The 230,686-nt window shown below is 70.3% G+C and carries 210 protein-coding genes and 6 tRNA genes (2 of these 216 cut by a window edge); 71 read left to right on the top strand and 145 right to left on the bottom strand.

Going from position 1 to position 230,686, the window contains the following annotated elements:
* A protein-coding gene (trpD, locus tag ASG28_RS05770) for an anthranilate phosphoribosyltransferase (RefSeq protein ID WP_055972989.1) crosses the window boundary here: on the top strand, positions 1-675 show its 3' portion. Its footprint begins 381 nt before the window's first position; 675 of the gene's 1,056 nt are visible here — the last part of the coding sequence; its start codon lies beyond the left edge, outside the window; its stop codon occupies positions 673-675.
* A 78-nt stretch (positions 676-753) separates the two neighbouring features.
* Here trpD and glpK read toward each other — a convergent pair whose 3' ends face one another.
* The gene (gene glpK / locus ASG28_RS05765; RefSeq protein WP_043594942.1) at positions 754-2,274 is read right to left on the bottom strand and encodes a glycerol kinase GlpK; all 1,521 of its coding nucleotides are present in this window, start codon (positions 2,272-2,274) and stop codon (positions 754-756) included.
* Between the two features lie 157 nt (positions 2,275-2,431).
* Positions 2,432-3,169 (bottom strand): MIP/aquaporin family protein, encoded by a 738-nt coding sequence (locus ASG28_RS05760; RefSeq protein ID WP_082383341.1) that lies wholly within the window; start codon positions 3,167-3,169, stop codon positions 2,432-2,434.
* 198 nt (positions 3,170-3,367) lie between these two features.
* Here ASG28_RS05760 and dhaK point away from each other — a divergent pair, with 198 nt between their 5' ends.
* The 3 genes from dhaK to dhaM all read left to right on the top strand — a co-directional run bounded on the left by dhaK (position 3,368) and on the right by dhaM (position 5,813).
* Positions 3,368-4,369: a dihydroxyacetone kinase subunit DhaK gene (gene dhaK / locus ASG28_RS05755; RefSeq protein ID WP_055972986.1), complete on the top strand. Its 1,002-nt coding sequence runs from the start codon at positions 3,368-3,370 to the stop codon at positions 4,367-4,369.
* A 104-nt stretch (positions 4,370-4,473) separates the two neighbouring features.
* Positions 4,474-5,124, top strand: coding sequence for a dihydroxyacetone kinase subunit DhaL (gene dhaL, locus ASG28_RS05750; protein WP_055972983.1), 651 nt, complete (start codon positions 4,474-4,476; stop codon positions 5,122-5,124).
* Positions 5,125-5,126: 2 nt separating this feature from the next.
* Positions 5,127-5,813: a dihydroxyacetone kinase phosphoryl donor subunit DhaM gene (gene dhaM / locus ASG28_RS05745; RefSeq protein ID WP_055972979.1), complete on the top strand. Its 687-nt coding sequence runs from the start codon at positions 5,127-5,129 to the stop codon at positions 5,811-5,813.
* Positions 5,814-5,885: 72 nt separating this feature from the next.
* Here the strand turns inward: dhaM and ASG28_RS05740 are convergent, their stop codons facing one another.
* The 6 genes from ASG28_RS05740 to ASG28_RS05715 all read right to left on the bottom strand — a co-directional run bounded on the left by ASG28_RS05740 (position 5,886) and on the right by ASG28_RS05715 (position 10,067).
* Complete coding sequence (locus ASG28_RS05740) at positions 5,886-6,650, bottom strand: pyrimidine reductase family protein (RefSeq protein WP_082454411.1); 765 nt, start codon at positions 6,648-6,650, stop codon at positions 5,886-5,888.
* Positions 6,647-7,588: a dihydropteroate synthase gene (gene folP / locus ASG28_RS05735; protein WP_055972976.1), complete on the bottom strand. Its 942-nt coding sequence runs from the start codon at positions 7,586-7,588 to the stop codon at positions 6,647-6,649. Before folP ends, ASG28_RS05740 begins: the two co-directional genes overlap by 4 nt.
* Positions 7,581-8,168: a GTP cyclohydrolase I FolE gene (gene folE / locus ASG28_RS05730; protein WP_055972973.1), complete on the bottom strand. Its 588-nt coding sequence runs from the start codon at positions 8,166-8,168 to the stop codon at positions 7,581-7,583. The genes folP and folE overlap by 8 nt, the downstream gene beginning before the upstream one ends.
* A gap of 12 nt (positions 8,169-8,180) precedes the next feature.
* On the bottom strand, positions 8,181-8,681 hold the full coding sequence (locus tag ASG28_RS05725; protein WP_055972970.1) for a hypothetical protein: 501 nt from the start codon (positions 8,679-8,681) through the stop codon (positions 8,181-8,183).
* 140 nt (positions 8,682-8,821) lie between these two features.
* Positions 8,822-9,286, bottom strand: a complete 465-nt coding sequence (locus ASG28_RS05720; protein ID WP_055972967.1) for an NUDIX hydrolase — start codon at positions 9,284-9,286, stop codon at positions 8,822-8,824.
* Positions 9,287-9,299: 13 nt separating this feature from the next.
* Positions 9,300-10,067 carry an SDR family oxidoreductase gene (locus tag ASG28_RS05715; RefSeq protein ID WP_055972962.1) on the bottom strand — a complete coding sequence of 256 codons (768 nt, stop codon included), beginning with the start codon at positions 10,065-10,067 and terminating at the stop codon, positions 9,300-9,302.
* A 123-nt stretch (positions 10,068-10,190) separates the two neighbouring features.
* Between ASG28_RS05715 and ASG28_RS05710 the strand changes: the two genes are divergently transcribed.
* From ASG28_RS05710 to ASG28_RS05695, 4 genes are all read left to right on the top strand, one after another.
* A complete protein-coding gene (locus ASG28_RS05710; protein WP_055972959.1) occupies positions 10,191-10,670 on the top strand; it encodes an NfeD family protein in 480 nt (159 codons plus the stop codon).
* Positions 10,671-10,674: 4 nt separating this feature from the next.
* Positions 10,675-11,814, top strand: a complete 1,140-nt coding sequence (locus ASG28_RS05705; RefSeq protein WP_082454409.1) for an SPFH domain-containing protein — start codon at positions 10,675-10,677, stop codon at positions 11,812-11,814.
* Positions 11,814-12,602, top strand: coding sequence for a glycerophosphodiester phosphodiesterase family protein (locus ASG28_RS05700; protein WP_055972956.1), 789 nt, complete (start codon positions 11,814-11,816; stop codon positions 12,600-12,602). Before ASG28_RS05705 ends, ASG28_RS05700 begins: the two co-directional genes overlap by 1 nt.
* A gap of 116 nt (positions 12,603-12,718) precedes the next feature.
* On the top strand, positions 12,719-13,084 hold the full coding sequence (locus ASG28_RS05695) for an RNA polymerase-binding protein RbpA (protein ID WP_043594952.1): 366 nt from the start codon (positions 12,719-12,721) through the stop codon (positions 13,082-13,084).
* A gap of 85 nt (positions 13,085-13,169) precedes the next feature.
* Here the strand turns inward: ASG28_RS05695 and lnt are convergent, their stop codons facing one another.
* The 9 genes from lnt to ASG28_RS05650 all read right to left on the bottom strand — a co-directional run bounded on the left by lnt (position 13,170) and on the right by ASG28_RS05650 (position 23,454).
* Entirely contained in the window at positions 13,170-14,798 is a 1,629-nt protein-coding gene (lnt, locus tag ASG28_RS05690) for an apolipoprotein N-acyltransferase (RefSeq protein WP_055972952.1), read from the bottom strand.
* Positions 14,799-14,872: 74 nt separating this feature from the next.
* On the bottom strand, positions 14,873-17,368 hold the full coding sequence (locus ASG28_RS05685; protein ID WP_055972948.1) for a DEAD/DEAH box helicase: 2,496 nt from the start codon (positions 17,366-17,368) through the stop codon (positions 14,873-14,875).
* A 4-nt stretch (positions 17,369-17,372) separates the two neighbouring features.
* Positions 17,373-18,128, bottom strand: a complete 756-nt coding sequence (gene tatC / locus ASG28_RS05680) for a twin-arginine translocase subunit TatC (RefSeq protein ID WP_055976998.1) — start codon at positions 18,126-18,128, stop codon at positions 17,373-17,375.
* 78 nt (positions 18,129-18,206) lie between these two features.
* A complete protein-coding gene (gene tatA / locus ASG28_RS05675; RefSeq protein WP_055972945.1) occupies positions 18,207-18,500 on the bottom strand; it encodes a twin-arginine translocase TatA/TatE family subunit in 294 nt (97 codons plus the stop codon).
* 104 nt (positions 18,501-18,604) lie between these two features.
* Positions 18,605-19,597, bottom strand: a complete 993-nt coding sequence (locus ASG28_RS05670) for a helix-turn-helix transcriptional regulator (protein WP_055972942.1) — start codon at positions 19,595-19,597, stop codon at positions 18,605-18,607.
* On the bottom strand, positions 19,590-20,597 hold the full coding sequence (locus tag ASG28_RS05665) for a helix-turn-helix transcriptional regulator (RefSeq protein ID WP_055972939.1): 1,008 nt from the start codon (positions 20,595-20,597) through the stop codon (positions 19,590-19,592). The genes ASG28_RS05670 and ASG28_RS05665 overlap by 8 nt, the downstream gene beginning before the upstream one ends.
* A 24-nt stretch (positions 20,598-20,621) precedes the next feature.
* Positions 20,622-21,551, bottom strand: a complete 930-nt coding sequence (locus ASG28_RS05660) for a hypothetical protein (RefSeq protein WP_055972937.1) — start codon at positions 21,549-21,551, stop codon at positions 20,622-20,624.
* A 105-nt stretch (positions 21,552-21,656) separates the two neighbouring features.
* On the bottom strand, positions 21,657-22,694 hold the full coding sequence (locus tag ASG28_RS05655; protein WP_055972936.1) for a tRNA (adenine-N1)-methyltransferase: 1,038 nt from the start codon (positions 22,692-22,694) through the stop codon (positions 21,657-21,659).
* A 67-nt stretch (positions 22,695-22,761) separates the two neighbouring features.
* The gene (locus tag ASG28_RS05650) at positions 22,762-23,454 is read right to left on the bottom strand and encodes an HAD family hydrolase (RefSeq protein WP_235477583.1); all 693 of its coding nucleotides are present in this window, start codon (positions 23,452-23,454) and stop codon (positions 22,762-22,764) included.
* Between the two features lie 121 nt (positions 23,455-23,575).
* On the opposite strand from ASG28_RS05650, the gene ASG28_RS05645 reads away from it, so the two are divergent.
* The gene (locus ASG28_RS05645; RefSeq protein ID WP_055972930.1) at positions 23,576-24,487 is read left to right on the top strand and encodes a proteasome assembly chaperone family protein; all 912 of its coding nucleotides are present in this window, start codon (positions 23,576-23,578) and stop codon (positions 24,485-24,487) included.
* Positions 24,488-24,544: 57 nt separating this feature from the next.
* Here ASG28_RS05645 and ASG28_RS05640 read toward each other — a convergent pair whose 3' ends face one another.
* The 5 genes from ASG28_RS05640 to ASG28_RS05620 all read right to left on the bottom strand — a co-directional run bounded on the left by ASG28_RS05640 (position 24,545) and on the right by ASG28_RS05620 (position 30,169).
* Entirely contained in the window at positions 24,545-25,240 is a 696-nt protein-coding gene (locus ASG28_RS05640; protein ID WP_055972927.1) for a response regulator, read from the bottom strand.
* On the bottom strand, positions 25,237-26,580 hold the full coding sequence (locus ASG28_RS05635) for a sensor histidine kinase (protein ID WP_056051127.1): 1,344 nt from the start codon (positions 26,578-26,580) through the stop codon (positions 25,237-25,239). The genes ASG28_RS05640 and ASG28_RS05635 overlap by 4 nt, the downstream gene beginning before the upstream one ends.
* Positions 26,581-26,710: 130 nt before the next feature.
* Positions 26,711-27,973 carry a cysteine--1-D-myo-inosityl 2-amino-2-deoxy-alpha-D-glucopyranoside ligase gene (mshC, locus tag ASG28_RS05630; protein ID WP_055972922.1) on the bottom strand — a complete coding sequence of 421 codons (1,263 nt, stop codon included), beginning with the start codon at positions 27,971-27,973 and terminating at the stop codon, positions 26,711-26,713.
* The gene (locus ASG28_RS05625) at positions 27,970-28,812 is read right to left on the bottom strand and encodes an undecaprenyl-diphosphate phosphatase (protein WP_055972918.1); all 843 of its coding nucleotides are present in this window, start codon (positions 28,810-28,812) and stop codon (positions 27,970-27,972) included. The genes mshC and ASG28_RS05625 overlap by 4 nt, the downstream gene beginning before the upstream one ends.
* Positions 28,813-28,840: 28 nt before the next feature.
* The gene (locus ASG28_RS05620; RefSeq protein WP_055972915.1) at positions 28,841-30,169 is read right to left on the bottom strand and encodes a M20/M25/M40 family metallo-hydrolase; all 1,329 of its coding nucleotides are present in this window, start codon (positions 30,167-30,169) and stop codon (positions 28,841-28,843) included.
* Positions 30,170-30,278: 109 nt separating this feature from the next.
* Between ASG28_RS05620 and ASG28_RS05615 the strand changes: the two genes are divergently transcribed.
* The 5 genes from ASG28_RS05615 to ASG28_RS05595 all read left to right on the top strand — a co-directional run bounded on the left by ASG28_RS05615 (position 30,279) and on the right by ASG28_RS05595 (position 34,310).
* Positions 30,279-30,363 (top strand) — tRNA-Leu (locus ASG28_RS05615).
* 168 nt (positions 30,364-30,531) lie between these two features.
* Positions 30,532-31,449 (top strand): alpha/beta hydrolase fold domain-containing protein, encoded by a 918-nt coding sequence (locus ASG28_RS05610; protein WP_055972912.1) that lies wholly within the window; start codon positions 30,532-30,534, stop codon positions 31,447-31,449.
* A gap of 54 nt (positions 31,450-31,503) precedes the next feature.
* A complete protein-coding gene (locus tag ASG28_RS05605; protein ID WP_055972909.1) occupies positions 31,504-32,481 on the top strand; it encodes an aldo/keto reductase in 978 nt (325 codons plus the stop codon).
* 97 nt (positions 32,482-32,578) lie between these two features.
* Entirely contained in the window at positions 32,579-32,866 is a 288-nt protein-coding gene (locus tag ASG28_RS05600; RefSeq protein WP_157485649.1) for a hypothetical protein, read from the top strand.
* A gap of 112 nt (positions 32,867-32,978) precedes the next feature.
* Positions 32,979-34,310, top strand: coding sequence for an NAD(P)/FAD-dependent oxidoreductase (locus tag ASG28_RS05595; protein WP_054146130.1), 1,332 nt, complete (start codon positions 32,979-32,981; stop codon positions 34,308-34,310).
* 89 nt (positions 34,311-34,399) lie between these two features.
* On the opposite strand, the gene ASG28_RS05590 is transcribed toward ASG28_RS05595, so the two are convergent.
* Positions 34,400-34,972: a TetR family transcriptional regulator gene (locus ASG28_RS05590; protein ID WP_055972903.1), complete on the bottom strand. Its 573-nt coding sequence runs from the start codon at positions 34,970-34,972 to the stop codon at positions 34,400-34,402.
* 81 nt (positions 34,973-35,053) lie between these two features.
* Here ASG28_RS05590 and ASG28_RS05585 point away from each other — a divergent pair, with 81 nt between their 5' ends.
* Positions 35,054-36,511 carry an MFS transporter gene (locus tag ASG28_RS05585; protein ID WP_055972900.1) on the top strand — a complete coding sequence of 486 codons (1,458 nt, stop codon included), beginning with the start codon at positions 35,054-35,056 and terminating at the stop codon, positions 36,509-36,511.
* On the opposite strand, the gene ASG28_RS05580 is transcribed toward ASG28_RS05585, so the two are convergent.
* On the bottom strand, positions 36,512-37,723 hold the full coding sequence (locus ASG28_RS05580) for an MFS transporter (protein ID WP_235477579.1): 1,212 nt from the start codon (positions 37,721-37,723) through the stop codon (positions 36,512-36,514).
* A gap of 82 nt (positions 37,724-37,805) precedes the next feature.
* Here ASG28_RS05580 and ASG28_RS05575 point away from each other — a divergent pair, with 82 nt between their 5' ends.
* From ASG28_RS05575 to ASG28_RS05525, 11 genes are all read left to right on the top strand, one after another.
* Positions 37,806-39,194 carry an LLM class flavin-dependent oxidoreductase gene (locus ASG28_RS05575; protein ID WP_055972894.1) on the top strand — a complete coding sequence of 463 codons (1,389 nt, stop codon included), beginning with the start codon at positions 37,806-37,808 and terminating at the stop codon, positions 39,192-39,194.
* 244 nt (positions 39,195-39,438) lie between these two features.
* Positions 39,439-40,089 carry an ABC transporter permease gene (locus ASG28_RS05570; RefSeq protein WP_235477578.1) on the top strand — a complete coding sequence of 217 codons (651 nt, stop codon included), beginning with the start codon at positions 39,439-39,441 and terminating at the stop codon, positions 40,087-40,089.
* Positions 40,076-41,338, top strand: coding sequence for an ATP-binding cassette domain-containing protein (locus ASG28_RS05565; RefSeq protein ID WP_055972891.1), 1,263 nt, complete (start codon positions 40,076-40,078; stop codon positions 41,336-41,338). Before ASG28_RS05570 ends, ASG28_RS05565 begins: the two co-directional genes overlap by 14 nt.
* Positions 41,335-42,129 (top strand): ABC transporter permease, encoded by a 795-nt coding sequence (locus ASG28_RS05560; protein ID WP_055972888.1) that lies wholly within the window; start codon positions 41,335-41,337, stop codon positions 42,127-42,129. The genes ASG28_RS05565 and ASG28_RS05560 overlap by 4 nt, the downstream gene beginning before the upstream one ends.
* A complete protein-coding gene (locus ASG28_RS05555; protein WP_055972883.1) occupies positions 42,126-43,139 on the top strand; it encodes a glycine betaine ABC transporter substrate-binding protein in 1,014 nt (337 codons plus the stop codon). The genes ASG28_RS05560 and ASG28_RS05555 overlap by 4 nt, the downstream gene beginning before the upstream one ends.
* Positions 43,140-43,835: 696 nt before the next feature.
* The gene (locus tag ASG28_RS05550) at positions 43,836-45,407 is read left to right on the top strand and encodes a sugar transferase (RefSeq protein WP_082454405.1); all 1,572 of its coding nucleotides are present in this window, start codon (positions 43,836-43,838) and stop codon (positions 45,405-45,407) included.
* Between the two features lie 77 nt (positions 45,408-45,484).
* Positions 45,485-46,747, top strand: coding sequence for a glycosyltransferase family 4 protein (locus ASG28_RS05545; RefSeq protein ID WP_055972879.1), 1,263 nt, complete (start codon positions 45,485-45,487; stop codon positions 46,745-46,747).
* Entirely contained in the window at positions 46,744-47,547 is an 804-nt protein-coding gene (locus ASG28_RS05540; protein ID WP_235477573.1) for a CDP-alcohol phosphatidyltransferase family protein, read from the top strand. The genes ASG28_RS05545 and ASG28_RS05540 overlap by 4 nt, the downstream gene beginning before the upstream one ends.
* Positions 47,544-48,992: a hypothetical protein gene (locus ASG28_RS05535; protein WP_055972876.1), complete on the top strand. Its 1,449-nt coding sequence runs from the start codon at positions 47,544-47,546 to the stop codon at positions 48,990-48,992. The genes ASG28_RS05540 and ASG28_RS05535 overlap by 4 nt, the downstream gene beginning before the upstream one ends.
* Before the next feature lie 38 nt (positions 48,993-49,030).
* Positions 49,031-49,579 (top strand): adenylyltransferase/cytidyltransferase family protein, encoded by a 549-nt coding sequence (locus tag ASG28_RS05530; protein ID WP_255351260.1) that lies wholly within the window; start codon positions 49,031-49,033, stop codon positions 49,577-49,579.
* Positions 49,580-49,670: 91 nt separating this feature from the next.
* A complete protein-coding gene (locus tag ASG28_RS05525) occupies positions 49,671-50,237 on the top strand; it encodes a hypothetical protein (RefSeq protein ID WP_055972873.1) in 567 nt (188 codons plus the stop codon).
* Here the strand turns inward: ASG28_RS05525 and ASG28_RS05520 are convergent.
* The 4 genes from ASG28_RS05520 to ASG28_RS05505 form a co-directional block, all read right to left on the bottom strand.
* Positions 50,186-50,440, bottom strand: a complete 255-nt coding sequence (locus ASG28_RS05520) for a hypothetical protein (RefSeq protein ID WP_043594977.1) — start codon at positions 50,438-50,440, stop codon at positions 50,186-50,188. The two genes, ASG28_RS05525 and ASG28_RS05520, sit on opposite strands and share 52 nt — an antisense overlap.
* An 18-nt stretch (positions 50,441-50,458) precedes the next feature.
* Positions 50,459-52,315 (bottom strand): DEAD/DEAH box helicase, encoded by a 1,857-nt coding sequence (locus tag ASG28_RS05515; RefSeq protein WP_055972870.1) that lies wholly within the window; start codon positions 52,313-52,315, stop codon positions 50,459-50,461.
* 11 nt (positions 52,316-52,326) lie between these two features.
* Positions 52,327-53,610: a DNA polymerase IV gene (gene dinB, locus ASG28_RS05510; protein ID WP_055972867.1), complete on the bottom strand. Its 1,284-nt coding sequence runs from the start codon at positions 53,608-53,610 to the stop codon at positions 52,327-52,329.
* 126 nt (positions 53,611-53,736) lie between these two features.
* Positions 53,737-54,939, bottom strand: coding sequence for an acyl-CoA dehydrogenase family protein (locus ASG28_RS05505; RefSeq protein ID WP_055972864.1), 1,203 nt, complete (start codon positions 54,937-54,939; stop codon positions 53,737-53,739).
* A gap of 22 nt (positions 54,940-54,961) precedes the next feature.
* On the opposite strand from ASG28_RS05505, the gene ASG28_RS05500 reads away from it, so the two are divergent.
* A complete protein-coding gene (locus ASG28_RS05500) occupies positions 54,962-55,750 on the top strand; it encodes an SGNH/GDSL hydrolase family protein (RefSeq protein ID WP_055972861.1) in 789 nt (262 codons plus the stop codon).
* 9 nt (positions 55,751-55,759) lie between these two features.
* On the opposite strand, the gene ASG28_RS05495 is transcribed toward ASG28_RS05500, so the two are convergent.
* Positions 55,760-56,992, bottom strand: a complete 1,233-nt coding sequence (locus ASG28_RS05495) for a D-alanyl-D-alanine carboxypeptidase family protein (protein WP_157485648.1) — start codon at positions 56,990-56,992, stop codon at positions 55,760-55,762.
* The gene (locus ASG28_RS05490) at positions 56,989-57,816 is read right to left on the bottom strand and encodes a TrmH family RNA methyltransferase (RefSeq protein WP_055972855.1); all 828 of its coding nucleotides are present in this window, start codon (positions 57,814-57,816) and stop codon (positions 56,989-56,991) included. The genes ASG28_RS05495 and ASG28_RS05490 overlap by 4 nt, the downstream gene beginning before the upstream one ends.
* Positions 57,817-57,919: 103 nt before the next feature.
* Here ASG28_RS05490 and ASG28_RS05485 point away from each other — a divergent pair, with 103 nt between their 5' ends.
* Both ASG28_RS05485 and ASG28_RS05480 read left to right on the top strand, forming a co-directional pair.
* The gene (locus tag ASG28_RS05485; RefSeq protein ID WP_055972852.1) at positions 57,920-58,762 is read left to right on the top strand and encodes an NAD-dependent protein deacetylase; all 843 of its coding nucleotides are present in this window, start codon (positions 57,920-57,922) and stop codon (positions 58,760-58,762) included.
* A gap of 29 nt (positions 58,763-58,791) precedes the next feature.
* Positions 58,792-59,439, top strand: a complete 648-nt coding sequence (locus ASG28_RS05480; protein ID WP_055976981.1) for a histidine phosphatase family protein — start codon at positions 58,792-58,794, stop codon at positions 59,437-59,439.
* A gap of 91 nt (positions 59,440-59,530) precedes the next feature.
* Here the strand turns inward: ASG28_RS05480 and ASG28_RS05475 are convergent, their stop codons facing one another.
* Both ASG28_RS05475 and ASG28_RS05470 read right to left on the bottom strand, forming a co-directional pair.
* On the bottom strand, positions 59,531-60,619 hold the full coding sequence (locus ASG28_RS05475; protein WP_055972849.1) for a glycosyltransferase family 4 protein: 1,089 nt from the start codon (positions 60,617-60,619) through the stop codon (positions 59,531-59,533).
* A complete protein-coding gene (locus ASG28_RS05470; protein ID WP_235477572.1) occupies positions 60,616-61,521 on the bottom strand; it encodes an alpha/beta fold hydrolase in 906 nt (301 codons plus the stop codon). Before ASG28_RS05470 ends, ASG28_RS05475 begins: the two co-directional genes overlap by 4 nt.
* A 69-nt stretch (positions 61,522-61,590) precedes the next feature.
* Between ASG28_RS05470 and treS the strand changes: the two genes are divergently transcribed.
* On the top strand, positions 61,591-63,330 hold the full coding sequence (treS, locus tag ASG28_RS05465; RefSeq protein WP_055972844.1) for a maltose alpha-D-glucosyltransferase: 1,740 nt from the start codon (positions 61,591-61,593) through the stop codon (positions 63,328-63,330).
* 54 nt (positions 63,331-63,384) lie between these two features.
* Entirely contained in the window at positions 63,385-64,107 is a 723-nt protein-coding gene (locus ASG28_RS05460) for a 3'-5' exonuclease (protein WP_055976978.1), read from the top strand.
* 156 nt (positions 64,108-64,263) lie between these two features.
* On the opposite strand, the gene ASG28_RS05455 is transcribed toward ASG28_RS05460, so the two are convergent.
* The 3 genes from ASG28_RS05455 to glgA all read right to left on the bottom strand — a co-directional run bounded on the left by ASG28_RS05455 (position 64,264) and on the right by glgA (position 66,611).
* Positions 64,264-64,512 (bottom strand): type B 50S ribosomal protein L31, encoded by a 249-nt coding sequence (locus tag ASG28_RS05455; protein WP_043594989.1) that lies wholly within the window; start codon positions 64,510-64,512, stop codon positions 64,264-64,266.
* A gap of 118 nt (positions 64,513-64,630) precedes the next feature.
* Positions 64,631-65,416 (bottom strand): ABC transporter ATP-binding protein, encoded by a 786-nt coding sequence (locus ASG28_RS05450; RefSeq protein ID WP_055972841.1) that lies wholly within the window; start codon positions 65,414-65,416, stop codon positions 64,631-64,633.
* A 10-nt stretch (positions 65,417-65,426) separates the two neighbouring features.
* Positions 65,427-66,611 carry a glycogen synthase gene (gene glgA, locus ASG28_RS05445; protein WP_055976975.1) on the bottom strand — a complete coding sequence of 395 codons (1,185 nt, stop codon included), beginning with the start codon at positions 66,609-66,611 and terminating at the stop codon, positions 65,427-65,429.
* Positions 66,612-66,658: 47 nt separating this feature from the next.
* Here glgA and ASG28_RS05440 point away from each other — a divergent pair, with 47 nt between their 5' ends.
* On the top strand, positions 66,659-67,900 hold the full coding sequence (locus ASG28_RS05440; protein ID WP_055972838.1) for a glucose-1-phosphate adenylyltransferase: 1,242 nt from the start codon (positions 66,659-66,661) through the stop codon (positions 67,898-67,900).
* A 53-nt stretch (positions 67,901-67,953) separates the two neighbouring features.
* Entirely contained in the window at positions 67,954-68,592 is a 639-nt protein-coding gene (gene serB, locus ASG28_RS05435) for a phosphoserine phosphatase SerB (RefSeq protein ID WP_055972835.1), read from the top strand.
* A 60-nt stretch (positions 68,593-68,652) separates the two neighbouring features.
* On the opposite strand, the gene fabG is transcribed toward serB, so the two are convergent.
* Positions 68,653-69,363, bottom strand: coding sequence for a 3-oxoacyl-ACP reductase FabG (gene fabG, locus ASG28_RS05430; RefSeq protein ID WP_055972832.1), 711 nt, complete (start codon positions 69,361-69,363; stop codon positions 68,653-68,655).
* A 205-nt stretch (positions 69,364-69,568) separates the two neighbouring features.
* Between fabG and ASG28_RS16890 the strand changes: the two genes are divergently transcribed.
* The 3 genes from ASG28_RS16890 to ASG28_RS05415 are packed head-to-tail and all read left to right on the top strand — an operon-like array spanning position 69,569 to position 71,027.
* Positions 69,569-69,943 (top strand): DUF3099 domain-containing protein, encoded by a 375-nt coding sequence (locus ASG28_RS16890; RefSeq protein WP_052505244.1) that lies wholly within the window; start codon positions 69,569-69,571, stop codon positions 69,941-69,943.
* On the top strand, positions 69,943-70,179 hold the full coding sequence (locus ASG28_RS05420; RefSeq protein WP_043594994.1) for a hypothetical protein: 237 nt from the start codon (positions 69,943-69,945) through the stop codon (positions 70,177-70,179). The genes ASG28_RS16890 and ASG28_RS05420 overlap by 1 nt, the downstream gene beginning before the upstream one ends.
* Positions 70,176-71,027 (top strand): SURF1 family cytochrome oxidase biogenesis protein, encoded by an 852-nt coding sequence (locus ASG28_RS05415; RefSeq protein ID WP_055972830.1) that lies wholly within the window; start codon positions 70,176-70,178, stop codon positions 71,025-71,027. The genes ASG28_RS05420 and ASG28_RS05415 overlap by 4 nt, the downstream gene beginning before the upstream one ends.
* Positions 71,028-71,074: 47 nt before the next feature.
* Here ASG28_RS05415 and ASG28_RS05410 read toward each other — a convergent pair whose 3' ends face one another.
* Entirely contained in the window at positions 71,075-72,673 is a 1,599-nt protein-coding gene (locus tag ASG28_RS05410) for an ABC-F family ATP-binding cassette domain-containing protein (protein WP_043594996.1), read from the bottom strand.
* A 148-nt stretch (positions 72,674-72,821) separates the two neighbouring features.
* Here ASG28_RS05410 and ASG28_RS05405 point away from each other — a divergent pair, with 148 nt between their 5' ends.
* A complete protein-coding gene (locus tag ASG28_RS05405) occupies positions 72,822-73,427 on the top strand; it encodes a biotin transporter BioY (RefSeq protein WP_055972828.1) in 606 nt (201 codons plus the stop codon).
* 95 nt (positions 73,428-73,522) lie between these two features.
* Here the strand turns inward: ASG28_RS05405 and ASG28_RS05400 are convergent, their stop codons facing one another.
* Genes ASG28_RS05400 through sufB form a run of 5 tightly spaced genes read right to left on the bottom strand, consistent with a single transcriptional unit; the run spans position 73,523 to position 77,634 of the window.
* Complete coding sequence (locus ASG28_RS05400; RefSeq protein ID WP_043594998.1) at positions 73,523-73,855, bottom strand: metal-sulfur cluster assembly factor; 333 nt, start codon at positions 73,853-73,855, stop codon at positions 73,523-73,525.
* Between the two features lie 2 nt (positions 73,856-73,857).
* Positions 73,858-74,643 carry a Fe-S cluster assembly ATPase SufC gene (gene sufC, locus ASG28_RS05395; protein ID WP_055972824.1) on the bottom strand — a complete coding sequence of 262 codons (786 nt, stop codon included), beginning with the start codon at positions 74,641-74,643 and terminating at the stop codon, positions 73,858-73,860.
* A gap of 13 nt (positions 74,644-74,656) precedes the next feature.
* Complete coding sequence (locus tag ASG28_RS05390; RefSeq protein ID WP_082059966.1) at positions 74,657-74,989, bottom strand: non-heme iron oxygenase ferredoxin subunit; 333 nt, start codon at positions 74,987-74,989, stop codon at positions 74,657-74,659.
* Positions 74,989-76,215: a Fe-S cluster assembly protein SufD gene (gene sufD / locus ASG28_RS05385; RefSeq protein ID WP_055972821.1), complete on the bottom strand. Its 1,227-nt coding sequence runs from the start codon at positions 76,213-76,215 to the stop codon at positions 74,989-74,991. The genes ASG28_RS05390 and sufD overlap by 1 nt, the downstream gene beginning before the upstream one ends.
* Positions 76,216-77,634: a Fe-S cluster assembly protein SufB gene (gene sufB, locus ASG28_RS05380; RefSeq protein WP_055972817.1), complete on the bottom strand. Its 1,419-nt coding sequence runs from the start codon at positions 77,632-77,634 to the stop codon at positions 76,216-76,218.
* A gap of 298 nt (positions 77,635-77,932) precedes the next feature.
* Here sufB and ASG28_RS05375 point away from each other — a divergent pair, with 298 nt between their 5' ends.
* The gene (locus tag ASG28_RS05375; protein WP_235477570.1) at positions 77,933-78,901 is read left to right on the top strand and encodes a COX15/CtaA family protein; all 969 of its coding nucleotides are present in this window, start codon (positions 77,933-77,935) and stop codon (positions 78,899-78,901) included.
* Positions 78,902-78,919: 18 nt separating this feature from the next.
* On the opposite strand, the gene ASG28_RS05370 is transcribed toward ASG28_RS05375, so the two are convergent.
* On the bottom strand, positions 78,920-79,354 hold the full coding sequence (locus ASG28_RS05370; RefSeq protein ID WP_055972816.1) for a GNAT family N-acetyltransferase: 435 nt from the start codon (positions 79,352-79,354) through the stop codon (positions 78,920-78,922).
* Between the two features lie 4 nt (positions 79,355-79,358).
* Positions 79,359-80,282 carry a heme o synthase gene (locus ASG28_RS05365; RefSeq protein ID WP_055972812.1) on the bottom strand — a complete coding sequence of 308 codons (924 nt, stop codon included), beginning with the start codon at positions 80,280-80,282 and terminating at the stop codon, positions 79,359-79,361.
* A gap of 283 nt (positions 80,283-80,565) precedes the next feature.
* On the opposite strand from ASG28_RS05365, the gene tkt reads away from it, so the two are divergent.
* From tkt to pgl, 6 genes are all read left to right on the top strand, one after another.
* Entirely contained in the window at positions 80,566-82,659 is a 2,094-nt protein-coding gene (gene tkt / locus ASG28_RS05360) for a transketolase (protein ID WP_054146095.1), read from the top strand.
* A gap of 25 nt (positions 82,660-82,684) precedes the next feature.
* The gene (gene tal, locus ASG28_RS05355) at positions 82,685-83,812 is read left to right on the top strand and encodes a transaldolase (protein ID WP_054146094.1); all 1,128 of its coding nucleotides are present in this window, start codon (positions 82,685-82,687) and stop codon (positions 83,810-83,812) included.
* The gene (locus ASG28_RS05350; RefSeq protein WP_055972810.1) at positions 83,809-85,404 is read left to right on the top strand and encodes a glucose-6-phosphate isomerase; all 1,596 of its coding nucleotides are present in this window, start codon (positions 83,809-83,811) and stop codon (positions 85,402-85,404) included. The genes tal and ASG28_RS05350 overlap by 4 nt, the downstream gene beginning before the upstream one ends.
* Positions 85,405-85,520: 116 nt before the next feature.
* Entirely contained in the window at positions 85,521-87,056 is a 1,536-nt protein-coding gene (zwf, locus tag ASG28_RS05345) for a glucose-6-phosphate dehydrogenase (RefSeq protein WP_055972807.1), read from the top strand.
* Positions 87,053-88,000, top strand: coding sequence for a glucose-6-phosphate dehydrogenase assembly protein OpcA (locus tag ASG28_RS05340; RefSeq protein WP_055972804.1), 948 nt, complete (start codon positions 87,053-87,055; stop codon positions 87,998-88,000). The genes zwf and ASG28_RS05340 overlap by 4 nt, the downstream gene beginning before the upstream one ends.
* 15 nt (positions 88,001-88,015) lie before the next feature.
* Positions 88,016-88,786 (top strand): 6-phosphogluconolactonase, encoded by a 771-nt coding sequence (pgl, locus tag ASG28_RS05335; protein ID WP_055972801.1) that lies wholly within the window; start codon positions 88,016-88,018, stop codon positions 88,784-88,786.
* Positions 88,787-88,897: 111 nt separating this feature from the next.
* On the opposite strand, the gene ASG28_RS05330 is transcribed toward pgl, so the two are convergent.
* From ASG28_RS05330 to polA, 20 genes are all read right to left on the bottom strand, one after another.
* Entirely contained in the window at positions 88,898-89,254 is a 357-nt protein-coding gene (locus ASG28_RS05330; RefSeq protein ID WP_043595011.1) for an RNA polymerase-binding protein RbpA, read from the bottom strand.
* Complete coding sequence (gene secG, locus ASG28_RS05325; RefSeq protein ID WP_043595012.1) at positions 89,254-89,505, bottom strand: preprotein translocase subunit SecG; 252 nt, start codon at positions 89,503-89,505, stop codon at positions 89,254-89,256. The genes ASG28_RS05330 and secG overlap by 1 nt, the downstream gene beginning before the upstream one ends.
* Positions 89,506-89,611: 106 nt before the next feature.
* Positions 89,612-90,400, bottom strand: a complete 789-nt coding sequence (tpiA, locus tag ASG28_RS05320; RefSeq protein WP_055972798.1) for a triose-phosphate isomerase — start codon at positions 90,398-90,400, stop codon at positions 89,612-89,614.
* Positions 90,394-91,605 carry a phosphoglycerate kinase gene (locus ASG28_RS05315; RefSeq protein ID WP_055972795.1) on the bottom strand — a complete coding sequence of 404 codons (1,212 nt, stop codon included), beginning with the start codon at positions 91,603-91,605 and terminating at the stop codon, positions 90,394-90,396. Before ASG28_RS05315 ends, tpiA begins: the two co-directional genes overlap by 7 nt.
* Before the next feature lie 63 nt (positions 91,606-91,668).
* A complete protein-coding gene (gene gap / locus ASG28_RS05310) occupies positions 91,669-92,673 on the bottom strand; it encodes a type I glyceraldehyde-3-phosphate dehydrogenase (protein WP_043595015.1) in 1,005 nt (334 codons plus the stop codon).
* A gap of 172 nt (positions 92,674-92,845) precedes the next feature.
* Positions 92,846-93,826, bottom strand: coding sequence for a DNA-binding protein WhiA (gene whiA / locus ASG28_RS05305; protein ID WP_055972792.1), 981 nt, complete (start codon positions 93,824-93,826; stop codon positions 92,846-92,848).
* A gap of 68 nt (positions 93,827-93,894) precedes the next feature.
* Positions 93,895-94,776, bottom strand: coding sequence for an RNase adapter RapZ (gene rapZ / locus ASG28_RS05300; protein ID WP_055972789.1), 882 nt, complete (start codon positions 94,774-94,776; stop codon positions 93,895-93,897).
* A 40-nt stretch (positions 94,777-94,816) separates the two neighbouring features.
* Positions 94,817-96,724, bottom strand: coding sequence for an excinuclease ABC subunit UvrC (gene uvrC / locus ASG28_RS05295; protein ID WP_055972786.1), 1,908 nt, complete (start codon positions 96,722-96,724; stop codon positions 94,817-94,819).
* On the bottom strand, positions 96,721-99,672 hold the full coding sequence (uvrA, locus tag ASG28_RS05290; protein ID WP_157485647.1) for an excinuclease ABC subunit UvrA: 2,952 nt from the start codon (positions 99,670-99,672) through the stop codon (positions 96,721-96,723). The genes uvrC and uvrA overlap by 4 nt, the downstream gene beginning before the upstream one ends.
* A 70-nt stretch (positions 99,673-99,742) precedes the next feature.
* Complete coding sequence (locus ASG28_RS05285; protein ID WP_055972785.1) at positions 99,743-100,657, bottom strand: SDR family NAD(P)-dependent oxidoreductase; 915 nt, start codon at positions 100,655-100,657, stop codon at positions 99,743-99,745.
* On the bottom strand, positions 100,647-102,713 hold the full coding sequence (uvrB, locus tag ASG28_RS05280; protein ID WP_055972782.1) for an excinuclease ABC subunit UvrB: 2,067 nt from the start codon (positions 102,711-102,713) through the stop codon (positions 100,647-100,649). The genes ASG28_RS05285 and uvrB overlap by 11 nt, the downstream gene beginning before the upstream one ends.
* 10 nt (positions 102,714-102,723) lie before the next feature.
* Positions 102,724-103,374, bottom strand: coding sequence for a dephospho-CoA kinase (gene coaE, locus ASG28_RS05275; RefSeq protein WP_055972777.1), 651 nt, complete (start codon positions 103,372-103,374; stop codon positions 102,724-102,726).
* A gap of 78 nt (positions 103,375-103,452) precedes the next feature.
* On the bottom strand, positions 103,453-104,901 hold the full coding sequence (gene rpsA, locus ASG28_RS05270) for a 30S ribosomal protein S1 (protein ID WP_043592805.1): 1,449 nt from the start codon (positions 104,899-104,901) through the stop codon (positions 103,453-103,455).
* 168 nt (positions 104,902-105,069) lie between these two features.
* Positions 105,070-106,761, bottom strand: a complete 1,692-nt coding sequence (locus ASG28_RS05265) for a DUF885 domain-containing protein (RefSeq protein WP_055972775.1) — start codon at positions 106,759-106,761, stop codon at positions 105,070-105,072.
* Positions 106,762-106,886: 125 nt separating this feature from the next.
* On the bottom strand, positions 106,887-107,156 hold the full coding sequence (locus ASG28_RS05260) for an HPr family phosphocarrier protein (protein ID WP_043592801.1): 270 nt from the start codon (positions 107,154-107,156) through the stop codon (positions 106,887-106,889).
* A 27-nt stretch (positions 107,157-107,183) separates the two neighbouring features.
* The gene (locus ASG28_RS16885) at positions 107,184-107,648 is read right to left on the bottom strand and encodes a PTS sugar transporter subunit IIA (RefSeq protein ID WP_055972771.1); all 465 of its coding nucleotides are present in this window, start codon (positions 107,646-107,648) and stop codon (positions 107,184-107,186) included.
* A gap of 2 nt (positions 107,649-107,650) precedes the next feature.
* Entirely contained in the window at positions 107,651-107,959 is a 309-nt protein-coding gene (locus tag ASG28_RS16880; protein WP_043592799.1) for a PTS lactose transporter subunit IIB, read from the bottom strand.
* A 47-nt stretch (positions 107,960-108,006) separates the two neighbouring features.
* Entirely contained in the window at positions 108,007-109,203 is a 1,197-nt protein-coding gene (locus ASG28_RS16875; protein WP_054146077.1) for a PTS mannitol transporter subunit IICB, read from the bottom strand.
* Between the two features lie 113 nt (positions 109,204-109,316).
* Positions 109,317-110,078, bottom strand: coding sequence for a DeoR/GlpR family DNA-binding transcription regulator (locus ASG28_RS05240; RefSeq protein WP_055972768.1), 762 nt, complete (start codon positions 110,076-110,078; stop codon positions 109,317-109,319).
* A gap of 373 nt (positions 110,079-110,451) precedes the next feature.
* Positions 110,452-113,124 (bottom strand): DNA polymerase I, encoded by a 2,673-nt coding sequence (gene polA / locus ASG28_RS05235; RefSeq protein ID WP_055972764.1) that lies wholly within the window; start codon positions 113,122-113,124, stop codon positions 110,452-110,454.
* Between the two features lie 66 nt (positions 113,125-113,190).
* Here polA and ASG28_RS05230 point away from each other — a divergent pair, with 66 nt between their 5' ends.
* A complete protein-coding gene (locus ASG28_RS05230; protein WP_082454395.1) occupies positions 113,191-113,661 on the top strand; it encodes a PaaI family thioesterase in 471 nt (156 codons plus the stop codon).
* 61 nt (positions 113,662-113,722) lie between these two features.
* Here ASG28_RS05230 and ASG28_RS05225 read toward each other — a convergent pair whose 3' ends face one another.
* Positions 113,723-114,328 (bottom strand): ANTAR domain-containing response regulator, encoded by a 606-nt coding sequence (locus ASG28_RS05225; protein ID WP_043592796.1) that lies wholly within the window; start codon positions 114,326-114,328, stop codon positions 113,723-113,725.
* 39 nt (positions 114,329-114,367) lie between these two features.
* Between ASG28_RS05225 and ASG28_RS05220 the strand changes: the two genes are divergently transcribed.
* Together ASG28_RS05220 and ASG28_RS05215 are read left to right on the top strand one after the other, a co-directional pair.
* Positions 114,368-114,453 (top strand) — tRNA-Leu (locus ASG28_RS05220).
* 313 nt (positions 114,454-114,766) lie between these two features.
* Positions 114,767-114,970, top strand: coding sequence for a cold-shock protein (locus tag ASG28_RS05215; RefSeq protein ID WP_043592793.1), 204 nt, complete (start codon positions 114,767-114,769; stop codon positions 114,968-114,970).
* A gap of 124 nt (positions 114,971-115,094) precedes the next feature.
* Here ASG28_RS05215 and ASG28_RS05210 read toward each other — a convergent pair whose 3' ends face one another.
* The 40 genes from ASG28_RS05210 to ASG28_RS05015 form a co-directional block, all read right to left on the bottom strand.
* A complete protein-coding gene (locus ASG28_RS05210; protein WP_055972761.1) occupies positions 115,095-115,721 on the bottom strand; it encodes a hypothetical protein in 627 nt (208 codons plus the stop codon).
* An 85-nt stretch (positions 115,722-115,806) separates the two neighbouring features.
* Positions 115,807-117,255, bottom strand: a complete 1,449-nt coding sequence (pyk, locus tag ASG28_RS05205) for a pyruvate kinase (protein WP_055972757.1) — start codon at positions 117,253-117,255, stop codon at positions 115,807-115,809.
* Between the two features lie 79 nt (positions 117,256-117,334).
* Positions 117,335-118,792 (bottom strand): glutamate synthase subunit beta, encoded by a 1,458-nt coding sequence (locus tag ASG28_RS05200; protein WP_055972753.1) that lies wholly within the window; start codon positions 118,790-118,792, stop codon positions 117,335-117,337.
* Positions 118,785-123,362, bottom strand: a complete 4,578-nt coding sequence (gene gltB / locus ASG28_RS05195) for a glutamate synthase large subunit (protein ID WP_055972750.1) — start codon at positions 123,360-123,362, stop codon at positions 118,785-118,787. The genes ASG28_RS05200 and gltB overlap by 8 nt, the downstream gene beginning before the upstream one ends.
* Positions 123,363-123,649: 287 nt before the next feature.
* Positions 123,650-124,651, bottom strand: a complete 1,002-nt coding sequence (gene lgt / locus ASG28_RS05190) for a prolipoprotein diacylglyceryl transferase (RefSeq protein ID WP_055972747.1) — start codon at positions 124,649-124,651, stop codon at positions 123,650-123,652.
* 85 nt (positions 124,652-124,736) lie between these two features.
* Entirely contained in the window at positions 124,737-125,543 is an 807-nt protein-coding gene (trpA, locus tag ASG28_RS05185; RefSeq protein WP_055972744.1) for a tryptophan synthase subunit alpha, read from the bottom strand.
* On the bottom strand, positions 125,540-126,748 hold the full coding sequence (trpB, locus tag ASG28_RS05180) for a tryptophan synthase subunit beta (RefSeq protein WP_055972741.1): 1,209 nt from the start codon (positions 126,746-126,748) through the stop codon (positions 125,540-125,542). Before trpB ends, trpA begins: the two co-directional genes overlap by 4 nt.
* A 2-nt stretch (positions 126,749-126,750) precedes the next feature.
* Positions 126,751-127,524 carry an indole-3-glycerol phosphate synthase TrpC gene (trpC, locus tag ASG28_RS05175; protein WP_055972737.1) on the bottom strand — a complete coding sequence of 258 codons (774 nt, stop codon included), beginning with the start codon at positions 127,522-127,524 and terminating at the stop codon, positions 126,751-126,753.
* The gene (locus ASG28_RS05170) at positions 127,525-127,803 is read right to left on the bottom strand and encodes a DUF6704 family protein (protein WP_055976966.1); all 279 of its coding nucleotides are present in this window, start codon (positions 127,801-127,803) and stop codon (positions 127,525-127,527) included.
* Positions 127,804-127,884: 81 nt separating this feature from the next.
* Positions 127,885-128,529, bottom strand: coding sequence for a Trp biosynthesis-associated membrane protein (locus ASG28_RS05165; RefSeq protein WP_055972734.1), 645 nt, complete (start codon positions 128,527-128,529; stop codon positions 127,885-127,887).
* Positions 128,529-130,061 carry an anthranilate synthase component I gene (locus ASG28_RS05160; RefSeq protein WP_369814151.1) on the bottom strand — a complete coding sequence of 511 codons (1,533 nt, stop codon included), beginning with the start codon at positions 130,059-130,061 and terminating at the stop codon, positions 128,529-128,531. The genes ASG28_RS05165 and ASG28_RS05160 overlap by 1 nt, the downstream gene beginning before the upstream one ends.
* Entirely contained in the window at positions 130,054-130,470 is a 417-nt protein-coding gene (hisI, locus tag ASG28_RS05155; RefSeq protein ID WP_055972730.1) for a phosphoribosyl-AMP cyclohydrolase, read from the bottom strand. The genes ASG28_RS05160 and hisI overlap by 8 nt, the downstream gene beginning before the upstream one ends.
* 81 nt (positions 130,471-130,551) lie before the next feature.
* Positions 130,552-131,358 (bottom strand): imidazole glycerol phosphate synthase subunit HisF, encoded by an 807-nt coding sequence (gene hisF, locus ASG28_RS05150; RefSeq protein WP_369814150.1) that lies wholly within the window; start codon positions 131,356-131,358, stop codon positions 130,552-130,554.
* A 2-nt stretch (positions 131,359-131,360) separates the two neighbouring features.
* Complete coding sequence (gene hisG / locus ASG28_RS05145) at positions 131,361-132,200, bottom strand: ATP phosphoribosyltransferase (RefSeq protein WP_054146064.1); 840 nt, start codon at positions 132,198-132,200, stop codon at positions 131,361-131,363.
* A 64-nt stretch (positions 132,201-132,264) separates the two neighbouring features.
* Positions 132,265-132,528: a phosphoribosyl-ATP diphosphatase gene (locus ASG28_RS05140; protein ID WP_043592769.1), complete on the bottom strand. Its 264-nt coding sequence runs from the start codon at positions 132,526-132,528 to the stop codon at positions 132,265-132,267.
* Positions 132,525-133,190 (bottom strand): ribulose-phosphate 3-epimerase, encoded by a 666-nt coding sequence (gene rpe / locus ASG28_RS05135; protein WP_055972727.1) that lies wholly within the window; start codon positions 133,188-133,190, stop codon positions 132,525-132,527. The genes ASG28_RS05140 and rpe overlap by 4 nt, the downstream gene beginning before the upstream one ends.
* Positions 133,191-133,199: 9 nt before the next feature.
* Positions 133,200-134,570: an RsmB/NOP family class I SAM-dependent RNA methyltransferase gene (locus tag ASG28_RS05130; RefSeq protein WP_055972724.1), complete on the bottom strand. Its 1,371-nt coding sequence runs from the start codon at positions 134,568-134,570 to the stop codon at positions 133,200-133,202.
* Positions 134,567-135,556: a methionyl-tRNA formyltransferase gene (gene fmt / locus ASG28_RS05125; RefSeq protein WP_082454393.1), complete on the bottom strand. Its 990-nt coding sequence runs from the start codon at positions 135,554-135,556 to the stop codon at positions 134,567-134,569. Before fmt ends, ASG28_RS05130 begins: the two co-directional genes overlap by 4 nt.
* A 15-nt stretch (positions 135,557-135,571) precedes the next feature.
* On the bottom strand, positions 135,572-137,647 hold the full coding sequence (locus ASG28_RS05120; RefSeq protein WP_235477568.1) for a primosomal protein N': 2,076 nt from the start codon (positions 137,645-137,647) through the stop codon (positions 135,572-135,574).
* Positions 137,648-137,649: 2 nt separating this feature from the next.
* The gene (gene metK / locus ASG28_RS05115; RefSeq protein ID WP_055976955.1) at positions 137,650-138,876 is read right to left on the bottom strand and encodes a methionine adenosyltransferase; all 1,227 of its coding nucleotides are present in this window, start codon (positions 138,874-138,876) and stop codon (positions 137,650-137,652) included.
* Positions 138,877-139,001: 125 nt separating this feature from the next.
* Entirely contained in the window at positions 139,002-139,268 is a 267-nt protein-coding gene (rpoZ, locus tag ASG28_RS05110; RefSeq protein WP_043592764.1) for a DNA-directed RNA polymerase subunit omega, read from the bottom strand.
* 77 nt (positions 139,269-139,345) lie between these two features.
* Positions 139,346-140,260 carry a guanylate kinase gene (gene gmk / locus ASG28_RS05105; protein ID WP_055972721.1) on the bottom strand — a complete coding sequence of 305 codons (915 nt, stop codon included), beginning with the start codon at positions 140,258-140,260 and terminating at the stop codon, positions 139,346-139,348.
* Positions 140,248-141,102 (bottom strand): orotidine-5'-phosphate decarboxylase, encoded by an 855-nt coding sequence (pyrF, locus tag ASG28_RS05100; protein WP_055972719.1) that lies wholly within the window; start codon positions 141,100-141,102, stop codon positions 140,248-140,250. Before pyrF ends, gmk begins: the two co-directional genes overlap by 13 nt.
* Entirely contained in the window at positions 141,099-144,374 is a 3,276-nt protein-coding gene (gene carB / locus ASG28_RS05095; protein WP_055972717.1) for a carbamoyl-phosphate synthase large subunit, read from the bottom strand. The genes pyrF and carB overlap by 4 nt, the downstream gene beginning before the upstream one ends.
* A complete protein-coding gene (gene carA, locus ASG28_RS05090; protein WP_082454392.1) occupies positions 144,374-145,558 on the bottom strand; it encodes a glutamine-hydrolyzing carbamoyl-phosphate synthase small subunit in 1,185 nt (394 codons plus the stop codon). The genes carB and carA overlap by 1 nt, the downstream gene beginning before the upstream one ends.
* Positions 145,551-146,072 carry a PH-like domain-containing protein gene (locus ASG28_RS05085; protein WP_055972711.1) on the bottom strand — a complete coding sequence of 174 codons (522 nt, stop codon included), beginning with the start codon at positions 146,070-146,072 and terminating at the stop codon, positions 145,551-145,553. Before ASG28_RS05085 ends, carA begins: the two co-directional genes overlap by 8 nt.
* Positions 146,069-147,439, bottom strand: coding sequence for a dihydroorotase (locus ASG28_RS05080; RefSeq protein ID WP_055972708.1), 1,371 nt, complete (start codon positions 147,437-147,439; stop codon positions 146,069-146,071). The genes ASG28_RS05085 and ASG28_RS05080 overlap by 4 nt, the downstream gene beginning before the upstream one ends.
* Positions 147,436-148,392, bottom strand: coding sequence for an aspartate carbamoyltransferase catalytic subunit (locus ASG28_RS05075; protein WP_055972706.1), 957 nt, complete (start codon positions 148,390-148,392; stop codon positions 147,436-147,438). The genes ASG28_RS05080 and ASG28_RS05075 overlap by 4 nt, the downstream gene beginning before the upstream one ends.
* Positions 148,389-148,982: a bifunctional pyr operon transcriptional regulator/uracil phosphoribosyltransferase PyrR gene (pyrR, locus tag ASG28_RS05070; protein ID WP_082454390.1), complete on the bottom strand. Its 594-nt coding sequence runs from the start codon at positions 148,980-148,982 to the stop codon at positions 148,389-148,391. Before pyrR ends, ASG28_RS05075 begins: the two co-directional genes overlap by 4 nt.
* 132 nt (positions 148,983-149,114) lie before the next feature.
* The gene (nusB, locus tag ASG28_RS05065) at positions 149,115-149,525 is read right to left on the bottom strand and encodes a transcription antitermination factor NusB (RefSeq protein ID WP_043592748.1); all 411 of its coding nucleotides are present in this window, start codon (positions 149,523-149,525) and stop codon (positions 149,115-149,117) included.
* A 3-nt stretch (positions 149,526-149,528) separates the two neighbouring features.
* A complete protein-coding gene (gene efp, locus ASG28_RS05060; RefSeq protein WP_043592746.1) occupies positions 149,529-150,092 on the bottom strand; it encodes an elongation factor P in 564 nt (187 codons plus the stop codon).
* 85 nt (positions 150,093-150,177) lie between these two features.
* Positions 150,178-151,266: a 3-dehydroquinate synthase gene (aroB, locus tag ASG28_RS05055; protein ID WP_055972704.1), complete on the bottom strand. Its 1,089-nt coding sequence runs from the start codon at positions 151,264-151,266 to the stop codon at positions 150,178-150,180.
* Positions 151,263-151,742 carry a shikimate kinase gene (locus tag ASG28_RS05050; protein ID WP_055976953.1) on the bottom strand — a complete coding sequence of 160 codons (480 nt, stop codon included), beginning with the start codon at positions 151,740-151,742 and terminating at the stop codon, positions 151,263-151,265. Before ASG28_RS05050 ends, aroB begins: the two co-directional genes overlap by 4 nt.
* A 32-nt stretch (positions 151,743-151,774) precedes the next feature.
* Positions 151,775-152,980, bottom strand: a complete 1,206-nt coding sequence (gene aroC / locus ASG28_RS05045) for a chorismate synthase (protein WP_055972703.1) — start codon at positions 152,978-152,980, stop codon at positions 151,775-151,777.
* A 100-nt stretch (positions 152,981-153,080) separates the two neighbouring features.
* Entirely contained in the window at positions 153,081-154,418 is a 1,338-nt protein-coding gene (gene mltG / locus ASG28_RS05040) for an endolytic transglycosylase MltG (RefSeq protein WP_157485646.1), read from the bottom strand.
* Positions 154,419-154,421: 3 nt separating this feature from the next.
* Positions 154,422-154,931 (bottom strand): Holliday junction resolvase RuvX, encoded by a 510-nt coding sequence (ruvX, locus tag ASG28_RS05035; protein ID WP_055972701.1) that lies wholly within the window; start codon positions 154,929-154,931, stop codon positions 154,422-154,424.
* Between the two features lie 8 nt (positions 154,932-154,939).
* The gene (gene alaS, locus ASG28_RS05030) at positions 154,940-157,612 is read right to left on the bottom strand and encodes an alanine--tRNA ligase (protein ID WP_055972698.1); all 2,673 of its coding nucleotides are present in this window, start codon (positions 157,610-157,612) and stop codon (positions 154,940-154,942) included.
* A 56-nt stretch (positions 157,613-157,668) separates the two neighbouring features.
* On the bottom strand, positions 157,669-157,860 hold the full coding sequence (locus tag ASG28_RS05025) for a hypothetical protein (RefSeq protein ID WP_054146050.1): 192 nt from the start codon (positions 157,858-157,860) through the stop codon (positions 157,669-157,671).
* Positions 157,861-157,983: 123 nt separating this feature from the next.
* The gene (gene rpsD, locus ASG28_RS05020) at positions 157,984-158,613 is read right to left on the bottom strand and encodes a 30S ribosomal protein S4 (RefSeq protein ID WP_043592736.1); all 630 of its coding nucleotides are present in this window, start codon (positions 158,611-158,613) and stop codon (positions 157,984-157,986) included.
* Between the two features lie 220 nt (positions 158,614-158,833).
* The gene (locus ASG28_RS05015; protein WP_082454388.1) at positions 158,834-160,243 is read right to left on the bottom strand and encodes a replication-associated recombination protein A; all 1,410 of its coding nucleotides are present in this window, start codon (positions 160,241-160,243) and stop codon (positions 158,834-158,836) included.
* A gap of 65 nt (positions 160,244-160,308) precedes the next feature.
* Here ASG28_RS05015 and ASG28_RS05010 point away from each other — a divergent pair, with 65 nt between their 5' ends.
* The 3 genes from ASG28_RS05010 (at position 160,309) to ASG28_RS05000 (ending at position 163,163) form a co-directional block, all read left to right on the top strand.
* Positions 160,309-161,100, top strand: a complete 792-nt coding sequence (locus ASG28_RS05010) for a peptidylprolyl isomerase (RefSeq protein WP_082454386.1) — start codon at positions 160,309-160,311, stop codon at positions 161,098-161,100.
* A gap of 89 nt (positions 161,101-161,189) precedes the next feature.
* Positions 161,190-162,419, top strand: coding sequence for a DUF349 domain-containing protein (locus tag ASG28_RS05005; protein ID WP_055972689.1), 1,230 nt, complete (start codon positions 161,190-161,192; stop codon positions 162,417-162,419).
* Between the two features lie 252 nt (positions 162,420-162,671).
* Entirely contained in the window at positions 162,672-163,163 is a 492-nt protein-coding gene (locus ASG28_RS05000) for a type IV toxin-antitoxin system AbiEi family antitoxin (RefSeq protein ID WP_162235701.1), read from the top strand.
* Here the strand turns inward: ASG28_RS05000 and ASG28_RS04995 are convergent.
* From ASG28_RS04995 to ASG28_RS04925, 15 genes are all read right to left on the bottom strand, one after another.
* Positions 163,142-165,286, bottom strand: coding sequence for a RelA/SpoT family protein (locus tag ASG28_RS04995; protein WP_231567017.1), 2,145 nt, complete (start codon positions 165,284-165,286; stop codon positions 163,142-163,144). The two genes, ASG28_RS05000 and ASG28_RS04995, sit on opposite strands and share 22 nt — an antisense overlap.
* A gap of 237 nt (positions 165,287-165,523) precedes the next feature.
* Positions 165,524-165,874, bottom strand: coding sequence for a rhodanese-like domain-containing protein (locus tag ASG28_RS04990; protein ID WP_055972683.1), 351 nt, complete (start codon positions 165,872-165,874; stop codon positions 165,524-165,526).
* Positions 165,871-166,881 (bottom strand): protein translocase subunit SecF, encoded by a 1,011-nt coding sequence (gene secF / locus ASG28_RS04985; RefSeq protein WP_055972679.1) that lies wholly within the window; start codon positions 166,879-166,881, stop codon positions 165,871-165,873. The genes ASG28_RS04990 and secF overlap by 4 nt, the downstream gene beginning before the upstream one ends.
* Complete coding sequence (gene secD / locus ASG28_RS04980) at positions 166,881-168,644, bottom strand: protein translocase subunit SecD (protein ID WP_055972676.1); 1,764 nt, start codon at positions 168,642-168,644, stop codon at positions 166,881-166,883. The genes secF and secD overlap by 1 nt, the downstream gene beginning before the upstream one ends.
* 96 nt (positions 168,645-168,740) lie before the next feature.
* On the bottom strand, positions 168,741-169,154 hold the full coding sequence (gene yajC / locus ASG28_RS04975; protein WP_055972674.1) for a preprotein translocase subunit YajC: 414 nt from the start codon (positions 169,152-169,154) through the stop codon (positions 168,741-168,743).
* 79 nt (positions 169,155-169,233) lie between these two features.
* Positions 169,234-170,259, bottom strand: a complete 1,026-nt coding sequence (gene ruvB / locus ASG28_RS04970; protein WP_055972670.1) for a Holliday junction branch migration DNA helicase RuvB — start codon at positions 170,257-170,259, stop codon at positions 169,234-169,236.
* Positions 170,256-170,870 (bottom strand): Holliday junction branch migration protein RuvA, encoded by a 615-nt coding sequence (gene ruvA / locus ASG28_RS04965; protein ID WP_055972667.1) that lies wholly within the window; start codon positions 170,868-170,870, stop codon positions 170,256-170,258. Before ruvA ends, ruvB begins: the two co-directional genes overlap by 4 nt.
* Positions 170,867-171,442 carry a crossover junction endodeoxyribonuclease RuvC gene (ruvC, locus tag ASG28_RS04960; protein ID WP_055972664.1) on the bottom strand — a complete coding sequence of 192 codons (576 nt, stop codon included), beginning with the start codon at positions 171,440-171,442 and terminating at the stop codon, positions 170,867-170,869. Before ruvC ends, ruvA begins: the two co-directional genes overlap by 4 nt.
* Positions 171,443-171,451: 9 nt before the next feature.
* Complete coding sequence (locus ASG28_RS04955; RefSeq protein ID WP_055972661.1) at positions 171,452-172,213, bottom strand: YebC/PmpR family DNA-binding transcriptional regulator; 762 nt, start codon at positions 172,211-172,213, stop codon at positions 171,452-171,454.
* Positions 172,214-172,250: 37 nt separating this feature from the next.
* On the bottom strand, positions 172,251-172,859 hold the full coding sequence (gene pdxT, locus ASG28_RS04950) for a pyridoxal 5'-phosphate synthase glutaminase subunit PdxT (RefSeq protein WP_055972660.1): 609 nt from the start codon (positions 172,857-172,859) through the stop codon (positions 172,251-172,253).
* A gap of 22 nt (positions 172,860-172,881) precedes the next feature.
* Positions 172,882-173,796 carry a pyridoxal 5'-phosphate synthase lyase subunit PdxS gene (gene pdxS / locus ASG28_RS04945; RefSeq protein WP_055972657.1) on the bottom strand — a complete coding sequence of 305 codons (915 nt, stop codon included), beginning with the start codon at positions 173,794-173,796 and terminating at the stop codon, positions 172,882-172,884.
* Between the two features lie 23 nt (positions 173,797-173,819).
* Positions 173,820-174,410, bottom strand: a complete 591-nt coding sequence (locus ASG28_RS04940) for an HIT family protein (protein WP_055972653.1) — start codon at positions 174,408-174,410, stop codon at positions 173,820-173,822.
* The gene (gene thrS, locus ASG28_RS04935) at positions 174,407-176,344 is read right to left on the bottom strand and encodes a threonine--tRNA ligase (RefSeq protein WP_055976945.1); all 1,938 of its coding nucleotides are present in this window, start codon (positions 176,342-176,344) and stop codon (positions 174,407-174,409) included. Before thrS ends, ASG28_RS04940 begins: the two co-directional genes overlap by 4 nt.
* 193 nt (positions 176,345-176,537) lie before the next feature.
* A complete protein-coding gene (gene sufU / locus ASG28_RS04930; RefSeq protein ID WP_055972650.1) occupies positions 176,538-176,987 on the bottom strand; it encodes a Fe-S cluster assembly sulfur transfer protein SufU in 450 nt (149 codons plus the stop codon).
* Positions 176,984-178,336, bottom strand: a complete 1,353-nt coding sequence (locus ASG28_RS04925; protein ID WP_369814172.1) for an aminotransferase class V-fold PLP-dependent enzyme — start codon at positions 178,334-178,336, stop codon at positions 176,984-176,986. The genes sufU and ASG28_RS04925 overlap by 4 nt, the downstream gene beginning before the upstream one ends.
* Before the next feature lie 228 nt (positions 178,337-178,564).
* Here ASG28_RS04925 and ASG28_RS04920 point away from each other — a divergent pair, with 228 nt between their 5' ends.
* Complete coding sequence (locus ASG28_RS04920) at positions 178,565-179,791, top strand: cobalamin-independent methionine synthase II family protein (RefSeq protein ID WP_055972648.1); 1,227 nt, start codon at positions 178,565-178,567, stop codon at positions 179,789-179,791.
* 78 nt (positions 179,792-179,869) lie between these two features.
* Here the strand turns inward: ASG28_RS04920 and ASG28_RS04915 are convergent, their stop codons facing one another.
* The 4 genes from ASG28_RS04915 to ASG28_RS04900 form a co-directional block, all read right to left on the bottom strand.
* Complete coding sequence (locus ASG28_RS04915) at positions 179,870-180,673, bottom strand: amino acid ABC transporter ATP-binding protein (RefSeq protein WP_055972646.1); 804 nt, start codon at positions 180,671-180,673, stop codon at positions 179,870-179,872.
* The gene (locus ASG28_RS04910; protein WP_055972644.1) at positions 180,663-181,328 is read right to left on the bottom strand and encodes an amino acid ABC transporter permease; all 666 of its coding nucleotides are present in this window, start codon (positions 181,326-181,328) and stop codon (positions 180,663-180,665) included. Before ASG28_RS04910 ends, ASG28_RS04915 begins: the two co-directional genes overlap by 11 nt.
* Before the next feature lie 2 nt (positions 181,329-181,330).
* On the bottom strand, positions 181,331-182,185 hold the full coding sequence (locus tag ASG28_RS04905) for an amino acid ABC transporter substrate-binding protein (protein ID WP_055976940.1): 855 nt from the start codon (positions 182,183-182,185) through the stop codon (positions 181,331-181,333).
* Between the two features lie 133 nt (positions 182,186-182,318).
* A complete protein-coding gene (locus ASG28_RS04900; RefSeq protein ID WP_055972641.1) occupies positions 182,319-183,065 on the bottom strand; it encodes an NRDE family protein in 747 nt (248 codons plus the stop codon).
* Between the two features lie 174 nt (positions 183,066-183,239).
* Between ASG28_RS04900 and ASG28_RS04895 the strand changes: the two genes are divergently transcribed.
* Both ASG28_RS04895 and ASG28_RS04890 read left to right on the top strand, forming a co-directional pair.
* Positions 183,240-184,592 (top strand): bifunctional phosphopantothenoylcysteine decarboxylase/phosphopantothenate synthase, encoded by a 1,353-nt coding sequence (locus tag ASG28_RS04895; RefSeq protein WP_055976936.1) that lies wholly within the window; start codon positions 183,240-183,242, stop codon positions 184,590-184,592.
* A complete protein-coding gene (locus tag ASG28_RS04890) occupies positions 184,589-186,094 on the top strand; it encodes a serine/threonine-protein kinase (protein WP_055972638.1) in 1,506 nt (501 codons plus the stop codon). Before ASG28_RS04895 ends, ASG28_RS04890 begins: the two co-directional genes overlap by 4 nt.
* Before the next feature lie 133 nt (positions 186,095-186,227).
* Here the strand turns inward: ASG28_RS04890 and ASG28_RS04885 are convergent.
* The 3 genes from ASG28_RS04885 to ASG28_RS04875 all read right to left on the bottom strand — a co-directional run bounded on the left by ASG28_RS04885 (position 186,228) and on the right by ASG28_RS04875 (position 186,592).
* A tRNA-Val gene (locus tag ASG28_RS04885) sits at positions 186,228-186,299 on the bottom strand.
* 81 nt (positions 186,300-186,380) lie between these two features.
* Positions 186,381-186,454: transfer RNA gene (locus ASG28_RS04880), tRNA-Cys, on the bottom strand.
* 66 nt (positions 186,455-186,520) lie between these two features.
* Positions 186,521-186,592 (bottom strand) — tRNA-Gly (locus tag ASG28_RS04875).
* 174 nt (positions 186,593-186,766) lie between these two features.
* Between ASG28_RS04875 and ASG28_RS04870 the strand changes: the two genes are divergently transcribed.
* Positions 186,767-186,839 (top strand) — tRNA-Val (locus ASG28_RS04870).
* 124 nt (positions 186,840-186,963) lie between these two features.
* Complete coding sequence (locus ASG28_RS04865; protein WP_055972635.1) at positions 186,964-188,658, top strand: glycoside hydrolase family 13 protein; 1,695 nt, start codon at positions 186,964-186,966, stop codon at positions 188,656-188,658.
* A gap of 152 nt (positions 188,659-188,810) precedes the next feature.
* Here the strand turns inward: ASG28_RS04865 and ASG28_RS04860 are convergent, their stop codons facing one another.
* Both ASG28_RS04860 and zapE read right to left on the bottom strand, forming a co-directional pair.
* A complete protein-coding gene (locus tag ASG28_RS04860) occupies positions 188,811-190,091 on the bottom strand; it encodes an ammonium transporter (protein ID WP_055972632.1) in 1,281 nt (426 codons plus the stop codon).
* A gap of 220 nt (positions 190,092-190,311) precedes the next feature.
* Positions 190,312-191,328 carry a cell division protein ZapE gene (zapE, locus tag ASG28_RS04855; protein WP_055972629.1) on the bottom strand — a complete coding sequence of 339 codons (1,017 nt, stop codon included), beginning with the start codon at positions 191,326-191,328 and terminating at the stop codon, positions 190,312-190,314.
* A gap of 176 nt (positions 191,329-191,504) precedes the next feature.
* Here zapE and ASG28_RS04850 point away from each other — a divergent pair, with 176 nt between their 5' ends.
* The 3 genes from ASG28_RS04850 to ASG28_RS04840 are packed head-to-tail and all read left to right on the top strand — an operon-like array spanning position 191,505 to position 193,596.
* Positions 191,505-192,404: a sulfurtransferase gene (locus ASG28_RS04850; RefSeq protein ID WP_055972626.1), complete on the top strand. Its 900-nt coding sequence runs from the start codon at positions 191,505-191,507 to the stop codon at positions 192,402-192,404.
* Positions 192,401-192,844, top strand: a complete 444-nt coding sequence (locus ASG28_RS04845) for a SufE family protein (protein WP_055972623.1) — start codon at positions 192,401-192,403, stop codon at positions 192,842-192,844. The genes ASG28_RS04850 and ASG28_RS04845 overlap by 4 nt, the downstream gene beginning before the upstream one ends.
* A complete protein-coding gene (locus ASG28_RS04840) occupies positions 192,841-193,596 on the top strand; it encodes a dihydrofolate reductase family protein (RefSeq protein ID WP_055972620.1) in 756 nt (251 codons plus the stop codon). Before ASG28_RS04845 ends, ASG28_RS04840 begins: the two co-directional genes overlap by 4 nt.
* On the opposite strand, the gene ASG28_RS04835 is transcribed toward ASG28_RS04840, so the two are convergent.
* Positions 193,554-194,771 (bottom strand): alpha/beta hydrolase family protein, encoded by a 1,218-nt coding sequence (locus tag ASG28_RS04835; protein WP_235477563.1) that lies wholly within the window; start codon positions 194,769-194,771, stop codon positions 193,554-193,556. The genes ASG28_RS04840 and ASG28_RS04835 overlap by 43 nt on opposite strands.
* Before the next feature lie 111 nt (positions 194,772-194,882).
* Here ASG28_RS04835 and ASG28_RS04830 point away from each other — a divergent pair, with 111 nt between their 5' ends.
* The 4 genes from ASG28_RS04830 (at position 194,883) to ASG28_RS04815 (ending at position 200,301) form a co-directional block, all read left to right on the top strand.
* Positions 194,883-195,479, top strand: coding sequence for a DUF3000 domain-containing protein (locus ASG28_RS04830; RefSeq protein ID WP_055972617.1), 597 nt, complete (start codon positions 194,883-194,885; stop codon positions 195,477-195,479).
* 43 nt (positions 195,480-195,522) lie between these two features.
* A complete protein-coding gene (locus ASG28_RS04825) occupies positions 195,523-196,902 on the top strand; it encodes an HRDC domain-containing protein (RefSeq protein WP_082454382.1) in 1,380 nt (459 codons plus the stop codon).
* 73 nt (positions 196,903-196,975) lie between these two features.
* A complete protein-coding gene (locus ASG28_RS04820) occupies positions 196,976-198,181 on the top strand; it encodes a thiolase family protein (RefSeq protein ID WP_055972615.1) in 1,206 nt (401 codons plus the stop codon).
* Positions 198,178-200,301, top strand: coding sequence for a 3-hydroxyacyl-CoA dehydrogenase NAD-binding domain-containing protein (locus ASG28_RS04815; protein WP_055972613.1), 2,124 nt, complete (start codon positions 198,178-198,180; stop codon positions 200,299-200,301). The genes ASG28_RS04820 and ASG28_RS04815 overlap by 4 nt, the downstream gene beginning before the upstream one ends.
* 80 nt (positions 200,302-200,381) lie before the next feature.
* Here the strand turns inward: ASG28_RS04815 and dxs are convergent, their stop codons facing one another.
* From dxs to dut, 5 genes are all read right to left on the bottom strand, one after another.
* Entirely contained in the window at positions 200,382-202,328 is a 1,947-nt protein-coding gene (dxs, locus tag ASG28_RS04810; protein ID WP_055972609.1) for a 1-deoxy-D-xylulose-5-phosphate synthase, read from the bottom strand.
* Positions 202,329-202,455: 127 nt separating this feature from the next.
* Positions 202,456-205,272, bottom strand: a complete 2,817-nt coding sequence (gene acnA / locus ASG28_RS04805; protein ID WP_055972606.1) for an aconitate hydratase AcnA — start codon at positions 205,270-205,272, stop codon at positions 202,456-202,458.
* Positions 205,273-205,423: 151 nt separating this feature from the next.
* A complete protein-coding gene (locus ASG28_RS04800; RefSeq protein WP_055972605.1) occupies positions 205,424-206,182 on the bottom strand; it encodes a DUF3159 domain-containing protein in 759 nt (252 codons plus the stop codon).
* A 6-nt stretch (positions 206,183-206,188) separates the two neighbouring features.
* Entirely contained in the window at positions 206,189-206,821 is a 633-nt protein-coding gene (locus ASG28_RS04795; RefSeq protein ID WP_235477865.1) for a DUF3710 domain-containing protein, read from the bottom strand.
* A gap of 83 nt (positions 206,822-206,904) precedes the next feature.
* Entirely contained in the window at positions 206,905-207,366 is a 462-nt protein-coding gene (gene dut, locus ASG28_RS04790; protein ID WP_055972602.1) for a dUTP diphosphatase, read from the bottom strand.
* Positions 207,367-207,405: 39 nt separating this feature from the next.
* On the opposite strand from dut, the gene ASG28_RS04785 reads away from it, so the two are divergent.
* Positions 207,406-207,861 (top strand): DUF3093 domain-containing protein, encoded by a 456-nt coding sequence (locus tag ASG28_RS04785; protein WP_055976923.1) that lies wholly within the window; start codon positions 207,406-207,408, stop codon positions 207,859-207,861.
* Here the strand turns inward: ASG28_RS04785 and ASG28_RS04780 are convergent.
* Complete coding sequence (locus ASG28_RS04780; RefSeq protein WP_043592858.1) at positions 207,836-208,129, bottom strand: DUF4193 domain-containing protein; 294 nt, start codon at positions 208,127-208,129, stop codon at positions 207,836-207,838. The two genes, ASG28_RS04785 and ASG28_RS04780, sit on opposite strands and share 26 nt — an antisense overlap.
* A 198-nt stretch (positions 208,130-208,327) precedes the next feature.
* Here ASG28_RS04780 and sepH point away from each other — a divergent pair, with 198 nt between their 5' ends.
* The gene (gene sepH, locus ASG28_RS04775) at positions 208,328-209,482 is read left to right on the top strand and encodes a septation protein SepH (RefSeq protein ID WP_055972599.1); all 1,155 of its coding nucleotides are present in this window, start codon (positions 208,328-208,330) and stop codon (positions 209,480-209,482) included.
* A 24-nt stretch (positions 209,483-209,506) separates the two neighbouring features.
* Here sepH and ASG28_RS04770 read toward each other — a convergent pair whose 3' ends face one another.
* The gene (locus ASG28_RS04770; RefSeq protein WP_055976920.1) at positions 209,507-210,637 is read right to left on the bottom strand and encodes an alkaline phosphatase family protein; all 1,131 of its coding nucleotides are present in this window, start codon (positions 210,635-210,637) and stop codon (positions 209,507-209,509) included.
* 61 nt (positions 210,638-210,698) lie between these two features.
* Here ASG28_RS04770 and ASG28_RS04765 point away from each other — a divergent pair, with 61 nt between their 5' ends.
* Positions 210,699-213,212, top strand: coding sequence for a DNA gyrase/topoisomerase IV subunit A (locus ASG28_RS04765; RefSeq protein ID WP_055972596.1), 2,514 nt, complete (start codon positions 210,699-210,701; stop codon positions 213,210-213,212).
* Between the two features lie 84 nt (positions 213,213-213,296).
* Here the strand turns inward: ASG28_RS04765 and ASG28_RS04760 are convergent, their stop codons facing one another.
* Positions 213,297-215,411 (bottom strand): DNA gyrase/topoisomerase IV subunit B, encoded by a 2,115-nt coding sequence (locus ASG28_RS04760; protein ID WP_055972593.1) that lies wholly within the window; start codon positions 215,409-215,411, stop codon positions 213,297-213,299.
* A 224-nt stretch (positions 215,412-215,635) separates the two neighbouring features.
* Between ASG28_RS04760 and ASG28_RS04755 the strand changes: the two genes are divergently transcribed.
* Positions 215,636-215,863 carry a DUF7455 domain-containing protein gene (locus ASG28_RS04755; protein WP_043592677.1) on the top strand — a complete coding sequence of 76 codons (228 nt, stop codon included), beginning with the start codon at positions 215,636-215,638 and terminating at the stop codon, positions 215,861-215,863.
* A 100-nt stretch (positions 215,864-215,963) separates the two neighbouring features.
* On the opposite strand, the gene ASG28_RS04750 is transcribed toward ASG28_RS04755, so the two are convergent.
* The 5 genes from ASG28_RS04750 to ASG28_RS04730 form a co-directional block, all read right to left on the bottom strand.
* Positions 215,964-216,716 carry a hypothetical protein gene (locus ASG28_RS04750; RefSeq protein WP_054146013.1) on the bottom strand — a complete coding sequence of 251 codons (753 nt, stop codon included), beginning with the start codon at positions 216,714-216,716 and terminating at the stop codon, positions 215,964-215,966.
* Entirely contained in the window at positions 216,713-217,972 is a 1,260-nt protein-coding gene (locus ASG28_RS04745; RefSeq protein ID WP_055972589.1) for a MurT ligase domain-containing protein, read from the bottom strand. The genes ASG28_RS04750 and ASG28_RS04745 overlap by 4 nt, the downstream gene beginning before the upstream one ends.
* A 4-nt stretch (positions 217,973-217,976) precedes the next feature.
* Positions 217,977-219,236 carry an RNA polymerase sigma factor gene (locus tag ASG28_RS04740; RefSeq protein ID WP_055976918.1) on the bottom strand — a complete coding sequence of 420 codons (1,260 nt, stop codon included), beginning with the start codon at positions 219,234-219,236 and terminating at the stop codon, positions 217,977-217,979.
* A 240-nt stretch (positions 219,237-219,476) separates the two neighbouring features.
* The gene (locus ASG28_RS04735; RefSeq protein ID WP_055972587.1) at positions 219,477-220,832 is read right to left on the bottom strand and encodes an MFS transporter; all 1,356 of its coding nucleotides are present in this window, start codon (positions 220,830-220,832) and stop codon (positions 219,477-219,479) included.
* A gap of 88 nt (positions 220,833-220,920) precedes the next feature.
* The gene (locus ASG28_RS04730) at positions 220,921-221,847 is read right to left on the bottom strand and encodes a proteasome assembly chaperone family protein (protein WP_055976916.1); all 927 of its coding nucleotides are present in this window, start codon (positions 221,845-221,847) and stop codon (positions 220,921-220,923) included.
* A gap of 86 nt (positions 221,848-221,933) precedes the next feature.
* Between ASG28_RS04730 and ASG28_RS04725 the strand changes: the two genes are divergently transcribed.
* The 3 genes from ASG28_RS04725 to sucB all read left to right on the top strand — a co-directional run bounded on the left by ASG28_RS04725 (position 221,934) and on the right by sucB (position 226,545).
* Entirely contained in the window at positions 221,934-223,412 is a 1,479-nt protein-coding gene (locus ASG28_RS04725; protein ID WP_055972585.1) for a leucyl aminopeptidase, read from the top strand.
* A 174-nt stretch (positions 223,413-223,586) separates the two neighbouring features.
* Complete coding sequence (gene lpdA / locus ASG28_RS04720) at positions 223,587-224,960, top strand: dihydrolipoyl dehydrogenase (RefSeq protein ID WP_055972582.1); 1,374 nt, start codon at positions 223,587-223,589, stop codon at positions 224,958-224,960.
* A gap of 91 nt (positions 224,961-225,051) precedes the next feature.
* Positions 225,052-226,545, top strand: a complete 1,494-nt coding sequence (sucB, locus tag ASG28_RS04715) for a 2-oxoglutarate dehydrogenase, E2 component, dihydrolipoamide succinyltransferase (protein WP_055972579.1) — start codon at positions 225,052-225,054, stop codon at positions 226,543-226,545.
* Between the two features lie 23 nt (positions 226,546-226,568).
* Here the strand turns inward: sucB and ASG28_RS04710 are convergent, their stop codons facing one another.
* The gene (locus ASG28_RS04710; protein ID WP_055972576.1) at positions 226,569-227,936 is read right to left on the bottom strand and encodes a hypothetical protein; all 1,368 of its coding nucleotides are present in this window, start codon (positions 227,934-227,936) and stop codon (positions 226,569-226,571) included.
* Between the two features lie 122 nt (positions 227,937-228,058).
* Between ASG28_RS04710 and ASG28_RS04705 the strand changes: the two genes are divergently transcribed.
* Positions 228,059-228,781 carry a DUF4191 domain-containing protein gene (locus ASG28_RS04705; RefSeq protein ID WP_055972573.1) on the top strand — a complete coding sequence of 241 codons (723 nt, stop codon included), beginning with the start codon at positions 228,059-228,061 and terminating at the stop codon, positions 228,779-228,781.
* A 92-nt stretch (positions 228,782-228,873) separates the two neighbouring features.
* Here ASG28_RS04705 and ASG28_RS04700 read toward each other — a convergent pair whose 3' ends face one another.
* Positions 228,874-229,317 (bottom strand): RDD family protein, encoded by a 444-nt coding sequence (locus ASG28_RS04700; RefSeq protein WP_043592664.1) that lies wholly within the window; start codon positions 229,315-229,317, stop codon positions 228,874-228,876.
* A gap of 138 nt (positions 229,318-229,455) precedes the next feature.
* Between ASG28_RS04700 and glnA the strand changes: the two genes are divergently transcribed.
* Positions 229,456-230,686: the 5' portion of a type I glutamate--ammonia ligase gene (gene glnA / locus ASG28_RS04695; protein ID WP_055972570.1), read on the top strand. 194 nt of this gene lie beyond the right edge of the window; 1,231 of the gene's 1,425 nt are visible here — the first part of the coding sequence; the start codon lies at positions 229,456-229,458; its stop codon lies beyond the right edge, outside the window.

Raw genomic sequence — 230,686 nt, 5'->3', positions numbered from 1 at the left:
CTGTCGGCCCTCGGCATCGACCTGACCATCGGGGCCGACCGTGTGGCGGAGGTCTTGCGCGAGGCGGGGTTGACCTTCGCCTTCGCCGCCGCATTCCACCCGGGTTTCGGCAACGCCGCCGCCGTGCGTCGCGAGATCGGCGTCCCGACGGTCTTCAACTTCCTGGGTCCCCTCGTGAACCCGGCCCGCCCCGAGGCGAGCGCCGTCGGCGTCGCGTCGCTCGACAAGGTGCCGCTGATCGTCGGCGTGTTCCAGACGCGCGGCGCGACCGCACTCGTGTTCCGCGGCGACGACGGCCTCGACGAATTGACCACGACGGGTCACAGCCACATCTGGGAGGTCACCGGGGGCTCGGTGACCGAGCACGACCTCGATCCACTCGAGTTCGGCATCCCTCGCGCGCGCATCTCCGACCTCGTCGGCGGGGACGCGGCGCACAACGCGGGCATCGCCCGTCAGGTCCTGGCGGGGGAGCGCGGTCCGGTCCGCGACATCGTGCTGCTCAACGCCGCGGCCGGACTGGTGGCCTACGGGCTGGCGGCCGACCCGGGCCAGCGCGAACGGCCGCTCCTCGCTCGCTTCCGGGAGCAGCTGGACGTCGCGGCCCGGGCCGTCGACTCGGGCGCGGCGATCGCGAAACTGGACCAGTGGGTGGCGGCGACCCGCGCCTCCTGAGACGCACCGCGCCTCCTCGTCCTGAGGGGGTGGACGACGAAGGGCCCGTCCGGTCGGACGGGCCCTTCGCGCGGGGGATCAGTTGACGTCGTCGTCGACCCAGTCGAAGGTCTTCGTGACGGCCTTCTTCCAGAGACGCAGCGTGCGGTCACGCTCGTCGGCGTCGATGTTCGGGGTCCAGCGCTTGTCCTCCTGCCAGTTGGCACGGAGGTCGTCGAGGGTCTCCCAGAAGCCGACCGCGAGACCGGCCGCGTAGGCCGCGCCGAGCGCGGTGGTCTCGGCGACCACCGGGCGGACGACCGGGACGTCGAGGATGTCGGCCTGGAACTGCATGAGAGCGTCGTTGGCGGTCATGCCACCGTCGACCTTGAGCTCGGTCAGGTCGACGCCCGAGTCGGCGTTGACCGCGTCGAGCACCTCACGGGTCTGGAACGCGGTCGCCTCGAGGGCGGCACGAGCGATGTGGCCCTTGTTGACGTAGCGGGTGAGGCCCACGAGGGCGCCTCGCGCGTCCGAACGCCAGTAGGGCGCGAACAGACCCGAGAACGCGGGCACGAAGTAGACCCCGCCGTTGTCCTCGACGGTCTTGGCCAGCTCTTCTACCTCGGGGGCCGAGCCGATCATGCCCAGGTTGTCGCGCAGCCACTGGATCAGCGAGCCCGTGACGGCGATCGACCCTTCGAGGGCGTAGTGCGGTGCGGCGTCGCCGAGCTTGTAGCCGAGCGTCGTGAGCAGCCCGTTCTTCGAGTGGACGATCTCTTCGCCCGTGTTGAAGATCAGGAAGTTGCCGGTGCCGTATGTGTTCTTCGACTCGCCCTGGTCGAACGCGGCCTGACCGAACGTGGCGGCCTGCTGGTCGCCGAGGATGCCGGCGATGGGCACCTCGCGCAGCAGGCTCGAGGCCTCGACCGTGCCGTACACCTCGGACGAGCTCTTGATCTCGGGGAGCATCGACCTCGGCACGTCGAACGCCTCGAGGATGTCGTCGCGCCACTCGAGCGTCTCGAGGTCCATGAAGAGGGTGCGCGAGGCGTTCGTGACGTCGGTGACGTGGACGCCGCCGTCGGTGCCACCGGTGAGGTTCCAGAGGACCCAGGTGTCGGTCGTGCCGAACAGCAGGTCGCCGGCCTCGGCCTTCTCACGGGCGCCCTCGACGTTCTCGAGGATCCAGACGACCTTCGTGCCCGAGAAGTAGGTCGCGAGCGGCAGGCCGACGATGGGCTTGAAGCGCTCGACGCCTCCGTCGGCGGCCAGGCGGTCGACGATGGGTTGCGTGCGGGTGTCCTGCCAGACGATGGCGTTGTACACGGCCTTGCCGGTGGTCTTGTCCCAGACCACGGCGGTCTCGCGCTGGTTGGTGATGCCGACGGCCTTGATGTTGTGGCGCGTGATGTCGGCGCGGGAGAGGGCCTGACCGATGACCTCGCGGGTGTTCTCCCAGATCTCGGCGGGGTCGTGCTCGACCCAGCCGGCGCGGGGGAAGATCTGCTCGTGCTCCTTCTGGCCGGTGGCCACGATCGAACCCGAGTGGTCGAAGATGATGGCGCGGGTGCTGGTGGTTCCCTGGTCGATGGCCAGGACGTAGTCGGTGTCGCTCACGGGTGGAACTCCTTCGTCGTTGATGGATGCAGCTCGCACGGAGGCTCGGGTCGGTCCATTCGAGCGGACGGGCCCGAGCCTCTGCTGGGAGCGGGTGGATCGATCGGCGTCGGGCGGCCCGGGGGAGCCGGCCTCGACCGATCAGTGGGTCGCCGGGTCAGGCGGCGAGGGGGAGGAGCGGGAAGGACAGCAGTGCGGCGAGGGCACCGCCGACGAGAGGGCCGACGACCGGCACCCAGGCGTAGGACCAGTCGCTGCCGCCCTTGCCCTTGATGGGCAGGAACGCGTGGGCGATGCGGGGTCCGAGGTCACGGGCGGGGTTGATGGCGTAGCCGGTGGGGCCACCGAGCGAGGCGCCGATGCCGACCACGAGCAGCGCGACGGCCAGGCCGCCGAGCGGGCCGAGGTTGGCGGCGTTCGGGGAGGCACCGTTGGTGATCGCGATGATCGTGAAGACCAGGACGAAGGTGCCGATGATCTCGGTCACGAGGTTCCAGCCGTAGTTGCGGATCGCAGGGCCGGTCGAGAACACGCCCAGCTTCGTGGCGGGGTCGGGCTCGTCGTCGAAGTGCTGCTTGTAGGCCAGCCAGACGACGACCGCACCGATGATGGCACCGACCATCTGCGCCGCGACGTAGACCAGGAACGCGGCGAAGGTGATGTTGCCGAGGATGAGTTGCGCGATGCTGACGGCCGGGTTCAGGTGTGCCCCGGACGAGTACGAGGCCAGGATGCCGACGAAGACCGCGAGGCCCCAGCCGAAGTTGACCATGAGCGTGCCGCCGTTGAAGCCCTTCGTCTTCGTGAGGGCGACGTTGGCGACGACTCCGCCACCGAGGGTGAGCAGCAATGCGGTGCCCACCGTTTCTGAAAGAAAAATCAATCCCAGGTTCACGTCGACCTTCCTTGTCGTACGGCGGGGCGACAGTGCACCCGCGGTGAGCGTGTGTCAACACCTTAGTGCTGTGATCACATGCGACGAGAAGGAAAGATCAGGTGTTTGCACATATGTGCATCCGGGGGTGCCGGGAGTAGGTTGAGCGGCAGCCTGGTGCACCCGAGCACCCTCCCCGGCGCCGAGAAAGGGACTTCGATGAAGAAGCTCATCAACGATCCGTCCGACGTCGTCGACGAGGCCGTCGCCGGCTTCGGCGCTGCGCACGCCGACCTCGTGGTCGTCTCCCACGATCCGACGTTCGTCCGCCGTTCGGCGGCTCCCGTGCCGGGCAAGGTCGCACTCGTCAGCGGTGGCGGCAGCGGTCACGAGCCCCTGCACGCGGGGTTCGTCGGCCTCGGCATGCTGTCGGCCGCGGTGCCGGGCCCGGTCTTCACGTCGCCCACGCCCGATCCGATCGTCGCCGCCACGCAGGCCGTGGACGCCGGGGCAGGCGTGCTCTACATCGTCAAGAACTACACGGGCGACGTGCTCAACTTCGAGACGGCGGCCGACCTCGCCGAGGCCGAGGGCATCACGGTCCGGACGGTGCTCGTCGACGACGACGTCGCGGTCAAGGACTCGCTGTACACCGCCGGCCGTCGAGGAGTCGCCGGAACGGTCGTGGTCGAGAAGACCGCAGGGGCCGCCGCCGAGCGGGGCGACTCCCTCGACGCCGTCGCCGAGGTGGCCCGACGGACGAACGCGGCGACCCGGTCGATGGGCGTCGCGCTCTCGGCGGGCACGGTCCCGCACGCCGGTGAGCCGAGCTTCACCCTGGCCGACGACGAGGTCGAGATCGGGATCGGCATCCACGGTGAACCCGGCCGTGAGCGCATCCCCCTCGAGCCGGTCGACGCCATCGTCGACCGCCTGCTCGACGCCGTCACCGACGATCTGGGGCTCGCCTCCGGCGAGCGGGTGCTGCTCTTCGTGAACGGCATGGGAGGCACGCCTCTCGTCGAGCTGTACATCGCCTACCGCCGGGCGGCCGAGGCCCTCGAGGCGCGAGGCGTCGAGGTCTACCGCAGCCTGGTCGGCTCGTACGTCACGTCGCTCGAGATGCAGGGCATGTCGATCACGCTGACCCGCCTGGACGACGAGCTGACCGAGCTCTGGGACGCCCCGGTCGAGACCGTGGCGTTGCGCCGGGGCCGATAGACGTCCGCCCGGACCCCGGACCCCGGACCCCGGACCCCGGACCCCGGAGCCCCGACCGCGGGCGCAGCACCGCATGACCGCACCACGAGAGGAACGACCACCGCATGACACTCGACGCCACCTGGACCCGGGCCTGGATCGATCGGACGGCCGACGTCGTCGCCGCCGAGCACACGGCACTCAGCGAGCTCGACCGGCAGATCGGCGACGGCGACCACGGTGAGAACCTGTTGCGGGGCTTCACCGCCGTCCGGGCCAAGCTCGCCGACCTCCCCGCCGACGCGACGCCCGGAGCCGCGCTCAAGCTCGTTGCCACGACCCTCATCTCGACGGTGGGGGGCGCCTCGGGCCCCCTGCTCGGCACGGCGTACCTCAAGGGGTCGGCGGCGCTGGGCGACGCCACCGAGCTGGACGCGGAGGCGCTGGTCGCCTTCCTCACGGCGGCCCGCGACGGCGTCGTGCTGAGAGGCAAGGCGGAGGTCGGCGACAAGACCATGATCGACGCGTGGACCCCGGCCGTCGACGCGGCGGCCGCGGCCGCCGCGGACGGAGCGTCTCCCGCGGCCGTCCTCCGCGCCGCAGCCGACGCCGCGGCGACCGGTGCCGCGTCGACCGAACCCCTCGTCGCCCGCAAGGGTCGAGCCAGCTACCTCGGCGAGCGTGCCGTGGGTCACCGTGACCCCGGCGCGCAGTCGTCGTCCCTCATCATCGCCGCGGCGGCCGACGCCGCCGACGGCTCGAGCAAGGAGTCCTGAGCATGCCCACCATCGGAATCGTCGTCGTCTCGCACAGTGCCAAGATCGCCGAGGGCGTGGTCGACCTGGCCCGCCAGATGGCCCCCACGACCACCCTCGTGGCTGCCGGAGGGACCGACGACGGGTCCGTCGGCACCAGCTTCGACAAGATCTCCGCCGCCCTCGCCGAGGCATCGCGAGGCGGCGGAGCCGTGGTGCTCTGCGACCTCGGCTCCGCCATCCTCACGAGCGAGACGGCCGTCGACTTCCTCGACGACGCCGACAAGCAGCGCGTGGTCATCGCCGACGCCCCTCTGGTCGAAGGCACGGTGGCCGCGGCCGTCTCCGCCGAGACCGGGGGAGACCTCGAGGCCGTCGCGGCGGCGGCCCGGACGGCCACCGGCGTCGCCGACGCCCATGCCGACGAGCGCGACCTCCGCGGTGGCGACGCCGTCGAGCGTTCGGCCGTGCTCGTCAACGCGTCGGGGCTGCACGCCCGCCCGGCCGCCGACCTCGTCACCCACGCGTCGCGGTTCCAGGCCGACGTCACGGTGAACGGCGTCGACGCCAAGAGCCTGTTGCGCATCATGGGGTTGAACGTGGGCGTCGGTTCGACGGTGGCCGTGATGGCGACCGGCCCGGACGCCGCGGCCGCCGTGGACGACCTCATCACGCTGATCGAGGGCGGCTTCGGCGAGAAGGCGAGGTGATCGGACGCGGACACCGCGCCTCCTGACCTCGGGGGTCGCCGCCTGACCTCGGGGTCGTGGGGGTGCCGGGGGTCAGCGTCGTCGCGACCACTTCGTCAGCAGCATGTCGCCCGACAGCAGGACGTGGTCGAGGGCGAGGCCGCGCAGCGCCATGGCCTCACGAGCCGCGACGATGCGCGGCCCGGCCCCGCCCTCGAGGTTCGGCGAGACGGTGAGGCACAGTTCGTCGACGACGTCGGCGGCGACCAGGTCGCCGAGCAACGCCGGCCCGCCCTCGGTGTGGATCTGCGGCAGTCCCCGCTCGACCAGGGCCCGGACGAGGAGGCGCGGGTCGACCCGGTCGCGACCGCACGACACGACGTCGGCGACCTCGTCGAGGCGGGACCGAGCCGCGCGAGGTGCCTCGTCGTGGGTGAGGACGAGGGGCCGGACGGGCGCATCGGCGAACACGTCCGTCGTCGGGTCGAGCCCGAGCCGCCCGGAGACGAGGGCGAAGACAGGATGATCGGGCAGGCCGGCCTCGCGCCGCCAGGCCACAGCCTCGTCGCCGAGCCGCATCGGGCCGTAACCCTCGTCGCGGACCGTGCCCGCACCGACCACGACGACGTCGGAGAGCTGACGCAACAGGTCGAAGACGAGCAGGTCGGCGGGGCCGCCCAGGTCGCGGGTCCGTCCGGAGGCCGTTGCCGAGCCGTCGACGCTCGCGACGAAGTTCGCCCGCACGCGAGGCGTCGTCCGGTCGTGGGGCCGGTGGAGATCGACGAGGTCGTCGACGGTCAGTGCACCACCGCCCGCCGGGGGAGCGGGATGCAGTTGCGAGATGGCGGTCGCGGTCACGAGACGTCCTCGGCGACGTTGTGGCGCTCGACGACGGGGTCGCGCCAGCCGAGGATCGCCTCGATCATGCGGACGGCGTCGACGCTGGCCCGGACGTCGTGCATCCGGACGATGCGCGCGCCCTGCAGCACGCTCATCGTGGCCGCCGCGAGCGAGCCGGCCAGGCGGTCGGGTTTGTCGCGACCGAGCGACTCGCCGACGAAGTCCTTGTTGGACACCGCGGCGAGCGTCGGGTGGCCCAGGGCGGCCACCTCGGACAGGCGCCGGGTGAGTTCGAGCGAGTGCCGGGTCGTCTTGTTCAGGTCGTGCCCCGGGTCGACGACGAGTCGGTCGTCGGGCACCCCGTGGGCGCGGGCCACGTCGACCCGCCGCGCGAGGAACTCGACGACCTCGGCGACGACGTCGTCGTAGTGCGGCCGGGGATGCGGGCGTCGGGGTGCGGCCAGGCTGTGGGTGACGACCAGCGTGGCGCCGCTGTCGGCGACCACGTCGGCCAACCGAGGGTCGTGGAGCCCCGTGGTGTCGTTGACGACGTGGGCCCCGGCGGCGACGACGCGTTCGGCGACCTCGGGGCGGAAGGTGTCGACCGAGATCACGACGTCCGAGCGACTCGCGAGCGCTTCCACCACGGGCAGGACCCGGTCGAGTTCGTCGGACGCGGACAGCTCGGGCCCGGGCGCGAAGGGGACGCCCCCGATGTCGACCCAGTCGGCGCCCGCCGCGGCCGCGTCCACGGCGGCCTGCACGGCGCGGTCGAGGGCGAAGGTCGCACCCCGGTCGAAGAACGAGTCGGGCGTGCGGTTCACGATCGCCATCACCGCGACCTGGCGGGAGAAGTCGAAGGTCCGCGACCCGATGCGCCGTCGGGGCACGAGCAGAGGGGGCAGGGCGAGCCCGGGGGAGTCGGCATCGACGGGCTGCGCCGCGGCCTCACGCACGAGGCGCGCCGATCAGGGCGACCGCCTCGGCCCGCGCCGACGCCTCGGAAAGGACGCCCCGGCTCGCGAGCGTCACCGTCGTGCTGCCGGTCTGGCGGGGGCCCCGGGTCGTGACGCACCCGTGCGAGGCGTCGAGCACCACGAGGACGCCGTCCGGCCGGGCGCCCGCCTGCACGGCCTCGGCGATCTCCTCGCCGAGGCGCTCCTGGAGCTGGGGGCGCGAGGCCACGGCGTCGACCACCCGGGGGAGCGCGCCCAACCCGACGATCGTCTCGCCCGGCACGTAGGCCACGTGCGCGACGCCGACGAAGGGCAACAGATGGTGCTCGCACACCGACCGGAACGAGATGTCGCGGACGATCACGACCTCGCCGAGTTGATGGGCCTCGGCCGGGACGGTGGCCTGGCGGACGAGATCGGCCGCGTCGACGGACAGACCGGAGAAGAACTCGGCGTAGGCGTCGGCCACGCGTCGAGGGGTGGACTCGAGCCCAGGACGGTCGACGTCCTCACCGATCGCGGCGAGCAGTTCGAGCACGGCGGCCTCGATGCGGGGCCGGTCGATGGACGGGGGAGTCATCGGACCATCTTCTCAGGCGACGGGGTCGGCCGCGGCGTCGTTCTCGTCCGCGCCCGGTGTCGTCGATTCGCGGGGGAGCGCCTCGTGGTGCCGCCGTCCGTGGCTGCGCCGCGCCTCCTTCATCTCGGCCTCGAAGAGATGCCTCTTGCCGCCCGCGAGAGAATCACGTATGTTCTGCTCATGGTCGCGGAACGCGGCGTAGTACCCGTCGTCGTAGTCCTCGACGATCTGGTAGGTCCAGCGGCCCTCCACGACGTTGCGACCGACGAGGTCCCGATCGAGCAGGTCCGCGACCTCGTCGTGGCCGGCTCGACGGAGCGACTCGACGGCGTCGCCGAGTGCCAGGTCGGCCTTGCCGGTCAGTCGGTGGAATCCGTAGAGGAATCCTCGGGCCTGCTCGACGATCTCGAGCGCGGCCGAGAGTTCGCCGAGCGCCGCGACGGTGTCGTCGTCGAGCCCGTCGGGTCGGCGGTGCGCGTCGTCGGGCGGTGTGTGGGTCGCATCGGTCGTCATGCGACCAGGCAACTCCGAGGAGGCGCGGTGTGCGTCAGCGGGGAGCGGTTCCGTCGCCCGATTCCCGGTTACTTGACATAATGTGCATTATCAGTCATCGATCGCGATGCCGGAAGGGGTGTGCGGGCGCCCTCCGACCCCTAGGCGCCGGACGATCCGTCCAGCACCTCGCGCAGCAGGTCGGCCAGGTCGCCGGGCTCGACCGGCTCGTCGATGGTCGTCAGCTCGTCGAGGCCGAACCAGCGCGACTCGAGGATGTCTGTTCGCTCGTCGTCGGTCCAGTCGTCGTCGACGACCTCGAAGTGCGGCAGGCGGACGACGAAGAACTCCGCGTGACCGTGCGTGTGGTCGGCGTCGTCCCAGGCCACCTCGAAGTCGTCCACGCGCACGACGTCGCCGACCTCGGTGACCACCTGGCCGGTCTCTTCGTGCAGCTCGCGGACGGCCGCCTCGACATGGGTCTCGCCCGGGTCGACACCGCCACCCGGGGTGATCCAGCGCGCCGACCGACTGGTGTCGGGCGCCACCGTCTTCATCAGCAGCACTCGGTCGTCCCCGTCGAGGACGAGGAGGCGCGAGGTCGGTCGGACGATGCGCTCGGTCACGAAGTGCCCCGGCTCAGACGATCGGCGCGAAGTCGCTGGTGTCGCCCACCAGTCGGGTGTGGTCGGCCGGGACGGGGTCGACGGCGGCCGATGCGACCTCGGCGGCGAACTCGGCGACGTTGTACAGCTTGCCCGCGCTCTCTTTCCGCGAGGAGATGGCCCCGGGATTCGACCGTTCGAGCAGGGTCGCCGTGATCGTGCCCTCGATCATGTCGCCCGAGACCACGACGAACTCGACGCCCGCGTTCTCGAGCTGCGGCAGCATCTCGCGCAGGGCGTCTTCGCCGGCGCGCTTGCTCAGGGCGACGGGAAGGTACTCGGGCATCGTCTCGGTCGTGCGGATGAAGTGGGCCTGGTGGCTCGTGACGAAGACGACGCGCGAGCCCGGGGCGAGCAGCGGCAGGGCCGCGGTCAACAGCGCCACCTGGGCGTCGCGGTTCAGCTTGAGCGCGTAGTCCTCGGCCATGCCCGTCTCCATGCCGCCCGAGGCGTTCATGACGAGGACGTCGAGGCCGCCCCAGGCCTCGCGCACGGTCTCGAACATCGTCGCCAGGCTGGCCTCGTCGGTCAGGTCGGCCCCGATGGCGATCGCCTCGCCGCCGGCCTCCTCGATCTTCGAGACGAGCTGCAGCGCGCGCTTCTCCTTGTTGCGGTAGTTCACGACGACCTTGGCGCCGGCCTCGGCGAAGTAGCGCACGGTGTCGGCGCCGATCCCCCGGGACGACCCGGTGACCAGGACTCGGGCTCCTGCGAGGGACTCTGCGGCGAGGGGGTTGGACAAGGCGTGCTCCAGACTGTGCGGGGATCGATCGGCCCGTGGACCGGACTCGACCCTACCAATCCCCCTCGTCACCGTCGGTGGTGGGTGGTAGTTTCCATAACAGGGGAACGAGAGAAGGTCGACATGGACGTCCTGAACGATTACGCATGGGTCGCGTGGATCGCGCTCATCCTGGTGTTCGTCATCGTCGAGGTGACGACGCTCGAGTTCACCTTCCTCATGCTGGCCATCGGCAGCGTCGGCGGTCTGCTCGCCGGACTCTTCGGCGCCCCGTGGTGGCTGCAGGCGATCATCGCCGGCGTCCTCGCCGTCCTGCTGCTGTTCACGGTGCGGCCGCCGCTGCTCCGGGCGCTCCGCCGCGGGGGCGATCCGACCCCCAGCAACGTCGAGGCGCTGCTCGGGCTGCGCGGCACGGTCGTCGTGCCCATCGGCTCCGACCCGGGTCAGGTGAAGCTGTCGAACGGCGAGACCTGGACGGCACGGGTGCTGTCCTCCCTTGCGACGTCGGCGGGCGCCGACCTCGCACTCGACACCGGGTCCCCGGTCGTCGTGACCGCCATCGAGGGGTCGACGGCGTTCGTCGCCCCCGCAGAGAGGTCCTGAAGCCATGGACACCATCAGTGCCGGCACCGTCGTCACCATCGTGGTCGTCGCGATCGTCGTCGTGCTCGTCCTCGTCATCCTGTTCCGCTCGGTCCGCATCATCCCGCAGGCGAGTGCCGGCGTGGTCGAGCGACTGGGGCGGTACCACAAGACCCTCTCCCCCGGGCTCAACCTGCTCGTGCCGTTCATCGACCGGGTGCGGCCCCTGATCGACATGCGCGAGCAGGTCGTCTCGTTCCCCCCGCAGCCCGTCATCACCGAGGACAACCTGGTCGTCTCGATCGACACGGTCGTGTACTTCCAGGTGACCGACGCGCGCGCGGCCACCTACGAGATCGCCAACTACCTCGGGGCCGTCGAACAGCTCACGACCACCACGCTGCGCAACGTGGTCGGTGGGCTCAACCTCGAGCAGGCCCTCACCAGCCGGGACAACATCAACGGCCAGCTGCGCATCGTGCTCGACGAGGCGACCGGCAAGTGGGGCATCCGGGTCGGACGTGTCGAACTGAAGGCCATCGACCCGCCCTTGTCGATCCAGGACTCCATGGAGCAGCAGATGCGTGCCGAGCGCAGCCGGCGCGCGGCCATCCTCACCGCCGAGGGCACCAAGCAGTCGCAGATCCTCGAGGCCGAGGGGTCGCGACAGTCGTCGATCCTCAAGGCCGAGGGTGACGCCAAGGCGCAGGTGCTCCGGGCACAGGGCGAGGCCGAGGCCATCGCCACCGTCTTCAACGCCATCCACGCCGGCGACCCCGACCCGAAGCTGCTCGCCTACCAGTACCTCCAGACCCTGCCGAAGATCGCGGACGGCTCGGCCAACACCATGTGGATCATCCCCAGCGAGCTGACCGAGGCCCTCAAGGGAATCGGTCAGGGCTTCTTCGCGCCTCGCGACCCGAACGCACCCGGGTGGACCCCGACCGAGGCTCCCAAGGTCTCCGAGATGGACGTCACGCCCGACCTCGCGTCGACCGTCGACCTCGAGGCCGAACCCGACCTCGGCTTCCCGACGGTGACCACGCCCGGTGGGACGGGCACCACCACGGGGTCCGGAGGCGCGGGTGCCGCGGGCCCCGACGGTCCGGCTCCCGAGACGGGTGCCCCGGGCACCGGTCCGACCGCTCCCCCGGCGACCTCGTAGTGCCGTCCGCTCCCCCGGTCTCGGCCGGCTGGTTCGCACCGGCCGGCCCCCGGGTGCTGGCGCACCGGGGCCTCGCCGTCGATGCTCCCGAGAACACCATGCTGGCGTTCGCCCTCGCCGTGTCGGCCGGCACGACGTACGTCGAGACCGACGTGCACGCCACGCGCGACGGCATCGCGGTCATCAGCCACGATCCCGACCTGAGGCGGGTCGCGGGACGCGAGCAGCGCCTCCTCGACCTCGACCTCGCGGACGTGAAGGCGATCCGGCTCGACGGTGAGCACGAGATCCCCACCCTCGACGAGGCGCTCGACGCCTTCCCCGAGACCCGGTTCAACGTCGACCTCAAGTCCGACGAGGCCGTGGCGCCGGCCGTCCGAGCGATCGCCCGGGTCCGGGCGACGGATCGCGTCCTGGTGACCTCGTTCGACCACCGCAGGCGTCTCCGGGCGGTCCGGGCCCTGCCGGGAGTCGCGACGTCGGCCTCGTCCCGGGGCATCGTCGCGGCGATGGCGGCAGGCCTCGTGCCCCTCCCCGGGCTCAGGCGGACGCTGATGCGGCGCGCCCTCGTCGGGTGCCGGGCGGTTCAGGTCCCCGAGCGCAAGGGGCCGGTGCGCGTCGTCACTGCCGCACGCGTCGCCGAGTGGGCTGAGCTGGGTGTCGAGACGCATGTCTGGACCGTCAACGAGCCCGTCGACATGGTCCGGCTGCTCACCTTGGGCGTCCACGGGATCGTCACCGACCGTGCCGACCTGGCCCTCGACGAGGTGCGTCGGCGCGCTTCGTGACCGTCGTCGCAGGCTGCCCGGGCACTGTGAAGGGACTGTGAAATCGCACGGCTCGGAACGGTGGGGGTCCAGAACGGGTTACAACGGGTGATTGCAACGCGAGAGGAGACCACACAATGGCAGATCGCAGTTTGCGCGGAATGAGGCTCGGCAGCCAGAGCCTGCAGAGCGAAGAGGGCGTGGAGTTCTCGCCCCGCAAGAAGGCCGTCTACCAGACGACCGACGGTCAGACGTTCGACATGGTGTTCGCTGCGGACGCCGAGATCCCGGACATCTGGCAGTCCCCCAAGAGTGGCCAAGAGGGTCGTCTGCTGTCGGCCGACGGCAAGCCGGTCGAGATCGACGCCGGTGACGTGAAGGTCCCCCGCAGTCACTGGGACATGCTGCTCGAGCGTCGCAGCCGTGACGAGCTCGAGGAGCTCCTCCAAGAACGACTCGATTTCCTGCGGGCCCGCAAGGGTCAGCACAAGATCGGCGCCTGACGGCCCGCACGGCACCACCAAGACGAGAAGGCCCGACCACCGCATGGTGGTCGGGCCTTCTCTCGTGCCGGGGCGTCGCGAGACGTCAGTCGACGACGCGCCACCGCGGCAGGATCGGATCGGGTGCCTCGTCGAGCCGGCGACGACGAGCCGACCGGCGGGTACCGATGAACAGACGGGACAGCAGCAGCATCGCGAGACCGAAGAACGACACGAGCAGCTCGATCGCACGACTCGCCGCGACGGCGGGCGTCGTCCCGGTGCCGAGGTCGACCACCGCCACCATGGTGCCGGGCTCGTAGTCGGGGATGCTGGCGGTGGTCCTGCCCGAGGCGTCGATGGCCCGCGTCGAAGCGACGGTCGAGACGTTGACGAGGGGCCGGGCCGTCTCGATGGCGCGCAGGCGGGCGATCGCGAGCTGCTGCTCGTTCTCGTCCGTCTGGCCGGGACGGGTGCCGAAGTCGGCGTTGTTCGTCTGGCCGATGATGACCTGCGCACCCTCGTCCATCATGTTCGTGATGAGCTGGTCGTCGACGATGTCGAAGCAGATCGAGATGCCCGCCCGGAAGTCACCCAGGTCGAAGACCTCGTCACGCGTGCCCGGGGTGTAGTCCCGGCCGATCAGGTCGATGAGATCGGGGGCGAAGGGCCGCCAGAAATCACGGGCGGGGACGTACTCGCCGAACGGGACCGGGTGCTTCTTGTCGTACTGGTCTCGCACGCCTCCGTCGGACCAGAGGAGGGACGAGTTGTAGACGGTCTCGCCGTCGTCGCTCTCGGTGATGACTCCCGACACGAGGGGTGCGTCGTAGCCTCGGGAGATCGCATCGAAGACGTATCGGCCGGTGGCGTCGCGAGTGGGATCGCGGTCGCTGCCGCCCTCGGGCCAGACGATCATGTCGAGGGAGCGCTGGTCTTCCGGCAACTGCGCGAGCTGGGCCTGCAGGTCGCTCATCGCGAGCACCTGGGCGTTGGTCAGGTCGCCGTACTGCCGGTCGGCGAAGTAGCCCGCGTCGCCGTCACCCTGGACGGCGGCGATGGTGGCCGTGCCGGAGGAGTGCGTCGGCCAGGCGGGCACCGCGAGGGCGGCGACCACGACCGTGGCACCCGCGAGCACACGGGTCGAACCCCGGACGGTCGTCTGGAGGGCGAGCTGGATCAGCGCGGCGACGATCGCCACCATGAGGAACGACAGCCCCGAGATGCCGAGCCAGGCGACGAGGCCGGCGAACGGGCTCTCGGATTGGCTGAGCGCCACCCGACCCCAGGCGAACCCGCCGTAGGGCCAGGTGCCGGCGACGAACTCACGGAGCGTCCAGAGCCCCCCGACGACGACGGGCAGCAGGACCGTGCGGCCCAGGGTGCCGGGCCAGATGCGCGGGACCCAGCGGTACGCCAGGGTGATGAGCATCGCCCCCGCGGCGAAGAAGAGAGCCTCGAGCGTCGACAGGGCGGCCCAGGGCACGACGCCGAGGAAGAGCGTCGCCCACGAGATGTGGATCAGGTAGAAGGACAGGCCTGCCACGAGGCCGACCAGGAAGGAACCACCGAGCGACCGGCCTCGGAGGGCCAACAGGACGAAGCCGATGCCGACGAACGTCAACGGCCAGACGTCACCGTCGGGGAAACCGCCGTCGAGGACGGCGCCGGCGCCGAGCGCGACGATGAGGGCCAGCCAGAGGGGCAGTCGGACGTCGGTCGCTCGGGAAGACACCCCGCGATTCTAGGTGGCGGCGTCTGGGAGGCCGGTCGTCGCCGGTCGTCGTCAGGCCTCGGCGGGCAGAGGGCTCAGGGGCCGACCGCGGTGTAGGCCACGATGCCGCGACGGACGGCGTCGAGCGCCTGCCGTGCCGTCGGGCCGACCGGCAGGTCCCCCACGACCGACAGCTGGTCGAGCAGGTCGATCGTCTGTTTCGTCCAGCGCACGAAGTCGCCGGCTGCGAGGTCGGCGTCGTCGAGCACCGAGTCGAGTGCGGCACCTCGGGCCCAACGGTGCATCGCCAGGGCGAGACCCGGTGCGGGAGGCTGGCTGCCGGGCAGGCGGTGTTCGTGCTCGAGGTCGTCGAGCTCGGCCCAGAGCAGCTGGGTGGCGTCGAGGGCGGCACGGAACTCGCCTCGGGGCAGGAACCGCTCGGAGAGCTGGCCCTCGTCCCGCCGGGGCTCGTACACGAGCGTGGCGGCCATCGCGGCCATCGACGGCACGTCGAGCATGTTCCACAGACCGAGGCGGAGGCTCTCGGCCACGAGCAGGTCGCGATCACCGTAGATGCGGCGCAACGTGCGACCGGTCGGGGCGACGGTGACCTCGGCGTCCCGGGGGACGCGACCCGCGCCTCCGGCGTTCGTTCCCGTCGGGAGGAGGTAGCCGCGGTCGAGCAGCACGTCGGTGACGCGGTCGAAGACCTTGGCCACGGCGCCGGTCCGGCTGCGGATCTGCGCTGACAGCTGGTCGGTCTGCTTCTTGAGCTTGAACCAGCGCTCGGACCAGCGGGCGTGCTGCTCGCGATCGGGGCAGGCGTGGCAGGGATGCTGCCGGACCTGCCGTCGGAGTTCGACGATGCGTCGCTGGCGTTTGTCGCGTTCGGCCCGCGACTGGGAGTCGGCGCGAGCCGCCCCCTGCTTCTCGAGGTCGCCCACCTCGCGACGCAACATCGTGTACTCGCCGAAGTCGCCCAGGTGGCAGGCCATCGACGCGGCGTAGCCGTCGAGCGACTGCTGCTGCGACCGCACCTTGCGGGCCAGGTCGACGACCGAGCGGTCGGCCTGGAACTGGGCGAACGAGGTCTCGAGCACCTCGCGGGTGCGCGATCGACCGAACTGCTCGATGAGGTTCACGGCCATGTTGTACGTGGGCCGGAAGCTGCTGTTCATCGGATAGGTGCGCCGCGAGGCCAGCGAGGCGACGGCCTGAGGATCGAGGCCCTGCTGCCACTGGACGAGCGAGTGGCCCTCGACGTCGATGCCGCGACGGCCGGCGCGACCGGTCAGCTGGGTGTACTCGCCGGGGGTGATGGGCACCCGGGCCTCGCCGTTGAACTTCTCGAGCTTCTCGAGCACGACGGTGCGGGCCGGCATGTTGATGCCCAGTGCGAGCGTCTCGGTCGCGAACACGACCTTGACGAGCTTCTTCTGGAACAGCTCTTCGACGACCTCTTTGAACGCCGGCAACAGGCCGGCGTGGTGGGCGGCCACGCCCCGTTCGAGACCGTCGAGCCAGCGCCAGTAGCCGAGCACGGCCAGGTCTTCGTCGCGCAGGGTGCGGCAGCGGGCCTCGACGATCTCGCGGATCTCTCGACGCTGGTCGGCGGTCGTCAGACGGATGCCCGACCTCAGCACCTGGGACACGGCCTGGTCGCAGCCCACCCGACTGAAGACGAAGAAGATGGCGGGAAGCAGGTTCTGGTCGTCGAGCATCTCGACGATCTTCCAGCGGTCGAGGCGTCCGGGGCCGCCCTGCGTGGGCGGGACGACGTGGCCCCGGGGGCCTGTCCGTCCGCTGGAATGGGAGTCCCGGCGTCCGCCGCTGCGACCGCCACGCCGGCCGAGCGACGTGGCCCGGAGGAGTTCGGGGTTCACCCGGTTCGTCGCCGCCTGCCCCGAGGAGTCGAACAGGTCGAGGAACTTGCCCCCGACGAGGACGTGCTGGTCGAGGGGCACGGGGCGGTCCTCGGAGACGATGACCTCGGTGCTGCCGCGGACCGTCTGCAACCAGTCACCGAACTCTTCGGCGTTGGACACCGTCGCGCTGAGCGAGATGAGCCTGACGTCGAGGGGCAGGTGGATGATGACCTCTTCCCACACCGCGCCCCGGAACCGGTCCGCGAGGAAGTGGACCTCGTCGAGGACGACGTAACGCAGGTCGGTCAACATCTCGGACCCGGCGTAGATCATGTTGCGGAGGACCTCTGTCGTCATCACGACGATGCGCGCCCTCGAGTTGACGTTCGTGTCGCCGGTCAGCAGCCCGACCTCGGACGCGCCGTACTCGGCCACGAGCTCTTGGAACTTCTGGTTGCTCAGAGCCTTCATCGGGGCGGTGTAGAAGACCTTGGCCCGAGGGTCTTGCATGGCGAGGTGGATGGCGTACTCGGCCACCAGCGTCTTGCCGGCGCCCGTGGGAGCGGCGACGAGGACGCTGTCGCCTTCTTCGAGGGCGGCGCAGGCGGCGATCTGGAACGGGTCGAGGGTGAAGCCCAGGCGGGACCGGAAGGCCTGGAGCTTGGGGGTCTTCACGCGTGTCTTCGCCGCGGCGAAGCGCTCCGCCGGGCTGAGGTCGGGGCTCATCGGGTCACCCCGCCGCCAGCTCGGCGTCGAGGGCCGCGGCGCGCTTGGCGGCCCGGCGATCGTGCAACCAGGCCACCCCGGCCGCGAGGAAGAACAAGATGATCATCGGGATCGCCAGCAGGAACATCGAGAAGATGTCGGCTGACGGCGTCGCGATGGCGGTGAACAGGACGATGACGAGGATGGCCACGCGCCACCCCCTGACGATCGCCGCGGCCGAGACGACGCCCACGAAGTTCAGCAGCACGAGGAACACCGGCATGACGAAGGCGATGCCCACGGCGAGGACCAGCTTGAGGACGAAGTCGTAGTAGACCTTCGACTCGATGATCGTGGCGTCCTGGGTGTCGACGAAGCCGGTCATGACCTCGACGATATGGGGAAGGACGTACCAGCCCGCCAGGCAGCCGCCCAGGAAGAGAGGGATGGCGGTGCCGATGAAGCCGACCGCGTAGAGCTTCTCTTTGCGCACGAGAGCCGGGACGATGAAGGCCCAGACCTGGTAGAGCCACACGGGGCTCGAAATGACGACGCCGACGGTGACCGCGATCTGCAGCTTGAGGTCGAACGCGCCGGTGATGTTCGAATAGTTGAGGGTGGTCTCACCCGTCCGCGCCGCGGCGATGGCCTCGACCGGTGACCTCAGGGCGTCGAGGACGAAGGGCGCGAGGAACCAGCCGGCGACAGCGGCCAGGATGAGGGCCAGGGCGGAGATGAAGAGGCGCTTGCGCAGCTCGAGCAGGTGTTGGCCGAGCGACATCTTGCCGTCGCGGCCACGGCTGCGGCCTGTGCCCCTCCCCCGGGTGCTGTCGCCACGAGTCGTCGTCGTGGCCACGCGTCAGGACTTCGGCGGGACGTCGCGATTCGGCGACGAATAGCCGTCGTCGGAGCGGCGAGCGGTCGACCCGTCGGTGTACCGGGCGGTCGAGTCGTCGGAGCGACGGACCGGACGGTCGTCGAAGTCGTCGTCGACCGACGACTCTTTCTTGTCGCTGTTGACCTCGTTCTTGAAGATGCGCATCGATTGGGCGATGCTCTTCGCGAGGGCGGGGAGCTTCGGCGCACCGAAGAGGAGCAGGACGATCGCCAGGATGATGATCAGGTGCCAGCCTGACAGTGCGTTTCCGAACATGATGGGGTCTCCTTGCGGGGCAGGGTGACGATCAGTCTATCGTGCGGGGTCGGCCGCGACGGGCGCGGCGCAGACGATCCACAGCGCCGGTCGAGCCGGAGAGCCTAGGAGGCGCGGGGCGGGTCGGCGTCGTAACGCTCGATCGCCCGGCGGGCCCAGTCCGCCACGGCCGTGCGTGCCGACTCGGGCGCGACGACCTCGGGGCGCCCCGGCAGCCCTGCGACGAGACGACAGAGCGTGCCGAGGCGGTTGACGCGCAGTCGGAGTCGCACGCGGTCGTCCTCGAGGGGCTCGGGTTCGTCGGGGCCGTAGTCCGCGAGGAGTGGGGCCGCGGCCGCGTCGAGGTCGAGCACCACGACGAGGTCGTCCGGAGACCCCTCGAAGAGCGTCTCGGGCAGGGTGACGTCGTCGGCCCGGTGAGCGATCGGCGTCGAGGTGAGCGCCGGTGCGGCGATGCGGTCGAGCCGGAACGTGCGGGGGGCCTCGCGCAGGTGGTCCCAGGCCCTGAGGTACCAGTCGGCGTCGACCGACTCGACCCGAAGCGGGTCGACCCGGCGGCGTTCGGCGACGCCGCGGGTGCCGCGGTAGTCGAACTCGAGCTGGACGCCGGCTTCGACCGCCCGTCCGACGAGTCCCAGGACCTCGTTCGTCTCGGACTGGTCGACGGCGACCTGGCTCGGCTCGCTGGAGGCCCCTCGGGAGAGCTTGCTCATCAGGGTGGCGATGGCCGCGCGATCGGCGTTCTCGGGCAGCGACGACAGGTACTGCAGCCCGGCGATGAGCGCGGCGGCCTCGCGAGCCGAGAACCGCGGCGAGTCGTCGATGGCGACGAGGTTGGTCAGCACGATGACGTCGTTCTGCTCGAAGTCGTCCCAGGCGATGTCGAAGAGGTCGCCGTGCTGGTACTGGGTGGTCTCGCCGGGGATGCCCGAGACGGCGATGAGCTCGACCGCACGACGGATCTCGGCCACGCTCACGCCGAAGTGGGCGGCGGCCTCGGCCACGCTGACGCGCTCGTGGTCCATGAGCCAGGGGACGAGCGACAGCAGGAAGGCGAGTTTGTCGGCCGCGTGGAGGGCCCCCCGGGATTCAGCCACGGACGCCTCCCTCGTGGGCGGCGAGCACGTTCGCGAGGCGGTGCCGCACGAGGAGGCGCAGGCTCTCGGGCTCGACGACCGTCACCTCGGGTCCGAAGGAGGCCAGTTCGTCGGCGAGCAGGTGTTCGTCGGTCCAGTGGACGGTGAGGGTGTCGGCATCGACGCGCGTGGTGCCGCGACGTTTGCCGAGTCGGGTCTCGGCGTCGGACATCGGCTCGACGCGGAGGGTCGCGGTGCGGTCGCGCCAGACCTGCTCGAGGTCGGCCAGCGCACGGTCGGCCGTGGCGTCGTCGGGGCGCGTGAACGGGGAGGACGTCAGCTGGACGGGACCGACCACCCTCGACAGCAGGAACGTCTTGAGCGTTCCCGTGTCGACCTCGACCGCGGACACCAACCACCGACCGTGGTGCTGGACCAGGGCGGCCGGGGCGACCTCGCGTCGACGGGCGGACTCGTCGCCGGGCTTGAGGTAGTCGAACCGGACGACGACGCCGCGGTCGAGCGCGGTGCGCAGCGGCTCGAACGCCGCGTCCCGGGAGCGGAGTCGAGGCGCGTACTCGAGCTCGGGCACGCTGGCGGCGCCCCCCAGCGACCGCAGCTTGAGGAGGGCCCGGCGGGACTCGTGCGAGAGGGACCCCTCGCGCCAGACCATCGCGGCCAGGGTGAGGAGGGCGGTCTCTTCGGAGGAGAACGAGATGTCCTCAGGCAGTTCGTACGCCCCGCGAGGGATTCGGTAGCGCAGGGCCTGGTTGTTGCCCGCCGCCGAGGGGTCGTCGATCGTCTCGAGGGGGACGCCGAGTTCGCGGATGTCGTCCTTGTCCCGCTCGAACTGCCGCTCGAGAGCGGCGTTGTCGCCGGCACGTGAGTACTTCTGGCGGTAGCCCTGGACGGTCGACAGGATCTCGGTCTTGCTCAGCCCGGAATCCGTCGCGAGCAGGGCCAGCACGAGGCTGAACAGACGCTCTTCGACGGGGACGCGGGGGGTGCGGGCAGCGGGCACGGCGACCGGCTCAGCAGGGCAGCGTCATCGGATCGCCCCGAGCACGTCGAAGACGTAGACGTAGGCGGAGCCGCCGCTCTCGGCGGACGCGGGGAGCACGACCATGACCTGCGAGCCGACCTGCTGCCCCACCAGGGCCGAGCGGATGTCGTCGGGGATCTGCTCGTCGCCGAGGTCGACCGGCGTCGCCGATCCGCCGTTCGTCCAGGTCGAACCGGCGACGGTGGAGGGCTGGCTCCAGGTGACGGCCGTGAACTGCACCACGGCCGTGTCGTCGGCCGTCAGCGTCGTGCCGTGGCCCTTGCGGACGAGGTGCACGACCTCGTCGGCCGGTGCGTCGCCTGCGGGGATCGTGATGCCGGGTGCGCCGTCGGGTGCGGTGACGACGGCCGGGAGGCCGTTCGCGCCGAGCTGGAGGGCCCCGTCGGCCTTCGCGAGGAACGCCCGCTTGACGTCGACCACGGCGACGTAGGCGGCGTCGGGGTCGTCGTTCGGGGTCGCCGCGGCACCGTTGATCGATGCGGAGAGGTCGCTCGCCTTGACGGCGACCGCCACGCGCGAGCCCACCGTGGAGCACTCGAGCGCGTCGACGAGCGGGGCGAGGGTCTGGCCACCGACGGTCAACGGGACGTTCGTCGAGCCGTCGTAGCCGCTGTCCTCGAGTTCTTGCCCCGTGGAGCCGTCGAAGAGGGTGTAGTCGATGACGACCGGGGTGCCGTCGACGAGTCGCTGACCGTCGCCCTGGATGAGCGTCGAGACCTCGGTCTTCTTCGTCACGATCGGGGTCGGCACGTCGACGTCGGGCTTCGTGCCGAAGTCACCGGTCGCCGTGACGACCGAGGCGGCGTCACCCGTGGGGGGGCAGCCGGTCGAGCCGGGTCCGGCCGTGGTCGAGCAGGCCGTCATCGAGGCGAGCAGGCCGACCGTCACGACGAGGGCGGGGATCTTGCGCACGGGGACTCATTTCGTGGAGGCGACCGGGGGTCGAGTGGGGCGACCGGTCGGGTCGTTCGGATGCGGGGACAGCTTAGCGGGGGCGATCGGGTCGCCCCGTGACGGTCAGGCCGGTGTGGAACCGGTCGACGGGCCGTCGGTGGTGCCGACGTCGACGGCTCCGGTCGCCGCGATGGCGGCGTCGGCGGCCGTCCGGGCCTGGCGGGCGGTCTTGCGCAGCTTCTTGTCGCTGGCCGACCGCTCGCCGAGGGCTCCGGGGGTCCAGGCCTCGACGTCGGCGTCGCTGTAGTCGGACTTGGAGGGGCGGCGCTTGAGCTGCGGGAGCACCGCACCGGGGGCCAGTCGTCGTGCGGTGATCAGGAAGCCGGTGTGCCCGATCATCCGGTGGTCGGGGCGGACGGCGAGGCCTTCGACGTGCCAGCCGCGGACGAGGGTCTCGGACGCGTCGGGTTCGGTGAAGGACCCCGAGGCGCGCAGGGCCTCGGCCGTCCGCGAGAGCTGGGTGGCCGTGGCGACGTAGCAGATGACCAGGCCGCCCGGCTTGAGCGCGTCGGCCGTGACGTCGACGTTCTCCCACGGCGCGAGCATGTCGAGTACGACGCGGTCGACCGTCCCGTCGGGCATCGCCGCCGGGAGCTCGTCGGCCAGGTCGCCGACCGTGACCGACCAGTTCTCGGGCTCGGCGCCGAAGAAGCTCGCGACGTTGCCCTCGGCCACGTCGGCGAACTCCTGACGGCGCTCGAAGGACGCCAGGCGTCCCTCGGGGCCGACGGCGCGCAGCAGCCAGAGCGACAGCGCACCCGACCCCACTCCCGCCTCGACGACGGTCGCGCCGGGGAAGATGTCGGCGAACGCCACGATCTGTGCGGCGTCCTTCGGGTAGACGATGGCGGCGCCCCGGGGCATGGACATCACGAAGTCGCTCAGCAGCGGACGGAGCGCGAGGTACTCGTCGCCTGTCGTGCTCGGGACGACCGACCCGTCGGGCAGACCGACGACGTCGTCGTGCGCGATCATGCCGCGGTGCGTGTGGAACACGGTGCCCGGGGTCAGCACGATGGTGTTCATCTTGCCCTTGGGGCCCGTGAGCTGGACCTTGTCGCCTTCGACGAAGGGGCCGGACTGGCGGCGGAACGCGGTCATGCGGGGGTGCTGCTTTCGATCGGGTCGCACCCCGAGGGGCGCAGGAGGCGCGGCGTGCGCACCGGGGTCAGGAGTCGGAGGCCGCCTGGTCGCGGACGGCGCGCCCGGCACGGTGCAGTTCGCGGAGGTCGCCGACCGTGGTGCCGACGAGGGTGTCGCGGCGGATGTAGGGGCCGTCGTCGGCGAGCGGCGCGTGGTGCTCGACGCCGATCGCGACGGTGCCGGCGGCGACGGCCGAGGCGAGGCCGGGCGTGCTGTCCTCGATGGCGATGCAGTCGGCGGGGTCGACGCCCAGCAGCGCGGCGCCCCGGAGGTAGGCCTCGGGGTGCGGCTTGGCGTGCTCGACGTCGTCGCCGGCGACGATCGCGTCGAAGGCCTCGAACTCGATGGCGTCGACCATGAACTGGGCCATGCGACGGATCGACATGGTGACCAGGGCCGTCGGGACCCCTTCTCGGCGGAGCTCGGCGAGGAGCTCTTTCGCACCGGGACGCCAGGGGATCTCGACCGCGGCACGCTCGAGGACCGCGGTGGTCAGGCGGTCGATGATCTCGTCCTCGGACAGGTCGACGCCGTGTGACTGCAGGACGCGGGCGGACTGCCACAGGCCGCTGCCGATCATGGCGTCGCCGTCCTCACGGCTCCAGGTGCCGCCGAACGACTCGACCAGTTCGACCTGGCAGAGGAACCAGTACGGCTCGGTGTCGACGAGGGTTCCGTCCATGTCCCACAGGACGGCGGCAGGCAGGGTTTCGGTCACGGCGGACGAGTCTACCGGGCGTGACCGGCGTGGCCTCCCGGCCCGCGCCTCCTGGTGGCGGTCACGGTCTATCGTGGAGGGTCAAGCGCCGGACGCCCTTCCGGCACGGTGAGGACTCAGGTTGACGAACACGTCGGATTTCGCTGCGGGACGCCTGCTGGTGGTGGCCTTCGAGGGCTGGAACGACGCCGGTGAGGCCGCCAGCGGTGTCGCGCGCAGCCTGGTCGAGACGCTCTCGCTCGAACCGGTGGCCGAGCTCGACGGCGAACGGTACATCGACTACCAGTTCAACCGTCCGCAGGTGGGGCTCGACGACGACGGCGTGCGGACCCTCGTGTGGCCCCGCATCCAGCTGCACGCGGCCGCCGACGCCGCGACGGTCCTCCCCCGCGACCCCGCGTCGCCCGCCACCGAGGTGCTCGTGCTGCTGGGTGCCGAACCGTCGCGCAGCTGGCGGGGCTTCGCCGCCGAGATCGTCGACCTGATCGACGTGCACGACGTCACGGGCGTGGTGTTCCTCGGGGCCATGCTCGCCGACGTCCCCCACACGCGGCCCATCTCGGTCTTCGTCAGCAGCGAGAACGAGGCCGTCCGCGACGAGTACACCCTCGAGCGCAGCACCTACGAGGGGCCGGTGGGCATCTTGTCGGTCCTCGCCGACGCCGCCGAGGCCGCCGGCGTGCCGACCCTCTCGATCTGGGCCTCGGTGCCGCACTACGTCCACAACGCCCCGTCGCCCAAGGCGACGCTCGCACTCATCGAGAAGCTCGACGAGCTCTCGGGCGTGACGATCCCCCGGGGTGAGCTCGCCGCCGAGTCGACGGCCTGGGAGTCCGGCATCGACGCCCTCGCGGCCGACGACGAGGACATGGCCGGCTACATCGAACAGCTCGAGCAGGCCCGCGACACGGTGGACAGCCCCGAGGCGAGCGGGGAGGCCATCGCGCAGGAGTTCGAACGGTACCTGCGGCGGCGCGACGGCAAGGGCGGGGACGGCCGACCGGACGACCCGCGGTATCCCCCGGTCCCCTGAGTCGCCGTGCCGTGACCCCGTCGGACGGGGCTCGGTGGCCCCGGCTCGGCGCCCCCCTCAGGTGGCGGGCTCGCCCGGGACGGCGACGCCGTTCTCGTAGGCGAACACCACGGCCGCCGTCCGGTCACGGAGGCCGAGCTTGCCGAGCACGTTGGAGACGTGCGTCTTGACCGTGGCCTCGCCGAGGAACAGTCGACGGGCGATCTCGGCGTTCGAGGCACCGGAGGCGAGCCGGTCGAGGACCTCGCGTTCGCGTTCGGTGAGGGTCGCCAGGGCCGGACTGGGGACGACGACCCGTGACGTCGCCGGGTCGCCTACGGCGCGTTCGACGACGGCACGGGTGAGCTGGGGCGAGAGCAGGGCGTCGCCGCGGTGCACGACGGCGATCGCCTCGATGAGGTCCTCGGGCGTGGCCGTCTTGAGCAGGAAGCCGCTCGCCCCCGCCTGGAGGGCCCGGAAGACGTAGTCGTCTCGGCCGAACGTCGTGAGGACCAGGACCGCCGGGCCGCCCTCGGGAGACTGCGCGAGGATGCGGCGCGTCGCCTCGAGCCCGTCGAGGACGGGCATCTCGATGTCCATCACGACGACGTCGGGGCGGAGTCGCCGGACGAGGTCGACGGCCTCGAGACCGTCGCAGGCCTCGCCCACGACGCGGACGTCGGGCGCGGTGTCGAGGATGATGCGGAAACCCGTGCGGACGAGATCCTGGTCGTCGACGAGCAGGACGGTGACGGGATCGGTCGTGTCGGTCATGATCTCCCGGAGGGGTCGGTGGCGACGTGGTCGCGGGGGCGGGCGTCGGCGCAGGCGCTCACGGGCAGGACGGCGTGCACCCGGTAGCCCCCGCGCGGTCGCGGGCCGAGCTGGAGCTCACCGCCGTGCAGGTCGACCCGTTCGCGCATGCCCCGTTGGCCCAGTCCGGCGCCGGACGCCGCCGTGCCCTGTGGCGGGCCTGCCCCGGGGTAGGGCGTGGGGCCGGGACGGCCGTCGTCGACGACCTCGACCTCGACGGTGCGGTCGCCGTAGCGGAGCTGCACCTCGGCGAGCGAGGCGTTGCCGTGCTTGAGGGTGTTGGTGAGCGCCTCTTGGGTGATGCGGTAGAGCGTCACCCCGATGCTCTCGGGGACGTCGTGGGCGTCGCCGTGCACCGAGAACCGGACCTCGAGACCGAGGGCGCGCGTGTCGGCCATGAGTTCGGGCAGCGCACCGAGGCCCGCGGGGGCGGACCCGGCCTCGCCGTCACGCGACCGCAGCACGGACAGCAGGCGGTCGAGCTCGTCGATGGTCGTGCGCGCCGTGCCCTCGACGGCCGAGAGGGCGCCCCGTGCGATCTCGGGCCGGTCGAGGGTCCGCCGGGCCGCGCCCGCCTGGATGCCGATGACGGCGACGTGGTGGGCGACCACGTCGTGCAACTCGCGGGCGAGGCGCGTGCGCTCCTCGTTGATGGCCCGGTCGGCGACGAGTTCGTGTGCGGCCCGCAGTTCGACCCCCGTGCGCTCGAGCGCGTGCAGCCTGGTGGCCGACACGCGGGCCGCGCGGCCGAAGGCGATGGCCGTGACGAGGACGATGCCGTTCGACACGAGCGTGTAGGCGATCGTGGCGAGGGTCACGGGGTCGGGGGCCTCGGCGTCCGACACGTAGACCGAGCGCAGCCACACCCCGAGCCAGACGAACATGACCGCGGTCACGACGACGCTGACGACGAGCGCACGGGCGCGCCGGGCGGCCCAGGCGTTCGCGGTGAAGATGGCCACGAACTCGACGATCGACGGCGTCAGCGTGTCGGGATAGCCCCTCAGCTGGGCGGCCAGGAACACGGCCGACACGACGACGAGGACGGCCACGGGCCTCTGCCGACGGAACGCGAGCGGCGCGCAGAGGCCCACGAGCCACAGCACGCTCTCGACGATCGACGGGGAAGCCGCCCCGTCGGCGTCCGCGACGATGACGGCACTGAGCCAGAGCGTGGCGAGGCCCAGCACGGCGGTGAGGGCCGCGATCCAGAGGTCGACGCGCGTGTCGCGTCGGGTGAGTGGACGGCGGGCGTCGCTCGGCGTCGCGGCCGGGGCCGGAGCGGTGATCGACGGTTCCACGCCGACCATCGTAGGGCAGACGGCCGTGCTGATTGAGGAACACTCATGCATACGCATGGAAAACGGGGCGGGTGACCTGTTTCCCGGAGTCGCCCAGGGCGGTCGGGCGCGTGCGTGCTCCGGGACGCGCTCAGGCGCGCAGGTCGATGCCCAGCAGCGCCTGGACGGCGTCCACGTCGACCTCGGACGGGGCTGCTGCCCGGGCCACGACGGCGTCGACGCCGTCGAGGGCCGACGGCGTGTCGAGGTCGTCCGCGAGGGAGGAACGCAGGGCGACGACCAAGGGGGTGGGGGCCGTGACCGGCGCCGCGCCTCCTTCGCTCGTGGTCGCCCAGGCGACCCAGCGGCCGAGGCGCTGCTCGGCGGCGACGAGGTCGGCGTCGAACCACTCCCGGTCGGAGCGGTAGTGGTGCGCCAGGAGGGCGAGCCGCACGGCGCGAGGGTCGTGGCCCTCGGCGACGAGCTCGCTGACCTTCACGAGGTTGCCGAGCGACTTGCTCATCTTCTCGCCCTGGTACGCGACCATGCCGGTGTGCGTGTGGTGCACGGCGTAGGGGCGGCCGGTGAGGGCCGTGCCGTGCGCCGTGCTCATCTCGTGGTGCGGGAACACCAGGTCGCTGCCGCCGCCGTTCACCGTGATCGGGACGTCGAGGTGCTGTTGGGCGATCACCGTGCACTCGATGTGCCAGCCCGGACGGCCGGCCCCCAGCGTGGTCGGCCAGGACGGCTCGTCGTCACGGGCCGCGCGCCAGAGCAGCGGGTCGAGCGGGTCGCGCTTCCCGGGGCGGTCGGGGTCCCCGCCGCGCTCGGCGAAGAACCGGGCCATCGTCTCGGCGTCGTAGCGGCTCTCGAGGCCCAGGTGCCAGTCGGTGTCGCGTTCGGCGGCCCGGACGTCGAAGTACAGGTCGTCGCCCGCACCGGAGGCGTCGGTCGGCACGGGGTACGCGAGACCCCGGTCGAGGAGGCGCGCCACGGCGTCGGCGACGTCGGTCACCACCTCGGTCACCGCGACGTAGTGCGTCGGTGGCACCACGGCCAGGTGCTGCATGTCGCTGCGGAAGAGGTCGGTCTGGTCGTCGGCGAGCTCGCGCCAGTCGACGCCGGTGGCCGTCGCCCGCTCGAGCAGCGGGTCGTCGACGTCGGTCGTGTTCTGGGCGTAGACCACCTCGACCCCGGCGTCGCGCCAGACGCGCAGCAGGGTGTCGAAGGCCAGGTAGGTCGACGCGTGACCCAGGTGGGTGGCGTCGTAGGGCGTGATGCCGCACACGTACAGGCCGGCCCGCGAACCGTCGACCTCGGTCGGGTGCACCGTGCCGGTCGACGTGTCGTGGAGTGCCGGGAGGTCGCCGAGGCCGGGGAGGCGCGGGACGACGGGTTCGGCCCAGGACCTCATGCAGCCACCACGCCCGTGCCGAGCAGGACGAGCAGGACGACGCCGAGCACGATGCGGTAGGCCACGAAGGGGGCGAAGCTGCGGCGCGAGATGTAGTTCATGAAGAACGCGATGACGACGAAGCCGACGACGAAGGCGACGACCGTGGCGGCCAGGGTCTCACCCAGCGAGTAGGGCCCGGGGTCGCTGAAGCTCTGGACGAGTTCGTAGAGGCCGCTGCCGAAGACGGCGGGCACGGCCAGCAGGAACGAGAACCGCGCGGCGGCCGGCCGCGTGTAGCCGAGGGCGAGGGCCGTGGTCGTGGTGGCGCCCGACCGCGAGACGCCGGGGAAGAGCGCCAGCACCTGGGCGACGCCGACGGCGATGCCGTGGCCAAAGCGCATGTCCTCGAAGCGCTCGGTCTTCTTGCCGAGACGGTCGGCCAGGCCGAGCAGCACGCCGAACACGATCAACACGATCGCCACGATCCAGAGCGAGCGGAACACCGTGCGGATGTACTCCTGCGCGACGTAGCCCACGAGCACGATCGGGACGGTGCCGATGATCACGAGCCAGCCCATGCGGACGTCGGGGTCGGTCCGCGGGATCTTGCCGGTCACGCCGGCGAACCAGCGCGAGACGATGCGGGTGATGTCACGCCAGAAGTAGATGACGACCGCCAGTTCGGTGCCGAGCTGCGTGATGGCGGTGAAGGTGGCGCCCGGGTCGAACTCGACCGCCGCCCCGGGGTGGCTGAAGAACAGGCCGACGAGCCGCAGGTGGGCGCTCGACGAGACGGGGAGGAACTCCGTGAGGCCCTGGACGAGGCCGAGCAGGAGTGCCTGGAGGAGATGCTCCACGCGGGTGACCCTTCTGGTGCGGGGGTTGCTAGTACGTCGACAAGAGGTCCCGCAGGACGCGACTGCCAAAGGATAGTGCGTCGAGTGGCACCCGTTCGTCGACGCCGTGGAACATGGCCGGGAAGTCCATGCCCTCGTCGAGCCGGAGCGGGGCGAAGCCGTACCCGGCGATGCCGAGCAGGCTGAGGGCCTTGTTGTCGGTGCCGCCCGAGAGCAGGTACGGCAGGACGGGTGCCCCCGGGTCGTGGCGATCGAGGGTGGCGGTGATCGCGTCGACCAGGGGGCCCGAGAACGGCGTCTCGAGCCCGATGTCGGTGTGCAGGGTCTCGATCTCGACGTCGTCGCCGATCAGCGCCTGGACCTCGGCGAGCACGGCCTGTTCCTGCCCCGGCATGCATCGGATGTCGACCAGGGCCTCGGCCGTGTCGGGCACGACGTTGTGCTTGTAGCCCGCCGTCAGCATCGTGGGGTTGGTCGTCGTCCGCAGCGACCCGCGGATGAAGCCCTTGGCCGTGCCGGTACGCAGGACCAGTTCGTCGGGGGCGACCTCGTGCACGTCGACGTCGAGGATGCGGGCCACCTCGCCCAGCAGGGCGGTCGTCGTGTCGGTCAGCACGATCGGCCACTGCTGGCGGCCGAGGACGGCCACGGCCTCGGCCAGGCGCGTCACGGCGTTCGCCTCGATCATCTGGGAGCCGTGGCCGGCGGTGCCCCGTGCCCGGAGCTTGATCCAGATCAGGGCCTTCTCCCCCGTCTGCAGCAGGTACGAGCGGCGTCCGTCGATGAACGTCGAGTAACCGCCGACCTCGCTGATCGCCTCGGTGGCGCCGTCGAACAACCCGGGGTGCTCCTTGACCAGGAAGTGCGAGCCGAGGACTCCCCCGGCCTCCTCGTCGGCGAGGAACCCCAGCACCAGGTCGCGGGCCGGTCGTTCGCCCGCCCGCAGGATGTCGCCGACGGCCGTCAACATCATGGCGTCCATGTTCTTCATGTCGACGGCCCCGCGCCCCCAGAGCATGCCGCCCTGAACGACCCCGCCGAACGGATCGACCGACCAGTTCGCCGGGTCGGCCGGCACGACGTCGAGGTGGCCGTGCACCACCAGGCCGGGCTTCGCCGGCTCGGCTCCATCGACCCGGGCGATCACGCTGACCCGGCCGGGTTCGGATTCGAACAGCTGCGGCTCGAGGCCGAGCTCGCGGAGGGCCGCCTCGACGTACTCGGCCGCGTCGGCTTCTCCGTTCGACCGCCCACCGCCGTAGTTCGACGTGTCGAACCGGATGAGGTCGCGGGCGATGCGGGCCGTCTCGTCGAGTTCGGACTCGGTCGGGCCGGTGCTCGTGGGGGTCGTCGTCATGCGTCCCACGCTACCTGCCGTGCCCCTCGCCCCGACGGACGTGGCGGTGGTCACGAGGGCCCTCCGAGCCGTGCTAATCTTTCGTGTCGGCTTCGGTCGGCACCATCCAGTCCGGGTGGCGGAAATGGCAGACGCGCTAGCTTGAGGTGCTAGTGCCCGTATAGGGCGTGGGGGTTCAAGTCCCCCCTCGGACACTCGAAACATGCTCTCCCGAGAGAAGTTTCACCAGATCTGTGTTGAGACAGATGCTTGTTCGCAAGCGACGGAAGGCCCGAACACCTCAGGTGTCCGGGCCTTCCTTGGTTCCCGGGTCGGGTTCCCGGGTCGCCCGCCCTCCCCCGGCACGTGCGTAGGGTCGTGACATGTCGCTCTCGATGGCCGCCACGCGTGCCCTGCTACGCTTCCGCCCCCGCTCGACCGAGACCGAGGACTCCCTGGTGCGTTCCATCGCCCGTCAGGGCTCCGGGGCCCCGGTCACGCGGGCAGTGCGGCGGGTCGCGACCGTCGAGGAGGCGCGGGTCGGCGAGGTCCGCGTCGTCACCCTCCGGCCGCGTCGGGCCCCGAGCGGCGTGCACGTCGTCTACCTGCACGGCGGCGCCTACGTGCACCCCGTCCTGACCACGCACTGGGACCTCCTCGCCCGACTGGTCCGCGCCTCCGGGGCCGTCGTGACGGTGCCGCTCTACGGGCTCGCCCCGGCCCACGACGTGGACGAGGTGCTGCCGCTGCTGGACGCCGTCCTCGAGGACGTGCGCCGCGCCTCCCCGTCCCGGGTCGTCGTGGCCGGCGACTCGGCGGGCGGGGCGCTCGCCCTCGTCGCGGCGATGCGGGAACGCGACGCCGGTCGGCCGGTGCCGGACGCCCTCGTGCTCTTCTCGCCGTGGGTGGACGCCCTGCTCGACTCCCCCGCGGTGGACGAGGTCGCACCGCTCGACCCCATGCTGGGGCGCGACGGCCTCGTCGCGGCGGGTCGATGGTGGGCCGGCGACCGCGACCCGGCCTCGCCCGAGGTCAGTCCGGTGCGGGGCGATCTCTCGGGTCTGCCGCCCGTGTCCGCCTACGCCGGCGACCGCGACCTGCTCACGCCCGACGTGAAGCGGCTGGTCCGCGGCGTGACCGCTGCGGGTGGACGCGCCGAGTTGCGGCTCTACCGCGGAGCGTTCCACGTCTTCGTCGGCGCGCCCTGGACGCCGGAGGCGCGGCGTGCGCTCCGACACGCCGCCTCCGTCGTCCGCGGCGACGCGTCGACCGCGGGTCGGGCCGCGCCGCCCCGCGCGTAGGGTCGCAGTCGGCGCGGCCGCCGGTGCCCCGCCCCACGACGAGAGGGACCACACATGGAGTACGCACGACTGGGCACGAGCGGCCTGACCGTCTCGGCGGTGACCCTCGGCTGCATGAGCTACGGCGTGCCCGACCGCGGCACGCACGAGTGGAGCCTGCCCGAGGACGAGAGCCGCCCGTTCATCGCGCGGGCGCTCGAGCTCGGCATCACGACCTTCGACACCGCGGACGTCTACTCGGACGGCACCAGCGAGGAGATCGTCGGCCGGGCGCTGCGCGACTTCGCCACCCGCGAGGAGGTCGTGCTGGCGACCAAGGTGCACGGGCGCATGCGCCCCGGGCCCAACGGCGCCGGGCTCAGCCGGGGCCACGTGATGAGCGCGATCGACGACAGCCTGCGCCGGCTCGGCACCGACTACGTCGACCTGTACCAGATCCACCGCTTCGACCCCGAGGTGCCGGTGGAGGAGACGATGGAGGCGCTTCACGACGTCGTCAAGGCAGGAAAGGCCCGCTACATCGGCGCCTCGAGCATGTGGGCCTGGCAGTTCGCCACGATGCAGCACGCGGCCGACCTCGGCGGCTGGACTCGCTTCGTCTCGATGCAGGACCAGTACAACCTGATCCAGCGCGAGGAAGAACGTGAGATGCACCCGTACTGCGTCGACCAGGGCGTCGGCGTGCTTCCCTGGTCGCCCCTGGCCCGCGGGAAGCTGACCCGCGACTGGGACGCCACCACGGCCCGGACCGAGACCGACCGCTTCGGTCAGACGCTCTACAAGCAGCGCGAGGACGGCGACCGTGCGGTCGCCCGGGCCGTCGCCGACGTCGCGGAGGCGCGGGGCGTCTCGCGCGCACAGGTCGCCCTGGCCTGGGTGCGGCAGCAGGACGCGGTCACCTCGCCCATCGTCGGAGCCACGAAGATGCAGCACCTCGACGACGCCGTGGCCTCGGTCGACCTGTGGCTCACCGACGACGAGCTGGACGCGCTCGAGTCGCCCTACGTGACGCGCGAGAACGAGGGGTTCTGACGCGACCGCTCCGCCCGGTCGACCGTGGTCGCGTCGGTCTAGGGTGAGCGGCACGGGCGGCGAGGACGCCGACCGACACCGACGAGAGGCAGCACCCATGGGCAGCGACGCCAACCACCACGAGCACGACCGGTCGAGCACGGGCGGACCCACCTCGGGCGAGGACGGCTCCTACGTCGACGACGACCTCGAGGGCGGTGCCCGCACCCGTGGTCCGCACGACGGCGAGGCCGACGGCACCTACACCGAGGAATCCGGCACGAGCGAGGGCGACGGTTCGTACGTCGACGCCCAGGTGCCGGACGAGCCCGCCGCGGACGGCGGACCCCACGACGGCGAGCCCGACGGGGCGTTCACGCAGAGCGACGTCGACGGCGGCCGCTGACCCCACCGCCCTCCGGCGCCCGGCCCGGCCCCTGCGGGTGCCGGGCCGTTCGGCGCGTGGCGTCCCGTCGACCGGCCCCGGGGGTACGGTCGTCTGAGGGAGGAACACATACATGACCAAGCGAATCGTAATTCTCGGCGGCGGTTCCGCCGGGCTCACCACTGCACTCGAACTGCAGAAGCGACACCCACCCCAGGCGGCGAGCATCACCCTCGTCGACCAGGCTCCGTACTTCACCTACCAGCCGTTCTTGCCCGAGGTCGCCGGTGGCCACATCGCCGCGCGCGACGTCACCGTGCCGCTGCGCAAGACGCTCAAGCGCACGAAGGTCGTCGAGGCGTCCGTCACCGGGCTCGACAGCGAGGCCAAGAAGGTCACCGTCACCAGTGCGGACGGCGAGTCGAGCGACATCGCCTACGACCAGCTGGTCGTCGCCCTCGGTGCGGTCACCCGCACCTTCCCGACCCCGGGACTCGCCGAGAACGGCGTCGGCTTCAAGAGCGTCGAAGAGGCGCAGTACGTGCGTGACCGCATCCTCGGCAACATCGCCGAGGCGGCCAGCGTCAAGGACCCCGCCGTCCGTCGCAAGCTCCTGACCGTCGTCTTCGTCGGTGGCGGCTACACCGGCGTCGAGGCCCTCGCCGAGCTGTCCGACGCCGCGAACTCGGCAGTCGACACGTTCCCCAACCTGTCGCGCGACGAACTGCGCTTCGTGCTGGTCGAGGCCCTCGACCGCGTCGCCCCCGAGGTCGGCCCCGAGCTCTCGAAGTGGACCCTCGGCCAGCTGCGCGGCCGCGGCATCGACATCCGCCTCAAGACGACGATGCCCTCGTGCATCGACGGCGACGTCGTGCTGAGCGACGGCGAGACCATCCCCGCGGGCACGATCGTGTGGACGGCCGGCGTCAAGCCGAACCCGGTCCTGGGCGACATGGGCCTGCCCCTCGGCCCGAAGGGGCACGTCAACGTCAGCGCGACGCTGCAGGTGCAGACCGAGGACGGCCAGAAGCTCGACGGCGTCTGGGCTCTCGGCGACGGCGCGCAGGTCCCCGACCTCCTCGCCGAGAAGCAGCCCGCGTACTACCCGCCGAACGCGCAGAACGCCGTGCGCCAGGCGGTCACCGTGGCCGACAACGTCATCGCCACCCTCTCGGGCGAGCCCGTCAAGGAGTACCGCCACGAGTCCCTCGGCACCGTGGCGAGCTACGGCATCGGCAAGGGCGCGGCCAGCATGTTCGGCCTGCAGCTCAAGAACGTGCCGGCCTGGATGGCCCACCGCGGCTACCACCTGTACGCGATGCCGACGCTCAACCGCAAGTTCCGCATCCTGTCCGGCTGGGTGACGAACTTCGTCGGCGGCCGCGACACGACTCCGCTGGTCGGCCTCGGCGACCCGCGCGCGGGCTTCCTCAAGGTGACCCCGAAGGTCGACGCGAAGAAGTAGACGCGACCGACCGTGCGAAGGAGGCGCGTCCCGGGTGACCGGGGCGCGCCTCCTTCGTCGTCGGTGCGGTCGGCTGCCTCGGGCGCGGCTCAGGCGGTGGTGAGGCGCCGCACGGCCTCGCGCACGATCTCGCGCTGCAGGGCGGGGTCGAGGACCACACCGGGGTGTGCCTCGCCGAGACCGGGGAGGTTCTGCCAGGCGCGGGCGAGCGACATGACGAGGGCGAAGATGTCGTCGCTGCTCCAGGACACCGTCACGGCCGGGTCGTCACGGAGGCGGTCGAGTTGGGACAGGGCCGCGTCCTGGACGGCGCGCAGGGTGGGGACCGAGGCCTCCCAGTCGTGCTCTCCCTCGAGTCGGGCCCAGGCGATCAGTCGGCTGTGGTCGGGGTGGGCCTGCATGTGGTCGAAGACGGCGAGGGCGAACTCCTCGATGCTCTCGGCCGGGCGCGACGCCGCGTCGCCCATCGTCTCGAAGGTGCCGTTGAGGACGGTCGTGAAGAGCGAACGCTTGTCGCCGAAGTTCGCGTAGAGGCGCTCCTTGCTGCAGCCGGCCTCGGCCGCGATGCGGTCCACGCGCGACCCGGCCAGCCCGTGTCGCGAGAACTCGGCGGTCGCGGCCTCGAGGATGGCTCGACGGGTCTCGGCGGCATCGGTTCGCATCGGATCACCGTAGCCGACTTACGAACCAACCAACTAGTAGGTAGGGTGATTCGTCGTCCCCTCAGAGAAACAGGTACCGCAGTGACCACCGTCGCCCCCGCTCCCACCGAGACGCGCTCGTCGCGCCGCTGGTGGGTGCTCGTCATCGTCGCCCTCGCGCAACTCGTCGTCGTCCTCGACGGCACCATCGTCAACATCGCCCTGCCTGACGCCCAGGCCGACCTCGGCCTCAGCGACGAGAACCGCCAGTGGGTCGTCACGGCCTACGCGCTCGCGTTCGGCGCCCTGCTGCTGCTCGGCGGCCGCATCGCCGACTTCTGGGGGCGCAAGCGCACCTTCATCGTCGGCATGGTCGGCTTCGGGGCCGCCTCGGCGTTCGGCGGCCTCGTGCAGACCGGGGGCGAGCTCATCCTCGCCCGCGGCCTCCAGGGCGTGTTCGCCGCCCTGCTCGCCCCCGCGGCCCTCGCCGTGCTCACCACGACCTTCGCGTCCGGCCGGGACCGGAACACCGCCTTCGCCGTCTTCGGTGCCATCTCGGGCGCGGGTGCCGCCGTCGGACTCGTGCTCGGCGGAGTGCTGACCGAGTTCGTCAGCTGGCGCTGGTGCCTGCTCGTCAACGTGCCCATCGTGCTCGTCGCCATCGTCGCCGCCGCCTTCGTGGTGAGCGAGAGCCGGGCCGAGGGACGCAACCGTCTCGACGTCGTCGGGACGATCGTCGTCGCCGCCGGCCTCGCGAGCCTCGTCTACGGCTTCACCCGGGCCGAGGACGGCTGGGGGTCGGCCGTCGTCATCGGTTTCATCGCCCTGGGGGCCGGCCTGCTCGCCCTGTTCGTCGTCGTCGAGCGACGGAGCGACCACCCGCTGCTGCCGATGCGCGTGCTCGCCGACCGCGTCCGGGGCGGGGCCTTCCTGGTGCAGTTGATCGTCGGGAGCGTCATGATCGGCGCCCTGCTCTACCTGACCTTTCACCTGCAGATCGTGCTCGGCTTCGGTCCGCTCGAGGCGGGGCTCGCCAGCCTGCCGATGACGCTCGTCATCATGGTCTGCGCTCCCCTGCTGACCAAGCTGCTGCCGGTCGTCGGCCCTCGCCCGATGATGATCGTCGGGCCGCTCGTCGCCGGGGCGGGGCTGCTCTGGCTCGCCACGCAGATCACGGCCGACGGCTCGTACGCGGTGCAGGTGCTGCCGGCCCTGCTCGTCATGGGCGTCGGCCTCGCCGGGGTCTTCGTGCCCATGCAGAACCTGGCGCTCAGCCGGGTCGCGCCGCACGACGCCGGTGCCGCCAGCGCGACCTCGAACGCCATGATGCAGATCGGCGGATCGATCGGTCTCGCCGTGTTCACGAACCTCTACGCCGGGGCCGTCGCGTCCTCGACGTCGGCGGTGGGCGGGCCGCTCGGTGCGCTGGTCGACGGCTACTCGGTGGCGTTCCTCGCCGCCGCGATCGCCATGCTGCTCGCGGCGCCGATCTCGTTCTTCCTGATCCGTGGCCGCAAGGAGGACCTGCTGCCCACCGAGGCGCCCGTGCACCTCGGCTGATCAGGCGGGGGTCGGCGCGGCGGTGGTGGTCCGGGGCAGACGCACCGCCGCCCCGGCCGCCACCGCCAGCAGGACGGCCGCCACGCCGAACGCCGCGGGGTACGAGACCGTGTCGACCAACAGTCCGGCGACGAGCGGCCCGGCGATCGCCCCGACGTCGGAGCACATCGAGAAGATCGCGACCGGACGACCGCCCCGGGCGCCCGCGGCGTCGCCGACGAGCGCTGCCGGCGCGGTGCCCATGAACGCCGTCGCCACGCCGTAGACGCAGAGCAGGGCGCCGAGGGTCCAGACGTCCGGGGCGAGCGACACCGCGAACAGGGTCACGGCGGCCACCGCGAACGCGCCGATCACGGCCGGTCGACGGCCGACCGTGTCGACGAAGCGCGCGGCCGGTGCCAGCGCGATGGTCTGGGCCACCGCCGACGCGGCGAAGAGCAGGCCCGTCCACGCCGTCGGTCCGCGCAGGACCTCGACCACGAGGACGGGGACGAGGGCGCTGCGCACCCCCAGCGACGACCAGCCCTGCGCGAAGTTGGCCACGCACGCGGTCCGGAACCGCACGTCGCGCAGCACGACCCCGAGGGACACCGGAGGCGCGGTGACGGTCGTCGAGGACTGCTGCGGAGCCCGGCGCAACAGCACGACGCCCACCAGGCCGGCCACGGCGAGCGTGCCCGCGTAGAAGAAGAACGGTGCCGTCAACGAGATGGTGGCGAGCAGTCCGCCGAGTGCCGGCCCCGCCATGCCGCCGACGAGGAACCCGCCCTGGTAGAAGCCGACGGCCCGGGCCCGGAGCGACGGGTCGGTCGCGCCGAGCAGCAACGTCATCGCCGCGATGCTGAACATGGCCGAGCCGATGCCGCCCGCACCTCGGAGCAGCAGCAGCTGCGGGTAGGTCTGGGCGAGCCCGGCGAGCCCGCTCGACAGCGCCACGATGCCGATGCCCACCGAGAGCACGACCCGCTCGCCCATCAGGTCGATGAGTCGCCCCACGAACGGGCTCGCCACGAGGCGCATGAGGGCGAAGGCCGAGAGGACGGCGCCCACCAGGGCGTGGTCGACGCCGAAGCTGCGGGCGTAGACCGGCAGGACGGGGACGACCACGCCGAAGCCGACCATGACGAAGAAGGCGATCACGCCGAGGACGTAGACGTCGCGGGTGAGACGGGGGCGGTCGACGTCGGCGACGCGGGGGCGGAACGGGAGCACCGACACAGGCTACGGGGCGTGGAGTGTGACGTCGTGTGTCGGCACGGACGACAGCCCGAGCCCGGGTCGTGAGGATGGCCTCATGACTCGACGAATCCGGTTCAACGCCTTCGACATGAACTGCGTGGGGCACCAGTCCCCCGGTCTCTGGCGGCACCCCGACGACCGCTCGGCCGACTACACGAAGCTGAGCTACTGGACCTCCCTCGCGCGCCTCCTCGAGAAGGGCGTCTTCGACGGCCTCTTCATCGCCGACGTGCTGGGCACCTACGACGTCTACGGCGGCAACCACGACGCGGCCCTGCGCAACGGCACCCAGACACCGGTCGGCGACCCGGTCCTGCTCGTCTCGGCCATGGCCGCCGCGACTGAGCACCTCGGCTTCGGCATCACGGCCGGCACGGCCTACGAGCACCCCTACCCGTTCGCGCGGCGCATGTCCACGCTCGACCACCTCACCGAGGGGCGGGTCGGCTGGAACGTCGTCACCGGCTACCTGCCGAGCGCCGCCCGCAACATGGGCGCCGACGACCAGCTCGACCACGACACCCGCTACGACCAGGCGGACGAGTACCTCGAGGTCCTCTACAAGTTGTGGGAGGGGTCGTGGGAGGACGACGCCGTCGTGCGCGATCGCGAGTCGGGCGTCTTCACGGACCCGACGAAGGTCCACGAGATCGGCCACGACGGCACGTACTACAAGGTGCCCGGCATCCACATCGCCGAGCCCAGCCCTCAACGCACGCCCGTCATCTACCAGGCCGGTGCCTCGCCGCGGGGCATCCGCTTCGCCGCCGGCAACGCCGAGTCGATCTTCGTGGCAGCCCCGACCAAGGAACGCCTGGCCGCGACCGTCGGAAAGATCCGGGACGCCCTCGAGGCCGCGGGTCGGGACCGCTACTCGGCGCGCATCTACACGTTGCTGACGATCATCACCGACGCCACCCCCGAGGCGGCCCGGGCCAAGCACGACGAGTACCGGCGCTACGCCTCCCACGAAGGGGCCCTGACGCTGATGTCGGGCTGGATGGGCGTCGACCTGTCGACCTACTCGCTCGACGACCCCGTGGGTGACGTCGAGAGCAACGCCATCCAGTCGGCACTCGCGAACTTCCAGGCGCAGGAGGGCGACACGGGCAAGGAGTGGACGATCCGCGACATCGCCGAGGCGGCGGGGATCGGCGGTCTCGGGCCCCGCATCGTCGGGTCCGGCGACGAGATCGCGGACCAGTTGCAGGAGTGGGTCGACGAGACCGACGTCGACGGCTTCAACCTGGCCTACGCGATCACGCCCGGCACGTTCGAGGACGTCGTCGAGCACGTGATCCCCGTGCTCCAGGCCCGGGGCGTCTATCCCACCGAGTACGAACCGGGCACCCTGCGGCAGAAGCTGTTCGGGCGCGGCGACCGGTTGCCGGACGAACACCACGGAGCCCGGTACAAGGTCTCGACCGAGGTGTCGGCCCCCTGACGGAGGCCCGACGGGCACGAAACCCAGGATCGTTACAACGGGGTGTCGGCTGCAGTCGACAAGCCGTCGCCACCAGGGATTCTCTTCATCCGATCTGGTAACGGCAGCGGACACCCCGGCCCCGTGCGCGGTGCTCTGCGACATGACGCGGCGCAGGGGCCGTGGCTAGGGTGGACGCCGGTCGTCCTCCGAGGTGCGGCCGTCCGGACCGACGGTCGGTGCCGGCGACGGGGAGATGGTCTGCGTGGCGTGGGATTTCGTGGTGGACCGGTGGAGCCAGATCTGGTTCGCCTCCTGGCAGCACTTCTCCCTCGTGGTGCAGTGCCTCGTCCTGGCCGTGCTCATCTCGGTCGGTCTCGCCGCCCTCGTGCACCGCAGTCCCAGGCTCTACTCCCTGGCGAACGGCGTCTCCGCCGTCGGGCTGACCCTCCCGTCGTTCGCGCTCGTCGGCCTCCTGATCCCCTTCGCGGGCTTCGGCGTCGCACCGTCGGTCATCGTCGTGACGTTCTTCGCCGCCCTGCCGATCCTGCGCAACGCCGTCGTCGGACTCCACGAGGTCGACGGCTCCGTCGTCGAGTCGGCGCGGGGCATCGGCATGGGCCGGTTCCGCACCCTCGCGACCGTCCAGATGCCCCTCGCGTGGCCGATCATCCTCACGGGCATCCGCGTGAGCGCGCAGATGGTCATGGGCATCGCCGCCGTGGCGGCCTACGCGCTGGGGCCCGGCCTCGGCGGCTTCATCTTCTCGGGCCTGTCCCGACTCGGCGGGGCGAACGCGCTCGCCTCCGTGGTCACGGGCGTGGTGGGCGTCGTCCTGCTCGCCCTCGTCCTCGACCTCCTCCTCGTCGGCCTCGGCCGCCTGACCGTCTCGAGAGGCATCCGTGTCCAGAACTGACCCCACCCGCGCCTCCTCGTCCCCCTCGGACGAGGTCTCGGGTCGCAGCATCACCCTCGACCAGGTCACGAAGCGGTACCCCGGCCAGGCGAAGCCGGCCGTGGACGGCATCACCCTCGAGATCCCCGCCGGGAAGATCGTCATGCTCGTCGGGCCCTCGGGCTGCGGCAAGACGACCACGCTCAAGATGATCAACCGGTTGATCGAGCCCTCCGAGGGACGCATCGTCCTCGGCGACGACGACGTCACTTCGATCGACGGCGACGAGCTGCGCCGTCGCATCGGCTACGTGATCCAGGCCGGCGGACTGTTCCCGCACATGAGCGTCGCGGCGAACATCGCGATCGTGCCGAAGATGCTCGGCTGGTCGAAGGAGCGCATCGCGGCCCGCGTCGACGAGTTGCTCGAACTCGTGTCGCTCGATCCGGCCACGTACCGAGACCGGTACCCGCGCGAGCTCTCCGGCGGTCAGCAGCAGCGCGTCGGCGTCGCCCGGGCGCTGGCGGCGGACCCGCCCGTGCTGCTGATGGACGAGCCCTTCGGCGCCGTGGACCCGATCACCCGTCAGCGCCTGCAGGACGAGCTGATCAACATCCAGCACGAGCTGCAGAAGACCATCGTCATCGTCACCCACGACTTCGACGAGGCCGTCAAGCTCGGCGACTGGATCGTCATCTTCTCCGAGGGCGCACGGATCGTGCAGTACGACACCCCCGAGCGCATCCTCGCGGAGCCGGCGAACGAGTTCGTCGAGAACTTCATCGGGTCGGGGGCCGGCCTCAAGCAGCTGACGTTGACGCGCGTGCGCGACGTCGACCTCGCCGAGGCCGTCGTCGCCCGCTCGGGCGAGTCCGCCGTCGACGTCCTCGCCCGCGTCGAGGCGGCAGGCCACGGCCACGCGGTCGTCGTCGACGATCGGGAACGACCGGTCTCGTGGCCCTCGCGCCGACAGCTCGGCCGTCTCGGCGTGCTGGGCTCGACACCCGACGCCGACCTGCCCGTCATCGGCAGCGGCGCCACGCTGAACGACGCACTCGACACCATGCTGGTCTCGAGTGCGGGTGCCGCGCTCGTCACGGGCCGGCGCGACGCCTTCATCGGCGTCATCACGGTCGAGGTCGTGATGGAGGCCATCACCCGGGCGCGCGCGTCGGCCGCCGAGGCCCAGCACGACGCGCCGGTGGGCACCAACACGGGCTCGTTCGACGTCGTGCCGGGGGCCCCCGCGGACGACGAGGACGCGGCATGACCGCCTCGGTCGCCCCGGCCTCGGCCCCGGTCGACGGGAGCTCGTCCGGTCGGCGCGGGTCCCGCCCGGCGTGGCTCGGACTGCTCGTGCAACCCGTGGCCGTGCTCGCCGTGTTCGCGGCGTTCGTCGTCTGGCTGACCACGGCCGACCTGACGACGGCCGAACGCACCACCCTCAACCCCTCCGACCTGCTGGCCTACACGGGCGAGCACCTCGCCCTGACGTTCGTGTCGGCGGCGATCGTGCTCGTGCTCGCGATCCCCCTCGGGGTGCTGCTCACCCGGCGCCCGTTCGTCCGCATCAGCGGACCCGTGCTGGTCGTCGCGAACTTCGGGCAGGCCGCACCGGCCATCGGTCTCATCGTGCTGCTCGCGTTCTGGCTCGGCTTCACCTTCTGGGCGGCCGTCGTGGCGCTCGTGCTGTACGCGGTGCTGCCGGTGCTGCGGAACACCATGATCGGACTGCAGAGCGTCGACGCCCGCCTCGTCGAGGCCGGTCGAGGCATGGGCATGAGCGCGTCGTCGGTCCTGCTCAAGGTCGAGCTGCCGCTGGCCGTCCCCGTGATGCTCTCCGGCATCCGCACGGCCCTCGTGCTGCTCGTCGGGTCGGCGGCCCTCGCCACCTTCATCGGCGCCGGCGGCCTGGGCCTGCTCATCACCACCGGGGTCAACCTCTTCCTGCCCCGGGTCCTCGTCTCCGGGGCCCTGCTCATCGCCCTGCTCGCCCTCATGATCGACTGGCTGGGTCGCGTCGTCGAGTACGTCGCCCGTCCGAAGGGACTCCGCGAATGACCGCCTCACGCCTCCCCCGCCGGCTGCGCCGCGCCTCCTCGGCCCTCGCCGTCGCCGCCGCGGCGACGGTCGCGCTGACCGGATGCGGCCTGCAACCGGCGACGGCGTTCGTGCCCGCGGTGGCACCCGGCTCGATCCGCGCCATCGAGGGGCTGCCCGAGGACGCAGCCATCACCGTGACGGCGAAGAACTTCACCGAGCAACTCATCCTCGGCAAGATCGCGGTGCTCGCCGCCCAGGCCGCGGGCTTCGAGGTGACCGACATGACGAACGTGCCGGGGTCGGTGGCGGTGCGACAGCTGATGCTCGACGGCACGGCCGACATGACCTACGAGTACACCGGCACCGCCTGGCTGACCTACCTCGCCGAGGCGGAGGGCATCCCCGACCAGCAGGAGCAGTACGAGGCCGTCCGTGACGCGGACGCCGACAACGGACTGACCTGGCTCGAGCCGGCGCCCCTCAACAACACCTACGCCATGGCCGTCCGGGCGGAGGCCGTGCCCGAGCTGGGCGACATCACGTCGCTCTCGCAGATCGCCGACCTGCCCGTCGACCAGCGCACCTTCTGCGTCGAGGCCGAGTTCAACTCGCGGGCCGACGGCTTCGCCCCCATGCTCGCGGCCTACGGGCTCGAACTCGGGGCCGCGGACGGCGTGCCGACGAGCAACGTCAGCATCCTCGACACGGGCACGGTCTACACCGCGACGGACCGGGGCAGCTGCAACTTCGGCGAGGTCTTCACGACCGACGGTCGGATCGACTCGCTCGACCTCGACGTGCTCGAGGACGACCGCGGGTTCTTCCCCGCCTACAACGCGGCACCGGTGCTCTCGACGGCCACGCTCGAGGAGTACCCCCAGCTGGCCGAGGTCTACGACGAGATCTCGCCCGCCCTCACCGACACCGAGATGCGCCGTCTCAACCTGGCGGTCGACGTCGAGGGCGAGGAGCCGGCCGACGTGGCCTTCGACTGGATGGTCGAGCAGGGATTCGTCACCCGTCCGTGACACGCGGACGAGGGTGATTGTGACGGGTGATGCGCCCCTCGACCGATCGGTCGGGGGGCGCTGTTCGTGTGTACCCCACGGGTGTCCTCCGAGAGGGGGACGAGGTCAGATGAACGACACGTGTCGGGAACGTGAACCCCGCCCTCGTCTGCGTGTCGGGCACTCATCGGTCCGTGTGATCAGGCTTCTGATCAGGTGTTTTGCACAGGGCGCCCGGAGGCTCGCATCCTGCCCTCGGAGGGACACGCCGCGCCACCGCGTTTCACGGCTCCTTGTCACCCCCGCACGGGTGACACGACGGGGGTCGGGGGTCACCCGTTCGGGTGTCGGCAACAGGGGGGACACGAACGCCCCCGAACGGGGGGTCTTGATAGGCTCCAGTGTCGGGTGCCCCCCGAACTAGAGTCACAGCATCCTCCTGGTCGACCCGAAATCACCAGGAACCGAGAAACCCGACCCTCTCACCGGGAGCATCTGCTCCCGCATCACCGCACCGACCCGAATCGTGCGTCGAGCAGACCCGCTGCCCGACGCGCCCGTCGCCGCCCCGCCGGACGTCCCGCACCCTCGTGACGCCCGTGTTCCGGCGCGACGCCTGGGCGGTCGATCGAACCCGAACCTCGATCGACCGCCCGCCACCGCCCCGTCGTCACCACCGACGTGGGCGTGCCGTCCCCTACCCGAACCCGAGACCCGATGTCCAGCACGCAGAGCGAACTCCGCTCAGTCCTGGTCGGACCGTCGTCACCGCGACGGATCGACCCCCCGTTCGACCTGCCCGAGTCGGAGGCGCCCCTCGCCTCCCCGGCCGCGACCCACGACGCCGAGTCCGGCGCCGCCTGGGCCCGCCGCTACCGGCGCCGTCTCCGCCTCGTCGACACCGTCGTCCTGACCCTGAGCATCGTCGGTGCCGTCGCGGTCGACGCCGCGCGCGCCATCGCCGCCGGTCAGGGCTCGGACGCGTCCACCCTCGTCGAGTCGGTCGGCTCGCCCGGGTTGCCCGTCGTCGTCGGACTGGTCTGGACCCTGTGCCTGACGCTGCACCGCACCCGCGACCTCGCGGTCGTCGGCAGCGGCGTCGTGGAGTACAAGCGCCTCCTCACGGCCAGCGTGTGGGCCTTCGCCGTCGTGGCGATCGGGTTCGCCTCGGTCGGTCACATCGGCGGCGAGGGCTACTTCCTGGTGGCGCTGCCCGTCGGCGGGGCCGGCCTGGTCGTCGGCCGGTGGACGATGCGGCGCTGGCTCGAGCGTCAGCGTGCGAAGGGCCACTACCTCTCGAGGGCGGTCATCGTGGGATCGCGCGACGACATCGCCGACGTCGTCCGTCGCATCGACAAGACGAGCGGTGCCGTCTACGACGTCGTCGGGGCCGCCGTCCCGGACGCCGACCCGCGAGGCATCGTCGTCGGGGGCCGCGTCGTCCCCGTGGTGGCGGACCTCGACGGCGTCCCCCGTGCGGTCTGGCGTCTGGGCGCCGAGAGCGTCATCGTCGCCGGCGAACCGGGACGTGGCCGCGAGTACCTCCGCGACCTCGGATGGTCGCTCGAAGGACGCGCGACGGAGCTCGTCATCGCCTCGCGACTGACGAACGTGGCCGGGCCGCGCATCCACTACCGCCCGGTCGAGGGTCTCCCCCTGATGCACGTCGAGCTCCCTCAGTTCGACGGTCCGCGGCACGCCCTCAAGCGTCTGTCCGATCTGGTGCTGGCGTCCGCCGCCCTCATCGTCCTCGCGCCGGTGTTCGCGGTGGTCGCCCTGGCGGTGCGGCTCGACGGCCCCGGCCCTGTGCTGTTCCGACAGCGACGGGTCGGCCGGGACGGGCGCACCTTCGAGATGCTGAAGTTCCGCTCGATGGTCGTCGACGCCGAGAGCCGACTCGCCGACCTGACGCAGGCCGACGAGGGTGCGGGCCTCCTCTTCAAGATGAAGTCCGACCCCCGGGTCACCCGCGTCGGTGGAGTCCTCCGCCGCTGGTCGCTCGACGAGCTGCCCCAGCTGTGGAACATCGTCCGGGGCGAGATGAGCGTCGTCGGGCCCCGCCCGCCCCTCCCGCGCGAGGTCGAGGGGTACGAGGACCACGTCCACCGGCGCCTGTACATCAAGCCCGGCCTCACCGGCATGTGGCAGGTGAACGGACGCAGCGACCTCAGCTGGGAGGAGAGCGTCCGCCTCGATCTCTACTACGTCGAGAACTGGTCGCTGACGGTCGACTTCGTCATCATGTGGCGCACCGTCCGCGTCCTCTTCGAGCACCGGGGAGCGTATTGAGCCCCTCCAGCAGCATCCGAGACCACCACGGGCCGATCACGGGCCCGGACCACGCTCACGACGACAGGGGAGAGAGCATGTCCGTCGACATCAGGCACTACCGGGACCGCCAGTCCGCACCGGCGGCGACCGCCTCATCGGCCACGCGGGAGGACGCCCGCCCGGGCGTCGACCTGCCCGAACTCCCCCGCCGCCGGAGGGGATCGCGTCGCAGCCGGGTGCTGCTCGTGCACTCGTCCGACGAGATGTACGGCTCGGACCGGATCGTGCTCGAGGTGGTCGGCGAGCTCGCCGCCCGCGACGACCTCGACGTCACGGTCTGGCTGCCCTCCGACGTCGCGGTCGGGCCCCTGGGCCCGAGGCTGCGCGAGCTCGGGGCGCGCGTCGAGCGGACGCCCCTGCCGATCCTGCGCCGGACCCGGCTCGGGGCGCTCGGACTCGTCCGCCTGGCCCGCGACGCGGCCCGCACGGCGCTCCGCCTGTCGGGACGCCACTTCGACCTCGTCTACTGCGCGACGAGCGCCTGTCTCGTCGTCGCTCCCGTCGCCCGGGCCATGGGCGTCCGCCGCGTCGTGGGACACCTGCAGGAGCCCTGGAGCGACGGTGACCGTCGTGGCCTCCGTCCCCTGGCCCGTGCCTGCACCTCGCTGGTCGCCGTGTCCCGCTCGGTGCTCGACTCGTCCGGCCTCGCGGAGGACTCGCGTGCCGTCGTGGTCCACAACGGCGTCTCGGACCGATCGATCGCCGCGATCGACCGCGCCGAGGGCCGCGCACCCCAGTACGTCGTGGCGAGCCGATGGAACGGCCACAAGGGCCACGCGACGCTGCTCACCGCCTGGAACGCGGCGGGCTGCCCCGGCCAGCTCGTCGTCCTCGGCGGCCCCCCGGCCGTCGGGTCCTCCGTCGACGTGCCCGGTCTCGTCGCCGCGATCGTCTCGCGGCCCGAGACGGTCACGGTCGTGGGAGAGGTCGACGACGCGTCGCCCTACCTGCGCGACGCCGACGCGGTCATCCTGCCGACCGACACCCTCGAGGGGTTCGGACTCGTGACGCTCGAGGCGTTCAGCCAGGGGCGTCCCGTCATCGCCAGCCGCTCCGGCGGTCCCGAGGAGGTCGTCGACGAAGGTCGCACGGGCTGGCTCTTCGACCGTCGCGACGTCGACGGCCTGACGACGATCCTCGCGTCGATGGACGTCGCCACCCTGGCCGTCGCCGGGCGCCACGCCCGCGAGGCCTACCTGCAGCGGTTCACACCGGAACGCATGCGCCGTCGCATCGGTGCCGTCGTCACGCGCGAACTGCACACGGCCGACGTCGACTCGCTGGCGGTGGCCTCGTGAGCGACACCACCACGACCCCGACCGCCGAGGCGGCCTCGGCCCGACCCGCCGTGCCCCGTGCCGTGCGACCCGCCCTCGCCGCCCTCGCGTCGGCCCAGAAGCCCTCGACGGGTGCGCCCGCGTACTCCCGCTTCGTCAACCGCCGCCTCGGTCGCTGGGCCGCCGCGGTGGCCTACACGCTGGGTGCCACGCCGAACCAGGTCACCGCCCTGAGTGCCGCGTGCACCTTCGCGGGCATCGCCGTCCTCGCCCTCGCACCGTCCGGCATCGGCACCGCCCTGGCCGTCGTCCTGCTCCTCGTCGTGGGATACGCGCTCGACTCGGCGGACGGGCAGGTCGCCCGCCTCCGCGGTGGCGGCAGCCCCGCGGGAGAGTGGCTCGACCACGTCATCGACGCGACCAAGATCGCGGTGCTGCACCTGGCCGTCTTCGCGTCGTGGTTGCGTGAACCGGACGGTCGCGAGGCCCTGCTGGCCGCGCCGCTCGTCTACCAGGTCGTGGCGACGGTGGCCTTCTTCGCCATCGTCCTGACCGACCAGCTCCGCCGCGCGGAGGCGGCCCGGACCGGCGTCGCCGCGCCCGTGGGACGACGCACGGGTCTGCTCTACTCCCTTGCGGTCGTCCCGACGGACTACGGCCTGATGTGCCTCGCGTTCGTCCTGCTGGCCTGGCCGCCCGCGTTCACCGTGGTCTACCTCGCCCTCCTCGTCGCGAACACCGGCTACCTCGTCCTCGCGCTGCCGAAGTGGTTCCGCGAACTGAAGTCCGTGACGCCCCCGTCGATCGGGTCGAGGCCGTGAGCCGCGAGGGCGCCCCGGCGCGACGTGTCCTCGTCGGCGGTCTCGGTCGGGCCGTGTCCCGCCACGCCGCGCTCGTCGGCGTCGCGGCCCTCCTCGGGGTGGCGGCCGGCGTCGGCGCGTCGCAGCTGGCACCGGCCGGTTGGCGCGCCGAGGCGACCCTCCTCGTCCGCGTCGAGTCCCCGGGATCGGGCCTCGCCGCCCGCGGGCAGTTCGCGCAGCAGCGTGTGGCGTCCTACGCCGAGCTGGGGACGAGCCCCGAGGTCCTCGGACCGGTCGCGGCCGACCTCGGCGTCCCCGTCGACGAACTCGCCGAGCGGGTCTCGGTGGTCAACCCGGGCGGCACCGCCGTCCTCCGCGTGCAGACGACGGCCGGCACGCCCGACGGGGCGGCCTCGCTGGCCGACGACGTCGCCGAGAGCCTCTCGGCGGTCGTCGACCGCGTCGAATCGCAGGCCGGGTCGGACGGTCAGACCGTCGCACTCGACCTGACCTCCCCCGCGGCCGTGCCGACGACGCCCGACGAACCGGGCCTCGCGCTCTCGGTCCTCTCGGGACTCCTGGCCGGCCTGGCCGTCGGTCTCGCCGGCGCGCTCGTCCTCTCCCGCGCCCGACCGACGGTCGACACGGTCGACGACGTCCGCCGGATCACGGGGCTCCCGGTCGTGGGACAGCTCCCGGGGGCCCTCCGACACGGCGACGACCCGGTCACCGGGGTCTCGTCCGCCCGGACCCGCACGGCCATGCGCGAGGTCGTCCAGAACACGCGGGCACTGCGCGGTGGCGCGCTGCCCGCCACCCTCCTGCTGGCACGGACGGACTCGGTCCGCGAGGCGGTCGGCGTCGACGGCGGCCTCGCGCGCGCCGTCGTCGAGCTCGGCGCCACCTGCGCCCTCGTCCAGTCCGACTTCGACACCCGCACCCTCTCGCGCCCGTCGACGGTGCCCGTCGGCGCGGTGCCCGAGGAGGTCGAGGCCGATCGGAACGGGTACGACCGCGTACCGGTGCCCGACGGTGTGGTGGCGTCGTCCCGGCACCTGGTGCGCTCCGGGACCCACGCGTTCTTCGCCGCCCTCCGGGAGGACTACGACGTCTCGGTCGTCCAGGCCTCGAGCGACTCCCACCCGCTCGCGTTGCGCAGCGTGACCGACGAGGTCGACGGCGTGCTGCTCGTCGTCCGCTCCGGGGTCACGACCGTGGAGTCCCTCCGGAGCCTGAGCGCCGAGCTGCTCAGCCTGGACGTGCAGCCCGTGGGCGTCGTGCTGACCGGTGTGCCCCCGTGGCGCCGCGTCCTGGTGCGTGCCACCTGGCTCGACGACGACGTCCGTCACCCCGTCGAGGAACCCGCCCCTTCCTTCAGCATCGCCGACCTCGTCGACCACGCGGGTGGTTCCCGGCCGCTCCAGGACCTCCCCCGCCTCCGACGTCGGCCCGGTGCCCTGTCGTGACCACCCCCGAGCAGCACCCCGACGAGAGGACCACACCCGTGGACGTCATCCCCACCCCCGCCACCGGCCTCGCCCTCGACCCCGTCGAGGTCGGGAGCGGACGAGGAGGCGCGGGCCGGGTCGGCTACGCGGCCGGCGCCTTCGACCTGTTCCACATCGGCCACCTCAACCTGCTGCGGCACGCGTCCGCGCAGTGCGACCACCTCATCGCCGGGGTCGTGTCCGACGAGATGCTCCGGGTCACGAAGGGGATCTCGCCCGTCGTCCCCCTCGCCGAACGACTCGAGATCGTCCGTCACATCGACGTCGTGGACGGCGTCCACGCCGAGACCGTGCCCGACAAGATGGACGTCTGGCGCGAGCTGCGCTTCGACGTGTTCTTCAAGGGCGACGACTGGCGGGGCACCGAGAAGGGCCTTCGCCTCGAACGGGAGTTCGGCGCGGTCGGGGTCGAGGTCGTCTACTTCCCGTACACGATGAGCACGTCCAGCACGGTCCTCCGCCGGGCGCTCCGGGCACTCTCCGGCGCACCGGCCCACGGAGCCGAACCGGTCGCCGTCGGCGACTCCGTCCGACTCCAGGGCTGACCGGTCCTCCCCAGCCCGGCGTCGACCGTCGTCGACGGGTGCGGCTGGGGAGAACCCCCCGGGCGTGGTGGCGGCCCGAGATGCTCGACCCATGACACTCACCTCGGTCCTCGACACCACCCTCGACCGCCCTCCCGCCGATCCGGTCGGGCCCCGCGACGCGTCCGACCCGGCAGGGGTCGCCGATCCGCACGCGCCCGTGCGCGACGTCCGCGACCTCGTCCGACACGTCGAGGCCATCGTCCCCGTGGCGGTGCGTCGTCAGCTCTGGACGTTGTTCTTCGACGACGACGACGTCCCCCTGCCCCTCATGGTTCCGCTCGAGGGCATCCCCGAGGTGCCCGACACCTCCGCCCTGGACCACTACGGTGACGCCCTGGCGGCCGTCGCCACGGAGTTCGGCGCGGGGACCGTGGCGTTCGTCCTCGAGAGGGTCGGGGCCGCGACGTCCCGTCCCTCGGACCGTCGGTGGGCCCAGGGGCTCCGGGCGCTCGGCCGAGGACGACCGTTCGAGGTCCGACCGGTGCTGCTGTGCGGCGACGACGGCGTGTCGGTGCTCGACCCGATCAGCGGCGCCGACGGTCGCGTGGCCCGGGGCGGCGTCCCTCAGGCGTCCTCGAGCCCCGTCCGCCTGGTCGACATCGTGCGCCTGCCCTGACCCTGCTCGCGGTCGACGAGTCGCCACCAGGCGGTCTCGGCGAGTTCCGGGGACGTGTAGACGCCCAGCCGGGCCGGCTCGGCGTCGGTCGGACTCCACCGGCTCAGCCGGTACCCGCCGCCGAAGCGCTCGACGACCGCCTCGGGTGCCGCCTCGGGGTCGGCGCGCACGGTCCACCGATCGGGGACATTCTCGTCGAGCATCGACCGATCGTACCCGGGTCAGGCGCGCTGGCCCAGGCGACCGCGCAGCACGTCGATGCGTTTCTGGATCTGCTCGGTGCTGGCCTGGGCGACCGACGGACCCCCGCTGATGCGCCTCAGGTCGGCGTGGATCAGCCCGTGCGGCTCGTTCGAGTGACGCGACCAGATCGACACCAGGCGGCTGAGCTCCTGGCGCTGCTCTTTGATGGTCTGGTACAGCGGCCGGGCCTCGTCGACCGGAGCCGTCGTGGGCAGCCCGGTCTTGGGAGCGCGTCGGGCCTGGGTGGCCTGGCGCTGTCGCAGCAGGTCACGTACCTGGTCGGGCTCGAGCAGACCGGGGATGCCGATGAAGTCGAGTTCTTCGAGGCTGCCGATCTCGCCTCCGGTGCCGAACTCGCCGCCGTCGTAGAGCACCCGGTCGAACGAGGCCTGCGAGTCGAGGGCCTCGAACGGTTGCTGCTCGAGCAGGCTCGACGCCTTCTCGTCACGGTTGGCCGCGGCCATCATGTCTTCTTCGGGCGCGAACAAGCCGTCGTCGGAGTCGGTGGGCCGGTCGAGCGCGTGGTCGCGTTGCAGCTCGAGCTGGTTGGCCAGGGCCATCAGGCTGGGCACGCTCGGCAGGAAGATCGACGCGGTCTCACCCCGCCGCCGGGCCCGGACGAACCGGCCGACCACCTGGGCGAAGAAGAGCGGCGTCGAGGCCGAGGTGGCGTACACGCCGACGGCGAGGCGCGGGACGTCGACGCCTTCGGACACCATGCGGACGGCGACCATCCAGCGGCTGTCACCGTCGGAGAAGGCCTGGATGCGGTCGGAGGCGGCCTTCTCGTCGCTCAGCACGACGGTCGGGCGTTCGCCCGTGAGCTTCTGCAGCACGGCCGCGTACTGCCGGGCCGCGGTGTGGTCGGTGGCGATGACGAGACCCCCGGCGTCGGGAACGCCCCGGCGCACCTCGGTGAGGCGCTTGTCGGCCGCCGAGAGGACGGCCGGAATCCAGTCGCCTTGGGGTGACAGCGCCGTGCGCCAGGCCTGGGCCGTGATGTCCTTCGTCACGGCTTCGCCGAGGGACGCGCTCATCTCGTCGCCCATCCGGGTGCGCCAGCGCATCTGCCCGGCGTACGCCATGAAGAGCACGGGACGCACGACGCCGTCGGCGAGAGCGCGACCGTAGCCGTACGAGTAGTCGGCCCTCGAGGTGCGGATGCCGTGCTCGTCGGGGGCGTACTGCACGAACGGGATCGGGGCCGTGTCGGACCGGAACGGGGTGCCCGTCAACGAGAGGCGGCGGGTCGCGCCGGTGTAGGCCTCGCGGATGCCGTCGCCCCAGCTCAGCGCGTCGCCGCCGTGGTGCACCTCGTCGAGGATCACGAGGGTGCGTCCGGCCGTCGTGATGGCCTTGTGCACCTCGGGCTTCATGCCGACCTGGGCGTAGGTGACGGCGATGCCGTGGTAGTGCCGCCCGAAGGTGCCGTCGGCGTTCTTGAACATCGGGTCGAGGCGGAGGTTGACCCGGTCGGCGGCGTCCGCCCACTGGCGCTTGAGGTGCTCGGTGGGGGCGACGACGACCACGCGGTCGACCTCGCCGCGGGACAGGAGCTCGGTGGCGAGGCGGAGGGCGAAGGTCGTCTTGCCGGCGCCCGGCGTGGCCGCCGCGAGGAAGTCCCTCGGCATCGTCGAGAAGTAGAGCTCGAGAGCCTCCGCCTGCCAGGCGCGCAACTTGCTGGCGGTGCCCCAGGCGGCCCGCTCGGGGAACGCGGGCGAGAGGTGTTCGGCGGCCGAGTTGCCTGCCGAGACGCCGACGTCGAGCGGATCGGACGACGTGCCGTCGAGGTGCTGCTCACCCCCGGCGGGGTCGGATGCGTTGGCGGTGCTCACTCGAACCGAGTTTACCCTCGACCGGAGTCGTCCACGGACGCGGCGCCCGCGTCCCGACCGGAGGCGCCGGGCCGACGTCGCGAGGCGCCGAGCAGCGAGGCCGGCGTCAACATGGCCGTCCCGAACTTGGCCCGGAGGGCGTCCATGGTCGACTCCGCCTCGCGCCAGTCGGCGTCGTCGTCCCACAGGCCGAGCGAGTCGCCGCCCGTCCCCTCGCTGAGCTGTTCGACGCGCACGCCGACCAGCCTTATGCGTTCGTGCTGCTTGCCCGTGGCCTCGTACAGGGAGACGACCTCGTCGTAGATGCGGCGACCGAGGTCGGTCGGATCGGCGAGCGTGCGTGATCGTGTGATGGTCACGAAGTCGGTCGTCCTCAGCTTGAGCACGACCGTGCGACCGCTCATGCCGGCGGCCCGCAGGCGGGTGCCGACCTTGTCGCTCAGGCGGAGGAGTTCGCGACGGACGACGACCGGGTCGACGACGTCGGTGCCGAAGGTGTTCTCGTTGCCGACGCTCTTCTCGGCCGTCTCGGTGTGGACGCTGCGCGGGTCGCGGCCCCACGCCAGGTCGTGCAGCTTCGCGCCCGCCGCCGGCCCGACCGCGTGGACGAGCATGTCGAGGGGGGCGGCGGCGACGTCGCCGACCGTTCGCAGGCCGCGGTCGAGCAGCACCTGCTCGGTCTTGCCGCCCACGCCCCAGAGGGCGCTGATCGGCCGAGGATGCAGGAAGGCCAGGGTGTGGCGGTGCGGCACGAGCAGGAGCCCGTCGGGTTTGGCGACGCTCGAGGCGAGCTTGGCGACGAACTTGGTCGACGCGGCACCGATGCTGCAGTGCAGGCCGGTCTCGGCGTGCACCCGTCGACGCAGCGCCGTCGCGATCTCGAACGGGGAGCCCATGAGGCGGATCGACCCGCTGACGTCGAGGAACGCCTCGTCGATGCCGAGGCGCTCGACCAGCGGCGTGACGTCGTCGAACATCGACATGACGCGCGAGGACCAGTGCTGGTACTTCTCGAAGTGCGGTTCGAGGACGATCGCCTGCGGGCAGCGACGCAACGCGATGGCCATGGGCATCGCCGAGTTGACCCCGTACTTGCGTGCCTCGTAGGTGGCGGCCGTGACGACCGATCGGTCGGAGCGGTGCCCGATGACGACGGGTCGACCCCGCAACTCGGGGTGGTCGAGCAGTTCGACGGAGGCGAAGAAGGCGTCCATGTCGACGTGGAAGATCGGCGCGGTCGCGTCGTCGGTCGGCACCGTGGTGACGAGCCGCCCGCTGCCGTCTTGTTTGCTCACCGGAGCATCCTCACACGCGCCACCGACATCGGCGTCGCCCGGGCCGCGGCCCCCGGAGCCGCCCGGGGCCGAGGGTCCCTGGGGCGCCCGGGCGCCGACCCCGGGTCGGCCTCGGGCACGAGCCCGTCAGGCCCCCGGTCCGAGCAGCGCGGCGGCGATCGTGGCGTGCGCCGAGTCGGTGCTCGAGGGGTGGAAGCGGCCGGCGAGGACGTCGCGTTGCAGGCGTCCGAGTTCGGAGGACGACCGGTACGACGAGCCCCCGGCGACCGTGACCGCCTGCTCGACCACCGCGCGGGCCGTCTCGGTCGCGCGCGTCTTCAGTCCGACCACGAGCCTCGGCCAGTCCGCCCCGTGGTCGACGAGCGCGTCGACGTCCCGGGCGACCTGGTCCACCTGGGGTTCGAGCCCGTCGACCGCCAGCCCGGCGTCGGCGACGCGCCACCGGACGACCGGGTCGAGCGCGCGGGCCGCTCCCCCGGCGCGACGCGAGGACGTCCCGAGGGCCGACTCGACGGCGAGCTCGAGGGCCCGGCGGGCGATGCCCCGGTACACGGCGGCGACGGTCGTCTCGAACACGGCGAAGACGGCGAAGAGGAACGGGTCGGCGCTCGGGCCCACGGGCATTCGACGGACGATGCGCGAGGCGGGCACCTCGACCCCGGTGAGCCGGGTCGTGTGGCTCTGTGTCGCCCGCATGCCGATCGTGTCCCAGTCCCCGAGTGAGGCATGGCCCGGCTGGTCGCGGTGCACGAACCCGTGGACCAGGGTCGGCGCGTCTCGGTCGGAGTCGTCCCGTCCGAAGACCCCGAGGCGCGTCCAGACCGGCGAGAGCGACGTGGAGACCTTCGTGCCCGTGAACCGGAAGCCGCCGTCGCCCGTGGGCTCGGCCGAGGTCGTCGAGTCGGACAGGACGAGGTCGTTGCCGGGCTCGCTCACCCCGAAGGCGAAGACCTCGTCGTGCGCGGCGTCCTCCAGGACGAGGTCCAGCGAGTCGTCGCCCCGGGCCTGCAGCACGGCCGCGCACCCGGTCCAGACCAGGTGCATGTTGACCGCCAGCGCGGTCGCCGGGGCCGCGGTCGCGAGGCGCGACTGCAGGGACGCGACCTGCTCGAGTCCGAGACCCGCGCCTCCTCGGTCGGTCGGGACGAAGGCCCGCAGGTAGCCGCGTTCGCGCAGCTCGGCGAGGTCGTCGTGGGGGAACGTGTTCTCGCGGTCGTGGCCCGCGGCCCGCCCCCGGAAGCGTTCGAGCAGCCCGTCGGGCAGCAGCTCGTCGGGCGACCAGGAGGCGCGGGTCGGGTCGGACGCGGAGGCGGGCTTCGGTGCGGGCACGCGTCGAGAGTAGTTTGGTCACATGAGTCAGCAACACCCGTGGTCCCGTTACGTCGCCCTCGGCGACTCGTTCACCGAGGGGATCGGTGACCCCGAGGAGCGCTCCCCCGGGGGCCACCGGGGGTGGGCCGACCGCGTCGCCGAGGTGCTCGGCTCCTCGACCGAGGACTTCGCCTACGCGAACCTCGCCGTCCGGGGACGGCTGCTGAAGCAGATCGACGACGAGCAGTCCGAGGCCGCGCTCGCCCTGCGACCCGACCTCATCTCGGTCTCGGCCGGGGGCAACGACATCATCCGGCCCGGCACCGACCCGGACGAGGTCGCCGCACGCTTCGAGGGGCTCGTCGAACGGCTGCGATCCGACGGCGCCACGGTCGTGGTCTTCACCGGGCCGGACATCGGCCTCACCCCCGTCCTCGGTCGCCTCCGCGGCAAGGTGGCGATCTACAACGAGCACGTCCACGCCATCGCGCTGCGGCACGACGCCGTGGTGGCGGACATGTGGGCGTTGCGTCAGCTCGTCGATCCACGGATGTGGGCACCCGACCGGCTGCACTTCAGCCCTCTCGGCCACCACACGATCGCGCGGATGGTCCTGCAGGCCCTCGCGGTCGAGAACGACCTCGCCCCCTTCGCGCCCGAGCCGCTCGAGCGTCGACCGTGGCGCAGCGCCCGGGCCGACGACATGGGCTGGGCCCGCGAGTACCTCGTGCCCTGGGTCGTGCGCCGCATCCGGCACCAGTCGTCGGGCGACTTCATCCAGGCAAAGCGGCCGGACGCCGTCACGATGGTCTACCGCGACGACGCCTGATCGGTCGGCTCAGAGCACCTCGTCGGGATGCGTGAGCCGCCACCACGCCCCGGGCTCGCCGATGGTCGAGTCGAGCTCGAGGGGGACGACGTGCCGTTCTCCGTCGACGGTGAAGGTGACGTCACCGACGTGGGTGCCGGCCGGGGCCGCCCCCACGTCGTCGGTCTCGACCGAGGCCTCGACGGTCTCGTCGCCCCAAACGAGCACGCTGGCGTCCTCCGCGGCGACCGCGCGGGCGGCGTCGCCCCAGGGCAGGTCGTAGTCGGCGAAGGCGTCGCCGCGGGTGGTCAGCGTGACGGTCCGGAAACGATCGGCGACGCTGGCGAGCAGGGCCTGGACGTCACGGTCCAGCTGGTCGTGGTCCACTCCACCGAGCATGGCGCCCACGACCGTGACCTCTTGACCCCCGACGGTGTAGTCGGCCGCGAACAACAGGCAGGCCCCGGCCTCGTCGAGGGTGCCCGTCTTGATGCCGACGACGCCGTCCAGCCCGAGCAGTTCGTTGCTGTTGCTGATCTCGCCGATGCCGGGCACGGTCGTCGTCGTCGTGCCGACCGTGCGGGCGACGTCGGGGTCGGCCAGGGCCAGCCGGCCGAGTGCGATCAGGTCGGTCGAGGTGCTCGTGTTCTGGGGTGACAGCCCGGTCGGCTCGACGAGCGTCGTCGAGGTGAGGCCGTGGTCGGCGAGCCAGGCCGCCGCGGCGTCGACGAACGCCTGGTCGCTGCCGAACGCCCACCGGGCCAGCACCTCGGCGTAGTTGTTGGCCGACTCGATCAGCATCACCTCGAGGACCTGTCGTTCGGTGAGGGCCTGACCGGCCGCCATCGGCGCCACCTTGCCGTTCTGCGCCCGGTACGCGTCGACCAGGGCCGCCTCGGCGGGGCCGAAGGTCAGGGTCGGACCGTCGCCTCCGTCGAGCGGCTTCTCGTCGAGGACGACGAGGGCCGTGACCACCTTGCTGATGCTCGCGATGGGGCGGGGTCGTTCGTCGCCGCTCGTCGTCAGGCTGTCGTCCCAGCCGATCGCCTCGACCGCCGTCGCGCCGTACGCGGGGAAGGTCAGGTCGGGGCTCGCCTCGGCCGGCGCGGTGTAGGCGGCGACGTCCGCGGCCGCGGGCGCCAACGGGCTGAGCAGCGCGAGGGGGACGTACCCGCCGACGGCGACGACCAGGGCGAGCAGCGCGACCACTCCCACGCGCCTCCGGACGACGCCCGGGCGACGACGCCCGTCGACGCCGGTCACGCGACCGCCTCCGACCCACCCGTCGGCACGCGGAGGGCCCAGAGGGCCACGGCCGAGGCGGCGGCCACGTTCAGGCTGTCAACGCCGTGCAGCATCGGGATGGTGACGACGGTGTCGGCGGCCTGCAGGGCGGCACGGCTGAGCCCGTCGCCCTCGGTGCCGAGCAGCAGGGCGACGCGGTCCGGAGGCGCGGCCGCATAGGCGTCGAGGGTCACCGCGTCGTCGCTCAGCGCCAGGGCGGCCACCTCGAACCCTGCCTCGCGCAGCAGCCCGGCACCGGCCGGCCACTCGGGGAGGCGCGTCCACGGCACCTGCAGGACGGTGCCCATGCTGACGCGGACGCTGCGACGGTACAGCGGGTCGGCGCAGCGCGGGGTGATCAGCACGGCGTCCGCCCCCAGGCCCGCGACGGCCCGGAAGATGGCGCCCACGTTCGTGTGGTCGACGATGTCCTCGAGCACGACGACTCGCCGGGCGCCGTCGAGCACCGACTCGACCGAGGGCAGCTCGGGACGGTGCATGGCGGCGAGGGCCCCACGGTGCAGGTGGTAGCCGGTGAGGGTCTCGAGCAGGGCCGCGTCGCCGACGAAGATCTCGCCCTCGTGGTCGGCCACCAGGGGCTCGATGTCGGGCAGCCAGCGGTCGGTCATCAGCACCGACCGGGGCACGTGGCCCGCCCGCAACGCCCGCTCGATGACCTTGGTCGACTCGGCGATGTAGAGCCCGCCCTCGGGCTCGGACACGCGCCGCAGGGCGACGTCGGTCAACCGGTTGTAGTCGGCGAGGGCCTCGTGGTCGAGGTCGGTGATGCGGGTGACGTGCACGGTGCTCCACGGGGGACGGCCCCGGCGGACGGGCGACCGCTGGAATCGATTCGGAGGGGGACGCGTTTAGGCTAGCGTCACCGCACCCGAAGGAGCCCCACCCGTGTCGAACGCCCCCGCGGTCCCCACCGACGAGCAGGCCCTCGAGGCCGCGGTCGAGGCCCTCCGCGGGCGTCGCGTGGCCGTGCTCACCGGGGCCGGGGTCAGCACCGACTCGGGCATCCCCGACTACCGGGGCGAGGGTGCTCCCCCGCGCAACCCGATGACCTTCCAGCAGTTCCTCTCGAGCGAGGGCTACCGCAAGCGCTACTGGGCCGGCAGCCACCTCGGCTGGAAGTCCTTCCGTGCCGCCGGGCCGAACGAGGGGCACCGGGCGCTGGCCCGTCTCGAGGCCGCCGGCGTGACGAACGGCGTGATCACCCAGAACGTGGACAACCTGCACGTCCGCGCCGGGTCGCGCCGGGTGGTCGACCTGCACGGCACCGTCGACCGCGTGGTCTGCCTCACCTGCGGCCAGGCGTTCGCCCGCGACATGGTCGCGGCGCGCCTGGCGGCCGAGAACCCGTGGATCGACGAGCCCGACCAGGTGCGACTCGCCCCGGACGGCGACGTCGAGGTGCACGACATCGACGCCTTCGTCGTGCCGACCTGCACGGTGTGCGGCGGCCTGCTCAAGCCCGACGTCGTGTTCTTCGGCGAGTTCGTGCCCACCGAGCGGTTCGCCGAGGCGCGGTCGATGGTCGTCAGTGCCGAGGCGCTGCTCGTCGCCGGCTCGTCGCTCGTCGTCAACAGCGGCATCCGCCTGCTCGACCAGGCCACGCGCCGCAAACTGCCCGTGGTCGTCCTGAACCGGGGCGTCACCAAGGGCGACTCGCGGGCCACCGTTAAGCTGGACGCCGGCACGTCGGAGACCCTGGCGGCCCTGGCCGAGCACCTGGGCGCGTGACCTCCGGGGCCGTGCCCACCGGAGGAACGATGACGCTCTTGTACCTGGTCCGCCACGGCGAGACCGACTGGAACCGCGCCCGACGCATCCAGGGCTCCACCGACATCCCCCTGAACGACCTCGGTCGCTCGCAGGCCCGAGAAACTGGCGACCTGCTCGCCCGCCGCCGGTTCGACGCCGTCGTCGCCAGCCCCCTCTCGCGGGCGGCCGAGACCGGCTCGATCATCGCCGAGCGCCTGGGCCTGGGCGCGCCCGAGCTCGTCCCCGAGGTCGCCGAGCGCCGCTACGGCGACGCCGAGGGCCTGACCGGCGAGCAGGTCGAGGCACGGTTCCCCACGGGCACCCCGGTGCCCGGTCGCGAGAGCCGCGGGGCCCTCGTCGCGCGGGTCCTGCCCGCCCTCGCCGCGATCGCCGCCCGGTACGGCGACGGCGCGTCGGTGGTCGTCGCGACGCACGGCGCGGTCATCCGGGCGGTGGTCAACCACGTCTCGCCCGACACCGACGCGCACCTCGGCGTGCCCATCCGCAACGGGTCGATCCACTCGTTCGAGTTCGCGGGCGACGCCCTGACGCTGCGGGAGTTCGACGACCCGATCGAGGTCGAGTCCGAACGGCCCGGCACCTACGCCTTCGAGTACCAGAACGCCCTCGAGCGCGACGACGCCGATCCGGCCTGAGCACCCGCCCGGCCTGAGCGCCGATCCGGCCAGGGCGCCCGTCCGGCCGGTGCCCCGTGGGCCGGTGTCCCGGGGGCCGGCGTCCCGCGGGTCAGCGTCCCGAGCGCCGACGCCGGTGGCTGCCCGTCGCGGCCACGTCGGCCAGCAGGCGCAGCAGCACGTCGGCCGAGTCGCGCCAGCTGAACCGGGCGGCCTGGTCGATCGACGCGGCCGAGCGCGCCTCCCACTCGCCCTCGAGCCGGCGGACGGCGGCGGCGATCGACGCCGGCGACGACGGGTCGAAGTAGAGCGCCGCGTCGCCACCGATCTCACGGAAGATCGGGATGTCGCTGACCACGGCCGGCGTGCCGAGCGCCATGCCCTCGACGAGCGGGATGCCGAACCCCTCGGCGCGCGACGCCGTCACGACGGCGGTCGCACCGAGCAGGGTCTCGCGGTACTCGTCGTCGCTCGCCCCGTCGTGGAACACCAGCGACCCGGCGGGCGCCAGGGCCGTCAAGGAGGCGCGCTCGGCCTCGGACACCCGGCTCATCAGGTGCAGCCGGTACCCGTCGAGCAACGGCAGTGCCCTGGCCAGCGCGGTCACGTTCTTGTACGGCATGAACGACCCCATGTAGACGAGGTCGCGCCGCGCGGGTGCGGTGCGCGGCTCGACCGCGTCGACCGGATCGGCGGCGTTGTACACCACCGTCACGGGACGCCGGGTCAGCCGGTGGCGACGCATCTCGTCACGTGTCGTACGGCTCACCGTGACGACCGCGTCGGCCCGGTTCAGCAGCACCCTCTGGGGCCACCAGGCCAGGTGGTACAGCCGCCACAGCAGCTTGATCGGCAGGGCGAACTCGGGTGGTGGCGTGCGGTTCGTGTAGTAGATCAGGTCGTGCAGGGTCAGCACGAGCGGGTACCGGCGCCCGGCCGACCCCATGGTCTGCATGGGCGACCAGACGACGTCGGGGCGCAGCCGGTTCACCTGCCGGGCGACGAGGGGCTCGAGGACGCTCGTGGGCGAGCTGACGAGCAGGTGAGGCTGGTCGGGCAGCTTGTCGAGCTGGCGTGGGTCGCTGACGAGCATCGTCACCTCGTGGCGCTCGGCCAGGGCCGACACGACGCCGGCGCTGAACCGACTGATGCCGTCGTGGCGTCCGACGCGGACGTACCGGCAGTCGACGACGACCCTCATCGGACGAACGCCTCGATCGCGGCGGCGGCCTGTCGCGGCTTCTCGTAGTGGATCAGGTGGCCGACCCCCTCGATCACGTCGAGCGTCGCGTCGGGGAAGAGCGCCTGCAACCGGTGCTGCGCCGGCAGGGCCGTGATGTCGTCGCGGTCGGCGGCGATCAGCAGCGTGGGCACGGTGACGCGGGCGGCGTACGTGCTCACGTCGCTCGAGACCGAGGCGCGGAACGCGTCGAGCACCACGCGACGGTCCGAGAACCGCGAGAAGAAGCTGTCGTGCTGGTCGTGGATCCACCGGCGCAGGGCCCGGTCGTGCGTCTTGACCATCGCGAGGCTCGTGATCCGCGTGACGGCGGCGTTCTGCAGCAGCTGCTGTCCGGCGCGCTCGGGCAGGGTGGCGCCGGCCCGGTAGTAGAAGACGGCCAGGCGCGTCACCACGCCACGGGGGCCCTGCAGGGCGGGGGCGGCGATCGGGTTGACCAGGATCAACCGGGAGGCGCGGAGTCCGTCGGCCACCGCGGCCGACGTGACGATCGAGCCGAACGAGTGCCCCAGCACCACGACGTCGTCACCGAGCGAGAGGGTCGCCACGAACGCGGTCAGCCAGCGCGCGTACGCCGCGACGCTGTGCTCTCCGTCCAACGGGGTCGACTCGCCGAAGCCCGGCAGGTCGGGCATGACCACCCGCACGTGGTCGAGGTGCGCCACGACGGGTTCGAGACCGTGGTGGTCGCCCCGGAAGCCGTGCACCGCGACGACGGTGACCCGCGCCTCCTGCCCCTCGGGCGGTTCGTACGTCCAGTAGCGGGTGAGGCTGCCGGCGACCTCGACGGCGTCGTCGCGCACCGGTCGGGCGTCGAGGCGGGCACGGTACGGCGACTTCACGCGCGGGGGTCGGACGATCACGGGCCGAGTCTACGAGCGACGCGCTGGGCGGAGTGCGCGCCCCGGGGCGCGCCCCCGTAGGGTGGGCGGGTGAGCTTCACTGCCCCGATCCAGCAGCCCGGACTGACCCTCGACCCCAACTGGCACCGCCGGGCGGTGTTCTACGAGGTGATGGTGCGGTCGTTCGTCGACAGCAACGGCGACGGTGCGGGTGACCTGCAGGGTCTGCTCACCCGTCTGGACTACCTGCAGTGGCTCGGCGTCGACGCCCTCTGGCTGCCGCCGTTCTTCCAGTCGCCCCTGCGCGACGGCGGCTACGACATCCAGGACTACAAGGCGATCCTGCCCGAGTTCGGCACGCTCGACGAGTTCCGCGACCTCGTGACCAAGTCGCACGAGCGCAACATGCGCATCGTCATCGACATGGTGCTGAACCACACGAGCGACCAGCACGAGTGGTTCCAACAGAGCCGCGAAGACCCCGAGGGTCCCTACGGCGACTTCTACGTCTGGCGCGACACCGACGAGGAGTACTCGAACATCCGCGTCATCTTCGTCGACACCGAAGAGTCCAACTGGACGTTCGACCCGGTGCGTCGCCAGTTCTTCTTCCACCGCTTCTTCTCGCACCAGCCCGACCTCAACTTCGAGAACCCCGCCGTCCAAGAGGCCGTGTTCGACGTCGTCCGTCACTGGCTGTCGATGGGCGTCGACGGCCTCCGGCTCGACGCGATCCCCTACCTGTTCGAGACCGAAGAGGGAAACGGCGAGGGCGAACCGGCCACGCACGACCTGATCAAGCGCCTGCGCGCGATGGTCGACGAAGAGTTCCCCGGACGCGTGCTGATCGCCGAGGCCAACCAGTGGCCGGCCGAGACGGCGGCGTTCTTCGGCACCGAGGACGAGCCCGAGTGCCACATGGCCTTCGACTTCCCGGTCATGCCCCGCATTTTCTACTCGCTCCGCGCCCAGAGCGCCGACGAGCTCAAGCGCATCCTCTCCGAGACCACCGAGGTCCCGCCGGGCGCCGCCTGGGCGGTGTTCCTCCGCAACCACGACGAGCTCACCCTCGAGATGGTCAGCGAGGAGTACCGGCAGGCGATGTACGGCTGGTACGCCTACGACCCGCGCATGCGGTCCAACATCGGCATCCGACGCCGTCTCGCCCCGCTGCTCGACAACTCGCGCGCCGAACTCGAACTCGTGCACGCGCTGCTGTTCTCGCTGCCCGGCAGTCCGTTCCTCTACTACGGCGACGAGATCGGGATGGGCGACAACATCTGGCTGCCGGACCGCGACTCGTCCCGCACGCCCATGCAGTGGACGCCCGACCGCAACGCCGGCTTCTCGACCGCCGACCCGGGCAAGCTCTTCCTGCCGGTCGTCCAGTCGCTCGTGTACAACTACAACCTGGTGAACGTCGAGAGCCAGCTGGCCCAGTCACGGTCGCTGCTGCACTGGGTGCGCAACGTCATCCACGTGCGCAAGGCCCACCCGACCTTCGGCCTCGGCACCCTCGAGGTGCTCGAGACCAACCAGGAGTCCGTCCTGTCGTTCGTCCGCTCGTACGAGGGGGCCGGGACGCAGTTCGGCGACTCGGCCGAGGACATCCTCTGCGTGTTCTCGTTCGGTCACAACCCGACCTCGGTCGACATCGTGGCCCCGCAGTTCGCCGGGCGCACGTTGTTCGACCTGTTCGGTGGAGCGCAGTTCCCCTCCTTCGACGACGAGGGCAAGGTCACGCTGACCCTCGGGACGCAGGCGTTCTTCTGGCTGCACGTCGGCGACGTGCCCGCTGCGGCGGCACCCGCTGTCGGTGGCGCCTCCTAAACTCGCAGGGTGACTGACACCGAGACGACCGGCATCGCTCCCGACCTCGCGGCCGTGGGCGAGCCGCCGGCCGCCTGGTGGCAGGCCCTCGGCGTCTTCGACCTCGAGACCACCGGCATCGACGTCGAGACGGCCCGCATCGTGACCGCCCACGTCGGCCTGATCGACGCCACCGGGGCCACCGTCGCCCATGGCGAATGGCTGGCCGACCCGGGCGTCGAGATCCCCGAGCAGGCCAGCGCCGTGCACGGCATCTCCACCGAGCGGGCCCGCGCCGAGGGGCGTCCGGCCGCCGAGGTCGTGGCCGAGATCGTCGCGGCCATCAGGGCCGTCTTCGCCCGCGGCGTGCCGTTGGTCGTCTACAACGCACCGTACGACCTCACCCTGCTCGACCGCGAGGCCCGCCGTCACGGAGTCGAGCCGTTGGGCGAGGTCGGCGAGATCGGTTGCGTCGTCGACCCCCTCGTCATCGACAAGGCCGTCGACACCTACCGCAAGGGCAAGCGCACCCTCGAGGCCGCCGCCGCGGTCTACGGTGTGTCGCTCGACGACGCGCACGACGCCGGGGCCGACGCGATCGCCGCGGGTCGCGTGGCCCAGGCGATGGCGAAGCGGTACCCCGACCGACTCGACGTGCCCGTCACCGAGCTGCACGACCTCCAGGTCGGCTGGTGCTCGACCCAGGCCGAGAGCTTCCAGCAGTACATGCGCCGTGCGAAAGACGCCACCTTCACGGCGCACGGCGACTGGCCGCACCGCCCGCTGCCGTTCGCCTGAGCGGAGTCGTGCCCCGCGCCTCCCCGGGGCTTCCGGGCGTCTCGTGCTCTCCACGTGACCTGACGTGTCGTGCCCACCCGAGACGTGTCAGCCCGGGTACGCGAAAGAGGCGGCCCACCGAAGTGGGCCGCCTCTGACACGGCTGCGGGCTGAGGCCTACTTGCCGAAGTTCTTGTAGCGCGAGTTGAACTTCTCGACGCGACCGGCCGAGTCGAGGATGCGCTGCTTGCCCGTGTAGAACGGGTGCGACTCGGACGAGATCTCGACGTCGATGACCGGGTAGGTCTCACCGTCGAGCTCGATGGTCTTGTCGCTCGTCGTGGTGGAGCGCGTGAGGAACGTGGCGCCCGACGCGAGGTCCCGGAAGACGATCTGCTTGTACTCGGGGTGGATGTCGGTCTTCATGATTGTCCTAGGTCTAGCGAACGAGTGATGATGGTGAGTTCAGGAGGCACGCGCAGCGACGCTGCGGACCAGCTGTCAACGATACCAGACCGACGGCCCGGATCGTAGGAGGCGCGGGTCAGCCGGCTGCGCGGGCCGAGTACCGGCCCCCGTCGGACTCGACCCGCAGTTCGACGCCGAAGGTGGTGCCGAGGGTCTCGGCCGTGATGACCTCGTCGAGCGGACCGGCCGCGACGACGGAGCCGTGGTCGAGCAGCAGGGCGTGCGTGAAGCCCCGGGGGATCTCTTCGACGTGGTGGGTCACCATGACGATGGCCGGAGCGCCCTCGGACGAGGCGTAGCCCGACAGCATCTGCAGCAGCTCTTCGCGGGCGCCGAGGTCGAGGCTCGCGGCCGGCTCGTCGAGCAGCAGCAGCTCGGGGTCGGTCATGACCGAGCGGGCGATCTGGACGCGCTTCTGCTCGCCGTCGCTCAGCTCGCCGAAGGTGCGGTCCGAGAGGTGGTCGAGCTTCCACTCGTCGAGCACGCGGTGCGCCCGACGGACGTCGACGCCCTCGTACTCTTCGTTCCAGCGACCGGTGACCGAGTAGGCGGCCGTCAGGACGACGTCGACCACCTTCTCTTTGGCGGGGATGCGCCGGGCGATGGCCGTCGAGGCGAAGCCGATGCGCGGCCGCAGGTCGAAGAGGTCGACCGAGCCGAGGTCGGAGCCGAGGATGCTGGCCTCGCCCGAGGAGGGATGACTCTGCGCGGCGGCCACCTGGAGCAGGCTGGTCTTGCCGGCACCGTTGGGCCCGAGCACGACCCAGCGCTCGTCGGAGTCGACCGTCCAGGTCAGCTTGTCGACGACGGCGGTGCCGCCTCGGACGATCGAGACATCGGTCAGCTGCAGGACGGTAGGCATGCTCCTCAGCCTAGTTGAGCAGGCCCTCGTAGATCCCCAGGGTCTGCTCGGCGATCCGTGACCACGAGAACTCTTCTTCGGCCCGCATGCGGCCGGCCCGTCCCATGAGGCGCGCGAGGGCCGGGTCGGAGACGACCTCGGTGAGGGTGGCCGCCAGGTCGGCGACGAAGCGATCGGGGTCGACCGGGGTGCCGGTGCCGTCCTGCACCTGCTCGAGGGGCACGATGCGACCGGTCAGGCCGTCCGCGACGACCTCGGGGATGCCGCCCGTGTCGGAGCCCACGACGGGCACGCCGCAGGCCATCGCCTCGAGGTTGACGATGCCCAGGGGCTCGTAGACCGAAGGGCAGACGAATGTGGTGGCCTGGCTCAGCACGGCGCTGAGCTGGTGCCGGGGCAGCACGGTGTCGATCCAGACGACCCCGGTGCGCTCCTCTTGGAGCTCGCGGACCAGGCCCGTGACCTCGGCCATGATCTCGGGGGTGTCGGGTGCGCCGGCGCAGAGCACGAGTTGCACGTCGGCGGGCAACAGCTTCGCCGCGCGCAGCAGGTACGGGAGGCCCTTCTGGCGGGTGATGCGACCGACGAAGACGACCGACGGGCGGTCGGGGTCGATGCCCAGACCCCGGACCAGCTCGGCGTCGTCGACGCGCTGCCAACCGTCGAGGTCGATGCCGTTGTAGACGACCTGGACCTTCGACTCGTCGATCGACGGGTAGGAGCGCAGGATGTCGCGGCGCATGCCGTCGCTGACGGCGATGACGCGATCGGCGGTCTCGTAGGCCTGGCGCTCGATCCAGCTCGAGACGCGGTAGCCGCCTCCGAGCTGTTCGGCCTTCCAGGGACGCAGCGGCTCGAGGCTGTGGGCCGTCAGCACGTGCGGGACGCCGTGCAGCATCTGCGCCAGCTGACCGGCCGCGTTCGCGTACCAGGTGTGGCTGTGGACGACGTCGGCTCCGGCGACGTCCTGGGCCATGGTCACGTCGACGCCGAGGGTGCGCAGGGTCGCGTTCGCCTGGTCGAGCTGGGGCAGGTCGGGGTATCCGGTCGTGTCGGGTTCGGGGTCGACCTCGCCGAACGCCCGCACCTGCACCTCGACGCCCTGACGCAGGGCCTTGACGAGTTCGACGACGTGGACGCCCGCTCCCCCGTAGACGTTGGGCGGGTATTCCTTGGTGATGACATCGACTCGCACGTGGTTCACCGTAGTCGTGCGACCGCGAATCGTGCCATTCTGGCCCCATGGCATCAAAGAAGATCTTCGGCATCGTCCTGGCTGGTGGCGAGGGCAAGCGCCTGATGCCGCTGACCGCAGACCGCGCGAAACCCGCTGTCCCGTTCGGTGGCAACTACCGTCTCATCGACTTCGCCCTGTCGAACCTGATCAACTCGGGTCTGCGGCAGATCGTCGTGTTGACCCAGTACAAGTCGCACAGCCTCGACCGCCACGTCTCGCAGACCTGGAGCATCGAGGGCCTGCTCGGGGCGTACGTCGCCTCGGTCCCGGCCCAGCAGCGACTCGGCAAGCGCTGGTTCGCCGGCAGCGCCGACGCCATCCTGCAGAGCCTCAACCTGCTGCGTGACGAGAAACCCGACATCGTCGTGGTGGTGGGTGCCGACCACGTCTACCGCATGGACTTCTCCCAGATGATCGAGGCGCACATCGCCTCGGGCGCCGGGGCCACCGTGGCCGCCATCCGTCAGCCCATCTCCCTCGCCGACCAGTTCGGCGTCATCGAGGTCGACTCCGACGATCCGACCCGCATCGGCCGCTTCCTCGAGAAGCCGACGGACGCCACGGGCCTGCCGGACTCCCCCGACGAGATCCTCGCGTCCATGGGCAACTACGTCTTCGACGCGGACGTCCTGATCGACGCCGTGCTGCGCGACGGCGAGAAGCCCGACTCGAACCACGACATGGGCGGCGACATCGTGCCCGACTTCGTCTCCCGCGGCGACGCGGCCGTCTACGACCTCAACCGCAACGAGGTGCCCGGGTCGACCGAGCGCGACCGCTACTACTGGCGCGACGTCGGCACCATCGACTCGTTCTACGACGCGCACCGAGACCTGATCTCGGCGCTGCCGATCTTCAACCTCTACAACACCGACTGGCCGATCTTCAGCCAGCAGCTCAACTCGCCCCCCGCGAAGTTCGTCCGCGACGGCCACGGCAACCTCGGCACGACGATCGACTCGATCGTGTCGCTGGGCTCGCTGCTCTCGGGTGCGCACGTCGAACGCAGTGTCCTGGGCCCCTGGTGCACCCTCGACAGCGGCTCGCGGGTCGTCGACTCGGTGGTCTTCGAGCGGGCGCACGTCGGCCCGAACGCCGTCGTGAACCGGGCGATCCTCGACAAGGACGTCGTCATCGCGGCCGGGGCCTCCGTCGGCGTCGATCCCGAGGCCGACCGGGCCCGCGGCTTCACCGTCACGCCTTCCGGCATCACGGTGGTCGGCAAGGGCGTCCGGGTCGACCAGTAGTCGTCCCGGGTCACACGAGCGACGCGGTGCGTCGGCGGCCCTAGGCTGTCGACGTGCCGCGTTTCCTCATCGTCCTCGACGTCGACTCCACCCTGATCGAGGACGAGGTGATCGAGCTGCTGGCCGACGCCGCCGGTTCGCGAGAGCGCGTCGAGGACGTCACCTCCCGGGCGATGGCGGGTGAGCTCGACTTCGCCACGAGCCTCGCCGAGCGCGTCGCGACCCTCGAGGGGTTGCCAGACGCCGTCTTCGCCGAGGTGCGTTCGCGCCTCACGCCGACCCGCGGCGTCCGTGAACTTCTCGACGGCGTCCACGCCGCGGGTGGCCTCGTCGGCGTCGTGTCGGGCGGGTTCCACGAGACCCTCGACCCGCTGGCCGACGACCTGGGGCTCGACTTCCGCCGGGCCAACCGCCTCGAGGTGCGGGATGGACGGCTGACCGGGCGGGTCCACGGCCCCGTGATCGACGCGCACGCCAAGGCCGCCGCCCTGCGGCAATGGGCCGAGGAGGCGCGGGTCGGCCTCGCGCAGACCGTCGCCGTCGGTGACGGGGCCAACGATCTCGAGATGATGGCGGTCGCGGGACTCTCGGTCGCGTTCAACGCCAAGCCGCGGGTCCGCGAGCGAGCCGACGTGGTCGTGGGGACGAACGACCTCTCCCAGCTGCTGCCCCTGCTCGGGCTGCGCGGCTGACCCGCGGCGGGAGGCGGGCGTCCCTCGAGGGGACGACCCGCGCCTCCTGCGTGGTCGGACCTAGTGGCCCATGCCGAGGCCGCCGTCGACCGGGATCACGGCCCCCGAGATGTAGGCGGCGTCGTCGCCCGCGAGCCACGTGATCGTCTTCGCGACCTCGGCCGTGGTGCCGTACCGGCCGGCGGGGATGCTCTTCTTGTACTCGGCCTGCTGCGCCTCGGGCAGGACGGCGGTCATGTCGGTCTCGACGAAGCCGGGGGCGACCACGTTGGCGGTGATGCCGCGGGCCCCGAGCTCGCGGGTCAGCGAGCGGGCGAAGCCGACCAGGCCCGCCTTCGAGGCTGCGTAGTTGGCCTGGCCCGGGCCGCCGTAGAGGCCGACGACGCTCGACACGAGGACGATGCGTCCGAAGCGGGCCTTGAGCATGCCCTTGGACGCCCGCTTGACGACGCGGAAGGCGCCGCCGAGGTTGGTGTCGACGACCGAGGTGAAGTCGTCCTCGGTCATGCGCATGAGCAGACCGTCCTTCGTGATGCCGGCGTTGGCGACGACGACCTCGACCGGCCCGAGCTCGGCCTCGACGGTGCTGAAGGCCGTGTCGATCGACGCGGCGTCGGTGACGTCGGCGACGACGGTGAGCGTGCCCTCGGGGCCCTGCCCGCTGCGGGCCGTGACGGCGACACGGTGACCCTGGGCGACGAACTCTTCGGCGATGGCGAAGCCGATGCCTCGGTTGCCGCCGGTGACGAGGACGGTGCGGGGCGTGTTCATGGGTTGTCTCCTCGTGAGCGATCTCGACGGTGGCCGCGAGGTCGCGGCGCGGATCGGCGAACCTGTGATCGGCAGGCTGCCGACCAGCCTACTGTCGGACCCGGGTCTTAGGATCGAGGCGCTCCCCCGGACGTCTCGCCCCCGAGATCCGTCCGGCACCCGTCCGTGGTGCGTCCGCCCTCTTCCCGACATCGAGGTGTGCCCCGTGAAGGCCTCGAACACGATCACGTCCCTTCCGCCCTCCCCCACCGACGACCGGCACTCCCGCATGGTCAAGTACCTGGTGGCGATGGGCATCAGGTTGGTCTGCATCGCCCTCTGCTTCGTCTTCCCCCTCGGCTGGTGGACCCTGTTGCCCGTCATCGGTGCCGTCGTCATCCCCTACATCGCCGTCGTCTTCGCGAACGTGGGCCACGAGGCGGGCGACGCGGTCGAGAGCCCGGGCGGCATCGAGCTCTACCGCGAGCCTCAGGCGCCGTTCCGGCCGACCGTGGTCGACGGCGACGCAGGTCCTGCCGGACCCGCCGCCTCGTCCGACGACGCGCCCGGCGAGGCGGATCACGATCGGCGGAGCGCCTGATGCTGGGCCTCGATCCCGTCGGCGTGCAGTGCTCTCGCGCCTCCTGTCGAGCCGAGGCACGGCATAATGTCCACTGGCGCAACCCCAAGATCCACGGCATCGACCGGGTCAAGGTGTGGTCGGCATGCGACGAGCACGTCGACTTCTTGCGCGAGTTCCTCGAGGCACGTGACTTCCCGGTCGTCGTGACGGGGGTGTCAGAGGTCGTCGAACAGGTCGGAACGGAGGCGCGGTGACGAACATCCGCTTCGCCCTCTCGCGCAGATGGCTGGCCTACCTCGCCGTCGCCGTCGTCTTCGCGATCATCTGCGTGTTCCTCGCCCACTGGCAGTGGTCGCGGCACGACGCGAAGCTCGCGGTCGTGCACCAGCTCGAGCAGACCTACGACGCCGATCCGATCCCCCTGCAGCAGGCGTTGCCCGAACTGTCTTCCTACGACGCCGCCCAAGAGTGGCAGCCGGTCGAGATGACCGGGCGCTACCTCACCGACGACGAGTTGCTGGTGCGCAACCGCCCGCTCAACGGGCAGCCCGGCTTCGAGGTCCTCGTGCCGTTCCGCACCACGCAGGGCCAGATCTTCGTCGTCGACCGTGGCTGGGTGCCGACCGGCAACGCCCAGGACTCCCCCGACGTCGTGCCCGCGCCTCCCTCGGGCGACGTCACGGTGGTCGCACGCCTGAAACCGGGAGAACCGGCCCTCGGCGACCGGACGGGCGTTCCCGGCACGAACCAGATCGCGACCATCCAACTCAGCGAGGTCGAGTCCCGCGTCGGGCAGCCCGTCTACTCGAGCGCCTACGGTCTCGTCGTCAGCGAGAGCCCCGCGCCGGCCACGGCACCCGTGCCGTCCTCGAAGCCCGAGATCGACACCGGACTGAACCTGTCGTACTTCGTCCAGTGGCTCATGTTCGCGGTCGGAGCCTTCGGTTTCCTGTTCTACGTCTTCCGACAGGAGTACCGCAACCAGAACGCCGACGACGACGAACTCGTCGAGCGTGAGGCCGAACGCCAGCGTCGTCGCGACGCCCGGCCTCGCCACGACAACGACGTCGAGGACGAGATCCTCGACGGCGCGCGGCGCTGACCACGGCGTCGGTGGCCGTGGCGCCGGACCGGGTCACGCTGGGGTGATCACGCCAAGTTGATCAGGTCGGAGTAGTCCGGGGTCCAGTGGTCCTCGGTGCCCTCGGGCATGATCAGCACGCGCTCGGGATTCAACGCCTCGACGGCACCCTCGTCGTGGCTCACCAGGACGACGGCGCCCTCGTAGTTGCTCAGCGCGTCGAGGATCTCGAGGCGGCTCGCGGGGTCGAGGTTGTTGGTGGGCTCGTCGAGCAGCAGGACGTTCGCCCCCGAGACGACGATCATCGCCAGAGCCAGCCGTGTCTTCTCGCCGCCGGACAGCACACCGGCCGGCTTGGCCGAGTCGTCGCCGGTGAAGAGGAACGAGCCCAACACTCGCCGCGCCTCCATCTCGGTGATGTTCGGTGAGGACGACACCATGTTCTCGAGCACGCTGCGCTTGACGTCGATGGTCTCGTGCTCTTGGGCGTAGTAGCCGACCCGCAGCCCGTGACCCGGCTCGAGCTGCCCCGTGTCGGGAGCGTCGACCCCGGCGAGGATGCGCAACAGGGTCGTCTTGCCGGCACCGTTCAGGCCCAGGATGACGACCTTCGAGCCACGGTCGATGGCGAGGTCGACGGCGGTGAAGATCTCGAGCGACCCGTAGCTCTTCGACAGGTTCGAGGCCATGAGGGGCGTCTTGCCGCACGCCACCGGCGTCGGGAAGCGCAGCTTGGCCACGCGGTCGACCGCGCGGACCTCGTCGAGGCCCGAGAGGAGCTTCTCGGCTCGTGCCACCATCTGGTGGGCCGCTGCGGCCTTCGACGCCTTCGCGCCGAAGCGGGCCGCCTGCTTCTGCAGGGCCGAGGCCTGCTTCTCGGCGTTGGAGCGCTCTTTCTTGCGGCGCTCCTCGTCGGCAGCACGCTGCCGCTGGTAGTTGCGCCACCCCATGTTGTAGACGTCGATGGCCTGTCGGTTGGCGTCGAGGTAGAAGACGCGGTTGACGACCTCCTCGACGAGTTCGATGTCGTGGCTGATGACGATGACGCCGCCCTGGTAGGTCTTCAGGTACTCGCGGAGCCAGACGACCGAGTCGGCGTCGAGGTGGTTCGTGGGCTCGTCGAGGATCATCGTGTCGGCGGCCGAGAACAGGATGCGGGCCAACTCGATGCGTCGGCGCTGACCACCCGACAACGTCGACAAGGGCTGGTCGAGGATGCGGTCCGGCAGGCTGAGGTTGCTCGCGATGGACGCGGCCTCGGCCTCGGCCGCGTACCCCCCGAGGGCGTTGAACTGGTCGTCGAGATCGCCATAGCGCTTCATGGCGCGGGCGGCGACGTCGGGATCGGGGTCGCCCATGGCGAGGGTGGCTTCCTGGATGCCGAGCAGCAGCTGGCCGAGACCCCGGGCGTCGAGGATGCGCGTCCGGGCCAGGTCTTCGGGGTTGCCGCTGCGGGGGTCCTGCGGGAGGTAGCCGATCTCGCCGGAGCGCTCGATCTTGCCGCCCGTCGGGAGGGTCTCGCCGGCCAGCGTCTTGGTCATGGTCGTCTTGCCGGCGCCGTTGCGGCCGACGAGGCCGATCTTGTCGCCCCGGTCGACCCGGAACGAGACGTCGGCCATGAGGAGGCGCGCGCCGACGCGGATCTCGAGATCGTGCACGGAGAGCACAGCAGATGTCCAATCGATTGGTGAGGAGTCCACAACGGGGCCCGGAAGGGGGCCGCCCATAGGATGGGGACGTCGTGTGGAGAGGGTCGCAGCACTGCGCTGCCGACCAGCCGCTCGGCCGATCAACCTACCCATTCTAGGAGTCCCCATGACGAACACTGCCGCATCGACCTCACGGCCGGTCCTCGCCGACCGTCTGGTGGCCCGGGGCGCCGCCACCGACGTGGCCCTCGTCCTCGGTGGGGTCGCCGTCGTCTCGGCCCTCGCGCAGGTGCAGGTGCCGCTCTGGCCGGTGCCCGTCACGGGACAGACGCTCGGCGTGATGCTCGTCGGCGCCTCCCTCGGCGCCCGTCGCGGCGCGCTCTCCTTGGCCACCTACCTGGTGCTGGGTGTCGCCGGGTTGCCGATCTTCGCCGAGTTCTCGGGCGGCCCCCTCAGCGTCCTCAAGCCGAGCTTCGGCTTCGTGATCGGATTCGTCGTGGCGGCTGCCGTCATCGGCTGGCTGTCCGAGCGGGACTGGGACAAGAAGTGGTGGCGCTCGGCGGCCGCCTTCTTCCTGGCGAGCCTCATCCCCTTCGCCGTGGGCCTTCCCTATCTGGCGGTCGTGCTCGGATCGCTGGGTCTGCCGAACGACCTGCCGAGCGTCCTCGCGGCCGGGCTGTACCCGTTCATCGTCGGCGGCATCGCCAAGTGGCTGATCGCGGCGGGGGCCCTGCCCCTCGCCTGGCGTGCGCTGATGCGCATCGGTGACTAGCGCCTCCTGCTCCCCGGCGTGATCGTCGAGGACGCACGACGAAGCCCCGCCCCTCTCGGAGGGGCGGGGCTTCGTCGTCGTGTCGACGGGAGGGTTCAGATGGAGAACCCGATGGCGCGCATCATGTCGCGACCGTCGTCCGTGATGCGATCGGGACCCCACGGCGGCATCCACACCCAGTTGATGCGGAAGGCGTCGACGACGCCGTCGAGGGCGTTGGCGGTGTCCCCCTCGATGACGTCCGTCAACGGGCAACCCGCGCTCGTCAGCGTCATGCTGATGATGAGCGCGTTCTCGTGCTCTTCGTCCATCGCGAGGTCGTAGATGAGCCCCAGATCGACGATGTTGACGCCCAGCTCGGGGTCGACGACCTCTTTCAGCGCCTCGATGGTCTGATCGAACTTCTCGGGGCTGAGTGCGACGGCCACGGTCAGACCGCCTGGGTCGCAGCGGCCTCGGCGGCGGCGGCCGTGACGTACCGGTCGTAGCCCTCGTTCTCGAGGCGGTCGGCCAGCTCGGGCCCACCCTCGTCGGCGACGTGGCCGTCGACGAACACGTGGACGAAGTCGGGCTTGATGTAGCGCAGGATGCGCGTGTAGTGCGTGATGAGCAACAGGCCGAGCCCGGTGTTGGCCTTGGCACGGTTGACGCCCTCGGACACGATCTTCAGTGCGTCGACGTCGAGACCGGAGTCGGTCTCGTCGAGGACGGCGAACTTCGGCTTGAGGAGCTCGAGCTGCATGATCTCGTGTCGCTTCTTCTCGCCACCCGAGAAGCCTTCGTTGACGTTGCGCTCGGCGAAGGCCGAGTCCATCTTGAGGGCGTTCATCGACTCGCGGAGGTCCTTGATCCAGCCGCGGATGGCCGGAGCCTCGCCGTCGAGGGCGGTCTTGGCCGTGCGGAGGAAGTTCGAGACCGTGACGCCGGGGATCTCGACGGGGTACTGCATGGCGAGGAAGAGCCCCGCCTTGGCGCGCTCGTCGACGCTCATCTCGAGCACCTCGCGACCGTCGAGCAGGATGGAGCCCCCGTCGACGTTGTAGCGGGGGTGGCCGGCGATCGTGTAGGCGAGAGTCGACTTGCCCGAGCCGTTGGGGCCCATGACGGCGTGGATCTCGCCCTCGTTGATGGTGAGGTCGACGCCCTTGAGGATGGGCTTGGGGCCGGCGTCGGTGTCGATGCTGACCTTGAGGTCGCGGATCTCGAGAGTGGACATGCGTTCTGTTCCTTTACTGTGCGGCGCCGGTGGAGGTCGAGGTGGTGTCGACGTACACCTCGCCGTCGATGACGGAGACCGAGAAGACCGGTACGGGTTCGTAGGCGGGCAGCGTGAGCGGCTTGCCGGTGGTGAGCTCGAACTTCGAGCCGTGGGCCCAGCACTCGAGGGTGTCGTCCTCGACGAAGCCCTCGGAGAGCGAGATGTCGCCGTGGGTGCAGGTGTCGCCGATCGCGTGGATCGTGCCGGCACTGTCTTTCACGACGGCGATCGCCACACCGTCGACGACGACGCGGTGCGCTTGGGAGGGGCTGACGTCGTCGACGCCGCAGACCTTCGTCGCCATCAGGCGACCGTCTCGGTCGACGTCGCCTCGCCTGCGGCCAGTTCGACCTCGATGGCATCCACCAGCCGGGCCTGCAGGTCGGCGTCACCGATCTTCTGGATGACCTCGACGAGGAAGCCGAGCACGACGAGGCGACGTGCCTCGTGCTCGGAGATGCCGCGCGACTGGAGGTAGAAGAGGTGCTCGTCGTCGAAGCGACCGGTCGCGCTGGCGTGACCCGCGCCCTCGATGTCGCCGGTCTCGATCTCGAGGTTCGGGATCGAGTCGGCACGCGTGCCCTCGCTCAGCACCAGGTTGCGGTTCTGCTCGTAGCTGTCGGTTCCCGGTGCCGTCCGCCCGATGAGAACGTCACCGATCCAGACGGTCCGGGCGCCGGCACCCTGGAGGGCACCCTTGTAGTTGACGCGGCTCCGCGTCTTGGGGGCGTCGTGGTTGACGTAGACCTGCTGCTCGAGGTGCTGGCCGGCGTCGGCGAAGTAGACGCCGTAGAGCTCGGCGTCGGCACCCTGCTCGGCCAGGTGGGCCGACGGGTTGACCCGGACGACCGAGCCGCCGAGGCTGACGACGAAGTGCTTGAGCTGGGCGTCGCGACCGATGCGCGCGTGGTGGCTCGCGAGGTGCACGGCGTCGTCGTCCCACTCCTGCAGGGTGACGACGGTGAGGTGCGCGCCCTCGTCGACGACGATCTCGACGTTCTCGACCAGCTGCGCCGACCCGGTGTTGCGGAGGACGACCATGGCCTGGCTGTTCGCCTTGGCGTGGATCAGGGTGTGACCGGCCCGTGGCTCGCGATCGAGTCCCGAGCGTCCGATGGTGATCGCCGACGGCTCGTCGCCCTCGAGCGTCACGGCCAGCACCTTCTCGGCACTCGACCACGCGTTCGCCGCGGCCTTGTCTTCGGGCGTTCCGGCCGTGCCGACCCGAGAGTCGCTGCGATCGATCCATTCGACCGTGGCGCCGGGCGTCTCTCGAGCCAGGTACGCGTAGGGCGAGCCGTCGAGGTCACCGTCGATCAACGGACGGAGGCGCGACACCGGGCTGAGCTTCCAGTCCACCTCGCGACCGGTCACGTCGGGGAACGCCGCGGGGTCGACCGAGGTGAACCGCTCGGAACGCGTCTGCACGGGCACGAGGCCCCAGCCGCCGTCGCTGTGGGCACCGGCGCCGTGCTGGACGCCCGGCGTGGTGGTGGACTCTGGTGTGGTGGTGGGTGCTGCGGCGGACATCTAGCCGACTGATCCTTCCATGCTCATCTCGATGAGCTTGTTGAGTTCGAGCGCGTACTCCATCGGGAGTTCGCGGGCGATGGGCTCGATGAAGCCACGGACGATCATGGCCATCGCTTCGTCTTCGGCCATGCCGCGCGACATGAGGTAGAAGAGCTGCTCTTCGCTGACCCGCGACACGGTGGCCTCGTGGCCCAGTTGGACGTCGTCGACCCGGATGTCGATGGCGGGGTAGGTGTCGGAACGAGAGATCGTGTCGACCAGCAGGGCGTCACAGCGGACCGTGTTGGCCGCGTGGTGGGCCGCTTCGTCGACACGCACCTCGCCGCGGTAACCCGCGCGACCGCCGCCTCGGGCGATCGACTTCGAGACGATCGAGGACGTCGTGTAGGGCGCCATGTGGATCATCTTCGCGCCGGCGTCCTGGTGCTGACCGGGGCCCGCGAAGGCGACGGACAGGGTCTCGCCCTTGGCGTGCTCGCCGACCAGGTAGATCGACGGGTACTTCATCGTCACCTTCGAGCCGATGTTGCCGTCGATCCACTCCATGGTCGCGCCCTCGTGGGCGATCGCCCGCTTGGTGACCAGGTTGTACACGTTGTTGGACCAGTTCTGGATCGTCGTGTAGCGCACGCGGGCGTTCTTCTTCACGATGATCTCGACCACGGCCGAGTGCAGGGAGTCGGACTTGTAGATCGGGGCCGTGCAGCCCTCGATGTAGTGGACGTAGCTGCCCTCGTCGGCGATGATCAGCGTCCGCTCGAACTGACCCATGTTCTCGGTGTTGATGCGGAAGTAGGCCTGCAGCGGGATCTCGACGTGGACGCCCTTGGGGACGTACACGAACGATCCGCCCGACCAGACGGCCGTGTTCAACGCGGCGAACTTGTTGTCGCCGGCGGGGATGACGGTGCCGAAGTACTCCTGGAAGAGCTCGGGGTGCTCGCGCAGCGCCGTGTCGGTGTCCATGAAGATGACACCCTGCTGCTCGAGGTCCTCGCGGATCTGGTGGTAGACCACCTCGGACTCGTACTGGGCGGCGACGCCCGCCACGAGGCGGTTGCGCTCGGCCTCGGGGATGCCGAGCTTCTCGTAGGTGTTCTTGATGTCGTCCGGCAGCTCGTCCCAGGTGGTCGCCTGCTTCTCGGTCGAGCGCACGAAGTACTTGATGTTGTCGAAGTCGATGCCCGACAGGTCGGCGCCCCACGTCGGCATGGGCTTGCGCTCGAACAGCGTCAGGCCCTTCAACCGGTTCTTGAGCATCCACTCGGGTTCGCTCTTCAGGTTCGAGATGTCGGTGACGACCTCGGGTGACACCCCTCGGCGCGCCGAGGCGCCCGCGGTGTCGGAGTCGGACCAGCCGAACTCGTACTGCCCCAGGCTCGCGAGCTCGGGTCGATCGATCAACACGTCTGACATGACTACCTCTTTCTCTGCCGGACCGAACACGGGTCGGCCGAACGGCATTCCCCGGGGGTGGAGCGGCCCGGTTGCTCGCCCTGCGAGTCGAACACACCGGCTGTCGCCGCTCCGCCGGACGACGCTCGACGTGATCGAGTCGTCAGGTGACGTTGCTTAGACTGGTGGTGAAGGCCGTGCACCGCTTCTGCGGATCTCACGGTCTTCGGATGTCTCCGTCGACACCCTGCCGGGTCGTGTTCCTGAACCCGTTGATTCTACAGGGCCGACCGCCGAAAGTGACGAAAGGCAGCAAGTCGTGAGCAACGCACAGGTGGGCGCCACCGGAGTCCTGACCCGAGCCTGGTCGTGGCTCCCCACGACCGTCGACCGCCGGGTCCGTTTCATCGCCTGGGCGTCGTTCGTCTGTCAGGTGCTGTTGATCGGCACGGGAGGCGCGGTGCGGCTCACGGGATCGGGCCTCGGCTGCCCCACCTGGCCCCGGTGCACGGCCGACTCGTTCGTCAGCACGCCCGAGATGGGCATCCACGGCGTGATCGAGTTCGGCAACCGCCTGCTCACCTTCGTGCTCACCCTGGTGGTCATCCTCGCCTTCCTCTTCGTGCTGCGGATGCGCACGGTCCGCCGCGACTTCTTCTGGCTCACCCTCGTCCAGGGCCTGAGCATCCCCTTCCAGGCCGTGCTCGGGGGCATCACCGTCCTCACGGGCTTGAACCCCTACATCGTCGGAGCCCACTTCGTCGTCTCGATCGTCCTTGTCGCGCTGACCACCACGTTGCTCTGGCGGGTGTACCGCGGGCCCCGGGGGCACCACGCGGCGACGCCGCGGGGCTACGCGCGGCTCGTCCACGTGGCGGCGGCCGTCGTCGGCGTCACGGTGGTCGTCGGCGTCCTCACGACCGGCTCCGGCCCGCACGCCGGTGACGCGGCCACGCCCCGCAACGGTCTCGACCCGGCGATCATGGACCACGTCCACAGCTGGCCGGCCTATGCCACCCTCGCCCTCACCCTGGCCGTCGTCGTCTGGACGATCAGGGCAGGCCTCCCCCGACGATTCCCCTTGGCCCTGCTCGGTGTCGAGCTCGTGCAGATCGCGGTCGGCATCACCCAGGCGCGCACCGGACTGCCGCCCCTGCTGGTCGGCAGTCACATGGTGCTGGCCGCGCTGCTCGTCGCCGCGACGACCGCCGTCATGCTCTCCCTGCGCAACGACCAGGCACCGGACGAGGTCGAGCCGATCGTCGAGGCGGCCGCCGTCCGCGCCTGACGGACGCGACCGTGGGGTCTACTCGCGACGCATGACGGTGTCGACGTCGTCCTGGTCGACGACGACGAATCCCGTGCGCTCGTAGAGCGACACGGCACGACTGCCGGTGAGCACGTCGAGGGTGATCGACCCCGTGGTGACCGAGCCGATCGCCTCGGTGAGCAGGGCGGTCCCGATGCCGCGACCTCGCGCCTCCTCGGCCAGGTAGAAGTGACGGAGCCAGGTCGTGTCGCCGTCCGGGTGCAGGGCGATGCAGCCGAGGAGGCGCTGGTCGCCCTCGACGACGCGCGTCTCGTCGGCGACGAACTCGCGCACGAAGCGAGCACGGTGGCGGGGCGGGTTCCAGATGCCGAGACGCTCGAACTCGGGCCTCAGGACGACGAGCTTCAGATCGGTCAGTGGTCCGACGTCGTCCGGGCTCGCCGGACGGACCGTCCAGTCGAACGTGCTCACCGGGCTAGAACGGGAGGAGGGGGTCGACGCCTACGGCGACGAACAGCAACGTGAGGTACGTGATCGAGCTGTGGAAGACACGCATCGGCCGGACCTCGGCGACCTGCTGGATGGCACGGCTGTAGAGCCGGTGTGACTCCCACACGAACCAGGCGCCGCTGGCCAGGGCCACGACCGTGTAGAGCGTGCCCATGCCGGCGACGGGCACGAGGATCAGGGAACAGACCACGGTGGCCCAGGCGTAGAGGATGACCTGCAGGCCGACGATGGACCGGCCGCGCACCACGGCGAGCATCGGGACGTCGGCCGCGGCGTAGTCGTCGCGGTACTTCATCGACAACGGCCAGTAGTGCGGCGGCGTCCAGAGGAAGATCACCATGAAGAGGATGACGGCCGACCACGAGAGGTCGTTCGTGACGGCGGCCCAGCCGATGAGCACGGGCATGCACCCGGCGATGCCGCCCCACACGATGTTCTGCGGGGTGCGGCGTTTGAGCCAGAGCGTGTAGACGACGACGTAGAACAGGATGGCGCCGAGCGAGAGTGCCGCCGAGAGCAGGTTCACCGTGAGGGCGAGCCAGACGATCGACGCGACGCCGACCACGTACGAGAAGACGAGCGCCTCGCGGTCGCTGACGTCTCCCGTGACGAGCGGCCGACCCTGCGTGCGCTTCATGATGCGGTCGATGTCGCGATCGATGTAGCAGTTGAAGGCCGAGGCCGAGCCGGCGCTCAGGGCGCCGCCGATCAGCGTCGCCGCCACGAGCCACAGGTTGGGGATGCCGCCCTGGGCCAGGAACATCGTCGGCGCCGTGGTGACGAGCAGGAGCTCCATCACGCGGGGCTTCGTGAGGGCGACGTACGCCCGAGCCTTGCGACGGAAGCCCCGGGGTGACGTGTCGGGGCGGATGTCAACGGCTGCGGTCATGAGTCCTCTAACGAGACGAACGGTTTGCCCAAGGAGTCTAGGCGATGAACGTCGACGCTGACGGCGAACCCTCGGCCGGATGCGGACGGGCGGAGGGGGTTCGTCCCTATACTTGCAGGTGCTTGCCAGTCGCACGCCCTCTCGGTCCCGAGTCACCGGACGAACCGTCCCGATCCCCGCCCCCAGCGTGTGTGCGACCCAGCCGACGACGTCTCGGCAGGCGCACGTCAGCGCGGGAGCGAATCGACCCCGCGCAGTTCGCATCAAGAAGGGTCAACTTCCAGTGGCAGATCTGCAATGGGAATCCATTGACAACAAAGCAGTAGACACGGTCCGCGTCCTCGCGGCCGACGCGGTCGAGAAGGTCGGCAACGGCCACCCGGGCACCGCGATGAGCCTGGCGCCCGCCGCCTACCTGCTCTTCCAGAAGGTCATGCGTCGTGACCCGAGCGACAGCACCTGGATCGGTCGCGACCGGTTCATCCTGTCCGTCGGCCACAGCTCGCTGACGCAGTACATCCAGTTCTACCTGGGTGGCTACGGTCTCGAGCTCGACGACCTCGAGGCCCTGCGCACCTGGGGCTCCAAGACCCCCGGCCACCCCGAGTACGGCCACACCGACGGCATCGAGATCACGACCGGCCCGCTGGGCCAGGGCTTCGCCAGCTCGGTGGGCTTCGCCTACGCCGCCCGCTTCGAGCGTGGCCTCTTCGACCCCGACGCCGCGCCCGGCACGAGCCCGTTCGACCACTTCGTCTACGTCATCGCCGGTGACGGCGACATGCAAGAGGGCGTCACGAGCGAGGCCGCGTCGCTGGCCGGCCACCAGAAGCTCGGCAACCTCGTCGCCATCTACGACTCGAACCAGATCTCGATCGAGGACGACACCAACATCGCCTTCACCGAGGACGTCCACAAGCGCTTCGAGTCCTACGACTGGGACGTCCAGGTCGTCGACTGGAAGAAGACCGGCGAGTACGTCGAGGACGTCGCCGAACTGCACGACGCCATCGAGAAGGCCAAGGCCGTCACCGACAAGCCCTCGCTGATCATCCTCAAGACGATCATCGGCTGGCCCTCGCCCAAGAAGCAGAACTCCGGCAAGATCCACGGTTCGGCCCTCGGAGCCGACGAGGTCGCCGGTCTGAAGTCGGTCCTCGGCTTCGACCCCGAGAAGTCGTTCGACGTCGACCCCGCCGTCCTCGAGCACACCCGCAAGGCCGTCGAGCGCGGCCAGGCCCAGCACGCCGAGTGGGACGAGAAGCTCGCCGCCTGGGCGTCGGCCAACCCCGACAAGAAGGTCATGCTCGACCGCATCCTCGCGAACGAGCTGCCCGAGGGCATCGAAGAAGCACTCCCCGTCTTCGAGGCCGGCAAGGACGTCTCCACCCGCGCCGCGTCGGGCAAGGTCATCAACGCCCTCGCCGGTGTCGTGCCCGAGCTCTGGGGCGGCTCGGCCGACCTGGCCGAGTCGAACCTCACGACGATCACGGGCTCGAAGTCGTTCGTGCCGACCGAGTGGTCGACCGACGAGTGGAGCGGCGACCCCTACGGTCGCGTGCTGCACTTCGGCATCCGCGAGCACGCGATGGGCGCCATCCTCAACGGCATCACGCTGCACGGCAACACGCGCCCGTTCGGTGGCACCTTCCTGATCTTCAGCGACTACATGCGCCCCGCGGTCCGTCTCGCGGCACTGATGAAGTCGCCTGCGATCTACGTCTGGACCCACGACTCCGTGGCCCTCGGCGAGGACGGCCCGACCCACCAGCCGATCGAGCAGCTCGCCTCCCTGCGGGCGATCCCCGACCTCGACGTCGTGCGTCCTGCCGACGCGAACGAGACGGCCTGGGCCTGGGCGACCATCCTCGAGCGCCACCACGGCCCCGCCGGCATCGCGCTCAGCCGTCAGAACCTGCCCGTCTTCGAGCGCGGTACCGGTGACGCCGAGGGCGACACCTTCGCGTCGGCGAAGAACGTCGCGAAGGGCGCCTACGTCCTGGCCGAGGCGCCGGGCGGAACGCCCGACGTGATCTTCGTCGCCACCGGCTCCGAGGTGCAGATCGCCGTCGAGGCCCGTGAGGTCCTGCGCGGCGAGGGCATCAACGCCCGCGTCGTCTCGGCTCCGAGCATCGAATGGTTCGACGAGCAGAGCGACGAGTACAAAGAGGCCGTCCTCCCGGCCGCCGTCAAGGCCCGCGTCTCGATCGAGGCCGGCGTGGCCATGCCGTGGCGCGGCATCGTCGGCGACGCCGGTCGCAGCGTGTCGATCGAGCACTTCGGTGCCTCGGCCGACTACAAGACGCTGTTCAAGCAGTTCGGCATGACGACCGAAGCCGCCGTCGCCGCCGCCAAGGACTCGATCGCCGCTCTCTGAGCGTCGACAAAGGAAGAAGAAGAACATGACTGATTCGAACACCGCACAGCTCTCCGCCGCCGGCGTGAGCATCTGGCTCGACGACCTGTCGCGCGAGCGCATCAACGCGGGCGGCCTGCAGAAGCTGATCGCCGAGCGCAACGTCGTCGGCGTCACCACCAACCCCACGATCTTCGCCTCGGCTCTGGCCAAGGGCGAGGCCTACGACGACCAGGTCGCCCTGCTCGCCAAGACCGGTGTCAGCGTCACCGACGCCGTCTTCGAGATCACGACCGACGACGTCACCCGTGCCTGCGACATCTTCCGCGAGGTCTACGACACGACCGACGGCTTCGACGGCCGCGTCTCGATCGAGGTCGAGCCGGGCCTGGCACACGACGCCCAGGGCACCATCGACCAGGCGGTCAAGCTGGCCGCCAAGGTCGGTCGCCCCAACGCCCTCATCAAGATCCCGGCGACCGTCGAGGGTCTCGAGGCCATCACCGCCGTCATCGCCCAGGGCATCAGCGTCAACGTGACGTTGATCTTCAGCCTCGAGCGCTACCGCGCCGTCATCAACGCGTACCTCACGGGTCTCGAGCAGGCCAAGGCCGCCGGCATCGACATCACCGAGATCCACTCGGTCGCCTCGTTCTTCGTGTCGCGCGTCGACACCGAGATCGACAAGCGCCTCGACGCCGTCGGAACGGACGAGGCCAAGGCCCTCAAGGGCAAGGCCGGCGTGGCCAACGCCCAGCTCGCCTACGAGGTCTACCAGCAGGCCTTCGACACCGAGCGGGCCAAGGGCCTCCTCGCTGCCGGTGCCAACAAGCAGCGCCCCCTCTGGGCCTCGACCGGCGTCAAGGACCCCGCGGTCCTCGACACCACCTACGTGGTCGAGCTCGTCGCCCAGGACGTCGTCAACACGATGCCCGAGAAGACGCTCGAGGCGACCTTCGACCACGGTGAGATCCGTGGCGACACGATCAGCGCCTCCTACGCCTCGGCCAACGAGACCATGGACGCCATCGCCGCGCAGGGCGTCTCGTACGACGACGTGACCGAGACCCTCGAGAAAGAGGGCGTCGAGAAGTTCATCGTGTCGTGGAACGAGCTGCTCGACACGGTCACGGCGGCCCTCGAGGCAGCCAAGCCCGCCGGGGAGTCCAAGTGACCATCACCATCGCTGCCAGCGGAGACGCGGCACAGGCGGTCGAGACGGTCGTCCCGCAGCTCGTGAGTGACCTCGTCGCCTCGGGAATCACGGCTCAGAACCCCACCCTGTGGGGACCTGACGCCGAGGACGAGTCGGCCAAGCGGCTCGGCTGGACCGAGGCCGTCGTGGTCTCGACCCCGCTGCTCGACGAGATCGACTCGTTGCGCGACGAACTCGCCGCCAAGGGCGTCGACCATGTCGTGCTCGCGGGCATGGGCGGTTCGTCGCTCGCGCCCGAGGTCATCACGCGCACCTACGGCGTCGAGCTCACCGTGCTCGACGCCACGGAGCCCGGCCAGGTCCTCACTGCTCTCGCCGACCGTCTCGAGCGCACCGTGCTCGTCGTGTCGTCGAAGTCGGGCTCGACCGTCGAGACGGCCAGCCAGCGCAAGACGTTCGAGAAGGCGTTCACCGACGCCGGCATCGACCCCGTCGAGCGCATCGTCGTGGTCACCGACCCGGGTTCGCCCCTCGACGGCCAGGCTCGTGAGGCCGGTTACCGCGTCTTCAACGCCGACCCCAACATCGGCGGGCGCTACTCGGCCCTCTCGGCGTTCGGCCTCGTGCCGTCCGGCCTCGCCGGTGCCGACATCCGCGAGCTGCTCGCCGAGGCCGACGCCGTCACGGTCGAGTTGGCTCAGGACCGTGCCGACAACCCCGGCCTCGTGTTGGGCGCCGTGCTGGCCGGGACCTCCCCGCTGCGTGACAAGATCGCGATCGTCGGTGACGGCACCCACATCGTCGGATTCCCGGACTGGGCCGAACAGCTCATCGCCGAGTCGACCGGCAAGCAGGGTCGCGGCCTGCTCCCCGTGGTGATCGGCACCTCCGCCCCCGAGATCACGGCGGGTCTGCACGACGTGCAGGTCGTCCGTCTCGTGGCGAACGCCGACGAGACCCGTGAGGTCGCTCCCGGCGAGGTCGAGATCTCGGGTTCGCTCGGCGGCCAGATCATGGTCTGGGAGTACGCCGTCGCTGTGGCCGGGCGTCTGCTCGACATCAACCCGTTCGACCAGCCCGACGTCGAGTCGGCCAAGATCGCGACGCGTGCGCTGCTCGACGACCGTCCCGAGCCCACTCCCCCGGCCTTCACGGCCGAGGGCGTCGAGGTCCGCGAGGTCGGAGGCGTCGAGTTGGGTGACACGCTCGAGTCGGCCGTGGCCGCGCTGCTCTCGCACCTGAGCGACGACGGTTACCTCTCGATCCAGGCGTACGTGGACCGCGTGGCGAACCCGCAGCTCGAAGAGATCCGCGACCTGCTCGCGGCGCGCACGCAACGTCCGGTCACCTTCGGGTGGGGGCCGCGCTTCTTGCACTCGACGGGCCAGTACCACAAGGGCGGCCCCGCCAACGGTGTCTTCCTGCAGATCACGCAGGTGCCCGAGACGGACCTCGAGATCCCGGACAGCCCGTTCACGTTCGGGCAGCTCGTGCAGGCACAGGCCGCCGGTGACGCGAAGGTCCTGGCCGAGCACGGTCGTCCCGTGCTCACGCTGACGGTGACCGACGTGGCCGCCGCGCTGCCGGTCATCACCGCCGCACTCCGCTGAGCCGAAAGGGCCGGCGTCCTCACGGGCGCCGGCCCTTTCGTCTTGCCCCCGGGTGGTCGCCGCAGGTCTCGCCCGTCCTCGACCGGATCACCCCTCGAACCACAGAACGGAACCCCATGTCACCGGTGCCGATCACGCCGGAGTCCAACCCGCTGAGGTTGCCCTCCGACCGACGTCTCAACCGCATCGCCGGCCCGAGCGGCCTGATCATCTTCGGCGTGACGGGTGACCTCTCCCGCAAGAAGCTCATGCCCGCCGTCTACGACCTCGCCAACCGTGGCCTGTTGCCACCCGGCTTCGCACTCGTCGGTTTCGCGCGACGTGAGTTCGAGGGCCAGGACTTCGAGCAGGTCGTCTACCAAGCCGTCAAGGACCACGCCCGCACGCCGTTCGACGAAGACGTCTGGCGCCAGCTCAAAGAGGGTTTCCGTTTCGTCCAGGGGGTCTTCGACGACGCCGACGCGTTCGCTCGGCTCAAGGACACCATCGAGGAGCTCGATCGCGAGCGCGGCACGATGGGGAACCACGCGTTCTACCTCTCGATCCCGCCCAAGGCCTTCCCGATGGTCACCGAGCAGCTTCGCAACTCAGGGCTGGCCGAGGAGAAGGACGGTGCGTGGCGACGCGTCGTCATCGAGAAGCCCTTCGGCAGCGACCTCAAGACGGCGCGCGAGCTCAACGCCGTCGTCGAGACGGTGTTCGAGCCCGACAGCGTGTTCCGCATCGACCACTACCTCGGCAAAGAGACGGTGCAGAACCTGCTCACGCTGCGGTTCGCCAACCAGATGTACGAACCCCTCTGGAACTCCAACTACGTGGACCACGTCCAGATCACCATGGCCGAGGACATCGGCGTCGGCGGCCGGGCCGGCTATTACGACGGCATCGGTGCCGCCCGCGACGTCATCCAGAACCACCTCCTCCAACTGCTCGCCCTGACGGCGATGGAAGAGCCGGTCACGTTCGCCGCCCGCGACCTCCGGGCCGAGAAGGAGAAGATCCTGTCGGCCGTCCGCCTGCCCGCCGACCTCGCCACGGGCACCGCGCGGGGCCAGTACGCCGGGGGGTGGCAGGGCGGAGAGAAGGTCCTCGGCTTCCTCGACGAAGAGGGCATGGACCCCGAGAGCACGACGGAGACCTTCGCCGCCATCAAGCTCGAGATCGCCACCCGACGCTGGGCGGGCGTGCCCTTCTACCTCCGTGCCGGCAAGCGTCTCGGGCGTCGCGTGACCGAGATCGCCGTCGTCTTCAAGCAGGTGCCCGAGAACATCTTCGGCACCCAGACGTCCCTGGGCCAGAACGCTCTCGTGATCCGGGTCCAGCCCGACGAGGGAGTGACCCTCCGGTTCGGGTCCAAGGTGCCCGGCATCGGCACGCAGGTCCGCGACGTCACCATGGACTTCGGCTACGGTCACGCCTTCACCGAGGCGAGCCCGGAAGCCTACGAACGTCTGATCCTCGACGTCCTCCTCGGCGATCCCCCCTTGTTCCCCAGGCACGAGGAGGTCGAGCTCTCGTGGAAGATCCTCGACCCGATCGAGGAGTTCTGGGCCACCCGAGGCCAGCCCGAACAGTACCGACCCGGCACGTGGGGCCCCGCCTCGGCCGATGAACTCATGGCCCGTGACGGCCGCACCTGGAGGCGTCCGTGATCGTCGACCTGCCCGACAGCACCATCAGCCGCGTCCTGAAGACGCTGGTCAAGATCAGGGAAGAAGGAGGCGCGGTCGCGTTGGGCCGTGTCCTCACCCTGATCATCTCCACCCGTCTCGGTGACGAGGAAGAAGCCATCGAGGCCGCGAACGACGCCTCCCGCGAACACCCCATGAGGGTCATCGTCGTGTCCACGTCGACCGGCGTCGACGACGGCGAGGGACGGCTCGACGCTCAGATCCGCGTGGGGGGCGACGCCGGTGCCAGCGAGGTCATCCTGCTCCGGGCCTACGGTGAGACCGCGAGCGACGAAGAGGGGCTCGTCACCGGGCTCCTCCTTCCCGACGCTCCCGTCGTGGCGTGGTGGCCCAAGACCGCTCCCGCCGTCGTCTCGGAGTCTCCGCTGGGGCGCATCGCGCAACGGCGCATCACCGACGCCGCCAGTCAGTCGAACCCGCGCCAGTCGATCATCGACCTCGCCCGCAGCTACGCTCCCGGTGACACCGACTTCGCCTGGACCCGGCTCACCCTGTGGCGGGCACAGCTCGCCGCGGTGCTCGACCAGCCGCCCTACGAGTCGGTCACCGAGGTCGGTGTCTCCGGTGCGCCCGACTCCCCCTCGACGCTGCTCCTGGCCGCCTGGCTGCGTCTGCAGCTCCAGGTTCCCGTCGACGGCGAGTTGACGACCCGGGCGACCGGCTCGAGCGGCATCCACGGGGTCCAACTCGTCCGCGCCTCCGGGTCCATCGTCCTCGAACGTTCCGTCGACGACGTCGCGACACTGACCCAACCAGGCCAGCCCACGCACGATCTCGCGCTGCCACGCCGCTCGCTGCGCGACTGCCTGGCCGAGGAACTCCGTAGACTCGACCCCGACGACCTGTTCGGGAACGTCGTGAGACACGGGGTCGGCCAACTGAGCGAACCCGTCCAGAGCAACTAGAGCAGATAGAGAACCGTGACGAACGAACGCCGGGTGCTGGTCCACCCCGACAAAGAATCGCTGGGTGCGTCCGTGGCCGCCCGCTTCATCACCAAGATCATCGACGTGCTCGAAGAGCAGAACTACGCGTCGGTCGTCGTGAGCGGCGGGTCGGTGAGCACGCTCGTGCTGGCGGCCATCAACGCGTCGCCGGCCCGCGACAGCGTCGACTGGTCCAAGGTCTCGATCTGGTGGGCCGACGAACGGTGGGTTGCCGCCGGAGACTCCGACCGCAACGACACACAGGCCGGCATCGATCTGCTCGACCACATCGGGTTGCTGCCCGAGAACGTCCACCGTTTCGGTGCTGTCGGTGACTACGCCGACGTCGAGGCAGCGGCCGTCGCCTACCGCGACGAGCTCCGCCGGCACGCGCAGGCCGACGACGAGGCCCCGCGCTTCGACATCACCCTTCTCGGTGTCGGTCCCGACGGCCACGTGGCCTCTCTGTTCCCCGACAAGCCGCAGATCCGTCAGCTCGAGCCGACCGTGCTCACGATTGACGACTCCCCCAAGCCGCCGCCGGTGCGCCTGACGCTGAGCCTGCCGGTGATCAACAACTCGCAGCGCGTCTGGATGATCCTCGCCGGAGCCGAGAAGGCCTCGTCGCTGGGGCTCGCCCTCGCGGGTGCCGGGGCGGACCAGGTGCCGGTGGCCGGGGTCAAGGGGCGCAAGCGCACCGTCTTCTTCGTGGACCAGGACGCCGCGGCCGAGGTCCCCGAGAACTTGATCGCCTCCACGTACTGAGTCCCGGTCCGGGCCGAGCGTCCGTGGTACGACGAAGGGCCCCGTAGCTGACTGCTACGGGGCCCTTCGTCATCGTCGGCGTCGAGACACCAGGAGGTGCGCTCGGCCTGGTCAGGCCTTGCCGCGTCGGACGCGCAACTGCTGGAGAGCCTCTTCGAGCAATTGCTCGGCTTCTTCTTCGGTCCGTCGCTCTTTCACGTAGGCGAGGTGAGTCTTGTAGGGCTCGAGCTTGGCGACCGTCGGTGGGTTCGCCTTGTCGCGACCTGCAGGCAGCCCGCTCGAGGGCGAGTCGACGGTCTCGGGGATCTCTTCGTCGGGCACGTTGGCCGCGAAGTGACGCACGACCTCGTTGCCGAGGGCGTCCCAGTACGAGATGGTGATCCGCTCGGCGTGGAAGCCTCGATCTTGTTCACCCATGGGGCCCGCGCCGACGCGCGAACCGCGGATTGCACTACCGCCCGAGGCCATCAGCTGACCGCCGCGAACTTGGTGATGAGGCCCAGGACCACGATGCAGGTGATCCAGACGAGACCCAGGAAGACCGTGATGCGGTTCAGGTTGCGCTCGGCGACGCCGGACGCCCCGAGGTTGCTCGTGACACCACCGCCGAACATGTCGGACAGACCGCCGCCGCGACCGCGGTGGAGCAGGATGAGGAGGGTCAGCAGGAGGCTCGTGATGCCGAGCAACACCTGCAGGATGACCTGGAGAATTTCCACGTAGGACCTTTCGATGCGGTGAGACCGCTGACCAGTATAACCGCGAGAAACCGTCGCCCCGGCAGCACGAGCCGGAAGGGCACCGACGAGCGGCGCCCCGATCGGCTCAGACGCCGACGTGCGCCTGGAAGCGGACGATGCTGGCGAACTCGGACACGTCGAGGCTCGCCCCACCGACGAGGGCTCCGTCGACGTTCGGCTCACGCATGAAGGACGCGATGTTGGTGGACTTGACCGATCCGCCGTAGAGGACGCGGGTCGCGGCGGCGGCATCCGAACCGACGATGTCGACCAGGGCCACCCGCAGCGCGGCGCAGACCTGCTCGGCCTGCTCGGCCGTGGCGGCCTGCCCGGACCCGATCGCCCAGACGGGCTCGTAGGCCACGACGATCTCGGCGGACGCGGGCACCTGGGCGAGCGCCGCACGGAGCTGGGCCACCGGCACCGCGCTCGGTCCGTGCTGCTCGAGGTCGTCCGCCGTCTCTCCGACGCAGATCACGGGCACGAGGCCGGACCGATGAGCAGCGGCGACCTTCGTCGCCACGACGTCGTCGTCCTCGGCGTGGAGCGTCCGGCGCTCCGAGTGCCCGACCAGGACGTAGCGGACGTCGAGCTTGGCGAGGAACTGCCCTGAGACCTCGCCCGTGTAGGCGCCGGAATCGTGGGCGGAGAGGTCCTGGGCCCCGAGAGCCAGTTCGAGCTTGTCGGCGTCGAGCAGGGTCTGCACGCTGCGGAGGTCGGTGAACGGCGGGAACACCGCGGTCTCGACCGAATCGAAGTCGTGCTTGGCGTCCTTGAGGGACCAGGCGAGTTTCTGGACGAACGCGATCGCCTGCAGGTGATCGAGGTTCATCTTCCAGTTGCCGGCGATGAGGGGGGTGCGTGTGGTCACCATCCGAGGACCTCCAGTCCGGGGAGTCGTTTGCCCTCGAGGAACTCGAGGCTGGCTCCACCACCGGTGGAGATGTGGCCGAACTGGTCGTCCGTGAAGCCCAGGGCACGAACGGCCGCGGCCGAGTCGCCACCGCCGACGACACCGAGACCCGAGACATGGGTGAGAGCCTCGGCGACCGCCTTGGTGCCGTGTGCGAAGGCCGGGAACTCGAAGACTCCCATGGGTCCGTTCCAGAAGACCGTGGAAGACGTCTGGACGGTCTCCGCGAAGCGTGCCGCCGTCTCGGGACCGATGTCCAACCCGAGGGCGTCCGCACCGAGCGGAGAGGACTCGATGCCGTCCGAGGCGACCACGGTGTGGTCGGCATCGGCGCTGAACGACGAAGCGACCACCACGTCGACGGGGAGGACGAGGTTGACGCCCCGACGCGCGGCTTCGTCGACGTAGCCGCGGACCCGGTCGAGCTGGTCCTTCTCGAGCAGGCTCTTGCCGACGGGGAGCCCCTGGGCGGCGAGGAACGTGAAGAGCATGCCGCCACCGATGAGCAGGTTGTCGACCCGCGGGAGCAGGTGCTCGATGACGCCGAGCTTGTCGGACACCTTCGAACCGCCGAGGACCACGGTGTAGGGCCGTGTGGGGTTCTCGGTCAGCTTGTCGAGGACCTCGAGCTCGCGGGAGATCAGCGTGCCGGCTGCGCTCGGGAGGAGCGCGGGGAGCTCGTACACGCTCGCCTGCTTGCGGTGCACGACGCCGAAGCCGTCGGAGACGAACACGTCGCCGAGTTCGGCCAGGCGACGGGCGAAGTCCTGACGCTCCGACTCGTCCTTCGACGTCTCGGCAGCGTTGTAGCGGAGGTTCTCGAGCACGATGATCTGGCCGTCGGTCAGACCGCCGACCGCTGCGGTGGTCTCGTCGCCGACGGTGCTCGCTGCGAAGCCGACGCTCTTGCCGAGGAGTTCGCTGAGTCGTTGGGCGACAGGTCGCAGGCTGTACTCGGCCTTCGCCTCGCCGTCGGGGCGACCGAGGTGCGAGATGACGACGACCCTGGCCCCCTGGTTGATCAGCAGGTCGAGGGTCTCGAGGGAAGCACGGATGCGTCCGTCGTCGGTGATCTCGCCGTCCTTCAGGGGGACGTTGAGGTCGCATCGGACGATGACGCGCTTGCCCGACAAGGGACCGAGGGAATCGAGGGTTCGCAGGCTCATGGGTTCGTTTCGGGGTTGGAGGACGATGCCCCGGCCCGCGAGGGCCGGGGCACCGGGGTCGGACTAGAGGCGGTCGGCCACGTACTTCGTCAGGTCGACGAGGCGGTTCGAGTAGCCCCACTCGTTGTCGTACCACGAGGTGATCTTGACGAGGTTGCCGATGACCTTGGTGAGCCCCGAGTCGTAGATCGACGAGTGGGGGTCGGTCGTGATGTCGGTGGACACCAGCGGGTCTTCGGAGTAGGCGAGGATGCCCTTGAGTTCGCCCTCGGCGGCGGCCTTGTACGCGGCGTTGATCTGCTCGACCGTCACCGGGGTGCTGGTCTCGAGGGTCACGTCGGTGATCGAGCCGGTGGGGACGGGGACGCGCAGGGCGTAGCCGTCGAGCTTGCCGGCGAGTTCGGGGATCACGAGGCCGATGGCCTTGGCGGCACCGGTCGACGTCGGGACGATGTTGAGCGCGGCGGCACGGGCACGGCGGGGGTCCTTGTGCGGGCCGTCCTGCAGGTTCTGGTCGGCCGTGTACGCGTGGACCGTCGTCATGAGACCGCGCTCGACGCCGAAGTTGTCGAGGAACACCTTCATCAGGGGCGCGAGGCTGTTCGTCGTGCACGACGCGTTCGAGATGATGTGGTGGTTGGCGGGGTCGTAGATGCCCTCGTTCACGCCCAGCACGATGGTCGCGTCGTCACCGGTGGCGGGAGCCGAGATGAGGACCTTCTTCGCACCCGCGGTGATGTGCTTGCGTGCGTCTTCGGCCTTCGTGAAGAAACCGGTCGACTCGACGACGATGTCGACGCCCAGCTCGCCCCAGGGCAGGTTGGCGGGGTCGCGCTCGGCGAGCACCTTGATCGGCTTGCCGTCGACGACGATCGAGTCGCCGTCGAGCTCGACGGTGGCGTCGAGACGACCCGTGATCGAGTCGAACTTGAGGAGGTGCGCGAGGGCGGCGTTGTCGGTCAGGTCGTTGACGGCGACGATCTCGATGTCGGTTCCCTTGGCGAGCGCCGCGCGGAAGTAGTTACGGCCGATGCGACCGAAGCCGTTGATGCCGATCTTGACGGTCAATGAAACTCCTGATGATCAGGCGTCGTGGGGACGCGTGGAGGGTGTGGGCGACCAGGCCCGTGGCGACGCCCGAACTCTCGATGACCTCGGGTCGGACACCGCTTACGACAGTAGCAGCAGCCCTCCGGAATTCGTCGTCCCGTGACGTCACGGGACCCCCCTCAGCCGGCCCTCAGTCGAGGTCGAGGTCGTTCGGGAGATTCGCGTCCGTACCCGGCAAGCCCAGGTCGCTGGCTTTCTTGTCGGCCATGGCGAGCAGGCGGCGGATGCGTCCCGCCACGGCGTCCTTGGTCATCGGAGGGTCGGCGTGGTGGCCGAGTTCGTCCAAGCTGGCGTCACGGTGGGCCAGTCGCAGCTCGCCCGCGTACTTGAGGTGGTCGGGGATGTCGTCGCCGAGGAGTTCCATCGCCCGGTCGACCCGGGCACAGGCGGCGACGGCGGCCTGGGCCGAACGTCGCAGGTTGGCGTCGTCGAAGTTGACGAGCCGGTTGGCGGTCGCGCGCACCTCCCGGCGCTGGCGCATCTCTTCCCAGTCGGTCACGCTCTTCTCGGCACCCATCACCTTGAGCATGGTGCCGATCGCCTCGCCGTCACGGATGATCACGCGGTGCACGCCCCGGACCTCGCGGGCCTTCGCCGCGATGCCCAGTCGTCCGGCGGCCCCGACGAGCGCCATGGCGGTCTCGTTGCCGGGGCACACGACCTCGAGCGAGGCGGATCGACCGGGGTCGGTCAGTGAACCCTGGGCGAGGAAGGCGCCGCGCCAGATCGCGGCGAGATCGTCACGCGAGCCGGTCGTGAGTCGGTTCGGCAAGCCTCGCACGGGTCGACGGCGGGCGTCCATGAGCCCGGTCTGACGCGCCAGCGTCTCGCCGGCCTCGTGGACCCGCACGAGGAACCCGGGCGTGCGTCGTGAACCGGAGGGAGCCGTCATGGCGACGTCGCTCCGGGCCCCGTACAGCTCGGCCAGGTCTTTGCGGACCCGTCGGGCGATGAGGGCCGAGTCGAGTTCGGCCTCGACCGCGATCCGACCGGAGATCAGGTGCAGTCCCCCGGCGAAGCGGAGAACGGTGGCGAGCTCGGCGGCCCGGATCGTCGTCCTGCTCACCTCGACGCGGGCGAGTTCTTCTTTGACGTCGGCAGTCTGGGCCACTCCGGTTGTTCCTTTTCGTCAGGTCGACTTGTCGTCGGTACACGGGCGTGCTGAAGGACCTCGGTGGGTCATTCTCGGCCGAGGTCGCGGTGTTTCACGCTGACGGCCACGCCGGGGAGTCCACGCAGACGCGCCGCCAGTTCACCCACGAGGGTGACCGATCGATGTTTGCCCCCGGTGCAGCCAATGGCGATCGTAGCGTGTCTCTTGTTCTCACGCTGATAGCCCGACAACACGGGGACGAGCGAGGCGGCGAAGGCGTCGACGAACTCTCGTGCCCCGTCCTGCTGCATGACGTACGTCGTGACCGGCTCGTCGAGCCCCGACTGCTGCCGGAGCGCGGGCACCCAGAAGGGATTGGGGAGGAACCGCGCGTCGCCCACCATGTCGGCGTCGGTGGGCAGGCCGTACTTGAACCCGAAGCTGAGGACGGTCACCTGCACCCCGGCACGGTCGGACTCGGCGAACTTCTCGGAGATCGTCGTGGCCAACTGGTGGATGTTGAGTTCTGACGTGTCGATGATCACGTCGCTGGTCTCGCGGAGCTCTTCCATGCGCGCACGCTCGGCCAGGATGCCGTCCAGCAAGGTGCCGTCACCCTGCAGCGGGTGCGGCCGCCTGACCTGCTCGAAACGGCGGACCAACGCCGCGTCGGTCGCATCGAGGAAGAGGACGCGCACCTTGCTGGGCATGCTCGCCCGCAGGGTTCGGACGGCCTCCTGCGCCTCGCTGAAGAGGCGACCACCGCGGACGTCGACCACGGCGGCGATCTTGGGGAGCGAGTCCCCCGCGCGCTCGGCCAGGTCGAGCAACGGTCGCAGCATCTGCGCGGGAAGGTTGTCGACCACGTACCAGTCGAGGTCTTCGAGGGCGTTGCCGACCGTCGACCGCCCGGCGCCGGACATGCCCGTCACGATCAGGACCTCTTGTTGTTCGCTGACGTCGCTCATGTCGGTGGTGTCCTCCGGGTCGGCGGGCGGTGCATCGAGTCTAGGCGGGGCTCGTGGGGGGCACGGCGTCGTCGACCGTCACGTCCTCGGCTCCGCGGAGCCGTTCGACGACGGCCGCGGCGAGGGTCGGTCCGATGCCGCGGATCGCCGAGATGTCGGCGAGCTCGGCATCCTTCAGCCGCTTGACCGAGCCGAAGTGCTTCAGGAGCACGGCCACCCGGGAGGGCCCCAACCCCGGGATCTCGGCGAGTTGCGTCGAGATGTCACGCTTGCGTCGTTGCCGCTGGTGTGTGATCGCGAACCGGTGCGCCTCGTCCCGGATGCGCTGGATCAGGAACAGCGCGTCGCTGTTGCGCGGCAGGATGACCGGGAAGTCGTCGTCGGGCAACCAGATCTCCTCGAGCCGTTTGGCGATGCCGCACAGCGCGATGTCCGTGACGCCGGCGTCGTCGAGGGCTCGTCGGGCCGCCGCCACCTGGGGTTGTCCGCCGTCGACGATGAGGAGGTTGGGGCGGTACGCGAACCGTTTGCGTTGCTCACCCACCTCCTCGACGGGCGCAAGTTCGTCGTCGAGGCGTGAGAGACGGCGGCTGAGGGTCTGGTAGATCGACTCGGTGTCGTCGGTCGACTGAGGGATGTTGAAGCGCCGGTACTGGTCCTTCCGCGGCAGGCCGTCCTCGAAGACGACCATCGAGGCGACGATGTTCGTGCCCGAGAGGTGTGACACGTCGTAGCACTCCATTCGCAAGGGCGCGTCGCTCATGCCGAGGGCCTCCTGGATGTCGGCCAGGGCGGTCGACCGGGTGGCGAAGTCGGCGCTGCGACGGGTCTTGTAGAGCATGAGCGACTGCTGCGCGTTGAGGGTCGCCGTCTGCATGAGGTTGGCCTTCTCGCCGCGCTGTGCCGTGTGGATCTGCACCCGTCCGCGCCCGCGAAGTGTGCTCAGCACGCTCTCGAGGGCGTCGTTGTCGTCCGGCGTCTCGGTCACGACGATCTCGCGGGGAAGCTCGGCGCCGGCGGTGTAGATGCCCTGCAGGACTTGCTCGACGAGGTCGCCGGTCGAGATGTCGATCTCTTTGTCGACGACCCAGCCGCGGGAACCACGGATGCGACCGCCCCTCACCGTGAAGAGCTGGACGGCGGCCGCCAACTCGTCCTCGGCGAGGGCGTAGAGGTCGAGGTCGACGTTGTCCCGCAGGACGACCGCCGACTTGTCGAGCACGGCCTCGAGGGCCTGCACCTGGTCACGGTACGTGGCTGCGTCCTCGAAGCGCTGCTCGACGGCGGCCGTCTTCATGGAGCGCTGCAGGTCGGCGATCACCCTCTTGTCGTAGCTGCCCATGAACTTGACGAACTCGTCGACGATCGCCCGGTGTTCCTCGATCGACACCTTGTGCGAGCAGGGCCCGCCGCATCGACCGATCTGCCCCGGAAAGCAGGGCTTGCCCGTCTGCATGGCCTTCTTGTAGCTGCTGTCCGAGCAGGTGCGGATCGGGAAGACCTTGATCATCAGGTCGATGGTGTCGTGGACCGCCCAGATCTTCGGGTACGGCCCGAAGTACTTCGCCCCCTTGATGCGAGGGTTCCGCGTGACCATGACCCGGGGCGCCTCGTCGGCCAGGGTGACGGCCATGAAGGGGTAGGTCTTGTCGTCGCGGAACTTGACGTTGAACGGTGGGTCGAACTCTTTGATCCACGTGTACTCGAGCTGCAGGGCCTCGATGTCGCTGCCCACGACGGTCCACTCGACCGACCGCGCCGTCAGGACCATTCGTCGGGTTCGTTCGTGCAACGAAGGCAACGGGGCGAAGTAGTTGCTCAGCCGGGCCCGGAGGTTCTTGGCTTTGCCGACGTACAAGACCCGGCCCCGCTCGTCACGCCAGCGATAGACGCCGGGGTCGGTCGGGATCTCGCCCGCTTTCGGACGCCAGGAGACGGTGTTGCTCATCGTGCTTCGACGGCCTCCCGACGTCGCGTCGGCGTGGCCTTCTTCTTCTGGACCCGGGGAACGGTGTGACCCGACTCGAGGATCTCTTTCAGGAAGACACCGGTGTGGCTCTCGGGCACGGTGGCGAGGTGCTCGGGCGTGCCGGTGGCGATGACGGTACCGCCACCCGCGCCTCCTTCGGGGCCCATGTCGATCAGCCAGTCGGCGGACTTGATGACGTCGAGGTTGTGCTCGATCGTGATGACGGTGTTGCCCTTCTCGACGAGACCGTTCAGGACGAGCAGGAGCTTGCGCACGTCCTCGAAGTGCAGACCCGTGGTCGGCTCGTCGAGCACGTAGACGCTGCGCCCGTTGGAGCGCTTCTGGAGCTCGGTCGCGAGCTTCACGCGCTGGGCCTCGCCACCGCTCAACGTGGTGGCGCTCTGACCGAGTCGCACGTAGCCCAGGCCGACGTCGACCAGCGTCGACATGAACCGTGAGATCGCCGAGATGGGCGCGAAGAACTCGGCGGCCTCGCTGATCGGCATCTCGAGGACCTCGGAGATGTTCTTCCCCTTGTACCGCACCGCCAGGGTGTCGCGGTTGTACCGCGCACCACCGCACACCTCGCAGGCGACGTAGACGTCGGGCAGGAAGTTCATCTCGATCTTGATGGTGCCGTCACCCGCGCAGTTCTCGCAGCGGCCGCCCTTGACGTTGAAGCTGAAGCGTCCCGGCAGGTAGCCGCGGGCCTTCGCGTCGGTCGTCTCGGCGAAGAGGGTGCGGATGCGGTCGAAGACGCCCGTGTAGGTCGCGGGGTTCGAGCGCGGGGTGCGGCCGATCGGAGCCTGGTCCACGTGGACGACCTTGTCGAGGGCGTCGAGCCCCGTGACACGCGTGTGCTTGCCGGGGATCTGACGGGCTCCGTTGAGCTGGTTCGCCAGGACCTTGTACAAGATGTCGTTCACGAGCGAGGACTTGCCCGAACCGCTGACACCCGTCACAGCGACGAAGGTGCCCAGGGGGAAGTCGACGGTGACGTCGCGCAGGTTGTTGGCCTTGGCGCCCACGACCGAGATCATGCGCTTCTTGTCGACGGGACGACGGCTGGTGGGCGTCTCGATCGAGCGCCGCCCGGCGAGGTAATCGCCCGTGTACGAGTCGGTGTTCGCGACGAGGTCCTCGTAGCTGCCCGAGTGCACGACCGTGCCGCCGTTGACGCCGGCACCCGGACCGATGTCGACGACCCAGTCGGCCGTCTTGATGGTGTCCTCGTCGTGCTCGACGACGATCAGCGTGTTGCCGAGGTTCTTCAGTTTGACCAGCGTGTCGATCAGTCGGCGGTTGTCCCGCTGGTGCAGGCCGATGCTCGGCTCGTCGAGGACGTAGAGCACCCCGGTGAGGCCCGAGCCGATCTGGGTCGCGAGGCGGATGCGCTGGGCCTCGCCGCCCGAGAGGGACCCGGCGGCGCGGGCCAAGGAGAGGTAGGTCAGGCCCACCTCGAGGAGGAACTCGAGCCGGACCCGGATCTCACGCAGGACCTGGGCGGCGATGCGCGCCTCGCGGGTCGTGAGGGTGAGGCTGTTCATGAACTCGAAGGCGTCGGCGAGGCTGAGTTCGGACACCGTCGCGATGTCGTTCCCGTCGACCAGGACGGCGAGGACCTCGGGCTTGAGCCGCTTGCCCTTGCAGACGACGCACGGGATCTCACGGAGGTAGGACGCGTAGCGCTGGCGCTGCGTGTCGGTCTCGGCCTCGGCGTACTTGCGCTCGATGTAGGGCATCACACCCTCGAAACCCGTCGAGTACGTCATCTCTCGCCCGAAGCGGTTACGCCATTTGACCGTGACCTCGAAGTCGTTGCCCTGCAGGACGGCCTGCTGGACCTTCTCGGACAGGTCGTGCCACGGAGTCTTGAGGCTGAAGCCGAGATCGCCGGCCAGGCCCTCGAGGAGCTTCTGGAAGTAGTTGTAGAGGCCCTTGCCCGATTGGGTCCACGGGAGGATGACGCCGTCGGCGAGGCTCAGCTCGGGATCGCCCAGGAGCAGGTCGGAGTCGACCGACATCTTGGTGCCGAGACCCGAGCACTCGGGGCAGGCGCCGAAGGGCGCGTTGAACGAGAACGTGCGGGGTTCGATCTCGGTGAGCTGGACCGGGTGGTTGTTCGGGCACGAGAGCTTCTCGGAGAACGTCCGGTACTTGCCGGCCGCGCCCTCGTCGGTGTCGACGAAGTCGATGGTGACCAGGCCGTCGGTCAGGCGGAGGGCGGTCTCGAGCGAGTCGGTCAGACGGGTCAGCGCCTGATCGGAGGCGACGAGGCGGTCGACCACGACCGAGATGTCGTGCTTGATCTGTTTCTTCAGCTTGGGCGGCGAACTGAGCTGGATCTGCTCCCCGTCGACGATGGCCCGGGAGTACCCCGTGGACGCGAGCTCGGCGAACAGATCGACGAACTCGCCCTTCTTCTGCGAGACCACAGGGCTCAGCACCTGGTAGCGGGTGCCCGTCTCGAGGGTCATGAGCTGGTCGGCGATCTGCTGCACGCTCTGCTTGCTGATCTTCTCGCCGCAGACGGCGCAGTGCGGCACGCCGATCCGTGCCCAGAGGAGGCGCATGTAGTCGTAGATCTCGGTGATCGTGCCGACCGTGGAACGCGGGTTGCGGTTCGTGGACTTCTGATCGATGGAGACGGCCGGGCTGAGGCCCTCGATGAAGTCGACGTCGGGCCGGTCGACCTGACCCAGGAATTGCCGCGCGTAGGCGGACAGCGACTCGACGTACCGTCTCTGCCCTTCGGCGAAGATCGTGTCGAACGCGAGGGACGACTTGCCGGAGCCGGACAACCCGGTGAAGACGACCAACGAGTCACGCGGGATCTCGAGGTCGACGTTGTTCAGGTTGTGCACACGGGCACCCCGGACGCTCAGCGTGGAGGAACCTTCTACAGGTGAGATGGACACTCTTACCATTCTGTCGATGTGGACGACGCTCGTCGTCGTGGCGGGCAGGCCCGCGGGAGAAGCAGCCGGCGGCGCAGGGTCAGGGGGCCGGGGACGAGATGACCGGTTGGACGCCCGTCAGGCCGGTCGACACCTGCCAGAGACGGGCTGCGACCGACTCGTCGCGGGTATGACGTTTGGCGGGCACGCGAGCCGGAGCACCGGTCAGCTGGAACCATCCGGCCGGACCCCAGTATTCCCCGCCGACCACGTCTTCGCCCACGAGGGCGTGGACGAGGGGCTCTGCTCCGACCTCTTTGCCCTGGGAGAACGTGTGCATCATCGAGGTGAGGACGGCGGGAGGACGGTGGGGTTCGACGACGGGCGGGCGTGGGTCGCTCAGGGACTCCCACGAGAACCCGGGGTGGGCGACGACGCTCGAGATCGACGATCCGGCCGCCCGGAGTCGACGATCGAGGTCGAACCCGAAGGTCATGACCGCGAGCTTGGATCGCGCGTAGGCGACGGCCCCCGAATAGCTCGAGACCATCATGGGATCGTCGAGGTCGAGTCGCACCCACCGGTGGCTGATGCTGCCGAGGTGCACGACTCGTGCTCTCTCGGCCGACTCGAGTGCCGGAAGGAGGTGCGAGACCAGCGCGAAGTGGCCGAGGTGGTTGGTGCCGAACTGGAGCTCGAAGCCGTCGGTCGTCGTCTGACGCCGACGGGAACCGACGACGCCTGCGTTGGCCAGCAGGCCGTCGACCGGTCCCCCGGCGGCGATGGCGGACGCACCCGAGCGGACCGACGCGAGATCGGCGAGGTCGAGGGCGACGGTGTCGACGTCGGCCCCGGGCACGCGTCTGCGCAGGAGATCGGCGGCCCTGACGGCTCTCTCGGCGTCGCGGGCCGCGAGGACGACCTGATGACCGGCCGTGACGAGCCGCTCGGCGGAGTAATAGCCGAGCCCCGCGGTCGCACCCGTGACGACGACACGGCGACGATCACCGGGCATGGCCGGCCGCCTCCATCTGGCGCAGGTCTTTCTTGAGGTCGGCGACCTCGTCGCGGAGCCGACCGGCCAACTCGAACTTGAGCTCGGCCGAGGCCTGCAACATCTGCTCGTTGAGGTCGGCGATGATGGCTTCGAGACCGTTCGCCGCGCTGGCCGCCTTGCCCTCGCGGCGGAGGTTCGGCGTGGGGGCGCGCTTGCCGCCCTGGCGATCCGCGAGGAGGCGAGCCGTGTCGGCGCCCTCTCGGGCCAGGACCTCGGTGATGTCGGCGATCTTCTTCCGCAACGGCTGGGGATCGATGCCGCGCTCGAGGTTGTAGGCGACCTGCTTCTCGCGACGACGATCGGTCTCTTCGAGTGCTTGTTTCATCGAGTCGGTCATCACGTCGGCGTACATGTGCACCTGGCCCGACACGTTGCGGGCCGCACGACCGATGGTCTGGATGAGGGATGTCGACGAGCGGAGGAAACCCTCTTTGTCGGCGTCGAGGATGGCGACGAGCGACACCTCAGGGAGGTCGAGGCCCTCACGGAGCAGGTTGATGCCGACGAGCACGTCGTAGACCCCCTGGCGCAGTTCGGTCAGCAGTTCGACCCGTCGGAGCGTGTCGACGTCGGAGTGCAGGTACCGAACCCGCACGCCTGCCTCGGTGAGGAAGTCGGTGAGTTCTTCGGCCATCTTCTTGGTCAGGGTGGTGACCAGGACGCGTTCGTCGATCTCGACCCGTGTGCGGATCTCTTCGAGCAGGTCGTCGATCTGGCCCGCGGACGGCTTGACCACGATCTCGGGATCGATGAGCCCGGTGGGGCGGATGATCTGTTCGACCACGCTGTCGGTGATGCCCAGCTCGTACTTGCCGGGTGTCGCCGAGAGGTAGACCTTCTGGCCGACGCGGTCGAGGAACTCCTCGAACTTGAGCGGCCTGTTGTCGAGGGCACTCGGCAGCCGGAAGCCGTGGTCGACGAGGGTGCGTTTGCGCGAGGCGTCGCCCTCGTACATGGCACCGATCTGGGGCACCGTGACGTGCGACTCGTCGATCACCACGAGCAGGTCGTCGGGGAAGTAGTCGAGAAGACAGTGGGGCGCCTCGCCGGGCGACCGACCGTCGATGTGAGCCGAGTAGTTCTCGATGCCGTTGCAGAAGCCGATCTGTTCCATCATCTCGAGGTCGAAGGTCGTGCGCATGCGCAGGCGCTGGGACTCGAGGAGCTTGCCCTGCTTGTCGAGCTCGTCGAGTCGGGTGGCGAGTTCTTCCTTGATGGTCCCGATCGCCCGGTGCATGACGTCGGTCCCCGCGACGTAGTGGGACCCCGGGAAGACCGACACCGCGTCCATCGTCTTCACGACGTCGCCCGTGAGCGGGTGGAGGGCGTACAGGGCCTCGACCTCGTCGCCGAACATCTCGATGCGGATGGCCAGTTCCTCGTACATGGGGATGATCTCGATGGTGTCGCCCCGCACCCGGAAGTTGCCGCGGGAGAAGTCGATGTCGTTGCGCTGGTACTGCATCGAGACGAAGCGACGGATCAGCGTCTCGCGGTCGATCCGCATGCCGACCTGGAGGGCGATCATGGCTTCCATGTAGCCCTCGGGAGTGCCGAGGCCGTAGATGCAGGACACCGTCGAGACGACGATGACGTCGCGTCGGCTCAGCAGGGAGTTCGTGGTCGAGTGCCGCAGGCGCTCGACCTCGGCGTTGACGGAGCTGTCCTTCTCGATGAAGGTGTCGGTCTGCGGGACGTAGGCCTCGGGCTGGTAGTAGTCGTAGTACGACACGAAGTACTCGACGGCGTTGTTCGGGAAGAGTGACCGGAACTCGTTGGCCAACTGGGCCGCGAGCGTCTTGTTGTGGGCCAGGACGAGCGTGGGGCGCTGCACCTGTTCGACGAGCCAGGCCGTGGTCGCGGACTTGCCCGTTCCGGTGGCGCCCAGCAGGACGACGTCTGTCTCACCCGCGTTGATGCGTCCCGCCAGCTCGGCGATGGCAGCCGGCTGGTCGCCGCTGGGTTCGAACTCACTGATGACTTCGAACGGGCGGACGCTGCGGGTCGGTTCCATGGATTCCAGTTTACGAGGGACCACCGACACTCGCGTCCTGGGAGGCTGCCTGCTTCGCCGCTGACAGCGAACGCAACCGCTCGTAGAGGTCGTCCGCCTGCTCCAGCGTGTGCTCGAGCGACCCGGACGAGTCGACGACGACGTCCGCGACGGCGAGCCGCGAACGGTCGTCCGCCTGCGCGTCCACTCGGCGCCGCGCCTCCTCGTCGCTCATCCCCCGCAGCTCGACGAGCCTCCGCAGGCGCACCTCGCGCGGGGCGTGCACGACGACGACCACGTCGAAGCCGGCGGTCCCTCGCGACTCGACGAGGAGCGGCACGTCGTAGACCACGACGCGTTCCGGGTCGTCGGCGACGGCGTCTGCCATGCGCCGGGCCGAGAGAGCGTGCACGGCCGGGTGCGTGATGCCCTCGAGATCACGCCGGGCGGCAGGATCGGCGAAGACGACGGCCCCCAGGGCGGCCCGGTCGAGGGAGCCGTCGGGCTGCAGCACGTCGGACCCGAAGCGGGCGACCACGGCCTCGAGTCCCGCCGATCCGGGTTCGACCACCTCGCGGGCGAGGGCGTCGGCGTCGACGTGCGCCGCCCCCCGTTCGGCGAGTCGACGGGCCACGACCGACTTGCCGGCGGCGATGCCACCGGTCAATCCACAGACGAACACGACGTCGAGACTACGCCGGGAACGCCGGAAGGCGGCTCCCCCGAGGGGGAACCGCCTTCTGGTCGAGACCGGAGGGACTCAGTTGTTGTTCGACAGCTTCTCGCGCAGAGCGGCGAGCGACTCGTCGTCGGCGAGGGTGCCGGCGCCCGAGGCGGACTCGGCCGAGAACGACGAACCCGTGGGAGCGTCGAACGTCGTCTCTTCGACGAGCGAGGCAGCGACCTGCTTCTTGTGGGCTTCCCAGCGCGCCTGGGCGGCAGCGTAGTCCTGCTCCCACTTCTCGCGCTGCGAGTCGAAGCCCTCGCGCCACTCGTTCGTCTCGGGGTCGAAGCCCTCGGGGTACTTGTAGTTGCCCTGGTCGTCGTACTCGGTGAGCATGCCGTAGAGCGCCGGGTCGAACTCGGTGCCCTCGGGGTCGACACCCTCGTTGGCCTGCTTGAGGCTCAGCGAGATGCGACGGCGGTCGAGGTCGATGTCGATGACCTTGACGAACACCTCGTCGCCGACGGCGACGACCTGCTCGGCCAGCTCGACGTGCTTCGCCGACAGCTCGGAGATGTGCACGAGGCCCTCGATGCCGTCGGCCACGCGGACGAACGCACCGAAGGGGACGAGCTTGGTGACCTTGCCCGGAGCGACCTGACCGATCGCGTGCGTGCGGGCGAACACCTGCCACGGGTCTTCCTGGGTGGCCTTGAGCGAGAGCGACACGCGCTCACGGTCGAGGTCGACCTCGAGGATCTCGACGGTGACCTCCTGGCCCACCTCGACGACCTCGCTGGCGTGCTCGATGTGCTTCCAGCTGAGCTCGGAGACGTGCACCAGACCGTCGACGCCGCCCAGGTCGACGAACGCACCGAAGTTGACGATCGACGAGACGACGCCCTTGCGGACCTGGCCCTTGTGGAGGTTGTTCAGGAAGGTCGTGCGGCTCTCGGACTGCGTCTGCTCGAGCAGGGCACGGCGCGACAGGACCACGTTGTTGCGGTTCTTGTCGAGCTCGAGGATCTTGGCCTCGATCTCTTGGCCGAGGTAGGGCGTGAGGTCGCGGACGCGGCGCAGCTCGATGAGCGAGGCGGGGAGGAAGCCACGGAGGCCGATGTCGACGATGAGGCCACCCTTGACGACCTCGATGACCGTACCGGTGACGACGCCGTCGGCGTCCTTGATCTTCTCCACGTCGCCCCAGGCACGCTCGTACTGAGCGCGCTTCTTGGACAGGATCAGACGGCCTTCTTTGTCTTCCTTCTGGAGGACGAGGGCTTCGACCGTGTCGCCGACCTCGACGACCTCGGTGGGGTCGACGTCGTGCTTGATCGAGAGTTCGCGCGAGGGGATGACGCCCTCGGTCTTGTAGCCGACGTCGAGGAGGACCTCGTCGCGGTCGATCTTCACGACGGTGCCTTCGATGAGGTCGCCGTCGTTGAAGAACTTCAGGGTCTTCTCGACCGCGGCCAGGAAGTCATCAGCGGATCCGATGTCGTTGATGGCGACCTGCTTGGGTGCCTTGGTCGTTACGGTTGTCATGTAGTTAGTGCTCCAGTACGGGCATGAATCGGGCCGTGTTCGCCCCTCGAACGGTGTCCGTGGGGATGTGTCGAACGCGGCGTGCGGAAAGATCGACGCAGATAGCGCGCGATCATCTTAGCGCGGTGCCGCAGGTGTGGGCAACGGCGTGTCGGCAGCCGGAACGGCTCAGTGCAGCAGGGCTCGCCGGAGCGTGTCGAGCCCGACTCCGCCCAGCCGCAAGGCGTCCCGGTGGAAGGACTTGACGTCGAACGCGTCTCCTTCTCGCCGAGCACGTTCGGCGCGGAGGTCCTCCCAGATGCGTTGACCGACCTTGTACGACGGCGCCTGTCCCGGCCAGCCGAGATACCTGTCGACCTCGAAGCGCACGAACTCGGTGTCCATGTTGACGTTCTCCGACATGAAGGCGAAGGCGTTCGTCGCGTCCCAGGACCCGCCGCCTCCGGGGAACGGCTTGCCGAGGTGGACGCCGATGTCGAGGACGACGCGCGCCGCCCGCATGCGCTGACCGTCGAGCATGCCCAACCGGTCGCCCGGGTCGCCGAGCCAGCCGAGCTCGTCCATCAGTCGCTCCGCGTAGAGGGCCCACCCCTCGGCGTGCCCCGAGGTCCCCGCCAGCTGTCGGCGCCAGGTGTTCAGCGTGGCCCGGTTGTGGACGGCCTGGCCGAGTTGCAGGTGGTGGCCGGGGACGCCCTCGTGGAAGACCGTCGTCGTCTCACGCCAGGTGCCGAAGCGGGTGACGCCCTCGGGAACCGACCACCACATGCGGCCGGGTCGCGAGAAGTCGTCACTGGGGCTCGTGTAGTAGATGCCGCCGTCCTTCGTCGGCGCGATGCGGCACTCCAGCCGGCGGACCGGCTCGGGGATGTCGAACTGGTCGCGTCCCAACTCGGCGACGGCCCGGTCGCTCAGCTCTTGCATCCAGGCGCGGAGGGCGTCGGTGCCGACGAGCTGGCGTGCGGGGTCGGCGTCGAGCAGCTCGATGGCCCGGGAGACCGACGCCCCGGGTTCGATCTGCCGAGCGACGGCCTCTTGTTCGCTCGTCATCCGGGCGAGCTCGTCGATCCCCCAGTCGTAGGTCTCGTCCAGGTCGACCGTCGCCCCGAGGAAGCGTCGCGAGTGGAGGGCGTAGGCGTCGCGTCCGACGGCGTCCACGGCGGTGGCGGCGGGGAGCAGGTCGTCCAGGAGGAAGCGTCGCAGGTGGACGTAGGCATCCGCGGCCGACGAGGCACCCGAGGCGAGGTCCCGAGCCAGTGCCGTGCCGGGTTCGCTGCCGTCGCCGAGCCGGGCTCCGCCGACGAACTCGGTGAAGAAGCCGTCGGCGGCACCGATGCGGGCGCACTGCTCGGCCACCTTCTCGACCTGCCGGCGGGCGGGGGTCACTCCCCCGGCGATGCCGGCACGCAAGGTCTCGACGTACTGGTCGACGGCGGTCCGTACCCGACCGAGGCGGGACGCGACGTCGACCCAGTCCCCTTCGGAGTCGGTCGGCATCAGGTCGAACACCTCGCGGATGCCCTGTGCCGGCGACGCGATGACGTTGAGGTCGCGCAGTTCGAGTCGCTGCTCGGCGTACTCGAGGTCGAGCTGGAGCTCGCTCGTCAGGTCGTCCCGGGTGACGCGGTCGACGTCGTCCACGGGGGCGGTGCTCCGCAGTTCGGCCAGAGCGGCCCGGACGGCCTCGACGCGGCGTGCGTGACCCTCGGGCGAGTAGTCGCCGTACTCGCCGGTGCGGCCCTCACGGCCGATCCAGGTCGCGGTGGTCGGGTCGAGCTCGCAGAGGGTGTCCACCCAGCGTTCGGCGACCCCGTCGACGGGGGTCGGTGTGCGCGGGGTGGGCGTCGTCGCGGGATCGGTCATGCCGACGAGCCTAGTGACGCAGGAGGCGCGGTGCCGGAGGGCCCGGACCGCGCCTCCTCGGCTCCCACGACGAACGGGGCGCCCGCCGACTCTCGTCGGCGGGCGCCCCGTGCTGGTGAAGGTGTCTACTCTTTGTCGAGGTCGGTCGCGAGGAGCGCGACGAGCTCGTCGAGGGCGGCCTCGGCGTTGTCGCCTTCGGTCGCGACGACGACCTCTTCACCGTGGCCGATGCCCAGCGAGAGCACGCCCAGGATGCTGGCGGCGTTGACGCTCTTGCCGGCCGCGGAGGTCAGCGTGACCTTGGCGCCGGTCTTGCCGGCGGCCTGGCTGAACAACGAGGCGGGACGGGCGTGCAGCCCGACGCTCGAGGCGATGGTGACGGAACGTTCTGGCATGTCTTCTCCTCTGGAGGGGGGTGGGGGTCAGTCGTCGTCGTCGGTCGACGCGAGCAACTCGTAGACCTCGGCGGTCGTGGTCGATCCGCGCAGGGCGGCGGCCTTGTCAGGGTCCATCAGGATGCTGGCGAGCTGGCTGAGGATCGCGATGTGGCCGTTACCTTTGGCGGCGATGCCGACCGTGACCGAGACCTCGTTGCCGTGCCAGTCGACCGGGGTCGGGAACCGCAGGACGACGAGGGCGTCCTCTTTGACCGAGTCCTTGCCGGCGAGGGTGCCGTGCGGGATCGCCACACCCTCGCCGACGTAGGTGGACACCGAGTTCTCACGCTCGAACATCGCGTCGACGTACGTCTCGTCGATCGCGCCCGCGTCGATGAGGGCCTGACCCGTCTTGCGGATGGCCTCGTCACGCGAGGCTGCGACCTCGTCGAGTCGGATGGACGACTCGGCGAGGAGCGCCGAGAGCTCGGGTGCCTGCTGGTCGGTCATCGTCAGACCTCGACCGTCGAGCCGTCCTGGATCGCCTTGACGATCTTGGCGACGTTGGGGTCTCCCATGAACAACTGGAACGGCACCACGGGCACGTTCGGCACGACGCCGCGGGCACGCTCGGCCAGGTTGTTCTGGGTGACGACGACGTCGGCGTCCGACGGGATCGACGCGACGGGCGAGTGCTCGACGGTGACACCGCTCTTCTTCAGCTGCTTCTTGAGCGTGGACGCCAGCATGACGCTGCTGCCCATTCCCGCGTCGCACGCGACGATGAGTTTCTTGATGCTGGAACCGTCGAGGGTTGCCATGACCTTCTCCTTGTGTGGTGGTGGTGCTGACTGGTGGTGCGGGCCGGCTAGGCGGTGGGTGCCGCGGTGCCCTTGCTGGTGGCCTTGTTGGCCGCGGTGGCGGCCTGGGCGTCGGCGAGAGCCTGCTCCTGCGCGGCGGCGTCCTCGGCACGGGCCTCGCGGTTCTCCTTGCGGCCGAAGCCCATCAGGAGGGACGAGACGACGAACGAGACGGCCGCCGAGAGCAGGATACCCAGGTAGATCGGGAGAAGGTCCCCGCGGGCGGCGACGAGCGTGTAGGCGATGATGCTGCCGGGCGACGCGGGACCGACGAGGCCGACGTTGAAGAGCGCGAAGGTCGCGATGCCGGTCGCACCACCGAGGACGGCGGCGACGAGCAGGATCGGCTTCATGAGCACGTACGGGAAGTAGATCTCGTGGATGCCGCCGAAGAAGTGGACGATGATCGCGGCCGGGGCGGAGGGGCGGATGGCGCGCGGACCGAAGAAGAGGTACGCGAGGAGGATGCCGAGGCCCGGGCCGGGGTTCGACTCGAGCATGAAGAGGATCGACTTGCCGGCCTCTTGCACCTGCGTGCCACCGAGCGGGGTCAGGATGCCCTGGTTGATGGCGTTGTTGAGGAACAGCACCTTGGCGGGCTCGATGATGATCGACGCGAGGGGCAGCAGGCCGCGGTCGACGAGGAACCCGACGGCACCGCCGAAGACGTTGGTGATCGCCGTGGTGACCGGGGCCAGGCCGAAGAAGGCCAGGACGCCCATGGCGCCACCGATGATGCCGAGCGAGAAGTTGTTGACGAGCATCTCGAAGCCGGACTTGATGCGGCCGTCGACGAGCTTGTCGAACTGCTTCAGGACCCAGGCGGCGAGCGGACCGACGATCATCGCGCCCAGGAACTGCGGCACGTCGGTGGCGACGATGACGCCCATGACGGCGACGGCACCGATGACGGCACCGCGCTGTCCGTGGACCATGCGACCACCCGTGTAGGCGATCAAGATCGGCAGGAGGTACTTGATGATCGGGCCGACGAGACCGGGCCACGGCGTGCCGTCCGACATCTCGCCGAAGCCGCCGAGCTGGGGAACCGGCGTCCAACCGGTCTGGATGAAGAGGGCCGTGATGAGGCCCCAGGCGATGAAGGCGCCGATGTTCGGCATGATCATGCCGGCCAGGAAGCCGCCGAAGCGCTGGACGCGCGCTCGGGCTCCCGTACCGGTGACGGTGGGGGTGAATTCGGACATGGTGAGGACTTCTCCTTGTTGCTCTCAGCGACGAGAGGGATGTGAGGTGGTGGAGGTGGTGTGAGGTGCTGTGGTGCGTCGGGGTGGTACGAGGGTGGCCGGCCGGACTCGCGTCATGCGATCACGACCCGGGGGCCGGCCTGTTCGACGTCGTCGGCCAGCTCGGCGTCCACGCCGGAGTCGGTGATGACGGTGTCGACGTCGGTGAGCGGCGCGACCTTGGCGAAGTCCTCGCGACCGAACTTGGTGTGGTCGGCGAGGACGACGGTGCGTCGTGACGCGGCGATGAGCGCGCGCTTGACCCGCGCCTCCGCCAGATCGGGGGTGCTGATGCCGCGCTCGACCGACACGCCGTTCGTGCCGATGAACGCGACGTCGGCGAAGACGTCCGCTATCTGGGCCCGCGTCCAGTCCCCCACCGCCGAGTACGTGCGGGTGCGGATGAGCCCACCGAGCAGGTGCAGCGTGACGTTCGGTCGGCTGATGAGGATGGTGGCGACGGCGAGGGAGTGCGTGACCACCGTCAGCTCGCGGTCGAGGGGCAGCAGTTCGGCGAGACGGATGGTCGAGGTGCCGGCGTCGACGATGATCGAGCCGCCGTCGGGCAGTTCGTCGAGGGCTGCCCGGGCGATGTGCTCCTTCTCGGCCGCGGCCGTGCCCTCGCGGTCGACCACGGGGGGCTCGATGCCGAGGCGCTCCATGGCGATGGCGCCCCCGTGCACGCGGCGCAGAACTCCCCGGCGCTCGAGGGCCGTCAGGTCGCGGCGCACGGTCTCGGGCGCGACGGAGAGCTCTCGTGCGAGACCGGCGACCTCGACCCGGCCCCGGGACAGGGCGGTGTCGAGGATCTGCTGGTGACGCTCCGGTGCGTACATGGAAGACCTCGTCGTCGGACTGCACGGTCGCCTCGAGGGCTGACCGGTGGTGCGGAAGTGCGGAAGGAGTTCAACTGCTGTTGATCTGCGCTTATATAAGTCCGTTTGTGTGGCTCGGTCAAGTCTGTGCCGCGTGTCGTGTCCGTTTGTGCCCGGGTCAGGGGCATTTCGCTGCCCGATGGGCAGCCGGATGCCCGACGATCGGGCATCAGATGCCCGAGCGGGGCCGTCCGGGCCATGGATCGGGTGCGCCCGGGACATGAGGGACGAGGAGGCGCGGCCTCCGAACCGGAGGACGATCCGCCCCGACGGCCCCTCCCCTCCCGGACGCGGGCCCGGCAGAGGCGCGCATCGGGGAGGCGGAGTCGTCGGTTCAGTGGGCGGCGGCGTCCCAGCTCTCGCCGAGGCCGACGCTGACGTCGAGCGGCACCCGCAGATCTGCAGCGCTGCTCATGCGTCGGCGGACGATCTCTCGCACGTCGTCGACCTCGCCCGGTGCGACCTCGACGATGAGTTCGTCGTGCACCTGCAGCAGCACTCGCGAGCCCATCTCTCGTTCGTCGAGTTCGGATCGGACGCCGAGCATCGCGATCTTCATGATGTCGGCCGCCGAGCCCTGGATCGGTGCGTTCAACGCGGCTCGCTCGGCGTTCTCGCGCAGGACGCGGTTCGGCGACTTGAGGTCGGCGAAGGGACGGCGCCGACCGTAGATGGTCTCGGTGTAACCGTCTTCGCGTGCCTGCTCGACGACGTTGCGGAGGTACTCGCGTACGGCACCGAACCGGGCGAAGTAGTCGGTCATGAGCTGGCGGGCCTCGGCCGTCTCGATGCGCAGCTGCTTCGACAGACCGAAGGCGCTGAGTCCGTAGGCGAGGCCGTAGGACATGGCCTTGACCTTCGTGCGCATGGCAGGGGTGACGTCGGCGGGTTCCACCCCGAAGATGCGGGCACCGACGAACCGGTGGAGGTCTTCGCCCTCGTTGAACGCCTGGATCAGCCCCTCGTCACCCGAGAGGTGCGCCATGATGCGCATCTCGATCTGCGAGTAATCGGCCGTGAGGAGCGTCTCGTAGTCGGGCCCGTGCACGAACGCCGCACGGATCTCGCGACCGACGGCGGCCTTGACCGGGATGTTCTGGAGGTTGGGGTCGACGGACGAGATGCGCCCGGTCGTCGTGCCCGTCTGGTCGTAGGTCGTGTGGATGCGGGCGTCGTCCGCGATCGACTTCTCGAGCGTCTCGATGATCTGACGCAGTTTCGTCGCGTCGCGGTGCTTCAACAGCAGGTCGAGGAAGGGGTGCGGGTGCTTCTCTTGCAGATCGGCCAGGGAGGCGGCGTCCGTCGAGTAGCCCGTCTTCGTGGCCCGGGTCTTGGGCATCTCGAGCTGTTCGAAGAGCACCTCTTGGAGTTGTTTGGGCGAGCCGAGGTTGACCTCTCGTCCTATCTCGGCGAAGGCGGCCGACGCCAACTCGCCTGCCTGTTCGCCCAACCGCAGCGAGAGCGCCTTGAGCGTGTCGCGGTCGGCCGCGACACCCGTGAGTTCCATGTCGCCCAGTACCGGGACGAGCGGCAACTCGATCTCGGTGAGCACCCGTCGAGAGCCTTCGTCGAGGGCCGTCACCAGCGACTCGGACAGACGGAGGACATACCAGGCCTCGGAGGCCACGTTGACGTCGTCGTCGGCGGACACGAGCTGGTTGGGGTCGCCGACGGGCAGGGTCTCGCCCAGCTGTTCGTAGACGAGGTCGGAGAGCGCGAAAGACGTGCGGCCCGGGCGCAGAAGCCAGGCGGCGACCCGGGGGTCGCCGACGATGCCCGTCAGGGTCAGGCCGGCGCGGGAGAGCGCCTTGTAGGCCCGCTTCGCGTCGTGGACCACCTTGGGCGTGGCGTCGTCGAGCCAGGCCTCGAGGGCGACGTAGTCGCCGCGACCCGCGGCCCAGGGCACGTACGCCGACTCGTCGAGGGACGAGATGCCGAGCCCGACGATGCCGTCCGCGCCGTACTCGACGGTCAGGCCGACGGGCTTCTCGGGATCGGACGCGTGTTTCTTCAGCCAGAAGGCGAGTTCTTCGTCGATGAGGGTCCGGACCACGGGGAGGCCCTCGGGTGCCGCCGTCACGGTCGGCTCGCCCGAGTTCGCGGCAGACGCGTCGGTCGATTCCGACAGGGCCAGGACGCGGTCGAGCAGGGTGCGGAACTGCAGCTTGTCGAACAGCTCACGGACGGCGGCCTCGTCGATGCCCCGGCGCTCGAGGTCGCCGGGCCCCACCGGGAGCTCGACGTCGGTGACGAGGCGGTTCAGTCGGCGGTTGCGGACGGCGTTCTCTTTCTGCTCGCGCAGCTTCTGCCCGACGACGCCCTTGATCTCGTCGGCACGCGCGATGATCTCGTCGAGACCGCCGTAGAGGTTGATCCACTTGACGGCGGTCTTCTCCCCCACCTTGTCGATGCCGATGAGGTTGTCGCTCGTCTCGCCGACCAGGGCGGCGACCTCGGGGTACTGGTGGGGCTCGATGCCGTACCGCTCGAAGACCTTGTCTCGGTCGTATCGGGTGAGCTCGCTGACGCCTCGGGCCGAGGGGTAGAGGAGGGTGACGTCGTCGTTGACCATCTGGATGGCGTCGCGGTCGCCGGACACCACCAGGACCCGGTAACCGTCGTCGCGACCGCGGGTGGCGAGGGTCGCGAGGATGTCGTCGGCCTCGAAGTCCTCTTTCGTGATGGTCGTGATGCCCATGGCGTGCAGCGCCTCCTGCAGGAGCGGGATCTGACCGACGAACTCGGGAGGGGTCTCGGACCGGGTGCCCTTGTACTCGGGGTACTCACGGGTGCGGAAGGAGAATCGCGAGATGTCGAACGCGACGGCCAGATGCGTCGGCTTCTCGGCTTTGAGCAGGCTGAGCAGCATCGAGATGAAGCCGTGGATGGCGTTGGTGTGCTGGCCCTCGCGGTTCACGAAACTGTCGACCGGCAGGGCGTAGAAGGCCCGGAAAGCGAGGGAATGGCCGTCGATGACCAGGAGGGTAGGCTTCGTGTCGTCCGTCACCACGTCAGCCTAGCGGGCACCCCCGACACCGTCGCCGGGCGCCTCGGTCCGAGCACCCGGAGAACCATGAGCAGTCCGTCCGCCGTCCCGAACGACGCCGAGAGGACCGTCTCGTCGGACGCGTCCCTGAGTGCCGCCGCCGTCGAGCTGTTCGGCCGTCGGGGTGTCGGCGCGCTTGCCGAGAAGATGGGCATCGTCATCGACGAGATGAGCGCCGACCGGGCCGTGGGCCGGATGCCCGTGGAGGGCAACACGCAGCCGGTCGGCATCCTGCACGGTGGCGCGCACGTCGTCCTGGCCGAGACCCTCGGGTCGGTCGCGGCGAACGTCCACGCCGGAGCCGGCCGCGTCGCCATGGGCATCGAACTCAACGCCAGTCACAGTCGGTCGGCTGCGACCGGCTGGGTGACGGGCACCTGCACGGCCCTGCACCTCGGCTCCACCCTGACCACGCACCAGGTCGTCATGACCGACGACCGCGGCCGCCTCCTGTCCACGGTCCGCATCACGAACTTCCTCACGGACGCCCGAGACTAGGCCGCCGACGAGAGAAGGCCCGCCCCGATCGTCGGGGCGGGCCTTCTCTCGTCGCGGACGACTACTTCTTGGCGCTGAGCTGTTCGATGATCGCCTGGGCGACGTCGTGCATCGTCAGACGGCGGTCCATGGACGCCTTCTGGATCCACCGGAAGGCCTCGGGCTCGGTGAGCCCCATCTTCTCGTTCAGCAGGCCCTTGGCCCGGTCGACGAGCTTGCGGGTCTCGAACCGCTCGACCAGGTCGGCGACCTCGGCCTCGAGCGTGATGATCTGTGCGTACCGCGAGAGGGCGATCTCGATCGCGGGCAGCAGGTCGTTCGGCGTGAAGGGCTTCACGACATAGGCGAGGGCGCCGGCCTCGCTCGCCCGCTCGACGAGCTCTTTCTGGCTGAACGCGGTCAACAGGACGACCGGCGCGATGTGCGCCTTCGAGAGCCGCTCGGCGGCGGAGATGCCGTCCAGCTGGGGCATCTTGACGTCCATGATGACGAGGTCGGGGCGCAGCTCGGTCGCGAGGGCGACGGCGGTCTCGCCGTCTCCGGCCTCGCCCACCACCTCGAAACCGTTGTCGCGGAGGATCTCGACGATGTCGAGGCGGATGAGGGACTCATCTTCGGCCACGACGACGCGACGGGGTGCTGCTGGGGTTGCTTCCTGGTCACTCACGACGTGAAGCCTACGGTATTGTCGACCTGGTTGTTGTGCGCCGGATTGGCGGAATGGCAGACGCGGAGCACTCAAAATGCTCTGTCCGTGAGGGCGTGTGGGTTCGAGTCCCACATCCGGCACCAGCCCCGGCGCGAACGAGCACCAGCCCTGTCGTGACCGTGCCGACGAGATGTGGCTCGCCTTGCCTCGTCCGGCCGTCGAGGCGACACGCCGACACGAGTTCTGCTCAGAGGGTGTGCCCGCGGGCCTCCGTGCACTACGCTGATGGAACTGGTTGTTGTGTTACGCATTTGTATCTCGCGACGTGCCGGAGGCCTCCTCTCACCGAGAGGGGTTCCGACGGTGGCGTCGTTCTCAGAGGGAGCGGACAAAAAGGCACCGCGACGAGCGATCTCGAAATCGGGATCGACAACTCTGATTGAAGGAAATAGAAAAATGGCAACAGGCACCGTTAAGTGGTTCAACTCCGAAAAGGGCTTCGGCTTCATCACCCCCGACGACGGAACCACTGACGTCTTCGCGCACTTCTCCGCGATCGCCGGCGACGGCTACCGCAACCTGGAAGAGAACCAGAAGGTCGAGTTCGACACGGCTCAGGGCAACAAGGGCCTCCAGGCCGAGAACATCCGCGTCATCTGACTCGGTGGCGTCCTCGTGACGCCGTCAGTCGGCGGGCTCGCCCGCCACTGAACCGAAAGCCCCGATCCGCTCACGCGGGTCGGGGCTTTCTCCGTCCCCGGCACGAGTGCGAGAGATCGTGACGTCAGGGCAGGGGAAAGCCGAGGAGGCGCGCCACCGGTTCGTAGTCCCGGCTCGCCGTCCGGTAGGCGGACTCCCACTCGGCCATTCGTGCTCCGGCCTCGCGGGGGTCGGTGAACCGGTCGTCGTCACCGCCACCGGCGACGAGGGCTTCTCGGGCGTCGCGGTACCGGCTGGTCAGGGTCGACCAGAGGACGAGTTCGTCCCCGGTGGAGTCCTCGGGAGCCGCGCGGGCCACGTCCCAGGGGACCTCGACGGCCGGAAGGCGTCGATCCGACGGATTCGGGGCCTCGACCGCTGCTACCTGGTCGCCCGCTCCCTCGTGGAAGATCGTCCGGGTCCCGATGGCGAGCACGGCACCGACCCCGGCACCCAGGACGAAGACGAGCGACAGTGCCCAGAGGCCGTCGACCCGCCACACGGTCGCGGCCACTCCCCCGAGGAACGAGCCGCCGACGAGGGCACCGAGAGCCGCCCACCGGCCCGGCCCCGCGCCTCCTCGGCTGGTCTCCCGGATCTCGGGGCCGAGGCTGCGTCGCGTCTCGGCCACGCCGTGACCGCTCCACGACGGTACGACGTACAGACGGGCCTCGAATACGAAGCACGAGGGGTGTCGGGCGTCCACGGACATGCCGTGAGCGTACGCCCCGCCGACACGACGAAGCCGGGACGATCCGATGGGATCGCCCCGGCTTCGCCAGAGATGTCGCGGTGTGTCAGGGCTGCGACGCGTAGGCCGGGGCGGCCTCGCCGTGGGCGTCGCCCACCCGATGCACCCGGAGGTCGTTCGTCGAACCCGCGATCCCGGGAGGGGACCCGGCGATCACGATGACCTTGTCGCCCGACTCGGCGAGATCGTTGCCGAGCAGGATGTCGTCCACCTGCGCGAACATCGCGTCGGTGTGCGTGACGGTCTCGACCAGGTAGGACTGCACACCCCAGCTGATCGCCATGCGGCGTCGGATGGCCTCGTTGGGCGTGAAGGCCAGGATGGGGATCGAGTGGCGCAGACGCGACATGCGACGGACCGAGTCACCAGACTCGGTGAAGACGCAGAGGAACTTCGCCTGGACGAACTCGGCGACGTCGGCCGCGGCCAGCGTGATGGCGCCGCCCTGGGTGCGGGGACGGGTGCCCAGCGGGGGGATGCGCTCGAGACCGTGCTCTTCGGTGGAGGCGACGATGCGCGCCATGGTCTGCACCGTGATGACGGGGTACTCGCCGACGCTCGTCTCGCCCGAGAGCATGACCGCGTCGGTGCCGTCGAGGACGGCGTTGGCGACGTCGGAGGTCTCGGCACGCGTGGGGATCGGGCTCGAGATCATCGACTCGAGCATCTGGGTGGCGACGATGACCGGCTTGGCCATGCGACGCGACAGCTCGACCGCGTGCTTCTGCACGATGGGCACGGCCTCGAGGGGCAGCTCGACGCCGAGGTCGCCGCGGGCGACCATGATGCCGTCGAACGCGTCGATGATCGCCTCGAGGTTGTCGACGGCCTGGGGCTTCTCGATCTTCGCGTAGACGGGGACCTTGCGGCCCTCTTCGGCCATGATCTCGTGCACGCGCACGACGTCGTCCGCGTCACGCACGAACGAGAGGGCGATCAGGTCGGCACCCAGCTGGAGGCCCCAGCGCAGGTCGGCCTCGTCTTTGTCGGAGAGGGCGGGGACGTTGACCGCCACGCCCGGGAGGTTGATGCCCTTGTTGTTCGAGACGGTGCCGGCGACGACGACCTCGGTCGTCACGACGGTCCCGTCGGTCTCGAGGACGCGGAGCTTGACGCGGCCGTCGTCGATCAGGAGCGGGTCACCCGCCTTGACGTCGTCGGGAAGACCCTTGAACGTCGTGCCGCAGATCTCTTTGGAGCCCAGGATCTCGTCGGTGGTGATCTTGAAGACGTCGCCGACCTCGAGATCGTGCGGGCCGTCGGCGAACTTGCCGAGACGGATCTTGGGGCCTTGCAGGTCGACGAGGACCGCGACGGCGCGACCCGAGTCGGCGGACGCCTGGCGGACGTTCGCGTAGACGCCCTCGTGGACGTCGTAGCTGCCGTGGCTGAGGTTCATGCGGGCGACGTCGACGCCGGCGTCGATGATCGCCCGGATGTCGTCGTAGCTCGACGTCGCCGGCCCGAGGGTGGCGACGATCTTTGCGCGTCTCATGTGTTCCGTTCGTGTGGGGGGGAAAGGGGGTGGGACGACTACAGCCCGACTCCCACCCTATTCCCGTCGGAAGGCCGGATCAGACCGAGATGGACCGATCGGTGGGCTTCACCGGGAAGGGCAGCACGGTCTCGCCCTCGAGGTAGGCGTCGACGGCCGAGGCGGTGGCCCGACCCTCGGCGATCGCCCAGACGATGAGCGACTGTCCGCGACCGGCGTCACCGGTCACGAAGACGCCGGGCTCGCCGGTCTCGTACGTGGCGCCGCGCTCGAGGGATCCGCGACCGTCGAAGGTGAGCCGCAGCTGCTCTTCGATGGTGTCGCGCTCGGGCCCGGTGAAGCCGAGCGCGAGGAGGACGAGGTCGGCGGGGACCTCGCGCTCGGTGCCGGCCTTGGGAACCCGCCGGCCGTCGACGTACTCGGTCTCGGCGACGCGGATGGCCCGCACCTCTCCGACCTCGTTCGTCAGGAACTCGACCGTCGAGGCCAGGAAGACCCGCTCGCCGCCCTCTTCGTGGGCACTGGACACCTCGAACAGCGTGGGGAACATCGGCCACGGCTGGGCCTCGGGGCGTTCTTCGGGCGGCTGCTGACCGATCGCGAGGTTGGTCACCGAGAGGGCACCCTGACGGTGTGCGGTGCCGATGCAGTCCGCACCGGTGTCGCCGCCGCCCAGGACGACGACGTGCTTGCCCTCGGCCGTGATCTGGTCGGCCACCGTGTCGCCCGCGCCGGCCTTGTTCTGCTGCACGAGGTAGTCCATGGCGAAGTGGATGCCGGACAGGTCACGTCCCGGGATGGGCAGGTCGCGGGGAACCGTGGCCCCCGTCGCGACGACGACGGCGTCGTAGCGGGCCCGGAGGTCGTCCCAGGCGATGTCGCGGCCGATCTCGACCCGGGCGCGGAAGCGCGTGCCCTCGGCCTGCATCTGGGCGATGCGCTGCTCGAGTTGCTTCTTCTCCATCTTGAAGTCGGGGATGCCGTAGCGCAGGAGACCGCCGATGCGGTCCTCGCGCTCGTACACGGCGACCGTGTGGCCCGCGCGGGTGAGCTGCTGGGCGGCGGCGAGTCCGGCGGGGCCCGAACCGACCACCGCGACCGTCTTGCCGGTCAGGCGCTCGGGCGGGTGCGGGGTGACCCAGCCGTTGGCGAAGGCCTGGTCGATGATCGAGACCTCGACCTGCTTGATCGTCACCGGGGGCTGGTTGATGCCCAGCACGCAGGAGGACTCGCACGGCGCGGGGCAGAGACGACCCGTGAACTCGGGGAAGTTGTTGGTCGCGTGCAGACGCTCGATGGCCTGACGGCCCTCGCCGCGCCACATGAGGTCGTTCCACTCGGGGATCAGGTTGCCCAGCGGGCAGCCCTGATGGCAGAACGGAACACCACAGTCCATGCAGCGGCCCGCCTGACGACGCAGCTCACCGCTTTCTTGTTGCTCGTAGACCTCTTTCCAGTCCATGAGCCGGACCGACACGGGTCGGCGCTTGGGCAGCTCGCGGGACTGCGTCTTCAGGAAGCCTTTGGGGTCAGCCACCGGTCACCTCCAGGATTCTCTTCCATGTCTCGTCGCCATCGGGGTCGAGACCCTCGTCGACGGCCGTCTGCCGGGTGGCGAGGACGGCGGCGTAGTCGCGGGGCAGCACCTTGACGAACTCGGCCACCGTGGCGTCGAGGTCGTCGAGCATGCGCTGAGCCACGGGTGATCCGGTCTCGGCCAGGTGCCGTTGCAGCAGATCGGTGAGGATCTCGACGTCGGCGCTGCCGAGCGGGTGGAGTTCGAGTTCACCCGAGGTGAGCGCCTCGGCGTTGACCCGTTCGGGCTTGAGCCGGTGCACGTAGGCCGTGCCTCCCGACATGCCCGCACCCAGGTTGCGGCCCGTGTCGCCCAGGATGACGGCGAGGCCGCCCGTCATGTACTCGAGCGCGTGGTCGCCCACGCCCTCGGCGACCGCGCTGGCCCCGGAGTTGCGGACCAGGAAGCGCTCCCCCACGATGCCGCGCAGGAACATGCTGCCCTGGGTGGCACCGTAGCCGATGACGTTGCCGGCGATGACGTTCTCCTCGGCGGCGAACGCGCTGCCGCGGGGCGGGCGCACGACGACGTTGCCGCCGGAGAGGCCCTTGCCCACGTAGTCGTTGCTGTCGCCCTCGAGTCGCAGCGTGATGCCGGAGGGCAGGAAGGCGCCGAGCGACTGACCGGCCGAACCGCTGAGGTTGATCTCGATGCTGCCGTCGGGCAGCCCGTGCTCGCCGTGTCGCAGGGTGACCTCGTGCCCGAGCATGGTGCCGACCGCGCGCTCGGTGTTGCGGATGGGCAGGGTGATCTCGACGTGTCCGCCGTTCTCGAGCACGTCGGCGCTGCGCTCGATCAACTGGACGTCGAAGTGCTCGTCGAGGCCGTGGTCCTGCGTGGTGTGGTTGCGGCGGGGCTCGTCGTCGGCGAAGGTCGGCCCGACCAGCACCGGGGCGAGGTCGAGACCCGAGGCCTTCCAGTGGTCGACGGCGCGGTCGACGTCGAGGACGTCCGTCCGGCCGATGGCCTCGTCGAGGCTGCGGAACCCAAGGGCGGCCAGGTACTCGCGCACCTCCTGAGCGAGGAACTCGAAGAAGTTGACGACGAACTCGGGCTTGCCCGAGAAACGGGCACGGAGCTCGGGGTTCTGCGTCGCCACGCCCACCGGGCAGGTGTCGAGGTGGCAGACCCTCATCATGATGCAGCCCTCGACGATGAGCGGCGCCGTCGCGAAGCCGAACTCCTCGCCGCCGAGCAGAGCGGCGATGAGGACGTCGCGACCGGTCTTCATCTGACCGTCGACCTGCACGACCACACGGTCGCGCATCCCGTTCAGCATCAGGGTCTGCTGGGTCTCGGCCAGGCCGATCTCCCAGGGCGTGCCCGCGTGCTTCAGCGAGTTCAGCGGACTGGCGCCGGTGCCCCCGTCGTGACCGGACACGAGCACGACGTCGGCCAGGGCCTTCGTGACCCCCGCCGCGACGGCACCGATGCCCGACTGGCTCACGAGCTTGACGTGGACGCGGGCCTTGGGGTTGGCGCGCTTGACGTCGAAGATGAGCTGCTTCAGGTCTTCGATCGAGTAGATGTCGTGGTGCGGCGGCGGCGAGATGAGGCCGACGCCCGCCGTGGCGTGGCGGGTGCGCGCGACCCAGGGGTAGACCTTGGTCGGCGGCAGCTGACCGCCCTCGCCGGGCTTGGCGCCCTGCGCCATCTTGAGCTGGATGTCGGTGGCGTGCGTCAGGTACATGCTCGTGACGCCGAAGCGGCCCGAGGCCACCTGCTTGACCGCGCTACGGCGCTCGGGGTCGAGCAGTCGGTCGACGTCCTCACCGCCCTCGCCGGTGTTGGACTTCCCGCCGAGGCGGTTCATCGCGATCGCGAGCGTCTCGTGGGCCTCTTGCGAGATCGAGCCGTAGCTCATCGCCCCTGTCGAGAACCGCTTGACGATCGCCTCGATGGGCTCGACCTCGTCGAGCGGTACGGGCGGCCGCACGCCGTGCTTGAGCCTGAACAGCCCGCGCAGCGTCATCAGCTGCTCGGCCTGGTCGTCGACCAGCTTGGTGTACTCACGGAAGATGTCGTAGCGGCGCGTGCGCGTGGCGTGCTGCAGCCGGAACACGGTGTCGGGGTTGAAGAGGTGACGAGGACCCTCGCGGCGCCACTGGTACTCGCCGCCCGTGGCCAGCCGCTCGTGGGCGATGACGGAACCGTCGCTGGGGTAGGCGCTCGTGTGACGCTGCTTGTTCTCGGCCGCGATGACGTCGATGCCGACGCCGCCGAGCATCGACGAGGTGCCGGTGAAGTAGGTGTCGACGAACTCCTGGCTGAGGCCCACGGCCTCGAACGCCTGCGCCGCGGCATAGCTCGACACGGTCGAGATGCCCATCTTCGACATGATCTTCAGCACGCCCTTGCCGAGCGCCTTGATCAGGTTGTGCACGGCGTCCTCGGGGCTCAACCCCGTGATCATGCCCGCGCGCACGAGGTTCTCGCAGGTCTCCATCGCGAGGTACGGGTTGACCGCGGACGCGCCGTAGCCGATGAGGGTGGCCACGTGGTGCACCTCGCGCACGTCGCCGGCCTCGACGATCAGGCCGACCTTCATGCGGTTCTCGGTGCGGATCAGGTGGTGGTGCACCGCGGCGATCATGAGCAGCGACGGCACGGGGGCGAAGTCGGCGTTCGAGTCGCGGTCGGAGAGCACGATGAACTCGGCGCCCGCCTCGATGGCGTCGTCCACCTCGTTGCACATGGCGGCGATGCGCTTCTCGAGCGCCCGCGGGCCCTTGTCCGCCCGGTAGAGCCCACGGATGGTCGACGTCTTCCGGGACCCGGGGCTCGGGTCGATGTGTTGGATCTTCGCGAGCTCGTCGTTGTCGATGACCGGGAAGTCCAGGATCACCTGACGGGCGTGCTCGGGGGTCGCGGCGAGCAGGTTCCGCTCGGGACCGAGGCCCAGCTTGAGCGACGTGACCACCGACTCGCGGATCGAGTCGAGCGGGGGGTTCGTCACCTGGGCGAACTGCTGCGTGAAGTAGTCGAACAGGAGGCGCGGGCGCTCCGACAGGACGGCGATCGGCGTGTCGCTTCCCATGGCCCCCAGGGGCTCCGCACCGGTCTTCGCCATCGGGGTCAGCAGGATGCGGACCTCTTCTTCGGTGTACCCGAAGGTGCGCTGACGCCGGGTGACGGACGCGGGCGTGTGCACGATGTGCTCGCGCTCGGGCAGCTCGGAGAGGTGGATGCGCCCCTCGGCGAGCCACTCGCCGTACGGCGCGGCCGTGGCGAGGTCACGCTTGATCTCGTCGTCCTCGATGATGCGCCCGGCCTCGGTGTCGACCAGGAACATCTTGCCGGGGCGGAGCCGACCCTTGCGGACCACCTTGGCGGGGTCGACGTCGATGACGCCGATCTCGCTCGCGAGGACCACGAGGCCGTCGTCGGTGACGAGGTAGCGGCCCGGTCGCAAACCGTTCCGGTCGAGGGTGGCACCGACGTGCGTGCCGTCGGTGAACGTGATGGCCGCCGGGCCGTCCCACGCCTCCATGAGCATGGAGTGGTACTCGTAGAAGTCGCGCAGGGTGGGGTCGATGTCGACCTGGTTCTCCCAGGCCTCGGGCACCATCATCATGACGGCGTGCGGCAGCGACCGGCCGGTCAGGCTGAGCAGTTCGACGACCTCGTCGAACGACGCCGAGTCACTCGCCCCCGGGCTGACGATCGGGAGGATGGGCTTGAGGTCGCCGATCAGCTCGTTCTCGAGCTGGGACTGACGGGCGCGCATCCAGTTGCGGTTGCCCCGCACCGTGTTGATCTCGCCGTTGTGCGCGATCATGCGGAACGGTTGCGCCAACGGCCAGGACGGGAACGTGTTCGTCGAGTAGCGAGAGTGCACGATGGCGAGCTTCGACGCGAAGCGCTCGTCGCTCAGGTCGGGGTAGAACGGCTCCAGCTGCAACGTGGTGACCATGCCCTTGTAGACCATGGTCCGGCTGCCCAGCGAGGTGAAGTAGGCCGAGAGCTTGCGCTCGGCACGCTTGCGCAGCCGGAACGCCTGGCGGTCCAGCGCGACACCGGCGAGCGGGACGCCGTCGGCGTCGTGGTGCCTGCTGGCGACGAAGAGCTGCTCGAAGGCGGGCATGGCGTTCCGCGCGAGAGTGCCCAGCTCGTCGGGTCGGACGGGGACCTCGCGCCAGCCGAGCACGTCGAGGTGCTCGAGGTCGGCGATGCGCTCGATGCCCGTCTTCAGCTCGGAGCGCTCCTGCTCGTCGAGAGGCAGGTAGGCGATGCCCACCGCGTACTGACCTGCCGGCGGCAGGTCGAAGTCGACCTCGTGGCGGAGGAACTCGTCCGGCACCTGGCAGAGGATGCCCGCACCGTCGCCGGTGCCGGCGTCGGAGCCGACGGCGCCTCGGTGCTCGAGGTTCCGAAGGGCTCGGAGGGCGGTGTCGACGATGTCGTGGCCAGGGGTTCCGCGGAGGGTCGCGACCATGGCGAGGCCGCAGGCATCCTTCTCGTTGCGCGGGTCGTAGAGGCCGCTGGCCTCGGGGACCGTGCTGAACTGCTGGTGTGCTGGCGTGAGAGCCATGGAATCCGTCCTCACGAAGAGATCCGACAGGGGGCGGGACGACGTCGGCCCGAGGTGCCTCACGAGGCCGCGGTCTGTGGCGGCCCCGACTCGGCGGGAGAGGTCGGCTCGTGGCGACCGTGGGCGTGCACGCCGGCAGGAGGGGCCGACTGCGCTCGATCTTACGAGGCGCGGGTGCGTGCACAGAACCGTGTCGCGGGCGGATCGTTCGCACCGGGATGGGGTGGAGAGGATCGGGCGCCACGACGGTGGGGCGCCGGGCCCGCGGTCGTCGTGGAGTGGACGACCTAGGGACGCGGTGAGCGATCGGTGTTGTCGTCCGATGCGCCGACGGTGACCAACTCGGGTTCGTCGTTCTCCGTGTACGTGTCGTCGGAGTCTACAGCAGACGCCCGCTCGCTCGGTGCGCGACCGGGCACGTAGGGGCCGGGGACGGTGCCTGTGTGACGACGTGCGGCGACGACGAAGAGGACGATGCCGAGGACGACGGCGAAGAAGCTCATCCACACGTTCGTCCGGATGCCGAAGAACAGGAGGCTGGGATCGGTGCGGATCGACTCGAACCAGGCGCGGCCGATGCCGTACCAGACCAGGTAGAAGGCCAGCGACCGACCCCACTGCATCGGGGCCTTCTTCTCGAGGAGCAACAGGATCGCGACCCCGGCGAGCATCCAGACGATCTCGTACAGGAACGTGGGGTGGAAGAGCGTGCCCTCGGGCAGGCCGGTCGGGTAGGCAGCGTTCGTCGACTCGATCTCGAGGCCCCAGGGCAGGTCGGTCGGCATGCCGAAGAGCTCGTGGTTGAACCAGTTGCCGAGGCGACCGAAGGCCTGCGCGACGAGCAGCCCGGGGGCGAGGGCGTCGGCGAACACCGTGAACCGCAGACCGGTGAAGCGGCAGCCGAGCCAGACGCCCACGGCACCCAACAAAAGAGCTCCGTAGATGGCGAGGCCGCCTTCCCACACGAACAGGACGTGGATGTACTGGTCGGGCGACGAGAAGTAGTCCGCCGGGTGGGTGATGACGTGGAAGAGGCGTCCCCCGGCGATGCCGAAGATCACGGCCCAGATGGCCACGTCGATGACGATGCCCTTCTCGGCGCCCTGCCGGTTGAGGCGGTGGTTCGTGATGATGACCGCCGCGACGATGCCGACGAGGATGCAGATGGCGTAGGCGTGGATGCGCAGCGAGCCGGGCAGCGAAGCCCCGAAGGTCGAGTTCAACCAGGCGGTGACGTCGAAGTACTGCCAGGCGGCCGACGGGCTCGGGATGCTCAGGGGAACGAACACGGGCGTGGTGCCTTTCGGAGGGGTGCGGGGCGTCGGTCACCCGACGGATGACGACTCTAGCGCGAGGGCGTCGGCCCCGAGGGGGTCAGGAAGCGGACGGGGCCGCGCCGGACGAGAGGTCGGCGGAGACCTCGGCGAGGCGTTCGACCCCGCCGTCGGCGAGGGCGCGCACGAAGGCCGAACCGATGATGGCACCGTCGGCGTATTCGAGCACTTCCCGGACCTGCTGGGCGGTGGAGATGCCGAGGCCGACACAGGCGTTCTCGACGCCCACCTCGCGGAGTCGGGCGACGAGGGTGCTCGCCGCTGCGTCGACGTCGGTGCGGGCACCCGTGATGCCCATCGTCGAGACGGTGTAGACGAAGCCGCGGCTGCTCGCGACGGCCTGTCGGAGGCGCGATTCGCTGGACGACGGAGCTGCCAGGAACACACGGTCGAGATCGGCGGCCAGGGCGGCGGACATCCACGCGTCGGCTTCGTCGGGGATCAGGTCGGGGGTGATGAGCCCGGCACCGCCCGCGGCCGCGAGGTCGTCGGCGAAGCGCTGGACGCCGTACTGCTCGACCGGGTTCCAGTAGGTCATGGGGATGACGGGGGTGTCGACGCGCGAGGTGATCTCGCGGATCGCCGTGAAGACGTCGCGCACGCGGAACCCTTCGGCGAGGGATCGCTGCGTCGCGGCCTGGATCACCGGCCCGTCCATCACCGGGTCGGAGTACGGGATGCCCAGCTCGATGACGTCGATGCCGTTCTCGGCCATCGCCACCGCGGCCTCGATGCTCGTGTCGAGGTCGGGGAACCCGACGGGCAGGTACCCCACGACGGCACCGCTCCCGGCATCTCGCCGAGCCCGGATCGCGTCGCCGACCTTGCTGGCGCCCTGCGCGGTCACAGCTGCTGCGCCTTCTCGTCGAGGACGCCGAAGTACCGGCTCGCGGTCGAGACGTCCTTGTCGCCACGCCCGCTGAGAGAGACCAGGATCGTCCAGTCCGGGTGCTCGAGGCCGAGCTTGATCGTGCCCGCCAGGGCGTGCGCCGACTCGATGGCCGGCATGATGCCCTCGGTCTGCGAGAGCAGACGGAAAGCCTGCATGGCCTCGTCGTCGGTGATCGGCTGGTACTCGGCTCGACCCGACTCGGACAGCCAGGCGTGCTCCGGGCCGACGCTCGGGTAGTCGAGACCTGCCGAGATGGAGTGGCTCTCGAGGGTCTGACCGTCCTCGTCCTGCATGAGGTAGGACTTGGTGCCCTGCAGGTTGCCGATGCGGCCCAGCGTGATCGAGGCCGCGTGACGGCCCGTCTCGACGCCGTCGCCGCCGGCCTCGAAGCCGAAGAGCCGGACCGAGGGATCGTCGAGGAACGCATGGAAGATGCCCATCGCGTTCGAGCCGCCGCCGACGCAGGCCGTGACGGCGTCGGGCAGCGAACCGGTCAGGTCGAGGACCTGCTGGCGGGCCTCTTCGCCGATGATCTTGTGGAAGTCGCGCACCATGGCGGGGAAGGGGTGCGGGCCGGCGACCGTGCCCAGCACGTAGTGCGTGGTGTCGACGCTGGACACCCAATCGCGCATGGCGTCGTTGATGGCGTCCTTGAGGGTGCGGGAGCCGGTCGTGACCGAGACGACCTCGGCCCCGAGCAAGCGCATCCGTGCGACGTTGAGCGCCTGGCGCTCGGTGTCGACCTGCCCCATGTAGACGACGCACTCCATGCCGAAGAGCGCGGCCGCGGTGGCCGTGGCGACGCCGTGCTGACCCGCCCCGGTCTCGGCGATCAGACGGGTCTTGCCGAGTTTGCGGGCCAGCAGGGCCTGCCCGAGCACGTTGTTGATCTTGTGCGACCCCGTGTGGTTGAGGTCTTCACGTTTCAGGATGACGCGTGCGCCGCCCGCGTGCTGGGCGAATCGCGGCACCTCGGTGATGATCGACGGCCGACCCGTGTAGGTGGCGTGCAGAGCCGTCAGCTCGGCGGCGAACTCGGGGTCGACGGCGGCGGCCTTGTAGGCCGCGTCGAGCTCGTCGAGAGCGGCCACGAGGGACTCGGGCACGAAGCGCCCACCGAACGAGCCGAAGTACGGGCCCGTCTCGTCGCGTAGTGCCATGGTCAGACCTCCAGGAAGCGGGTGATGGCGTCGGCGGGGTCGCCGTGGGTCACGAGGGCTTCGCCCACGAGCACGACGTCGGCACCCGAGCGACGGTAGTGGGCGACGTCGTCGGGAGACGAGACGGCCGACTCGGCGACGCGGGTGACGCCCGCCGGGATCGAGTCGGACAGGCGACCGAACAGGTCACGGTCGAGTTCGAAGGTCGTCAGGTCGCGAGCGTTGACACCGAGGACGGTGGCGCCGGCATCGAGGCCTCGCGACACCTCGTCGGCCGAGTGCGCCTCGATCAGGGCCGTCATGCCCAGCTGCCGCACGAGGTCGTGCAACTCGACGAGACGGGGCTGCTCGAGCCCGGCCACGATCAGCAGGACGAGGTCGGCACCGGCCGCCCTGGCCTCGAAGACCTGGTAAGCGTCGGCGATGAAGTCCTTGCGGAGGACGGGGACGTCGACGGCGGCGCGGACCGCTTCGAGGTCGGCGAGGGAACCCTTGAACTTGCGGCCCTCGGTGAGGACGCTGATCGCGCTCGCTCCCCCGGCCGCGTAGGACAGGGCCAACGACGCCGGATCGGCGATGGTGGAGAGGTGGCCTCGGGACGGGCTCGCACGCTTGACCTCGGCGATGACCTTGACGCGGTCGGCCGGGGCGAGGGCGGTGCGGGCGTCGAGGGCGGGCTCGCGCGAGAGGGCCGCCGCCTCGACGGCGGCGAACGGAAGGGACTCACGGCGTGCTGCGGCGTCGGCCACGGCACCCGCGTACAGGTCGTCGAGCACCTAGTTGTGGGCCTTCGGCACGTAGCGGTGGCCGCCGACGCCGTAACCGGCCTTCTTGAGCACGAGACCCACGACGAGTCCGACGACGACCAGGCCGGCGGAGGCCCAGACGATCCACGGGACGTCGAGGAAGAACGCCAGGGTGCCGATGGCGAAGCCGACCAGCATGATGACGACGGCGGTCCAGGCCGCGGGCGAGTTGCCGTGCCCGAGGTCGTCGGCCGTCTCGGTGTCGCGGCCCTTCGAGCCGGGGTCGACCTTCGCCGGGGCGTTCTTCAGAGGCGCGTCGCCACCGGAGGGGGTGCTCGTCGTGTTCGTGCTCACAGTGCTCCTTGGATCAGGTCGGTACGGGGGCCGAGTCTACCGGGTACGGCCCGGCTCGGTGGGGCTCGACCCGCCCTCGTCGAGGCGCGAGGGGGTGTCGGTCGGGTCGTCACCGCCCGAGAGCGCGTCCCAGGCGGCCGCGGGATCGGCCGCGGGATCTGCGGCGACGAGTCGCGTCGCGGAGTACTTGCGGGTGGCCTGGGGCCAGGCGCCCGCGAGGAGCACGGTGGCGACGCCGAGGAGCGCGGCCAGCACGCCGGCCACGAGCCCGAGCCAGGGCCAGGCCGTCGGCTCGACCGACGAGACGATGCCCCGGATCGAGTCGGTGCCGTCGACTCCCGTGGCGGTCGTCACGGCGCTGCCCGACGCGCGCACGGGGTCGGCCAGGGCCGTCGCCGTCGTGACGACGACGCTGACTCCCAGCGCCACCTGCAGCACCCCCAGGACGACGCGGAACACCCGACCGGCGATCGTGAGTGCCCCGAAGAGTGCCAGGCTGGCCAGCGAGAGGGCGGACAACGGCGCACCGGCGACGTCGCCGGCGACGTCCAGGGGCAGGTCTCCACCCTGGGGTGACGCGACGACGACGTGGAACCAGTCCTGCGTCCAGGACAGCAGGGCGAGCCCAGCGAGCAGGATGCCCGCCAGGATCGTCGTGAGCTTGAGGCGACGAGCGGGCATCAGCGGAGCCGTGTCATGGCGTTGGCGACCGCGACGGCACGCAAGGGGGCCGCGGCCTTGTTGCGCGCCTCCTGGTTCTCGGCGACAGGGTCGCTGTCGGCGACGAGTCCGGCGCCTGCCTGGACGCGGGCCACGCCGTCCTGCAGGAGGACGGTGCGGATCGCGATCGCGACGTCGGCCGAGCCGGCGAAGTCGAAGTAACCGACGACTCCCCCGTAGACGCCGCGCTGGGCCGGCTCGAGCTCGTCGATGATCTCGAGGGCCCGGGGCTTGGGGGCACCCGACAGCGTCCCGGCCGGGAAGGTGGCCCGGAACGCGTCGATGGCGTCCTTGCCGGGGGCGAGGTCGCCCTCGACGCTGGACACGAGGTGCATGATGTGGCTGAACCGTTCGACCTGCATGAACTCGGTGACCTCGACGGTGCCGGGCGTGCACACCTTGAGCAGGTCGTTGCGGGCCAGGTCGACCAGCATGAGGTGCTCGGCGCGTTCTTTCTCGTCCGAGGCGAGCTCGTCGGCGTAGCGCTGGTCCTCGTCGGGCGACGCGCCCCGGGGCTTCGATCCGGCGATGGGATGCGTGTAGGCCCGCCGTCCGTCGACCTTGACCAGCGCCTCGGGCGACGAGCCGACGATGGTGTACGGACGGCCTTGCACGTCGTCGAGCGTCACCAGGTACATGTACGGGCTCGGGTTGAGCGTCCGCAGCACCCGGTAGACGTCGAGCGGTTGGGCCGTGACCTCGTGGTCGAAGCGCTGGGAGATGACGACCTGGAAGACGTCGCCGTCGTGGATGAACTGCTTCGACCGCTGGATGGCGTGCGCGTACTCGTCGTCGGTCGAGCGTCGGGTGGGCGTGGCCTCGATCGTCAGGTCGACGTCGGACAGGAAGGCCTCGCTCGGGGCCGCGAGGCGGGACTGCAGGTCGTCGAGTCGCGACTGCGCGTCGGCCCACAGGACGTCGGGCTCGTCGGTGCCGTCGTTCAACGCGGTCGCGACGAGCAGGACGGCACCCGTGCGGTGGTCGAGGGCCACGAGCTCGGAGACGAAGCTGAGCGCCTGCGAGGGCACCGTGAACTCGGCCGGCGGCACGTCGGGCAGGTGCTCGAGCTCGCGAACGGCCTCCCAGCCGACGAAACCGACCAGGCCGCCGGTGAGGGGCGGCATCCCGTCGATGCGCGGGGTGGCCCACCGGTGGTGCAGGGCGGAGAGCACCTCGAGCGGGCGGCCCGTGGCGTCGCCCAGGGCCCGCTCGCGGTCGATGCCGTAGTCGATCCACCGGGCTTCGCCGTTGTCGGTGGTGAGCACCCCGAAGGACGAGACGCCCACGAAGGACCACCGGGACCAGATGCCGCCCTGGGCCGCCGACTCGAGCAGGAAGCTGCCGGGTCGGCCGTCGGCCAGCTTGCGGTACACCCCGACCGGGGTCTCGCCGTCGGCGAAGATGTCGCGCACGACCGGGACGACCCGATGACCGGCCAGCCGCTCGTCGAACTGGGCCCGGGTGGTCGAGGTGCGGATCGGGGCGTCAGCCACGGAGGCCTCCGGAGGGGTCGGTGTCGCCGGACGGCAGGGACGAGGAGGCGGTGGCCGGCTCGAGCGGGTCGACCTCGAAACAGGAGTGGGACCCCGTGTGGCAGGCCGCGCCGATCTGCTCGACGGTGACGAGCAGCACGTCGTCGTCGCAGTCGAGGGCGGCGGCGCGGACGAACTGCGCGTGACCGGACGTGTCGCCCTTCCGCCAGTACTCCTGACGAGACCGGGACCAGAAGGTGACGCGCCCCTCGGTGAGCGTGCGGCGGAGCGCCTCGGCGTCCATCCAGCCCATCATGAGCACGTCCTTCGTGCCCTCCTGCTGGATGATGGCGGGCAGCAGGCCCGACGCGTCGAACCGGGCACGGGCGACGACGGGCTCGACCGTCTCACGCGTCAGCTGGTCGGTCATGGTGTGCTCCTCGGTGCGGTGCGGTGCGGTGCGGTGCGGTGTCGCGTGGTGAATGCGGTCTCTGAGGAGTGACGGCCCGCCTCAGCGGACGATCGCCCCGGACCGAGCCAGCTCGTCCTTGACCTGGCCGACGGTGAGTTCGCCGTTGTGGAAGACCGAGGCCGCGAGCACGGCGTCGGCACCCGCCTCGATGGCGGGGGCGAAGTGCTCGAGTCGACCCGCGCCTCCGGACGCGACGACCGGCACCCGGCTGAGCTCGCGCATGGCGCGGACGAGTTCGAGGTCGAAGCCCTGCTTGGTGCCGTCGGCGTCGATCGAGTTGACGAGCAGTTCGCCCGCCCCGCGTTCGATGGCCTCACGGGCCCAGGTGAGCGCGTCGAGGGTCGTCTCGGTGCGGCCGCCGTGGGTCGTGACGACGAAGCCCGACGGGGTGCCGGTGGACCGCTTGACGTCGAGGGAGAGGACGACCGCCTGTGCCCCGAAGCGGTCGGCGATCTCGCCGATGAGATCGGGTCGGGCGATGGCGGCGCTGTTCACGCCGATCTTGTCCGCCCCGGCCGCCTGCAGCCGTGCGACGTCGTCGGTGGTGCGAACGCCGCCACCGACCGTCAACGGGATGAAGACCTGCTCGGCGGTCGCCCGGACGACGTCGTAGGTGGTCGACCGTTCGTCGACCGTGGCCGTGACGTCCAGGAAGGTGATCTCGTCGGCACCCTGCTCGTAGTAGGTGCGGGCCAACTCGACCGGGTCGCCCGCGTCTCGCAGGTCGAGGAAGTTGACGCCCTTCACCACGCGGCCCGCGGCCACGTCGAGGCACGGGATGACCCGGACGGCGAGGGACGCGTCCGCGGCGGCCGCGCCGGTGGCGACCACGTCGTCGGCGGCCACGGCTACAGCCTCGCGGCGTGGATCGGGCTGACCAGGATGGCCCGGGCACCGAGGTCGTAGAGGGCGTCCATGACCTGGTTCGTGTCGGACCGCGGGACCATCACGCGGACGGCGGCCCAGTCGCGATCGTGCAGCGGGGAGACGGTCGGCGACTCCATGCCGCCGGCGACGGCGGTCGCGGCGTCGAGCTTGGCGACCGGGACGTCGTAGTCCATGAGGACGTACTGCCGGGCCACGAGCACGCCCTGCAGGCGACGGTGCAGGACCGCCAGGCCGTCGACCTCGGCATCGGACGAGATGAGGACGGCGGTCGACTCGAGGATGACCGGCCCGAAGATCTCGAGCCCCGCCGCACGCAGGGTGGCACCGGTCGAGACGACGTCGGCGACGGCGTCGGCGACGCCCAGCTGCACCGCGCTCTCGACGGCGCCGTCGAGCGGCACCAGGGTCGCCGTGACCCCGTGGCTCTCGAGGAAGGAGCCGACGAGGCCGGCGTAGCTGGTCGCGACCCGAGTGCCCTGCAGTTGGCGCAGATCGGCGAAACGGCCGGGAGGGCCCGCGAAGCGGAAGGTCGAGCCACCGAAGTCGAGGGGCGCGACCTCGTGGGCCGGCGAGTGCGAGTCGAGCAGCAGGTCGCGGCCCGTGATGCCCACGTCGAGCGCGCCCGACCCCACGTAGGTCGCGATGTCGCGCGGACGGAGGTAGAAGAACTCGACGCCGTTGCGCGGGTCTTCGACGTGCAGGGTCTTGGGGTCTCGGCGACCGGTGTAGCCGGCCTCGGCGAGCATGGCGGAGGCGGTCTCGCTGAGCGATCCCTTGTTGGGCACTGCGACGCGGAGCATGGGGTTCTCTGTCTGCTGGGGTGCCGCGCGAGCGGCGTGACGAACGGGGGTGACGGAGGCCGACTCAGAGATGCCGGTAGACGTCGGCCGGGGTGATGCCCTTCGCGATCATCATGACCTGCAGGTGGTAGAGCAGCTGGGAGATCTCTTCGGCGGTCGCGACGTCGCCCTCGTACTCGGCGGCCATCCAGACCTCGGCGGCCTCTTCGACGATCTTCTTGCCGATCTGGTGCACGCCGGCGTCGAGTTCGGCCACGGTGCCCGACCCCTCGGGCCGGTCGCGGGCCTTGTCGCTGAGCTCGAGGTACAGGTCGTCGAAGGATTTCACGACGTCAAGGCTACCGTCGCGGCGGCCGCCCGGAGTGCAGCGATGTTGTCGACGGGCGACCCGCCGTAGACGGCGGACCCGGCGACCACCGTGTCGGCACCGTTCTCGACGGCGGTGACGATCGTCTCGGTCGTGATGCCGCCGTCGACCTCGAGCCAGACGTCGAGCCCGGAGGCGCGCACGGCGTCGCGGGCGCGGGCCAGCTTGGTCATCGTCTCGGGCATGAAGGACTGGCCACCGAAGCCCGGCTCGACGGTCATGACGAGGATCATGTCGTACGCGTCGAGGGTCTGGAGGTAGGGCTCGAGGTCGGTGCCCGGCTTGACCGCGACGGAGGCGCGGGCCCCGTTGCTGCGGATGGCGCGTGCCGTCGACACGGGGTCGACCGTGGCCTCGGCGGAGAAGGTGACGGAGAAGGCGCCCGTCTCGGCGTAGCGAGGCGCCCAGCGGTCGGCGTCGTCGACCATGAGGTGCAGGTCGAGCGGCACCGGGCTGACCTCGCCGAGACGCTGCACGACGGGCAGACCGAGGGTCAGGTTGGGCACGAAGTGGCCGTCCATGACGTCGACGTGCACGAGGTCGGCGGTCGAGATGCGCTGCAGGTCGCGCTCGAGGTTGGCGAAGTCGGCCGAGAGGATGCTGGGGCTGATGCGGATCGACACGGGACGAGCCTACCGTCCGGCGCGTTTCTCGATCAGGGCGACGAACATGGCGTCGGTGCCGTGACGGTGCGGCCAGAGCTGGACGAACGGTGCCGACGCCAGGTCGACGGACCGGCCGGCGATGCGCTCGACGCCCGCCGTCGCGTCGAGCAGCACGAGGTCGTCGTCGCGGCCCCGGAGCCCCGCCTCGACGACGCCGCGGGTCTCGGCCGTGTGCGGCGAGCAGGTCACGTACGCGAGGACTCCCCCGGGCGCGAGCGCGTCCAGTGCGCTGGCGAACAGGCGCGTCTGCAGGGCCGTGAGCTGTCCGACGTCGGCCGGCTGCTTGCGCCACCGGGCCTCGGGCCGCCGCCGCAGGGCCCCGAGACCGGTGCAGGGCGCGTCGAGCAGGATGCGGTCGAAGCCTCCGGGCTGTTCCGCCCCGAACCGGGTGGCGTCACCCTCGAGCACCTCGACGTCGCCGGGGACGGCCTCGAGGGCCTGTCGGACGAGACCGGCCCGGGCCGGGACGAGCTCGTTGGCGACGAGGTGGGCGCCTGCCCGGGCCGCCTCGGCGCCCAGCAGGGCGGCCTTGCCGCCGGGACCCGCGCACATGTCGAGCCAGCGTTCTCCGGGCTCGGCGGTCCGGTGACGGCTGAGCAGCAGGGCCGCGAGCTGTGAACCTTCGTCCTGCACGCGGGCGCGCCCCTCGCGGACGGCGGTCTGTTGGGCCGGGTCTCCCCCGCCGCTCGTCGCGGCGAGCGGCGAGAGGCGCCTGCTCGGGGCACCGAGCTCGGAGACCTCGGCGAGCCCGGGCAGGGCGACGAGACTGACCTTCGGGGCGTCGTTGTCGGCCGACAGCAGGTCGACGAGTTCGTCCTCGCGGCCCTCGGCGGCCAGCGAGCGACGGAACGCCCGCACCACCCAGGCGGGGTGAGACCACTCCGCGGCCAGACGGTCGTCGTCACCGGTCGTGCCGGCCAGGACGCGATCGCGCCACTCGTCGGGCGTCGACCGCGAGATGGTGCGGAGCACCCCGTTCACGAAGCCCGTGCCCGACCGGCTGCCCACCTGACGGGCGAGCTCGACGCTCTCGTCGACGGCGGCATGGACCGCCACCCGCGTCGAGAGCAGCTGGTGCGTGCCGAGTCTCAGGACGTCGAGGAGCGCCGGGTCGATGGCGTCGGTGCCTCGGCGGGCGGCCAGCGCGATCACGCGGTCGTAGTAGCCCCGGAGGCGCAGGGTGCCGTAGGTGAGTTCGGTCGCGAGCCCCGCGTCCTGTGCTCCGAGACGGGCCCGGACGATGCGTTGCGGCAGCAGGAGGTTCGCGTAGGCGTCGTCCTGCTCGACGGCCCGGAGGACGTCGAGGGCGACCTGGCGGGCGGGCTGGACTCGGCTCATGAGGCGCTCTCCGTGTCGGTGGAGGTGTCGGTGTCGGTGTCGGGCCGGGGGGCCTCGGTGGGCGGGGTCACGCGGCGCTCGACCCCGCCGGGCAGCCCTCGCCACCAGTCGGCTGCCGACATCTCTTTCTTGCCCGCCGGTTGCACGCGGACGAGCTCGACGGGCGAGGAGGCGGTGCCCAGCAGCACACGGCGGCCCCGGGACTCGAGGCGACCGGCCTCGAGAGGTGGCTCGTCGACCGACGTCACCCGCGCCTCCGTGATCTTGAGGACCGTGCCGTCGAGGTCGACGCGGGCACCGGGCTCGGGCGTCACGCCGCGGAAACGGTCGATCAGCTCGGCCGCCGGACGCGAGACGTCGAGGACGCCGTCGGCGAGGGTCAGCTTGGGGGCGAGCGTGACCTCGCCGGTCTGAGCCGTCGACACGGCCGTGCCGTCGGCGAGGCGAGCGACGACGTCGACCAGCAGGTCGGACCCGGACTGCGCGAGTTCGGCGAGGAGCACTCCCGCGGTCTCGGTGCCGTCGAGACGGCGTTCGAGGGAGCCGTAGACGTCCCCCGCGTCGAGCTCGGGGACGAGCTGGAACACCGCCGCGCCCGTCACGACGTCGCCCGCCATGAGCGACCGCTGGACGGGAGCCGCACCGCGCCAGGCGGGCAGCAGGGAGAAGTGCAGGTTGACCCAGCCGAGGCGGGGCGCACCGAGCAGGGGCTCACGCAGCAGGGCGCCGTAGGCCACGACGACGCCGAGGTCGGGATCGAGCGCCGAGAGCTCGGCCGTGACCTCGGGTGTGATGCGTCGGGCCTTCACGACGCGGAGACCGAGGCGGTCGGCCTCGACGGCGACGGGGGTGGGGGTCAGGACGCGTTTGCGTCCTTGGGGGGTGTCGTCGCGGGTCAGCACGGCGACGACCTCGTGAGGGCCGTCGGCGAGGGCGGTGAGCGAGGGCACGGCAGCGGCGGGGCTGCCGGCGAAGACGAGGCGCATGGGGTTCCTGGCGGGTCAGTCGGCGAACGGCTCGACGTCGTCGAACCGCACTCTGAGTGTAGGGACGGCGCGTGCGCGCTTCTGACCGAGCGCCTTGCGTCGGTCCGTGGCCGCACGGATGACCTGGGAGCGAAGGGCCTGGGCCACGTCGTGACCCCGCGAGTAGTCGAAGCGGACGATCGCACGAACCCCGGCGGACTCGACGTCCACCGGGCCGAGGGTCTCGGATCGGACCTCGTCGGGCAGGTCGTCGAGCGCCCGCGCGACGGTGTCGACCGTGCCGGTCACGGTTGCCACGCGGACGGCCGGCGGGAAGCGCAGGACGCGGCGATCGGCGAGCTCGGCGGAGACGAACCGGGCGAGCTCCCACGTGGCCAGGGCGGAGGCGATGGCGCCGCCCACCCCGACCAGCACGACCGGGGCCCGTCGTGCGGCCAGCGCCGTGGCGTTGGCCCACCAGCGGAGGCAGTCCTCGGCGACGCGGAGGCTCTCGCGCGCGAGCATGCGTTCGCCGTCGAGCAGCAGCACGGCTCGGTAGCCACCCGGGGCGACCGGCTCGGCCCCGCGGGTCGCGACGACGATGGCCGGGTCGGCGTCGACGTGGGTCAGGGCCCGGGTGCCGTCCGACACGATGATGCGGACCCCGGGGAACGCCTTGCCGAGCTCGTCGGCCGTCCGCGAGGCACCGGTGCCGACGGCCCGCATGCGCGTGCCCTCACAGGTGCGGCAGTGCCACGAGACGGCCAGGGCGCCGCACCAGGCGCAGGCCGGGGTCACCCCGCGCTCGCGCTGCTGGAGGGGGCCGTTGCAGCGCAGGCAGCGCGCGGTGTCGCCGCAGTCGACGCAGGCCAGACGAGGCGAGTAGCCCGGTGAGGCGACCTGGATCAGCACCGGCCCGTGCTCGACCGCGGCCCGCGCCTCGGCGTAGGCCGAGGAGGGGATCCGGGCCTGCGCCGCGAAGCCGTCCGTGGCCGCCTGACGCACGGTCGGCACGACCCGGGGCTGGTAGCGCGGATCGGGACGCACCTCGGCCAGGAAGCCGATCTCGACGAGGCGCTGGACGTCGGTGCTGCGGGAATGGCCGAGGAACACCAGAGCGGTGTCTTGCTGTGCTTGTCGGAGCAGAGCGGTGTCGCGGGCGTGCACGTAGGGGGCGAGCGGCTCGCCGAAGGACGGGTCGCCGTCGTCGAACACCACGACGACCCCGAGCCTGGCCGAGGGCGCGAGCAGGACGGAGCGATTGCCGACCACGACCACGGGCTCGTCGCCCCGGGCACGGAGCAGCGCGCGGTACCGGTCGGCGTTGGACTGCCGGGAGTCGAGCCGCACGACGCGGTCGGGCGGGAGGACGGCCGTGAGGGCCTGGAGGACGTGCTCTTCGTCACGGTAGTCGGGGACGGCGACCACGGCGTTCTCGCCTGCGGCGACGGCGACCGCGGCGAGCTGGGCGGCCGTCAGCGCCCAGTGACCCACCCATGCTCCGTCGGGCAACTCGACCAGCAACGGCACGGCGTCGACGGCCGCGCGACCACGGGCAGCGACGAGCCCGGCGAGGTCGGTCGAGCGGTAACCCACGACGACCGGGATGGGATCGTCGTCCCCGACGGGCGGCGCGGCGTCCACGGCTGGGGGCGCGGCGTCCGCGGGTGGCGGCGCCGGGTCGGCGGGTTCCTGTGGCGGCGAGGACGGGTTCTCGGCGGCGGCCAGGTACGCCTTCTCGACCCGGACCTGGCGCGGAGGGACCGCGAGCCGCACGACGTCGCTGGCGGATCCGCCGGCCCGGTCGGCCACGGCACGCGCCAGGCGCCACACCTCGGGTGCCAGGACCGACACGGTCGACACGACGTCCTCGATCTCGGACAGGTCACCACCGTGCTCGGACGACGACGCGACCTCGACGACGAATCCGTCGGCGATGCGTCCGGCCGAGCGGAGGGGGACCTTGACGCGGATGCCCGGGGCGACCTGGTCGCGCAGCCGCTCGGGCACGGCGTAGTCGAACAACCGGTCGAGCTGGGGCAGGGGCGATTCGACCATCACCCGGACGACGCGCGGGCCGGCCTCGACGACCGCATCGGCGACCCCCGCCACGATCAGAGCCCGGCGGCGGCCCGGAGGGCGTCGACGCGGTCGAGCGCCTCCCAGGTGAATTCGGGCAGGTCGCGACCGAAGTGACCGTAGGTCGACGTCGCCGAGTAGATCGGCCGGAGCAGGTCGAGGTCGCGGATGATCGCCGCCGGGCGGAGGTCGAACACCGTCTCGATGGCGGCCGTGATCACGTCGTCGCCGACGTGCCCCGTGCCGAAGGTCTCGACGTACAGGCCGACGGGGGCGGCCCGCCCGATGGCGTAGGCCACCTGGAGTTCGAGCCGGTCGGCGAGGCCGGCGGCGACGGCGTTCTTGGCCACCCAGCGCATGGCGTACGCGGCGGAGCGGTCGACCTTCGAGGGGTCCTTGCCCGAGAACGCACCCCCGCCGTGACGGCTCGCGCCGCCGTAGGTGTCGACGATGATCTTGCGGCCGGTGAGGCCGGCGTCGCCCTGTGGGCCGCCGATCTCGAACCGGCCGGTCGGGTTGATGATGAACCGCGTGTCGGCGGACGAAAGCCCGGCCTCGTCGAGGACGGGGCGGATGACGTGCTCGATGACGTCGGACTCGAGCTGTTCGCTCGAGACCGCGGGTGAGTGCTGCGTCGACAGGACGACCGTGTCGACCGTCTTGGGCACGACCCCGTCGTAACCGACCGTCACCTGGGTCTTGCCGTCGGGTCGGAGGTAGTCGAGCGTGCCCGACTTGCGCACGGCCGCGAGACGCTCGGCCAGCCGGTGGGCCAGCCAGACCGGGAGCGGCATGAACTGGGGCGTCTCGTTGGTTGCGTAGCCGAACATGATGCCTTGGTCGCCCGCCCCCTGACGGTTGAGCAGATCGTCGTCGCCGCCACGCGCCTCCAGGGCGGTGTCGACGCCCTGGGCGATGTCGGGAGACTGCGAGCCGATCGAGACCTCGACGCCGCAGGTGCGCCCGTCGAAGCTCACGGCGGACGAGTCGTAGCCGATGCCCACGATGAGGTCGCGCACGATCGTCGGGATGTCGACGTAGCCCTTGGTGGTGACCTCGCCGGCGACGTGCACGAGCCCCGTGGTGACCATCGTCTCGACCGCGACCCTGCTGGCGGGGTCGACCGCGAGCAGCGCGTCGAGGATGCCGTCCGAGATCTGGTCGCAGATCTTGTCGGGGTGGCCCTCGGTGACCGACTCGGACGTGAACAGTCGCAGGGAGGTCGATGCCGTCGTGGCGGGGTCGGTCGTCGTGTCGGTCAGGCTCACGGTGTTCCTCTGGGTGTCGATCGGGTGCGGACGCGATGAGGCCCCGCGGGATGGACTCCCGGGGGCCTCGTCAGATGATAGGACCGACCACCGTCAGAGAGGCTGGTCGTGTCGCCGCGCTACTCGGCGGGAGCCGCGAGCGGCTTCACCTCGAGCTTGTCCTCGTTGATCTCGTGCATGGCGACCGACAGGGGCTTGTCGTCGATCGAGCTGTCGACGAGGGGGCCGACGTTGTCGAAGAGGCTGCCCTCGTGCAGGTCGGCGTAGTAGTCGTTGATCTGACGGGCGCGCTTGGAGGCGAAGATGACGAGTGCGTACTTCGACTCGACCTTCGACAGCAGCTCGTCGATGGGGGGATCGATGATGCCCTGGTTCTTGTCGGCCATTGGTTGCTCCTCGTGTCGATGGGGGTCGGTGCCGACACCGCTCGGGACGAGCGTGGGCACCAAGATCGGGGCGCGGGTCACGCGCGGGTGCGGCCCGGTTCGGGCGCAGTCATCAATTCTACGACCTCGCGGGCCGCTTCGGCCACGTCGTGGTTCACGACACGCGCGTCGAACTCGTCCTGGGCGGCCAGTTCGACCTTCGCTGTCTCGAGTCGGCGCTGCTGTTCGGCGGCGTCCTCGGTGCCTCGACCGATGAGTCGACGGACGAGTTCGTCCCAGGTCGGGGGGAGCAGGAAGACGAGCACGGCCTCGGGCATCGCGGCCCGGACGAGTCGGGCGCCCTGCAGGTCGATCTCGAGCAGCACGCTGCGACCCTCGTTCAAGGCGGCGTCCAGCGGGGGGCGGGGCGTGCCGTAGCGGTAGGAGTTGTGGACCGTGGCGTACTCGAGCAGTTCGCGGTCGCGGATCATGCGGTCGAACTCGGCGTCGTCCACGAAGTAGTAGTGGACGCCGTCGACCTCGCCGGGTCGCGGGGCACGGGTCGTCGCGGACACGCTGAGGTGCACGTCGGGGTAGTTCTCGCGGATGTACGTCGAGACGGTGCCCTTGCCCACGGCCGTGGGGCCGGCCAGGACGACCAGCCGGGACCGGAGGCGCCCCTTGGCCTCGCGGACGGCGAGCCAGTCGCCGAGGATGCGGCGTTGCCTGACCCCGAGCCCGCCGACCCGTTTCGACTCGGCGATGCCGAGCTCGGTCATGATGCGGGCGACGCGGGTCGGGCCGATCCCCGGGATGCTGGTGAGCAGCTCGCGGACCCGGAGGGACCCCTCGGGGCTCGTGGGTTCGCCGGCCCAGGCGGCCTCGGCGACGTCGAGGGCGCTCCGGGTGCGCGAGGCGACGGCGTTCTTGACGGCGGCGCGACCACGTCGTGCGGCCACGGCGGCGCGGGCCGCCGCGGCACGGTCGACGGGGGGCGGGGTCAGACGAGGCACGAACGCACCTCGTCGGCATCACGACGGACCGCGTCGGCGAACCCCGCCGGACCCGCCGAGAGGAGGGCACGGGAGGCGGAGACCAGCACGGCGCCGGCGGCAGGGCCGAAGAGTCGAGGGAGGTCGGCATAGGACGCGCCCTGGTGGCCGAACCCCGGGGCGAGCACCGGCGTCGTCGTCAGCCGGGCGGCGTCGATGCCGTAGTCGTCGAGGTCGACGGTCGCGCCGAGCACGAGGCCGACGCTGCCGAACGGGGCGTCGCCCGCCGTCTGGTTGTCATGGAGCACGTCGTCGACGATACCGCTCGCGACGGTGCCCTCCGCGCCGTGGGCGTCGGTCCGCACGGCCGTCTGGGTCACCAAGGCCTCGACGTTGGACGTCGCGGCCAACACGAACACACCTGCGCCGACGGCCCGTGCCCGCGTCACCAGCCCGGTCATGGACTCGAAGCCGAGATAGGGCGACACGGTCAGCGCGTCGACCCGCAACGGCGACGACCCGTCGAACCAGGCGTCACCGTAGCCGTCCATCGTCGAGCCGATGTCGCCCCGCTTGGCGTCACCGATCTGCAGCAGGCCCCGCTCGCGACCGGCCTCGAGGACGTCTTCGAGGGCTGCGAACCCCGCGGAGCCCCAGCGCTCGAAGAACGCGACCTGCGGCTTGACGATCGATGCCGAGCCGACCAGGCCGTCGACGACGCGCAGGCCGAACTCGCGCACGCCCGAGGCGTCGGACGAGAGACCCCACTGGTCCAGGAGGTAGGGGTGGGGGTCGATGCCGACGCAGAGCGGACCGTTCGCGGCGAACGCCGCCGCGAGCCGGTCGCCGAACGACGAGCTCACCGTCGGGCCGCCCGGGCGAGACCGTAGTCCTGCAGGCTCGTGACCTCGAGGTCGCTCTGCACGGCCTCGATCGATGCGACGGCCGCTCCGAGCTGCGCGATGGTCGTGAAGAGGGCCTTGTCGGCCGCCACGGTCGCCGCGCGGATCTCGTAGCCGTCCGCTCGGGCGCTCGAGCCGCTCGGGGTGTTGATCACGATGTCGACCTCGTCGGCGTTGATCAGGTCGACGACCGAGTGGCCCCCGGCGCTGAACTTGTCGACGGTGTCGGCGTGGATGCCGTTGCGCACGAGGACGGTGGCCGTCCCCTCGGTCGCCAGGATGCGGAACCCGAGTTGCTGGAGGCGCAGGACCGGCAACACGATCGCCCGCTTGTCGCGGTCGGCGACGCTGACGAAGACGGTGCCCGACGTCGGGAGCCCGCCGTAGGCGGCCGTCTGGCTCTTCGCGAACGCCCGGGGGAAGTCGCGGTCGATGCCCATGACCTCACCGGTCGAGCGCATCTCGGGGCTGAGGACGCTGTCGACGACCTGCCCCTCTTTCGTGCGGAACCGCTTGAAGGGCAGCACGGCCTCCTTCACCGAGATCGGCGAGTCGAGGGGGACGTCCGAGCCGTCCTGCTCGGGAAGCAGGCCCGTCTCCACGAGGTCGCGCACGCTGTGCCCGACCATGATCAGCGAGGCCGCCTTGGCCAGCGGGATGCCGAGGGCCTTCGAGACGAAGGGCACCGTCCGGCTCGCCCGGGGGTTGGCCTCGATGACGTAGAGCACGCCGGCCGCGATCGCGAACTGCACGTTGAGCAGACCGGACACGCCGATGCCCTTCGCGATCGCGAGGGTCGCGTCGCGGACGCGGTCGATCTCGCCCTTCCCGAGCGTGACGGGCGGCAGGGTGCAGCTGGAGTCGCCGGAGTGGATGCCGGCCTCCTCGATGTGCTCCATGATGCCGCCGACGTAGAGCTCGGTGCCGTCGTAGAGCGCGTCGACGTCGATCTCGACGGCGTCGTCCAGGAAGCGGTCGACCAGCAAGGGCGCCTCGGGGCCGATGATGGCCTGGTCCGCGACCCGCTCGAAGTAGTCGGCGAGCGAAGGGCTGTCGTAGACGATCTCCATGCCGCGGCCGCCGAGGACGTACGAGGGCCGCACCAGCACCGGGTAGCCGATCTCTTCGGCGACGGCGACCGCGCTGTCGTAGTCGGTCGCCGTGCCGTTGCGTGGTGCGAGCAGGCCGGCGGCGTCGAGGATGCCCTGGAAGAGGCCTCGTTCTTCGGCCGAGTCGATCGCGTCGGGTGTCGTGCCGAGGATGGGCACGCCGGCCGCTTCGAGCCCCTTGGACAGGCCGAGGGCCGTCTGGCCGCCGAGTTGCACGACGACGCCGACGAGCTCGCCGCTGGCGCTCTCGGCGTGGACGACCTCGAGGACGTCCTCGAGGGTGAGCGGCTCGAAGTACAACCGGTCGCTCGTGTCGTAGTCGGTCGAGACCGTCTCGGGGTTGCAGTTGATCATGATCGTCTCGAAGCCGGCGTCGCTCAGGGCGAAGCTCGCGTGGACGCACGAGTAGTCGAACTCGACGCCCTGCCCGATGCGGTTCGGCCCGGAGCCGAGGATGATCACCTTGCGGCGGTCGCTGGCCACGACCTCGGTCTCGGTGTCGTAGCTCGAGTAGTGGTACGGCGTCAGGGCGGGGAACTCCCCCGCGCAGGTGTCGACGGTCTTGAAGACGGGGCGCACGTCGAGGGCGTGGCGGTGATCGCGCACCTGCTGCTCGGAGAGGCCGCGCAACTGGCCGATCTGGTCGTCGCTGAAGCCGTGGTCCTTGGCGACCACGAGGGTGTCGGCGTCGAGCTCGGCGGCCGAGGCGACCTGCTCGGCGACTTCGTTGATCAGCACGATCTGGTCGATGAACCAGGGGTCGATCTTCGTGGCGTCGAAGACCTGCTCGGCGGTGGCACCGGCCCGCAGGGCCTGCTGCACGGTGACGATGCGGCCGTCGGTGGGCGTCGACGACAACGCGAGCAGCGCCTCCTGGTCTCCGGGTTCACCCTGCCAGTGGAAGCTCGACCCGCGCTTCTCGAGCGACCGGAGCGACTTCTGCAGCGCCTGGGTGAAGTTGCGGCCGAGGGCCATGGCCTCGCCCACGCTCTTCATCGTCGTGGTGAGCGTCGTGTCGGCCGCCGGGAACTTCTCGAACGCGAACCGGGGCACCTTGACGACGACGTAGTCGAGCGTCGGTTCGAAGGAGGCGGGGGTCACCTTCGTGATGTCGTTCGGGATCTCGTCGAGACGGTACCCGAGGGCCAGCTTCGCCGCGATCTTGGCGATCGGGAAGCCGGTCGCCTTGGACGCGAGGGCACTGGAGCGCGACACGCGGGGGTTCATCTCGATGACGATGACGCGGCCGTCCGCGGGGTCCACCGCGAACTGGATGTTGCAGCCACCGGTGTCGACACCGACGCGACGGATGATGTCGATGCTGATGTCGCGCAGGTTCTGGTACTCGCGGTCGGTCAGGGTCAACGCCGGCGCGACGGTGATCGAGTCGCCGGTGTGGACGCCGACCGGGTCGACGTTCTCGATCGAGCAGACGACGACCGTGTTGTCGGCCGTGTCGCGCATCATCTCGAGCTCGTACTCTTTCCAGCCGAGGATGCTCTCCTCGAGCAGGACCTCGGTGGTGGGGCTCTGGTGGAGGCCGTCCGTGACCATGCGGATCAGCTCGTCGCGGGTGTAGGCGAAGCCCGACCCGAGCCCGCCCATGGTGAACGAGGGTCGGATGACCAGCGGGTACCCCAGGTCTTCGGCGTACTCGACGGCCTGGTCGACGGTCGTGGCGATGTGCGACTTGGCGACGTCGGCACCGGATTCGAGCACGAGCTTCTTGAAGAGCTGGCGGTCCTCGCCCTTCTGGATGGCCTCGACCTTCGCGCCGATCAGCTCGACGCCGTGCTTGGCGAGGATGCCCTCCTCGTCGAGCTTGATCGCCGCGTTCAGGGCGGTCTGCCCGCCGAGGGTCGGCAGGATCGCGTCCGGGCGCTCCTTGACGATGATCGCCTCGAGCACCTCGGACGTGATGGGCTCGATGTACGTCGCGTCGGCGAAGTCGGGGTCGGTCATGATCGTGGCCGGGTTCGGGTTCACGAGGATGACCCGGACGCCCTCTTCGCGCAGCACGCGGCAGGCCTGGGTGCCCGAGTAGTCGAACTCGGCCGCCTGGCCGATGACGATCGGCCCGGAGCCGATCACGAGGACGGAGTTGATGTCGTCACGCTTGGGCATCAGTTGCTGCTTTCGATGTCGGAGCCGAAGTCGACGGCCTGGCCGGTCGTGCGGGCGACGACCGCGTCACGGAAGCGGTCGAAGAGATGGTTGCTGTCGTGGGGGCCCGCCGCGGCCTCGGGGTGGTACTGCACCGAGAACGCGGGGATGTCGAGGGCGCGGAGGCCCTCGACGACCTGGTCGTTCAGGCTGTAGTGGCTGACCTCCACCCGGCCGAAGCCGGCCGGCGAGTCGAGGACGCCGTCGATCGGTGCGTCGACCGCGAACCCGTGGTTCTGGCTGGTGATCTCGACCTTGTTCGTCGTCTTGTCGAGCACCGGCTGGTTGATGCCGCGGTGACCGAAGGGCAGCTTGTACGTTCCGAAGCCCAGGGCCCGGCCGAACAGCTGGTTGCCGAAGCAGATGCCGAAGTACGGCAGACCGTCGCGGAGGGCGCCCTGGAGCAGCTCGACCTGCGAGTCGCTCGCCGCCGGGTCGCCGGGGCCGTTCGAGTAGAAGAGGGCGTCGGGGGCGAGGGTGCGGAGTTCGTCGAGGGTCGTGGACTGCGGCAGCACGTGGACCTCGAAGCCGCGCTGCGCGAGGTAGCGCAGCGTCGAGGTCTTCACGCCCAGGTCGAGGACGGCGACGGATCCGATGCGGTCGCCCTCGGCCTGCAGCACGTACGGCTCGACCGTCGACACCTGACTCGACAGGTTGAGGCCGCGCATGTCGGCCCCGGCGGTGACGAGGGCGAGCTGCTCGTCGGGGTCGAGCCCGGCGTCGGGCCCGCTGAAGACCCCGCCCTTCATCGAGCCCACCTCGCGCAGACGGCGGGTCACGGCGCGGGTGTCGATGCCACGGATGCCGACGATGCCGTCGGCGACGAGCTGGTCGTCGAGGCTGCCCTGAGCGCGGTGGTTCGAGACCACGCGGCTCGCGTCCCGGACGACGTATCCGGCGACCCAGATGCGGCGCGACTCGGGGTCGGTGTCGTTCACGCCCGTGTTGCCGATGTGCGGGGCGGTCATGACGACGATCTGCCCGGCGTACGAGGGGTCGGTGAGGGTCTCCTGGTAGCCGGTCATGCCGGTCGCGAAGACGACCTCGCCGAGGGTGCGTCCGACGGCGCCGTAGGCGCGACCCGTGTACCGGGTGCCGTCGGCGAGGACCAGCACGGCCCTGTCGGTGGTGGAGGCGTCAGTCAATGGTCTTCTCCTTGGTGGTGCCGGCCCCGGGGGCCGTGGGGACGAGGGGGCGGATCGCGGCGACGACGGGGCTCGGGTCGTCGGTGATGCGCAGGTAGGTGTCGAGGTCGACGTCGCCGAGGCGCCAGCCGACGAGCACGAGGCCGTCGCGCTCGACGACCCGGTCGATGGTCCAGGTCGCGCGGTCGACGCCCCGCAACGAGGAGGCGCGGATCAGCACGGCCGGTTCGCCCGCGATCTCGAGGCGCACGCCCTCGGCGTGGACGGACACGATCGCCCGACCGCGGAACCCGAGGCCGTGGACGACGACGCGGTCGAGCGGGTCGCCGCCTCGTGACGTCGCGACGTAGAGGGCGTCGACCGCCACGACGGGGTCCGACAGGTCGTCGGGCGCCCGGTCGGGGGCGGGGATGTCGGACTGACGGCGCCCGCGGGCCCGCCAGGACCGGGCCATCAGACCGATCAGCAGCCCGACGCCGACGAGGATGAGGGCAGCGATGATCCACTGGCTCATCGGGTGGACGTCCCCTCGGTGGCGGCGAGGGCGGCGGCGCTGTCGACGAGTCGGGCCGCGTGGGCGACGACCTCGCTGTCGACGACGTGGCCGTCGACCACGGTCGCGTAGCCCTGGTGGAAGGTCGCCCGCACCTGACCGGGCAGGACGCGTCCGAGGTAGGGCGAGTTGCGGCTCTTGCCCGCGAGGTGCTCGGTCGAGAACGTGCGGGTCACCTCTCGATCGTAGAGCGTGAGCTCGGCGGGCTCGCCCACGGCGAGGGGACGCCCGTGCCCGGTCACCTGGCCGATGGCGGCCGGGGTGATCGACATCACCCGGGCCACGTCGGCCCAGCCGATCAGACCCGTGTCGACCATGGTGTGGTGGACGACCGAGAGGGCGGATTCGAGACCGACCATGCCGTTGGCGGCGGCGTCCCACTCGCAGCACTTCGCCTCGGAGGTGTGCGGGGCGTGGTCGGTGGCCACGATGTCGATCGTGCCGTCGGCCAGGGCGGCACGCAGCGCGTCGACGTCTTCCGAGCGTCGCAGCGGTGGATTGACCTTGTACCGCGAGTCGTAGCCCGACACGAGGTCTTCGGTGAGCAGCAGGTGGTGCGGGGTGACCTCGGCCGTGACCTCGATGCCGCGCGACTTGGCCCAGCGGATGACCTCGACGCTGCCCGCGGTCGAGACGTGGCAGACGTGCAGTCGGGCGCCGACGTGGTCGGCGAGCAGCACGTCGCGGGCGATGATCGCCTCTTCGGCCACCGCGGGCCAGCCGCCCAGGCCGAGCTCGGCCGACAGTGCGCCCTCGTTCATCTGGGCACCCTCGGTGAGCCGGGGCTCTTGGGCGTGCTGGGCGAGGACTCCCCCGAAACCCTTGATGTACTCGAGCGCCCGACGCATCAGCAGCGGGTCCGCCACGCAGGACCCGTCGTCGGAGAAGACCCGGACGGCGGCACGGGAGCGGGCCATGGCGCCGATCTCGGAGAGGTGGGTGCCCTTCAACCCCTGGCTGACGGCACCGATCGGGCGGACGGTCACGAAGCCGGCGCGCTCCCCCAACGCCTGCACCTGTTCGACGACCCCCGCGGTGTCGGCCACGGGCGACGAGTTCGCCATGGCGTTGACGGCGGTGTACCCGCCGGCGGCCGCCGCGCGCGACCCGGTCAGGACGGTCTCGCTGCCCTCGCCGCCGGGCTCGCGCAGATGGGTGTGCAGGTCGACGAGGCCGGGCAGCAGGAGCAGGCCGTCGGCGTCGGTGACCGTCGCGCCGGCGGCGGTGAGGCCGGTGCCGAGCTCGACGACGACGCCGTCGCGGACGACGACGTCCGTCCGGCTGCCGTCGACGGTCTCGGCGCCCCGGATGAGGTGGGTGGTGGTCACGATGCGTCCTCTCGGTCGCCGGCGAGGGTGAGGTAGAGCACGGCCATGCGGACGGCCACGCCGTTGGTGACCTGCTCGCGGACGGTCGACCGCGGCGAGTCGGCGGCCTCGTCGCTGATCTCGAGGCCGCGGTTCATCGGGCCGGGGTGCATGACGAGCGTCGACTCGGGCAGCGACCGGAACCGCATCGCGCCGAGGCCCCAGGACCGGGCGTACTCGCGCGGGTTCGGGAAGAACGCGTCGTTCATGCGCTCCTGTTGGATGCGCAACATCATGACGACGTCCGGTCGCACGTCGGCCAGCGCCTCGTCGAGGTCGTAGCGGACGTCGACGCCGAAGCGGCTGACGTCCACCGGGATCAACGTGGGAGGCGCGACCACCGTCACGTGGGCGCCGAGCGTCCGCAGCAGCCACGCGTTGGATCGGGCGACCCGGGAGTGCAGGATGTCGCCGACGATCATCACCTCGACGCCGTCGAGGTCGCGCCCTCGGCTCACCGCCCCGTGGACGCGACGACGGATCGTGAAGGCGTCGAGCAAGGCCTGCGTGGGGTGCTCGTGGGTGCCGTCACCCGCGTTGACGATGCCGGCGTCGACCCAGCCGCTGTCGGCGAGCACGCGTGGGGCACCGCTCGACGGATGGCGGATCACGATGCCGTCCGCCCCCATGGCGGCGAGGGTCTGGGCCGTGTCCTTCAGGGACTCGCCCTTCGAGACGCTCGAACCCTTCGCCGCGAAGTTGATGACGTCCGCACTGAGACGCTTGGCGGCGGCCTCGAACGAGATGCGCGTGCGGGTGCTGTCCTCGTAGAACAGGTTGACGACCGTGATGCCGCGGAGCGTCGGCAGCTTGCGCACCTCGCGGGTGGCGACGTCGGCCATGTCCTCCGCGACGTCGAGGACGCGGATCGACTCGTCACGCGAGAGATCGGCGGTGCTGAGCAGGTGCCTCATCGGTTCGCCCCCGGGGTGGTGACGGGCGCGGGGTCGGAACCCGCGCCTCCTGCGGTCGTGCCGTCGTCGATGGCCACGAGTTCGTCGTCGTCGACGCCGTGCAGTCGCACGAAGATGCGCTCGACGGTCGAGGTGGGCAGGTTCTTGCCCACGAAGTCCGCGCGGATCGGAAGCTCTCGATGCCCGCGATCGACGAGGACGGCGAGGCGGACCGCCCGGGGCCGACCGATCGAGCTCAGCGCGTCCAGCGCGGCACGGATGGTCCGGCCCGAGTAGAGGACGTCGTCGACGAGGACGACGGTCTTGCCGTCGATGCCGCCGGAGGGCACCGAGGTGGGGCGGGGCGACCGGGTGGGCTGTCGCCGGAGATCGTCGCGGTACATCGTCACGTCGACCGATCCGCCGGGCACGGTGCTGCCCGAGATGGACGAGAGGGTCGCGGCGAGACGGTCGGCGAGCACGACGCCGCGCGTCGGGATGCCCAGGACGACCAGGTCGTCGGCGCCCTTGTTGGACTCGAGGATCTCGTGCGAGATGCGCGTGAGGGCACGCGCGATGTCAGCCTGACTCAGCACGGTACGGGTGCTCAATCGGACCTCCTTCCCCGCCTCTCGGGACGGAACTTAAAGGATGTCGGTGTGGGTGGCTCAACCCTATCGGTTCGTCGTACGACCGACGAGTCGACCGGTGACGATCAGTCGGTGGTGATCAACCGGCGACCGTCAGTCGGCGGTCGCGATGCGGCCGAGCAGGCCGTTGACGAACGAGGCCGAGTCGTCGGTGCTGAGCGTCTGCGCGAGCTCGACGGCCTCGCTGATCGCCACGGCGTCGGGGATCTCGTCGTTGTGACGGAGCTCCCAGATGCCGATGCGGATGATCCCGCGGTCGAGGGTGGGCATGCGCGCGAGGGTCCAACCCTGCGAGTACGTCTCGATCAGTTCGTCGATCTCGTCGCGGTGGTCGATGACGCCCTGGACGATGTCGCGGGCGTAACCCCAGCTCGACCCGCGCTCGGGCTGGTCGAGGGCCCGTTGGGTCTCGGCGACCAGAGCGTCGGTCATGCTGATCTGACGGATGTCGGCGACATACAGGACGTCGAGGGCGCGCTTGCGCGCCTTGGTGCGTGCGCTCACCGACTAGTCGTTGACGCGGCCGAGGTAGCCGCCGTCGCGGGTGTCGACCTTGACCTTGGTGCCGGTCTCGAGGAACAGCGGCACCTGGATCTCGTAGCCGGTCTCGACGGTGGCGGGCTTGGTGCCGCCGGTCGACCGGTCGCCCTGGAGGCCGGGCTCGGTGTAGGTGACCTCGAGGATGACCGAGGCGGGCAGCTCGATGTACAGCGGGTCGCCGTCGTGCAGGGCCATCTGCACGTTCTGGTTCTCGAGCATGAAGTTCTTCGCGTCGCCGACGATCGTGGCGGGCACGTTGATCTGGTCGTAGTCGCTGGTGTCCATGAACACGTAACCGTCGGCCTCGGCGTAGAGGTACGTGTACTCGCGACGGTCGACGTTGGCGAAGTCGATCTTGGTGCCGGCGTTGAACGTCTTGTCGACGACCTTGCCCGACATCACGTTCTTCATCTTCGTGCGGACGAACGCTCCACCCTTGCCCGGCTTGACGTGCTGGAACTCGATGACGTTCCAGAGTTGGCCGTCGAGGTTGAGGACGGCACCGTTCTTGATGTCGTTGGTAGTCGCCATGCGCGGATGATCCGTTCGGGGTGGTGGGAGGTCGGCCGGAATCGGCCATCGTCGAGTGTAGCGGACGCCCTGACGGGCCGGAGGGCTACGAACCGATCTCTTGGTAGGCCGCGAAGAGCAGGCTCTGGTCGGGCCCCTGCAGCACGGTCGGCCGACCGATCTCGTCGAGGACGATGAAGCGCAACAGGCCCGCGCGGGCCTTCTTGTCACGCTGCATCGTCGCGAGCAGGGTGTTCCAGCGGCCCAGGGGGTACGAGACCGGCAGGGTCAGCGACTCGAGGATCCGCCGGTGACGGTCGACCGCCTCGTCGGACAGGCGTCCGGTCAGACGCGCCAGCTCGGCGGCGAAGACCATGCCCACCGAGACCGCGGCCCCGTGGCGCCACTGGTAGCGCTCGGCGTGCTCGACGGCGTGGCCGAGGGTGTGGCCGTAGTTCAGGATCTCGCGGAGACCCTGCTCGGTGAGGTCTTCTCCGACGACGCGGGCCTTGAGACCGATCGCCAACTCGACGACCCGTCGGAACTCGGGCGTCGTCGGGTCGGTCGCCCGGTCGACGTCGGCCTCGACGATGTCGAGGATCTCGGGTTCGGCGATGAACCCGACCTTCACGACCTCGGCGAAGCCGGCCAGGATCTCGTTCTTCGACAACGTGTCGAGGTGGTCGAGGTCGGCCAGCACCGCGACCGGCGGGTGGAAGACGCCGACGAGGTTCTTGCCCTCGGCCGTGTTCACACCGGTCTTGCCGCCGACGCTCGCGTCGACGAGCCCGAGCACGCTGGTCGGCATCTGGACGAGCGGGACGCCCCGGAGCCAGGTGCCCGCGACGAAGCCGGCCAGGTCGGTGATGGCCCCGCCGCCGAGACCGATGACGGCGTCGGTGCGGGTGAAGTCGGCCTGGCCCAGCACCTGCCAGCAGAAGGCGGCGACCTCGACGCGCTTGGCGTCCTCGGCGTCGGGCACCTCGGCGATGAGAGCCTCGTAGCCGGCCGCCACGAGGGAGTCGCGCACCTCGCCCGCCTTGCGGCCCAGCGTGGGCGCGTGGACGATCAGCACCTTCTTCGTCTGCGGGTGCAGGACGCCGGGCAGATGGCCGGTGAGTCCCCGACCGATCAGGACGTCGTAGGGGGCGTCTCCCCCGACGTGGATGGTCGTGGTGTCGGTCTCGTCGGTCATGCGGTGCCTCTCTCGGAGTCGAGCCAGGTCTCGATGTCGTCGACGACGGTCGAGACGGGCCGGTGGGACGTGTCAAACACGACGGACGCCAGGGCCCGGTAGACGGGATCGCGCTCGGCGGCGATGGCGCGCCAGGCGTCGATGCCCCCGCGCTGCAGCAGTGGCCGGGCACTGCCGGCCAACCGCGATTCGACGGCCTCGGCCGTCACGGTGAGCAGGACGACGGGCAAGCCGGACAAGGAGGCGCGGGTCCGGTCGTCGAGGACGGCTCCCCCGCCCAGCGACACCACCCCGTCACCGGCCAGGGCCTCGACCACGGCTTCGTGTTCGAGCGCCCGGAAGTGTGCCTCACCGTGACGTTCGAACAGCTCGGCGATGGGCCCGTGCCGTCGGACGACGAGGCGGTCGCTGTCGACGAACGGGACGTCGAGGCGGCGCGAGAGCTTCTTGCCGATGCTCGTCTTGCCCGCCCCCATGGGGCCGATCAGGACGACCGGCCGCGTGGTCGTCACTCGGCGGCGGACGCCGGCTGAGTCCGCAGGTTCTCGGGGATGGCGTCGAGGTAGCCCCGCAGGTTGCGAGCCGTCTCGCCCAGCGAGTCGCCGCCGAACTTCTCGAGGATCGAGTTCGCCAGGACGAGGGCGACCATCGACTCGGCGACGACGCCGGCGGCCGGGACCGCACAGACGTCGGAGCGCTGGTGGTGCGCCTTGCTCTCTTCGCCGCTCGTGACGTCGACCGTGGCCAGTGCCCGCGGAACGGTCGCGATCGGCTTCATGCCGGCACGCACGCGGAGGACGGTGCCCGTGCTCATGCCCCCCTCGGTCCCACCGGCGCGATCGGTGTCTCGCGAGATGACCCCGCCCGTGCGGTGGAGCTCGTCGTGGGCGACCGAACCGCGCCTGCGGGTGGTCTCGAAGCCGTCCCCGACCTCGACGCCCTTGATCGCCTGGATGCCCATCAACGCGGCGGCCAGCTGCGAGTCGAGACGACGGTCCCACTGGACGTGCGAGCCGAGCCCCGGCGGCACGCCGTAGGCGAGCACCTCGACGACGCCGCCCAGGGTGTCGCCGTCCTTCTTGGCGGCCTCGACCTCGTCGACCATGAGGGCGCTGGTCGCCTGGTCGAAGCAGCGCAGCGGATCGTCGTCGAGACGGTCGACGTCCGAGGGGACGGGCACCGGGCTGCCGTCGGGCACGCGCACCGGGCCGATGGACAGGGTGTGGCTGACGAGCTCGATGCCGAGCTCGGCGAGGAAGGACCGGGCCACGGCACCGAGGGCGACGCGGGCCGCCGTCTCGCGAGCACTTGCACGCTCGAGGATCGGCCGGGCCTCGTCGAAGTCGTACTTCTGCATGCCGACGAGGTCGGCGTGGCCGGGACGGGGTCGCGTGAGGGGCGCGCTTCTACCTCGTGAGGCGTCGCTCACCTCGACGGGCTCGGGACTCATGACCTCGACCCACTTCGGCCACTCGGTGTTGCCGATGCGCAGGGCGACGGGACTGCCCATCGTCAGGCCGTGGCGGACGCCGCCCGAGATGTTCAGCTCGTCCTGCTCGAACTTCATGCGGGAGCCGCGACCGTAGCCCAGCTTGCGACGGGCGAGGTCGGCACGGATCGCGTCGAGCGACACCGGCACGCCGGCCGGCAGCCCCTCGAGGACGGCGACGAGCTCGGGCCCGTGAGATTCTCCAGCGGTCAACCAACGAAGCATGGTGTCGATCTTCCCACAGAGAGAGGGGCCGACCGACCGTGTGACGGTCGGTCGGCCCCTCGGGACGGGCACGAGTGCTCGACGACCGACCGTCGGTCGGTCACTGGTACTCGGGGTGCTCCCGCATCCAGGCCTGCCATTGCTTCACGGCGGCCTGGTGCTCGGCGTACGTGGTCGAGAAGGCCGTCTCGCCCGTGTCGAGGTTGACCGTGACGAAGAACAGCCAGGTGCCGTCGGCCGGATTCAGGGCGGCGTTCAGGGCGAGGTCGCCCGGGTTCGAGATCGGCCCGACCGGCAGCCCCTCGTGGACGTAGGTGTTGTAGGCGTTGTTCGCGTCGCCGCGCTCCTCGTCGGTCGTCGTGACCCGGTGGGTGTTCCCGGTGCCGTAGGCGACCGTGGCGTCCGACTGCAGGAGCATGCCCTGGTCGAGACGGTTCTGGAAGACCCGCGCGACCTTGGGGTAGTCGTCGGCGAGGCCGGCTTCTTTCTGGATGAGCGACGCGAAGACGATCGTCTTCTGGTAGTCGGCGGGTTGTGCACCGGCGGACTGCAGGTGCTGGGTCATGGTCGTCACCATGTCTTGGAGGTAGTCGTGGGCCGTCTTGCCCGGGTCGAGCTCGTAGGTCGCCGGGAAGAGCCAACCCTCGAGGCTCGTGGCCTCGGCGGGCAGGCCGAACGTCGTGTAGTCCGCGGCGGCGGCCTGGACGTCGGCGATCGGGATCGACGTCGCGGAGGCGAGGAGCTCGTAGACGTCCGCCGCCACGGTTCCCTCGGGGATGACGACCTTGTTGGTGATGCGGTTGGCGCTGTCCTGGAGTGCGTCGAGGGCCGACTGGGCGCTCATCTGCTGCTGCAGGGTGTAGGTGCCCGGCTGGAAGGTCATCGACGGGTCGGACAGCAGGAGCGAGTAGGCCGACTCGTAGCTCTGCGTGACGCCGGCGTCCGCCAGGTTCTGCGCGATGTCGGAGCCGACCTGGCCCGAGACGATGGCGAAGTCGACGGGCGTGCCGTTGCCGCTGCCGGCGTAGTCGGCCGGTTCGTCGTCACCCGTGAACTTGGCGATCAGGGGTTGGACCTGCCCCCAGGCGGCGGCGACGCCGGCGGTGCCCCCGGCCAGGACGAGCACGAGGATCGAGGCGAGGACGATCGGGCCCTTCTTGGACCGTCGTTCGCGTGGTTCCCGCGTCGCGCGTGCGCGATCGCCACCACCGTCGGAGGGCGGAATGACGACGGGCTCGGCCCGTCGTTCGCGCTCACGCTGTTCGCGGCGGGAGAGAGCGGGGGCTTCGACGTGCGTGCTGCGGCGGAGGGGTGCGCCGTCGTCGGCGCCCGGCCGACCGTCGACCGACTCGCCTCGGCGGCGTCCGGAGCTGTCGGCAGGGCGGTCGTTCTGGGGTTGGGACGCGAAGATGTCGTCCCAATCGGGTTCGTCGGCCACGAATCACTGTCTTTCGTCGGTGGCGGGTGCGGCAACGTCGCCGCCCGTCTCTCGGGTCACGTCGACCGCCCGCCCGGGCGGCTGACCGCTCGAGCGCTCGAGGTCGAGCGCGTGCTGGACGATGATAACAGCGGCCACTTGGTCGATCACGGACCGTTGTCTCTTGCCCTTCCGGCCCGAGGCCCGGAGGGCACCCTGGGCGCTGACCGTCGAGAGGCGCTCGTCGACGAGACGGACGGGCACCGTGACGGCCTGCGCGATGGCCGCCGCGAAGTCCCGCGCGTCCTGCGTGGACGCCGTGTCGCGACCCGAGAGGGCGATGGGCAGACCGACGATCACCTCGAGCGCATCGAGTTCGGCGACCAGGTCGCGGACGGCACCGATGTCGGCCACACCGTCGGCGGAACGCGCGACCGTCTCGACCGGGGTGGCGAGCAGACCGTCCGGGTCGGTGCGAGCGACTCCGACCCGGGCCTTGCCCACGTCGATGCCGATGCGGACGCCGCGCCGCACGACCGTCCTCAGGCCCCGAGTTCGGCGACGATGCCGGCCAGCGCGGTGGGAATCGCCGAGACGTCGGATCCGCCGCCCTGTGCGAGGTCGTCCTTGCCGCCGCCGCCGCCACCGAGAGCCGAGGCGGCGCCCTTGGCGAGACGGCCGGCCTTGACTCCGGCCCGGCGCGCGCCGTCGGTGGTGGCCACGATCACGGCGGGCTTGCCCGCGACGTCCGCTGCCAGGGCGACGACCGCCGCGCTGGAGGCGCCGAGGCGTTCGCGAACCGACAGGGCGAGCGACCGCAGGTCGTCGGTCGAACCGAGCGACCCGACCGATTCGGCGACGACGGTGAGGTCGCCGATCGAGGTCGCCGTCTCGGCCAACGCCGGGACGCGCGTGGCGAGGCGGGCGGACTCGAACTCGGCGATCTTCTTCTCGGCCGTGCGGAGGCTCGTGACGATATCACCGATGCGGTCGGCCAGCTGATCGCGCGGGGTCTTCAGCGACGAGGTCAGTTGGGACACGAGGGCACGCTCGGCGGCGAACTCTCGGAACGCGTCCATGCCGACGAGCGACTCGACGCGGCGGTTCGTCGACCCCACCGAGGTCTCGCTGACGAGGTTGATGAGGCCGACCTGCGAGCTGGTGGAGACGTGCGTGCCCGCGCAGAGCTCGCGCGACCAGGGGCCACCGATGTCGACCATGCGGACGGTCTCGCCGTACTTCTCGCCGAACAGTGCCATGGCACCCAGGGCGCGGGCGTCGTCGAGGGGCATCTCGCGGGTGACGACCTGCAGGTCGTCGCGGATCGCGTTGTTGGCGATCTCCTCGATCTCGGACCGTGTCTGCGGGCTCAGCGCCTGGTTCCAGTTGAAGTCCAGCCGCATGTAGCCGGCCTTGTTGTAGGACCCGGCCTGGTGCGCCTCGGGGCCGAGCACCTCTCGGAGGGCGGCGTGGATCAGGTGCGTCGCGGAGTGCGCCTGCGTCGCGCCCCGGCGGTAGGCGGGGTCGACCACGCTGGTCGCCGCGTCGCCGACCCCCACCTCGCCGGAGGTGACCTGGACGCGGTGGCTGATGAGACCCTTGACCGGCTTCTGCACGTCGAGGACCTCGAGGTCGAAGCCCACGCCGACGATGCGACCCGAGTCGGCCTCTTGTCCACCGGACTCGGCGTACAGCGAGGTCTCGGCGAGGATGACCTCGGCGATGTCGCCCGCCACGGCCCGGTCGACGTCGGCCCCGTCGACGATCAGGCCGAGCACGCGGGTCTCGGTGTCGAGCTCGTCGTATCCCGTGAAGACCGTCTCGCCCTGGGCGCGGAAGGCGCTGTAGACGCTCAGGTCGGCCAGGGCCACCTTCCGCGACTTGGCGTCGGCCTTCGCGCGGGCGCGCTGCTCGGACATCAGCCGGTCGAACGCCTCGCGGTCGACCGTCAGGCCGCTCTCTTCCGCGATCTCGAGGGTGAGGTCGATGGGGAACCCGAAGGTGTCGTGCAGCAGGAACGCCGTGTCGCCCTGCAGCTGCGGGGTCGTGCCCGCCGAGGCGCGCTGCTTCGTGTCGTCGACGGCGATGTCGAGGATGTTCGTGCCGGCGGCCAGGGTGCGCAGGAAGGTCTCCTCCTCGGCGTAGGCCAGGCGCGAGATGCGGTCGTAGTCGGTCTCGACCTCGGGGTAGGCCGCCTTCATCGCGTCGCGGGACTCGGGGAAGAGCGCGGGGAACGTGGGGCCGTCGACGCCGAGCAGTCGCATCGAGCGGACCGTGCGGCGCAGGAGGCGGCGGAGGATGTAGCCGCGGCCCTCGTTGGACGGACGTACGCCGTCGGACATCAGCATGAGCGAGCTACGGACGTGGTCGGCGATGACCCGCATGCGGACGTCGTCGTCGTGGACCGCGCCGTAACGCCGCCCGGACAGCTCGGCGGCCTTGTCGAGGACCGGGCGCACCTGGTCGATCTCGTACATGTTGTCGACGCCCTGCTTGAGGAAGGCGACGCGTTCGAGACCCATGCCGGTGTCGATGTTCTTGTTCGGCAGTTCGCGCACGATGTCGAAGTCGACCTTCGAGCGGACGTTCTCGATCTGGTACTGCATGAACACGAGGTTCCAGATCTCGACGTAGCGGTCGTCGTCGGTCGCCGGACCGCCGTCGGCGCCGTAGGCGGGACCACGGTCGAAGAAGATCTCGGAGCACGGCCCCGCGGGCCCGGGCTGACCGGTGTGCCAGTAGTTGGAGTCCTTGCCGAGGCGCTGGATGCGCTCGTCGGGCAGGCCGGCGACCTTCTTCCAGAGGGCGATGGCCTCGTCGTCCTCTTCGTACACCGTCACCCACAGGTCGCCGGGCGAGAACGCGAGACCGCCGTCGGCCTCGCTCGAGGTCAAGAGCTCCCAGGCGTAGCCGATCGCCTCTTCTTTGAAGTAGTCGCCGAAGGAGAAGTTGCCGTTCATCTGGAAGAACGTGCCGTGTCGGGGCGTCTTGCCGACCTCTTCGATGTCGTTGGTGCGGATGCACTTCTGGACGCTCGTGGCGCGGGGGTACGGCGTCGGGACGAGCCCGGTGAGGTACGGGATGAACGGGACCATGCCCGCGACCGTGAAGAGGAGGCTCGGGTCGTCGCTGACCAGGGACGCGGACGGGACGACGGTGTGGCCCCGATCGCCGAAGTAGTCGAGCCAACGGCGGCGGATTTCGGCGGTCTGCATGGTTCTCCCGAGGGTGGGTTGGTCGTGTGTCAGGACGAGGAGGCGCGGCCGGGCGCTCAGGACTCGTCGCGGTCGGTGCGCAGTTCGGCCTCGCGGGCCTTGTAGCCGTCGACCACGGCAGCGCGGAACGACTTCACGTTGCCGTCGAGGCCGCCGAAGAACTGCTGACCCCGAGGTGTCTTGTTGAACTGGTGGGCGACGGCGAAACCGCCGACGACACCGACGGCGAGCAGGAACAGGCTCTTCACGGGGACTCCTCTTGGGGCTGGTGCCGCGACGTGCGAGCGCGACGACACATCAGCTTACCCGGCCCCGGGAACGCGAAAGGAGCGGGCCACGACCGTGGCCCGCTCCTGACGGGGTGACGAGTTCTAGCGCGCGGCGTAGTACTCGACGACGAGCTGGACCTCGCAGGTCACCGGGACCTCGACGCGCTTCGGGCGGCGCACGAGGCGGGCCTGCAGCTTGTCGATCTCGACCTCGAGGTAGCCGGGCACCTTGGGCAGCAGGTCGACGTGACCGCCGGCCGCGGCGACCTGGAAGGGCTCGGTCTTCTCGCTGCGCTCTTTCACGTGGATCATCTGACCCGGCTTGACGCGGAACGAGGGGCGGTCGACGAGCTTGCCGTCGACGAGGATGTGACGGTGCACGACCATCTGACGGGCCTGGGCCGTCGTGCGGGCGAAGCCGGCACGCAGGACGAGGGCGTCGAGACGGGTCTCGAGGAGCTCGACCAGGTTCTCACCGGTCAGGCCCGAGGCCTTGCGAGCCTCGTTGAAGACGATCTTGAGCTGGGCCTCGCGGATGCCGTACTGGGCGCGCAGGCGCTGCTTCTCACGCAGGCGGACGGCGTAGTCGCTGTCGGTCTTGCGCTTGGTGCGACCGTGCTCACCGGGAGCGTAAGGGCGCTTCTCGAGGTAGCGAGCGGCCTTCGGGGTCAGCGCGATGCCGAGGGCACGCGAGAGACGGGTCTTGCTGCGGGTACGTGACTTGGTGGACACTTGTTCCTTTTTCTTGTCGGTGGTTCGTCATGGACCGCCCCAGCGCGCGAGCGCCGAGCGGCGTAACAAGAGGGGTGAGTGCCGCGGTGGCGACCGGCTACAGGTCGTCGCACCTTGATCGGGTCGTCGTCAGCAGCCGCGCGTCGACGCCCGAGAACAGGCAACCACCCGAGCATACAGGAGCCCGGGGACGGATGCGAGCAGCGCGTCGATCGTGCCGTCAGTGCCCCCGCGTGATGCGGCGCAGCTTCTCGAGGCGCGCCGCCACGTCGCGCTCGTTGCCGTTGGCGGTGGGGTCGTAGTACTCGTGGCCGACGAGTTCGTCGGGGAGGTACTGCTGCTCGACCACCCCGAACTCGGAGTCGTGGGCGTAACGGTAGCCCTTCCCGTGCCCCAGGCGTCTGGCCCCGGGGTAATGGGCGTCGCGCAGGTGCTTGGGCACGCGGCCCGCCTTGCCGGCCCGGACGTCGGCGATGGCGGCGTCGAGCGCGGAGTAGGACCGGTTCGACTTGGGCGCGGTCGCCAGGTAGACGACGGCCTCGGCCATGGGGATGCGGCCCTCGGGCATGCCGATCATCTGCACGGCGGTCGCGGCCGAGACCGCCACGGTCAGCGCGTTCGGGTCCGCTATTCCGATGTCCTCGCCGGCCGACACGATGATCCGTCGGCAGATGAAGCGCGGGTCCTCGCCCGCCTCGATCATCCGGGCGAGGTAGTGGAGCGCCGCGTCGACGTCGGACCCCCGGATCGACTTGATGAAGGCGCTGATGACGTCGTAGTGCTCGTCCCCGTTGCGGTCGTACCGCAGCAGGGCGCGGTCGACCGACTGGGCGACGATCTCGGACGTGATCGCGGGGCGGTCGTCGTCGGGATCGGTCTCGTCGTACTCGGCGTCGGGGTCGAAGTCGGCGTCGGCCGCGTCGTCGGGCGAGGCGGTCGGCACCGCGTCGGCCTCGAGCTTCGTGGCCCACGCCGACTGGGCGGACGCCTCGAGCGCCGTGAGCGCACGTCGTGCATCGCCCGAGGCCAGCCGGACGATCGTGGCCAGGGCCTCGTCGTCGAGCCGGACGGCTCCGTCGAGACCGCGGGGGTCGACGACCGCTCGTTGCACCAGCTGGGCCAGGTCGTCGTCGCTGAGCTGTTCGAGGGTCAGCAACAGCGAGCGGGACAGCAACGGCGTGATGACCGAGAACGAGGGGTTCTCGGTCGTGGCGGCGATGAGGATGACCCAGCCGTTCTCGACGCCCGGCAACAGAGCGTCCTGCTGCGCCTTGGTGAAGCGATGGATCTCGTCGAGGAAGAGCACCGTCGTCGTGCCGTAGAGGTCACGGTTCGACAGGGCCTTCTCCATCACCTGTCGGACGTCCTTGACGCCGGCGGTCACGGCGGACAGCTCGATGAACTGTCGCCCCGAACTGCGTGCGATGGCTTGCGCGAGGGTCGTCTTGCCCGTGCCCGGCGGACCCCAGAGGATGACGGAGACCGCACCTTGGTCGGCACCCGTGTCGGACGCCAGGGTGACCAGGGGCGAGCCGGGCCGCAGCAGGTGCCGTTGGCCGGCGACCTCGTCGAGGGTGGTGGGACGCATGCGGACCGCGAGAGGGGTCGAGCTCTGCGGGAGCGGGCTCATGGTGACCCATGCTAGACCGGCCCTCCGATACAGTGCAGGCTGGACATCACCGAGCTGGAGGACCCGTGGCACCGAGCAAGAACCCGGACCGTGAGAACCGAGACCGGCTCCGCAGGTACACCGCTCGTCAGCAGGTGCACGCCATGCAGGTCGCCCGGCGTCGTCGGGACAACGTCCTCGCCGTGACCGCCGTCGTGGTCGTGGTCGGACTCGCGGCCGTGTCGCAGGTCTTCTGGTCGACGAGCGGGCCCGGTGCCCCCGTGGCGACTCCTTCGGACGTGCCCAGCGCCTCCTCGACGCCCGCCGCAGGCGAGAACGTCGGCGACGTGCCCAGCGAGTCGATCGCCGAGGGCCGCACCTGGACCGGCGGGCTGACGCTCAACGACGGCGTCGACCTCGGGATCGAACTGGACGGGGTGAAGGCCCCCCAGGCGGCGAGCGTCGTCATCGACCTGATCCAGAAGGGCTTCTACACGGGCACGACCTGCCACCGCATGAGCGATGCCGCGACGGCGAAGTTCATCCAGTGCGGCTCGGCCAACGGCGACGGGACGGGCGACGCCGGCTTCACCTTCGGCCCGCTCGAGAACGTCCCCACGGACGGCGTGTACCCGACCGGGACGATCGCCATGGCTCGCAGCACCGACCCGTACTCGCAGTCGACGCAGTTCTTCATCACCTACGGAGACACGACCCTCGACGGCTCGACGGGCGGCTACACCGTTGTCGGACGGGTCACGAGCGGACTCGACCAGCTCGAGGCCCAGATCACGGACGCGGGCCTCACGCCCGGCTCGAGCGAGACCGACGGTGCCCCCGTCGTGGCGACCACGATCACGGGCGCCACGATCGAGTAGTCCGCCGCGGCCCGCCGTGCAATAGGCTGGGCACCCATCGCGGTGGCCTGTCCTGGTTCCGCGACGAGCACTTTCAGCAAGGGATAAAAGTGGCTACTGACGATCAGGCACCCTGGGGCCGCGTCGACGACGACGGCACGGTCTACCTCCGCGAGGGCGACGGCGAACGCGCGGTGGGGCAGTACCCGGACGCGACGCCTGCCGAGGCACTGGCGTACTACGAGCGCAAGTTCGTCGAGCTCGCCGGGCAGGTGACGTTGCTCGAGCAGCGGATCAAGCGCGGCGCATCGGCGGGCGACGTCGTCAAGACCGTCACCCACCTGCGTGAGCAACTCGTCGAACCGAGCGCGGTCGGTGACCTCGAGGCCCTCCGTGCTCGTGTCTCGGCACTCGACTCGACGGTCGACGAGCTCACGCAGCAGCAGAGCGCCGAGGCGCAGAAGGCCCTGACCGAGGCGGTCGCCTATCGCACCGCGCTCGTCGTGGAGGCCGAGACCCTCGCCGCCCAGGACCCCGCCCGCGTGCAGTGGAAGCAGGTGACGGCCAGCATCGACGACATCTTCGCCCGCTGGCAGAAGCACCAGCAGGACGGTCCCCGCATCCCGAAGGGCGAGGGCAACGACCTCTGGAAGCGCTTCCGTGCCGCGCGCACGACGATCGACCAGCACCGCAAGGCCTTCTACGCCGACCTCGACGCCACGCACCGTGACGCCCGTCAGCGCAAACAGGCCCTCGTCGAGTCGGCCGAGGCCCTCGCGCCGAAGGGCGTCGACGGCATCCCCGCCTACCGGGGGCTGCTCGACGACTGGAAGCGCGCCGGACGCGCCGGCAAGAAGTACGACGACGCCCTGTGGGCGAAGTTCAAGCGGGCAGGCGACGTGCTCTACGCCGCCAAGTCCGAGGTCGTCGCCCAGGACGCTGCCGAATACGAAGGCAACCTCGAGCTGAAGCTCGAGTTGCTCACCGAGGCCGAGAAGATCCTGACGGTCACGGATCGGGTTCCGGCCCGAGAGGCCCTCACCTCGATCCAGCTGCGGTGGGACGAGATCGGTCGCGTTCCCCGTGAGCAGGTCCGGGTCGTCGAGGACCGCCTCCGCAAGGTCGAATCCCACGTGCGCCAACTCGACGAGCAGTTCTGGGAGAAGAACAACCCCGAGCGTCAGGCACGATCCCAGGGGCTCGCGAGCCAGCTGCACGATGCCATCGGCAAGCTCGAGGACGAGCTCGCGACGGCCGAGGCGAGCGGCGACGCGCGTCGGGTGAAAGAGGCTCGTGAAGCCCTCGACGCCCGAAAGGTCTGGCTCGACGCCATCGGTTGACCGCCACCGGCCCGTCGCCCACCGACGTCATGAACCGTCCGATTCTCCACAGGGAGGGTCGGGCGGTTCGTCGTCTCGGGCGGGGTCGGCCAGGGTGGGCACATGCCTGTGCGACTCCCCCTGGTCCTGACGGACGACGACCTGCCTGAAACCGAACTCCGGGCGGCAGCGCTGGACGGCCAGGTCTACGCCGTCGGTGATTCGTGGCGCAGCATCGCCGAGATCGACGACCACGTCGGTCGAGCCATCGCGGTGGGGTTCGCCCTCGGGGCCGGAGTCGTCGCCGCCGAGCGGACGGCCGCCTGGGTCTGGGGAGCGCGAGGGCCGGCGCCACTCCCCCACTCCGGGCTGGTGGTGTCGCCGGCGAGAGTGAAACACCGAGGCCGGGGTTCGGTGATCCGACAGGTCGTCATCGACGACGACGAGATCGTCACCGTCCACGGTGTGGCGGTCACGACGCCGGCCCGGACCGTGGTCGATCTCGCACGCCGCGAGGACTGGACGCCACAGGACGAGACGGCCGCACGGGACGTGTCGACTCAGCAGGGCGTCACGAGCGCCGATGCGGTCGCCGTCCTCGATCGACGCGGGCGGCTCCCCCACCGAGCACGGACAGTCGAGCGCCTCGGTCGGGTCTGTGCGGGCGATGCCTCCACGCAGATGGGTGACGAGTCACCTCGAGACGACGCACACCCGCCCCGTCGGGCGGCAACGATCGTGACTCAGCCGGCGCTGACCCGGTAGACGTCGTACACGGCGTCGATGCGTCGGACGGCGTTCAGGACGCGGTCGAGGTGCGTGGTGTCACCCATCTCGAACACGAACCGACTGAGAGCGAGCCGTTCGGTGGAGGTGGACACCGTCGCGGAGAGGATGTTCACGTGGTGCTCCGAGAGCACGCGGGTCACGTCCGACAGCAATCCGCTGCGATCGAGGGCTTCGATCTGGATCTGCACCATGAAGACGCTCTTCGACGACGGGGCCCACTCGACCTCGATCATCCGTTCGGGCTCTTTCAGCAGACCCTGGACGTTGTGACAGTTGGCCTGGTGGACGCTGACGCCCTGACCACGGGTCACGAATCCGACGATCTGGTCGCCGGGCACCGGCGTGCAGCACTTGGCGAGCTTCACCAAGATGTCGGGCGCCCCACGGACCAGCACGCCCGAGTCGCTGTTGCGCAGCGGCCGGGCCCGACCCTGGCTGGGGAACTCGAACTCGCCCTCGTCGACCTCGGTCTGCGTGTGGACCGCCGCGAGGATCTTCTCGATGACGGACTGGGTGGAGATGTGGCCCTCGCCGACGGCCGCGTAGAGGCTCGACACGTCGTCGTACCGCATCGTGGCGGCGACTTCGGCGATGCTGTCCTGCGTCATCAGCTTCTGCAGCGGCAGGTTCTGCTTCCGCATGGCCCGGGCGATGGCGTCCTTGCCCTGCTCCATGGCCTCGTCGCGGCGCTCTTTCGTGAACCACTGGCGGATCTTGTTCCGGGCGCGGGGGCTCTTGACGAAGGCGAGCCAGTCCTGACTCGGCCCGGAGTCGGGGTTCTTGGAGGTGAAGACCTCGACGACGTCACCGCTCGACAGGACGCTCTCGAGTGGCACGAGTCGCCCGTTGACCTTCGCTCCCATGGTGCGGTGGCCGACCTCCGTGTGCACCGCGTAGGCGAAGTCGACCGGGGTGGCACCCGACGGAAGGCCGATCACCTTGCCCTGGGGCGTGAAGACGTAGACCTCCTTGGCGCCGATCTCGAACCGGAGGCTGTCGAGGAACTCGCTGGGATCGGCGGTCTCGGCCTGCCAGTCCGAGATGTGCGCGAGCCAGGCCATGTCGGTCTCGGTCTTGGCTCCGCCCTGGTCGTCCCGCCCGCCGTTCATGCGCTGCTTGTACTTCCAGTGGGCGGCCACGCCGAACTCGGCCCGCTGGTGCATCTCGTGGGTCCGGATCTGGATCTCGACGGGTCGCCCCTTGGGCCCGATCACGGTCGTGTGCAACGACTGGTACAGGTTGAACTTCGGCGTCGCGATGTAGTCCTTGAAACGGCCGGGGATGGGATTCCACCGGGCATGGATCGACCCCAGCACGGCGTAGCAGTCCCGGAGCGAGTTGACGAGGATGCGGATGCCGACGAGGTCGTAGATCTCGTCGAACTCGCGACCCCGGACGATCATCTTCTGGTAGATCGAGTAGTACTGCTTGGGTCGACCCATGACGTCGCCGCGGATCTTCGTCGACTTGAGGTCGGACTTGACGGCGTTGATGACGTTCTGGACGAACTGCTCGCGTTGCGGCGTGCGCTGCTTGACCAGGTTGTCGATCTCGACGTAGAGCTTGGGGTGGAGAACGGCGAACGAGAGGTCCTCGAGCTCCCACTTGATGGTCTGGATGCCGAGTCGGTGGGCCAAGGGCGCGTAGATCTCGAGGGTCTCGGTGGCCTTGCGCGTGGCCGACGCCGACTCGACGAAGCCCCAGGTTCGCGCGTTGTGCAGTCTGTCGGCCAACTTGATGACGAGCACCCGGATGTCTTTCGACATGGCGACGACCATCTTGCGGACGGTCTCGGCCTGCGCGCTGTCGCCGTATTTGAGCTTGTCGAGTTTGGTGACCCCGTCGACCAGCATCGCGATCTCGTCGCCGAAGTCGCGCTGCAGCATGGCCAGCGTGTAGTCGGTGTCCTCGACGGTGTCGTGGAGGAGCGCGGCCGCGATGGTCTTGGAACCGATGCCCAGATCGGCGAGGATCTGCGCCACGGCGACCGGGTGCGTGATGTAGGGCTCGCCGCTCTTGCGGAGTTGACCCGTGTGGGCCTTCTCGGCGACCGAGTACGCCCGCTCGATGAGGACGATGTCGGCCTTGGGATGGTGCATGCGCACCGTCTTGATCAACCGGTCGACGGCACCCGCCGGTTGGCTCCGAGAGAAGAGACGGGGCAGGAGCGTGCGCAACGAGGCCGTGTTCTGACCGCCGGGCACCTCGGACGGTGCGGAGTTGTTCCGTGTGGTGATCTCGGTCACGGCAGCACCTCGTTCTCTCGGGTCGGAGTGACGACGCCGGCCGTCATGGTCGGACGTGGACTCCGTGGGGTCAAGGGTACCCGCCGGCCGTCAGTCGGCCGACGACACGTGGTGGTCGTCGCTCGCCACGACCCCTCCGCCGGCGTCACGCCAGGCGAGCATCCCGCCGACGACGTTCCGGGCGTCCACACCGATCCCGCGGAGGGCGTCCGTCGCGCGGGCCGAGCGCATGCCGGAGTGGCAGACGACGAGGACGGGACGGTCCGTGGGGACCTCGTCGACCCGATCGTTCAGCTCGGAGAGCGGGATCAGCGTCGCACCGGGCGCGTGCGCGTCATCCCACTCGTGTCGCTCTCGGACGTCGAGCAGGTAGGTGCCCTCGGCCAGGGCGTCGATGGCGGCGTCGGCCCCGATCTCGGGTCGGCGGTCGTCGCCGATCATGCGCCCACCGTCTCGTCGACGGTGAGCGGCTCGGTCTTTTGTGCCTCGAGCTTCCGGGCGTCCCGCTTGGCGATGTCGGGCTCACGGAGGCGAAGGGTGGCGTACAGAGGCGAGGCGATGAAGATCGTCGAGTAGGTGCCGACCAGGATGCCGATGAACAGGGCGAGCGAGATGTCGCGGAGCGTGCCGGCTCCGAGGACGAACGCGCCGATGAACAAGATGGCCGCGACGGGGAGGAGCGCCACGACGGACGTGTTGATGGACCGGACGAGCGTCTGGTTGACCGCCAGGTTCACGGACTGCCCGAACGTGCGTCGTGAACCCTCGCCGTCTTCGGTCGTGTTCTCTCTGATCTTGTCGAACACCACCACGGTGTCGTAGAGCGAGTAGCCGAGGATCGTCAGGAAGCCGATGACCGCCGCCGGGGTGACCTCGAAACCGACGATGCCGTAGATGCCCGCGGTGAGGACGAGGTCGTGCAGCAGGGCGGCCATGGCCGCCAGCGACATCTTCCAGGTGCGGAAGTAGAGCGTCATGCCGATCGCGGCGAGGATCAGGAAGATCACGAGCCCCTTGATGGCCTGGCTCGTGATGTCGGCGCCCCACGAGGCACCGATGAAGGACGAGGTGACCCGGTCGTCGGGGACGTCGTACGCCGTGGCCAGGGCTGCCGCCACGTCGTTCGTCTGGGCGGCCTCGAGCTGCGAGGTCTGCACGCGGATCGTGTCGGTGCCCACCTGGGTGACCCGGGGGTTCGACCCCGGTACGACCTCGTCGACGGTCGCCGAGGCGACGTCCTGGTCCAGCTCGGCCGGCTGTGCGATCTGGAACTCCGAACCGCCCGTGAACTCGATGCCGAAGTGGAAGCCCCCACGGAGGAACGGGACGGTGACCGAGATGAGGATGACGAGGGCCGCGATCCAGTACCAGCGGCGGCGGTGACCGACGATGTCGTACGACCGGGCACCCGTGTACAGGTCGTTGCCGAACTTCGAGAAACTGGCCATCAGGAGTCCTTCTTCCCTTCACCGGCGGTCGACGTGTCGACGCGCTCGGTGTTCTTCTCGGCGGCTTTGCGCTCGGCGATGGTCTGACGCTTGACGGCCTCGCGGCCGCCCGCTCCCTTGCGGCCGGCGACGGCCGGCGTGCGGAACTGCGCCCGCCCACGGTAGACGGCGCCGAGGGCACGGGGGTTGAGCCCGCTGAACGAGTGCCCCTCGCCGAAGAACCGCGTCCGGGCGATCAGTTGGAGCATGGGGTGCGTGAACAGCGAGACGACGATGAGGTCGATCACCGTGGTGATGCCCAGGGTGAGCGCGAAGCCCTTGACGTTGCCCACGGCGAGGATGAAGAGCGTGATGGCCGCCAGGAAGTTGACCGTGTCGGAGGCGACGATGGTGCGGATGGCGCGCTTCCAGCCCGATTCGACGGCGCTCTCGAGGATGCGGCCGTCTCGCAGTTCGTCCCGGATGCGTTCGAAGTAGACGATGAAGGAGTCGGCCGTGATGCCGATCGCCACGATCAGACCCGTCACTCCCGCGAGCGAGAGACGGTAACCCTCGCGCCAGGACAGGATGGCGATCACGAGGTAGGTGAGGACCGCGGCGATGACGAGCGACAGGACCGTCACGAACGCGAGAGCCCGGTACTGGATGAGCGAGTAGATGACGACCAGGATCAGACCGATGAGCCCGGCGATCAGACCGCTGATCAACTGGGTCTGCCCCAGGGTCGCGGTGATCGTCTCGTTGCTCTGGACCGAGAAGCTCAGCGGCAGGGCGCCGAACTTCAGCTGGTCGGCGAGGGTCTTCGAGGAGTCCTGCGTGAACTGGCCCGTGATCTGGGCCCGGCCGTCGGTGATGGCGGCGTTGGCGGAGGGAGCCGTGATGACCTTGTTGTCGAGGGTCACGGCGAACTGGTTCTGCGGCGCCTGCAACGAGACGAGGCGCGAGGTGACCTCGGAGAACCGGTCGGTGCCCTGACCGTCGAACTCGAGGTTGACGGCCCAGGTGTTCGTCGAGTTGCCCTGCGAGTCGGCGGCGAGGCCGTTAGTGGCGTCGCTGATGTCGGAGCCCTGCACCTCGACCGGACCGAGGATGTACTTGGCCGTGCCGTCGGTGGAGCAGGTCACGAGCGGCTCGTCGTCACGGGCCGTGGCGAGGTCGTTCTCGGCTGCGCAGTCGTAGTTCTGGTAGAGGTCTGCGAGCTGAGGGGTGATCCAGGACAGGTCGGACGCGTTCGTCGGGGACGCCGTCGGCGTGCTCTCGAGGTCGGGGTTGGGAGTGTACGGCGTGGCGGTCGGGCTGGCCGTGGCACCGTCGCCTTCTCCGCCGACCGCGGCGTTCGACACGGCCTCGGTGTAGAGCACGGGGCGGAAGGTCAGCTTGGCCGACGCCTCGATGCGCTCGAGGGTCGCGTTGTCGGGTCGCCCCGGGATGGAGACGACGATGTTCTGCGTGCCCTGCTTGGTGATCTCGGATTCCGAGACGCCGGCCGAGTCGATGCGCTGCCGGATGATCGTGACGGCCTGGTCGAGCTGCTGGGACGACACCGTCTCGCCGCTCTGGAGCTGGGCCGCGAGGGTGATCTGCGTCCCACCCTGCAGGTCGAGGGCGAGTTCGGGCACCCAGCTGGCACCGTTCCACCAGCCGTCACGACCGGAGTCGTTGAGGAACGTGGCCGTGCCGTTCAGGGCCGTGAGGCCGGCGATGATGACCAACAACCAGGTCAGGGATCGTATTGCTTTCTTCACCGGCGTCGAGCGTGCCACGGAGGAACTCTGCTTTCTCATGGGAGCGCGCGCCCACCCGGAGCGCGCGCCGTGGATCGGACCCGACCGCGCCAGGCGGTCGGGACGGTCGTCAGGTCAGGCCTTGTTGTCGGTGTCTTTGGTGACGGTCGAGTCGACCGGTGCGGACGTGGCGCGCTCACCGAACTCGGGCGCGTCGCCGATGACGCGGTCGTGCTCGGTGCTGCCCTCGGTCAGCGAGTCGGCGTCGTCGGTGACGGGCTCGTCGATGACCGGCTCGACGACGCGACCCAGGGTCTGACGGTGGACCTTGAGGACCGTGCCGGGCGAGACCTCGACCTCGGCCACGTTGTTCTCGTCGTCGATGGATACGACGGTGCCGTACACGCCGAACGACAGCATGACCTCGACGCCGGGGACGAGCTTGTTCTGCAGTTCGGCCTGCTGACGGTCGCGCTTCTTCTTGTTGCGGAACATGAAGAACACGAGGACCACCAGGAGGAGGACCATGATGAGGGTTGCGGGATCCATGCGGAACTCCCTTTCGCTGTTGGGGGTGTGGGCCGAGCGGGACTCGCTTCAGCGAGCGACGGCCTCGGACCTGGAGGAATTATAGGTCATCGCCGAAGAGCGCCCCTGAGGCGTGCGCCAGACCGAAGTGCCGCCAGGCCTCGGGAGTCGCGATGCGGCCCCGGGGCGTGCGGGTGAGCAGGCCGACCCGGACCAGGAACGGCTCGACGACGGACTCGATCGTGTCGGCCTCTTCGCCCACCGAGACCGCGAGCGTGTTGAGGCCGACGGGCCCGCCGCCGAAACGGGTCAGCACCGTCTGGACGACCTCGCGGTCGAGGCGGTCGAGCCCCAGCGAGTCGACGTCGTAGAGGTCGAGTGCCTCGCGCACGGTCGTCAGGTCGGCGTCCCGCCCGTGGACGAGCGCGTAGTCGCGCACGCGCCGGAGCAGGCGGTTCGCGATGCGGGGCGTGCCGCGGCAGCGTCCGGCGATCTCGGCCAGGGCGGCAGCGTCGATGACGATGCCGAGCAGCGAGGCCGCCCGACGGAGGACCTCGGTCAGTTCGGCCTCGTCGTAGAACTCGAGGTGCGCCGTGAAGCCGAATCGATCGCGCAGGGGGTTCGGCAGCAGTCCGCTGCGGGTGGTCGCGCCCACGAGCGTGAAAGGCGACAGCTCGAGTGGGATGCTGGTCGCGCCCGCGCCCTTGCCCACCATGATGTCGATGCGGTAGTCCTCCATCGCGAGGTACAGCATCTCTTCGGCCGGCCGCGCCATGCGGTGGATCTCGTCGATGAAGAGGACCTCGCCCGGCACGAGGGCGGAGAGGACGGCGGCCAGGTCGCCCGCGTGCTGGATCGCCGGCCCCGACGACATGCGCAACGGCCGTGACCCCTCGTGGGCCACGATCATGGCCAGGGTCGTCTTGCCGAGACCGGGCGGCCCCGCGAGGAGGATGTGGTCGGGGGTGCGGCCCTGCATCGTCGCGGCCTTGAGCAGCAGCTCGAGTTGGCCCCGCACCTTGGTCTGCCCGACGAACTCGCCGAGCGAGGTGGGCCGTAACGCCCCCTCGAAGGCCAATTCGGCCTCGGACTCGAGGGTGGGACGGGTCAGGTCGTCGTCGCTCACGCGCGGGCCCCGGCGGATTTCTGCGGCCCCAGGTGGCCGAGGGACGCACGCAGGAGCTGCGGCACGGCCACGGCGACGGCGTCGCCCCGGTCGGCCACGACGGCGTCGATCGCGGCCTGGGCCTCGCGCTCGGACCAGCCGAGCCCGACCAGCGCGACGAGCACGTCGGCGGCGGTCGTGGACGCGGCCGTGACGGTCGGTGCACTCGGTGCCACGTCGAGCTTGCCGGCCAACGACAGGACGATCAGCTTGGCCGTCTTCGGCCCGATGCCCGAGACGCGCCGGAAGGCGGCATCGTCGTCGTCCGCCACGGCGGTGGCGACCTGGTGGGGCGTGAGCGTCGACAGGACGCCCTGGGCCGACTTCGGCCCGACTCCGGTGACGCTGCGCAGCAGGTCGAAGACCTCGAGTTCTTCACGCTCGGCGAACCCGAAGAGCGAGAGGTCGTCTTCGCGGACGATCAACGCCGTGTGCACGAGCGCCTGTTCGCCGACGCGGACCGTCAACGCGAGTTGTGGCGTGACCGACACCCGGAGGCCCACCCCGCCGACCTCGACCACGACCGACGTGCCGGACGCGGACAGGACGGTACCGCGGACACTCGAGATCATGCCCCCAGCCTAGGAGTGCGCACCGACTTCTCGGCGTCGCGCCACGCTCGCTGGGCCGGTGTGAGCGACCCCGAGGAGGCGCGGGCCGCGACGGGCGCGCCCCGCCAGGCATGGCAGATGGCCAGGGCCAGGGCGTCCGCGGCATCCGCCGGTCGGGGCGCCTCGGCGAGCCCGAGCAACCGGGCGACCATCGCGCCGACCTGCTTCTTGTCGGCCGACCCGTAGCCCGTGACGGCCGCCTTGACCTCGGACGGTGTGTGCAGGGTGACGGGAATGTCTCGCTCGGCCGCCGCACGCAGGGCGAGACCGCTGACCTGGGCGACGCCCATGACGCTGCGGACGTTCTGCTGGGCGAACACCCGCTCGATCGCCATGGCGTCCGGCCGGTGCTCGTCGATGAGCGCCTCGAGGCCACGACCGAGGGCGAGGAGGCGCAGTTCGAGGGCGAGGTCGGGGGTGGTGCGGATGACCTGCACGTCGACCAGCGTCGCGCGCCGCTGGGCGTCTACCTCGACGACCCCGACCCCGCACCGGGTGAGCCCGGGGTCGATGCCGAGCACCCGGAGCGTCACCGCGACGACCTACTCTTCGTCGTCGAGCGCGGCCTGGACGTCGGCGGGGACGTCGTGGTTCGCGTAGACGTTCTGCACGTCGTCGTCGTCGTCGAGGGCGTCGATGAGCCGGAAGACCTTGCGGGCCGTCTCGAGGTCGACCTCGATCTTGAGCCCGGGAACGAACTCGATGTCGGCCGAGTCGTAGTCGATGCCGGCGTCCTGGAGGGCCGAGCGGGCCGGGACGAGGTCGGAGGCCTCGGTCACGATCTCGAAGCCTTCTCCGCGGTCGGTGACCTCTTCGGCACCGGCGTCGAGGACGGCCGTGAGGACGTCGTCCTCGGTGAGGTCGCCGGTCTTCATGACCGCGATCACGCCCTTGCGGCTGAAGTTGTAGGCCACGCTGCCGGGGTCGGCCATGGTGCCACCGTTGCGGGACATCACCGTGCGCACGTTGGCGGCCGCGCGGTTCTTGTTGTCGGTGAGGCACTCGATCAGCAGGGCGACGCCGTTCGGGCCGTAGCCCTCGTACATGATGGTCTGGTAGTCGACGCTCTCGCCGCTGAGGCCGGCGCCGCGCTTGATGGCGCGGTCGATGTTGTCGTTGGGGACCGAGGTCTTCTTGGCCTTCTGGACGGCGTCGACCAGCGTGGGGTTGCCGGACATGTCGGCACCGCCCTGCTTGGCCGCGACCTCGATGTTCTTGATGAGCTTGGCGAACGACTTCGCACGCCGGCTGTCGATGACGGCCTTCTTGTGCTTGGTCGTTGCCCACTTGGAATGCCCGGACACGGTGCTCCTTCAGATGCTGACGTGGATCGCGACGAGTCTACCGCGACGCCCGCGCACGGGCCTTGTCGAGGAACCGTGCGTGGAACCGGAGGTCGTCGGTGACCTCGGGGTGGAACGAGGTGCCCATGAGAGGGCCTTGCTCGACGGCGACGACCCGGCCGTCCTGGAGGACGCCGACGGCCGTCGCGGCCGGCCCGACCTCGTCGACCACCGGGGCCCGGATGAACACCGCGTGCACCGGCGGACCGTCGAGCACGGGGACGTCGACGTCGGTCTCGAACGAGTCGGTCTGCGAGCCGAAGGCGTTGCGTCGCACCGAGACGTCCAGGCCACCGAGGCTCCGCTGCCCAGGGATGCCGTCGACGATGCGGTCGGCGAGCATGATGAGCCCGGCACAGGTGCCGTAGACGGGCAACCCCGATCGGATGGCCCGCCGGAGCGGCTCGTCGAGGTCGAACATGCGCGACAGCTTGTCCATCACGCTGGACTCGCCACCCGGGATCACCAGGCCGTCGATCTCGTCGAGCTCGGACGCGCGGCGGACGGGCACGGCCTCGGCCCCCAGCGAGGTGAGGACGGCCAGGTGCTCACGGAAGTCGCCCTGCAAGGCCAGGACGCCGACCCGAGGCGTTCGTACGGTGGTCATCACCGACGATCGACCCCGGGGGTCACCAGCCGCGCTCGGCGAGGCGGTGGGGTGCGGGCAGGTCGGGCACGTTGATGCCGACCATCGCCTCGCCGAGACCGCGTGAGGCATCGGCCACGACCTGGGGGTCGTCGAAGAAGGTGGTGGCCTTGACGATCGCCTTGGCGCGGTCGGCCGGGTTGCCCGACTTGAAGATGCCCGAACCGACGAAGACGCCGTCGGCGCCGAGCTGCATCATGAGCGCCGCGTCCGCGGGCGTCGCGACGCCACCGGCGGTGAAGAGGACGACGGGCAGCTTGCCGGTCTCGGCGATCTCTTTCACGAGCTCGAACGGAGCTTGCAGCTCTTTGGCGGCGACGTAGAGCTCGTCGGCCTTGAGGCCCCGCAGCTGGGCGATCTCTTTCGAGATCGTGCGGATGTGCTTGGTCGCCTCGGACACGTCACCCGTGCCGGCCTCGCCCTTGGAGCGGATCATGGCCGCACCCTCGGTGATGCGGCGCAGCGCCTCGCCCAGGTTGGTGGCCCCGCAGACGAAGGGGACGGTGAAGTTCCACTTGTCGATGTGGTTGACGTAGTCGGCCGGGCTGAGGACCTCGGACTCGTCGATGTAGTCGACGCCGAGCGTCTGCAGGATCTGCGCCTCGACGAAGTGGCCGATGCGGGCCTTCGCCATGACGGGGATCGACACGGCGGCGACGATCTCGTCGATCATGTCGGGGTCGCTCATGCGAGCGACCCCGCCCTGCGACCGGATGTCGGCGGGGACGCGCTCGAGGGCCATGACGGCGACGGCCCCGGCGTCTTCGGCGATCTTCGCCTGCTCGACGTTGACGACGTCCATGATGACGCCGCCCTTGAGCATCTCGGCGAGGCCGCGCTTGACGCGGCTGGAACCGGTGGTGGAGGACGGGCTGGAGGCAGGGGTCGTGTCGCTCATGATAGCCCCCATCTTAGGCCCGTTCAGACCTCGGAGGACGCCGTCGGGGTCGTCCGGTCGTCGCCCGTCGGCCAGGCCTCGGCGACCGCGACGCGGACGTCGCCGAGCAGCTGCGTGACGGCCTTCGTCTGCGCGATGATCGGGAAGAAGTTCGAATCGCCGCCGTAGCGTGGCACCACGTGCTGGTGCAGGTGGGCGGCGATGCCGGCTCCGCCGACCTGCCCCTGGTTCATGCCGATGTTGAAGCCCTGCGCGTGCGACACCCGGGTGAGGACCCGCATGGCGGTCTGGGTCAGCGACGCGATCTCGGCGACCTCGTCGGGGGTGGCGAGGTCGTAGGTCGGGACGTGCCGGTACGGGCAGACCAACAGGTGGCCGGGGTTGTAGGGGTAGAGGTTGAGCAACACGTAGGCGTGTTCACCCCTCGCCACGATGAGGGCCTCGTCGTCGGACCTCGACGGCGCACTGCAGAACGGGCAGGAGTCGTCGTGGGCGTCCTGGCCCGCCTCGACGTAGACGGCGCGGTGGGGGGTCCAGAGCCGCTGGAAGGCGTCGGGGACCGCGGCGAAGTCGGCAGAGGACTCGGCCGTGGTCCCCTCGGCGCCCACGCTCAGACCTGGGCCTTGGTCTCGATGGCCGAGACGATCTTGGCGATCGCCTCGTCGAGCGGCACGCCGTTCTCTTGGGAGCCGTCGCGGTAGCGGAAGCTGACGGCACCGGCCGCACGGTCGTCCTCGCCGGCGATCAGCTGGAACGGCACCTTGGCCTTGGTGTGCGTGCGGATCTTCTTCGGCATGCGGTCGTCGCTGTGGTCGACCTGGGCCCGGACGCCGACCTGGCGGAGGCGCGCCACGACCTCGTCGAGGTAGTCGCCGTACTCGTCGGCGACGGGGATCGCCACGACCTGGACGGGTGCCAGCCAGACCGGGAAGGCACCCGCGTAGTGCTCGGTGAGCACGCCGAAGAAGCGCTCGATCGAACCGAACAGCGCGCGGTGGATCATCACCGGTCGCTGACGCGACCCGTCGGCCGCCGTGTACTCGAGGTCGAAGCGCTCGGGCAGGTTGAAGTCGAGCTGGACCGTCGACATCTGCCAGGTGCGCCCGATCGCGTCGCGCGCCTGGACCGAGATCTTCGGCCCGTAGAACGCCGCGCCGGCCGGGTCGGGCACGAGCTCGAGGCCGGTCTCTTCCGCGACCTGTCTCAGGGTCGCCGTGGCCTCGTCCCAGGTGGCGTCGTCGCCCACGTACTTCTCGGGGTCTTTCGTGGAGAGCTCGAGGTAGAAGTCGTCGAGGCCGTAGTCGCGCAGCAGGCTGAGGACGAAGTCGAGCGTGCCCTTCAGTTCGGCGGCCATGTCGTCACGGGTGGTGAAAATGTGCGCGTCGTCCTGGGTCATGCCGCGCACGCGGGTGAGGCCGTGGATGACGCCCGACTTCTCGTTGCGGTAGACCGTGCCGAACTCGAACAGGCGCTGCGGCAAGTCGCGGTACGACTTGGCCGACGACCGATACGCCAGGATGTGCATCGGGCAGTTCATCGGCTTGAGGTAGTAGTCCGCGCCCTGACGGGTGATCTCGCCCTCGTCGTTGCGGGCCTCGTCGAGGTGCATCGCCGGGAACATGCCGTCCTTGTACCAGCCCAGGTGGCCCGAGGTCTCGAACAGGGCCGCCTTGGTGATGTGCGGCGTGTAGACGAACTCGTAGCCGGCCTTCTCGTGGCGCTCGCGCGAGTAGTCCTCCATCTGGCGACGGATGATGCCGCCCTTGGGGTGGAAGATCGCGAGCCCCGAGCCGATCTCGTCGGGGAACGAGAAGAGGTCGAGCTCGGCGCCGAGCTTGCGGTGGTCACGCTTGGCGGCCTCTTCGAGTCGGGCCTGGTAGGCGCGCAGGTCGTCCTTGGTGGGCCACGCCGTACCGTAGATCCGCTGCAGCTGGGGGTTCTTCTCGGACCCGCGCCAGTAGGCGGCCGCCACGCGCATCAGCTTCGTGGCGTTGCCGAGGAGGCGCGTGCTGGGCACGTGCGGACCGCGGCAGAGGTCGAACCACACGACCTCGCCGGTCTTCGGGTCGAGGTTGTCGTAGACCGTGAGCTCGGCCCCGCCCACCTCGACGGACTCGCCGTCGGCGCCGAGCTCGTCGGCCGACCCGCCCTTGAGCCCGATCAGCTCGAGCTTGAACGGTTCGTGGGCGAGCAGTTCGCGGGCCTCTTCGTCGGTCACGACGCGGCGACGGAAGCGCTGGCCCTGACGGATGATGCGCTCCATGCCCTTCTCGATCGCCTTGAGGTCGTCGGGGGTGAAGGGCTCCGCGACGTCGAAGTCGTAGTAGAAGCCGTCGGTGACGGGCGGCCCGATGCCGAGCTTCGCCTCGGGGTCGATCTGCTGCACGGCCTGTGCCATGACGTGCGCCGCCGAGTGGCGCAGGATCGCCAGGCCGTCGGGCGAGTCGATCGTGACCGGCTCGGCGACGTCGCCCGCCTGCAGCTCGGTCGCCAGGTCGCGCAGCTCGCCGGCCACGCGGACGGCCACGACCGCCTTGTCGGTGAACAGGTCGAAGCCGGTCGTCGTCTCGGTGGCCTCGACGGCCGAGAGGCCGGACGAAGCTGGGGAGGCGGTCGGGTCGAGGTCGGTCTGGTCGGACACGGCGGTGGTTCCTATCGTCGAGGGGCGGTGACCACTTTAGCCGTCGACGGACCGCCGCCCGGCCGGGGCCACCCCGACGGACGACGCGGCCGCGGACGGCTCAGGCGGCGCGCAGCTCGGTCGAACAGGCCTCGGCCGCGACCCAGGCGAGCATGCCGCACTTCACCCGCATGACGAACTTCGAGACCCCGTGGAACACCACGGCGTCGCCGAGCGCCTCGTCGTCGGGCTCGCCGGCTCCGCGGGACCGCATCATCTCGCGGAACTCCCCCACGAGTGCGTCGAGCTCGGCCAGCGTGCGGCCCGGGGCCAGCTGTGCCAACACCGAGGCCGAGGCCATCGAGATGCTGCATCCCGCGCCCTGCCAGCGCAGGTCGGCGATGCGGTCCGTGCCGGGCTCGAGGGCGACGCGGACGGTGATCTCGTCACCGCAGGTCGGGTTGCGTTCGTGGTGCTGCGCGTCGGCCCCGGGCAGCTCGCCGTCGCCGTGGCGCGCCTTGGCGTGATCGAGGATGACCTGCTGGTACAGGCCGTCGAGGGCGGCGCTCACCGCGCCTCCTCGGCCTTCTCGTCGGGGGCCGTCGGGCCCGCGACGCCGAAGTAGTCGCGGACCTCGGCGACCCCGGCGACCAGCCGGTCGACCTCGTCGCTCGACGAGTACAGGTACGTGCTGGCCCGCGTCGTGGCCGTCACCCCGAGACGGCGGTGCAGCGGTTGGGCGCAGTGGTGGCCGACGCGCACGGCGATGCCCCGGGCGTCGAGGAACTGGCCGACGTCGTGGGCGTGCACCCCGTCGACGACGAAGCTCACGAGTCCCGATCGTGGCACCCCGGCCGGCGGTCCGACGACCGTGACACCGTCGATCGTGTCGAGACCGCGGACGAGCAGGTCGGCGAGGGCCTCTTCGTGCTCGCGCACGCGGTCCATGCCGACGGCCTCGAGGTAGCGCACGGCCTCGGCGAGGGCCACGGCCTGCGACACGGGCTGCGTGCCGGCCTCGAAGCGTTGCGGGGCGGGGAGGTATTCGGCGCCCTCCATCGTGACCGTCGTGATCATCGACCCGCCGGTGCGGAACGGCGGCAGGGCGTTCAGCAGCTCGGCCCGCCCGTAGAGCACGCCGATGCCCGTGGGCCCCAGCATCTTGTGGCCCGAGAACGCGGCGAAGTCGACGTCGAGGCCGTGCAGGTCGACGGGGCGGTGCGGTGCCGATTGGCAGGCGTCGAGGACGACGAGGGCGCCGACGGCGTGCGCCAGCGCCACGAGCTCGGCGACGGGCGCGACGAAGCCGGTGACGTTCGAGACGTGGGCGAAGGCGAGGAGGCGCGTGCGGGGTCCGATGACGGACGCCGCGTCGGCGGTGGTCCAGGTGCCGTCGTCGTGGACGGGCACGAACCGCAGCGTGGCGCCCGTCGTCGCGGCGAGTTCCTGCCACGGGACGAGGTTCGCGTGGTGCTCGGCCTCGGTGACGACGATCTCGTCACCTTGCGCGAGGGCGAAGCGTCGCGCGGCCTCGCCACCCCGGCCGTGCGTGGCGTTCGCGACGCCGTACGCCACGAGGTTGAGCGCGTCGGTCGCGTTCGAGGTCCAGACGATCTCGTCGACGTCGGCACCGACGAAGCGGGCGACCGTCTCTCGCGCCTCTTCGTAGGCTTCGGTCGACAGGGCGGCGAGCGTGTGCGCGCCCCGGTGCACGGCCGAGTTGGTCGTCTCGAGGAAGCGGCGCTCGGCGTCGAGCACGGTGGTCGGTCGCTGTGCGGTCGCCCCCGAGTCGAGGTAGGCGAGCGGCTCGCCGTTGACGTCCTGCCGCAGCAGGGGGAAGTCGGCGCGCAGACGGCGGGCGTCGTCGTCGGACAGCCCCGGACGGGCGGTGGATGGTGCGGAGGAGGTGGTGGTCACGATGTCCCTTCCCGTCGATCGTAGCGAGGCGCCCCGAGGGGCCCGGCGTCGGCCGACACAGGACGCAACGGTCGCCGACCGCCCGGTGTTCCCGACCGCATGGTGTTCCCGACCGCATGGTGTTCCCGACCTCATGGTGTTCCCGACCCCGCGGCTGTGACGCCCCGTGTCGTGTACGTCGCACACGACAGGGGTCGAGGGCCAGAGTGGTGGCGACGAACGGAGCACCCCATGACGACCACCCCCGGCCGGATCGAGACCACCCACGCGGGAAGCCTGCCGCGCACGCCCGAGCTGATCGCGGCGAACGACGCGCGCGCCCTCGGCGAGGACGGCTTCACCCTCGAGCGCACCCCCGAGTTCGACGCCCTGTTGACCGACGCCGTCGTCGATCTCGTGCGCCGCCAGCACGACCTCGGCATCACGATCGTCGGGGACGGCGAGTACGGCAAGGCCATGACGAGCGCCGTCGACTACGGCGCCTGGTGGTCGTACTCGTTCCAGCGCGTGAGCGGGCTGTCGTTGACCGGGTCGGACATCTTCAGCCAGCCGGCCGTGCGGTCCTCCCCCGGCGACGTGCGGCTGACGTCGTTCCCCGACCGCCGCGACTGGCAGACGTTCCACGACGCCTACACCGACCCGACCTCGGGCATCGGCACGGGCTCGGGCGCCACGCCGTTCCCGAGCACGACGGGCCCGTTGGCGTACGTCGGACAGTCCGCCATCGCCTCGGACATCGCCAACCTGAAGGCCGGCCTCCAGGCGAGCGGTTCGCCCTCGGGCTTCATCACCTCGTTGTCACCGGGGAGCGGAGCCCGCATCGCGAACGACTTCTACGCCACCGAGGAAGAGCACATCTGGGCCTGGGCCGAGGTGCTGCGCGAGGAGTACACGGCCATCGTCGAGGCCGGTCTGACCGTGCAGATCGACGACCCCTCGATCGCCGAGAACTGGGACCAGATCAACCCCGAGCCGAGCGTCGAGGACTACCGCGCCTTCACGCGCATCCGAGTCGAGGCGCTCAACCACGCCCTTCGCGGCCTGCCGCCCGAGCAGGTGCGGTTCCACCTCTGTTGGGGCTCGTGGCACGGCCCGCACACGACCGACGTCGAGTTCCGCCACATCGTCGACCTCATGCTCGAGATCGACGCCGGCTCGTACTCGTTCGAGGCGGCCAACGTCCGTCACGACCACGAGTGGAAGCTCTGGCGCGACGTGGAGTTGCCCGAGGGCAAGAAGATCGTGCCGGGCGTCGTCAGCCACGCCACGAACGTGGTCGAGCACCCCGAGCTCGTGGCCGACCGCATCGAACGGTTCGCGTCGCTGGTCGGACCCGAGAACGTCGTCGCCTCGACCGACTGCGGCCTGGGCGGTCGCATCCACCCGCAGATCGCCGTCGCCAAGCTGGCGTCGCTCGGCAAGGGCGCGCGCATCGCGTCGCACCGTCTGTTCGGCTGAGCGTCCGCGGGGTGACGACCCGCGCCTCCTGGTCCGGTGGACGAGGAGGCGCGGGTCGACTCGCGAGCGGACGCCCCGTCAGTCGTCGAGCGGCTTGAGCACCCGCCGCAGGAACTGCTGCGTGCGGGCCTCGCGCGGGCGGGACAGCACGTCGGCGGGACGGCCCCGCTCGACGACGACACCGGCGTCCATGAAGAGCAGCTCGTCGGCCACCCGGCGGGCGAACTCGAGCTCGTGGGTGACGACGATCATCGTCCAGCCCTCGTCGGCGAGTTCTTTGACGACCGTGAGGACGTCGCCGACCAGTTCGGGGTCGAGGGCCGAGGTCGGCTCGTCGAAGAGCAGCAGTTCGGGCCGCAGCGCGAGTGCGCGCACGATGCCGACGCGCTGCTGCTGGCCGCCCGAGAGCTCGGACGGGTAGGCGTCGGCCTTCTCGGCGAGGCCCACCCGCGCGAGGAGCGCCTCGGCCTCGGCCCGCGCCTCCTTCGGATCGCGTCCCTGGACGCGCACCGGGCCCTCGACGACGTTCTGCAGCACCGTGAGGTGCGGGAACAGGTTGAAGTGCTGGAACACCATCGACGACCGGTCGCGCAGGGCGAGCAGGTCGCGCTTGCCGACCTTGGCCCCGAAGTCGATCGACCGACCGTCGGAGAGCGTGACGACTCCCCCGTCGGGCACCTCGAGGCTGTTGAGCGACCGCAGCACGGTCGTCTTGCCCGACCCCGAGGGGCCGATGATCGCGACGACGCGTCCACGCCGCACCTCGAGGTCGATGCCGCGCAGCACCTCGTTCGCGCCGAACGCCTTGTGCAGGCCGCGGACGGTCAGCACGGGGGCACCGGTCGCCCCGGAGGGCCGTGGCGGGGTGACGTCAGCGGGCAACGTGGCGGTCCAATCTCTTCTCGAGGGCGTCCTGCCCGAACGACAGGATCAGGCAGATCACCCAGTAGACCAGGGCGGCCTCGAGGTAGATGAGCAGGAACTGGTTCGAGACCGTCGCGATCTGCTGCGCCTGACGGAAGAGCTCGACGACGAGGATGACACTCGCCAACGAGGTGTCCTTGACCAGGCTGATGAAGGTGTTCGACAGCGGCGGCACCGAGACGCGGGCCGCCTGCGGCAGGATGATCCGCCGCAGGGCGAGCCCCCGCGACATGCCGATCGTGTGGGCGGCCTCCCATTGACCCTTGGGCACCGAGAGGATCGCGGCCCGGATGACCTCGGCGGCGTACCCGCCGACGTTCAGCGAGAACGCGATGATCGCGCTCGGCCAGGGATCGAGCCTGACGCCGATCGACGGCAGCCCGTAGAAGACGACGAAGAGCTGCACGAGCAGGGGCGTGCCCCGGATGATCGAGATGTACACCCGGGCGATGCCCGCGAGCACCGCCTTGCCCGACAGGCGCATGAGCGCGATGACGACGGCGATGACCAGCCCGATCGCCATCGACGCGAAGGCGAGCGGGATCGACGCCACGAGCGCCCCCGACACGATCGGCCAGAGCGACCGCAAGAAGAGGTCGAGGGAGGACTGCACGCCTACTCGCTGACGTCCTGGCCGAAGTACTTCTCACTGATGGTCGACAGCGTGCCGTCGGCCTTCAGCTCGGCGAGGGCGTCGTCGATCGCCGTCACGAGGTCGTCGCTGCCCTTCGTGGTGACCAGGGCCGAGCGCGACACGTCGTCGGTGGTCGCCGCGATCTTGATGCCGGCGGCCTGGTCCGGGTTGGTCTTGACGTAGTCGAGGAAGGTCAGCTCGTCGTTGACCGTCGCGTCGATGCGGCCCTGCTCGAGGAGTGCGACCGACTGGGCCCAGCCCTCGACGACCTGCACGTCGGCGCCCGCGTCCTTTGCGGTCGTGTAGAAGTTGCTCGACTGCGACTGGGCCGTCGTCTTGCCCTTCAGGTCGGCGAGCGAGGTGATGTCGGTGTTGTCGGCGGGCGTGATCACGACACCGCGGCTGACCGTGTAGGGCGTCGAGAAGTCGTACGTCGCCTCGCGCTCGTCGGTGATCGAGATCTGGTTCGCGACGAGGTCGAAGCGGCCGGCGGTGAGCCCGGCGAGCAGGGCGTCGAACTGAGTCTCTTCGAAGGTCGGCGTGACGCCGAGCTTCTCGGCGACGGCCGTGGCGACGTCGACGTCGTAGCCGGTCAGCGCGCCGGCCCCGCCCTCGTGGTAGGTGAAGGGCTGGTAGGTGCCCTCGGTGCCGATGACGATCTCGCCGGCCGCCTGGATGTCGGACAGGCTCTTCGCCGCGCTCGTGTCGGCGGTCGCGCTGCCGGTGGACTGGACGACCCCGTCGGTGGAGGCGGGCGCGCAGGCGGCCAGGGCGACGGCGGCGGCGGCGATGACGCCGACGGAGGCGAGGCGGCGGACGGTGCGGACGGCGGTGATCTTCACGAGGGTTCCTTTGCTGCGGCTCGGGGGTCGGACGAGCCTCCCGACACTAACGCCGCGGGGGCGGGCGGGATTCCCGATGACTTCGCGTGACGTGACGCCTCCGGCGCCGGCCGATGCGACGCACGCGTCATCGCCGCGCGATCGCCTCCGCCACCGAGGGCGCGCCGTCGAGGCGCACGTGCCGGTGGGCCACGTCGTCGGCCGAGACAGCGACGGTGCTGAGCGACAACGAATGGAAGAGGTGCCCGTCCACGAGGTCGGCCCGTACGAGCGCGTCGTCGTCGTCCGTCGACAGGGCGCTGCTCTCGCGCAGCAGGTCGAGCCACGGCGTCCAGCTGCCCTCGCCCTCGGTCGCCGGCGGCAGCGGACCGGTCGGAGGCGCGACGTCGCGGAACCGAGGGAGCCAGCGGTCGACCCGGGACACGGACCGGTCGTCGGGGGCGGCGTGCGTCAGCAGGTGGACCCCGGGGGCGAGGCGGGCCGTCTCGGTGACGGCGCCGTCCCACACGGAGTGCACCGCGCCTCCTGCGTCCGCCGTCAGCAGGTTGAAGGTGCGGGTCGTCTGGGACCCCACGGGCAGGAGCCCGTCGGCGGCGGCCCGGAGGGGCAGCGCGCCGCGGGTGGTCCACCCACCGGTCGGCGGCGTCGGCGCCTCGTGACGGTTGAGCACGACGCTCGCGCGACTCGGCCCCCGGGCGGTCGCCAACCACGCGCCACCCGCCTCGCGGTCGTGCACCCCGGTCACCCTCTCGCCGAGGTCGGGCCACCAGGGGCCCGGCTCGTCCCAGGGGCGGTCGGGCGACTCGTCACGGAGTCCCAGGAAGACGACGGGCCAGGGCGCACCCGGCTGGACGGCGACGACGACGGTGCACATGGGGTCCTCAGGGTGGGGGCTCGTCGGGTCGGGGCCGACGCTCGGCCGCGGGATGCGGCATCGTGGGGGGCAACGCTACCGACCCGGCACCGGGTCGGCCGACCGACGCATCGATCGACGAGGCCCACCGTGACGCACGACCACCCCCGCTCCTCCCCCGACGCCCCGCGTCGCCTGTCCGTCGTCGTCGGCGTCTCGGGCGGCATCGCGGCGTACAAGGCCGTCGGGGTCGTCCGCGGTCTCGTGCTGCGCGGGCACGACGTCCACGTCGTCCCGACCGAGGCCGCCCTGCGCTTCGTCGGGGCGCCGACCTGGGAGGCCACGAGCCGCAACCCCGTCCACACGTCCGTCTTCGACGACGTCGCCGAGGTGCGGCACGTGACCCTGGGGCAACGGGCCGACCTGATCGTCGTGGCGCCGGCGACCGCGCACACCCTGGCGAAGATCGCGCACGGGCTGTCGGACGACCTGCTCGGCACGACGATCCTCGCGAGCACCGCACCGCTCGTCGTCGCGCCCGCCATGCACACCGAGATGTGGCTGAATCCGGCCACGGTCGCGAACGTCGACCTGCTGAGGTCGCGCGGGGTGACCGTCGTCGGGCCCGACGACGGGCCGCTGACCGGCGGCGACGTGGGGCCCGGCCGGCTCAGCGAGCCCGACGAGATCGTCGCCGCGGCACTCGCCCGCGTGACCGGCCCGACCGGCCTCGACGCCTCCCCCGCCGCCGTCCCCGGTGCGCGGGCACAGAGGAAACGGGCCCAGGAGGCGCGGGTCGGCGACCTGGACGGCCTGCGGCTGGTCGTCTCGGCCGGTGGCACCCGCGAGCCCCTCGATCCGGTGCGGTTCGTCGGCAACCGGTCGAGCGGCACCCAGGGAGCTGCGCTCGCCCTCGGGGCGGCCCGACGCGGGGCCCGCGTCACCGTCGTCGCCGCCGCGCTCGACGGAGCCGTGCGGCAGACGCTCGTCGACGACGCCGCGGTCGACGTCGTCGAGGTCGGCACCGCCCTCGAACTCGAGGCGGCCATGACCGAGCACTCCCCCCCAGCCGACGTCGTCATCATGGCGGCCGCGGTCGCCGACTACCGGCCCCTCTCGGTGGCGGACGGAAAGATCCGCAAGGACGACTCGGGCGACGAACTGATCGTTCGCCTCGTCCGGACCCCGGACGTCCTGGCCGGACTCGTCGCCCGTCGTCCCGCGGGGCAGGTGGTCGTCGGCTTCGCGGCCGAGACGGCAGGTGACCGCGACGAACTGCTGTCGCTCGGGCGCGCCAAGCAGCGACGGAAGGGGGCGGACCTGCTCGTGCTGAACGCGGTCGGCTGGACGACCGGTTTCGGCAGCGACGACACGGCGGTCGTCGTGATCGACTCGGACGGTGAGGTGGTGGCCGAGGCCGAGGGGTCGAAGGCCGCCGTGGCCGAGACCGTGCTCGACGCGGTCGCCGACCGTCTCGCAGCGAGTCGCGGGTCGGGTGGTGGCACCGCCCCGGTGCTCACCGACGCCTCGACGGGAGCCGGCGCATGAGCCCCCGTGAGCAGGCCGACCCCCGCCTCGGCACGACCGTCGGCGGTCGGTACCGCATCGACGCGATCGTCGGCCGCGGAGGCATGGGGGCCGTCTACCGAGCGAACGACCTCGAGCTCGGCCGGGTCGTCGCCGTCAAGCTCTTCTCGTCGGACGGGCACGACGTCCACGACCTCACCCGACAGGTGAGCGAGGTGCGCCTACTCGCCTCACTGAACCACCCGGGACTCGTGACGCTCTACGACGCCCGCGTCGAGGGCGACGGACACGACGACGACGCCTACCTCGTGATGGAGTACGTCGACGGTCCGACCCTGCAGACCGTGCTCGCCGACGGGCCGCTGTCACACGCCGAGGCCGCGGCGCTGCTCGGCGACGTCGCGGACGGCCTGGCGGCGGTCCACCGTGCCGGCGTCGTCCACCGGGACGTCAAGCCCGCGAACATCCTGCTCGCGGCTCCGCACCACGAGGGCGACCCCCGCAGGGCCAAGCTCGCCGACTTCGGCATCGCCTACCTGATCGACTCGACGCGGGTGACGGCCACGGGCACCCTGATGGGCACCGCCGCCTTCGTCAGCCCGGAGCAGGCCGAGGGGCGACCGCCGGCCCCCGCGTCCGACGTCTACTCACTCGGACTGGTCCTGGTCGAAGCTCTGACCGGGAAGCGCGTCTTCACGGGTTCGGTCGTCGAGTCGGTCATGGCTCGTCTGACTCGCGACCCCGAGATCCCGGCCTCGATCGGTTCGGGGTGGGCGGAGCTGCTGACGCGCATGACCTCGCGCGCACCGGAGGACCGTCCCGCCGCCGCCGAGGTGGCACGGGCGGCCCGCACGTTGGCCGTCGAAGGCGCCGGGTCGACCGATGCCGTCACCCGCGTCATGGCAGCTCCCGACGTGCCGACGGCCGCCCTGCCCGGCGGCGACACGCCCACTCGCGTCCTGCCCCGGGACGACGCTCGCACGCAGGTGCTCGGAGCGGGGGCGGCGTCCGGGGCGGATGCCGCGGACCTCGTCGCCGACGTCGAGTCCGACGAGGGGACCCGGAAGCGCCGGCGCTGGCCCCTCGTGCTGGCGGCGATCGTCGTCGCCGCGCTTCTGGCGGTCGGCATCGGCTGGGCCGCCACGCGCGACGGCGACCTGGTCGGCCCGACCGAGAGCACGAGCCCGAGTGTCGAGTCGGACCCGTCGACGACGCCCTCCGAGTCGTCGGACGACGAGTCGCCGTCGCCGTCGGAGGACTCCACCGACGAGTCACCGGCGGATCCGGCGCCCTCGGACGAGGTCAGCCCGACCCAGGAGGCGCCGGTCGAGCCGACGACGCAGCCCACGGTCGACCCCGTGACGCCCCCGACGGTCGACGTTCCCGGTGTCGACGTCCCGGGTGGGAACACCGGGCCGGGCAACAGCGGGAACGGCAACGGGAACAGCGGGCCGGGCAACAGCGGGAACGGGAACGGCCGAGGCAACGGAGTCGGTCTCGGGACGGGGACCGGCACGCCTTAGGGCAAGGCGGCGAGATGTCACGACGTGCCGCTCACTTCGAGAGGTGAGCGGCACGTCGTGACATCTCGGCAGGATGTTCGGGCTCTGCCCGAACATGACGAAAGCCCCGGCCGAGGCCGGGGCTTTCTGTGTGTGAGCGATACTGGGATCGAACCAGCGACCTCTTCCGTGTCAGGGAAGCGCGCTACCGCTGCGCCAATCGCTCATGTCTCAACGATGCGAGAGCGAACCCTCGAACCGCAGTATTCAATTGCAACATCGATTCTAGACCTAGGTCTAGATCGAGTGGAGGTGGAGACGGGATTTGAACCCGCGTGAACGGCTTTGCAGGCCGGTGCCTCGCCTCTCGGCCACTCCACCATACGAGTAGCCCCCCAGAGGGAGGCCACCAGTCGGTGGACCACCCTCTGGTGAGCATTACACTCGAGCGGATGACGAGATTCGAACTCGCGACCCTCACCTTGGCAAGGTGATGCGCTACCGCTGCGCCACATCCGCATTTCGCTTTGCATTTCTGCGTGCAAAAGAACAATACCCACACCCCGGGGCAGAAACCAAATCGAGGGAAGTTCGTGTCTTGATCGGTAGCCGGGCAGCTCTCGACGGGGGCCTCGACGATCGACCGAATGGCGTTCGAGCCCCGCGATGCACTAGCATCGTCGAGTCCCACACGGGCGATTGGCGCAGTTGGTAGCGCGCTTCCTTCACACGGAAGAGGTCATCGGTTCGAGCCCGGTATCGCCCACGTCCATCACCGAAAGGCCCTGCATCCGCAGGGCCTTTCGTCGTTCCTGGACCGAGGTCCCCGGCCCGGCGCCACCGTCGAGGCATCGACGCCGCCCGCTCCCGAGACGTGGCATCCTCGGCCCATGACCGACTCCCCCGCCTCCCGTGCGTCCACGATCCACCCGTCGCCCGTTGCCGACGCCGACTGGTGGCGGCAGGCCGTCGTCTACCAGGTGTACCCGCGGAGCTTCGCCGACGCGAACGGCGACGGGATCGGCGACCTGCCCGGCGTGACCTCGCGCGTGCCCTACCTGCAACGGTTGGGGGTCGACGCCGTCTGGCTGAGCCCCTTCTACCCGTCCCCGCTCGCCGACGGCGGCTACGACGTCGCCGACCACCGTGACGTGGACCCCCGCCTGGGCACCCTCGACGACTTCGACGAGATGGTCGCCGCCCTCCACGCAGCGGGACTGAAGGTCGTCGTCGACATCGTCCCCAACCACACCTCGAGCGACCACGAGTGGTTCCGTGAGGCCGTCGCGTCCGAACCCGGCAGCGCCGCCCGGGCCCGTTACGTGTTCCGGGACGGCCTCGGCGACGGCGGTGCCACTCCTCCGTCCACCTGGGTGTCGAACTTCGGCGGAGGCGCATGGACCCGTCTGACGCGCCCCGACGGCACACCCGAGCAGTGGTACCTGCACCTCTTCGCCCCCGAGCAGCCCGACCTCGACTGGAGCAACCCCGAGGTCCGCGCCGACTTCGAGGGGACGCTGCGGTTCTGGTCGGACCGTGGCGTCGACGGCTTCCGGGTCGACGTCGCCCACGGGCTCGCGAAAGATCTCACCGAACCCCTCCGCGACGCCGCGGAGCGCAAGGACCTTCCGGTCGACGGCAGCGACCCGCTCTACGACCGCGACGAGGTGCACGTGATCTTCGAAGGCTGGCGCCGCGTCCTCGACGAGTACGACCCGCCCCGCAGCGCCGTCGCCGAGGCCTGGGTGCAGCCGGAGCGCGTCCCGCTCTACGCCCGCCCCACCGAGCTGGGGCAGGCCTTCAGCTTCGCCCTCACCCGGGCCGACTTCGACGCCGACCAGTACCGCGCGATCATCGCGTCGACCCTCGAGCAGGCGGCGGTCAGCGGGGCCACGAGCACCTGGGTTCTCTCGAACCACGACGTCGTCCGTCACGCCACGCGCTACGGCCTGCCGAAGGGGCAGGACCTCGACGCCTTCGTGCTGAGCGACGGACGACGTCCGACCCTGAACCCGGACGCAGGCCTGCGTCGGGCTCGGGCCGCGACGCTGCTGATGCTGGCCCTGCCCGGCTCGGCCTACGTCTACCAGGGCGAAGAGCTGGGCCTCTTCGAGGTGGCCGACCTGCAGCCTGGCGACCTGCAGGACCCCGTCTGGACCCGCACCGGCCACCGACGGAAGGGCCGCGACGGCAGCCGCGTCCCCCTGCCCTGGGACACCAGCGAGCCCGCACTGGGCTTCGGCGACCACGCCCCGCACCTGCCGCAGCCCGAGTGGTTCGAGGACCTCGCCATCTCGGTGCAGGACGACGAGGACGAGTCCACCCTGTCCATCTACCGCCGCGCGCTCGCCCTGCGACACGAGCTGCAGCAGGGCGAGAGCCTGCGGTGGGCCGAGGGCGCCTCGGACGACGTCGTGCACTTCGCGCGCCACGACGGCTGGCACTCGCTGACGAACTTCGGCGGCGGCCCGGTCGACCTGCCCGCCGGGGCGCGCGTCCTGGCCTCCAGCGAGCCGCTGCACGACACGCTCGCCGGCGTCACCGAGGTGCCGGGCGAGACCACGGTCTGGTTCTCGCTGACCTGAGAGCCGGGCCCGGTCGCACGAGGCGACCACCCGCAGGAGGCGCGGCGCGAGGGGTCCCTCACCGCGCCTCCTGCGCTCTGCCGCGGTCCGCGGGGCCGGCACGCGGAACGGCCCCGGTCCGAGGACCGGGGCCGTTCGTCGTGCGGGGTGGGTCAGGCGCGCGAGTTCTCGAGGACGTAGCCCTCTTCGCCGTGCAGGGCGAGGTCGATGCCGGCCACCTCGTCCTCGTTCTTGACGCGGAAGCCGATGGTCTTCTCGATCACGAAGCCGATGACGAAGGCCAGGACGAACGAGTAGAGCATGACGGCCAACGCCGACAGGGCCTGGATGCCGAGCTGCGTGAAGGTGCCCGAGAAGATCAGGCCGGTGTCGTTGGCGAAGATGCCGAGGTACAGCGTGCCGATGAGGCCACCGACGAGGTGGATGCCCACGACGTCGAGCGAGTCGTCGAAGCCGAGCTTGAACTTGAGGTCGATGGCCAGGGCGCAGACGGCACCCGCGACGACGCCGAGGACGACGGCCCATCCCGGGGTGAGGGCGGCGCAGGCCGGGGTGATGGCGACGAGACCCGCGACGGCACCCGAGGCGGCGCCGACCGAGGTGGCCTTGCCGTCCTTCAGCTTCTCGACGACGAGCCAGCCGAGCACGGCGGCGGCGGGGGCGGCGATGGTGTTGAGGAACGCCAGGGCGGCGACGCCGTCGGCGGCGAGCTCGGAGCCGGCGTTGAAGCCGAACCAGCCGAACCAGAGCAAGCCGGCGCCCAGCAGGACGAAGGGCGGGTTGTGCGGCTTGTCGGCACCCTTGGCGAAACCGACGCGCTTGCCGAGGACGAGCGCCAGAGCCAGGGCCGCGGCACCGGCGTTGATGTGGACGGCCGTGCCGCCGGCGAAGTCGATGACGCCCATGGCGGCGATCCAGCCACCGACCGTGTTGCCGTCGGCGTCCTTGGTGAAGTTGAAGACCCAGCTGGCGACCGGGAAGTAGACGACCGTAGCCCAGACGCCCGCGAAGATCATCCACGCGCCGAACTTGGCCCGGTCGGCGATGGCGCCCGAGATGAGGGCGACCGTGATGATCGCGAAGGTGGCCTGGAACGCGGCGAAGGCGATCGTCGGGTAGGCGCCGGTGGGATCGAGGCTGTCCTCGAAGGCCGCGCCGAGGCCGAGGTTCGCGACGTCGAGGCCGAACAAGCCCTGGATGCCCACGAAGCTCTCGCTGCCACCGGGGATCGAGGTCGGGTTGCCGAAGGCGATCGCGTAGCCGAAGAGCACCCACAGGACGCCGATGAGGCCCATCGCGCCGAAGCTCAGCATCATCATGCTGATGACGCTCTTGGCCTTGACGAGGCCGCCGTAGAAGAAGGCCAGGCCGGGGGTCATGAGCAGCACGAGTGCCGCACAGATCAACATGAAGGCGGTGTTGCCTTGGTCCATGGGTGGGTCACCTCTCGAGTTTCTGAGCCAGGGAGGCACCGACGTCGAGGTCGACCGCGCGGGTTCGCGGGCTGTGGTGACGAACGCTCTCGTCCGGTGCGCCCCCAGTGTCGCGGGGTGAGGTTTCCAGCCGTGTGCGGGATTGTTTCCCCGATGTAACACGATTCGGGCGCAGGTAAACAACGTGTTTCGGCTCACCCCCTACCGGGTGGGGATGTCCTCAGAGCGAGGTGAGCGCCACCAGGCGCGAGACGGCCCGCAGGTACTTCTTCCGGTAGCCGCCGGCCAGCATCTCGTCCGAGAAGACCTGGTCGAGGGGCGTGCCCGAGGCGACGACCCGGATCTGCGCGTCGTAGAGGCGGTCGACGAAGGCGACGAGGCGCAACGCGTCGACCTGGCTGGTGAGCACGTGCACGCCACGGAGGCCGACCGCGTCGAGGTCGTCGACGAGCTTGACGTACTTGCTGGGGTGGACCGTCGCGAGGTGGCCGACGACGCCGTCGAAGTCGTCGAGGGAGACGGTGCCGCCGAGGGACGCCGCCGCCGCGTCGACGTCGTCGACCACGTGTGCCCGAGCCTTGACCTCGCGACGCCGGTAGTCGTTGCCGTCGATGCGCAGGGTGAGGAACTTGTCGCTCAACCCCTGGATCTCGCGGAGGAAGTCGGCGGCGGCGAACCGGCCCTCGCCGAGGGCGTTGGGCGGGGTGTTCGAGGTGGCGGCGATGCGGGTGCCGTCGTCGGCCAGGTCGCCGAGCAGTCGGGTCATCATCATCGTGTCGCCCGGGTCGTCGAGCTCGAACTCGTCGATGCAGACCAGGGCGGCGCCCTTGAGCTGCGCCGCGGCGCCGGCGTAGCCGACGGCACCGACCAGGGCGGTGTACTCGATGAAGGTGCCGAAGTAACGCCGTCCGGGGGTGCGGTTCCAGAGGGCGGCGAGCAGGTGGGTCTTGCCCACGCCGAACCCGCCGTCGAGGTAGAGGCCGGGACGCACGGCCGGGGCGGCCGGCTTCTTGCGGAACAGACCCCTCCGCGGCGCGTCGGCACCCGCGCCTCCGAACGCCGTCACGGCGGCGACCGCCTCGGCCTGCGAGGCGAAGTCCGGGTCGGGTCGGTAGTTCTCGAGCGAGGCCTCGGCGAACTGACGAGGAGGCACGAGTTGCGTCACGATCTCGGCCCCCGTGATCGTCGGGGTGCGGTCGGTCAACGACACGAGGGTGCTGACGGATTCGGGGGGCATGGGCGCGGCCTCGCAACGGTGTGGGCGGGGATCTGTGTCAGAGTCGTACGGTTCCCGGGCGACGGTCACGCGGCATGCGTAACCTCGACGGGGCCGACCAGAGGCGATCCTACGCCGCCGGGCGCCACCCGTCGCCCGACGTCGGCTCCACCCCGACACCCGCACAAGGAGACACCATGGCCGTCGAGCACGACACGTCCGCCCGCTTCGGCGAGTACGCCCACCCCGAGCGTCTCGTCAGCACCGAGTGGTTGCAGCAGCACCTCGGCACCCCCGGGCTCGTCGTCGTCGAGTCGGACGAGGACGTCCTGCTGTACGAGACCGGCCACATCGCCGGCGCCGTCAAGATCGACTGGCACCTCGACCTCAACGACCCGGTGCAGCGCGACTACGTCGACGGCGAGGGCTTCGCCGCGTTGATGGCCCGCAGCGGCATCTCGCGCGACAGCACCGTCGTCATCTACGGCGACAAGAACAACTGGTGGGCCGCCTACGCCCTCTGGGTGTTCTCGCTCTTCGGGCACGAGGACGTCCGCCTGCTCGACGGCGGACGGGCGAAATGGGAGGCCGAGGGACGCGAGTACACGACCGACGCCCCCGCGATCGAGGCCACCGACTACCCCGTCGTCGAACGCGACGACAGCGTCATCCGGGCCTACAAGGACGACGTGCTCGCTCACCTCGGCAAGCCCCTGATCGACGTGCGCTCGCCCGAGGAGTTCTCGGGCCAGCGCACCACGGCTCCGGCCTACCCCGACGAGGGAGCCCTCCGCGCCGGTCACATCCCCAGCGCGCAGAACGTGCCGTGGGGCAAGGCCGCGGCCGACGACGGCACCTTCCGGCCGCTCGCCGAACTCGACGCCATCTACCGTGACGGCGCGGGCCTCGCCGACGGCGACCAGGTCGTCGCCTACTGCCGCATCGGCGAGCGGTCGAGTCACACCTGGTTCGTGCTCACGCACCTCATGGGCTTCGAGGACGTGCGCAACTACGACGGCTCCTGGACCGAGTGGGGCAGCGCCGTCCGCGTGCCGATCGTGCAGGGCACCGAGCCCGGCGAGGTGCCGGCCCGGTGACCGACACCGCCCTGCCCGAGGCGCTCGTCGAGATCCGCGAGGAGTTCCTCGCGCTCGACGTGCGCGACCGTCTGCAGTTGCTGCTCGAGTTCTCGAACGAGCTGCCCGAGCTGCCGGCCCGCTACGCCGACCACCCCGACCTCCTCGAACGGGTGGTCGAGTGTCAGTCCCCCGTGTTCCTGTTCGTCGAGGTGACCGACGACCGGGTGCATCTGCACGCGACGGCACCGCGCGAGGCGCCGACGACCCGCGGCTTCGCGTCGATCCTCGCCCAGGGGCTCGACGGGCTCACCGTCGCCCAGGTCCTCGACGACGTCCCCGACGACTACCCGCAGACGATCGGTCTGACCGAGGCGGTGAGCCCGTTGCGGATCCGTGGCATGACCGCCCTGCTCGGTCGCGCCAAGCGCCAGATCCGCGAACGGACCGCCGGCGCGTGACGCTCCGGGTGCTGCACGCCCTCGAGCGCCCGGGCGACGTCGGGCTCGAGCTCGACATCGACGAGGACTCCACACCCGCCCGGATCCGCGAGCTGTACGCCCCGCCCCGCGAGACCTGGCTTCGACTCAACCTGATCGCCGCGGTCAGCGGCGACGCCGCGGGGTCGGACGGCACCTCCGAGACGCTGAGCAACGCCACCGATCGCACGATCCTGGCGGCCATCCGCTCGTTGGCCGACGGCGTCCTCGTCGGTGCGGCCAGCGTGCGGGCCGAGGGCTACCGGGTGCCGAAGTCGTCGCGACTCGTCGTCGTCACGTCGTCGGGCGACCTGTCGGGCCATCGGATGGACCCGTCGGAGGCCGGTCGGGTCGTCGTCGTGTGCCCCGCATCCGCGCGGGTCCGGGTCCGCGAGACCCTCGGCGAGGCGATCTGGGCGGTCGCCACCGTGCTGACCGCACCCGACGACGAGGGACGGTTGGAGCCCGCCGCGATCCTGCGTTGCCTGCGCGACCAGCGCCTCCGTTCGCTCGTCTGCGAGGGCGGCCCGTCGCTCGCCGGCCAGTTCCTGCGGGACGGCCTCGTCGACGAGCTGTGCCTGTCGACCTCGCCCGTCGTGATCGGCAGCGGCCTGCCCGTCTTCGGTCGCGAACGCTTCGACCCCGCGTCGCTCGTGCTCGGCCAGCTGCTGGTCGACGAGCAGAGCACGCTCTACGCGCGGTGGTCGGTCGACGGCGGACCCGCGAGTCGGTGACGACCGAGCCACCCGCTGATCGCCCCCTCGAAGCGCTCGGGGTCGAGGTTCCAGAGCTTCGTGTGCCGCGCGACCTCGAACACCTCGAAGGTGACGAGGTCGGGCCGTGCCTCGGCCAACGCGTGTGACGCGGTCGACGGCACGAAGCCGTCGTCGTCGCTGTGCAGCAACAGCACCGGCAGGTCGAGCTCGCCGGCCCGCGAGACGAGGTCGAGCCGGTCGAAGTCGATCGGCTCGGCGCTGCCGGCCAACCGGCAGAGCAGGGGCGAGCCCAGGAGGCGCAGCACCAGACCCTGGACGACCCGCGGCACCCGCATGGCCGCCCCCTGGTAGGCGAGGGTCGTCCTCCAGTCGACGACGGGCGACTCGAGCACGAGGCCCGAGACGGCTCTGCGCAGGGACGAGCGCGTGGCGGCCTGCAGCACGAGCGCCCCGCCCATGGACCAACCCATCAACACGACGGACGTCGCCCCGCGGTCGAGGGCGAACCGGATCGCCGCCTCGACGTCACGCCACTCGGAGTCGCCCAGGGCGTAGCGGCCGTCCGGCGATCGGGGCGCCTCGCCGTCGTTGCGGTACGACACGAGGAGCGAGGTCAGGCCCTCTCGGTGGAAGACCGGAGCCGCCCTGATCGTCTCGGCGCGGGTCACCCCGCGACCGTGCACCCCGATCATCCACGGACCGACGAGGCCGGCCTCGGCGGGGACGAGCCAGGCGGGGGCCGGACCGACCTCGGTGTCGATCTCGACCTCGTCGCCCGTGAGCCCCGCGTCACGCGGTGTCGGGAACAGCCAGCCTCCGATGCGACCCCGGTGGGCCCGCTCGAGACCGGGCCCGTCGACACCCTCGACGCGACGCTCGACGGACCGGCCGTCGTCGTGGACGACGTCGCCGACCCGGGCGTGGCCACGACCCCGGGCGTACCAGAAGCTGTAGCGACCGGGGAGGCGCGTGTCAGGCGTCGACCGGAGGGTGATCGTCCCGGCGACGGCGTCGTGGGCCTCGATCCGCACGTCGTCACGTCGGCGGCGGGCGGGCGTGACGATCTTGCGGGCGATGGCGACGATCCCCGAGGCGAGGGCGGCGGACGACACCACCACGGTGCCCCCGACGACGATCGAGACGACGGCGACCGGGCCGATGCCCCGTCGCTCGGTGGATGCGGGGCGGTTCACGGGCGACTCCTCGGGCGGCGTGAGGTGGGGTCGAGGGTGACCTGTGGATCTGCTGAGCCGGGCGCGGCGTGCCGCGGGGGTCGCCCTCGGGATCGACCCTAGTCTTCCAGGGTGTCCGAGATCCCCCCGACGCCGACCCGGCCGCCCGCGTTCGCCGCGGCCGTCGAGTCCGTCCGCCGTGCCGCCGCGCGGGATGCCCTCGCCGTGACCGAGATCCCCGCCCCGAACGGCCTCGCCCCCCATGCGCTGGCCCTCGCCGGGGACGTCATCGGTGCGTCCGGCCGCCCCGACCCCGATCTCGGCACGGGCCGCTTCGTGCTGCTCTACGACGACGACGAACCCGAGGCCTGGGGCGGGCCGTTCCGGGTCGTGGGTTTCGCGCAGGCGCCCCTCGAGACCGAGATCGCGCTCGACCCGTTCGTGGCCGACGTCGCGTGGTCCTGGCTCGTCGACAGCCTCGACGCCCGTGGGGCCTCGTACGACCGGGCATCCGGCACCGCGACCAAGATCCTCTCGACCGGCTACGGTGAGCTGGCCAGCCACGGCGACGGGGCCCAACTCGAACTCCGGGCGTCCTGGAGCCCCACCACCACCGACCTGGCCCCGCACATCGAGGCCTGGAGCGAGTTGATCTGCACACTCGCGGGCCTGCCCCCGACGGTCGAGGGCGTCACGCTCCTCGCCTCGCGGCGGGTCGGACGAGACTGAACCACCGGAACAGAACAGCGCCCCCGGAGAGAACAGCGGAGACATGACCACAGCGACATCAGACGAGTCAGCACCCGACGAGTCGGCACCCGACGAGTCGGCACCCGGCGGCTCTGCGCCCGCCGGTTCCGCGCCCGGCGGTTCCGCGCCCGGCGGCTCCGCCTCGCGAGACAGGCGCCCCCGGGTCACCGTCCGACCCGTCGTCGAGACCGCCGACTCGCTGCACGGCGAAGTCACGGTCATCGACGACCGCCCGGGCTACCTGGCCGCCGTCGAGGCGATCCGCGCCGGGACCGGGCCGATCTCGATCGACGCCGAGCGCGCCTCCGGCTATCGCTACTCGCAGCGGGCCTACCTCATCCAGGTGTTCCGACGCGGCTCGGGGGTGTTCCTGCTCGATCCGCCCGCCATCGGCTCCTTCGCCGAACTGCAGGACGTGATCGGCGACGAGGAGTGGGTGCTGCACGCCGCCAGCCAGGACCTGGCGTGCCTGCGCGAGGTCGGCCTCGACCCGAGCCGCATCTTCGACACCGAACTGGGTGCGCGTCTCGCCGGTCTGCCGAAGGTCGGGCTCGGTGCCGTCGTCGAGCAGCTGCTGGGCGTCCACCTCGCGAAGGAGCACAGTGCCGCCGACTGGTCGACGAGACCGTTGCCGCAGAGCTGGCTCGTCTACGCCGCGCTCGACGTCGAGCTGCTCGTCGACCTGCGGGACGCCATGGAGGCGGTGCTCGCGGACGCGGGCAAGCTCGAGATCGCGCGTCAGGAGTTCGAGGCGACCCTGCGGCGCGAGGCCAAGCCGGCGAAGGTCGACCCGTGGCGTCGACTGACCGGACTGCACAGCGTGCGCGGATCCCGGTCCCTCGCCGTGGCCCGTGAACTCTGGCAGGCGCGCGACGACTACGCCCGTGAGATCGACACGGCCCCGGGTCGACTCGTCCCGGACTCGTCGCTCGTGGCCGCCACCAAGGCGATGCCCACCGACAAACGATCGCTCGCCGGCATCAAGGAGTTCGTCGGCCGCGCCAGTCGCAGCGAGCTCGACCGCTGGTTCGCGGCGATCGAACGCGGCCGTGAGACGACCGACCTCCCGTCGCACCGGGGGCCGGCGAGCGACACCCTCCCCCCGCCGCGATCGTGGGCGGACAAGAACCCGCTGGCCGACGCGCGTTACAAGGCAGTCCGCCCCAAGGTCACCGAGATCGCCGAGGGCCTCGACCTGCCGGTGGAGAACCTGCTCACCCCCGAGACCCTGCGGCGGCTCGCCTGGGACCCGCCCATCCCCTTCGACGCACCGACCATCGCGGCCACGTTGGTGGAGCTCGGTGCCCGGGCCTGGCAGGTCGAGGCCGTCGCCGAGGCGGTCGCCGAGGCCTTTGTCGACGCCCACCAAGAGCCCGAGGCGACGGGCGACGGCGCTTCGTAGGATTGCTCGAACGATTCTTGACCCCTCGGTGTCGTCCCTAAGATCGGGACCAGATCCTGACACTGGAGGCAATGTGGCCGAGAGCAACGATGTCGTGTTCGTCGACGGGGTACGCACCCCGTTCGGGCGGGCCGGCGACAAAGGCATGTACTGGCAGACCCGCGCCGACGACCTGGTCGTGAAGGCGATGAAGGGTCTGCTCGAACGCAATCCGTCCCTCCCGCCCGAACGCATCGACGACGTCGCCATCGCGGCGACGACGCAGCAGGGCGACCAGGGCCTCACCCTGGGGCGCACGACGGCACTGCTCGCGGGGCTTCCCCAGTCCGTGCCCGGGTACGCCATCGACCGCATGTGCGCCGGCGCCATGACCAGCGTGACGAGTGTCGCCGGCGGCATCGCCTTCGGCGCCTACGACGTCGCCCTCGCCGGCGGGGTCGAGCACATGGGTCGGCACCCGATGGGGTTCGCTGCCGACCCGAACCCCCGATTCGTCGCCGAGAAGCTCGTCAGCGGCGAGGCCCTGAACATGGGCAACACCGCGGAGCGCATCCACGACCGGTTCCCCCAGCTGACCAAAGAGCGGTCCGACCGCTACGCCCTGCGATCGCAACAGAAACTCGCGGCCGCCTACGACGCCGGCCAGATCCAACCCGACCTCGTCCCGGTGGCGATCAGGACGGATCAGGGCTGGGGGTTGGCCACGCGCGACGAGGCCCCTCGTCCCGAGACCACGATGGAGGGGCTGGCCGGGCTTCGGACCCCCTTCCGGCCGCACGGCCGCGTCACCGCCGGCAACTCGTCCGGACTCAACGACGGGGCGACGGTCAGCCTGATGGCGTCCGGCGCCGCGGCGAAAGAGCTCGGACTCACCCCCAAGATGCGCCTGGTCAGCTTCGCCTTCGCCGGCGTCGAGCCCGAGATCATGGGCATCGGCCCCGTTCCGTCCACCGAGAAGGCGCTCCGGAAGGCCGGGCTCTCGATCGACGACATCGGCCTCTTCGAGCTGAACGAGGCGTTCGCGGTGCAGGTCCTCTCCCTGCTCGACCACTTCGGCATCGACGACGACGACCCGCGCGTGAATCCCTGGGGTGGTGCCATCGCCGTGGGCCATCCCCTCGCGTCCTCGGGCGTGCGGCTCATGATCCAGCTCGCCCGCCAGTTCGAGCAGCACCCCGAGGTGCGCTACGGCCTCACGGCCATGTGCATCGGCCTCGGCCAGGGCGGCAGCGTCATCTGGGAGAACCCCCACTACTCGCGGAAGGCGGCGCGCGCATGAGCTCGGCGACCGAACAACTGACCGAGCTGTCGGCCGACGAGGTCGTCACGCACTCCTACGTCCGCGACGTCCCGTTGCCCTCCGGCGGCGTCCTCGCCCTCATCACCCTTGACAACGGTCGCGACCACACCCGGCCGAGCACGCTGGGGCCGGCGACGCTGCACGAGTTCGGGGCGACCCTCGACGCCGTCCGCACCCGCGCCTCCTCAGGTGAGATCGCGGCGATCGCCGTCACCGGCAAGCCCTACTTCCTGGCGGCGGGCGCCGACCTCAGCAAGGTCAGCGCCATCCCCAGCCGCGACGTCGCCCGCGAACTCGCCCGGCTCGGGCACGCGGTGCTCGGCAAGCTGCACGACGCCGCGGTCCCCACCTTCGTCTTCGTGAACGGCCTCGCCCTCGGGGGCGGCGTCGAGATCGGCCTGCACGCCGACTACCGGACGGTCGACTCGTCGGCGGCGGCCATCGCCCTGCCCGAGGTCTTCCTCGGCATCATCCCCGGCTGGGGAGGGGCCTGGCTGTTGCCGAACCTGATCGGCATAGAGAACGCGCTCAAGGTCGTCATCGAGAACCCCCTGAAGAACAACCGCACGCTGCAGCCCGCCCAGGCGCTCGAACTCGGCATCGTCGACGTGATGTTCGGCCCCGCGTCCTTCCTCGAGGACAGCATCCGGTGGGCCGACGGGGTGCTGACCGGCCGCGTCACCGTCAAGCGACCGAACCTCCCGGGCAAGCTCGAGCGTGCGGTCAAGTGGGACGTCGCGATCTCGGTGGCGCGCAAGTCGCTCGAGTCCAAGATCGGCACCGTCGCGAAATCGCCCTATGCCGCACTCGACCTGCTCAAGGCCGCGAAGAACACCGACCGGGCGACCGGCTTCGCGGCGGAGGACGAAGCACTGGCCGACCTCGTGGCGGGCGACCAGTTCCACGCGAGCATGTACGCCTTCGACCTCGTCCAGAAGCGCGCCAAGAAGCCCGCCGGAGCCCCCTCCCCCGACCTCGCCCGAAAGATCGGCAAGGTGGGCGTCGTCGGTGCCGGCCTCATGGCGAGCCAGTTCGCCCTGCTCTTCGTCCGGCGCCTGCGCGTCCCGGTCGTCATCACCGACCTCGACCAGGCCCGGGTCGACTCGGCGCTCGCCCGCATCAGAGGCGAGATCGACGAGTTGCAGGGCAAGGGGCGCATCTCGCGCGACGAGTCCAACCGCCTCAAGGCGCTGATCACGGGCACGACCGACCTCGCCGACTTCGCCGACGCCGACTGGGTCATCGAAGCAGTCTTCGAAGAGCTGTCGGTCAAGCAAGAGGTGTTCGCGAACGTCGAGGCCGTCGTCTCGGACACCACGGTGCTGGCGACCAACACCTCGTCGCTGAGCGTCGAGCAGATCGGGGCGCGCCTCGCGCATCCCGAGCGCCTGGTCGGGTTCCACTTCTTCAATCCGGTCGCGGTGATGCCCCTCGTCGAGGTCGTCAAGACACCGGCGACGGATGACGAGACGCTCAGCACGGCGATGGTGACGGCGAAGGCCCTCCGGAAGAACGCCGTCATCACGGCCGACACCCCTGGTTTCGTGGTCAACCGCCTCCTGGCCAAGTTGCTGGGCGAGGCCATGCACGCCGTCGAGACGGGGACGCCGTTCGAGGTGGTCGATCGAGCGACCGCCCCGTTCGGCCTGCCGATGACGCCGTTCGAGCTGCTCGAGCTGGTGGGACTGACCGTCGGGGCGCACGTGCTCGACACCCACCACGCCGCGTTCCCCGACCGGTTCTTCGCCAGCGAGGGACTGCACCGTCTGGCCGAGCACGGCACCATCTTCGAGCGGGACTCGAAGGGCCGTCGCAAGGGGTTCGACAAGAAGGCCGTCGCCCTCGCCGCCGGGCCGGGCACGGCACTCACCGACGACGAGCTGCGCATCCGCATCGAGGACGGCCTCGCCGACGAGGTCGGTCGCATGCTCGACGACCACGTGGTCGCCGCCGCCGAGGACATCGATCTCTGCTTGATCCTCGGAGCCGGGTACCCGTTCCAGATGGGCGGGGTCACGCCGTACCTCGATCGCGTCGGAGCCTCACGGCGCGTCCGCGGTCGCGACTTCCACGAGCCGGCCATCCGCGGCGTCGAGTAGCCCATCGACGTCGAACGCCCCGTCTCGGACGAGACGGGGCGTTCGACGTCGATCGGTGTGGTGTGCCACCGCACCGGGACTCAGTCGTGTCGGGCGTCCTCGTGCCTCGTCGCGGCGGCGGTCTCGTCCAGGGGCCTCGCGACGGGGATGCGACTTCCGAGCACCTGGGCCACGACGTCGCGAGCGATGTGCTGCGGGGTGAGGCCGGCCTCTTCGAGGATCTCGGCCCGGGACCCGTGCTGGAGGAACTCGTCGGGCAGACCCAGCTCGGTCACGGCCGTGTCGACGCCTGCGCCCCGGAGGTCCTGCCGCACTCGGGTGCCGATCCCGCCGACCCGGACTCCGTCCTCGATCGTGATGACGAGTCGGTGGTTCGCAGCGAGTTCGATGATGCTCCCCGGCACGGGGACGACCCATCGCGGATCGACGACCGTGGCACCGATGCCCTGGGCCTCCAGCCGTTCGGCGACCTCGAGTCCGATCCCGGCCATCGGGCCGACGCAGACGATGAGGACGTCGTCGTGCCCCGCGCGACGCAGCACCTCGACACCGTCCTCGAGACGTTCGACGGCTTCGTGTTCGACGCCGACGGCGCCCTTGGAGAACCGGATGACGGTGGGAGCGTCGTCGACCGCGACGGCCTCCCGGAGTTCTTCGCGGAGGCGTGTCGCATCGCGGGGTGCAGCCAACCGGATGTGCGGCACGATCTGCAGCAGCGCAAGGTCCCACATGCCGTGGTGGCTCGGACCGTCCGGCCCGGTGACGCCGGCCCGGTCGAGGACGAACGTGACCCCCGCCCGGTGGAGGGCGACATCCATCAACACCTGGTCGAAGGCGCGGTTCACGAAGGTCGCGTACAAAGCGACGACGGGGTGGAGGCCGCCGAACGCCAGACCCGCAGCGCTCGTCACCGCGTGCTGTTCGGCGATGCCGACGTCGAAGACGCGCTTCGGGAACCGCTCGGCGAGCTTGTGCAGGCCCACGGGACGCAGCATCGCGGCCGTGATGCCGACGACCTTCTCGTCGTGCTCGGCGATGTCGACGATCTCGTCGGCGAAGACCGACGTCCACGACGGCGAGGTGGCCGTCTCGAGGGGCTCTCCCGTCTCGGGATCGATCTGCCCGACCGCGTGGAACTGGTCGGCCACGTCGGCGCGAGCCGGATCGAACCCCCGGCCCTTCTCGGTGATCGCGTGCACGATCACGGGGGCGCCGTAGTTCTTCGCCTGGAGGAGGGCTTCTTCCATCGCCACCTGGTCGTGGCCGTCGACTGGCCCGATGTATTTGATGTCGAGGTTCGAGTAGAGCGCTTCGTTGTTGGTGAACCGGCTCAGGAAACCGTGCAGTCCACCCCGGACACCGCGGTAGACGGCGCGACCCGGGTGTCCGAGCCGGTCGAAGACGGCGCGGCTGCCGACGTGGAGCTCACGGTAGGCCTGGCGGGTGCGGACGGTGTTGAGGAAGCGGGCCATGCCGCCGATGGTGGGGGCGTACGACCGGCCGTTGTCGTTCACGACGATGGTGAGACGGCGGTCGTTGTCGTCGCTGATGTTGTTCAGGGCCTCCCACGTCATGCCCCCGGTCAACGCGCCGTCGCCCACGACGGCCACGACGTGCCGGTCGTCGCGGCCGGTGAGCTGGAACGCGCGGGAGATGCCGTCGGCCCACGAGAGAGAACTCGAGGCGTGTGAACTCTCGACGATGTCGTGCTCGGACTCTGACCGCTGCGGGTAGCCGGCGAGACCGCCCCGGAGGCGGAGCGCGGAGAAGTCCTGCCGACCGGTGAGGAGTTTGTGGACGTACGACTGGTGGCCGGTGTCGAAGACGAAGGCGTCGTGTGGCGAGTGGAAGACACGGTGCATGGCCAACGTCAGTTCGACGACGCCCAGGTTCGGCCCGAGATGGCCCCCGGTCTTCGACACCTCGGTGACCAGGAACCGGCGGATGTCGGCGGCCAGTTCGACCATCTGTTCGTTCGTCAGGCGGTCGAGGTCACGAGGCCCCGTGATCGTCTGCAACAGGCTCATGCTGGCCTTCCCTTTCGGCCCTCTCGGGCATCCCGCCAGTCTAGGCACGCGACCGGCGAGAACGCCGTACGACCCCCGGACGATGCGGGTGATCGTCCGGGGGTCTGGTCGGTGCGGGTTCTGTCGATCAGACCAGGCTGCGCAGGACGTACTGCAGGATGCCGCCGTTGCGGTAGTAGTCGGCCTCGCCCGGGGTGTCGATGCGCACGACGGCGTCGAACTCGACCGGCTGCTTGCCCTCGGGCGAGTGAGCGGTCGGAGTGGCGGTCACGTGGACCGTCTTCGGCGTCGTGCCCTCGTTCAGCTGCTCGATCCCGGCGATGTCGATCTGCTCGGTGCCGTCGAGTCCGAGCGACTCCCAGCTCTCACCCTGCGGGAACTGCAAGGGGACCACGCCCATGCCGATGAGGTTCGACCGGTGGATGCGCTCGAAGCTCTCGGTGATGACCGCCTTGACCCCGAGCAGGCTCGTGCCCTTCGCGGCCCAGTCCCGGGACGATCCCGAGCCGTACTCTTTGCCACCGAGGATGACCAGGGGCGTGCCCTGCTCTTGGTAGCGAGCACTGGCGTCGTAGATGAACGACTGCGGGCCCTCGGCCTGCGTGAAGTCACGGGTGTAACCACCCTCGACGCCATCCAGGAGCTGGTTCTTGAGGCGAATGTTCGCGAACGTGCCCCGGATCATGACCTCGTGGTTGCCGCGACGGGACCCATAGGAGTTGAAGTCCTTGCGGTCGACGCCGTGCTCGTCGAGGTAGTGGCCAGCCGGGCTGTCGACCTTGATCGACCCGGCGGGGCTGATGTGGTCGGTCGTGACCGAGTCGCCGAGCTTCGCCAGGACGCGGGCGCCCCGGATGTCGGTGACCGGGGTGGTCTCGATCGTCATGCCCTCGAAGTACGGGGGCTTGCGGACGTAGGTCGACTCGGAGTCCCACTCGAAGGTGGCACCGGTGGGAGTCGGCAGGGAGCGCCAGCGCTCGTCACCGTCGAACACCCCCGCGTACTCGTGGGTGAACATGCCGGTGTCGATGGACGAGTCGATCGTCTCCTGCACCTCGGCGGCGTCGGGCCAGATGTCCCGCAGGTAGACGTCGGTCCCGTCCTCGGCCGTGCCCAGGGCGTCGTTCTCGAAGTCGAAGTTCATCGACCCGGCCAGGGCGTACGCGATGACGAGGGGCGGGCTCGCCAGGTAGTTCATCTTGACGTCGGGGTTGATGCGACCCTCGAAGTTGCGGTTGCCGGACAGGACGGCCGTGACGGCCAGGTCGTTGTCCTGCACCGCGGTCGAGATCTCGTCGAGGAGGGGGCCCGAGTTGCCGATGCAGGTCGTGCAGCCGTAACCGACCGTGTAGAAGCCGAGGTCTTCGAGGTAAGCGGTCAGGCCGGCTTTCTCGTAGTAGTCGGTGACGACCTTCGAACCGGGCGCGAGGGTCGTCTTGACCCACGGCTTGGCCTTGAGGCCCCTCTTGCTGGCGTTGCGGGCGAGAAGGCCCGCGGCGAGCATGACGGAGGGGTTCGACGTGTTGGTGCACGACGTGATGGCTGCGATGGCGACCGCACCGTGGTCGAGGGTGAACGTCGAGCCGTCACCGAGGGCGACCGAGGTCGGCTTGGACACCTTGGCCGGGGCGTGCGACGTGTGCGAGATCGAGTGCGGCTGGGCCTCGTCGTCGTCCTCGGCGGTGAAGCCGATCGGGTCGGACGCGGGGAACGTGCCCTCGACCGCGGCGTCGACGTGCGAGTGGTCCGTGCTGGCGTAGTTCTCGAGGTCGACCTCGAACTGCGACTTGGCCTCGGTGAGCTCGATGCGATCCTGCGGGCGCTTGGGCCCGGCGATGGACGGGACGACCGTCGCGAGGTCGAGTTCGAGGTACTCGCTGAAGACGGGCTCGGTCGACGGGTCGTGCCACAGACCCTGAAGCTTGGCGTACTGCTCGACGAGGTCGATCTGCTCGTCCGAGCGCCCGGTCAGACGCAGGTAGTCGAGCGTCACGTCGTCGATCGGGAAGATCGCCGCCGTCGAACCGAACTCGGGGCTCATGTTGCCGATGGTGGCGCGGTTGGCCAGGGGGACCTCGGCCACGCCTTCGCCGTAGAACTCGACGAACTTGCCGACGACGCCGTGGCGACGCAGCTGCTGGGTGATGGTGAGCACCACGTCGGTGGCCGTCACGCCGGTGGGGATCGAGCCGGAGAGCTTGAAGCCCACGACCTTGGGGATCAGCATCGACACGGGCTGACCGAGCATGGCGGCCTCGGCCTCGATGCCGCCGACGCCCCACCCGAGCACGCCCAGGCCGTTGACCATGGTCGTGTGGGAGTCGGTGCCGACGAGGGTGTCGGGGTAGGCCTGCAGCACCCCGCCGACCTCACGGCTGTAGGTGACGCGCGCGAGGTACTCGATGTTGACCTGGTGGACGATGCCCGTGCCCGGCGGGACGACCTTGAAGTCGTCGAAGGCCGTCTGCCCCCACCGGAGGAACTGGTACCGCTCGCCGTTGCGTTCGTACTCGATCTCGACGTTGCGCTCGAGGGCGTCCTCGCTGCCGAACAGGTCGGCGATGACCGAGTGGTCGATGACGAGTTCGGCCGGTGCCAGCGGGTTGATCTTGGTGGGGTCCCCACCCAGCTCGGCGACGGCCTCGCGCATGGTGGCGAGGTCGACGATGCACGGCACGCCGGTGAAGTCCTGCATGACCACGCGCGCCGGCGTGAACTGGATCTCGGTGTCGGGGTCGGCGGTGGGCTGCCACGAGCCGAGTGCCCGGATCTGGTCGCCCGTGACGTTCGCACCGTCTTCGGTGCGGAGGAGGTTCTCGAGGAGGACCTTGAGGCTGAACGGAAGCTTCGAAGAACCCTCGACCGCGTCGATGCGGTAGACCTCGTAGTCGGTGGACCCGACCGTGAGGGTGTTCTTCGAGCCGAAACTGTTGATTGCAGACACGTGCCGTCTCCCTTGCTGACTACGCCCTCATCTTGGCCGGTGCGCGCGACGCCCACCAGCGAGGTCAGCCTAAGTCCGCGGGGTGTCCCCGGGGCCGATCCCAGCGGTTTGTCTCGATGTCGAGACAAAACATAGCACCAGGAGGCGCGGGTCAGGCCGAGGGGCCCCGCGCGTCGTCCGCCGCCTCGCGTCCTCGATAGACCGTCCGGACGAGGAGCCAGGTCACCCAGAGCAGCCCGGCGTACAGGGGAACGCCCATGACGAGTTTGAGCGTGCCGAGCAGCGCCACGTCACCGGCAAGCCAGAGGGGCACCTGGACGGCGAGGCGTGCGGCGAAGAGCCCGGCCCACAACCACGTGGCCAGGACGAGGACGCGCCTTTTCGCCCGATCGGCCCGCCAACCCGTGCCCTCGTTCGTGAGGAGTCCCACCACGATGCCGATGAGGGGCCAGCGCACGGCGATGCTGACCAGCATGGCGGCGAGCGAAGCGGCGTTGATGAGCAGCCCGGGGACGAAGTTGTTCTCGGCCCGGCCGGAGAGCAGCGCGATCCCCGCGGAGAGGGCGATGCCGAAGACGCCGGCGAGTGCCTGGGCGACCGGGCCACGCTGGACGGCCCGAGCGACGACGAATGCCACGGCCAGGACCAACGGGATGAGGACCGACGGCACGACGTCGCGGGTGATCGTGTAGACGACCACGAAGCCGAGGCCGGGGACGATGGACTCGACGAGCCCGCGCACCCCACCGATCGCCGTCAGCAGCGCAGCCGCCGTGGGCACCTCGCCGGGGGCGACCTGGCCGATGCCGGCCCGCCGGGCGGCGGCCTGCAACTGAGCCGCGAGCGACACCCGGGGGTCGTCGAGCGGCGACGGATCAGCCGGGTCGGGCCGCTCGTCGGACGCGGACACGTCGGGTCAGACGACCGAGGGCGTGGTGCCCGGGGCGTCGGTCGGGCCGGCCTTCGGCATGGCCAACGGGATCAGCTCGCGCGGAGGCATGGGGGTCGTTCCGCGGACCACGACGATGCTGCGGAAGAGCTCTTCGATCTTCTCCGCGGCCTCGCCCTCGTGGGCCGCGTCGCCCGCGATGACGCCGCGGAGGAACCATCGAGGACCGTCGACGCCGATGAAGCGCGCTCGCCTGGTCGTGCCGGGGTCGCCACCCATCACCGGGATCTCGGCGCGGACCTCGGGGCCGAACGGCCCCACGACCTCGGCCGTCGTACCGCCCTGCTTCTCGATCTGCTCGCTGATCTGCCCCCGGATCTCGTTCCAGAGACCCGTCGTGCGCGGCGCGGCGAACGGCTGCACCTGCAGCGTCGACTTGGCGAAGTCGAGGCCGACGGCGACGACCCGCTTGCTTCCCTCTTCGACCTCGAGCCGGAGGTGGAGCCCCTCTCGGGGCAGGATCTTGACGCCACCGAGGTCGACGTACGGACGGACGGGGTTGGCCTCGGTCTCGTCCAGGGGGCCGACGTCGGCACGGTCCTCGGGTGCCGACTTCGAGTCGTCGAACACCTCGACCTCTGCGTCGTCGAGGGACTCGATGTCGATCTCGACGTCGTCGACGTCCGCCGACTCGACGTCGATCTCGACCGCGGCCAGTTCTTGCTCGCGGCGTTTGGACTTCCTCACGCGGTGCCTCCTGGGTTGTGTGCGTATCCGGTGGAGCCGTGCCCGTCGGCCCCTCGCACGCTCTCGGGGAGCGTCGCGACGGGGACGAAGGTCGCGCGGACGACCGGCATGATGACGAGTTGGGCGATCTTGTCGCCGACGGCGACGTGGTGCTCGGCCTCGAGGTCGGTGTTCAGCAGCGAGACCTTGATCTCGCCGCGGTAGCCGGCGTCGACCGTACCCGGGGCGTTCACGACGGTGATGCCGTGCTTCGCGGCCAGTCCGCTACGGGGCATGACGAACGCGGCGAAACCGTCGGGCAGGGCGATGGAGACGCCCGTGCCGACCAGGGCGCGGTGCCCGGGACGCAACACCAGGTCTTGTGTCGAGAGCAGGTCGGCGCCGGCGTCGCCCGGGTGGGAGTACACGGGCACCGAGGTCGCCTCGGCGGCTATGAGGACGTCGAGGGTCTGAGGCACGTGTCGAGGGTAGTGCAGAAGTCTGGTCGAATGGACGTCATGAACCCCTACCGTGAGCGCCTGCTCCCGCCGCTCTCCGTCTTCGTCGCCTGCGCGCTGCTCGTCCCTGCCACCCTGCTGGTCTTCCTGCCGATCAACTCGACCGTGGGCGTGGTGATGGCCGTCGTGTTCTACGCGGCCGCCATCGTCCTGCTCGTCCTGACCTCGCCCGTGCTGACGATCGACGACGAGGGCTTCACCGCGGGTCGCGCCCGTCTGTACTCCCACGAGATCGGCGAGGCCGAGGGGTTCACCGGCGCCGACGCCACACGAGAAAGAGGGCCCCGGCTCGACGCGCGAGCCTGGACCCTCTTCAGGGGGTGGGTGCGACCGGTGGTCAAGATCTCGTTGACGGACCTCGACGACCCGGCACCCTATTGGTTGGTGTCGACCCGTCGTCCCGACGAGGTCGTCCGGCGGTTGGAGGCGCTCAGGCGGCGCACTCCCGGCAGATAGCGCCCAGCTTGGTCTCGTGGTCGAGCTGCGAGCGGTGCTTCACCAGGAAGCACTCGACACAGGTGAACTCGTCGACCTGCGGAGGGAGGACGACGACGTCGAGGTCGAGGTCCGAGAGGTCCTGTCCGGCGAGCTCGAACGAGCCCGGGTTGTCGGCGTCGTCGTCGACGACGCCGGTCATCTTGTCGGGGACCCTCTCTTTGAGCCCCTCGATCGACTCCGAGCCGTCGTCGTCGTTCTTGCGAGGTGCGTCGTAGTCGGTGGCCATGCCCATCCAGTTCTTCGGTCGTTCGTGTGCCCGATTCGGCGGGTGCAGTTTGCATCACTCGTTGTCGAATAGCAAACCCGTTCCCACGGCCTTTCAGCCGCCTCGGAAGAACTGACGGCACGCCCGTCGTATTCCCGCGAGAACGGGTGCCGACGTGCGACTCTTGGCACCGGATCACGACGGTGAAAGGCGTGGAAAATGCAGGATCTCAGGGTCATCGGCGTCCAGAGCGGAGCTCTGCTCGTCTCCACCGACGCCGGTGGCGAGTACCGCCTTCCCGTCACCCACACCCTCCACTCCCAGCTCCGGGCGGCCAGCCCGGGTGACGCGCCGGTCGAGCGGAAGGCACCGCCGCGCGAGATCCAGGCCCTGGTCCGGGCGGGCAGGACCCCGCAGCAGGTCGCCGACCTGACCGGCGCCGACCTCGACTACGTGCACCGGTTCGAGGGACCGGTCCTGGCCGAGCGTGCCTTCGTCCTCGAGAGCGCTCGGGCCGTCACGGTGTCCGTCGCCGACGACGCGGCCTCCGGCGTTCAGGCGACGACCTTCGGAGCCGTGATCGACGAGCGACTCGACGGCGCCGAGACCTCGCAGCGCGAGTGGAGCGCCTACAAGGACGCCGAGCACGGCTGGGTGATCCACCTGGCCTTCGTCACGCACGAGGTCGAGCGTGACGCGACGTGGCGCTTCGACCCGAAGAAGTCGGTCCTGGCCCCCCTCGGTGGCGACGCCCACCGACTCTCCCAGCACGGCGAGGAGGCCGGTCCGCTCGTGCCGCGTCTGCGGGCCGTGTCCCGCGAGCCACGCCACGACGACACGTCGGGTCGTTTCGACAGCGGTGCCTTCCTGGTGGACCAGGTCGACGAGGTCGAGCTCCCGGCCGAGGCCGCGACCGACCGGTTGCGTCCCGGTGTCCGGGGCACCGCCTCCTTCGCTGCCGCCAACCGGGCGCCGGACGAGGCGAGCGGGCACGACCAGACCGCCGACCTGCTCGAGGCCCTGCGACGTCGTCGCGGAGAACGCGAGGCCGCCCGGTTCTCGGACGACGACTGGCGCTCGGACCACCCGGTCACCGGGACGATCCGCGTGATCGACGTCCCCCTCGACGACTTCGACCTGCCCGAGGGGGCCACCAAGCCCACGCCCGTGTTGCCCGACCGGTCGACACGGCGCGACACCTCCGCGGACGACGCACCGGTCCAGCCCACCGGCATCCGGGGCAGCCGGGGTCGGGCGGGCCGGCGCGAGATGCCCAGCGCGGCTCAGCCGACGAAGAAGGCCCGCGGGCGCACCTCGATGCCGAGCTGGGACGAGATCGTGTTCGGAGCACGCTCGGACGACGACCCCGCCTGATCCTTCCGCCCGGGTCGGCGACCGTCACCGCCGGTAGGCGCCGAACGTCCGCAGGGGAACCAGGGTCTCGTCGTCGGACCACGACCCGTGGTGACCGACCATCGTGCCGGGCTGACCGCCGCGATCTCGTCCGTCGTAGTAGGCGACGCCCCGCCGGGCCGCGATGATCAGGTCGCCGATGCGCGGCAGCACGGCGGGGTCCACGGCACCGAACCACCCGGCCTCGACCGCCTCGGTCCGGGTCAGCACCCAGGCTCGGTCGCCTTCGGCGGACCGCCAGGCGTCGAGCAGTGCGCTCCGTCGACTCGCGTCCGCGTCGGGTTCGAGGTGCAGCTGCAGGCAGCGAGGCTCCCCCGCCACGTGCCTCACCCCGTCGACCAGGGCCGGCGTCCCTCCGAACACGAGGCGTCGCCGTTCGGCGACGTCGACGATCCCGTGGTCGGCCGTCACGATCACCCCGACGTCGGGTGCGACCGTGGACTCGAGCCTCCGCACCTCGGCGTCGACGCCCTCGAGGGCGTCGATCCACTCGTCGGACTCCCATCCGGCACGGTGGGCGATCATGTCGAGTTCGGGGACGTAGAGGTACACCAAGGAGGCGCGGGTCGAGTCGACGAGCCTCGCCGCGCTCGCGAAGCGGTCGGCCACGCTCTCGGCCACGTCGTAGGTGGCGCCCCGGAGGATGGCTTCGGTCAGACCCGACGATCGGTAGCGCTTGGGGCCCACGGCGTGGGACTCCACGTCGGGGGCCGTCTCGAACAGGGTGGGACGGCGCTGCCACTCGTCGGGTCGCATGCGGTCGTCCCACCCCGAGAGCTGCTTGACGACACGATCGTTCTCGGGGTCGAGGGCGGAGTAGCCGACGAGGCCGTGCTCGCCGGGAAGCGCCCCGGTCGTCAGCGTCGTGAGCGCCGCCGCGGTGGTCGTGGGCCACCCGGACCACAGGCTGCCCTTGACGCCCGACAACGTCCGGGCATGGCCTCGACGGGCTCCGAGGGCTGCCTGGCCGAGGCCGTCGACCAGGACGACGACGGCTGCCCGGGCGGCAGGCAGGTGGAGCGCGTTCACCTCACCCCGGAGGGACGCGAGACACGAGGGCACCACGTCGGCCAGGCTCACGGCCCCCCGGGGGCGCGCCGGTACGATGGAGGACACCGGCCCCAGTCTGGCACAGCGACGATCGGGTGCCCCGTCCACCCCGATCCGTGAGAAGTGCATGACCACCACCGAGAACACGAGCAGCCCCGACCACGGCGAACGCATCGAGGACATCGACGTCTCGCTCGAGATGCAGGGGTCGTTCCTCGAGTACGCGTACTCGGTCATCTACTCGCGGGCGCTCCCCGACGCCCGGGACGGCCTCAAGCCGGTCCAGCGGCGCATCCTCTACCAGATGTCCGAGATGGGCCTGCGGCCCGACCGCGGCCACGTGAAGAGCGCGCGCGTCGTCGGTGAGGTCATGGGCAAGCTCCACCCGCACGGCGACACCGCGATCTACGACGCCATGGTGCGTCAGGCGCAGCCCTTCACCATGCGGGTGCCGCTCATCGACGGGCACGGCAACTTCGGCTCGCTGGACGACGGGCCCGCCGCACCGCGGTACACCGAGGCCCGTCTCGCCGAGGCGTCGCTGGCCATGACGCAGGGACTCGGCGAGGACGTCGTCGACTTCGTGCCCAACTACGACAACCAGTTGATGCAGCCCGAGGTGCTTCCCGCGGCCTTCCCCAACCTGTTGGTGAACGGTGCGAGCGGCATCGCGGTGGGCATGGCCACGAACATGGCGCCCCACAACCTCGTCGAGGTCGTCGGCGCCGCGAGACACCTCATCGACCACCCCGACGCGAGCCTCGACGACCTGATGGCGTTCGTGCCCGGGCCCGACCTGCCCACCGGCGGCACGATCGCCGGGCTCGCCGGGGTCCGCGACGCCTACGCGACGGGTCGGGGCAGCTTCAAGACCCGGGCGCGGGTCGGCGTCGAGAGCATCACCGCGCGGAAGAACGGTCTCGTGGTCACCGAGCTGCCCTACCTGGTGGGGCCCGAGAAGGTGATCGAGAAGATCAAGGACGGGGTGCAGGCGAAGAAGCTCACCGGCATCACGGACGTCACCGACCTCACCGACCACAAGCACGGTCTCCGTCTCGTGATCGGGATCAAGACGGGGTTCAGCCCCGAGGCCGTCCTCGAGCAGCTCTACCGGTACACGCCGCTCGAGGACGGCTTCAGCATCAACAACGTCGCCCTCGTCGACGGGCAACCGCGCACGCTCGGGCTGAAAGAGATGCTCGAAGTCTACGTCGCCCACCGCCTGTCGGTCGTCACGCGTCGCAGCCGCTACCGGCTGGCCAAGAAAGAGGATCGCCTCCACCTCGTCGAGGGCCTGCTCGTCGCCATCGTCGACATCGACGAGGTCATCCAGGTGATCCGGACGAGCGACGACACGGCCGCCGCCCGCGCTCGACTGCGCGAGGTGTTCGACCTCAGCGAGATCCAGGCCGAGTACATCCTCGACCTGCAGTTGCGCCGCCTGACCAGGTTCAGTCGCATCGAACTCGAGGCCGAACGTGACGAGCTGCTCGCGGCCATCGCCGACCTCAAGGACCTGCTGGCCGATCCCGCCCGCCTCCGTGCCCTCGTCTCGAGTGAACTCGGCGAGATCGCGGAGCAGTTCGGCACCCCGCGGCGGACCCTCCTCACCGAGGCCAAGCCGAGCGTCGCCACGACGGGTCGCGGCAGCAGGTCCACCCCCGTCCTCGAGATCGCCGACACCCCGACCCGGGTGTTCCTCTCGACGACGGGCCGCGTCCTGCGCGTGGACCACCTCGACCCCGACTCCGCGGCCCCCACTCCCCCGGCCCGGCGCACGAAGCACGATGCCGTCCTGTCGTCGATCGACACGACCACGAGGACCGAGATCGGCGCCGTGACGAACCTCGGACGTCTGGTCCGGCTCACCCCCGTCGACCTCCCGTCGGTGCCACCCACGTCGGTCCAGCTCGGTGCGGGGGTGCCCATCAGGGACTACGTCGGCCTGGTCGACAAGAAAGAACGTGTGCTCGGGCTCGTCTCGCTCACCGCGGACCGGAGCATCGCGCTGGGCACGGCCCGGGGTGTCGTCAAACGAGTCGCGACCGGCCAGTACCCCGCCCGACCCGACTTCCCGGTCATCACCCTGAAGAAGGGCGATCAGGTGGTCGGTGTCGCCCAAGGGGTCGACGAGGACGAGCTCGTCTTCGTCACCTCCGCCACACAGTTGCTCCGGTTCACCGCCTCGGCGGTCCGACCGCAGGGGCCCGCCGGCGGTGGGGTGGCCGGCATCAACCTCCCGGACGACGCGAGCGTCATCTTCTTCGGCGCCGTGCCCGCGGGTCACGAGGCCGTCGTCGCGACGGTGTCGTCGAGCAGCTCGACGATCGCCGGCACCGACCCCGGACGTGCCAAGCTCAGCGCCTTCGACGAGTACCCGGGCAAGGGGCGCGCCACGGGCGGCGTCCGGTCCCACTCGCTGCTCAAGGGCGAAGACGCCCTGTCGCTGGCCTGGGTGGGACCGGCCCCCGCGCAGGCGGTCGGCCCGGACGGCTCCGTCCGGAGCCTGCCGACCGAGCTGTCACGCCGGGACGGCTCAGGCACGCCCCTCGACGCACCCGTCGGGTCCGTCGGGGCCTCGGTGGCCCATATCACCGACTCGGCCACGGGCCTCGAGGCCGGCGCCGAACCCGGCGAGTGACGCTTCGGACGACCGACCGAGACGGCACCGCACCTCGGAGTCGAGAGGCGGCGCCGTCCTCGTCGGCCACGAATCGGTCGGGACTCAGACGTCGATGCGGTCGCGGCTGAGACCGGCTCCGTCGATGATGAACTCCTTGCGAGGGGCGACGTCATTGCCCATCAACAACTCGAAGACCCGCGCGGCGTTCTCGGCGTCGTCGACCTTGACGCGCCTCAGCATGCGGTTCTGACGTTCCATCGTCGTGGTCCGGAGTTGTTCGGCATCCATCTCGCCGAGACCCTTGTACCGCTGGATGGGGTCCTGGAACTTCTTGTTGGTGCGCTTGAGCCCCGCGAGGACGCCGTGCAGCTCTTTCTCGGAGTACGTGTAGATCGTCTCGTTGGGCTTGCTGCCGGGGTGCATCACGACCACCCGGTGCAGCGGGGGAACAGCCGCGAAGACGCGCCCGGCCTCGATCATCGGTCGCATGTACCGGAAGAACAGCGTGAGCAGCAGCGTCCGGATGTGGGCACCGTCCACGTCGGCGTCGCTCATGATGATCACCTTGCCGTAGCGGGCCGCCTCGAGATCGAAGGACCGCCCGGACCCGGCCCCCAGGACCTGGATGATGGAGGCGCACTCGAGGTTGGACAGCATGTCGCTGACCGAGGCCTTCTGGACGTTCAGGATCTTGCCGCGAATCGGCAGGAGCGCCTGGAACTCGCTGTTGCGGGCGACCTTGGCCGTGCCCAACGCGGAGTCGCCTTCGACGATGAACAGCTCGCTGTTCGCCACGTCGTTCGACCGGCAGTCGACGAGCTTGGCCGGCAGGGTCGAGTTCTCGAGGGCGTTCTTGCGACGCTGGGTCTCTTTGTGCGCCCGGGCGGCGATTCGGGTCTTCATCTCGGCGACGACCTTGTCGAGCACGAGGGCGGTCTGGGCCTTGTCCTCTCGCCTTGTCGACGTGAAAAGCGAGCCCAGCTCGGTGGCCACGACGTTCGCCACGATCGCCCGCACGGCCGGCGTGCCCAGGATCTCTTTGGTCTGGCCCTCGAACTGCGGCTCGGGGAGGCGCACGGTGAGCACGGCCGTCAGGCCGGCCAGGACGTCGTCTTTCTCGATCTTGTCGTTGCCCACCTTGAGGCGACGGGCGTTGGCCTCGACCTGCTGCCGGACGAACTTCAGCAGCCCGGTCTCGAAGCCGGTCTGGTGCGATCCGCCCTTCGGCGTGGCGATGATGTTCACGTAGCTGCGGAAGACGGTCTCGTATCCCCCGCCCCAGCGCAGTGCGATGTCGACGTCGCACTGGCGCTCGAGTTCGGTCGCGATCATGGCACCGCCGTCCGTGAGCACGGGAACCGTCTCGGTGTAGGTGCCCGACCCGGTCAGGCGCCACGTGTCGGTCACCGCCGTGTCGGGCGCGAGGAACTCGACGTACTCGCTGATGCCCCCGTCGAAGCGGAAGGTGCTCTCGAGGGGGAAGCCGCCGTCGGTGAGCGAGCCGGCACGCTCGTCGCGCAGGGTGAGCGTGAGCCCGGGGATGAGGAAGGCCGTCTGCCGGGCCCTGGCCGAGAGCTCGTCGGTCTGGAACGAGGCCCCCCGGGTGAAGATCTGCCGATCGGCCCAGTACCGCACCCGGGTGCCGGTGACACCGCGCTTGGTCTTGCCGACCTCGCGGAGCACGCTGCCCGAGACGAACGGGGTGAACGGTGAATCGGGGGTGGGCTCGCCCTCGTCGTCGAACGTGCCGGGTTCGCCGCGGCGGAACGACATGGCGTACGTCTTGCCGCCCCGGTCGACCTCGACGTCGAGCCGCTCGGACAGGGCGTTGACGACGGAGGCACCGACGCCATGGAGGCCACCGGACGACGTGTACGAGCCGCCGCCGAACTTTCCACCGGCGTGCAGCTTCGTGAACACGACCTCGACGCCGCTGAGGCCCGTCTTGGGTTCGATGTCGACGGGCACGCCGCGGCCACTGTCGCGGACCTCGACACTGTCGTCCGAGTGGAGCACGACGTCGATCGTGTCGCCGTGCCCCCCGAGCGCCTCGTCGACCGAGTTGTCGATGATCTCCCAGAGGCAGTGCATGAGACCGCGCGAGTCGGTCGACCCGATGTACATGCCGGGACGCTTGCGCACGGCCTCGAGGCCTTCGAGCACCGAGAGGTGCCGGGCCGAGTAGTCGGAGGCGGGTGCGGACGAGGTGGGGGGCATGGTTCTCCTGAAGGGCCCACCGTCATCTCTCGACGACGGGAATGCGGGGAGGCGGTGGCCGCGTTACAGCCTACCGAGGGCCGCCGACACGGCAGTCCCGACACTCGACGGCCCGGTCCCCGCTACGCGATGAGCGAAATCCGGGGCCGATGTCACGCGATACGGACGTGGGCGTGTTTTGATGAGTGTCTCACCCACCGCACCACCGTCAGGAGGAGCATCACATGACTCAGATGGCCACCGACCAGACCGCCGTCGACGAGCTCGGCTCCCGTTACCAGTTGAGCGCCGCGGACCGCTGCGACAGCTGCGGAGCCCAGGCTTACATCCGCGCGACCATGGCCACCGGCGAACTGCTCTTCTGCGCCCACCACGGCGCGAAGTTCAAAGAGAAGCTGCAGCCCACCGCGATCGAATGGCTCGACGAGAGCTCGAAGCTCCTCGCGCACTGAGACACGGCGCCGCCCCGGACCACAGCCCGGGCCGGCAGCACGACGAAGGCCCCGCATCCGATCGATGCGGGGCTTTCGTCATGTCGCCGTGCGGACGTCGTCACATGGCCTTGAACGACCGTTCGAGGTTGTCGGCGATCACCTTCTGCGACGCGGCGGCGTACTCGTCGAGCTTGGCGTGCCCGGCGCCCGCCGAGTACGAGATCATGCGACGGCTCAGCGCGACTCGCAGGACCCGGTCGGTCAGGGCGGGGTTGAGAGGGAGGACCGGTCCCTTGAGCTGGGTGCCGAACGACACGCCCCGGCGCACCCCCTCGCGGCCGTCGCCGTTCCCACCGCCGTGGACCACGGAACCGAACGGCTCGGCGTCCGTCCCGAGTTCGAGGTGGGCGGCATGGTCCTCGAAGCCGAAGAGGGTGATCTCGTCACCCTGGTAGTCGGTCGTCACCTGCAGGTAGTTCGTCCGACGAGGAGCCCCGCGGCGGACCACGGCGTCGAAGAAACCGACTCCCTCGACCGACTCGCCGTCGACGCCCTCGACTCCGCGGCTCAGGAGCTCGAGACCGCCTCCTACTGCCACCACCGGGACGCCGGAGGCGGCGAACGACTCGAGTGCCGGCGCGAGGCGACGAGCGTCGGCGGCGACGGCTCGGACCCCGGACAAGGGACCGTGCCCCACCACGACCACGTCGGCCACGGTCGGCACGTCGTCACCCACCCGGTACTCGAGGACGGTGCTGTCGACCCCGGCTCGGCGCGCGCGCACCGCGAGCGTCGTCACGTTGCCCCGATCACCGCTCACACCGAGCTCTTCCGGATAGAGGTGGACGATTCGGAGGACGTCGTCGCTCACGCGGTCTTCTCCAGGTCGGGGTGGCCGAGGATGCGGCGGGCCAGCATCATCTGCTCGTAGTTCGTCACGAAGTGCTTCGTGTTGTCGCTCGGGGACGGGAGTGCCCGCATCAGGCGGATGGCCTTCGAGATGTCCTCTTCGATCACGTGGACGGGGATGCCCTCGTGCTCGAGCCGCAAGGCCAACTGCCATGCCTTCGCCCCCGCGAGGACGTCGACGTGGTCGAGGCGCGAGAAGTCGATGTCGTAGATCCACGAGATGTCGGGCGTGCCCTCGTCGATCGCCAACATGACCTGCTCGACGCCCTGCGGGAGTGCGTCGAGGTTCATCTGGAGGCTCGCCGCGTTCTTGAACATGATGAACTCGGCCTCGTCGGCGCCGAGGGACATGCGCTCACCGCGACCGTAGGCCGGCTTCATGCTCTCGAAGGCCCGCTGGACGGCAGTCGGGTCGACCGGGTGCCCCAGGACGATCGAAGCCGTCTGGAGGGCCGCCGCGGCGTCCACGGCGTAGTGCAGACCACGCGCCGGCAGCCGGACGTCGATCGGGGCGCCGGAGACGGTGATGGTGGCGCCCGTGCCCGTGAGAGCGGTCACCTCGGTCTCGGCGGTCAGCGAGGTGTCGGCCTCACGGCTGAAGTCGTTGGCGTTCTGGAGGCCGTTGGGTGACGCGGAGACGACCTCGGGTGAGGCACCGAAACGGGTCACCGTCTGGCGACCGACGGCCTGGTACGGGCCCAGGTGCTGGTCGTCGCGGTTCGTCACGACCGCGGCGGTGGCCACGGCAGCCGTGTCGGTCATCATCGTGCCGACCCGCTCGGTCTCGAAGAACCGGTACAGCTGATCGACCTGCACGTTGAGCATCAGCACCGTCGAGGGGTGCAGGGACTTCGTCAGCTCGACGGCGAACGCCTCGTCGACCTCGATCACGCCGATGTCGTCGCGGACACGACCGAACGGCGTCACCTCGCGGAGGAAGGCCGACGCGATGCCCTGAGGCAGGTTGGCACCCGTCGGGTTCGTGAACACCTTGAGCCCGTGGGCCCGGAGCGTCTCGGTCAGCATCATCGTCGTCGTCGACTTGCCGTTCGATCCGAGCACGAACACGACGCCGCGCTCGAACTGCGACGAGACGTGCGTGAGGAAATCGGGCGCGAGCTTCAGGACGGTCTGCCCCGGGTACGCGGACCCGCCGCCCCGCAACCGGGCGACCGCCCGGACGAGTCGGCCGGCCAGCACGGGGACCAGGTAACGCACGGGCCTACTCGAGGTAGTCGCGGAGCGACTGCGAACGCGACGGGTGGCGGAGTTTCGCCATCGTCTTGGACTCGATCTGGCGGATGCGCTCGCGCGTCACGCCGAACGTGTCACCGATCTGGTCGAGGGTCTTCGGCATGCCGTCGCCCAGGCCGAAGCGCATGCGGATGACGCCGGCTTCACGCTCGGACAGGCTGTCGAGCAGCGACTCGAGCTGCTTCTGCAGCATCGTGAATCCGACGGCGTCGGCGGGCACCACGGCCTCGGTGTCCTCGATGAGGTCACCGAACTCGCTGTCGCCGTCTTCACCCAGAGGCGTGTGGAGCGAGATGGGCTCGCGACCGTACTTCTGGACCTCGACGACCTTCTCGGGCGTCATGTCCAGTTCACGGGAGAGCTCTTCGGGCGTGGGCTCGCGTCCCAGGTCTTGCAGCATCTGGCGCTGGACGCGGGCGAGCTTGTTGATGACCTCGACCATGTGCACCGGGATGCGGATCGTGCGGGCCTGGTCGGCCATGGCACGCGTGATGGCCTGGCGGATCCACCAGGTGGCGTACGTGGAGAACTTGAAGCCCTTGGTGTAGTCGAACTTCTCGACGGCACGGATCAGACCCAGGTTACCCTCTTGGATCAGGTCGAGGAACTGCATGCCACGGCCGGTGTAGCGCTTGGCGAGGCTGACCACGAGTCGGAGGTTGGCACCGAGCAGGTGGCTCTTGGCCCGTTGACCGTCGCGGGACACCCAGCGCAGCTCGCGCTCGAGCTCGCGGCTCAGGCCGGTGCTGTTGGCGAGCTTGTCGTCCGCGAAGAGGCCCGCCTCGATGCGCATCGCGAGCTCGACCTCTTCGGCCGCGTTCAGCAGGGCGACCTTGCCGATCTGCTTCAGGTAGTCCTTGACGGGGTCGGCCGTCGCGCCGGTGATGGTCGTCGAGTAGACGGGCATCTCGTCGTCGTCGTCCTGCGAGATGACGAGCGCACCGGTCGGGAGGATCTCGGGGACGGGCTTCGTGCCCTCGCCGTCGGCGTCGTCGGAGGCAGCCGGGTCGACGGCGGCCTCGGCGTCGACCTCGTCGTCGGCGGATTCGGCCGCGGCGGCCTTCTTGGCGGCTGCGGTCTTGGCCGGAGCCTTCGTCGCCGCCTTCTTGGCGGGAGCCCGCTTGACCGGAGCCTTCTTGGCGGCGGGAGCCGTGGTCTCGGGCTCGACGGACGTGTCGTCGGTCACGGCCTCGTCGGGGGCCGCGGTCGCTTTGCTGCGTGTAGCCATGCGAACACCTTTCAGTTCTCGGTACGTTCCGGACCGGACGCGATCGTCGCGTTCACGTGCGCCGGTGGGGACGTCGACCGGCACTGGGCGTCGGCCGAATTCGGGCAGTACTAGGACCCATGTCAAGTCCTCGATCGAAAGCGCGCCGACTGTGCCGACTCGTGAACTCGATCGATGGACATGAACGGGTCCGTATCCCATTATTGCACGTCCGGCCGGTGCCGGGCGACACGGGCGACGTCAGGCGTTCGGCCCCCGTCGGGGCCGGTTGCGCGCGGCCTGCCATCTCCTGTTGAGGGCAACCCAGAGGGGCGCCACCTCTATTCCTTCCTCGAGGCGCAGGCCCCGACGGGTGCGGCGGCGCTCGACGAGCAAGGCCACCACGCCGCCGCCGACCACCACGTACTGGACGAGCAGCGCGATGCGGAACGACTCGAAGGCGAAGAGGTCGCTCGGTTGACCCGAGGCGATGCGGGCCGCGTCGAGTCGGTCGAGGACGACGCCGATGAGGAACATCATGACGAAGCTCGCCAGGAAGCCGCCCACGTTGACCACGCCGTTGGCGACGCCGAGACTCCGGAGCGGGTTGAACGTCCGCGCGAAGTCGAAGCCGATCAGGGAGCCCGGCCCGCCCACGCCCAGCACGACGACGAGCACGTAGGCGAGCCAGTGAGGTGGCGTCCCGGGCCACGCCAGCAACGTCGTCCAGACGACGGCGAGCACCGTGACGATCCCGAGGACGAGGTTGGAACGTCTCATCGGGTACCGGGCGACCAGCACCCCGAGGACGGGCCCCGCGACGACGCCCGACAGCACGAGCAGCGAGAGCATGCCGGAGGCCTCCCCGGTCGAGAAGCCGAGACCGCCGACCAGCAGAGGAACGCCCCACAGGAGGCTGAAGACCGTGCCCGACGACTGCGTCACGAAGTGCGACCAGAACCCGAGCCGGGTCCCCGGACGACGGACGCTCTGCCCCAGCTGTCGGCCCGCGTCGGCCCAGCTGACGACCGCCTCGGAGCGGACGCGTCCGGTCGGCGACTCCTTCACGACCAGCAGCACGACCACGGCAGCGACGACCGAGAGGGATGCCGCGCTGAGGAAGGCCGGGCCCCACCCCGCCCCGTGCAGGACGATCGACAGGGGCACGGCCGACAGCACCTGGCCGAGCTGTCCGACGTTGCCGGTCCACTGGGACACCTGCGGCAGGATCGGGCCCCGGAACCACGAGGGCAGCAGGCGGATCACCGAGATGAAGGTCATCGCGTCGCCGGCACCGACGAGAACACGGCCCACGACGGCCACGCCGATGGTCGGCGGCGAGAGCGCCACGACGAGCTGGCCCGCGGCCAGCAGGACGGCTCCGGCGACGATGAGCCTCTTGGGTCCCACCCGGTCGAGCAGGACGCCGACCGGGATCTGCAGCCCCGCGTAGACGACGAGCTGCACGACGGCCAGGGTCGACAGGGTGGAGGCCGAGACGCCGAAGAGGTGCTGCGCCTCGACGCCCGAGACGCCGAGTGACGACCGCTGCAGGACGGCGACGACGTAGGCGAAGACGGCGGCTCCCCAGACGAGCCAGGCGCGTGCGGAGTTCACCCCGCGACCCTAGCCGACCGTGGGCTGGCCGCCGGCCCGCGCCTCCTGCGCTCCCGGGTCGGAACGGACCCGGGAGGCGCGGTGCCGGTCAGGAGCGGTCGTCGCCCTCGCCGTCCACCCGCCGGGTGGCGAGGAACTTCTCGAGTTCGGCCGCCAGGGCGTCGGCCGAGGGCACCTGGCCGTCCTGGTCGGTCAGCGGGGAGGGCAGCGGGTTGCCCTGCATGTAGGTGTCGTGACGCTCCTCGAGCGTGGCGACCAACCGGGACAGCTCGTGGTTGCCGGCGACCTGCTCGTCGACCTTGACCATGAAGTCGCGACCCTCTTCGCGGAGGCGGTCGGTCGGGAAGATCAGCCCCGTCGCGGCGCTGATGCTCGACAGCGCCGCCACGGCCGCGTCGGGGAACTCGGTGTCGGCCAGGTAGTGAGGCACGAGCAGGACGAAGCCCGCCGTGGGGTGCCCCGTCTCGCCGAGGCGGTGCTCGACGAGGTGCAAGGCGTTGGCGGGCGCCTGGGTGACGGGTTTCCACACGGACATGGCCTCGACCAGGTCGGAGCGGTTGCCGCTGACCGTGACCCCGATCGGACGGGTGTGGGGCACGGGCATCGGGATGGCGTGCACCCAGGTCGTGGTCGAGACGCGGTAGCGCTCGACGAGTTGCACGACGGCCGCGGTGAAGCGCTGCCACTGGAAGTCGGGTTCGAACCCGGCCAGGAGGAGGAACCGTTGACCGAGGTCGTCGTGGACGAGGTACAGCGACAGGGTCGAGGGCTCGATCTCGGAGATGTGGTCCTGGTCGAAGGTGAAGGTCGGGCGACGGGCCCGGTAGTCGAGGAGCTCGTCGGCGTCGAAGGTCGCCACGAGGGTGTGGTCGAGGGTGTCGAGGACGTACTCCGCCAGCTGGCTCACCGCCGAGCCCGCGTCGGCGAACCCGGTCAGGCCGGCGACGAGCGGCAGGCCTTCGGGTACGTCGTCGGCGTCGGGGGTGATGTCGTAGAGAGCTGCGGGGTCGTGCATGGTCTCCATGCTAGGCACCGGGCGTCGACGGGAGGGGCCCACGGCCACGTGCCGAGAGCGAACACCACGGTCGATACGATGGGCCGATGACCGTCGCCACGCTCTCCGTCCTGCCGTCCGATCCGATCGCCGCCGAGGCCGACGTCCTCGTCGTCGGCGTCGTGAAGGGGGCCGACGGCCCCGAGCCGACCCTCGAGGTCCCGGGACTCGCGGAGTCGTTCGCCGCCCTGGGGGTGACCGGCGCCCGGGACGAACTCGTCAAGGTCCCCGTGTCCGGCGTCACCGCCTCGATCGTGGCCCTGGTCGGCCTGGGCGACTCCGTCACGGCCGAGAGCCTCCGCTACGCCGCGGGCTCGGCCGTCCGTCAGCTCACCGCCGTCGACCGGGTCGTCCTGGCTCTGCCCGTGGGCGACGCCGCCGACGCGCTGGCCGCCCTCGAGGGCGCCGCGATCGCCTCGTACGAGTTCGACGCCTTCCGCCACTCCTCGGCATCCGACACCCGTCGACACGCCCGCGACATCGCCCTGGCGACGTCGACCGACGTGCAGGACTCCGTCCTCGAGCGCGCGGCCGTGGTGGCCGAGGCCGTGCACACCGTCCGCGACCTGGCCACGACTCCCCCTCAGCAGATGTACCCCCAGGCACTCGCCGACTTCGCCGTGGCGCATGCCGCGGACGACGCCCTCTCGGTCACCGTCCTCGACGAGGACGGTCTCCGCGACGGCGGGTACGGAGGCATCCTCGGCGTCGGCCAGGGGTCGAGTCGCGGACCCCGGCTGGTGAAGGTCGAGTACTCCCCCACCGGAGCCGCGAAGCACCTCGCCCTGGTCGGCAAGGGCATCACGTACGACACGGGTGGGCTGTCCCTCAAGCCCGCCGCCAGCATGCTCGGCATGAAGGACGACATGACGGGGGCCGCGACGGTCCTCGCCGTGACGGTGGCCGTGGCGAAGCTCCGGCTGCCCGTGCGACTGACCGCGTGGCTCTGCATCGCCGAGAACATGCCGAGCGGCACGGCGATCCGACCCGACGACGTCCTCACCATCAAGGGCGGCACCACCGTCGAGGTGACGAACACCGACGCCGAGGGCCGACTGGTCATGGCGGACGGCCTGGTCGCGGCGAGCGACGAGCAACCCGACGCCATCGTCGACGTGGCCACCCTCACGGGCGCCCAGGTCGTCGCCCTGGGCATGCGCTACGTCGGCGTCATGGGCAACGACGACCTCGCGTCCGAGATCGTGTCGCTCGCCGACACGACGGGCGAGACGTTCTGGCGCATGCCGCTGGCCGCCGAACTGCGCGCGCGCCTGAACTCCGACGTGGCCGACCTCGTGAACGCGACCCCGGGCAACACGGCGGCCGGCATGCTGCTGGCCGGCGTGTTCCTGAACGAGTTCGTCGGATCGCGCGAGGGCACGTCGACGCCGATCCCCTGGGCGCACCTCGACATCGCGGGGCCGTCGAACAACAAGGGCGGCGGTTACGGCTACACGGCCAAGGGCTCGACGGGCGTGACCGTCCGCACCCTGATCGAGCTGGCCGACAAGTTTTCCGCTGCGTAGTAAGGTCGTGGGGGCGGGAGAAACCCGCTGAGATCGGTCCCCCGAGGGCATCCGCCGACGTGCGTCACGACGACGCCGCCGAACGATGCGATCGGTACGGGGACGGGCGTCGTCGCCACCGCGACGGCCCCGCCTCGGCGTCGGGGCACCGCGGACGCACGAGGGAGTTGCTGGGTGTCGGAACAGAATTTTGACCTGGTGGTGCTCGGTGGCGGGAGCGGCGGATACGCCGCGGCGCTCCGAGCGAGCGAGTTGGGCCTGAGCGTCGCGCTCGTCGAGAAGGACAAGGTCGGGGGCACCTGCCTCCACCGTGGCTGCATCCCCACCAAGGCGTTGCTCCACTCGGCCGAGGTGGCCGACGTGTCGCGCGAGTCCGCCAAGTACGGCGTCAACACCGACTTCCACGGCATCGACATCGCCGCCGTGACCTCGTACCGCGAGGGCATCGTCGCGAGCAAGTACAAGGGTCTCCAAGGACTCGTCAAGGCTCGTGGCATCACGACCGTCGAGGGCGAAGGCAAGCTGACCTCGCCGTCGACCGTCCAGGTCGGCGAGACCACCCTGAAGGCCAAGAACGTCGTGCTCGCCACCGGCTCGTACTCGCGCAGCCTCCCCGGTCTCGAGATCGGCGGCAAGGTCATCACGAGCGAGCACGCCCTCGCGCTCGACCACGTACCGAACAAGGTCGTCATCCTCGGCGGCGGTGTCATCGGCGTCGAGTTCGCCAGCGTCTGGAAGAGCTTCGGCGTCGACGTGACCATCGTCGAGGCCCTGCCCCACCTCGTCCCCAACGAGGAGGAGTCGATCTCGAAGCAGTTCGAGCGCGCCTTCCGCAAGCGCGGCATCGCCTTCTCGCTGGGCGTTCGGTTCCAGGGAGTCGAGCAGAACGACGACGGCGTCGTCGTCACCCTCGAGGACGGCAAGACGTTCGAGGCCGACCTCATGCTCGTCGCCGTCGGCCGCGGCCCCTCGACCGCCGGTCTCGGCTACGAAGAGGTCGGCATCACGATGGACCGCGGTTTCGTCCTGACGAACGAACGCCTCGCGACCAACGTCCCCGGCGTCTACGCCCTCGGCGACATCGTGCCCGGCCTGCAGCTCGCCCACCGCAGCTTCCAGCACGGCATCTTCGTCGCCGAAGAGATCGCGGGCCTCAAGCCGCAGGTGATCTCCGACGTGAACATCCCCAAGGTCACCTACTCCGACCCCGAGGTCGCGTCGGTCGGCCTGACCGAGGTCAAGGCCGCCGACCAGTACGGTGCCGACAAGGTCATCAGCTACGACTACAACCTCGCGGGCAACGGCAAGAGCCACATCATCGGCACGAGCGGCTCGGTCAAGGTCGTCCGCGTGGTCGACGGCCCCGTCGTCGGCGTGCACATGATCGGCGCCCGCGTCGGAGAGCTGATCGGTGAGGCGCAGCTCGCCGTCAACTGGGAGGCCTACCCGGAGGACGTCGCCCCCCTGATCCACGCGCACCCCACCCAGAACGAAGCCCTCGGAGAAGCCATGCTGGCCCTCGCGGGCAAGCCGCTCCACGCGATGTAGATCCCGAGCACCATCGCTCCTGCGAAGCAGGGGCCCGCATCACCACCACAGCAAACACAGACACACAAATGTCGTCAAAGGAGCCCCACAGATGAGCGAATCCGTCAACCTCCCGGCACTCGGTGAGAGTGTCACCGAGGGTACGGTCACCCGCTGGTTGAAGAACGTCGGTGACCGCGTCGAGGTCGACGAGCCGCTGCTCGAGGTCTCGACCGACAAGGTCGACACCGAGATCCCTTCGCCCGTCGCCGGTGTGATCGAAGAGATCCTCGTCGCCGAGGACGAGACCGTCGAGGTCGGCACCGCCCTGGTCCGCATCGGTGACGGCAGTGCCTCCGAGGCGCCCGCGGACGAGCCCGAAGCCGCTGCAGAGCCCGAGCAGGCACCCGCGGCACCCGCCGAAGCAGAGGCCGAAGAGCCCGAGGTCGCCTCGTCCGCCGCACCCGCCCCGGGCGAGGACTCCGCGGCCAGCGCGCCCGAGCCCGCCCCCGCCGTGGACCCGGCTCCTGCGGCTCGGCAGGACGCCGCCAGCCAGCAGCCCGCCGCCTCGCAGCCCGAGGCCACCCAGCCCAGCAGCGAGCAGCCCGCCCCGTCGGCACCGACCCCGTCGCCTGCCACGGGCTCGTCCGAGACGTCGGCACCCGCCACCCCGGCCCCGAGCAGCGGGGCGCCGGTCGGCTACGTCACCCCGCTCGTCCGCAAGCTGGCGAACGAGAAGGGCGTCGACATCTCGACCCTGACGGGCAGTGGTGTCGGGGGTCGCATCCGCAAGGAGGACGTCCTCGCCGCCGCCGAAGCCGCCGAGACCGCCGCGTCCTCGACCACCTCGGCACCGGCCTCCACCGGTCCCGCTCCGATCGAGGTCTCGCCGCTGCGGGGCACGACCGTCCCGATGTCGCGCCTCCGCAAGGTCGTCGCCGAGCGCGCGGTCCAGTCGATGCAGGCCATGGCCCAGCTCACCAGCGTGGTCGAGGTCGACGTCACCAAGGTCGCGGCGTTCCGCGACGCGAACAAGGGTGCCTTCCTCGAGAAGACCGGCAACAAGCTGTCCTTCCTGCCCTTCTTCACCCTGGCGGCCGCCGAGGCACTCAAGGCGCACCCAAAGCTGAACGCGACCGTCGACGGCGACTCGATCGTCTACCCCGACCACGAGCACGTGGCCATGGCGGTCGACACCGAGCGCGGCCTGCTGACGCCGGTCATCAAGAACGCCTCCGACCTCGACCTCGCGGGCATCGCCGGTCAGATCGCCGACCTGGCACAGCGCACGCGGGACAACAAGCTGAAGCCCGACGAGCTGGCCGGCGGCACGTTCACCGTCACGAACACGGGTTCGCGCGGTGCGCTGTTCGACACCCCGGTGGTCTTCCTGCCGCAGGTCGCCATCCTCGGCACCGGCATCGTCGTCAAGCGACCGGTGGTCATCAAGGCCGACGGATCCGAGTCCATCGCGATCCGGTCGATGGTCTACCTGGCCCTGTCGTACGACCACCGCATCGTCGACGGTGCCGACGCCGCGCGCTTCCTGGTCGCCGTCAAGGAGCGTCTCGAGGGCGGGGACTTCTCGTCCAAGCTCGGCATCTGACGCCCGTCGGGTGAGGCCGGGCCTCACCGATCGACGAACACATCGCGAAGCCGCCAACCGGCCTCGGTCCTCATCACGAGGACCGAGGCCGGTTCGCCGTGAGGGCCCCTCGCCTCGAGCACGACGGTCCCGCCGGTTCGTGACGCCCCACCCGTCAACTCGAGCAGGACCGTCGCCGCGCCGGCCAGCGAGGGGTCGTCGAGCACGGCCGCGTCCCGGAGCGCGATCGGTGAGCCCGGTTGATCGACGGCGGCGAGACAACTGGGGGTCACGTCCCGCAGGCACTCCAGCCGCGACGCCAGGAGCACCTCCGCGGCCGCGGCGGCATCGTCACCGACCACGAGCGCCTCGACCTCGTCGGGAGCCCCGGTTCCGCCCGTCCGAGCAGGTGCGGTCGTGGTGGTCCCCGGGGAGCCGCCTGCGGGACTCCCCGACGTCGATGCCTCGGCCCCCGCCGAGGCCGAGGCCGCACCCACCCCGTCGGCGGATCCGTCATGGCGTGTCGTAGAGGCCGAGCCGAGGACGACCGCCGCACCGGCGACGACGACGGCACCGGCCGCGAGCAGTCGATACCGCCGTCGGACGGCCCCGATTGCGGTCAGCACCTGTCGCGGCCGCAGGTCCCGCACGCCGGCGACCACCCGGTCGAGAACCTCCGATTCGGGCAGGAGCGCGAGCCAGCCCCGCAGGACCGGTTCGTCCTCGAGGGCCGACACGAGGGAGCCTCCCCCGAGACCGTCGTCGACGCCCTCGACCACGTCGTCGACGCTCGAGAGCGGAACGGCCTCGCCGAGGTCGAAGACCGACTCGACGAGTGACTCGAAGCTCGTCGCGTCCAGGGTCGGCGTCGAGTCCCGCGACGCCGGTCGCGCCGCCCGCTCGACGACGGCCTGGGCGAACTGCGCCGCCACGGGCAACGACGCGCGCTCGGCGTCCGGCCCGGTTGTCGCTTGCTGCACGCCGACCAGCACAGGGGCCCCGCGGGCGTCGATCTCGACGTCGTCGACGTCGAGAGCACCGATGGCCGTCCCCCGGCGGGCCAGGTGCTGGACCGCATCCAGCACGGGCACGACGAGGGTGATGGCCTCCCCCGGCTCGGGACGCCCCCGGGCGGCGAGCCACGAGGCGAGCGGGTCGCCGCCGACGTCCTCGAAGACGAGCACGAGTTCGCCCGACGGACTCGTCAGCACGTCGACCAGGGTCGCGACGTGCGGGTGGTCGGCGCGTGCGAAGGCGACCGCCTCGGCGACGGGAGAGCGTCCCGCCGAGCCCGACCCGCGCCTCCTGAGCACGACGCGTGACCCGCCGGGTGCTTCGGCGAGGATGCGCTCCACCCCGCCGTCGAGGCGCCGGGAGAGCACGCGGTAAGGGCCGATCGACTCACTCGTCATGAGGCGATGGTGTCGTCCTGTGGCCGGCGGCGTCGTGCCGCCGACGACCGCTGTCGACCGCCGACGGATCCGAGGCCCTGGGGAGGACTCGTCGGGACCGCTTACCCCGTATCCTGGTCCACATGGCTCGTCGCACGCCCCCCGAGAACACGTCCCCGAAACCGCCGAAGGAACCCGGCCGTCTCAAGCAGATGTGGCAGGTCTTCCAGATGACCCGCCGCGTCGACAAGACGGCGCTGCCGATGATGCTGCTGGCGTTCTTCGTGCCCGTGCTGCTCGGTGTGGTCGCGGCGGTGCTGCTCACGGGCGGCAACGTGCTCGCCCTCGTGCTGTACATCGTCGTCGGCGTCATGCTGGGGTTCCTGCTGCTGCTGATCGTGCTGGGCCGGAAGGCCGAGCGCGCGGCGTACTCGCAGATCGAGGGTCAGCCCGGTGCCGTCGGTGCCGTCATGAAGAGCGGCCTGCGTCGAGCGTGGCGCGCCGCCGAGATGCCCGTGGCCGTCCAGGGCCGCAGCCAGGCCGCGGTGTACCGCGCGGTCGGCAAGCCGGGTGTGGTGCTCATCGCCGAGGGCGGCGCCGGTCAGACGCGCCGACTCGTCGACGAAGAGCGTCGCAAGGTCACCCGCATCCTGCCGAACGTCCCGGTCCACGTCCTCAACGTCGGCCCCGACGCCGACTCCGTGCCCCTGCACAAGCTCGCAGGACGCATGAACAAGCTCAAGTCCTCGATCAACCGCAACGAGGTGCTCGCCGTCAGCAACCGGCTCCAGTCCCTCGGTCAGAACGGCCTGCCCATCCCCAAGGGCGTCGACCCCTTCAAGGTGCGGTCGGGCCGTCCGCGCTGACCCCGGCGACATCCGCCTCGACGTGACGTGACGACGGCGCCCCTCCGACCAGGAGGGGCGCCGTCGTGCGTCGGTCGGGTCGGCGGGGCGGCTCAGACGCGGACGAGCAGCGTCCCGGCGACACGGTCGTGCAGGCCCCGCTGGTCGAGGTCCCACACGACGGCCGGGATGACGAGCACGAGCAGCACCGACCGCAGGACGGGCCGTCCGACGCCGATGCGGCCGCCGGCCATCGGCACGAGACGCATGCCCAGGGCGAGGTGCCCGAGCGAGCCGCCGAACAGCACGAGGAAGAGCATCTGCATGAGCAGGAACACCCCGGTGATGGCGAGGCCCTCGCCGCCGAAGAAGAGCGCGGCCACGGCGTAGGCGATCGCCCAGTCCACGGCGAGCCCCGCGACCCGCCGCCCGAGTCGGGCCACGGAGCGCGGCCCCTTCTCGGGCAGCCCGAGCCGCTCGCCCGGCCAGCGCTGGGCCCCGTCGTCGGGGCCGCCCACGGAGGCGGGACGAGAAGGAGGCGCGGTGCGATCGGGCATGCCCCGAGCCTACCGAGGGGCCGAGCCGTAACATGCCGGAAACATGAGGGACACCGCAGCGAAACGGCCCCTCCGTAGCCTCGTCGGAGGCTGCGTCCCGCATCCGATCCGTTCCAAGCCCATTGGAGAGACATCTAGATGTTCACTGATTCTTCCGAGGTGCTGAAGTTCATCAAGGACACCGACGTCAAGTTCCTTGACATCCGCTTCACCGATCTTCCCGGTGTCCAGCAGCACTTCAACATCCCCGCCTCCACGGTCGACGAGGAGTTCTTCTCCGTCGGACAGCTCTTCGACGGGTCCTCCATCCGGGGCTTCGCCTCCATCCACGAGTCGGACATGCAGCTCATCCCCGACGTCACGACCGGGTACGTCGACCCGTTCCGCGTCGAGCGCACGCTCGTCCTCGTCTTCGACATCTTCAACCCGCGCAACGGCGAGCTCTACAGCCGTGACCCGCGTCAGGTCGCCAAGAAGGCCGAGAAGTACCTCGCGTCGACCGGCATCGCCGACACCGCGTTCTTCGCCCCCGAGGCCGAGTTCTACATCTTCGACGACGTCCGCTACGAGGTGAAGCAGAACGCCAGCTTCTACAGCGTCGACTCCGAAGAGGGCGCCTGGAACACCGGCCGCGTCGAAGAGGGCGGCAACCTCGCCAACAAGACGGCCTACAAGGGTGGCTACTTCCCGGTCAGCCCGGTCGACAAGACGGCCGACCTGCGCGACGACATCAGCCTCAAGCTGATCGACTCGGGCCTCGAGCTCGAGCGCGCGCACCACGAGGTGGGCACCGGCGGCCAGCAGGAGATCAACTACAAGTTCGACACGATGGTCCACGCCGCGGACGACATCCTGAAGTTCAAGTACATCGTCAAGAACACGGCCGAGCAGTGGGGCAAGGTCGCGACCTTCATGCCCAAGCCGCTCTTCGGCGACAACGGCTCGGGCATGCACACGCACCAGTCGCTCTGGAACGACGGCAAGCCGCTGTTCTACGACGAGAACGGCTACGGCGGGCTCTCCGACCTCGCGCGCTGGTACATCGGCGGCCTGCTCAAGCACGCCCCCGCGGTGCTCGCCTTCACCAACCCGTCGATCAACTCGTACCACCGCCTGATCCCGGGCTTCGAGGCCCCCGTCAACCTGGTGTACTCGGCCGGCAACCGCTCGGCGGCCATCCGCATCCCGATCACGGGCACGAACCCGAAGGCCAAGCGCATCGAGTTCCGCGTCCCCGACGCCGCCTCGAACCCGTACCTGGCGTTCGCCGCGCAGCTGATGGCCGGCCTCGACGGCATCCAGAACCGGATCGAGCCGCACGAGCCGGTCGACAAGGACCTCTACGAGCTGCCCCCGGAGGAAGCGAAGG

It is taken from the genome of Frigoribacterium sp. Leaf415, assembly GCF_001424645.1.
Lineage (GTDB): Bacteria > Actinomycetota > Actinomycetes > Actinomycetales > Microbacteriaceae > Frigoribacterium.
The sequence above is the reverse complement of the archived record's forward strand: the minus strand, read 5'-3'. Positions and strand labels throughout refer to the sequence as shown.

Excerpts from the sequence above, each read along its gene's own strand:
- dhaK (WP_055972986.1), top strand. The coding sequence starts at position 3,368 with ATGAAGAAGCTCATCAACGATCCGTCCGACGTCGTCGACGAGGCCGTC.
- dhaL (WP_055972983.1), top strand. The coding sequence starts at position 4,474 with ATGACACTCGACGCCACCTGGACCCGGGCCTGGATCGATCGGACGGCC.
- dhaM (WP_055972979.1), top strand. The coding sequence starts at position 5,127 with ATGCCCACCATCGGAATCGTCGTCGTCTCGCACAGTGCCAAGATCGCC.
- folE (WP_055972973.1), bottom strand. The coding sequence starts at position 8,168 with ATGACTCCCCCGTCCATCGACCGGCCCCGCATCGAGGCCGCCGTGCTC.
- ASG28_RS05725 (WP_055972970.1), bottom strand. The coding sequence starts at position 8,681 with ATGACGACCGATGCGACCCACACACCGCCCGACGACGCGCACCGCCGA.
- ASG28_RS05710 (WP_055972959.1), top strand. The coding sequence starts at position 10,191 with ATGGACGTCCTGAACGATTACGCATGGGTCGCGTGGATCGCGCTCATC.
- ASG28_RS05705 (WP_082454409.1), top strand. The coding sequence starts at position 10,675 with ATGGACACCATCAGTGCCGGCACCGTCGTCACCATCGTGGTCGTCGCG.
- ASG28_RS05695 (WP_043594952.1), top strand. The coding sequence starts at position 12,719 with ATGGCAGATCGCAGTTTGCGCGGAATGAGGCTCGGCAGCCAGAGCCTG.
- ASG28_RS05685 (WP_055972948.1), bottom strand. The coding sequence starts at position 17,368 with ATGAGCCCCGACCTCAGCCCGGCGGAGCGCTTCGCCGCGGCGAAGACA.
- tatC (WP_055976998.1), bottom strand. The coding sequence starts at position 18,128 with ATGTCGCTCGGCCAACACCTGCTCGAGCTGCGCAAGCGCCTCTTCATC.
- tatA (WP_055972945.1), bottom strand. The coding sequence starts at position 18,500 with ATGTTCGGAAACGCACTGTCAGGCTGGCACCTGATCATCATCCTGGCG.
- ASG28_RS05655 (WP_055972936.1), bottom strand. The coding sequence starts at position 22,694 with ATGACCGCGTTCCGCCGCCAGTCCGGCCCCTTCGTCGAAGGCGACAAG.
- ASG28_RS05640 (WP_055972927.1), bottom strand. The coding sequence starts at position 25,240 with ATGACCGACACGACCGATCCCGTCACCGTCCTGCTCGTCGACGACCAG.
- mshC (WP_055972922.1), bottom strand. The coding sequence starts at position 27,973 with ATGAGGTCCTGGGCCGAACCCGTCGTCCCGCGCCTCCCCGGCCTCGGC.
- ASG28_RS05620 (WP_055972915.1), bottom strand. The coding sequence starts at position 30,169 with ATGACGACGACCCCCACGAGCACCGGCCCGACCGAGTCCGAACTCGAC.
- ASG28_RS05610 (WP_055972912.1), top strand. The coding sequence starts at position 30,532 with ATGTCGCTCTCGATGGCCGCCACGCGTGCCCTGCTACGCTTCCGCCCC.
- ASG28_RS05605 (WP_055972909.1), top strand. The coding sequence starts at position 31,504 with ATGGAGTACGCACGACTGGGCACGAGCGGCCTGACCGTCTCGGCGGTG.
- ASG28_RS05600 (WP_157485649.1), top strand. The coding sequence starts at position 32,579 with ATGGGCAGCGACGCCAACCACCACGAGCACGACCGGTCGAGCACGGGC.
- ASG28_RS05595 (WP_054146130.1), top strand. The coding sequence starts at position 32,979 with ATGACCAAGCGAATCGTAATTCTCGGCGGCGGTTCCGCCGGGCTCACC.
- ASG28_RS05590 (WP_055972903.1), bottom strand. The coding sequence starts at position 34,972 with ATGCGAACCGATGCCGCCGAGACCCGTCGAGCCATCCTCGAGGCCGCG.
- ASG28_RS05575 (WP_055972894.1), top strand. The coding sequence starts at position 37,806 with ATGACTCGACGAATCCGGTTCAACGCCTTCGACATGAACTGCGTGGGG.
- ASG28_RS05560 (WP_055972888.1), top strand. The coding sequence starts at position 41,335 with ATGACCGCCTCGGTCGCCCCGGCCTCGGCCCCGGTCGACGGGAGCTCG.
- ASG28_RS05555 (WP_055972883.1), top strand. The coding sequence starts at position 42,126 with ATGACCGCCTCACGCCTCCCCCGCCGGCTGCGCCGCGCCTCCTCGGCC.
- ASG28_RS05550 (WP_082454405.1), top strand. The coding sequence starts at position 43,836 with ATGTCCAGCACGCAGAGCGAACTCCGCTCAGTCCTGGTCGGACCGTCG.
- ASG28_RS05545 (WP_055972879.1), top strand. The coding sequence starts at position 45,485 with ATGTCCGTCGACATCAGGCACTACCGGGACCGCCAGTCCGCACCGGCG.
- ASG28_RS05525 (WP_055972873.1), top strand. The coding sequence starts at position 49,671 with ATGACACTCACCTCGGTCCTCGACACCACCCTCGACCGCCCTCCCGCC.
- ASG28_RS05520 (WP_043594977.1), bottom strand. The coding sequence starts at position 50,440 with ATGCTCGACGAGAATGTCCCCGATCGGTGGACCGTGCGCGCCGACCCC.
- ASG28_RS05500 (WP_055972861.1), top strand. The coding sequence starts at position 54,962 with ATGAGTCAGCAACACCCGTGGTCCCGTTACGTCGCCCTCGGCGACTCG.
- ASG28_RS05480 (WP_055976981.1), top strand. The coding sequence starts at position 58,792 with ATGACGCTCTTGTACCTGGTCCGCCACGGCGAGACCGACTGGAACCGC.
- ASG28_RS05475 (WP_055972849.1), bottom strand. The coding sequence starts at position 60,619 with ATGAGGGTCGTCGTCGACTGCCGGTACGTCCGCGTCGGACGCCACGAC.
- ASG28_RS05455 (WP_043594989.1), bottom strand. The coding sequence starts at position 64,512 with ATGAAGACCGACATCCACCCCGAGTACAAGCAGATCGTCTTCCGGGAC.
- ASG28_RS05450 (WP_055972841.1), bottom strand. The coding sequence starts at position 65,416 with ATGCCTACCGTCCTGCAGCTGACCGATGTCTCGATCGTCCGAGGCGGC.
- ASG28_RS05440 (WP_055972838.1), top strand. The coding sequence starts at position 66,659 with ATGGCATCAAAGAAGATCTTCGGCATCGTCCTGGCTGGTGGCGAGGGC.
- fabG (WP_055972832.1), bottom strand. The coding sequence starts at position 69,363 with ATGAACACGCCCCGCACCGTCCTCGTCACCGGCGGCAACCGAGGCATC.
- ASG28_RS05420 (WP_043594994.1), top strand. The coding sequence starts at position 69,943 with ATGCTGGGCCTCGATCCCGTCGGCGTGCAGTGCTCTCGCGCCTCCTGT.
- ASG28_RS05405 (WP_055972828.1), top strand. The coding sequence starts at position 72,822 with ATGACGAACACTGCCGCATCGACCTCACGGCCGGTCCTCGCCGACCGT.
- sufC (WP_055972824.1), bottom strand. The coding sequence starts at position 74,643 with ATGTCCACTCTCGAGATCCGCGACCTCAAGGTCAGCATCGACACCGAC.
- ASG28_RS05390 (WP_082059966.1), bottom strand. The coding sequence starts at position 74,989 with ATGGCGACGAAGGTCTGCGGCGTCGACGACGTCAGCCCCTCCCAAGCG.
- sufD (WP_055972821.1), bottom strand. The coding sequence starts at position 76,215 with ATGTCCGCCGCAGCACCCACCACCACACCAGAGTCCACCACCACGCCG.
- sufB (WP_055972817.1), bottom strand. The coding sequence starts at position 77,634 with ATGTCAGACGTGTTGATCGATCGACCCGAGCTCGCGAGCCTGGGGCAG.
- ASG28_RS05365 (WP_055972812.1), bottom strand. The coding sequence starts at position 80,282 with ATGACCGCAGCCGTTGACATCCGCCCCGACACGTCACCCCGGGGCTTC.
- tal (WP_054146094.1), top strand. The coding sequence starts at position 82,685 with ATGACTGATTCGAACACCGCACAGCTCTCCGCCGCCGGCGTGAGCATC.
- zwf (WP_055972807.1), top strand. The coding sequence starts at position 85,521 with ATGTCACCGGTGCCGATCACGCCGGAGTCCAACCCGCTGAGGTTGCCC.
- ASG28_RS05330 (WP_043595011.1), bottom strand. The coding sequence starts at position 89,254 with ATGGCCTCGGGCGGTAGTGCAATCCGCGGTTCGCGCGTCGGCGCGGGC.
- tpiA (WP_055972798.1), bottom strand. The coding sequence starts at position 90,400 with ATGGTGACCACACGCACCCCCCTCATCGCCGGCAACTGGAAGATGAAC.
- ASG28_RS05315 (WP_055972795.1), bottom strand. The coding sequence starts at position 91,605 with ATGAGCCTGCGAACCCTCGATTCCCTCGGTCCCTTGTCGGGCAAGCGC.
- rapZ (WP_055972789.1), bottom strand. The coding sequence starts at position 94,776 with ATGAGCGACGTCAGCGAACAACAAGAGGTCCTGATCGTGACGGGCATG.
- uvrC (WP_055972786.1), bottom strand. The coding sequence starts at position 96,724 with ATGAGCAACACCGTCTCCTGGCGTCCGAAAGCGGGCGAGATCCCGACC.
- uvrA (WP_157485647.1), bottom strand. The coding sequence starts at position 99,672 with ATGGTAAGAGTGTCCATCTCACCTGTAGAAGGTTCCTCCACGCTGAGC.
- ASG28_RS05285 (WP_055972785.1), bottom strand. The coding sequence starts at position 100,657 with ATGCCCGGTGATCGTCGCCGTGTCGTCGTCACGGGTGCGACCGCGGGG.
- uvrB (WP_055972782.1), bottom strand. The coding sequence starts at position 102,713 with ATGGAACCGACCCGCAGCGTCCGCCCGTTCGAAGTCATCAGTGAGTTC.
- rpsA (WP_043592805.1), bottom strand. The coding sequence starts at position 104,901 with ATGACAACCGTAACGACCAAGGCACCCAAGCAGGTCGCCATCAACGAC.
- ASG28_RS05265 (WP_055972775.1), bottom strand. The coding sequence starts at position 106,761 with ATGACCGATCCCGCGACGACGCCCACCCCGCGCACACCGACCCCCGTC.
- ASG28_RS05260 (WP_043592801.1), bottom strand. The coding sequence starts at position 107,156 with ATGCCAGAACGTTCCGTCACCATCGCCTCGAGCGTCGGGCTGCACGCC.
- ASG28_RS16885 (WP_055972771.1), bottom strand. The coding sequence starts at position 107,648 with ATGACCGACCAGCAGGCACCCGAGCTCTCGGCGCTCCTCGCCGAGTCG.
- ASG28_RS16880 (WP_043592799.1), bottom strand. The coding sequence starts at position 107,959 with ATGGCAACCCTCGACGGTTCCAGCATCAAGAAACTCATCGTCGCGTGC.
- ASG28_RS16875 (WP_054146077.1), bottom strand. The coding sequence starts at position 109,203 with ATGTCCGAATTCACCCCCACCGTCACCGGTACGGGAGCCCGAGCGCGC.
- ASG28_RS05240 (WP_055972768.1), bottom strand. The coding sequence starts at position 110,078 with ATGTACGCACCGGAGCGTCACCAGCAGATCCTCGACACCGCCCTGTCC.
- ASG28_RS05230 (WP_082454395.1), top strand. The coding sequence starts at position 113,191 with ATGAGCAGTCCGTCCGCCGTCCCGAACGACGCCGAGAGGACCGTCTCG.
- ASG28_RS05215 (WP_043592793.1), top strand. The coding sequence starts at position 114,767 with ATGGCAACAGGCACCGTTAAGTGGTTCAACTCCGAAAAGGGCTTCGGC.
- ASG28_RS05210 (WP_055972761.1), bottom strand. The coding sequence starts at position 115,721 with ATGTCCGTGGACGCCCGACACCCCTCGTGCTTCGTATTCGAGGCCCGT.
- pyk (WP_055972757.1), bottom strand. The coding sequence starts at position 117,255 with ATGAGACGCGCAAAGATCGTCGCCACCCTCGGGCCGGCGACGTCGAGC.
- gltB (WP_055972750.1), bottom strand. The coding sequence starts at position 123,362 with ATGGCTCTCACGCCAGCACACCAGCAGTTCAGCACGGTCCCCGAGGCC.
- trpB (WP_055972741.1), bottom strand. The coding sequence starts at position 126,748 with ATGGCACTACGCGACGAGACGGGCCCGTACTTCGGCTCGTTCGGTGGG.
- ASG28_RS05165 (WP_055972734.1), bottom strand. The coding sequence starts at position 128,529 with ATGCCCGCTCGTCGCCTCAAGCTCACGACGATCCTGGCGGGCATCCTG.
- hisI (WP_055972730.1), bottom strand. The coding sequence starts at position 130,470 with ATGACCGACCAGCTGACGCGTGAGACGGTCGAGCCCGTCGTCGCCCGT.
- hisG (WP_054146064.1), bottom strand. The coding sequence starts at position 132,200 with ATGCTCCGCGTCGCAGTGCCCAACAAGGGATCGCTCAGCGAGACCGCC.
- ASG28_RS05130 (WP_055972724.1), bottom strand. The coding sequence starts at position 134,570 with ATGAGCCGAGTCCAGCCCGCCCGCCAGGTCGCCCTCGACGTCCTCCGG.
- fmt (WP_082454393.1), bottom strand. The coding sequence starts at position 135,556 with ATGCGCCTCGTCTTCGCCGGCAGCCCCGCCGCTGCCGTGCCCTCGCTC.
- rpoZ (WP_043592764.1), bottom strand. The coding sequence starts at position 139,268 with ATGGCCGACAAGAACCAGGGCATCATCGATCCCCCCATCGACGAGCTG.
- carB (WP_055972717.1), bottom strand. The coding sequence starts at position 144,374 with ATGCCCAAGCGTGACGACATCAACTCCGTCCTCGTGATCGGCTCCGGG.
- ASG28_RS05085 (WP_055972711.1), bottom strand. The coding sequence starts at position 146,072 with ATGAGCCAGTGGATCATCGCTGCCCTCATCCTCGTCGGCGTCGGGCTG.
- ASG28_RS05075 (WP_055972706.1), bottom strand. The coding sequence starts at position 148,392 with ATGAGGCACCTGCTCAGCACCGCCGATCTCTCGCGTGACGAGTCGATC.
- efp (WP_043592746.1), bottom strand. The coding sequence starts at position 150,092 with ATGGCGACTACCAACGACATCAAGAACGGTGCCGTCCTCAACCTCGAC.
- aroB (WP_055972704.1), bottom strand. The coding sequence starts at position 151,266 with ATGACCGACGAGACCGACACCACGACCATCCACGTCGGGGGAGACGCC.
- ASG28_RS05050 (WP_055976953.1), bottom strand. The coding sequence starts at position 151,742 with ATGGGGGCGGGCAAGACGAGCATCGGCAAGAAGCTCTCGCGCCGCCTC.
- aroC (WP_055972703.1), bottom strand. The coding sequence starts at position 152,980 with ATGCTTCGTTGGTTGACCGCTGGAGAATCTCACGGGCCCGAGCTCGTC.
- alaS (WP_055972698.1), bottom strand. The coding sequence starts at position 157,612 with ATGCAGACCGCCGAAATCCGCCGCCGTTGGCTCGACTACTTCGGCGAT.
- ASG28_RS05015 (WP_082454388.1), bottom strand. The coding sequence starts at position 160,243 with ATGAGCCCGCTCCCGCAGAGCTCGACCCCTCTCGCGGTCCGCATGCGT.
- ASG28_RS04995 (WP_231567017.1), bottom strand. The coding sequence starts at position 165,286 with ATGCACCATCCCAAGGCCGACATCGTCCTCATCGAGCGGGCGTACTCG.
- ASG28_RS04990 (WP_055972683.1), bottom strand. The coding sequence starts at position 165,874 with ATGATCGGCGACGACCGCCGACCCGAGATCGGGGCCGACGCCGCCATC.
- secF (WP_055972679.1), bottom strand. The coding sequence starts at position 166,881 with ATGGCCAGTTTCTCGAAGTTCGGCAACGACCTGTACACGGGTGCCCGG.
- yajC (WP_055972674.1), bottom strand. The coding sequence starts at position 169,154 with ATGGATCCCGCAACCCTCATCATGGTCCTCCTCCTGGTGGTCCTCGTG.
- ruvA (WP_055972667.1), bottom strand. The coding sequence starts at position 170,870 with ATGATCTCGAGTGTCCGCGGTACCGTCCTGTCCGCGTCCGGCACGTCG.
- pdxT (WP_055972660.1), bottom strand. The coding sequence starts at position 172,859 with ATGACCACCGTACGAACGCCTCGGGTCGGCGTCCTGGCCTTGCAGGGC.
- pdxS (WP_055972657.1), bottom strand. The coding sequence starts at position 173,796 with ATGAGCGACACGACCCCTGCCTCCAGCCCGTCCTCCACCACCGGTTCC.
- ASG28_RS04920 (WP_055972648.1), top strand. The coding sequence starts at position 178,565 with ATGACGACCACCCCCGGCCGGATCGAGACCACCCACGCGGGAAGCCTG.
- ASG28_RS04900 (WP_055972641.1), bottom strand. The coding sequence starts at position 183,065 with ATGTGCACCGTCGTCGTCGCCGTCCAGCCGGGTGCGCCCTGGCCCGTC.
- ASG28_RS04890 (WP_055972638.1), top strand. The coding sequence starts at position 184,589 with ATGAGCCCCCGTGAGCAGGCCGACCCCCGCCTCGGCACGACCGTCGGC.
- ASG28_RS04865 (WP_055972635.1), top strand. The coding sequence starts at position 186,964 with ATGACCGACTCCCCCGCCTCCCGTGCGTCCACGATCCACCCGTCGCCC.
- ASG28_RS04860 (WP_055972632.1), bottom strand. The coding sequence starts at position 190,091 with ATGGACCAAGGCAACACCGCCTTCATGTTGATCTGTGCGGCACTCGTG.
- zapE (WP_055972629.1), bottom strand. The coding sequence starts at position 191,328 with ATGCCCCCCGAATCCGTCAGCACCCTCGTGTCGTTGACCGACCGCACC.
- ASG28_RS04850 (WP_055972626.1), top strand. The coding sequence starts at position 191,505 with ATGGCCGTCGAGCACGACACGTCCGCCCGCTTCGGCGAGTACGCCCAC.
- ASG28_RS04825 (WP_082454382.1), top strand. The coding sequence starts at position 195,523 with ATGACCACAGCGACATCAGACGAGTCAGCACCCGACGAGTCGGCACCC.
- ASG28_RS04815 (WP_055972613.1), top strand. The coding sequence starts at position 198,178 with ATGAGCTCGGCGACCGAACAACTGACCGAGCTGTCGGCCGACGAGGTC.
- dxs (WP_055972609.1), bottom strand. The coding sequence starts at position 202,328 with ATGAGCCTGTTGCAGACGATCACGGGGCCTCGTGACCTCGACCGCCTG.
- ASG28_RS04785 (WP_055976923.1), top strand. The coding sequence starts at position 207,406 with ATGAACCCCTACCGTGAGCGCCTGCTCCCGCCGCTCTCCGTCTTCGTC.
- ASG28_RS04780 (WP_043592858.1), bottom strand. The coding sequence starts at position 208,129 with ATGGCCACCGACTACGACGCACCTCGCAAGAACGACGACGACGGCTCG.
- sepH (WP_055972599.1), top strand. The coding sequence starts at position 208,328 with ATGCAGGATCTCAGGGTCATCGGCGTCCAGAGCGGAGCTCTGCTCGTC.
- ASG28_RS04765 (WP_055972596.1), top strand. The coding sequence starts at position 210,699 with ATGACCACCACCGAGAACACGAGCAGCCCCGACCACGGCGAACGCATC.
- ASG28_RS04760 (WP_055972593.1), bottom strand. The coding sequence starts at position 215,411 with ATGCCCCCCACCTCGTCCGCACCCGCCTCCGACTACTCGGCCCGGCAC.
- ASG28_RS04755 (WP_043592677.1), top strand. The coding sequence starts at position 215,636 with ATGACTCAGATGGCCACCGACCAGACCGCCGTCGACGAGCTCGGCTCC.
- ASG28_RS04740 (WP_055976918.1), bottom strand. The coding sequence starts at position 219,236 with ATGGCTACACGCAGCAAAGCGACCGCGGCCCCCGACGAGGCCGTGACC.
- ASG28_RS04730 (WP_055976916.1), bottom strand. The coding sequence starts at position 221,847 with ATGCACGACCCCGCAGCTCTCTACGACATCACCCCCGACGCCGACGAC.
- ASG28_RS04725 (WP_055972585.1), top strand. The coding sequence starts at position 221,934 with ATGACCGTCGCCACGCTCTCCGTCCTGCCGTCCGATCCGATCGCCGCC.
- sucB (WP_055972579.1), top strand. The coding sequence starts at position 225,052 with ATGAGCGAATCCGTCAACCTCCCGGCACTCGGTGAGAGTGTCACCGAG.
- ASG28_RS04710 (WP_055972576.1), bottom strand. The coding sequence starts at position 227,936 with ATGACGAGTGAGTCGATCGGCCCTTACCGCGTGCTCTCCCGGCGCCTC.
- ASG28_RS04705 (WP_055972573.1), top strand. The coding sequence starts at position 228,059 with ATGGCTCGTCGCACGCCCCCCGAGAACACGTCCCCGAAACCGCCGAAG.
- ASG28_RS04700 (WP_043592664.1), bottom strand. The coding sequence starts at position 229,317 with ATGCCCGATCGCACCGCGCCTCCTTCTCGTCCCGCCTCCGTGGGCGGC.